Annotated in this window: 179 protein-coding genes and 1 tRNA gene (2 of these 180 running past the window's edge); 93 read left to right on the plus strand and 87 right to left on the minus strand. The window is 71.0% G+C overall.

The annotated features are described in order from the left end of the window. Together WMF34_RS06705 and WMF34_RS06710 are read left to right on the plus strand one after the other, a co-directional pair. Nucleotides 1-105: the end of a hybrid sensor histidine kinase/response regulator gene (locus tag WMF34_RS06705; RefSeq protein ID WP_012233894.1), read on the plus strand. Its footprint begins 2,037 nt before the window's first position; the window shows 105 of its 2,142 coding nt (coding positions 2,038-2,142); its start codon lies off the left edge, out of view; the stop codon is at nucleotides 103-105. A gap of 753 nt (nucleotides 106-858) precedes the next feature. Continuing rightward, complete coding sequence (locus WMF34_RS06710) at nucleotides 859-1,185, plus strand: hypothetical protein (RefSeq protein ID WP_012233895.1); 327 nt, start codon at nucleotides 859-861, stop codon at nucleotides 1,183-1,185. 719 nt (nucleotides 1,186-1,904) lie between these two features. On the opposite strand, the gene WMF34_RS06715 is transcribed toward WMF34_RS06710, so the two are convergent. Beyond that, nucleotides 1,905-4,508: a GAF domain-containing protein gene (locus WMF34_RS06715; protein WP_012233898.1), complete on the minus strand. Its 2,604-nt coding sequence runs from the start codon at nucleotides 4,506-4,508 to the stop codon at nucleotides 1,905-1,907. Nucleotides 4,509-5,368: 860 nt separating this feature from the next. Between WMF34_RS06715 and WMF34_RS06720 the strand changes: the two genes are divergently transcribed. Next, complete coding sequence (locus WMF34_RS06720; protein WP_437992780.1) at nucleotides 5,369-6,790, plus strand: hypothetical protein; 1,422 nt, start codon at nucleotides 5,369-5,371, stop codon at nucleotides 6,788-6,790. A gap of 82 nt (nucleotides 6,791-6,872) precedes the next feature. Here the strand turns inward: WMF34_RS06720 and WMF34_RS06725 are convergent, their stop codons facing one another. Further along, complete coding sequence (locus WMF34_RS06725; protein ID WP_012233900.1) at nucleotides 6,873-7,358, minus strand: gluconokinase; 486 nt, start codon at nucleotides 7,356-7,358, stop codon at nucleotides 6,873-6,875. A 99-nt stretch (nucleotides 7,359-7,457) separates the two neighbouring features. On the opposite strand from WMF34_RS06725, the gene WMF34_RS06730 reads away from it, so the two are divergent. After that, nucleotides 7,458-8,774: a serpin family protein gene (locus WMF34_RS06730; RefSeq protein ID WP_437992781.1), complete on the plus strand. Its 1,317-nt coding sequence runs from the start codon at nucleotides 7,458-7,460 to the stop codon at nucleotides 8,772-8,774. 87 nt (nucleotides 8,775-8,861) lie between these two features. Here the strand turns inward: WMF34_RS06730 and WMF34_RS06735 are convergent, their stop codons facing one another. Together WMF34_RS06735 and WMF34_RS06740 are read right to left on the minus strand one after the other, a co-directional pair. Beyond that, entirely contained in the window at nucleotides 8,862-9,524 is a 663-nt protein-coding gene (locus tag WMF34_RS06735; protein WP_437992782.1) for a methyltransferase family protein, read from the minus strand. Nucleotides 9,525-9,862: 338 nt separating this feature from the next. Then, nucleotides 9,863-11,320 (minus strand): PLP-dependent aminotransferase family protein, encoded by a 1,458-nt coding sequence (locus WMF34_RS06740; RefSeq protein ID WP_012233903.1) that lies wholly within the window; start codon nucleotides 11,318-11,320, stop codon nucleotides 9,863-9,865. 91 nt (nucleotides 11,321-11,411) lie between these two features. Here WMF34_RS06740 and WMF34_RS06745 point away from each other — a divergent pair, with 91 nt between their 5' ends. Then, nucleotides 11,412-12,446, plus strand: coding sequence for a GNAT family N-acetyltransferase (locus WMF34_RS06745; protein ID WP_157906491.1), 1,035 nt, complete (start codon nucleotides 11,412-11,414; stop codon nucleotides 12,444-12,446). Between the two features lie 54 nt (nucleotides 12,447-12,500). On the opposite strand, the gene WMF34_RS06750 is transcribed toward WMF34_RS06745, so the two are convergent. The 3 genes from WMF34_RS06750 to WMF34_RS06760 form a co-directional block, all read right to left on the minus strand. Then, nucleotides 12,501-13,289: an HIRAN domain-containing protein gene (locus WMF34_RS06750; protein ID WP_012233905.1), complete on the minus strand. Its 789-nt coding sequence runs from the start codon at nucleotides 13,287-13,289 to the stop codon at nucleotides 12,501-12,503. Continuing rightward, nucleotides 13,286-14,152, minus strand: a complete 867-nt coding sequence (locus WMF34_RS06755) for a HipA domain-containing protein (RefSeq protein ID WP_049876185.1) — start codon at nucleotides 14,150-14,152, stop codon at nucleotides 13,286-13,288. Before WMF34_RS06755 ends, WMF34_RS06750 begins: the two co-directional genes overlap by 4 nt. A gap of 216 nt (nucleotides 14,153-14,368) precedes the next feature. Beyond that, nucleotides 14,369-14,442, minus strand: a tRNA-Arg gene (locus WMF34_RS06760). Between the two features lie 202 nt (nucleotides 14,443-14,644). Here WMF34_RS06760 and WMF34_RS06765 point away from each other — a divergent pair. Beyond that, on the plus strand, nucleotides 14,645-16,267 hold the full coding sequence (locus tag WMF34_RS06765; protein ID WP_012233907.1) for a L,D-transpeptidase: 1,623 nt from the start codon (nucleotides 14,645-14,647) through the stop codon (nucleotides 16,265-16,267). A gap of 16 nt (nucleotides 16,268-16,283) precedes the next feature. On the opposite strand, the gene fusA is transcribed toward WMF34_RS06765, so the two are convergent. Further along, nucleotides 16,284-18,395: an elongation factor G gene (gene fusA / locus WMF34_RS06770; protein WP_437992783.1), complete on the minus strand. Its 2,112-nt coding sequence runs from the start codon at nucleotides 18,393-18,395 to the stop codon at nucleotides 16,284-16,286. Between the two features lie 204 nt (nucleotides 18,396-18,599). Between fusA and WMF34_RS06775 the strand changes: the two genes are divergently transcribed. From WMF34_RS06775 to WMF34_RS06800, 6 genes are all read left to right on the plus strand, one after another. Beyond that, a complete protein-coding gene (locus tag WMF34_RS06775) occupies nucleotides 18,600-18,947 on the plus strand; it encodes a transcriptional regulator (RefSeq protein WP_437992784.1) in 348 nt (115 codons plus the stop codon). 291 nt (nucleotides 18,948-19,238) lie between these two features. Further along, nucleotides 19,239-21,236 carry a protein kinase domain-containing protein gene (locus WMF34_RS06780; RefSeq protein WP_437992785.1) on the plus strand — a complete coding sequence of 666 codons (1,998 nt, stop codon included), beginning with the start codon at nucleotides 19,239-19,241 and terminating at the stop codon, nucleotides 21,234-21,236. A gap of 52 nt (nucleotides 21,237-21,288) precedes the next feature. Then, a complete protein-coding gene (locus WMF34_RS06785) occupies nucleotides 21,289-22,524 on the plus strand; it encodes a glycoside hydrolase family 113 (protein ID WP_437992786.1) in 1,236 nt (411 codons plus the stop codon). A gap of 84 nt (nucleotides 22,525-22,608) precedes the next feature. Further along, nucleotides 22,609-23,409, plus strand: coding sequence for a hypothetical protein (locus WMF34_RS06790; protein WP_437992787.1), 801 nt, complete (start codon nucleotides 22,609-22,611; stop codon nucleotides 23,407-23,409). 630 nt (nucleotides 23,410-24,039) lie between these two features. Further along, nucleotides 24,040-25,302, plus strand: coding sequence for an SIR2 family NAD-dependent protein deacylase (locus tag WMF34_RS06795; RefSeq protein WP_012233914.1), 1,263 nt, complete (start codon nucleotides 24,040-24,042; stop codon nucleotides 25,300-25,302). Nucleotides 25,303-25,308: 6 nt separating this feature from the next. Then, on the plus strand, nucleotides 25,309-27,771 hold the full coding sequence (locus WMF34_RS06800; protein WP_437992788.1) for a M48 family metalloprotease: 2,463 nt from the start codon (nucleotides 25,309-25,311) through the stop codon (nucleotides 27,769-27,771). Between the two features lie 47 nt (nucleotides 27,772-27,818). On the opposite strand, the gene WMF34_RS06805 is transcribed toward WMF34_RS06800, so the two are convergent. The 3 genes from WMF34_RS06805 to WMF34_RS06815 form a co-directional block, all read right to left on the minus strand. Next, nucleotides 27,819-28,268, minus strand: a complete 450-nt coding sequence (locus WMF34_RS06805) for a hypothetical protein (RefSeq protein WP_012233916.1) — start codon at nucleotides 28,266-28,268, stop codon at nucleotides 27,819-27,821. A gap of 325 nt (nucleotides 28,269-28,593) precedes the next feature. Then, the gene (locus WMF34_RS06810) at nucleotides 28,594-29,832 is read right to left on the minus strand and encodes an ImmA/IrrE family metallo-endopeptidase (protein WP_012233917.1); all 1,239 of its coding nucleotides are present in this window, start codon (nucleotides 29,830-29,832) and stop codon (nucleotides 28,594-28,596) included. Nucleotides 29,833-30,031: 199 nt separating this feature from the next. Then, on the minus strand, nucleotides 30,032-30,490 hold the full coding sequence (locus WMF34_RS06815) for an ATP-binding protein (protein ID WP_420877263.1): 459 nt from the start codon (nucleotides 30,488-30,490) through the stop codon (nucleotides 30,032-30,034). On the opposite strand from WMF34_RS06815, the gene WMF34_RS06820 reads away from it, so the two are divergent. The 6 genes from WMF34_RS06820 (at nucleotide 30,387) to WMF34_RS06845 (ending at nucleotide 35,344) form a co-directional block, all read left to right on the plus strand. Next, nucleotides 30,387-30,599, plus strand: coding sequence for a hypothetical protein (locus tag WMF34_RS06820; protein WP_044964174.1), 213 nt, complete (start codon nucleotides 30,387-30,389; stop codon nucleotides 30,597-30,599). The genes WMF34_RS06815 and WMF34_RS06820 overlap by 104 nt on opposite strands. 702 nt (nucleotides 30,600-31,301) lie before the next feature. Continuing rightward, nucleotides 31,302-32,201 (plus strand): integrase, encoded by a 900-nt coding sequence (locus WMF34_RS06825; RefSeq protein ID WP_012233918.1) that lies wholly within the window; start codon nucleotides 31,302-31,304, stop codon nucleotides 32,199-32,201. 229 nt (nucleotides 32,202-32,430) lie between these two features. Next, the gene (locus tag WMF34_RS06830; protein ID WP_012233919.1) at nucleotides 32,431-33,228 is read left to right on the plus strand and encodes a tyrosine-type recombinase/integrase; all 798 of its coding nucleotides are present in this window, start codon (nucleotides 32,431-32,433) and stop codon (nucleotides 33,226-33,228) included. Between the two features lie 151 nt (nucleotides 33,229-33,379). Further along, nucleotides 33,380-34,297: a helix-turn-helix transcriptional regulator gene (locus tag WMF34_RS06835; protein WP_437992789.1), complete on the plus strand. Its 918-nt coding sequence runs from the start codon at nucleotides 33,380-33,382 to the stop codon at nucleotides 34,295-34,297. Between the two features lie 14 nt (nucleotides 34,298-34,311). Then, entirely contained in the window at nucleotides 34,312-34,884 is a 573-nt protein-coding gene (locus WMF34_RS06840) for an RNA polymerase sigma factor (RefSeq protein ID WP_437992790.1), read from the plus strand. A 49-nt stretch (nucleotides 34,885-34,933) separates the two neighbouring features. Next, nucleotides 34,934-35,344, plus strand: a complete 411-nt coding sequence (locus WMF34_RS06845) for a hypothetical protein (protein ID WP_044964178.1) — start codon at nucleotides 34,934-34,936, stop codon at nucleotides 35,342-35,344. A 9-nt stretch (nucleotides 35,345-35,353) separates the two neighbouring features. Here WMF34_RS06845 and WMF34_RS06850 read toward each other — a convergent pair whose 3' ends face one another. The 6 genes from WMF34_RS06850 to WMF34_RS06875 form a co-directional block, all read right to left on the minus strand. Beyond that, entirely contained in the window at nucleotides 35,354-35,839 is a 486-nt protein-coding gene (locus WMF34_RS06850; RefSeq protein ID WP_157906493.1) for a hypothetical protein, read from the minus strand. Nucleotides 35,840-36,249: 410 nt separating this feature from the next. Then, complete coding sequence (locus WMF34_RS06855; RefSeq protein ID WP_012233923.1) at nucleotides 36,250-37,113, minus strand: hypothetical protein; 864 nt, start codon at nucleotides 37,111-37,113, stop codon at nucleotides 36,250-36,252. 128 nt (nucleotides 37,114-37,241) lie between these two features. Beyond that, nucleotides 37,242-37,814 carry a hypothetical protein gene (locus WMF34_RS06860; RefSeq protein ID WP_012233924.1) on the minus strand — a complete coding sequence of 191 codons (573 nt, stop codon included), beginning with the start codon at nucleotides 37,812-37,814 and terminating at the stop codon, nucleotides 37,242-37,244. A gap of 92 nt (nucleotides 37,815-37,906) precedes the next feature. Then, nucleotides 37,907-38,416, minus strand: a complete 510-nt coding sequence (locus WMF34_RS06865) for a hypothetical protein (RefSeq protein ID WP_437992791.1) — start codon at nucleotides 38,414-38,416, stop codon at nucleotides 37,907-37,909. Nucleotides 38,417-38,803: 387 nt separating this feature from the next. Then, nucleotides 38,804-40,282, minus strand: a complete 1,479-nt coding sequence (locus WMF34_RS06870; protein WP_437992792.1) for a protein kinase domain-containing protein — start codon at nucleotides 40,280-40,282, stop codon at nucleotides 38,804-38,806. Then, nucleotides 40,276-41,379, minus strand: coding sequence for a hypothetical protein (locus WMF34_RS06875; RefSeq protein ID WP_012233927.1), 1,104 nt, complete (start codon nucleotides 41,377-41,379; stop codon nucleotides 40,276-40,278). The genes WMF34_RS06870 and WMF34_RS06875 overlap by 7 nt, the downstream gene beginning before the upstream one ends. Nucleotides 41,380-41,738: 359 nt before the next feature. Here WMF34_RS06875 and WMF34_RS06880 point away from each other — a divergent pair, with 359 nt between their 5' ends. From WMF34_RS06880 to WMF34_RS06890, 3 genes are read left to right on the plus strand one after another with little or no spacing between them, the layout of a single operon-like run. After that, nucleotides 41,739-42,272 carry a hypothetical protein gene (locus WMF34_RS06880; RefSeq protein ID WP_012233928.1) on the plus strand — a complete coding sequence of 178 codons (534 nt, stop codon included), beginning with the start codon at nucleotides 41,739-41,741 and terminating at the stop codon, nucleotides 42,270-42,272. Next, nucleotides 42,269-42,823, plus strand: a complete 555-nt coding sequence (locus WMF34_RS06885; RefSeq protein ID WP_012233929.1) for a hypothetical protein — start codon at nucleotides 42,269-42,271, stop codon at nucleotides 42,821-42,823. The genes WMF34_RS06880 and WMF34_RS06885 overlap by 4 nt, the downstream gene beginning before the upstream one ends. Continuing rightward, complete coding sequence (locus WMF34_RS06890) at nucleotides 42,820-43,098, plus strand: hypothetical protein (protein WP_012233930.1); 279 nt, start codon at nucleotides 42,820-42,822, stop codon at nucleotides 43,096-43,098. The genes WMF34_RS06885 and WMF34_RS06890 overlap by 4 nt, the downstream gene beginning before the upstream one ends. A 320-nt stretch (nucleotides 43,099-43,418) precedes the next feature. Here WMF34_RS06890 and WMF34_RS06895 read toward each other — a convergent pair whose 3' ends face one another. From WMF34_RS06895 to WMF34_RS06910, 4 genes are all read right to left on the minus strand, one after another. Then, nucleotides 43,419-44,417, minus strand: a complete 999-nt coding sequence (locus WMF34_RS06895; RefSeq protein WP_012233931.1) for a sensor histidine kinase — start codon at nucleotides 44,415-44,417, stop codon at nucleotides 43,419-43,421. Nucleotides 44,418-44,583: 166 nt separating this feature from the next. Then, a complete protein-coding gene (locus WMF34_RS06900) occupies nucleotides 44,584-45,300 on the minus strand; it encodes a TIM barrel protein (protein WP_437992793.1) in 717 nt (238 codons plus the stop codon). A gap of 28 nt (nucleotides 45,301-45,328) precedes the next feature. After that, on the minus strand, nucleotides 45,329-46,411 hold the full coding sequence (locus WMF34_RS06905) for a nucleotidyltransferase domain-containing protein (RefSeq protein ID WP_012233933.1): 1,083 nt from the start codon (nucleotides 46,409-46,411) through the stop codon (nucleotides 45,329-45,331). A 79-nt stretch (nucleotides 46,412-46,490) separates the two neighbouring features. After that, nucleotides 46,491-47,387, minus strand: coding sequence for a hypothetical protein (locus WMF34_RS06910; RefSeq protein ID WP_437992794.1), 897 nt, complete (start codon nucleotides 47,385-47,387; stop codon nucleotides 46,491-46,493). 303 nt (nucleotides 47,388-47,690) lie between these two features. Here WMF34_RS06910 and WMF34_RS06915 point away from each other — a divergent pair, with 303 nt between their 5' ends. Both WMF34_RS06915 and WMF34_RS06920 read left to right on the plus strand, forming a co-directional pair. Beyond that, the gene (locus WMF34_RS06915) at nucleotides 47,691-48,770 is read left to right on the plus strand and encodes a glycosyltransferase family 4 protein (protein WP_012233935.1); all 1,080 of its coding nucleotides are present in this window, start codon (nucleotides 47,691-47,693) and stop codon (nucleotides 48,768-48,770) included. Nucleotides 48,771-48,784: 14 nt separating this feature from the next. After that, nucleotides 48,785-49,978, plus strand: a complete 1,194-nt coding sequence (locus tag WMF34_RS06920; protein ID WP_157906496.1) for a glycosyltransferase family 4 protein — start codon at nucleotides 48,785-48,787, stop codon at nucleotides 49,976-49,978. A gap of 127 nt (nucleotides 49,979-50,105) precedes the next feature. On the opposite strand, the gene WMF34_RS06925 is transcribed toward WMF34_RS06920, so the two are convergent. Then, nucleotides 50,106-51,239 carry a hypothetical protein gene (locus tag WMF34_RS06925; RefSeq protein ID WP_012233937.1) on the minus strand — a complete coding sequence of 378 codons (1,134 nt, stop codon included), beginning with the start codon at nucleotides 51,237-51,239 and terminating at the stop codon, nucleotides 50,106-50,108. Between the two features lie 620 nt (nucleotides 51,240-51,859). Here WMF34_RS06925 and WMF34_RS06930 point away from each other — a divergent pair. Together WMF34_RS06930 and glgX are read left to right on the plus strand one after the other, a co-directional pair. Beyond that, entirely contained in the window at nucleotides 51,860-52,111 is a 252-nt protein-coding gene (locus tag WMF34_RS06930) for a hypothetical protein (RefSeq protein ID WP_044964186.1), read from the plus strand. An 80-nt stretch (nucleotides 52,112-52,191) separates the two neighbouring features. Continuing rightward, on the plus strand, nucleotides 52,192-54,321 hold the full coding sequence (gene glgX, locus WMF34_RS06935; RefSeq protein WP_437992795.1) for a glycogen debranching protein GlgX: 2,130 nt from the start codon (nucleotides 52,192-52,194) through the stop codon (nucleotides 54,319-54,321). Between the two features lie 10 nt (nucleotides 54,322-54,331). On the opposite strand, the gene WMF34_RS06940 is transcribed toward glgX, so the two are convergent. The 4 genes from WMF34_RS06940 to WMF34_RS06955 form a co-directional block, all read right to left on the minus strand. Next, on the minus strand, nucleotides 54,332-55,651 hold the full coding sequence (locus WMF34_RS06940) for a GNAT family N-acetyltransferase (protein ID WP_012233939.1): 1,320 nt from the start codon (nucleotides 55,649-55,651) through the stop codon (nucleotides 54,332-54,334). 5 nt (nucleotides 55,652-55,656) lie between these two features. Next, on the minus strand, nucleotides 55,657-56,544 hold the full coding sequence (locus WMF34_RS06945) for a serine/threonine-protein kinase (protein WP_012233940.1): 888 nt from the start codon (nucleotides 56,542-56,544) through the stop codon (nucleotides 55,657-55,659). Nucleotides 56,545-56,640: 96 nt separating this feature from the next. Next, nucleotides 56,641-58,431, minus strand: a complete 1,791-nt coding sequence (locus tag WMF34_RS06950; protein ID WP_437992796.1) for a Rieske 2Fe-2S domain-containing protein — start codon at nucleotides 58,429-58,431, stop codon at nucleotides 56,641-56,643. A gap of 136 nt (nucleotides 58,432-58,567) precedes the next feature. Then, nucleotides 58,568-59,734: an RtcB family protein gene (locus WMF34_RS06955; protein ID WP_437992797.1), complete on the minus strand. Its 1,167-nt coding sequence runs from the start codon at nucleotides 59,732-59,734 to the stop codon at nucleotides 58,568-58,570. A 425-nt stretch (nucleotides 59,735-60,159) separates the two neighbouring features. On the opposite strand from WMF34_RS06955, the gene WMF34_RS06960 reads away from it, so the two are divergent. Both WMF34_RS06960 and WMF34_RS06965 read left to right on the plus strand, forming a co-directional pair. Further along, nucleotides 60,160-61,857 (plus strand): D-glucuronyl C5-epimerase family protein, encoded by a 1,698-nt coding sequence (locus WMF34_RS06960; protein ID WP_437992798.1) that lies wholly within the window; start codon nucleotides 60,160-60,162, stop codon nucleotides 61,855-61,857. Between the two features lie 32 nt (nucleotides 61,858-61,889). Continuing rightward, complete coding sequence (locus WMF34_RS06965; protein ID WP_012233944.1) at nucleotides 61,890-62,279, plus strand: tautomerase family protein; 390 nt, start codon at nucleotides 61,890-61,892, stop codon at nucleotides 62,277-62,279. Between the two features lie 65 nt (nucleotides 62,280-62,344). Here WMF34_RS06965 and WMF34_RS06970 read toward each other — a convergent pair whose 3' ends face one another. Continuing rightward, nucleotides 62,345-63,181, minus strand: a complete 837-nt coding sequence (locus tag WMF34_RS06970; RefSeq protein ID WP_437992799.1) for a cyclase family protein — start codon at nucleotides 63,179-63,181, stop codon at nucleotides 62,345-62,347. Nucleotides 63,182-63,229: 48 nt separating this feature from the next. Continuing rightward, nucleotides 63,230-63,622 carry a hypothetical protein gene (locus tag WMF34_RS06975; RefSeq protein WP_437992800.1) on the minus strand — a complete coding sequence of 131 codons (393 nt, stop codon included), beginning with the start codon at nucleotides 63,620-63,622 and terminating at the stop codon, nucleotides 63,230-63,232. Nucleotides 63,623-63,886: 264 nt separating this feature from the next. On the opposite strand from WMF34_RS06975, the gene WMF34_RS06980 reads away from it, so the two are divergent. From WMF34_RS06980 to WMF34_RS07025, 10 genes are all read left to right on the plus strand, one after another. Further along, nucleotides 63,887-64,915, plus strand: coding sequence for a hypothetical protein (locus WMF34_RS06980; RefSeq protein ID WP_437992801.1), 1,029 nt, complete (start codon nucleotides 63,887-63,889; stop codon nucleotides 64,913-64,915). 156 nt (nucleotides 64,916-65,071) lie between these two features. Beyond that, entirely contained in the window at nucleotides 65,072-65,947 is an 876-nt protein-coding gene (locus WMF34_RS06985) for an STAS domain-containing protein (protein ID WP_437992802.1), read from the plus strand. A gap of 419 nt (nucleotides 65,948-66,366) precedes the next feature. Further along, entirely contained in the window at nucleotides 66,367-66,615 is a 249-nt protein-coding gene (locus WMF34_RS06990) for a hypothetical protein (protein WP_437992803.1), read from the plus strand. 132 nt (nucleotides 66,616-66,747) lie between these two features. After that, a complete protein-coding gene (locus WMF34_RS06995) occupies nucleotides 66,748-68,277 on the plus strand; it encodes an amidohydrolase family protein (RefSeq protein ID WP_012233954.1) in 1,530 nt (509 codons plus the stop codon). A 79-nt stretch (nucleotides 68,278-68,356) separates the two neighbouring features. After that, nucleotides 68,357-69,934: a hypothetical protein gene (locus tag WMF34_RS07000; RefSeq protein WP_012233955.1), complete on the plus strand. Its 1,578-nt coding sequence runs from the start codon at nucleotides 68,357-68,359 to the stop codon at nucleotides 69,932-69,934. Between the two features lie 160 nt (nucleotides 69,935-70,094). Next, nucleotides 70,095-71,177 (plus strand): ABC transporter substrate-binding protein, encoded by a 1,083-nt coding sequence (locus tag WMF34_RS07005; protein WP_437992804.1) that lies wholly within the window; start codon nucleotides 70,095-70,097, stop codon nucleotides 71,175-71,177. 64 nt (nucleotides 71,178-71,241) lie between these two features. Continuing rightward, the gene (locus tag WMF34_RS07010; protein WP_012233957.1) at nucleotides 71,242-72,102 is read left to right on the plus strand and encodes an ABC transporter permease; all 861 of its coding nucleotides are present in this window, start codon (nucleotides 71,242-71,244) and stop codon (nucleotides 72,100-72,102) included. A gap of 47 nt (nucleotides 72,103-72,149) precedes the next feature. After that, entirely contained in the window at nucleotides 72,150-72,932 is a 783-nt protein-coding gene (locus WMF34_RS07015; RefSeq protein ID WP_437992805.1) for an ABC transporter permease, read from the plus strand. Between the two features lie 78 nt (nucleotides 72,933-73,010). After that, complete coding sequence (locus WMF34_RS07020; RefSeq protein WP_012233959.1) at nucleotides 73,011-73,766, plus strand: ABC transporter ATP-binding protein; 756 nt, start codon at nucleotides 73,011-73,013, stop codon at nucleotides 73,764-73,766. Between the two features lie 152 nt (nucleotides 73,767-73,918). Beyond that, entirely contained in the window at nucleotides 73,919-75,082 is a 1,164-nt protein-coding gene (locus tag WMF34_RS07025; protein WP_420877274.1) for a sigma-54 interaction domain-containing protein, read from the plus strand. Between the two features lie 87 nt (nucleotides 75,083-75,169). Here the strand turns inward: WMF34_RS07025 and WMF34_RS07030 are convergent, their stop codons facing one another. The 11 genes from WMF34_RS07030 to WMF34_RS07080 form a co-directional block, all read right to left on the minus strand. Next, nucleotides 75,170-75,466, minus strand: a complete 297-nt coding sequence (locus tag WMF34_RS07030; protein ID WP_437992806.1) for a hypothetical protein — start codon at nucleotides 75,464-75,466, stop codon at nucleotides 75,170-75,172. 108 nt (nucleotides 75,467-75,574) lie between these two features. Beyond that, nucleotides 75,575-76,033, minus strand: a complete 459-nt coding sequence (locus WMF34_RS07035) for a thioredoxin family protein (RefSeq protein ID WP_437992807.1) — start codon at nucleotides 76,031-76,033, stop codon at nucleotides 75,575-75,577. A gap of 119 nt (nucleotides 76,034-76,152) precedes the next feature. Beyond that, nucleotides 76,153-76,611 carry an SRPBCC family protein gene (locus tag WMF34_RS07040; RefSeq protein WP_012233963.1) on the minus strand — a complete coding sequence of 153 codons (459 nt, stop codon included), beginning with the start codon at nucleotides 76,609-76,611 and terminating at the stop codon, nucleotides 76,153-76,155. A gap of 83 nt (nucleotides 76,612-76,694) precedes the next feature. Beyond that, nucleotides 76,695-77,498, minus strand: coding sequence for a phosphatase PAP2 family protein (locus WMF34_RS07045; RefSeq protein ID WP_437992808.1), 804 nt, complete (start codon nucleotides 77,496-77,498; stop codon nucleotides 76,695-76,697). Then, nucleotides 77,495-79,132 (minus strand): M16 family metallopeptidase, encoded by a 1,638-nt coding sequence (locus WMF34_RS07050; RefSeq protein ID WP_157907515.1) that lies wholly within the window; start codon nucleotides 79,130-79,132, stop codon nucleotides 77,495-77,497. The genes WMF34_RS07045 and WMF34_RS07050 overlap by 4 nt, the downstream gene beginning before the upstream one ends. 10 nt (nucleotides 79,133-79,142) lie before the next feature. Beyond that, nucleotides 79,143-80,903: a M16 family metallopeptidase gene (locus tag WMF34_RS07055; protein WP_012233966.1), complete on the minus strand. Its 1,761-nt coding sequence runs from the start codon at nucleotides 80,901-80,903 to the stop codon at nucleotides 79,143-79,145. A gap of 101 nt (nucleotides 80,904-81,004) precedes the next feature. Then, entirely contained in the window at nucleotides 81,005-83,434 is a 2,430-nt protein-coding gene (locus WMF34_RS07060; RefSeq protein WP_437992809.1) for a lysyl oxidase family protein, read from the minus strand. Nucleotides 83,435-83,578: 144 nt separating this feature from the next. Beyond that, nucleotides 83,579-85,546 (minus strand): DUF4397 domain-containing protein, encoded by a 1,968-nt coding sequence (locus tag WMF34_RS07065; RefSeq protein WP_437992810.1) that lies wholly within the window; start codon nucleotides 85,544-85,546, stop codon nucleotides 83,579-83,581. 46 nt (nucleotides 85,547-85,592) lie between these two features. After that, entirely contained in the window at nucleotides 85,593-88,580 is a 2,988-nt protein-coding gene (locus WMF34_RS07070; RefSeq protein ID WP_437992811.1) for a hypothetical protein, read from the minus strand. A 494-nt stretch (nucleotides 88,581-89,074) separates the two neighbouring features. Then, nucleotides 89,075-90,184: a PstS family phosphate ABC transporter substrate-binding protein gene (locus tag WMF34_RS07075; protein WP_437992812.1), complete on the minus strand. Its 1,110-nt coding sequence runs from the start codon at nucleotides 90,182-90,184 to the stop codon at nucleotides 89,075-89,077. Nucleotides 90,185-90,337: 153 nt separating this feature from the next. After that, the gene (locus WMF34_RS07080; protein ID WP_437992813.1) at nucleotides 90,338-91,339 is read right to left on the minus strand and encodes a Vgb family protein; all 1,002 of its coding nucleotides are present in this window, start codon (nucleotides 91,337-91,339) and stop codon (nucleotides 90,338-90,340) included. 1,021 nt (nucleotides 91,340-92,360) lie between these two features. Between WMF34_RS07080 and WMF34_RS07085 the strand changes: the two genes are divergently transcribed. Then, a complete protein-coding gene (locus tag WMF34_RS07085) occupies nucleotides 92,361-93,146 on the plus strand; it encodes an SDR family NAD(P)-dependent oxidoreductase (protein WP_437992814.1) in 786 nt (261 codons plus the stop codon). A gap of 112 nt (nucleotides 93,147-93,258) precedes the next feature. On the opposite strand, the gene WMF34_RS07090 is transcribed toward WMF34_RS07085, so the two are convergent. The 3 genes from WMF34_RS07090 to WMF34_RS07100 all read right to left on the minus strand — a co-directional run bounded on the left by WMF34_RS07090 (nucleotide 93,259) and on the right by WMF34_RS07100 (nucleotide 98,753). Continuing rightward, the gene (locus tag WMF34_RS07090; RefSeq protein ID WP_437992815.1) at nucleotides 93,259-95,571 is read right to left on the minus strand and encodes a di-heme oxidoredictase family protein; all 2,313 of its coding nucleotides are present in this window, start codon (nucleotides 95,569-95,571) and stop codon (nucleotides 93,259-93,261) included. 79 nt (nucleotides 95,572-95,650) lie between these two features. Further along, a complete protein-coding gene (locus WMF34_RS07095) occupies nucleotides 95,651-97,228 on the minus strand; it encodes a DUF1552 domain-containing protein (protein ID WP_437992816.1) in 1,578 nt (525 codons plus the stop codon). A gap of 70 nt (nucleotides 97,229-97,298) precedes the next feature. Further along, complete coding sequence (locus WMF34_RS07100) at nucleotides 97,299-98,753, minus strand: DUF1592 domain-containing protein (RefSeq protein WP_437992817.1); 1,455 nt, start codon at nucleotides 98,751-98,753, stop codon at nucleotides 97,299-97,301. Between the two features lie 355 nt (nucleotides 98,754-99,108). Here WMF34_RS07100 and WMF34_RS07105 point away from each other — a divergent pair, with 355 nt between their 5' ends. Then, a complete protein-coding gene (locus tag WMF34_RS07105; RefSeq protein WP_437992818.1) occupies nucleotides 99,109-99,984 on the plus strand; it encodes a LamG domain-containing protein in 876 nt (291 codons plus the stop codon). A 3-nt stretch (nucleotides 99,985-99,987) separates the two neighbouring features. Here the strand turns inward: WMF34_RS07105 and WMF34_RS07110 are convergent, their stop codons facing one another. The 4 genes from WMF34_RS07110 to WMF34_RS07125 are packed head-to-tail and all read right to left on the minus strand — an operon-like array spanning nucleotide 99,988 to nucleotide 102,696. After that, on the minus strand, nucleotides 99,988-101,007 hold the full coding sequence (locus WMF34_RS07110; protein ID WP_437992819.1) for a hypothetical protein: 1,020 nt from the start codon (nucleotides 101,005-101,007) through the stop codon (nucleotides 99,988-99,990). A gap of 9 nt (nucleotides 101,008-101,016) precedes the next feature. After that, nucleotides 101,017-101,922 (minus strand): hypothetical protein, encoded by a 906-nt coding sequence (locus WMF34_RS07115; protein ID WP_437992820.1) that lies wholly within the window; start codon nucleotides 101,920-101,922, stop codon nucleotides 101,017-101,019. Beyond that, nucleotides 101,915-102,541, minus strand: coding sequence for an RNA polymerase sigma factor (locus tag WMF34_RS07120; protein WP_012233975.1), 627 nt, complete (start codon nucleotides 102,539-102,541; stop codon nucleotides 101,915-101,917). Before WMF34_RS07120 ends, WMF34_RS07115 begins: the two co-directional genes overlap by 8 nt. Then, a complete protein-coding gene (locus WMF34_RS07125; RefSeq protein ID WP_437992821.1) occupies nucleotides 102,538-102,696 on the minus strand; it encodes a hypothetical protein in 159 nt (52 codons plus the stop codon). Before WMF34_RS07125 ends, WMF34_RS07120 begins: the two co-directional genes overlap by 4 nt. A gap of 108 nt (nucleotides 102,697-102,804) precedes the next feature. Here WMF34_RS07125 and WMF34_RS07130 point away from each other — a divergent pair, with 108 nt between their 5' ends. The 6 genes from WMF34_RS07130 to WMF34_RS07155 all read left to right on the plus strand — a co-directional run bounded on the left by WMF34_RS07130 (nucleotide 102,805) and on the right by WMF34_RS07155 (nucleotide 112,757). Then, nucleotides 102,805-104,100, plus strand: coding sequence for a hypothetical protein (locus WMF34_RS07130; protein ID WP_437992822.1), 1,296 nt, complete (start codon nucleotides 102,805-102,807; stop codon nucleotides 104,098-104,100). A 1,292-nt stretch (nucleotides 104,101-105,392) separates the two neighbouring features. After that, nucleotides 105,393-105,995, plus strand: a complete 603-nt coding sequence (locus WMF34_RS07135; RefSeq protein WP_437992823.1) for a hypothetical protein — start codon at nucleotides 105,393-105,395, stop codon at nucleotides 105,993-105,995. Beyond that, nucleotides 105,986-107,023 carry a hypothetical protein gene (locus tag WMF34_RS07140; RefSeq protein ID WP_012233979.1) on the plus strand — a complete coding sequence of 346 codons (1,038 nt, stop codon included), beginning with the start codon at nucleotides 105,986-105,988 and terminating at the stop codon, nucleotides 107,021-107,023. Before WMF34_RS07135 ends, WMF34_RS07140 begins: the two co-directional genes overlap by 10 nt. 167 nt (nucleotides 107,024-107,190) lie before the next feature. Beyond that, nucleotides 107,191-107,652 (plus strand): response regulator, encoded by a 462-nt coding sequence (locus WMF34_RS07145; protein WP_012233980.1) that lies wholly within the window; start codon nucleotides 107,191-107,193, stop codon nucleotides 107,650-107,652. Nucleotides 107,653-107,657: 5 nt separating this feature from the next. Next, nucleotides 107,658-110,507, plus strand: a complete 2,850-nt coding sequence (locus tag WMF34_RS07150; protein WP_437992824.1) for a response regulator — start codon at nucleotides 107,658-107,660, stop codon at nucleotides 110,505-110,507. Between the two features lie 102 nt (nucleotides 110,508-110,609). Next, nucleotides 110,610-112,757, plus strand: coding sequence for a TonB-dependent receptor plug domain-containing protein (locus WMF34_RS07155; RefSeq protein ID WP_231864725.1), 2,148 nt, complete (start codon nucleotides 110,610-110,612; stop codon nucleotides 112,755-112,757). A gap of 261 nt (nucleotides 112,758-113,018) precedes the next feature. Here the strand turns inward: WMF34_RS07155 and WMF34_RS07160 are convergent, their stop codons facing one another. Continuing rightward, entirely contained in the window at nucleotides 113,019-114,371 is a 1,353-nt protein-coding gene (locus WMF34_RS07160) for an ABC transporter substrate-binding protein (protein WP_437992825.1), read from the minus strand. Between the two features lie 388 nt (nucleotides 114,372-114,759). Here WMF34_RS07160 and WMF34_RS07165 point away from each other — a divergent pair, with 388 nt between their 5' ends. Next, on the plus strand, nucleotides 114,760-116,460 hold the full coding sequence (locus WMF34_RS07165; protein ID WP_437992826.1) for a hypothetical protein: 1,701 nt from the start codon (nucleotides 114,760-114,762) through the stop codon (nucleotides 116,458-116,460). Between the two features lie 251 nt (nucleotides 116,461-116,711). Here the strand turns inward: WMF34_RS07165 and WMF34_RS07170 are convergent, their stop codons facing one another. Next, nucleotides 116,712-117,947 (minus strand): hypothetical protein, encoded by a 1,236-nt coding sequence (locus tag WMF34_RS07170; protein WP_437992827.1) that lies wholly within the window; start codon nucleotides 117,945-117,947, stop codon nucleotides 116,712-116,714. 754 nt (nucleotides 117,948-118,701) lie between these two features. On the opposite strand from WMF34_RS07170, the gene kdpF reads away from it, so the two are divergent. From kdpF to WMF34_RS07200, 6 genes are read left to right on the plus strand one after another with little or no spacing between them, the layout of a single operon-like run. Then, on the plus strand, nucleotides 118,702-118,794 hold the full coding sequence (kdpF, locus tag WMF34_RS07175; RefSeq protein ID WP_012233986.1) for a K(+)-transporting ATPase subunit F: 93 nt from the start codon (nucleotides 118,702-118,704) through the stop codon (nucleotides 118,792-118,794). Beyond that, entirely contained in the window at nucleotides 118,791-120,533 is a 1,743-nt protein-coding gene (gene kdpA, locus WMF34_RS07180) for a potassium-transporting ATPase subunit KdpA (RefSeq protein ID WP_437992828.1), read from the plus strand. Before kdpF ends, kdpA begins: the two co-directional genes overlap by 4 nt. Further along, nucleotides 120,530-122,722: a potassium-transporting ATPase subunit KdpB gene (gene kdpB, locus WMF34_RS07185; protein WP_437992829.1), complete on the plus strand. Its 2,193-nt coding sequence runs from the start codon at nucleotides 120,530-120,532 to the stop codon at nucleotides 122,720-122,722. Before kdpA ends, kdpB begins: the two co-directional genes overlap by 4 nt. Before the next feature lie 20 nt (nucleotides 122,723-122,742). Then, nucleotides 122,743-123,315: a potassium-transporting ATPase subunit KdpC gene (gene kdpC / locus WMF34_RS07190; RefSeq protein WP_437992830.1), complete on the plus strand. Its 573-nt coding sequence runs from the start codon at nucleotides 122,743-122,745 to the stop codon at nucleotides 123,313-123,315. A 12-nt stretch (nucleotides 123,316-123,327) separates the two neighbouring features. Next, nucleotides 123,328-126,060: a DUF4118 domain-containing protein gene (locus WMF34_RS07195; RefSeq protein WP_437992831.1), complete on the plus strand. Its 2,733-nt coding sequence runs from the start codon at nucleotides 123,328-123,330 to the stop codon at nucleotides 126,058-126,060. A 16-nt stretch (nucleotides 126,061-126,076) separates the two neighbouring features. Next, nucleotides 126,077-126,781: a response regulator gene (locus WMF34_RS07200; protein WP_012233991.1), complete on the plus strand. Its 705-nt coding sequence runs from the start codon at nucleotides 126,077-126,079 to the stop codon at nucleotides 126,779-126,781. Between the two features lie 500 nt (nucleotides 126,782-127,281). On the opposite strand, the gene WMF34_RS07205 is transcribed toward WMF34_RS07200, so the two are convergent. Beyond that, nucleotides 127,282-128,142, minus strand: a complete 861-nt coding sequence (locus WMF34_RS07205; protein ID WP_012233993.1) for a hypothetical protein — start codon at nucleotides 128,140-128,142, stop codon at nucleotides 127,282-127,284. Between the two features lie 838 nt (nucleotides 128,143-128,980). Between WMF34_RS07205 and WMF34_RS07210 the strand changes: the two genes are divergently transcribed. The 3 genes from WMF34_RS07210 (at nucleotide 128,981) to WMF34_RS07220 (ending at nucleotide 132,641) form a co-directional block, all read left to right on the plus strand. Next, nucleotides 128,981-130,150 (plus strand): RNA polymerase sigma factor, encoded by a 1,170-nt coding sequence (locus WMF34_RS07210; RefSeq protein ID WP_049876190.1) that lies wholly within the window; start codon nucleotides 128,981-128,983, stop codon nucleotides 130,148-130,150. Between the two features lie 131 nt (nucleotides 130,151-130,281). Beyond that, nucleotides 130,282-131,355: a hypothetical protein gene (locus tag WMF34_RS07215; protein ID WP_044964210.1), complete on the plus strand. Its 1,074-nt coding sequence runs from the start codon at nucleotides 130,282-130,284 to the stop codon at nucleotides 131,353-131,355. Between the two features lie 140 nt (nucleotides 131,356-131,495). Beyond that, on the plus strand, nucleotides 131,496-132,641 hold the full coding sequence (locus WMF34_RS07220; protein WP_044964213.1) for a hypothetical protein: 1,146 nt from the start codon (nucleotides 131,496-131,498) through the stop codon (nucleotides 132,639-132,641). 22 nt (nucleotides 132,642-132,663) lie between these two features. On the opposite strand, the gene WMF34_RS07225 is transcribed toward WMF34_RS07220, so the two are convergent. Next, nucleotides 132,664-132,852 (minus strand): hypothetical protein, encoded by a 189-nt coding sequence (locus tag WMF34_RS07225; protein WP_044964216.1) that lies wholly within the window; start codon nucleotides 132,850-132,852, stop codon nucleotides 132,664-132,666. Between the two features lie 778 nt (nucleotides 132,853-133,630). Here WMF34_RS07225 and WMF34_RS07230 point away from each other — a divergent pair. The 14 genes from WMF34_RS07230 to WMF34_RS07295 all read left to right on the plus strand — a co-directional run bounded on the left by WMF34_RS07230 (nucleotide 133,631) and on the right by WMF34_RS07295 (nucleotide 148,790). Then, nucleotides 133,631-134,266 (plus strand): hypothetical protein, encoded by a 636-nt coding sequence (locus WMF34_RS07230; protein ID WP_157906499.1) that lies wholly within the window; start codon nucleotides 133,631-133,633, stop codon nucleotides 134,264-134,266. Next, on the plus strand, nucleotides 134,263-135,018 hold the full coding sequence (locus tag WMF34_RS07235; protein WP_157906500.1) for a hypothetical protein: 756 nt from the start codon (nucleotides 134,263-134,265) through the stop codon (nucleotides 135,016-135,018). The genes WMF34_RS07230 and WMF34_RS07235 overlap by 4 nt, the downstream gene beginning before the upstream one ends. A 269-nt stretch (nucleotides 135,019-135,287) precedes the next feature. Continuing rightward, a complete protein-coding gene (locus tag WMF34_RS07240; RefSeq protein ID WP_437992832.1) occupies nucleotides 135,288-135,809 on the plus strand; it encodes a hypothetical protein in 522 nt (173 codons plus the stop codon). Between the two features lie 396 nt (nucleotides 135,810-136,205). Beyond that, on the plus strand, nucleotides 136,206-137,258 hold the full coding sequence (locus WMF34_RS07245; protein ID WP_231864727.1) for an FG-GAP repeat domain-containing protein: 1,053 nt from the start codon (nucleotides 136,206-136,208) through the stop codon (nucleotides 137,256-137,258). A gap of 120 nt (nucleotides 137,259-137,378) precedes the next feature. Continuing rightward, the gene (locus WMF34_RS07250; protein WP_437992833.1) at nucleotides 137,379-138,590 is read left to right on the plus strand and encodes a DNA polymerase IV; all 1,212 of its coding nucleotides are present in this window, start codon (nucleotides 137,379-137,381) and stop codon (nucleotides 138,588-138,590) included. A gap of 92 nt (nucleotides 138,591-138,682) precedes the next feature. Next, nucleotides 138,683-139,873 (plus strand): PQQ-binding-like beta-propeller repeat protein, encoded by a 1,191-nt coding sequence (locus WMF34_RS07255; RefSeq protein WP_437992834.1) that lies wholly within the window; start codon nucleotides 138,683-138,685, stop codon nucleotides 139,871-139,873. A 45-nt stretch (nucleotides 139,874-139,918) separates the two neighbouring features. Then, nucleotides 139,919-141,121, plus strand: coding sequence for an MFS transporter (locus WMF34_RS07260; RefSeq protein ID WP_437992835.1), 1,203 nt, complete (start codon nucleotides 139,919-139,921; stop codon nucleotides 141,119-141,121). 10 nt (nucleotides 141,122-141,131) lie between these two features. Next, a complete protein-coding gene (locus WMF34_RS07265; protein ID WP_012234002.1) occupies nucleotides 141,132-141,602 on the plus strand; it encodes a hypothetical protein in 471 nt (156 codons plus the stop codon). Between the two features lie 643 nt (nucleotides 141,603-142,245). Next, nucleotides 142,246-143,157 carry a hypothetical protein gene (locus WMF34_RS07270; protein WP_437992836.1) on the plus strand — a complete coding sequence of 304 codons (912 nt, stop codon included), beginning with the start codon at nucleotides 142,246-142,248 and terminating at the stop codon, nucleotides 143,155-143,157. A 558-nt stretch (nucleotides 143,158-143,715) separates the two neighbouring features. Then, complete coding sequence (locus WMF34_RS07275) at nucleotides 143,716-145,005, plus strand: hypothetical protein (RefSeq protein ID WP_012234004.1); 1,290 nt, start codon at nucleotides 143,716-143,718, stop codon at nucleotides 145,003-145,005. 244 nt (nucleotides 145,006-145,249) lie between these two features. Further along, the gene (locus tag WMF34_RS07280) at nucleotides 145,250-145,795 is read left to right on the plus strand and encodes a dihydrofolate reductase family protein (RefSeq protein WP_437992837.1); all 546 of its coding nucleotides are present in this window, start codon (nucleotides 145,250-145,252) and stop codon (nucleotides 145,793-145,795) included. 308 nt (nucleotides 145,796-146,103) lie between these two features. Further along, complete coding sequence (locus WMF34_RS07285) at nucleotides 146,104-147,213, plus strand: hypothetical protein (protein ID WP_437992838.1); 1,110 nt, start codon at nucleotides 146,104-146,106, stop codon at nucleotides 147,211-147,213. Between the two features lie 289 nt (nucleotides 147,214-147,502). Continuing rightward, the gene (locus WMF34_RS07290; RefSeq protein ID WP_012234007.1) at nucleotides 147,503-148,366 is read left to right on the plus strand and encodes a HipA family kinase; all 864 of its coding nucleotides are present in this window, start codon (nucleotides 147,503-147,505) and stop codon (nucleotides 148,364-148,366) included. Further along, nucleotides 148,344-148,790, plus strand: a complete 447-nt coding sequence (locus tag WMF34_RS07295; protein WP_012234008.1) for a DUF3037 domain-containing protein — start codon at nucleotides 148,344-148,346, stop codon at nucleotides 148,788-148,790. The genes WMF34_RS07290 and WMF34_RS07295 overlap by 23 nt, the downstream gene beginning before the upstream one ends. A 51-nt stretch (nucleotides 148,791-148,841) precedes the next feature. Here the strand turns inward: WMF34_RS07295 and WMF34_RS07300 are convergent, their stop codons facing one another. The 3 genes from WMF34_RS07300 to WMF34_RS07310 form a co-directional block, all read right to left on the minus strand. Then, nucleotides 148,842-149,765: a DUF808 domain-containing protein gene (locus WMF34_RS07300; RefSeq protein WP_012234009.1), complete on the minus strand. Its 924-nt coding sequence runs from the start codon at nucleotides 149,763-149,765 to the stop codon at nucleotides 148,842-148,844. 190 nt (nucleotides 149,766-149,955) lie between these two features. Beyond that, nucleotides 149,956-150,867 carry a ribosome biogenesis GTPase YlqF gene (gene ylqF / locus WMF34_RS07305; RefSeq protein ID WP_437992839.1) on the minus strand — a complete coding sequence of 304 codons (912 nt, stop codon included), beginning with the start codon at nucleotides 150,865-150,867 and terminating at the stop codon, nucleotides 149,956-149,958. A gap of 30 nt (nucleotides 150,868-150,897) precedes the next feature. Further along, nucleotides 150,898-151,608 carry a DsbA family oxidoreductase gene (locus WMF34_RS07310; RefSeq protein WP_012234011.1) on the minus strand — a complete coding sequence of 237 codons (711 nt, stop codon included), beginning with the start codon at nucleotides 151,606-151,608 and terminating at the stop codon, nucleotides 150,898-150,900. A 535-nt stretch (nucleotides 151,609-152,143) separates the two neighbouring features. Here WMF34_RS07310 and WMF34_RS07315 point away from each other — a divergent pair. Continuing rightward, entirely contained in the window at nucleotides 152,144-153,466 is a 1,323-nt protein-coding gene (locus tag WMF34_RS07315) for a DUF6896 domain-containing protein (RefSeq protein ID WP_437994622.1), read from the plus strand. A gap of 183 nt (nucleotides 153,467-153,649) precedes the next feature. Here WMF34_RS07315 and WMF34_RS07320 read toward each other — a convergent pair whose 3' ends face one another. The 4 genes from WMF34_RS07320 to WMF34_RS07335 all read right to left on the minus strand — a co-directional run bounded on the left by WMF34_RS07320 (nucleotide 153,650) and on the right by WMF34_RS07335 (nucleotide 159,040). Next, nucleotides 153,650-154,360: a GNAT family N-acetyltransferase gene (locus WMF34_RS07320; protein ID WP_437992840.1), complete on the minus strand. Its 711-nt coding sequence runs from the start codon at nucleotides 154,358-154,360 to the stop codon at nucleotides 153,650-153,652. 73 nt (nucleotides 154,361-154,433) lie between these two features. Beyond that, the gene (locus tag WMF34_RS07325; RefSeq protein WP_012234014.1) at nucleotides 154,434-156,131 is read right to left on the minus strand and encodes a rhomboid family intramembrane serine protease; all 1,698 of its coding nucleotides are present in this window, start codon (nucleotides 156,129-156,131) and stop codon (nucleotides 154,434-154,436) included. A 137-nt stretch (nucleotides 156,132-156,268) separates the two neighbouring features. Continuing rightward, nucleotides 156,269-157,993 carry a serine/threonine protein kinase gene (locus WMF34_RS07330; protein ID WP_437992841.1) on the minus strand — a complete coding sequence of 575 codons (1,725 nt, stop codon included), beginning with the start codon at nucleotides 157,991-157,993 and terminating at the stop codon, nucleotides 156,269-156,271. A gap of 273 nt (nucleotides 157,994-158,266) precedes the next feature. Beyond that, nucleotides 158,267-159,040, minus strand: a complete 774-nt coding sequence (locus WMF34_RS07335; protein ID WP_437994623.1) for an endonuclease/exonuclease/phosphatase family protein — start codon at nucleotides 159,038-159,040, stop codon at nucleotides 158,267-158,269. Nucleotides 159,041-159,155: 115 nt separating this feature from the next. Between WMF34_RS07335 and WMF34_RS07340 the strand changes: the two genes are divergently transcribed. From WMF34_RS07340 to WMF34_RS07350, 3 genes are all read left to right on the plus strand, one after another. Next, nucleotides 159,156-159,590 carry a GNAT family N-acetyltransferase gene (locus WMF34_RS07340; RefSeq protein WP_012234017.1) on the plus strand — a complete coding sequence of 145 codons (435 nt, stop codon included), beginning with the start codon at nucleotides 159,156-159,158 and terminating at the stop codon, nucleotides 159,588-159,590. Nucleotides 159,591-159,859: 269 nt separating this feature from the next. Then, entirely contained in the window at nucleotides 159,860-161,692 is a 1,833-nt protein-coding gene (locus WMF34_RS07345) for a sensor histidine kinase (RefSeq protein ID WP_437992842.1), read from the plus strand. A 183-nt stretch (nucleotides 161,693-161,875) separates the two neighbouring features. Further along, the gene (locus WMF34_RS07350) at nucleotides 161,876-162,994 is read left to right on the plus strand and encodes a DUF4185 domain-containing protein (protein WP_437992843.1); all 1,119 of its coding nucleotides are present in this window, start codon (nucleotides 161,876-161,878) and stop codon (nucleotides 162,992-162,994) included. Between the two features lie 42 nt (nucleotides 162,995-163,036). On the opposite strand, the gene WMF34_RS07355 is transcribed toward WMF34_RS07350, so the two are convergent. Both WMF34_RS07355 and WMF34_RS07360 read right to left on the minus strand, forming a co-directional pair. After that, nucleotides 163,037-163,612 (minus strand): TetR/AcrR family transcriptional regulator, encoded by a 576-nt coding sequence (locus WMF34_RS07355; RefSeq protein ID WP_012234020.1) that lies wholly within the window; start codon nucleotides 163,610-163,612, stop codon nucleotides 163,037-163,039. A 10-nt stretch (nucleotides 163,613-163,622) separates the two neighbouring features. Next, on the minus strand, nucleotides 163,623-164,210 hold the full coding sequence (locus WMF34_RS07360) for a sugar O-acetyltransferase (RefSeq protein WP_012234021.1): 588 nt from the start codon (nucleotides 164,208-164,210) through the stop codon (nucleotides 163,623-163,625). A gap of 799 nt (nucleotides 164,211-165,009) precedes the next feature. Between WMF34_RS07360 and WMF34_RS07365 the strand changes: the two genes are divergently transcribed. Next, on the plus strand, nucleotides 165,010-165,198 hold the full coding sequence (locus WMF34_RS07365; RefSeq protein WP_437992844.1) for a hypothetical protein: 189 nt from the start codon (nucleotides 165,010-165,012) through the stop codon (nucleotides 165,196-165,198). Nucleotides 165,199-165,333: 135 nt separating this feature from the next. Here WMF34_RS07365 and WMF34_RS07370 read toward each other — a convergent pair whose 3' ends face one another. The 9 genes from WMF34_RS07370 to WMF34_RS07410 form a co-directional block, all read right to left on the minus strand. Continuing rightward, nucleotides 165,334-166,902 carry an AbgT family transporter gene (locus WMF34_RS07370; protein ID WP_012234022.1) on the minus strand — a complete coding sequence of 523 codons (1,569 nt, stop codon included), beginning with the start codon at nucleotides 166,900-166,902 and terminating at the stop codon, nucleotides 165,334-165,336. Between the two features lie 149 nt (nucleotides 166,903-167,051). Further along, entirely contained in the window at nucleotides 167,052-168,347 is a 1,296-nt protein-coding gene (locus WMF34_RS07375) for a DUF58 domain-containing protein (protein ID WP_012234023.1), read from the minus strand. A gap of 5 nt (nucleotides 168,348-168,352) precedes the next feature. Then, complete coding sequence (locus WMF34_RS07380) at nucleotides 168,353-169,318, minus strand: AAA family ATPase (protein ID WP_012234024.1); 966 nt, start codon at nucleotides 169,316-169,318, stop codon at nucleotides 168,353-168,355. Then, nucleotides 169,315-171,414, minus strand: coding sequence for a DUF4350 domain-containing protein (locus tag WMF34_RS07385; RefSeq protein WP_437992845.1), 2,100 nt, complete (start codon nucleotides 171,412-171,414; stop codon nucleotides 169,315-169,317). Before WMF34_RS07385 ends, WMF34_RS07380 begins: the two co-directional genes overlap by 4 nt. Then, nucleotides 171,411-172,208, minus strand: coding sequence for a hypothetical protein (locus tag WMF34_RS07390; RefSeq protein WP_012234026.1), 798 nt, complete (start codon nucleotides 172,206-172,208; stop codon nucleotides 171,411-171,413). Before WMF34_RS07390 ends, WMF34_RS07385 begins: the two co-directional genes overlap by 4 nt. Beyond that, on the minus strand, nucleotides 172,205-173,185 hold the full coding sequence (locus WMF34_RS07395; protein ID WP_012234027.1) for a stage II sporulation protein M: 981 nt from the start codon (nucleotides 173,183-173,185) through the stop codon (nucleotides 172,205-172,207). Before WMF34_RS07395 ends, WMF34_RS07390 begins: the two co-directional genes overlap by 4 nt. After that, entirely contained in the window at nucleotides 173,182-174,042 is an 861-nt protein-coding gene (locus WMF34_RS07400) for an RDD family protein (protein WP_012234028.1), read from the minus strand. The genes WMF34_RS07395 and WMF34_RS07400 overlap by 4 nt, the downstream gene beginning before the upstream one ends. 16 nt (nucleotides 174,043-174,058) lie before the next feature. Continuing rightward, nucleotides 174,059-174,628, minus strand: a complete 570-nt coding sequence (locus WMF34_RS07405; protein WP_437992846.1) for an RDD family protein — start codon at nucleotides 174,626-174,628, stop codon at nucleotides 174,059-174,061. Nucleotides 174,629-175,005: 377 nt separating this feature from the next. Next, nucleotides 175,006-175,851, minus strand: a complete 846-nt coding sequence (locus WMF34_RS07410; protein ID WP_012234030.1) for a PPK2 family polyphosphate kinase — start codon at nucleotides 175,849-175,851, stop codon at nucleotides 175,006-175,008. A gap of 540 nt (nucleotides 175,852-176,391) precedes the next feature. Here WMF34_RS07410 and WMF34_RS07415 point away from each other — a divergent pair. The 8 genes from WMF34_RS07415 to WMF34_RS07450 all read left to right on the plus strand — a co-directional run bounded on the left by WMF34_RS07415 (nucleotide 176,392) and on the right by WMF34_RS07450 (nucleotide 186,825). Then, a complete protein-coding gene (locus tag WMF34_RS07415) occupies nucleotides 176,392-178,617 on the plus strand; it encodes a HAMP domain-containing protein (protein ID WP_437992847.1) in 2,226 nt (741 codons plus the stop codon). Between the two features lie 4 nt (nucleotides 178,618-178,621). After that, nucleotides 178,622-179,032 (plus strand): response regulator, encoded by a 411-nt coding sequence (locus tag WMF34_RS07420; RefSeq protein ID WP_012234032.1) that lies wholly within the window; start codon nucleotides 178,622-178,624, stop codon nucleotides 179,030-179,032. Then, entirely contained in the window at nucleotides 179,029-179,604 is a 576-nt protein-coding gene (locus WMF34_RS07425) for a YfiR family protein (protein WP_012234033.1), read from the plus strand. The genes WMF34_RS07420 and WMF34_RS07425 overlap by 4 nt, the downstream gene beginning before the upstream one ends. Beyond that, a complete protein-coding gene (locus WMF34_RS07430; protein WP_437992848.1) occupies nucleotides 179,605-182,034 on the plus strand; it encodes a TonB-dependent receptor plug domain-containing protein in 2,430 nt (809 codons plus the stop codon). It abuts the gene before it with no gap. Beyond that, the gene (locus WMF34_RS07435) at nucleotides 182,031-182,387 is read left to right on the plus strand and encodes a hypothetical protein (protein WP_437992849.1); all 357 of its coding nucleotides are present in this window, start codon (nucleotides 182,031-182,033) and stop codon (nucleotides 182,385-182,387) included. Before WMF34_RS07430 ends, WMF34_RS07435 begins: the two co-directional genes overlap by 4 nt. A 506-nt stretch (nucleotides 182,388-182,893) precedes the next feature. After that, complete coding sequence (locus WMF34_RS07440) at nucleotides 182,894-184,159, plus strand: PAS domain-containing protein (RefSeq protein ID WP_437992850.1); 1,266 nt, start codon at nucleotides 182,894-182,896, stop codon at nucleotides 184,157-184,159. A gap of 123 nt (nucleotides 184,160-184,282) precedes the next feature. Beyond that, nucleotides 184,283-185,389, plus strand: a complete 1,107-nt coding sequence (locus WMF34_RS07445) for a substrate-binding domain-containing protein (RefSeq protein WP_012234037.1) — start codon at nucleotides 184,283-184,285, stop codon at nucleotides 185,387-185,389. A 227-nt stretch (nucleotides 185,390-185,616) separates the two neighbouring features. Next, nucleotides 185,617-186,825, plus strand: a complete 1,209-nt coding sequence (locus tag WMF34_RS07450; RefSeq protein WP_437992851.1) for a PAS domain-containing protein — start codon at nucleotides 185,617-185,619, stop codon at nucleotides 186,823-186,825. A gap of 94 nt (nucleotides 186,826-186,919) precedes the next feature. Here WMF34_RS07450 and WMF34_RS07455 read toward each other — a convergent pair whose 3' ends face one another. From WMF34_RS07455 to WMF34_RS07470, 4 genes are all read right to left on the minus strand, one after another. Beyond that, the gene (locus WMF34_RS07455) at nucleotides 186,920-188,251 is read right to left on the minus strand and encodes a hypothetical protein (protein WP_437992852.1); all 1,332 of its coding nucleotides are present in this window, start codon (nucleotides 188,249-188,251) and stop codon (nucleotides 186,920-186,922) included. A gap of 10 nt (nucleotides 188,252-188,261) precedes the next feature. Continuing rightward, nucleotides 188,262-189,281, minus strand: a complete 1,020-nt coding sequence (locus WMF34_RS07460) for a hypothetical protein (protein ID WP_437992853.1) — start codon at nucleotides 189,279-189,281, stop codon at nucleotides 188,262-188,264. Nucleotides 189,282-189,339: 58 nt separating this feature from the next. After that, nucleotides 189,340-190,800 (minus strand): serine/threonine-protein kinase, encoded by a 1,461-nt coding sequence (locus tag WMF34_RS07465; RefSeq protein ID WP_437992854.1) that lies wholly within the window; start codon nucleotides 190,798-190,800, stop codon nucleotides 189,340-189,342. Between the two features lie 213 nt (nucleotides 190,801-191,013). After that, on the minus strand, nucleotides 191,014-191,913 hold the full coding sequence (locus WMF34_RS07470) for an AraC family transcriptional regulator (protein WP_012234045.1): 900 nt from the start codon (nucleotides 191,911-191,913) through the stop codon (nucleotides 191,014-191,016). Nucleotides 191,914-191,986: 73 nt separating this feature from the next. Between WMF34_RS07470 and WMF34_RS07475 the strand changes: the two genes are divergently transcribed. Next, nucleotides 191,987-192,730, plus strand: a complete 744-nt coding sequence (locus tag WMF34_RS07475; RefSeq protein WP_437992855.1) for an SDR family oxidoreductase — start codon at nucleotides 191,987-191,989, stop codon at nucleotides 192,728-192,730. Nucleotides 192,731-192,776: 46 nt separating this feature from the next. Here the strand turns inward: WMF34_RS07475 and WMF34_RS07480 are convergent, their stop codons facing one another. From WMF34_RS07480 to WMF34_RS07490, 3 genes are all read right to left on the minus strand, one after another. Continuing rightward, a complete protein-coding gene (locus tag WMF34_RS07480) occupies nucleotides 192,777-193,547 on the minus strand; it encodes a hypothetical protein (RefSeq protein ID WP_437992856.1) in 771 nt (256 codons plus the stop codon). A 326-nt stretch (nucleotides 193,548-193,873) separates the two neighbouring features. Beyond that, nucleotides 193,874-194,680 carry a trehalose-phosphatase gene (otsB, locus tag WMF34_RS07485; RefSeq protein WP_437992857.1) on the minus strand — a complete coding sequence of 269 codons (807 nt, stop codon included), beginning with the start codon at nucleotides 194,678-194,680 and terminating at the stop codon, nucleotides 193,874-193,876. 134 nt (nucleotides 194,681-194,814) lie between these two features. Then, on the minus strand, nucleotides 194,815-195,291 hold the full coding sequence (locus WMF34_RS07490; RefSeq protein WP_157906509.1) for a hypothetical protein: 477 nt from the start codon (nucleotides 195,289-195,291) through the stop codon (nucleotides 194,815-194,817). Between the two features lie 384 nt (nucleotides 195,292-195,675). Between WMF34_RS07490 and WMF34_RS07495 the strand changes: the two genes are divergently transcribed. Continuing rightward, complete coding sequence (locus WMF34_RS07495; RefSeq protein WP_012234050.1) at nucleotides 195,676-196,860, plus strand: MFS transporter; 1,185 nt, start codon at nucleotides 195,676-195,678, stop codon at nucleotides 196,858-196,860. A 22-nt stretch (nucleotides 196,861-196,882) separates the two neighbouring features. Continuing rightward, entirely contained in the window at nucleotides 196,883-197,941 is a 1,059-nt protein-coding gene (locus WMF34_RS07500; protein WP_012234051.1) for an ABC transporter substrate-binding protein, read from the plus strand. A 95-nt stretch (nucleotides 197,942-198,036) separates the two neighbouring features. Here the strand turns inward: WMF34_RS07500 and WMF34_RS07505 are convergent, their stop codons facing one another. Then, entirely contained in the window at nucleotides 198,037-198,582 is a 546-nt protein-coding gene (locus WMF34_RS07505; protein ID WP_044964237.1) for a response regulator, read from the minus strand. A gap of 24 nt (nucleotides 198,583-198,606) precedes the next feature. On the opposite strand from WMF34_RS07505, the gene WMF34_RS07510 reads away from it, so the two are divergent. Further along, on the plus strand, nucleotides 198,607-200,001 hold the full coding sequence (locus tag WMF34_RS07510) for an ATP-binding protein (RefSeq protein ID WP_437992858.1): 1,395 nt from the start codon (nucleotides 198,607-198,609) through the stop codon (nucleotides 199,999-200,001). Nucleotides 200,002-200,140: 139 nt separating this feature from the next. Beyond that, the gene (locus WMF34_RS07515; protein ID WP_437992859.1) at nucleotides 200,141-202,180 is read left to right on the plus strand and encodes a membrane dipeptidase; all 2,040 of its coding nucleotides are present in this window, start codon (nucleotides 200,141-200,143) and stop codon (nucleotides 202,178-202,180) included. A 105-nt stretch (nucleotides 202,181-202,285) separates the two neighbouring features. Here the strand turns inward: WMF34_RS07515 and WMF34_RS07520 are convergent, their stop codons facing one another. The 3 genes from WMF34_RS07520 to WMF34_RS07530 form a co-directional block, all read right to left on the minus strand. Continuing rightward, on the minus strand, nucleotides 202,286-202,687 hold the full coding sequence (locus WMF34_RS07520; RefSeq protein WP_437992860.1) for a hypothetical protein: 402 nt from the start codon (nucleotides 202,685-202,687) through the stop codon (nucleotides 202,286-202,288). A gap of 633 nt (nucleotides 202,688-203,320) precedes the next feature. Continuing rightward, complete coding sequence (locus tag WMF34_RS07525) at nucleotides 203,321-204,628, minus strand: efflux RND transporter periplasmic adaptor subunit (protein ID WP_012234056.1); 1,308 nt, start codon at nucleotides 204,626-204,628, stop codon at nucleotides 203,321-203,323. After that, complete coding sequence (locus tag WMF34_RS07530; protein ID WP_044964246.1) at nucleotides 204,625-207,792, minus strand: efflux RND transporter permease subunit; 3,168 nt, start codon at nucleotides 207,790-207,792, stop codon at nucleotides 204,625-204,627. Before WMF34_RS07530 ends, WMF34_RS07525 begins: the two co-directional genes overlap by 4 nt. Nucleotides 207,793-207,918: 126 nt before the next feature. Here WMF34_RS07530 and WMF34_RS07535 point away from each other — a divergent pair, with 126 nt between their 5' ends. Next, a complete protein-coding gene (locus WMF34_RS07535) occupies nucleotides 207,919-208,902 on the plus strand; it encodes a LysR substrate-binding domain-containing protein (protein ID WP_012234058.1) in 984 nt (327 codons plus the stop codon). A 25-nt stretch (nucleotides 208,903-208,927) separates the two neighbouring features. On the opposite strand, the gene WMF34_RS07540 is transcribed toward WMF34_RS07535, so the two are convergent. The 4 genes from WMF34_RS07540 to WMF34_RS07555 all read right to left on the minus strand — a co-directional run bounded on the left by WMF34_RS07540 (nucleotide 208,928) and on the right by WMF34_RS07555 (nucleotide 214,743). Beyond that, nucleotides 208,928-211,093, minus strand: a complete 2,166-nt coding sequence (locus tag WMF34_RS07540) for a substrate-binding domain-containing protein (RefSeq protein WP_012234059.1) — start codon at nucleotides 211,091-211,093, stop codon at nucleotides 208,928-208,930. A gap of 312 nt (nucleotides 211,094-211,405) precedes the next feature. Continuing rightward, entirely contained in the window at nucleotides 211,406-212,476 is a 1,071-nt protein-coding gene (locus WMF34_RS07545; RefSeq protein WP_044964248.1) for a hypothetical protein, read from the minus strand. 296 nt (nucleotides 212,477-212,772) lie between these two features. Further along, on the minus strand, nucleotides 212,773-213,840 hold the full coding sequence (locus WMF34_RS07550) for a hypothetical protein (RefSeq protein WP_437992861.1): 1,068 nt from the start codon (nucleotides 213,838-213,840) through the stop codon (nucleotides 212,773-212,775). 315 nt (nucleotides 213,841-214,155) lie between these two features. Further along, nucleotides 214,156-214,743, minus strand: coding sequence for a hypothetical protein (locus WMF34_RS07555; protein WP_437992862.1), 588 nt, complete (start codon nucleotides 214,741-214,743; stop codon nucleotides 214,156-214,158). Nucleotides 214,744-214,893: 150 nt separating this feature from the next. Here WMF34_RS07555 and WMF34_RS07560 point away from each other — a divergent pair, with 150 nt between their 5' ends. Both WMF34_RS07560 and WMF34_RS07565 read left to right on the plus strand, forming a co-directional pair. After that, entirely contained in the window at nucleotides 214,894-216,372 is a 1,479-nt protein-coding gene (locus WMF34_RS07560) for a hypothetical protein (RefSeq protein WP_437992863.1), read from the plus strand. 58 nt (nucleotides 216,373-216,430) lie between these two features. Further along, nucleotides 216,431-218,125, plus strand: coding sequence for a hypothetical protein (locus tag WMF34_RS07565; protein WP_437992864.1), 1,695 nt, complete (start codon nucleotides 216,431-216,433; stop codon nucleotides 218,123-218,125). 62 nt (nucleotides 218,126-218,187) lie between these two features. On the opposite strand, the gene WMF34_RS07570 is transcribed toward WMF34_RS07565, so the two are convergent. Then, the gene (locus tag WMF34_RS07570) at nucleotides 218,188-223,209 is read right to left on the minus strand and encodes a sigma 54-interacting transcriptional regulator (RefSeq protein ID WP_437992865.1); all 5,022 of its coding nucleotides are present in this window, start codon (nucleotides 223,207-223,209) and stop codon (nucleotides 218,188-218,190) included. A gap of 98 nt (nucleotides 223,210-223,307) precedes the next feature. On the opposite strand from WMF34_RS07570, the gene WMF34_RS07575 reads away from it, so the two are divergent. The 3 genes from WMF34_RS07575 to WMF34_RS07585 all read left to right on the plus strand — a co-directional run bounded on the left by WMF34_RS07575 (nucleotide 223,308) and on the right by WMF34_RS07585 (nucleotide 227,057). Beyond that, the gene (locus tag WMF34_RS07575; protein WP_437992866.1) at nucleotides 223,308-224,009 is read left to right on the plus strand and encodes a hypothetical protein; all 702 of its coding nucleotides are present in this window, start codon (nucleotides 223,308-223,310) and stop codon (nucleotides 224,007-224,009) included. 111 nt (nucleotides 224,010-224,120) lie between these two features. Next, on the plus strand, nucleotides 224,121-224,657 hold the full coding sequence (locus WMF34_RS07580; protein ID WP_437992867.1) for a hypothetical protein: 537 nt from the start codon (nucleotides 224,121-224,123) through the stop codon (nucleotides 224,655-224,657). Nucleotides 224,658-224,906: 249 nt separating this feature from the next. Continuing rightward, a complete protein-coding gene (locus tag WMF34_RS07585) occupies nucleotides 224,907-227,057 on the plus strand; it encodes a substrate-binding domain-containing protein (protein ID WP_437992868.1) in 2,151 nt (716 codons plus the stop codon). A gap of 29 nt (nucleotides 227,058-227,086) precedes the next feature. Here WMF34_RS07585 and WMF34_RS07590 read toward each other — a convergent pair whose 3' ends face one another. The 3 genes from WMF34_RS07590 to nrfH all read right to left on the minus strand — a co-directional run. Further along, nucleotides 227,087-228,412, minus strand: a complete 1,326-nt coding sequence (locus tag WMF34_RS07590; protein WP_437992869.1) for a M28 family metallopeptidase — start codon at nucleotides 228,410-228,412, stop codon at nucleotides 227,087-227,089. Between the two features lie 307 nt (nucleotides 228,413-228,719). Then, nucleotides 228,720-230,147: an ammonia-forming cytochrome c nitrite reductase subunit c552 gene (locus WMF34_RS07595; protein WP_012234072.1), complete on the minus strand. Its 1,428-nt coding sequence runs from the start codon at nucleotides 230,145-230,147 to the stop codon at nucleotides 228,720-228,722. 30 nt (nucleotides 230,148-230,177) lie between these two features. Then, nucleotides 230,178-230,686, minus strand: partial view of a cytochrome c nitrite reductase small subunit gene (gene nrfH, locus WMF34_RS07600; protein ID WP_437992870.1) — the 3' portion only. It continues 10 nt past the right edge of the window; only the last 509 of its 519 coding nucleotides appear in the window; the start codon falls outside the window, past its right edge — the gene reads right to left on this strand; its stop codon occupies nucleotides 230,178-230,180.

Here is a 230,686-nt window from a genome sequence, read left to right on the forward strand (position 1 = left end):
CCCGCCGCCCTCGTGGCCGCCGTGGCCAGCCTCGCGGCCCGGGCCCGCGCAGGCGACCTCCCCTGCGCCCGGGAGCGAGGGTCGAGCGACGAGATCAACCCGTGAAGAGCGCGCTGAGACGAGGGGCTGCGGGCGCTCCATAGCGCCGCGCCTCCGCGTTCTCTGTCGCTCGCACATCCAACTTGAGCTCGCCCGCTACCTTGCCCGACCCGCCAGCGATACCGGGTCTCTCCCCGGCGTGCCTGCGCTCATGAGCAGGGACGAGGACCCCGGCCGATGGGCATCGGGCCTGGGACTTGCACTTGCACTTGGACTTGAACTTGATGACGCGAACGTGTCCTCATGACCAGACCGGGAGCCGGCCCATCGGGGGCCAGACCAGGCGCGTCCGCGCTGCAGTCGGGCTCTGTGCGCGTCTCGCGCGGCGCCGGCGCCGCTCCTCCAGGTCGCTCACGCGAGGAGGCTTTGGCTCATGGGGCCCTCACCTCTGGAGGTCAATCCGTTATGGCGGATGAGCTGTCAGGCACAGTCGCTCTTCACGCGTCATGTTCGCCCGCGCCGGTGTGGGCGAATGTGCTTGACTGGTGGGCGTTCACGGGCGAGCACCCACATGCAACGATGATGCAGTGAGACAAAAAGCTTGCGTAATCCAGTATGGTGGCCTATCGTCCACCATAACGGAATCACCACGGAGTTGACACCGGCCCATCGCACGCAGCGTGCTCATAGCGCTTTTTAGGGCGCAGATATTGCGCGAATTTGCGTGGATTGAGTCGCTTGGCGGTGTGGAGCGGTGATCGGCGCGGGGTTCTGTCGAGTCATTCTTTGGGGGGGACAACCCAACGGAGAGAACGAATCATGAACGCTTCGAAGAGCATCTTTGCCAGCGCGCTTCTGCTAGGCGCGACCATGATGATGATCGGCGCCGGATGCGGCGATGACGGGGAGACCACCACGACCTCCTCCTCCACGACGACGAGCTCGGCGTCGGGCACGGGCGGCGAGGGCGGCGCCGGTGGCGCGGGTGGCGCGGGTGAGGGCGGCGGCACCGGCGGCGAGGGTGGCGCGGGCGAGGGCGGCGGCACCGGCGGCGCCGGTGGCGAGGGTGGCGCGGGCGAGGGCGGCGGCACCGGCGGCGCCGGTGGCGCGGGTGGCGCGGGCGAGGGCGGCGCGGGCGGCGCCTGAGACGAGCGTGTCGATAGCGGCCATCCCTCGCCGAGCCGCGGTACGGCGGGCGGGGGATAGGCTGTTGGAGCGCCACTCATCACCTCCCGTCCCCATGCGTCTTCGCGGCTGCATGGCTCGGTCTGGCTTTGTTCGGCGCTCTATCGCGATGTGCAGTTTCGTGGAATGCTAGCTCGACCGCCAGGCCAGCGCGTTAGGCGTGCGAACGTGCGCTGAAGCGAGCCGAACGACGCGGATGAGCCCGTAGCGCACGAAGTTGCGCCGCGCTGTAGGCTCGGGAATCACGGGTGGGCTGGGAGACGGCAGGTGCTTTGTGTCTTCCCTCCGTCCCGTGGTATCCCGAGCATTTTGATCTCGGAGCATGTGCCTGTCAGCGCCGGCCTCGAGGGGCTGTGTGCAGGACGGCGTCTGCGCTGCTGCCGCGCGCTCTACCGCGCTGCCACGTGTCTTTCACGCTGCGGGCGTGCCTTGTTCGCACGATTGCGTTCCCCTTCGCGCTTGCACGCATCTCGGACGGAGCCATGGCGCGCCGACGCGCCCACGCTATGCATGTTTTGCGGCCCCTCTGGTGCCGGCGTCATGGATTTCTTAGAGGAGATGTCCCCTCCGCGATGTGAGCTTTGCTCGCGGCGCCCCGCGAGCCTCGCTGAAGCTCTCCCCTTCCTGGCGAGGAATCCTGTCGGGCGGGACGGTCCCGGACGCACCCCGCTGTAGCGGGGCTAGCGCGCCTCGTTGCAGCGCCGCAGCTCGCTCGTGGGGCTAGCGTCGCGGTTGCACGCGCGGAGCTCCTCGGTGAGGCGGGCGACCTCATCGACGAGGGCCTCGTTGCAGCGACGGAGCTCGCGCGAGGTGCTCTGCGCGTCGCGGTAGCGCAACGCGTTGTGAACGGCCACCGCCGCCTGCGATGCGAGGAGGCCGCAGAGCTCGACCTGGCCGGCGCGGAACGCGCCAGCGGTCGCGCCGTTCTCCGCGTAGAGCACGCCGGTGAGGCGGCCTTGGTGCGTCATGGCGAGGCACAGGATCGATCGAAGGCCGCCCTCGAGCAGGTAAGGGTCGTCCGCGAACCGCTCGTCCATGGCCGCGCTGGTGAGGGCGATCGGCTGCTGTGTCTGGGCGACGTGCTGGACGACGCTCGCGGCCAGATCGGCGGTGGACTCGAGCGGCGTCGAAGGTCCGAGGCGGACCCCTCCGCGGTCGCCGTCGAGCTCGGCCTCGATGGTCAGCGCGCCGTCGCGCGCGAGGAGCAGCACAGCGCGCTGCGCCCCCGCGCTCTCGCTCAGGGCCCGGAGGAGCCGCTCGAAGAGGCGCTCCAGGACGAGCTCCCCGCAGATCGCGCGCGAGACGCGGAGGAGGGCGAACGCGTCGAGCGACGTGGGGCGCTCCGTGCTCGCCGGGAGCGCGGACTCCGGCGGACGGCTCTGCTGCCCGACGAGCGCGGCGCGCGCCACGAGGTGCGGGTACTTTCGCGACAGCTGTCGCGCTTTGGCCTGCGCGCCCCACCGCAGATAGCCCTCGTGGGCGTCGGCCATGTAGACGTGGGCGATCCTCTCCCTGCCGCTCGCCAGGTGGAACTTCGCGCAGAGCTCGCTGGCGAGCGCCTCGTCCCGGACGAAACCGTTCACCTTCGCCGACTCGATCGCCTGATCGTAGAGCTTCATCGCCGCGAGCTCCTCGCCCGCGGCGCGCGCGGACTCCGCGCGGAGGAGGAGGTGCTTGTGACGGTAGTTGTCCGGGCACCGCTCGGCCCACTCCGAGAACCGATCCCTGTAGCTCGCCACCGAGACGGTGGTCAGCTGCCGGCCGCGCGCCAGCGCGGGCGAGAGCAGCGTCAGGCAGGTGTAGAAGAACACCTCGGTCGCGAGGTGATCGTCGACGCCGCCCTGCATCCTCGCCTCGGCCAGCGAGCCCATCCGCAGCGCTCCCTCGTAGTCCTCGTTGAGGAAGCAGATCTGCTGCCGCAGCGCGTAGTGCACGCGCGCGGCGGCGCCGTGCGCCGGCGCCGAGAGCTTCGCTTCATCCCCTGCGTCGTCGAGATCGCCGTGGCTGGGCGGGCGTGACGCGCCGGCGCGCGTCGCGTCCATCAGGTCGTCGAGCGCGCGGCGCACCCCGGTCAGCGCGAGGGCGGCGAGCTCCTCCCGCGCGCGCCGCACCAGCGAGAGGAACCCATCGACCTCGGCCCGCACCGCCTCGCACTCGTCGCCGAGCCCGAATCGAACGAGCGCGGTGTGGACGCACGCCTGGGAGAGGTAGGTGAGATCGCCCGTCCTGTGCCCCGCCTCGAGCGCGGCCTGGAAGAGATCGAGGCTGGAAAGGAGGTGATCGGTGAAGACGCTGACGTGGGCTCCGAGCACGACGCGCAGCCGGCAGGAGAGCTCGGGCTGTCCGGAGCGCTCGTTCATCTCCAGCGCGAGCTGGCCGAGCTCGTAGGCCTCGTCGTAGCGGCGGAGCACCCGCGCGGCGACCCAGGCGTAGGCCATGAAGCCGTACGGGGAAGCTCCGCCGTGGCCGCGCTCCAGCGACAGGTTGACCTGCCTGGCCGCGATGAACGTGCAGAGCGGCGGGTTCACCGTCGCGGCGGGGAGCATGAGGGCCATGAGGAGCCGGAGCGCCGCGCGGGTCCGGGCGTCCGACGCCTCGGGCTCGTCGAGCAGATCCTTGAGCCGGCGCGTGCCGAGCGCGGCGCGCGCGGCCGCGAGCTCGGCGTCCGCCGCCGCCTTCCGCCCCGGCCCGTCCTCGGGGAGGGGGACGCCGAGCATCGCGAGGGCCGTCTTTCCGAGCGCCACCGCCTCGTCGAGCCGGCCCTGGGTCGTGTACACGGCGATGCGCAGCTCGTGCGCCCTGGCCCGCTCGAGATCCGAGCGCGCCTCGGCCGCGAGCACGTCGAGCAGCGCCTCCGCGCGATCGAGCCGGCCGCCGAGGTGCGCGCACTCGGCCGCCTCCGCGTGCAGCGAGAAGGCGATCTCGTGGTCTCGCTTGAAGCTCCCGTCCGGCAGCGCCGCGATCCCGGCCTCGAAGAGATCGGCGGCCGCCGGGGTCGCGCCCCGCTCCCGCGCCTTGCGGCCCGCGGCGAGGTTCATCGCGGCGAGCGCCGCCCGCTCGCGTGGCTCGACGATCAAGGGCGCGCCGAGGTTCAGGTGGTGCGCGGCCTCGAAGAGCGCCTCGTCCGAGCGCTCGCGCTGCGATCGCGCCTCGGCCATGCGCCCGAGGCGCAGGTGGACCGCGCGCCGCTCCGCGTCAGGGAGGGCGGCGTAGGCGTCGATGTCGACCTTCAGCACCTGCGCACGCGCGGTGCGCTCGTCAGCGGGCTTGCAGAGCAACTTCATCGCCATCTCCGAGGCGATCGCGGGGGGCGCCGGCGGCGAGGGCGGGGCTGGCGCGGGGGGGCCGCGCAGTCGCGCCTTCGCTCGCAGGGAGCTCCGTCGTGATCGTAGATGGATAGGGGGTCATGGAGCGGCCGGCGCCCGCGGTCGCGGGCTCCTCTAGCGGGAATACGTCCGCCGGAGTCGGGTGGCAGCATCCTACCTTAAGTGGGCGTGGGTGCGCTACGGTGGTAGACGCCCGTCTTTCCGGTCTGCGCGCGCCGCCCGCCACCCGGGGAGCCGGGGGAGGGCGGCCTCGGGGTCCGCGCGAGCGCCCCGCCCGCGGCTCGCGGCTCGTGGCTCCCGGCGCCCGCCCCGGCGTCAGGGCCTTGCGCGCGAGCAACCCGCCCCATCGCCTGCGCCTTTGCCGGGCCGGGCGGCGTTCAAGATGCCAGTCGCCCGCGCCTCGACGGCAGCGGCGGGCGACTCGGCCAGATCTCGACCCTCGGTGATCTGGATCCGGAACAGGCCATGTTTAGGGCGAGAGATGCCCTATCCATCTCTGTCGGCGCGCGCCTGCCAGTGCGTGAGTCGATCGAACGCGCGACCGGGGTCGAATGGCCGGTTCGCCCTGGAGCGACGGTGTGAAGAGGACATGAAGCGGCGCTGAACGAACGCGTCCTCCTGCCCCGGATGAGCCCGCATCCATCGAGAAAGTTTGGATTTTTCAGCTTCGCGAGAAGCTTGAAAGGAGCGGGCCATGGTCCGCATCCTGCAATGTTTCCAGTGTGCCCGCGTCGAGGCGGGAGAGGAGATGCAGTATGTGGTCTGTCTTGAGAGCACGGAGCGCCCTCTGCGGCGTCATCTGCTGTGGCGCCGGGTGTATGTCCTCGGAGGCTGCGGACATCGTGGCGGAGGGCGAACCGGGAGGCGACAGCGGCGGTGCGGCGCGGGCGAACGCGGAGCACGGCGCGCCTCCCGGGATGTGCGAGATGGGGGCAGTCGGTCCCGGAGGCGTGTGTCTGGGTGCCGCGGTCGCACCCGGCGGGCGGTTGGCCGGCGCGGCCGGGCTCGGCGACGGCGAGCGGGCCGAGCGGGCGTGCCGGCAGAGAGCGTTCAGCCGGCAGTATCCTGGCAAGGGCGCGACCCTGCGCGGCTTCACGATCGACGGCGCCGGCCGCGCGCTGCTCGCCGGCTCCTTCGACGGGGAGCTGACGTTCGGCAACACCCGGCTGCGGAGCGCGGGCGCGACGGACGCCTTCGTGGCCGAGCTCGACGCGTGCGGCGCTCCGCTCTGGAGCAAGCAGTTCGGCGACGGCACGGCGCAGAGCGCCATCGACGTGGCCGCGAGCGGCGGGGGGCAGTCGCTCGTGCTCGGCGATTTCTCCGGCACGGTCCGCTTCGGCGCCCACCGGCTCACGGCGGCGTCGCCCTCGGGGGCAGACCTGTTCCTCGCGAAGCTCGGCCCGCGCGGCGCGGCGAGCTGGGCGGCGCAGATCTCCGCGGAGGAGGACGCGATCCTGAGCGGTACGGCGCTCGCCGCCGATGGCCGCGGCGGCGCGCTCGTGCTCGGCAGGCTGGAGGGGGCCGCGAAGGTCGCCGGCGCGCGGATCGAGCGGCGGGCCATCGGCGCCTTCGTCGTCCGGCTCGACGCCTCGGGTCGCTTCGCGTGGGTCAGCCTGCCGCCGAGCGGCTCCGACAGCGAGGAGATCGGCATCGAGGTCGACCGCGACGGGAACGCGATCCTCGCGAGCCAGGACGGGCGGGGCACGGCGACGTTCGTGACCAAGCTGGATCGGAACGGAGAGCTCGTGTGGCACAAGCGGTTCCGTGGCTCGCCGGATCAGCTCGAGGAGGCGTACGACCTCGCCGTGGATCCAGAAGGCGCCGCGCTGCTCTCCGGCAGCGGCGTCTTCGGCGAGCCCGATCTGCCGGGCGGCCCGCGGCCGTTCGTCGCCAAGATCGGCCCGGATGGCCGTGTGATCTGGGTGAAGCGCTTCGACGCGCGGAGCCCCCGCCGCATCACGGCGAGCGGCGAGCGCGTGGTGCTTGCCGGCGATGCGCTGTGCGGGTCGGCGGATGAGCCGGCGTCGTGCAGCGCGTGGGCGGCCGGGCTCAGCCCCAGCGGAGAGGAGCAGTGGACCCGGCGCATCGGCGCGGACGTCCACGTCTCCGGGCTGGAGATGGACCCGTGGGAGAGCCCGATGCTGGCCGGATCCTTCCAGGGCACGATGGCGCTCGGGGGCGAACGCCTCTCCAGCGACCAGGGCGCGCTCTTCCTGACCCGCTTGCCGGACCCGGGCTGACCGCGCGCGGGCGCTCGGGTTCTCCCGGAGAGAGCGCCTGGAAAGCGCCCGGCGTCGGCAGGCGGCGCGGCGCGGGCCCGGCTCATACGCCGAGCGCGCGGCGGACGGCGGCGACGATCTCCTCGGGGGTGCCGCCGACGTCGGCGCGGATCGCGTCCTCGGGCGGCTCCAGCGCGGCGAGCTGCGTCGAGAGGAGGCCGGGGGGCATGAAGTGATCCTTGCGCGCCGAGAGGCGCGCGGCGATCAGCGCTGGATCGCCGGTCAGGTGCACGAGGCGCATCCGCGCGGGGTCGACGAGCAGCTGCGCGCGGTACGCCGCCTTGAGCGCCGAGCAGGCGATCACGGCGCCGCGCCCCTCGTCGAGGAGCTGGCGGATGCGCGCGGCGAGCGCCGCGATCCACGGCGCGCGATCCCGATCGTCGAGCGGCTTGCCGGCGCGCATCTTCTCGATGTTGGCGGCGGGGTGGAAATCGTCGGCGTCGACGAGCTCCCATCCGAGCTCGCGCGCAAGGCGCGCCCCGACCGTCGTCTTCCCGGCGCCGCTCACGCCCATCACGAGCACGATCACGGGCGCCGCGCCTCTCCGAGGGCTGTCTCTCGCGCTCTCCGCATGGTGGGAGCCATCCTATCATGGGCGGCTCGGCACGCCCCCTGCTGCGCCGGGCGCATGCGTAGGCCTCCGATCCCCGTGGTCCTGTTGCCATTTTCCCTCCTCTGCGCCGGTTGCTCCTCTGGCGGCGCCGAGCCGGAGGCGCGGCCCTCGCCGTCCGGGTGCGCCGATCCGGGCACCGCGGGCTGCGTCGTCACCTCGGACAGGCAGCGGGCCCGCGCCCCTCGGGTGCCGGAGGCCGACGCCAGGGAGCTCGCCCTCGGCAACACGGCGTTTGCGCTCGAGCTCTACCGCCGGATCGGCGCCGCGCCGGGCAACCTCTTCTGTTCGCCGTACAGCGTGTCGAGCGCGCTGGCGATGACAACCGCCGGCGCGCGCGGGGAAACGGCGGAGCAGATGGCGCGCGCGCTGCGCTTCACGCTGCCAGAAGCGCGGCTCCACCCGGCGTTCAACGCGCTCGATCTCGCGCTCGCGCGCCGCGGCGAGGGCGCCGAGGGGCAGGGCGGCAAGGGGTTCCGGCTCCACGTGGCCAACGCGATCTGGGGGCAGATCGGCTCCGCGTTCGAGCCGTCGTTCCTCGACGTGCTGGCGGAGAGCTACGGGGCCGGGCTGCACGTCGTCGACTTCGTCCAGGCGCCCGACGAGGCGCGGGAGATCATCAATGGCTGGGTGGCCGAGCGCACCGAGGGCCGCATCAAGGACATCCTGCCTGAAGGCGCCCTCGGGCCCTCGACCCGGCTCGTGCTGACGAACGCCATCTACTTCAACGCTGCCTGGCAGCTTCCGTTCAAGGAGGAGGAGACGACTCCGGAGAGCTTCACGCTGGCGGACGGCTCCACGGTGTCCGTTCCGATGATGACCAACCACGCGCAGGTCCGTTATGGCGAGGGCGACGGCTACGAGGCGCTGGAGCTGCCCTACGACGGCGGCGAGCTGTCGATGGTGCTCGTGCTCCCGTCGGAGCTCGGGGGCTTCGAGGCGGGGCTCGATCGGGAGCGGCTGGAGGGCGTCCTCGCCTCCCTCGGGTCACGGAGCGTCACGATGGCGCTGCCGCGCTTCAAGATCGCCTCGACCCTGGATCTCGCCCGGCCGCTCGCGGATCTGGGGATGCCCGCCGCCTTCTCCGAACGCGCAGATTTCTCGGGGATCGACGGCCAGGGCGGCCTGTTCATCACCGATGTGCTCCACGAAGCGTTCGTCTCCGTGAACGAGGCGGGCACCGAGGCGGCGGCGGCGACGGCGGTGGTGATCGGCGAGACGTCGGCGCCCGAGCCCGCCACCATCCGCTTCGACCGCCCGTTCCTCTTCGTCATCCGGGATCGCGCGACGAGCGCGATCCTGTTCGTCGGCCGCGTGGCCGACCCGTCCAGGTAAGAGCGTCGGGTCCAGACGAGCGAGGCATCCCGCGACAGGCGTTGCATCCTGTCCCATGGCGCCGCGTGCCCGCCGCGCGAGCCCTGCTCAGTAGAGGCGGGGGACGAGCCGCGCGGACGTCCGGCGCGCGTAGTCGTCGTATTCCGGAAAGGTGTCGCGCAGCACGCGCTCCTCGTATCCCATGCGGATGACCTGCAGGATCATCTCGACCGTGTAGATCAGGACCGCGGCGATGGACGGATAGATCAAGACGATCCCCGTCCCCTGGATCAAGGAGGCGAGATAGACCGGGTGGCGCACGAGCCGGTAGGGGCCATTGGTGATGAGGCGTCGCGCCTCCGGCATGACGCTGAACGACTTGCCCAGCCACCCGATGCTGACCACGGCGAGCCCCATTCCAGCGATGATGAACAGCGTGCCCACCACCTGACGGCCGGGCATCGGCGGGGCCTTGGGCAGCCATGCGATGCTCGCCGGCAGCAGGCCGGCGGCGAGCGCGGTGATGCGAGGTACGATGCCGCTCAGCTTGCGTACAGGGCGGAGGCGAACGAGCGTGAACGCCGCGACGAGCAGCAGGTAGACCTCGGTGGCCACGAGCGAGGCCACCGTCGTCCCGTACGTGAGCCCCCTGGGCCCGGTCCAGAGAAACAGGTGAGCATAGATATCGCGCCCGACGAACAGGGCGTTATAGAGCATGAGGACGGCGAGCGGCAGCCGCATCGCGAGGTCGTAGAGCACCGCGCCATTCATTGTATTCCCCCTTGCTTCGCATCGTGAGAGGAGGTGCGAGCGAGGTCAAGCCAGCGGGCCTTTCGCCGCGTCGGATCCATCCGCCATCCACCGCGGGCGCAGCGCGCTTCGACGACAGTGGGGCCGAGGGACGATCGTGGTCTGTCGGAGACAGCGCCTGCGGGGGAGAAGGAGAGTTCAGCCGTATCGGAGCTTGAGGAGGAACACGGTGGTGCACAGGGAAGGCGTATCCGGAGAGACAGGGAGATAGGGATGTTTCGTCGACGCTTCCACGCTTCCACGTGCGCCGTCGATCCTTGGAGAGCCGCTCCGCTCAACTGGCCCGCCCGCCTGGGCGCTCACACCGCCTCGACCATCCTCTCCACCGCATCGCTGATCTCCCGCTCGTCCAGCGCCGCGAACCCGAGCCGCAGGAAGGGGCGCTTCTTGCCGTCGAACGCGAACCGCCGCCCCGCGGAGAACGCCACCTTCCGCGCGAGCGCGCGCTCGGCCCAGGCGTCCGCGTCGATCGCGGCGTCCACCTTGGCCCACAGGGCCATCCCGCCGGCTGGCACGGCGAAGTCGAGCGCGCCGGGGAGCCGCGCGCGCAGCGACGCGACGAGCAGATCGCGCCGCGCCCGGTAGGCGCGGCGCGCGCGCTGCGCGTGGCGCTGCACCTCGCCGTCCTCGAGGAGCTCGGCGACGGCGCGCTCCACGGCGTGGTCGCCCTGCCGGTCGACGAAGGTGCGGTGGAGGGAGAGGCGCTCGATCAGCGGTCCGGGGGCGACCACGAAGCCGATCCGGAGCCCGGGGGCGAGGATCTTGGACAGGGTGCCGATGTAGACGACGACGCCGGCCGTGTCCGCGCTGGCGAGCGGCAGCACCGGGCGGCCGTCGTAGTGGAACTCGTGATCGTAGTCGTCCTCGAGGATCGCGATCCGGCGGGCCCGGCAGAGCTCGAGGAGCGCGATGCGCCTGCCGGGCGCGAGCACCGCGGTCGTGGGGTACTGGTGGTGCGGGGTGACGTAGACGGCGCGCAGGCGCTCTCGCTCGGCGAGCTCGGAGAGCGCGTCGACGGAGAGGCCCGCGGCGTCGACCGGCAGCGGGAGGAGCCGCGCGCCGGCGAGGCGGAGCGCCTCCCACGCGGGGCGGTAACCGTAGGACTCGACGGCGACCGCGTCGCCCGGCGCGATCAGGGCGCGCGAGACGAGGTCGAGCGCCATCTGGCTTCCGCGCGTGACGAGGACCGACTCCGGCCCGGCGGCGAGGCCGCGCACCGCCGAGAGCATCGCGGCGAGTGCGGCGCGGAGGCGCTCGTCGCCGCGCGGATCGGCGTAGTCGAGCAGCCGCGTCGACCCGGCGTGCAGCGCGCGGCGGTAGGCGCGCGCGAGCGCCGCGGTCGGGACGAGGCGCATGTCGGGGAGGCCGCCGCTCATGCGGAGCGTGCCGGGCGGGATGATGGGCACGTGCCGGAGCGAGGTCGCGCCGAGATCGAAGCCGAGCCGCGCCGGCACCTCCGCCCGCGCGGCCGCGCGCCGGGTGAAGCCGCGGGGCGCCGGCGCCGGCAGCTCCGCCGAGACGAAGGTGCCGCGCGCGGCGCTGGCCTCGATCCAGCCCTCGGCGGCGAGCTCGCGGTACGCGGCGAGCACGGTGTTGCGATGGACCGACAGGGACCGCGCGAGCGCGCGGCTGCCCGGCAGCTCGGCGCCGGCGCGGAGCCGGCCGCGGCGGATGTCATCGGCGAGGGCGCGCGCGATCTGGAGGAAGATCGGCTGCGGCGCGGCGGGATCGACCGCGAGGGCGAGCTCCCAGGGCATGCCATCTGGTCTAGCAGAAATCGGCGGACCGGATCTTTCGAGCGTACCAGGTGCGCGCCAACCTCGGTCGATGCGCAGGGAGATTTTTCGCATGGAGAGGGCGGAGGCCGAGGCGCTCCTCGGGCTCGCGGAGGTGATTCACCTGGCGTCGACGACGGCCGAGGGCGAGCCGGTGCTGAGGACGGTGCACGGCGTCGTGGTCCGGGGCGCGATCGCGTTCCACGGCGCGCCCGTGGGCGAGAAGACCGAGGCTGTCGGCCGGCCCGCGGTGGTGTCGTGCGAGCAGCTCGTCGCGTCGATCCCGAGCTACTTCACCGATCCGGAGCGGGCGTGTCCGGCGACGACGCTCTACCGGAGCGCGCAGGCCCACGGGGTGATCGAGCGCGTGGACGATCCGGATCACAAGGCCGAGGTGCTGGAGGCGCTGATGCAGAAGTACCAGCCCGAGGGCGGGTACACGCCGCTCGACGCCTCGAGCCCGCTCTACCGCAAGGCGATCGCGGGGATCCTCGTGCTCGCGGTCCCGCTGTCGCGGCTCGACGGCAAGGCGAAGCTCGCGCAGAACCGGACGCCCGAGGAGCGGGCGCGGATCCTCACGAAGCTCTGGGAGCGGGGTGCGCCGGGCGATGCCGCGGCGATCGAGCTGCTCCGCGGCGCTTGTCTGGACACGCCGGTGCCCGAGTTCCTGCAGGCGCCGGCGGGCTGCGTGCTCGCGTGCGCGCTGGGCCCGCGCGACGTGGCGGCGGCCGTCGATCTGCTGGAGGGCGGCTACTGGAACCAGGGCGTGTCGCGCGAGGCGATCGCGCGGGCGCTGCTCGGCTCGTCGGCGTGGGTGGGCGCGCGCGACGCGGCGGGCCGGCTCGTGGCGACGGCGCGGGCGATCAGCGACGGGAGCAGGCGCGCGTGGGTGTACGACGTGATGGTCGCGCCCTCGCTGCGGGGCCGCGGCGTGGGCGAGGCGGTGGTGCGCCTGCTGCTCGGGCACCCGGCGGTCCGCGGCGCGAGCCACGTCCACCTGGGCACCCAGGACGCGCACACGTTCTACGCGCGGTTCGGGTTCCGCGACCGCGCGGCGCTGCCACCGCGGCCGTTCACGTCGACGGAGATGGTCTTCTCCAGGCGGTGAGGGGAGCGTGGCTCGTTGCGCGTGGGGCGTACACCCCGCACGACGCTGGACGCATTACTGGATCGCGTGGTCTGCCTGGGTGGGCGACGCGGTGAGTGGGCTCAGCGGCTGGAACTGCTCGCCTTGGAACGGGACGAACCCGTCTGGCCAGCGCGCTTCGAGCCGGCCCAGCACACGATGGTGCAGCGGTGCGGGCGGCAGGTTCACCCTATCGACGAACACATCCATCGACACGCGGTAGTCGATGAGCTTCGCGATGTCCGGCACGAGGTAGTCTGGAATGTAACCCAGCAAGCACTTGTCTGCACTGCGGAGCGCGACGGCGTTGGGGTTCGATTCGTTCTGCGCATCGAGCATCCAGAACAGCCGTTCTCCGGACACGAGGCGTGCGATGCGTTCTTCCGCGCCCGGGATGTATCGGACGCCGCGGAGGAGGAAGCGGGTTGTGTAGCCGCCTGTCTCGTCCTGCTCCGGCGCAGGTACCACTTCGATGCGATCCGTCTCCCGCCTGCCCCCGCTCCGCGCCAGGATCTCGACCGAGTCCGCCTCCGCTGGGTTAAGACCCAGCACTTGCAGATACGCCAGGTAATCCGGGCGGGTCGTGGGCATCACCCGATTTGCGAAGAAGGGGAACAGCGACAGGCTGCGATAGACCTTGTAAAGCTCGGGGAACGCAATGAACGGCTGGAAACCCCGCTCCATCGCCTTCAGCGCGCCCTGAACGTACTGGAATTCGTAGAGATCACCGCCCGTTCCGCCATGGTGAACGAGCCGAGCGACCGGAATGATCGCGCGATGGTTCGAGTCGTACCATGTGACGAAGAGGGTTCGGCCGGCCGTCATGGATGCTTCTCCAGCAGCGAGAGCAAGGCGCGGCGGTTGGTCGCCATCACCGCAAGGGCGAACTGGCGAGCCGGCTCGCTGATGCGATGGGCAGGGATGCGGTCCACGATGGAGGATACCTTAGCATGATCGGCCGCGCCGAGTCGCTCGAGCCAGTGCCTGCCGGCCGGCTGCGCGTGCCGCATCGCCTCCGCGAAGGCATCGAGCGGGCTCATTGGGGCCGGATCCTGGGCGTTCCGGTAAAGGGCCGAGCGCGCTTTCTTGCAATACGCGTCGACGGAGCGCCGGCGGTCCCGGCCTTCGAGGCGTGCGCGCCGCTCTTCGTCCTTAAGCTCCCGGCCCAAGCATGACGCGTGGTCATAGCTGGGCGCGAGTGCCGCATAGCGCTCTGCCTGTCCGACGCGCACGAGCACGGCCCAGTTCTCGTGGTGCCGATCGGTGTTGCCGATCAACGCGTCGAGCATGAGGTAGCCGAGGAACCAATCCACTGCCGTCGCGAGATCGGCCGAAGCTGTACCTTCGGGCGCACCAATGAAGCTCTGGCTGAGCGCGTCGAGCACAAGGGTAACAGTGTGCTCGGACGCGCTGTAGGCAGCGTGCACGGGGTACTCTGGACGGCGCTCCTGCAACAGCTCGTTCCCATGGGCCAGGGCATGCTCGTCGTCGGTGATGGCAAGCGTAAGCGTCCCGGGTTGCTCTTCGTAGACGGCGAGATCCACCTCCGCATGCGGAACGCCCAAGGTGCCCGCGACCTCGGCGGCGATCTTTTCCGCCCAGTCCTCCCCGGTACCGGCGCGGGCATACTTGAAGAGGTATCGACGGCGGTCATCGGCGTGGCACCAGAACTTGCGCTTGGTGCCCATGGGCTCCTCTCCAGTCCGCCAGACAGGAGAGACCTCGCGGATGGAGTAGGCCTCTGCCACTGCATCACCTCGGAACGAAGTGCATGCTCACGAGCGCGTCTGCTGCCCTTCGGACCAGCCAGTGCAACGGTCGAGCCGGCTCAAGCGAGTGCCAGCGATGCCCACCCAACCGAGGCCGCGAACCGGGAAAGCGGCTACGATGTACGGAAAACCCTGCGCGCCACAGTGGATTCGAACCACTGGCCTTCGGCTCCGGAGGCCGACGCTCTATCCAGCTGAGCTAGTGGCGCACTCTCGCGGGGTTTCGCGAGGGCCCCGAACCTACCCAAGGCTGGGCTCAAGCGCAACCCCATTCCAGCATCTTTGCGCACCGCCGGCAGGCAACCCCCGGAGGGCTGACCTTCCGGCGGCGCCTGTGGGGGGGCTCATGGCGGGCCGCGCGCCATCCGCCAAAATTTGGCCACCGGCCCGTCTGTCCGGCATTCCCGGGGCATGGATGCCCGACAGCGAAGCTCCGCGCTCCCGGCCCCGGCGCGCGGACCCCTCCCGCTCGCCCTGGCCGTCGCCGCCCTTGCCCTGCCGGCCTGCACCGGCGGGGAGAACGCGACGCCCGAGGGCATCATCAGCCTCTCCGCGGGCGCGGCCCAGAACGCCGCCGAGAACGACCCCGCCACGCTGCCGCGCCCGGACGGGCCCCGCATCGGCGCCGTGCAGATGGTCGCGCCCATCTACGAGAAGGCGGACCGGCGCTCGACCAAGCTCGGCTACCTCCGCGCGGGCGGGACGGCGCCCCGCGGGGAGAAGCCCGCCGCGTTCGACGACTGCCAGGGCGGCTACTACCGCGTGCTGCCCGCCGGGTTCATGTGCGCGGACAGCGACGCCACGATCGACACGCAGCACCCGATCCTCCGGGCGCTCACGCGGCGGCCCGACCTGTCCAAGCCGATGCCGTACCCGTACGCCTTCGTCCGGGCCATCGCGCCGAACTACTACCGGATGCCGTCCACGAAGGAGCAGCTCCAGTACGAGATGAGCCTGGAGCGGCACCTCCGCAGCTACAAGAAGCTCAAGAAGAAGTGGGACGAGATCAAGGTCGGCGCCAACGACGTGCCGCTCGACGCGGCGGGCAACGCCGTCGCCGACCCGCCCGCGGAGCCGCCCGAGCTCGGCGACAGCGAGCTCTTCGGCGGCAACGGCAGCGACGAGATCCCCTGGTTCTTCAAGGGCGGCCGGCAGCTCCCGAACATCTCGTCGTTCAAGGTCCCGGGCTACGCGATCATCACCAACCGGATCGCGCGCAAGGCAGGGCTCGCCCTCGTCGACACCTTCATGGGCGACGGCGGGCGGCGCTTCGCCCTGACCACCGACGCGCGGCTCGTGCCCACCTCGAAGCTCAAGCCCGCGCGCGGCTCCACGTTCCACGGCGTCGACATGACCAAGGGGTGGGAGCTGCCGCTCGCGTTCGTGCACCGGCAGGACGCGAAGCGCTACGACATCTCCGGCGGCCAGATGGAGAAGGCGGGCGCGCTGCCCTGGCACACCGCCGTGCAGCTCACGGGGCGCTCGAAGAAGGTCGGCGGCGCCCGCCTCGTCGAGGCGAAGGACGGGACGTGGGTGCGCGACTCCGACGTCGCCATCGCGGTGAAGCCCTCGGAGCTGCCGTCGTTCGCGCAGGGGAACGTGAAGTGGATCGACATCTCGATCCTGAGCCAGACGCTCATCCTCTACGAGGGCAAAAAGCCCGTCTACGCCACCGCGGCGGCGACGGGCCGCGACGGGCTCGGCGACCCCAAGAAGACCTTCTCGACCGTGCGCGGGACGTTCCGGATCCGCGACAAACACGTCACGACGACCATGGACGCGCACGAGGTCGACAACAAGTTCGAGCTCCGCGACGTGCCGTGGGTGCAGTACTTCGAGGCTGGCTACGCGATCCACGCGGCGCCGTGGCACGACGACTACGGCAAGCCGCGCAGCCACGGGTGCATCAACCTGTCGCCGATCGACGCGCGCCGGGTGTTCCTCTGGACCGATCCCCCCGTGCCCGACGGATGGCACGGGGTCAGCGCGGGGAAGGCCACGGGGGAAGGGACCATCGTCCACATCCATCCCTAGAGCGGGGCGGCGGGGATCAGTCCTCGTCGGCCTCGGCCTTGAAGCCGCTCTCCTTGATCACCTTGTCCTGCACCATCGGCGGGCAGACCTCCAGGTGCTCGACGTTCATCGTGAACGTGCCTTTGCCCTGGGTCATGCTCTTCAGCTTCGACTCGTACTCGAGCACCTCGGCGAGCGGGACGAACGCGTTCACGATCGTCTGGCTCTCGACCGAGTCCGTGCCGATGATCCTCCCGCGGCGGCTGTTGATGTCGCCGATGATGTCGCCCATCGCGACGCTCGGCACCGTCACCGAGAGCCGCACGATGGGCTCGAGCAGCACCGGCGCGCACTGCGCGGCGGCGGCCTTGAAGGCCTTGCTGCCCGCCATCTGGAACGCCGCGTCCGAGGAGTCGACGTCGTGGTACTTGCCGTCGAAGAGCCGGACCTTGACGTCGATCATCGGGTAGCCCGCCAGGACGCCCTTCGACATCGACTTGACGATGCCCTTCTCGACCGAGGGGATGAACTGCCGCGGCACGGCGCCGCCCACGACCGCGTCCTCGAAGACGAAGCCGCCGCCGCGCGGCAAAGGCTCCATGTCGATGTAGCAGACGCCGAACTGGCCATGTCCGCCCGTCTGCTTCTTGTGCTTGCCCTCGATGTTCGTGGCCTTCTTCGAGATCGTCTCCTTGTAGGCGATGTGCGGCGGGCCGAGCCGACAGTCGACCCCGACGCGCCGGCGGATGCGCTCCACCGTGATCTCGAGGTGCAGGGCGCCGAGCCCCGAGACGACGAGCTCGCGGGTCGACGCGTCCTGGTGCACGCTGAGCCCCGGGTCCTCCTCGGTCAGCCGGTAGAGCGCGTTGCCGACCTTGTCCTCGCCGCCCTTGGCGTCGAACCGCACGCCGCGCGAGAAGAGGGCCGGCGGCAGCTCCGGCGCGGAGAGCAAGAACGCGTGCTTCTCGTCCGAGAGCGTGTGCCCGCTCAGCGTCGCCTTCAGCTTGTGCAGCGCCACGATGTCCCCGGCGCGCGCCTCGTCCACCTGCTTGTGGTCCTTGCCGACCACGCTGTGGATCTTGCCGAGCCGCTCCGAGCCGCCCGTGCTCGCGTTGAGCATCGTGGCGTCGGGCCGGAGCACGCCGGAGAGCACGCGCACGAACGAGGTGCGGCCGGCGTGCGGATCGATCGAGGTCTTGAAGACGAACGCCGCGGCCGGGGCCTCCGCCGACGACGGCCGCTCCGCGGCCTGCGGCGCGGCGCCGGGCTTGCCGCTCGGGACGACGCCGCTCCAGGCCGGGTGCTCGGTCGGCGGCGGCACGAGCTCGACGATGCCGTCGAGCAGCGCGGCGACGCCGCTCGGGCGGACCCCGGAGGCGAAGTAGACCGGGATCAGCGCCCCCTGGCGGACCGCGGCGCGGAGCCCCTGATCGAGCTCCTCCTGCGTGAGATCGCCCTCGGTCAGGTACCGCTCGGTGAGCTCGTCGTCGCTGCCGGCGACGTCGTCGACGAGCTTCCCCCGGGCCTTCTCGACGGCGCCCGCGGCGTCGGCCGGCACGGGAGAGCCCGCGGCCGTGGCGGGCGCCTCGGGTTTGTCGAGCCAGGCCTTCTTCGTCCGGATGGCGACGACGCCCCGGTGCTGGAGCCCCTCGCCGACGCGCTCCTCCATCACCGCGAGCGGCGCCTTGAGGCGCGCGCGAACCTCGGCGAGCACCTCGTCGGGGCGGGCGTTCTCGGCGTCGACCTTCGTGACGACGATCATGCACGGTAGCTTTGCGTCCCTCACCCAGCCGAAGACGCGCTCGGTGATCGGCTGCACGCCGTCCTTGCCGCTCACGACGAGGATGGCCGCGTCGACCGCCGCGAGGGCGAGCCGCGTCTCGGCGAGGAAGCTGCCCTCGCCCGGCGTGTCGACGAGGTTGACCTTCTTCCCCGCCCAGGAGAGGTGCGCGACGCTCGCCTCGAACGAGCAAACGTGCTCTTTTTCCTCGGCGGTCTCGTCGAGGACACTCGACTTGTCGTCCACCTTGCCGAGCTTGGCCGTCGCCTTGGCGACGTACAGCATGGCCTCGGCAAGCGATGTCTTCCCAGCCCCCTTGTGTCCGATGATTGCAACGTTCCTGATGTCCCCTGCCTCAGTCGTTGTCATCCCTCGTTCGTACCAATCCCCGTCGAGATCGAGAAGGCCGGCACGCGATTTTTGCGGCGCTTTCCTCGAGGCAGGAGGTCAGCGAAGCCGGGCAGCGAGTCGCTCACCCGAGCTCTGCCGCGACGCGCTGCGGCGTGCTCTGGCGATTCGCGCTTGTCCGGCGCTGCCTGAGTGGAGCGCTCGCCCGGGAGCTCGGCGCACGAAATGAGCACTCTCCGCCTCGCGCTCCAGATGGTCCTCGGGTTCGCGCTGCCGTTCGCGCTGCAGCGCTGGGACCGACGGCGGCTCACGCCCGAGCAGCGCGCCGCTTGCTGGAACGGAGCGACCTGGGGCGCGGCCCTCTATGCGTTCGGCCCGCTGTCCATGCTCGGGTGGTGCTGGGTCACGCGCGGCGTCCAGCACGGGCGGCCGGGTGCGCGTGGGACACGCGGAACAGCGCTCTTCCGCGCGCTGAAGGCGCTCGGGCTCGGCGCGGCGTCCGCCGCAGCGCTCGTCCTGATCCTGAGCGGCGTCGATTACCTGGTCGTGCTCGCATTGGGGCTCCCGCCGTGAGCCGCGTGGCTGGCACGTGGCACGCATGGAAGCGGTGCCGATGGCTCGATGGTCCATGACAGGTGCCGCGGATGCGGCGGATGCGGCGGATGGAGATGGCTGCCGGCCGGCCGGCCGGCCAGCTGGCCGGCCAGCCAGCTGCGCCAGAATGCGTGAAGAACGGACATTTTCGTGCCCGAGTGTCACTAGACGACACGTCATGGACGCGATAGCAGCACTCTGAATCTGTTATTCAGGGGACAGGCTTTGACTCTGTCCGCGGAGCTCGCGGACACACACCGAGGCAGTGCGTTGACGTCGCTGAAGCCCAGAGGAGAGGATCGCGCGGCCGCACGGGAGCGGACCGACGCGTGGACCGACGCTGAACGTGCGCCGAGGGCGGCCGAGGGCAGCCCGAGGTGGCAAGAGATCGTCGCCGGCAGGTACGCGGTGGAGACCCGGATCGGCGCCGGCGGCGTGGGCGTCGTCCAGCTCGCCACCGATCGCCTGTCGGGCCAGCGCGTCGCGCTCAAGCGCGTCGATCCGAGGCTCGTCGAGAACAGGCACGCCGTCGATCGGCTGCTCCGGGGCGCCCGCGCCGCGCGCGCGCTCAAGGGCAGGTACGTCGCGCGGATCCTCGACGTCGGGGTCGAAGGTGGCGCGCCGTTCGTGGTCAGCGAGTACCTGGAGGGCTCCGACGTCACGAGCTACCTGCGGCGCCGCGGGCCGATCCGGGTCAGGGAGGCGGTGAAGTACCTCCTGCAGATCTGCGAGGCGGTCGCCGAGGCGCACGGCATCGGGATTCTCCACCGGGACATCAAGCCCGAGAACCTCTTTCTCAGCTTCGGCGACGGCGCCCCGAGCGTGAAGGTCCTCGACTTCGGGGTGTCGGCCGTCGCCTGCGGCGTCGAGAGCGAGGGGCCGAACGCCGCCTCGGGCGCCATGCGGACGTCGCTGCTCTTCATGGCGCCGGAGCAGATGCGGTCGGCGGGCGGCATCGACGAGCGCGCGGACATCTGGTCGATCGGCGCGGTCGCCTACGCGCTGCTCTGCGGGGCGAGCCCGTTCGATGCGCCGACCGAGCTCGAGATCTGCACCAAGGTCCTGACCGAGCCGCCCGCGCCCTTTCCGGCGGGCGTCGAGCCCCCGGAGCTGCGGGCCCTCCTGCTGCGCTGCCTCGCCAAGGACCCGGAGGCGCGCCCCTCGGACGTCGCGAAGCTCGCGTTCGCGCTCGCGCGCTTCGGGGGCGAGGGCGCGGAGGACGCGGCCGAGCGCGTGTGGGAGGCGCTCCGGGCGGACGAGACCGTCCGCATGGCGACGCCTGCTCCGGTCGCCGCGGACGAGTGGGAGGCCGACACGCTGGCGGACCTGCCGAGGATGTCGCCCGACGATCTCATGAGCGACCTCGAGACGACGGCCAAGTGGGAATCTCCCGCAGGCCGTCTGTCGGACGCCACGCTGGTGTCGCACGCGGGGGCGGCGTGGGACGGCGGCGATCAGCTCCGGGCGAGCCGGACTCCGCCCCCGCCTGTCCTGACGGTGAGCCCGCCGGAGCGCCGCTCCGATCCCCAGGCGGGCAGGCCAGGGCAGCCGCCGACCGCCGAGGACACGCCCGTTCCGCTCGGCCGCAAGGTCGTGCACCGCGTCAGCGACGGCGCGGCGCCTCGCGTCACGCCGGTGCCCACGGCGCGTGCCCTGGCCGAGGCCGATGCGGAGCGCCTCACGGTGGTGCGCCGGGGGCCGTCGCCGTGGCCCCGGCGGTTCGCGATCGCGTTCGCGCTGTTCGGGATGCTCGCGGGGATCGGCGGCGTGTGGCTCGTGCAGATGCGCACGCTCGACGGACGCGGGAGCGCGCTGCCGGCGGCGAAGGGGCTGGCGAAGCGCGCGGTCCAGGAGGCGCGCTCGTCGGTGGTGGCGAGGCGATCGACCGCGGCCGTCCCTGCCGCGCCGGAGCCCTCGCCCGAGCCCCCTGCGGCCGAGCTGGTTCCCGCGAGCGCCGTGGGCCCGGACAGCGAGGCGCCGCGGGTGGCGCAAGCGCGAGGGGTCCGGCTCGACGCGCGGCGCCCCGAGGTCATCTACGACGAGGTCGAGCGCGAGCGGCGGCGGCGGCGCGAGAAGCTCGAGCGCGAGCGGGCGTGGCGCGAGGCGACCACCCGCGCGCGGCAAGAGCGCGACGCGTCCCGGCGTGAGCCGCCGCGGCCCGAGGAGGGCGCGGTCGCGCCGGCGCAGCCCGCCGAGGGCGCGCGTGCGCCGCAGCAGCCCGCGGAGAGCGACGGCGCGCAGCGACCTCAGGCGAGCGACGGCGGGTGACGTCCGCGGCCCGGCGGTCCGCCTGCCTGGTATAAGGCGGCCCGTGCCAGGGATGAGTCGAGGAGGTTACGCGCTCGCCCGCGCGGCGTGCGCCGCGCTCGCCGTGTCGGCGGCGGTCGGCGCTCCCGTGCGCCCTGCGAGCGCCGCGCAGCAGGCGCCGCGGGTCGCGCCGGAGCACCTGCCGTACGGCGCGGCGGGGTGGGCCGTGTCGGGCTGGGGCGGCGTGCGCGGCGTGACGATCGGGCCGATCGAGAACCTGCGGCACCCGGGCCGCGGTTACGGCACCGCGGCGAGCGGGCGGGCGATGGATGAGGCGGTCGCCATGGGTGCGACGTGGGTCAGCCTGACGCCGTTCGGCCGCGTGTGGGATGGCAAGGGCACGGGCGTCGATCTCGTCTTCGAGGCGCCGTTCGAGGAGAACCGGCGCAACGTGCTCGCGGCGATCGCGCAGGCGCACGCGCGCGGGCTCAAGGTGCTGCTCGTCCCGCACCTCTGGGTCGAGAGCGGCGAGTGGCGGGCCCTGATCGATCCCGGGGACGACGCGGGCTGGGCGCGCTGGGCCGAGTCGTACAGCCGGTTCCTGCTCACGTGGGCCGCGGTCGCGCGCGAGGGAGGCGCGGAGATGCTCAGCGTGGGCGTCGAGCTGCGGAGCTGGGTGACGACGCCGCGGGCGGCGAGCTTCCTGCCGATCATCGAGGCGGTGCGCCGCGTGTACCCGGGGCTGCTCACCTACTCGGCGAACTGGGACGACGTCGAGCACACGCTGATCTTCGACGCGCTCGACCTCATCGGCATCAACGCGTTCTACCCGCTGGCGGAGCGCGAGGGCGCGTCGTTCGAGGAGCTCCTGCGCGGCGGGCGCAAGGTGGCGGCCGGGGTGGACGCCGTGGCGCGCGCGTGGGGCAAGCCGATCCTGCTGACGGAGATCGGCTACACCACGCGGCGCGATCCCGCCGTGCGCCCGTGGGAGTGGCCCGACCGCATGAAGGGCGTGGTGGTCGACCAGCGCTCGCAGGCCGAGGCCTACGCCGCGGTGATCGCGCCGTTCCTCGACGCGCGCACGTGCGCCGGCTTCTTCGTCTGGCGGCTCTACGCCGATCCGGACGACGTCTCGCAGGAGGCCGAGTGGGGCTTCTCGCCGAGGGGCAAGCTCGCGGAGCTCGTGCTGCGCGACGCCTTCGCCGCCCGCTGGGCCGCCGACGGCCCCTCGCTCCTCGGCGAGGCGCTCGGCAGGCACCGCGCCCGCACCCCGGGGCTCTTCGGCTGGGAGCTCGATCCCGACGAGTAGCCGAGCTGCTTGCGCTTGCGCTCGCCGGCCGAGCTCAGCGTAGAATCGCGCTCGCGGGGGAGGGCGAAAGGAGAGCGCAGAGACATGGCAGCTTATGGGTACAGTCACGTCCCCGACCGGGGGTTCCACGCGTTCCTCGGTGATCTCGAGGAAGGGGCGTGGAAGGAGATCTCGATCGACAAGTACGACGCGCCGGATCAGGTGGCGCCGCTGCTCCTGGAGGCGCCGCGGCCGGTGGCGTGGAAGCTGCGCGCGCGGTGGAGCATCGCGCGGCTCGACGAGGTGCTGGCGGTCGCGTCGGACGACGTGCTCCGCTCGCTCGACGCGGCGTGGGATTCGGCGCAGCGGGCCTTCGACTACACGGTGGCCGCGGCCGAGGAGCACGAGGACGCGGCCGTGCGCACGGCCGCGACGCGGGTCCGGCGGGCCATGCTGAAGGGCGGCGGCACCGGGCAGACCACCCTGACCTATGGCGCCGAGGTCGACTTTGGGCGCTCGCAGCTGGAAGCGGCCAAGAACAAGCGCATGGAGGCCGATCTCAAGAAGATCGGCGCGCTCGCTCACCTCAAGCGGATCGAGGCGGCGACCGATGCGCTGGCGAAGGCGATGGGCCGCGGCGCGGTGGAGGGCCGTCCGGGCGCGCGGTCGACGCGCCTGCGCGAGGCCATAGGGGGCTGCGTGAACGCCTTCAACACCATCCACGACGAGATGGTCTGGCTGCTCGAGCACCTGCCCGCGGGGAAGAAGCGCGAGCAGGTCGAAGCGCTGCAGAGGCCGTTCCTCGAGCTGCTCAAGCGGTATCCCCCGCCGGCGGCCAGCGCTGCGACCGAGCCGGAAGAGGAGGGAGCCGAGGCCGAGGAGGCCTCGGGCGATGAGCCCGCGTGAGGCGCCGCGATTCCTTGCAGCAGCGGAGAGCAGATAGCCGGTAGGCTCGCAGGTCCTGCGAGCGGGTCGCGACCGGGCTTGCAGTACCTGAGAGCAGGTCGCGACCGGGCTTGCAGCACTTGCGAGCGGGTCGCGACCGGGCTTGCAGCATCTGAGAGCGGGTCCCGATCGGGCTTGCAGCACCTGAGAGCGGGTCGCGACCGGGCTTGCAGCACCTGAGAGCGGGTGGCGAGGGCGCGTGCGGCACCTGGCGCAGCTCGTGGCACCCGATGATCCACTGAACTTGTCAAATGCAAAGGGTGGGCACCGAGCACGACAAGGCTCGGCTCGGGGCCATCGCCAGGAAATCGACGGCGAGCGCCTCGCCCACGTACCGATGCGTCGTGATCCCGCCGCTCGGATGCTGCTCCGTCACGACCCCGCGTCGCGCGTCGAAGGCGCGGTCCATAGTGCGGCCGAGCGGGGCGGCGACCTTTACCGTGTCCCCGCGCGCGCCGCGAGCGATCCCGGGCGCCGCCCCGACCGGAGCCTCGATCCGCGCCGGGAGGCCGAGCCGTTGTATGAAGTATGGCGCGGCATATACTCGATGCCGGCCGGCGGTCGAGCCGCCTGCAATCTAAGGAGAACGACATGGCCCCCGAGCCGCCGCGGCGCCTCATCGACGCCTTCCAGAAGCACAAGCTCGCGCTCTTCATCGGCTCGGGACTCAGCCTCGGCGCGGATGTCGCGGGGAACTTCCCGACCTGGAGACAGCTGTCGGAACGCCTGCTCGACGTGTGCGAGACGCGAGGCCTGAAGGAGCCCGACTGGATCCAGTCCAAGCGCAACATCTTCCAGGGCCGCATGTCGCTCGAAGAGACGCTCCATGAGCTCGGCACGCTACGAACCGCGCTGGCTCGCTACTACCGTGCCGCGCTCCGCGACATCTTCAGGCCCCGCAACGCTTCGCCGGGAGCAGCGCACCGGGCCGTGAAGGCGCTCGCGGTACCGGCAGTGCTCACGACCAATTACGATCAGCTCCTGGAGATCGCCGATCCGCTCCCCGGGAGGCAGCCCTATACGTGGCAGCATGCCGACGAGGCGCTCGACGACCTGCGGAACGGGTACAAGGTGCTCCTGAAGGTCCACGGCTCGGCCGAGTACCATGAGAGCATCGTCATGTCCGCTGTCGAGTACATTGCCGCCCGCTCGCACCCGCCGTATCACGCCGTGCTGAGTTACCTGCTCCAGGACAACACGTTCCTGTTCGCCGGCTACGGGATGAACGATCCCCACGATCTCGACCTCGTCTTGAAGGCGAACGCGGACGCCTTCCGCGCGTCGGCGCAGGAGCACTTCGCGCTGCTGCTAAACCCATCGCCCGCGGACGTTGATCGGTACTTCAACAACTACCACGTGAAGGTCATCCCATACTCCCAGCACCAGGATGTAAAGGACTTCCTCGAAGCCCTCGCACGCCCTCCGGCGCATGGCGTAGCGACGACCCACATGCCACCCGCCCCGCGCACCGGGGCGGCGGCCCCGCAGCAGTCTCGATCCCGGCCGTCGGGGGGGCTCCGCATCTCGGTGATCGTGAAGGTCGCCGCGTGGCTGCCGTGGGCTCGTTTCGACGCGGGCGACGTGGAGCTGGCCCACGAGGTGAAGATCGGCGATCACGCGATCCTCTCGATCCGCGCGCCCGAGGAGGCGCAGATCGCCATTCGGCGGCGGGCCCCTGGCGCGGGCCAGGCTGTTCCGGTGCAGCTCGCCGCCGCACGGCGGACGGGTTCCAACCTGGCGCTGGAGTTCCAGATGCCTGGGCCCCCCGGCGAGCACGTCTTCGAGCTGTGGGAGATCATCGACGGCTCGGAGCAGCTCGCCGATCGGACGACGTGCACTGCCAGAATCAGGTGATGCTGCATGAGGACTTCGCCGCCGACCGCAGAACGTTCGGAGAGCCACAAGCCATGGCTGGACCCCCTCCGGTGGACCGGCCTGGTAAGCGCCTACGCGCTGCTCTTGTTGGTATTCACCCTCCGTATCTATACCGACCTCGTGACCGACGTGTTCGCGCCGTGGTTCCCCGAGGTTCGTCCAGGCGACCCGTCCTCGCGGAGCATCGCGATCGGCGCCTGGTTGCTGATCCCCTTCGTGGTGGGCCAGATCGTGACGCTCGTCTGGCTCCTCGCTTATGTTCGTTGGCGCGCCCCGAAGCGCCTGGAGAGCGATGAAGCCAGAGAGATCGTCGACGCGACGATGAAGCGGGACCTGAGCGCCGCCGGCGTCTGGCGACGACCGATTGTCCTCTGGGGTCGAGTCACGCACCCGCACCTGGTCAGCGTCTTCGGAAAGGCTGTTCTGCTACTCCCGGCCGGGGGGACATGGTTCTTTCACCAGTATGCCCCGACCCGGAACGATCGAGCCCGCCCGCGCGACGCCTTCCGCGCCGTGCTCCAGCATGAGCTCGGCCATCTCAAGATGTGGGACGATCTGCTGTTCGGCCAGTGGTACGTTTATTCCCTCGCCTCGGCGGCTGCATGGCTTGCCGGCGTCCTCTTGCTGGCACTCGGACGAGTGGAGCTGACCGTTCTCTTGCGCCACACCGTGCTTCTCGGCGGGCTCGCCGCCCTCGGTGCGTACGTCATGCGGCGCAGAGAAGCATACTGCGACTCCTTCGCGGTCGCGCTCTCGGGGTCGGAGGAGCCGATCCGCACGGCGTTGGACAGCCTCAACACGAGCCGCGACGTCCATGGGAGTCCGAGGCGGTGGCCGCTGCTCGACCGCCTGCGGGCGCACTCCAATCCAGCACGTCGGCTGAGCTTGCTGGAAGGCCGCGGGCGGCCGTTCGTCGCAGTGTCGACGTGGGATTTCGCGCTCATCGCTTTCTTCTACCTCTTCATTCGAGGCACCCCGTTCGCCTCTCTGAGCTTCCCCGAAGCAGGCCGTTTGGGAGAGGCCCTCGGACCCTCGCTCGATGTCGTCGTCCAGATGGCGGTTGACGTGCTCGTGGTCCTGGTGATCGCGGGCGCGACCTTGGCGCGTGAGGGCCGACCCCCTATCTTCCGCGAGCTCGCAGCGGCGACCCTCACCGCGGTTGCGATCTACTGGCTCGTGGATCTTTTCGGCAGCGTGGGCATTAGTATCGCACTCGTCGGGGACAGCCTGGTCCGCGCCCTCAGGAGTGGACTATTCGTGTCTGTGTTCATGGCGATGGTGTTCTTGGTGAGCCGGTTGTGCCGCCGGTTCCTCCTGGAGCACCGAGAGCCCGTCCACCAGAGACTGCGCTGGACAGCCGCGCTGATCGCTGCCTTCTTCCCGATCTTCGGCGCGGTGCAGGGGCTCCTAATGTCGATGGGGCTTGCCGAGAACTCGACGTCCGCGATTCAGATCGCCTGTCAACCGGACCCAGATAGTCCTGCAGGTATCTCGGGAAGTGTCTTTGGTCTCCTGGTCGTGTTCGTCAATGTCCTTGGTGTCGCTGGCTTCACCGTCGCGCTGCTCCGCGGGGCGCTCGGAGGCCCGAAGCCGGAACTCAGCAAGTGCCAGAGCTGCGGGCACAGCATTCCTGTGCCGGCCCCGTTTGCCTGCCCTGCGTGCCATTATCTCCTGCGAAGCGACGTCGGCTTCATGCCAGGGCACACACCGAAGCCGCGCGGGTCCGATCGCAGCCGCCGCGCCATGCTGGTCCTGGCGGCGGCTGCGCTGTTCGTTCTCGTGATGAAGATGCTGGAGGCTCCTTCCTCATCCTTCGAAAGCACACGGGCCTCGGTCCTGCGACGGCTTGGTCCAGCTCAGTTGAACGCGATGTGTTTCGACGTGAGAGATGCTGATCCACAACGTTCCGAACTGGATGATGGCGTGGTGGTGACGGAATCATGGCGCTGGCGGGAACCAAGCAAGCAGGCGTCGCTCGGAGACGCGCGTGTCTCCGTGCTCTCTCAACCCAGGGACCCGACGTGGCTCCGGCAGGCTTCCGCCTGTGATTTCGTCGATCGTGTCTTCAAGGACGATCATCTCGCTCGACCATTTCCGAATAACACCACGGTCTATATCGAACAAGCGGCGGAATGTGTGTTCGACGATATCGCCGGGAAACGCTGGGCCTACCATGCACGCATCCACCCGCTCCGTTGCGATCGGCAGGCGATGACGGTGGTCCGCATTCCCTATACCGGGAGCGACGACACCGGGAGCGACCCCCGAGCTCGGGCCGTGGTGCATGCCGTCGCTCGCTCTGCTCGCTTCGATGGCGACGCGCAATGCCCCGCCCTGATCTCGAGCGTCGCTTCCGGGAGCCTCTGGGCGCTCCTCGGCCTGACGGCGCTGGCCAGCACTCTCGCCCTCGCCTTTTGGCTCAGATTGCGGCGCCATCGGCTAACGTGAGGGGGCTGCGGCTCTTTCCGTGACGCCCGCCGGTGCCGCCGTGGCGTTCATCCGCTCGCGCCGTACCGCGCCGCCCGGCGCCACACGCGGATGCGTGTGCCCCGCCCGCGCACGTCCCGCGTCACGCCGATCCCGGTGCTGCGCTCGCGGAGGCGCGCGACCAGCTCGCCGCCATCCCTGGCGGCCATTTCAATCGCCTCCTCGATCGCGCGGTCGTACCCGTGCACCCCGATCTGCTCCATCGCGCCGCGCGGTCCCCTCCGCCGCGCGACGTGCCATGATCTGCCCGCCGCGTCGCGCTGGAAGACGTGCCGCTCCCCCGCGGCGTGCTCGAACCACAGAAGCCGCAGCCTCGCATCGTAGCCGTACGGGAGCCGCGATCCCTCCGGCAGGATCGTCGCCACGAGCGCCTCGCCCACGTAGCGGTGCGTCGTAATCCCGCCGCCCGGATGCTGCTCGGTCACGACCCTGCGGCGCGCGTCGAAGGCGCGGTCCATGCGGCGGCCTAGCGGGCCGGCCGGCCACCATCACCATGTCGCTGCGCGCGTCGTAGAGGATCTCGTGCACCGCCCCGCCCGGCGCCTCGGGCCGCACCGGCATGCCGAGCAGGTCCCATGTCCACCGCCACCGCGCGCCGCGCACTGAGAACCACCGCCTGAAGAGGAGCCTGGGCCGGAGGATGCCTCCTCAGCTTGACGTCCCGCACCGCGGTCCAGTAGAGCCAGGCTCGCACGGCTTCGCTCCGCCGAGGAACCACCCGCTCGTAGTGGCATGGCGGCATAGGATCGCGGTGCGGATTCAGAGCGGCCGCCCGAACGCACGCTATCTCGCATCGTTCAGCAGTCCGAACTGCTTCAGTCGAATTTCAACCACGCGTCTGGATACGTCGTACTTGAGTCTGAGCGCGTTTGTCACAAGGAAGAAGTTACGCTGGTTGCACGATTGCTCGTCCACGAACAGGATGCCATGTCCACGATCTTCCAAATTATACTTGTGTGCCAGATTGGCAAAATCGATGACGAAATCCCTCTTCGGAAGCAGCAGGCAGGAAGCGAATTGGTTTGCCTGCCATTCTAGCCTGCAAATGTCATCGATGCCTATGTCGGTGGGGCCGTCACGCTCGAAGTCATCCTCCTCGCAATATTCTCCGGCCATGTGCCTCCCGTGGTCGAGGAAATGGTGGCCTAATTCGTGCGCCAAGGTAAATCTCTGTCGGCCCCGGTAACCGCCGGTGTCTCGAAAGATCGTTATTTCAAGAGGCTCGAATCTTATTCGTCCTAGTAATCTATCTTCCGACCCGTTGTCAGCTGGGGCTACGCCGGTTCTCACATTTAGGCCAGCTTTCATGCTCTGCCATTGACAGATCGCATCAAGCTCCACGGCTCCGCCTGAATAGCCTGTTCGTTTTAAGATCGCATCGCTTGCTGCTTCGATTTCATCTACGGAGAGGTACTCGACTGATGGGGGCTGAAGTTTTGTCGGTGCAAATATGGATTCGTTGATCGTGTCGCGGACTAGATTTCGAAAGCATGTATATAGGGAGTGGGAGTAGGTATTGCCCGTGTAGCAGTAGAGATCGAAGTGGCGACTATTGTGGGGGTCGATTGTAAGGCCCGTGTGGATGTCGACCCAGTTGGGTGTTGAGGTGGAGATCGAAGATGGCGATCTGTCTAGCTCCCATTTGAGTGTTGATTTGTCGTAGTACCTTGCCAGTCCAATTCTCTTCGATCTGCAGAACTCAAATGTGCTTCGTGCGAATGCGTTTGTCGAGATGATCAGACCTTTGCTGCCCGACACCTGTTCGATCTTTGAGGAGAATTCCTCTGCGTCGTTGATGGGTACCGGCCTGCCATAGTCCTTGCATTCCACCAATATCAGCATGAGGGGGGAACTGTGGCCAGGGAGATAGTATTCTATTGCGATGTCGAAGATGATTTTGCTCCCACGATCCTTCGAGTGGTAGCCTTTCTTCTGAAAGAATTTGCAACGATCGGGTGGGCCTATGAACTGGCCGTCAGCGGAGGCGCGTTTGAGAAGCTTGAAGACCTTCGCTTCGAACATGTCTCCTTTGGAGGTGGAGCTCATGTTGTCGCGCGCTTTCGTTGATGTCGAAGCTCTTCGTATCGAGCATGCTTCTTAATGGCGCGGAGCCCTGCACGGCGAAGCTGGCCATCATGGAGTGTGCTCGCCCCACACGGGCAACGAGGGCGACGACGGCCGTAGAGTCGTGGCGGTTCGCTTTCCCGTCCGACTTCCCGCACTAGTACTTGTGCGCCGCGCACCCGTCGCGGCCACGCCCCGTAAGCTGCCCGCATGTGAACGATATTACAGGGATCTGCAGCTTCTGGAAGGCGGATCTTCGCGAGCGGAGTTCGAAGAGGCGGTTCGGGTTAAGGTCGAGCCCCTGCCGGGCGCGCTCGTCAGCTAGATGCACCCGCCATGCGCCTGGGCGATGCGGCGCGCGGCTCGCAGGCCGAGGCCGAGGCCGACCCCGGAGGCGATGCGGCTCGACGACGGCGCGCGCCCGTAGCGCGGAGAACCGCACCTGCCTCTCGGCGGCGATGCCTACGCGGCGGTCCGAAACCGAGAGGGCGATCTCCGAACCCTCGCGCGGGATGGCGACCTGCACGGTGCCGCCGCCCGGTGAGTATTTGATCGCGTTCGTGACCCGGTTGTTGAGCTCCTGCTCGATCCTCAGCAGACAGCACGGCAGTGGCATGGGCTCCCGGGTGGACCGGCGGCCTGAGCACATGGGCGTTCGCTGCGGGGCGGTAGAGCTTCACGACCTCGCGGGCGAGCTCGCGCGCGTCGCGCGCCTCGTCGCGTAGCTCGAGTTCGCCGCCCTCCATCCGCGCGGTGTCCATGCGAGCCCTGAGGATGCGCTCTCAGCGCGCAATCTCCTGCCCGATGCGGGGGAGCGTCGGCCTGAGCCGCTCTTTTGGCGGGAAGGGGCCGGGCCAGTTCCTCCGGTGTGGCCGGCGCTTCCTGCATCAGTGCCGCGTTCCCCGGCACATGGGCGGCGATATGCCAGCACCGCGCGCGCACGCCCGGCGTCTTGGTTTTGGGCTGGGAGCTCGACCCCGATGAGTAGAGCGGAGCGACTGCGCGGCGAGGCAGCACGGCTGCGCAGCGACGCAGGACGGCTGCGTTGCGGGGCGGAACGTTTGCCCTGTCCGGAAGACCGACTGGCAGACGAGGTCGAACGGGTGCCCGGTGATGCAGAACGTCTGCACCGAGAGAGCGAGCATCTCCCTTGCGTGCGGGATGAGGCGGGTTGACCCAGACGAAGCGCGAGGTCAGTTCCCGCCCGTCCTACCGCGAAGCGCGTCGCAAGGGAGCCAGGCCGACGCACGCGGAGGCGAGGCGCCGCGAGAATTGGGTGAAGTCGTGGCGCCGGACGATCCCGGTCCTTGTCAAGTCCAAATGTTGGACCCCAAGCACGATAACGCTCAGCTCGGTGCATGTGGCATGGCGTACCGGCCTGAAGCCGTAGCTTCCGTTATTGCTTGCATCACTTCCGATGTTGATGCATGGTCTGGGTACAGGCGCGGGCAATCTCCAAGCCACCCCGGTGGTTAAGGGAGCGGTGCCGCCGTGCGCCAGGGATTGTCTCCGTCTCACCGGTTGGCGATATGGACCGCGACGAAGCTGCGAAGAGAGGCGCCGAGTTTCACGACGTGTTCGACGGTGCCTCGCTGCCTGACAACACGCGTCGGGTCTATAGCGCGCAATGGCACCATTTCGTGGGCTGGTGCGTGACGCGCGCCTCGCTCGCGCTCCCGGCTCGGCCGCGCCTCGTGGTCGCCTATCTCGCCGCGCTCGCCGAGGGCGGCCGGTCGGCTTCAACGCTGAGAGGCGCCTGCACCGCCATCGGCAAGGCGCATGAGCTGCGCGGCTTCGCGCCGCCGACGAGCCGTCCGATCGTAGTGGCCTGGCGGCGCCGGCTCATCGAAGCAGGCGATCAAGAGCCCCAGAAGGCCGCCGAGCTGACGGCGGCCCAGGTCGCGCAGATGACAGCGGCCATGGGCGCCGACCTTGTCGACCTGCGCGATCGTGCCCTGGTGCTCGTCGGTTATGCGGCGAGGCTCCGACGCTCGGAGCTCGTCGGACTGGATGTCAGCGCCGTCGTCTTCTGCGATGAAGGGATCGAGCTCCTGGTGCCGGCGCGGAGGATCGTCATCCCTCCAGGGCGTCACCAGCACTCGTGTACCCCGGGGGCGGTGCGGTCGTGGATCGACGCCGCCGCGCTCGCGCCGAGCGGACCGCTGTTCGTCGGGATCAATCGATGGGGGCAGCTGGGCGGCCGGCTGTCCGATCGCGCCGTCGGCTTGATCGTCCAGACCAGGGCCAGCAAAGCCGGCCTGTCGATCGAGGGCATCAGCGCCGACTCGCTCCGCGCGGGCGCCCGGGACGAGCGCCGGCTCCTGTGAGGTCTCGGCGTTGGCGATGCGTCCGGTGCTCGCGCCGGACGCGTCTCCAGGTCAGCCCCTCTCGTAGTCACTTCCGTTATCGCTTGCGTTGGTTCCGATGTTGAAGCACAGTCTGGCAAGGCGACGGGCGCATTCCCGACCACCGCGATGCCTGAGCGCAGCGATAGGTCGGCGCGTCAGTGCCTCAGTGTGTCGAGGGGCGTGTTCAGCTCACGGGGGGCTGGCGACCATGGATCGCGACGAAGCCGCGAAGACAAGCACGGAGCTCCAAAGCCTGTTCGAGGGTGTCGCGCTGTCCGACAACACTCGCCGGCTCTACGTGGCACAGTGGCGGAAGTTCGTGGGCTGGTGCGCCGCGCGCCCTTCGCTCGCGCTCCCTGCTCGGCCCCGGCTTCTGATCCTCTATCTCGCCATGCTTGCCGAGGAGCGTTTGTCGGCTTCAACGCTGAAGGTCGCCTGCAACGCGATCGCCAAGGCTCACGAGCTGCGCGGCCACGTGCCGCCCATGAGCCACCCGCTCGTGATGACGTGGCTGCGTCGCCTCACGGACACATGCTCTCACGAACCGCAGAGAACGGCCGGCCTGACGGCGGCTCAGCTGCGGCAGATCGTGGCGGCCATGGGGGATGACTTGGCCGCCTTTCGCGACCGCGCGCTCCTGCTCGTGGGCTTCGCGGCGAGGCTTCGACCCGCGGAGCTCGTCGAGCTGAACGTCGCCGACGTCGTCCGCCGCGGCGAAGGGATCGAGCTCCTGGTTCCGGCGCGGCGGATCCTCATCGCGCCGGGGCGTGATCCGATCACGAGCACGCCGCTCGCGGTGTGCTCGTGGATCGACGCCGCCGCGCCGGTGCCCAGCGGGCCGCTCTTCGTCGGGATCAACCGATGGGGGCAGCGCGGTGGACGGCTGTCCGAGCGCGGGGTCACCCTCATCGTGCAGGCCAGGGCTCGCAAGGCGGGCCTGTCGATCGCGGGGATCAGCGCGGATTCGCTTCACCTTGGCTCGCGAGACGAGCGCCGACTTCTGTAGCGGGCGCGGCGTCGGTGCCGCACCCGGACCTGATAGCGAAGAGCACTACGCCGCGGCTGCCGGGTGGGGCTGCGCCGCGCGTTCTGGAGGTCAGAGCATGCACCGGGTACTCGATGCGATGGTGTCTTTGTCGCCGATAGCGCTGGGGATCATGGCGTGTTTCGCGTTCGGCCTGGCCCTCGCCGCGCGCGAGGCGCTGGGGAAGGAACGCGGGCTCCGGGCAGCCGCGGAACGAGCGCGCGACGCGGCCCTCAAGACGCTGGCCGCGAACAAGGACTGGGAGCTCGAGGAGATCGGCCGGTTCAGGCGCCTGCTCGACTGCCACATCGACGCGATCGTCGCCGAAGCGACGGAGTTTCGAGAGCGCGCCGTCCCGTCGCCGGGGGTGGTCCTGGAGGGCTTGTGCTCCTGGCACGCCGACTGGAAACGCGATCTGGCCCGGACCACCGGTCTCCAGCCGGGCGAGGTGGACAGGCTGTTGAAGAACGCGCTGCCGGTGAGGCCAGGCCTCGCGCGGAAGCTGGAGCTGTTCACCGGCGCGCCCGCTCGCTTCTGGGAGCACCTGTGGCGGCTGCACGACGACTACCGCGCGGAGGTGGATCAGACGGTCGTGATGCTGATCGACGGCGCGCAGCGCGGGCGCAAGGGGGCGCCTCCCGAGCCGCGTCCCGTGCTCCAGCTCGTCGATGACGGCCGCTCCGTCGCGGAGCCGGCGGCGCCACGCGTTCCGCCGGTCAGCCGCCCGGTCGCACCGCAGCCGCCCGCGGCTGCGCCCGTCCAGCGCGCCGCTGCGGAGGCCCGGCGCCCCACCGTCTCCGAGCCGGCGGGCGCGAGCACGGCACCGCGTGAGCTCGGCGGGCTGCCTCCACCGCCGAAGCCGCGCGGCAAGCATCCGGGCGCCGCGCCGGCGCCGGGCGGGACGCCGGCGCTCGGGCGGGCCTCCTCGCTCACGGACTTCCCGGTCCTGCGTGGAGACGCTCGCCCTGGCGACGGCGACGGATGGGCCGAGGTCGAGCGCTCGATCTTCGAGGCCACCCTGCCTGGAACGGGCAGCAAGCCTCGCGTGTAGGCCGGAGTTTCGCCATGGGCGACGATCCGATGGAGAGGACGAAGCTCGAAGCGGCGCGCGCCTCGGCGGCGGCGCGCCTGTTCGGTGGTGAGAGGGCCCGCCGCGACGTGCGGTGCTGGCTCGCGCGCCTCGGGGTCCCGCAGCGAGATCGCGGTGATGTCGCCGGCCAGGTCTGGCTGCAGGCCTGGAAGAGCTGGCGCACGTTCGACCCGAGCCGCGGCAGCGCGGAGCGCTGGTTGAACAGGATCGCGGTGCACGTCGTGGCGCACTACCACGAGCGCGCGCAGCACCGCTGGGAGGAGCTGATGGCGGAGCTGCCGGACCCCGTCGATCCCGCGCCGGACGCCGCGGACGCGATGGCGAGCCGACGCGTCAAGGTTCGTATCGTCGAGGCGCTGGGAGAGATCGACCCGAAGCTCGGCGCGGTCCTCGTCTCGCACGATCTCGAGGGGATCCCCATGGCGCGCATGGCGGAGGCGGCCAAGATGTCCCTGTCGACGCTGTACAAGCACCGCGCGAGGGCGCTCGCCGCGCTGCGCGCTGTGCTGGAGCGCGAAGGCGACCTGGAACCGAGGGAGGAGCCATGATTGGTCCGGCCCGCTGGCAGCCCCTAAGAACCGGAGTACAGTCTGCGCCATGACCAGCGATGAGCGGACCGACGCGGAAGACCTGGAAGAAGAGCTCGCATGGGCGGTCGACGCCCAGGTCGTCGCCATGGGCTATATCTATCTTCTGGCCCGCGCACTGAAGCGCGGTGACGCCGATCTGGGGGTTGATCCATCCGCGTGGGAGAACACCATGGGCGCCGTCGAGTGGGCGATGATGGAGCATGTGGGCGGGCGCATTCAGGGCCCAACGACCATCACCCTGGAGGACGTCGAGCGGATGCGCCGGCTTCATACGATGGGCTCCGCAGCGCTGGCCGGAGGGGAGCGGCCGGCCGAGCTGTACCAGCTCTCGCTCCAGTGCATGGAGGGTCTGTTCGGTTCGGATTGGGAGCGAGCCGCGCAAGAAGCTGCCCGCAGCTTGCGCGATCCCGATCAATAAAATTCGCCATCATTCGTTATCAATGCGACAGAACGACCTCCACAAGACAAAGACGCAAAGCTGGCCATTTGGGTAGTGATACCAACAACTGTTGACGACGCTTCTCCTTCTGCACTGCCCAAGCTCGCCGTCTCCGACGTTGCGATCTGTTGGATGAGGTCGCTTCGCTGCACTCGATATCCCCTCGTTTGCACACCTCATCATGCATGGAATGCCACGATCGGCTTTCTCGCAGCGAATGATTTTGATGCCGCCGATCGCGTCCGGCGATTCGTCCATGGATTCGTCCACAGCTTCGCCATCCATCATCTCGGTAGCGTTTGGAACCCTCGCAGCGCCTTCCTGTTCCGACAACACCATCTCTGCAGCACCTGGCTCGGTTTTTGTGCCTTCCGTCTCCGATGTCGCTTCCGATGGTGGCATCCAGCATGAGGCAACACAGAGAGCGAGCCATGAGAGAGAGACAACCGAGGAAATGACCAGACCGATCTGCATGATTTTGACCATGCGAGCCGCGGGCCAAACCGGTTGAGCAAGGATGGAGCGCTCCCGTGTGTCGACGCTTCTCGGAAACCGCGTGAGTTTGGACAGGCCGGCCTCTAGGGCCGCGGGCTGCCGGTGGCACGGGCCGGCGAGACCTCACGGGGCCGAGCGGCGCTCCGGCACCGAGAAGCGGGGCCGGTTTCTCGGCCCTCCAGCAGCTTGGTTGGAGGGCCTGAGCAGGACACCGCGCTACCTCTACTGCGGGAAGTTGCCCCGGATCAGCAGAAAAACCGCCAAGGCGCCGAGGCCGCCAAGAGAAGAGGGGGAGGGCCGTCCCGGCATTCCTCCTCTTATTCCCCTGGTTTCTTGGCGCCCTCGGCGCCTTGGCGGTTCGCTTCTCAGGGCGACCTCCCGCAGTCGCGCTACTGCTCGCAGCAAAGGAACTCCGGGGGGCTCCGCACGATCTCGTCGACGACGACGGAGCGGCGCTGCACGGGGGCGCAGGCGCCCGCGATGGGGGCCGCGGGCTCGGCCCGCAGCGCCGAGAATTTCGGTCGGGATGGCGACGGGAAGTCATGGCACACAGGATCGTCCGTGAACGAGAGCGTTGCGCTGTCGAACGCCTGTTCGCAGGCCCTGTCCGCGTAGGCCGTGATGTGTACGGTGCACTGCAGCTCGCTCGGCGGGGCGCACTCGCACGGCGAGCACGTGCGGTAGTCGATGCGGTGCTCGGTGAACACGCGTCGAAGGGGGAACTCGGCGGGGCACGCGGCACCCACCGTCGAGGTCATGCAGGACACGAAGCCCGAGGGCGGCGCCAGCGCCGCGTCCGCCCGGCAAGCCCTCGCGATCTCGGCGGTGAGCGCCGGCGGCTCGGGGGTGGGCGAGGGCTCGCACGGCGTCACGACCGGTGGACGGTAGAGGATCGACGCGTAAGAGAGCGTGGGGACGGGGAGCGGCGGGGCGAAACACGCACCGTCCCAGCCCTCGGGCAGGTCGACATGGTTCGTGGGCACCGTCTCCTCGCCGCACGCCGCGCCGAAGGTCTCGTACGCCGTCGAGGGCTTGCAGGTGGCCGGCGCGCAGGAGCACTCGCCGCAGTCCGGCGACGGATCCTCGACCTGCCATCCATCCCAGGCCGGCTCGGCGCCATCCGGGCACGCCGGCGCCGCCGTCTCGTCGCCGGTCCAGAGCCACATGGGCTTTGGCTGCTCGATGTACGGTGTATCGAGGGCGCACGCCGCGGCGGTAAAGCCAGCGAGCGCGAACGGCAGGACGCATCGCATCGTAGGGTGCTCCTGAGCTCTCGGTGGGCCGTTCCCCGGGCGGAGCGGCCGGTGTTCTACGCGGCGAGGAGAGGGTCCGGTGAGGGCGCGCGCGAGCCCGAGACCTCCCCGACGCCCATCGGCGCGCTTCATTTGTACGGCTCCGTGTTGCAGTCCCTGACATGAAACCTGGCGAACTCGAGACGGCCCTTGTCCCCGAACCGCGTCGCCACATCGCAGTTCTCGGCCGAGAACGTGCCGGCGGCGGGGTCACCGTCCGCCGCCGCGAAGGTGACCGGGCACGTGCCCACCACGTGGTAATAATCGTCGAGCATCGCGCCGACGCTCACCTCCGGGGACGACTCCGGCCATATCCTGAGAAACATGTTGGTGATGATGCCGGGTTCACGCTGGGCAACCTCCGCGTGATCCTTGCGGGTCAAGCGCATCCACGGGGAACCAGGAATGCTCACGTCGCAGCTCACGTCCCATGTACCGTCGCTCTGGATCGGCTGCGTACCATCTGCGCCGGTGTCCAGCGTGAACCGAGTATCCCCCGCCAACTCGTTGAAGAGGAGCAACTGGGAGATGCCCGTGACCTCGGGATCCGGCGCTTCACTGCACCCGAGCACGAGCGCCGCGGGGCCGAGGCACAGGAGCCGGCCAAGGCGCGCTCTCCAGTTTCCCGAGACCTTCGATGGGAAAGCGACTTTGCCGTTCATGGGCTCACCTTCCTGCTCACGCGCCTCTCGAACGAGGCGCGAGACGGCGCGCTGTCCTGGTTCGCTCCTGAGCGTTTCCCGCCAGGCAAGGGTCACTCGCGGCAGCACGCGACATGCTGTTCGCCCTCCTCGACGGTGCCGGAGGCCATCGACGTGGCGCGCTTCGGCGTACACGCGCCCTCTTCCCGCCGGATCACGTCGACACGAAAGGCAGCCAGCTCCGCCGTCGCCCTGATGTCCTGGCACAGCGGGACGTCGGTGTCGGACAGCTCCGCGCTGTCGAACGGGCGGGTGCAGCCCGTGTCGCCGTACAGCGTGATCCTCGTGCTGCAAGTACCCCCGCTCGGCGGCCCGCACTCGCACGGCGAACAGGTGCGATGATCTGGCCCCGGCGTGCGGAATTCCCGCCGGATCGGGAACTCGGGCCGGCAGGTCCCGTCGTCTTCGGGCGGGAGGCAGAAGGACCAGCCCGGTGGAGGCATGTCTTTCTCTTGCCCTGCCTGACACGCCCTCGCGAAGATCCCGTCGATGGGCGGCGGCTCGGGCGTGGGCGACGGCGTACACGGGGCGAAGGTCGGCGGCGGGTAGGTCACCGAGGCCAAAGAACTCTCCGGGAGGGGAGGCGCGGGAACGATACACGCTGCGTCGTGCACCTCGTCTGCCTCGAACGAGCTCGGCGGCCCCTCGTCCGGGCACGCCGCCGCGTGCGTCGTTATCCCCGCAGGCAGGACACAGCGGGCTGGGCTGCACGCGCACGGGCCGCACTCCGGTGGAAACTCCTCGTCCACCCATCCCTGCCATCGGATCGTGCGACCCTCTGGACAAGGGGCGGCGTCCCCGTGTCTGCCCGACCAGAGCCACATGGGCTGCGGTTCTGTTATCAGGGGATAGAGGAAGGAGTCGCCCAGGTCGAGGCAGGCTGTGAGCGTGAGCGCGACCAGCGCCAATGGTAGACGGAATCGCATCGTGGATCCTCTCCGCTCCGTCTGTCAGTAGGCCGTGTTCCCGGCAGACAGGTAGAACCGGGAGTGACCGTGCGGCGCCCGCCGCGACGTCGACGACCCGTGGGCCGGTCGTGGCGCAGAGATAGCGCGGCGGCGCTCGTCGGGCCGCTCCGGTGGCGCTTCCTTGGGCAGCTCGGGCGTCGAGAGCGCCTCGGCGGTGCCCGAGGGAACGGGCGCGGGTGGAGCGGCGGACGACGGCGCGGTCGCGACCGGGAGGACCCGTGGCCGCGGGTCCACGGGTCGAGGCGCGCGCTGCCACAGGACGAAGATCCAGGCGGCGACCAGCAGGGACAGCAGCGCGAGCGCGCGACCGAGCACGGGGCCGCGGAGGCGTCTCCGCTCGCCCGAGCGCGCACCGCGCGATACGACGGGCGGTGGCGGGGGCAAGAGATCGAGCTCCGGCACCTCAAGGGCAACGGGCAACCGCGGCGTGGTAGGAGGAACGTGGGGCGTGCCGACGTCGTTCTGCGGCGTCGTCCCGGTCCTGAGCGTGTCCGGCGGCACCGACGGGAGCGACGGTGGCAGCTCACCGGTCCCTCCCGCCCGTTCGCCGGAGGCGAGCGGCGTCTCGTCGTCGGGATCGAGGTCCATCGCGGTCTCGCGCGGCTGGCGCCGGGAGGCCGACGCATCCAGGAAAGGGTTGTCATGGGGGAGCTCGGGCGGTCCCCCAAGTTCTTCCCATTCGCGGGCGAAGCGCGTCAAGACCGCGAGGATGCTCGCGATGCTCGGGTGCCGCCGCTTGGGGTTCTCCGCGAGGGCCCGGCGTATCGTCCACTGGAGCAAGGCCGGGATCGCCGCGGCATCACGGGCGGCGGCCGCCGTCTCCGGCACGAGAGGGAGAATCCGCTCTTCGACGGAGAACTCGTGCTGGCACACGAGCTCGTAGAGGAGGGTGCCGAATCCATAGACGTCCGCGCGGGAGCCCAGGCGACCCCCGGAGAGGAGCTCCGGCGCCGCGTAGTTCGGCTCGAGGATCACGTCGTCGGCGCCGACCTCGAAGAGGCGGACGAAGCCGAAATGGGTGATGGCGGTTCGACCTTCGCCCACGACGAAGACACGATCCGGACTCAGCAAGCCATGGATCGCGGAGAGCACATGGGCGCGCGCGAGGCAGCCTCCGAGGTCGATGAGCGTCTTGAGCACCGCCGGCCCGAGGTCCGCGCCGCGCATCGCGTCGACGAGCCGGACCGCGCCTTCGTGCACGGGCGACACCGCCCACGCGACGGAGCCGGCGACGCCGCCGTAGAGGACAGGCACGATCTCGGGGATCTCGGCCGCCACGCGCTGCAGGCGCTCGATCTCCGCGGCGAACAGGTCGGCTTCGATCCGCGCGCCCTCCCGGACGTGCAAGCAGATGAGCTCGCGAGAGTCCCCGGGCCGCCGCGCGAGGAACGTGTCCACTGCGCCCCGCTCGAGCTCGCGCAGGACCTCGTGGCCCTCCCACAGGTCGCCAACGGCTACCATACGACGCGCACTGAGGCGCCTCCTGTGTGCGCCCGGATCTCGGCGTTGCGCGGAAGGGAGAGGTACACGACCGTCGCGGCGCCGACCGCCGCCCCGGCCATGAGCACATCGAAGCTCCACGTGTGGAGCCGGTTGGCGCGTTCATGGACGTCGATCGCCTGCTCGTAGGCGTCAGCGAGCCCGGTCTGGATCGCGTCCTGCTCGCTGTCCTTGATCTCGCCTCTCAGCCGGGTCGCCTCCTGGCTCGCGTCGCTCGCCGCCACGTGGAGCCCGATCCCGGTGCCGACCAGGCTCGCGGCCACGAAGGCGCCGGTCCCGACGATCCACGGGCTCGGGCCCGTCTGGCCCGCGCTCGGAGGCGGCGGTCTGGGCGCAGGGGGTGGTCTGGGCGCAGGGGGTGGTTTGCCGGGCACAGGACCGTTGACGGCTGGGGCATCGTGGGGTCTGGGCGCAGGGGGGGCTTTCGGCGCCGGTGCCGGTGCCGGTTCCGGCGCTGGCGCCGGGGGTGCTACCTCGTAGGTGAGGGGCAGGTTCAGCGTCTCTCCCGCCTCGATCTTCACGCGCGCCCGAGCGAATAACCCTTGGGGTCCCATCGCGGTGATCTCGTGCTCGCCCGGTGGCACATAGACCTTGTGTCTCACGTCCACGTCCTTCCCGGCGACGAGGACGCGCTCCGCGCCAGGCGGCGGGCTCAGCTCGAGCTCGCCGACGTGTTGCCGCGCGGCGGCGAAGTCCGCGTGGCGAGCCTCGTGGAGCCCGCGCTCCCTGGCATCTTGTGGCGCGGGCATCCGCTCGATGCACTTGGAGAGCTCCCCGGCGGCCGTCACCCAGCGCTCGAGGCGTCGATCGAGCTGCCCGAGCTGGCACAGGGCCGGGTTGGTGGGCTGGAGCAAGTGGATCCGGCCCCAGATGGCGCGAGCGCCGCCCACGTCGGCCTGAGCCATCGCCTCGTCGGCCGCGCGGAACAGCGCCAGGAGCTCCGGCGAGCGGGGCGGCGCCGGCTCTTCCGCGTGGACCTGGGACGAGAGGGAGGACAGAGCGAGCGAAATGAGGCCAGCCGCTCGCCGTGAGCGAGCCGCCCGTCTGGAAGCACCCATGGAACTCCTCGGCCCAAACGAGGGGACCCGACGCCCCGCCGATCCGGTCAGCGGGGCGTCCCCTTTATACCATCCTGGGGCGGCAGGATACCGACGGGATGGGCGGATTCACGGCCGAGAGCATTGCGGCGGTCCGTGCGGATTTGTCACGGAAAGTGGGGGGCGTCCGATGCGGCGCGGCGCCGGGACGCCCACGCGCTCCTGGCGCTGGCGAGAGGGGGCCGGTGGTGCCCTGCGGGGGTGAAGCCCAGCCGCTCTGGACGAACCCCCGCGGCAGAAGGTGCCGTCAACCGGCGGCGGGTCGCGAGGCTGAAACTTGACCCCTCCGAAGCATTTCGGTTCCCTTCGGCGCATCCACCATGTCGATGCGCTTCCAGGGCGCGGTCCGCCTCCTCTGCGCGTGTGCGCTCGTCGTCGCTCCCGCGCCGGTGCGGGCACTCGAGCTCAGCGGCGGCGTGAGCGTGGGCGGGATCCAGGTCGGGACCGAGCCCGAGCTTGCCGTAAGCCCCTTCGTCGGGTGGCTGTGGCGCAAGACGAGCGATTTCCGGTTTGAAGTCCACAATGTGCTCAGCATCGTTCCAGGGGCAGGCATTGGGGTCTACGATCGGACCGCGGTTACCTTGGGGTACACCACGAAGACAGGCAATGTGAGCTTCGGGCCGTCGCTGTCGATCTACCTAATGCGGGTGTGCGGCGCTGTGATCTGCGATCGGGTGATGGGGGTCGCTCCGGGCGGCCGAGCCCAGTCGGACTGGTACTTCGCCGGGCGTCTGGGGGTGTCCACGAGCGTCAACGTGGACTGGGCCGGCGGGAGCAGCCGTGTCCTTCCCGGCAGCATGGTCCTGATGGTCACTGCCGGGCCCATCTGGAGGCTCGGGGGAGAGTCGAAATGAAGAGGCTGATCGTCTTTCTGTTTCTCGGCATTACAGCGTGTAACTTCGACTTGGGAGAGTGCTACGTCCGGGGCCACGGAACGGAAGGCGCCGGCGGGAGCATCATCACCCCCACGGGCGGGGTCGGCGGGTTCGGGTATGTACCTCTCCAGCCGCAGAATCACACCGGCTACGACGAGGACCCGTGCGGCGGCTCACAGGTCGCCGAGTGCACGGTCACGTGGAAGGCCAATTCGGCGCAGTGCAAGAGACAGGGGGAGGCAGGTACCTGCACGACGCTCTACCAGGGCCAACATTCGAGCCTGGACGAAGCCAAGGAGCGATGCGAATATGCCAACGGGGTACACCTCGACTCGGGAGTGCAGTCGTGCGGCCCGTGTCGGTGGGTGAACGGCGCGCAGAATGACTGTTTGGAGCACTGCAAGGATCTCTGTTACCAGATATGGGTAAATTGTCGCAACAATTGTCCCAGGGGGAACAAGAACTGCCTGTCTGAATGCACAAACGATCTCGCCGTTTGCAACCGCGACTGTGACAGAAAGTGCCGATGAACATGATCGAGCTAAAGTACAAACTCGGCGGAGATGTCCATCAGAACATCGTCGTTCGATTGTTCGATGTCAAGCAGGTGCGCGGCGCTGACGATTCCGCACCTTGGGACATTAGCGTAACGATCGTGTGGGGAGACGAGGTCGCGTTCGATCGCCAGCTAGCCGGTGCGGATCCGCTCCACGCTGTGGAGCTGGCCGCTCAGTTTGCGTCCAAGTACATCCGCGGCCGAGCGGAAGATGAGGGCGGCACCCTTGAACCGCCGATCGTTCCCTGAGGACGGTACAGAATATACTGATTTCTTGAGAGATTGCGACAGGTGGTCATGATTGAACTAACGATGAAGGTTAACTTACGCTGACGCATGGCGAGCCTCGTGGAGCCCGCGCTCCCTGGCATCTTGTGGCGCGGGCACCCGCTCGATGCGCTTGGAGAGCTCCCCGGCGGCCGTCATCCAGCGCTCGAGGCGTCGATCGAGCTGCCCGAGCTGGCACAGGGCCGGGTTGGTGGGCTCGAGCAGGTGGCGGAGCGTTCCGGGCCAGTCTTAACGATGGCCTCGCCATTCGAGCGGAAGTCGGCGGACCGACCCTCCCGTCGTCACGGCGTTTTCGGCGTCATCTGTCCTCGCCGCACTCCCCGATTTGACCCGGATCCTGAGGTGGGTGCTCTCCCCCTTCGAGCCAGATGTCCTCGGTCTTGGGGCAGATACGCTGGGCCGTGAGGCAGTCCAGGCCTGGTCGGGGGTCTAGTACCTCGTCCACCAAGGTCCGTTTCTGGTTGCGCGCGTCCGGGTTGTGTGCTGGCGGAAGGCCCCCGAGGAGGGGGGCTCGTCGAGAGCTCGCACAGAACCAGGGCGCGGACCCTGGACGACGAGATCCTACGCGGCCGCCCCGCCCGACGCGGACGGCAGCCGCAGGGTGAAGTCGAGCCCCTGCCTTCGGCGCTCGTCACCTCGATGCGCCCGCCGTGCGCCTCGGCGATGCGGAGCGCGGCCCACAGCCCGAGGCCGACGCCCGGGGCCACGCCGCTCGACGATGGCGCGCGGAAGTAGCGCTCGAACAGCCGTCGCTGATCGTCGGCCGCGATCCCCACCCCGCGGTCCGATACCGCGATGGAGACCTCGGCGCCTGCCCGCGCGACGGTCACCTGCACGGCGCCGCCCGCGGGCGAGTACTTGATGGCGTTCGCGACCAGGTTGTTGAGCACCTGCTCGATCCGGATCGGGTCGCAGCACAGCGGGACGGGCTCCTCGGGGAGCGACAGCCCGAGCTCGTGCGCGGTCGCGGTCGGGCGGTAGAGCTCCACGACGTCGCGGGCGAGCTCGCGCGCGTCCCGGGTCTCCCGGCGCAGCTCGAGCTCGCCGCCCTCGAGCCGCGCGATGTCCATGAGGTCCGTGAGCATCCGATCGCAGCGCGCGGCCTCCTTCCCGATGCGGGCGAGCATCGACCGGAGCCGCTCCTCGTGGGGGAGGGGCCGATCCGGCCGGAGGCCGTCGACGGTGAGCTTCAGCGCGGCGAGCGGGTTGCGCAGGTCGTGCGCGACGCTCGCGAGGATCCCGAGCTGCCTCTTGCGCTGCTCGGCGAGCGCGGCGGCCATCTCGTTGAACGCGACGGCGATCTCGCGCAGCTCGTCGAGCCCGCCCTGCGGCGCGCGGGCGTCGTGCGAGCCGGCCCCATTGGGGTCGATCGCGGCGCGGATCGAGTCAGCGCGACGCGGGCGCTCTCGCGCTCGTGGGAGAGGAGGGGCTGCGCCGCGCGCAGCCTCAGGCGCGCGTGGTTTCCAGGCGGTTCGGGGTCGACAGCGCCGCCCGCGCGATGGCCATCTGCCGCTCGAGCTCCGCGGGCGACGCCGGGGTCTCCAGGATCAGCGCCGCGCCGTCAGGGATGTGGGCGGCGATCCGCTGGAACGCGTGCGCCGCGCTCTGGCTCAGGGCGCCGTGGCGGCTCCCCGCGTTCACCTCGCTCACGTGGAGCTGCTTCAGCCGCGTCCTGTGCTCCCGCACGAGGAAATGGGCCTCGGTCATCGTGCGATCGACCTGGTGCGCGTGGCCGATATCGAAGCAGAACGACGCGTCCGGCAGCGCGTCGAAGAAGGGCCCGAGCTCCTCCACGGTGCGGCCTGTCCGCTTTCGCTTATCCATGTTCTCGATGGCGAGGAGGCCGCCGAGCTGCCGGAAGGCGCCGAGATCATGCAGGGTGTCGGGGTGGAGGACGATGAGCCATCCGAGCGCGGCCACCTCCGCCATGGCGTCGGCGACGGCGCGCTCCTCCGCCGCGTCGAAGCGGCTCGGAGCGTGGAACGAGACGTAGCCGTACCGCGACAGGTCGAGCGAGCCGAGGAGCCGGAGCAGCGGCTTGAGCTCCGAGATCCGCAGCGCGGAGAGCTCCACGGCGGTCGCCGAGCTCCCTTCGAGCATCGAGAGCGCTCGCTCGACGTCGCTGAGGGCGAGCGCCCCTGTCGAGTAGCCCACGGGTCGCATCAGAACACCCCATAGGTCTGGAGGAGCATCAGAACACCCCGTAGGTCTGGAGGAGCTTGCGGAGCTCGTCGTCTTCCTTGAAGAAGAGCCGGTCGAGCCCGCCCTGGAACTCACGCGCGATGTCCCGCGCCCGCTTGAAGGTCGGGTCGCTGCCCAGCTGATCGTCCAGCGGCAGCTGCTTCAGCCGGCCGCGCTCCTCTTCGTTCGAGAGGAGCGCGAGGAACGCGTCGTAGCTGTCGAACAGCGTGCGCGCCGTCTCCGCCGAGATCGAGGGCCGGAGCAGCACCTCGGCCAGGCTCTCCAGGGGCGTCACCCGGATGCGCTCTCGCAGGAAGCGCACGAGCGCGGGCGTCGAGAGCCGCTCGCCGTCGCCGGTCAACGTCGCCCGATCCTTGCAGAACAGCTCGAAGCCGAAGCAGGTGAGGAGCCCGCTCACGAAGATGAGCTTGCGCGACATCCTGAGCTTCGCGTTGCGGAGCGCCCAGCCCGAGCTGCGCTCCCGCTGCTTGTAGACGAAATCGACGGCGACCGTGCGCCAGTACCGGACGATGTCGTTCAGGAGGAACATCGGGAGGATCTCGCGCTTGCTGCCGTAGCGCAGCCCGCGGTCGTCCTCGACGTACCGCGAGAGCACGAGCCTGAGCACCCGCTCGTGGGCGTCCGGCTGGCCGATCGCGAGCGACTCCAGGAGCAGCAGGATGCGCTGGGTCGTGTTCTTGTTCGTGTCCTCCTGTCCGCCGATCTGGTGGAGGATCGGGTGGCTGAAGGCCACGTTGCCGAACACGCCCGTCGGGCCCGGCTCATGGAACTTCGCTTCCTTCAGGATCCTCGTGATGGCCTGGACCTGGCTGAAATGCCCCTCGTCGGCCTGACCGTCGATGAGCAGCGTCCAGTCGAGATCGCTGCCGGTCGTGTACTCGCCCCGCGCCAGGGAGCCGAAGACCACGACGCTCGTGTCGCAGGGGATCTGCTCGCGGAGCAGCGCCGCGAGCCGCGCCCGGGTCTCCGTCGAGAGCCGCGCGGCCGCCTCGATGCTCGGCCACGATCGCCCCGCCTTCTCGCCGATCCGCTCGATGGCGCTCCGCGGCGCCGCGTCTTCATCTCTCGTCATCGATCGCACCCTCGATCGCGGGAGCCGTTCATCGAGCCCACCGCAGCGCATGGCGGCGCGCCGCGCCGCGCCGCGCGCCTCACGCCCCGCCGTCGCCGGAGAGCGCGAGCCCGAACCACCGGTTCACGAGGTCATGGTGCTCGTCGAGGCGATCGCGGTAGCGGGGGGTGCCCTCGAGCGCGGCTCGCTCGAAATCGATCCAGTACAGGGCGCCCGTCTTCTCGCCGATGAGCACGTTGCCGAGCTTGACGTCGAGCGGCGCGACGCCGCGCGCGTTCATCGCCCGGACGATCTCCTCGATCCGGCCGCGGTGGGCCGCGCCGCCGCCGCTCGCGAACGCCTCGATCTCCCGCCGGTCGCGGTCTGGATCGAACAGCTGCCCGAGCGGCGCGAGGTCGATGTCGAGCACCTTCTCCCCGCGCTCGGCGACCTGATGTTGCAGCGTCCGTCCGCGCACGTAGTCGAGGTAGAGGGTGCGCGTGGCGAGGCTGAGATCGCGAATCCTCGGGACGCTGGGGAGGTCGCGCAGGCGGAAGAGCGCGGCTGCTTCGTTGTAGAAGAAGAGACCGAGCAGGGCGAAGAGGTGCGCCTGGAGCGGCGCGTTCTGCGGCTGTCCGACGAAGCGCTTGCGGACGCAGACGTAGCCGCCGCGCAGCACGACGTGCAGCCGGTAGCGCAGGCGCGGCATCTTCTGGCTCCGCCGGTTGAAGAAGGCGACGTCGGCCGGGTGGACCGCGAAGGCGAAGCCGTCCTGATCGAGCTCCGCGAGCACCCTGTCCCCCGGGCCGAGCTCGGCGACCGATGGGATCTCGCTCGGGGTCACGGCGTCGGGCACGGGGAGCGGGTTCTCTGCGAGCCGGCGCGCAAGGAGCGCTCTGACCGTCTCGAGCCGCACGGCGAGCAGCCTCGTCGCGGCGTCCATGCCGGGCACGCGGCGCATGCCTTCGTCAAGGGCGCGCCGAAGCTCAGGGTTCATGCCCGTCTAGTACCCGCTTCCGTTCGGCAAATCAAAAGGTGAGGTGACGGGGAGGCGAGGTGGTACGCTGATCCATCGATCTTGGGCGCGCGCGTCGGCGAGCGTCGGGGAGCGGCGACGCGCGCCAACGAGCGTGGACGGACGTCGACGAACGCCGACGAACGCCGACGAACGCCGACGAACGCCGACGCGCGCCAGAGGCGACGACCGCCGGCGTGCCGGGTGGGCGTTTGGCAGCGCGTGTGGTGATGCTGGGTGCGGTTTGCGCTTCAACAGGGGACCCGATTCGGGTAGCAAGCCTTCATGGGGAATTCGACGCTGCGGATCGTCCATGTCGTGAGCAGCCTCAATGGTGGAGGTATGGAGCATTTCGTGCTGCGCCTCGCCGAGGCGCAGCGGCGCCATGGCCACGACGCCTCCATCCTCGCGCTGCGCGGCGGGCCGCTGGCGGAGCTGGCGCGGCAGCGGGCGCTGCCGACCACGGTGCTGGGCGGGCGCCTCCCCACCCGGCTCGCGCACGCGGCCCTCTCCTTCGCGCGCTCCCGCCCGCACGTCGTCCACGCGCACAACCCCACTGCGCTCCATTACGCCACGATCGGCAAGCTCCTCACGCGCGCGCGGCTCGTCTTCACCGATCACGCCCAGACGCGCGGGATCATCCGCGTTCCGTCGCGCTTCGAGTGGCGTGAAACCGACGCTGTCGTCGGCTGCTCGCAGGACACGGCCGACAAGAGCGGCGCGGTCGGCGTGGCCAGCAACATCTCTGTCATCCACAACGGGATCGACATCACCCCGGCGAAGCGGACGCGCGACGAGGTGCGCGCCGAGCTCGGGCTCGGCCCGGACGTGTTCCTTGGCATCATGCCCGCCGCGTTCCACCCGGTGAAGGCGCACGACGTGCTGCTGCGGGCGCTCGCGCGGCTCCGGGAGCGCGGCGTCGCGGTCGCGGTGCTCGTCGTCGGCGACGGCGACGAGCGCGATCGCATCCATGGGCTCGCGAGGGAGCTCGGGGTCCACGGCGCCGAGGCGCGCTTCCTCGGCTTCCGCAAGGACGTGCCCGATCTGCTCGTCGCCGCCGATTTCTTCACGCTGCCCTCACGCGACGAGGGGCTGCCGCTCGCCGTCCTCGAGGCCATGGCGCGCAGCCTGCCTGTCGTGGTGACGCCGGTCGGCGGGGTCCCGGAGGTGGTGCGGCACGAGGAGCACGGCCTGATCGTCCCCGTGGACGGGCACGACGCGCTCGCGGACGCGATCGAGCGGCTCGCGAGCGATCCGGCGCTGAGGCGGCGGCTCGGCGAGGCGGGGCACGCGCGGGTGCGCGACGACTTCTCGTTCGAGAAGATGACGCGCAAATACGAGCAACTCTATTTCCGTCTCACGTGACAGGCGAGCGCGCGATGAAGGTACTCGTCTTCACCCATCATTACCCTTCCACGCGGCTGCCGACGATGGCGCCGTACAGCTATCACACGTACAGGGCGCTCGCGCGCCGCTGCGAGCTCCGGCTCGTGGCCCCGATCCCCTGGTGGACGCGCGCGCGCGGGGCGTCCCGGGAGCTCTTCGGCGGCACGCGCGAGGCGCACACCGGCATCGACGCGCTGTTCCCCACGTACTGGTCGGTCCCGGGGCTGCCGAGCCTGCACGCGCGGGCGCTCCGCGCGTCGCTCGGGCGCACGATGGCGGGGCTGCGGCGCGAGTTTCCGTACGACGCGATCCTGGCCGCGTGGGCCTATCCCGATACCGTCGCCGCGGAGGCGTTCGCGCGGGAGGCGGGGGTGCCGGTCGTCACGACGGTGCTCGGCAGCGACATCAACGAGCAGCCGAGGAACCCCGCGCTGCGGGCGCAGATCGCGCCGGCGCTCCAGCGTTGCGCCCGGGTGGTCGCGGTGAGCGGGGCGCTCGGGGAGCGCCTGGTGGAGCTCGGGGTGCCGCGGGAGCGCGTCGTGGTGCAGCTCAACGCGGTCGACGGCGCGCGGTTCGCGATCCGGGATCGGGCCGAGCCGCGGCGGCGCTTCGGCGTCCCGGCGGACGCGAAGGTGGTGCTGTACGCCGGTTATCACGTTCCCGAGAAGGGCGTGGACGTCCTCGTGGAGGCGATGGCGCACCTCGACCGGGCGGGCCGCCGCGACATTCACCTGATGATGGTGGGCGGTGGCGAGCTGCTCGAGCCGCTGCGCGCGAAGGTGAGCGCGCTCGGCCTGGGCGATCGCGTGCGGCTGTTCGGCTGGGCGCTGCCCGTGGAGATCCCGGACTACATGGCCGCGTGCGACGTGTTCTGCCTGCCGAGCCGCCGCGAGGGCTGCCCGAACGTCGTCCTGGAGGCGCTCGCCTCGGGCCGCCCCGTCGTAGGAACCCGGGTCGGCGGCGTGCCGGAGCTCGTCCGCGAAGGGCAAGGGGGCAATGGCTTCCTCGTCCCCCCCGGCGATCCCGGGGCGCTCGGGGCCGCGCTGGCGCGAGCGCTGGATACGGCATGGGAGCCGGAGGCGCTGCGGGGGAGCGTGGGGGCGCTGTCATGGGATGTCGTGGGGGAGCGCTATCACGCGCTCCTGAAGGAGGTCCTCGGCGAGCAGCGCGGTCGCGGGCCATGCTGAGGCGAGCAGTCCGGCCCGCGCGACAGACAACCAACGTAAACGTTCGGAGGTAGGAGGACGCGGCGCGACGCTTGGTGAACGCCTATGCGCCGGGCCTGCGGTGTTGTCGGAGGGGGGCGTGGCTTCGTCAGCTCGCGCAGGGCGGCGGCTTCAGGCGGTGATCCCTGTAGTCACCGGGATTGCCCGTTTTCCCCTCGAGCGCGGCGATCGCGATATTGTACATCTCCCGCGCGGTCACGTAGTGGAGCACCCACTCCTTGCCATCGTTGTAACGGGTGGTGAGCTCCCGGTGCAGCTCGTGGCCCCCGGCGCCGAGCAGCGACGCCGCCTGGTCCTCGGGCGCGCCGTGCGTGTAGACCTTGACGAACACCCACTCGGGCCTCCCCTCGATATGGATGTTCTGATCGACCCACGTCTTCACCCGATCCGGCGTCGGCGGGTCGATCGCCTGGAGCGCGCCGTACTCCATCCGCATCCGCACCCGGCTTCCCCGGCGCGTCAGCGCGAGCGCGAGCGGGCCCTCGATCATCAGGATCCGGTCCTCCAGCACCTCGCCGACCTTGGCCCGCGCGCCCACGGCGTGGGCGCTCCGGCGCGCCAGGTTGCCCGTCGGCCAGTAGATCTGGTTCACGATGGAGTGCTGCGACTCGTCGGGGGCCGACGGGAACGTGTAGTCGGCGTAGCAGCCCGTCTCGAAGAGGAGCGGGAGCTCCGCGTCGACTCCGCAGTTCCGCGAGTCCCGCCCGGAGTTCGCCAGACACCAGTTGCCGTGGATGAACCCGTAACGCATGCGCCCGTCCGGGTCGCGCGAGAAATGCCCGTGCTTCCCCAGGATGTCCAGGTACCTGAGGATGTCCGCGCGCAGGTTCTCCTCTGTGTCGTTGTGGTGGTGCAGGTGCAGCTCCACCTCGCCGAAGCCGCGGCGCGTGAGGTCCGCCAGCGCGTCGAGCCACCCGGGCGCGTACTGCTCCCCCGGAAAGAAGAAGCTGTGACGCGGGTTCCGGCCGTCCGCGTCGCGGTACGCGCCGGCCATCTCGGGATACCCCTTCGACCACGCCGTCACCCGCGCGTCGGCGACCTCCGGTGTGGGGTTCTCCCACCCTGGCTCCCAATGATCGCAGACCGCGAAGAGCAGGTGCCGCGGGCCGAGCGGACGCGGAGCACGGGCGTTCTCGATCCTCTGCCGGGCGTAGCCGCCGAGCCAGTTGTGAAGGTTCTTGTTCTTGAGATACTGGATCTTCGCCTGGAGTGTTCCGATCATGAGCTCTCTCGACCGCGACGCGTTGGACCGGCGGCCGCCGCGGCGGAACGGATACTAACCTGGCCCCCCCGAGCGTAGCCATAGCCGCCTCGGGGCCGCGCAGCGATCAAGATCACCTCACGGTCTCGCGCGACGCCGCGCGGAGCGCGGCCCACCTGTCTCCCGGACGGCGCGCGACGGGGCGTGCGTCGTGATCGTGCTCGCCACGTTCGTCCCCCCGCGAGGCGCGCGCGACGCCGTCCTCGCCCCGCAAGCAGCGAGCGCACGCGGCCCAGTCCGCCCGCTCGCCCGCGCAAGGGTGCGCAGAGGCCATGGAAGCTCGAGCACACCCCGGCAGAGCCCGAACGGCCGTCCCGAACAGCCACCGTGCAGCGAACCCTTACGGCATGCATCGCGTCTTCAATTTTTGCGCCTGGCTGTTCCACGCGCCGCCTGCTTTGCCGAGCGGCGGTCGCTGTGAGGGGGGACAAATCGCCCCACCTGTGGCGGTTTGTGCCGCCCAGTCTGTCGGCTGAGCACCTACCGTTGTGTCTGCGGTGAGCATCCACACGGCAGGCGCGCTGGCACGACGCCTGCTCTCGGGGGTGCGGACCGCAGCCATCACCGACAAGGAGCCAGGCATGATGTCAACCACGATGACGCCGAGCGAAGAGATGGTCTCCCTCCCGCGGAGGGCCTCCGTCGAGGCACCAGCTTCGATGACCGAGGCGTGCGAGCTAGCCCGGCGGCTCGTGGACGTGATCGAGCGCCTCAGGATGTGCACTCCGGAGGGCGATCAGGCCCAGGCGCTCCGCATCGCGGAGGGGATGGCGCGGAGCGTCGCGGATGTCGTGACCGACGCCATGGGCAGCCGGCGCGCTCACGTCGCCTAGCCGCGCAAGCACGCCGGCCGGGGTGACGAGGCCCGAGGGGGCGCCGCGCCCCGGCCGTGGATCCCGAAATCGAGACCAGCATGAGCTACAAGCGCAAAGGGATGCGCCCCGGGGATCCGTACCCGCTCGGCGCGACATGGGACGGCGCTGGAACGCAGTTCGCCCTCTTCTCGGAGAACGCCGAGGCGGTGGACCTGTGCCTCGTCGACGACGAGGGGAACGAGCAACGCCTGCCGGTCCGTCACCGCACCTCCCTCGTCTGGCACGTCTACGTACCGGAGGTCGGACCGGGGCAGAAATACGCGTATCGCGTGCACGGCCCGTGGGCGCCGGAGCGGGGGCTGCGCTTCAACCCGCGGGTGCGCCTGCTCGATCCGTACGCGAAGGCGCTCGCCTCGCGGGTCCAGTGGGACGCCGGCGCGTTCGCCCACCGGAGCGGTGAGCCCGACGGCGACCTCGTCATGGCCGAGGGGGAGGCGCTCGGCGCCCCGCTCGGCGTCGTCATCGACCCGTCCTTCGACTGGGGCGGAGACCGGCGCCCGTACGTGCCGTTCCACCGCAGCGTCATCTACGAGGCGCACGTCCGCGGCATGACGATGCAGCACCCGGAGATCCCGGAGGAGCTCCGCGGGACCTACCTTGGCATCGCCCACCCGGCCATCATCGGATACCTAAGGGTTCTCGGCATCACGGCCATCGAGCTCCTGCCCGTGCACGCCTTCGTTCACGAGAAATTCCTGCTCGACAAGGGGCTCCGGAACTACTGGGGATACCACTCGATAGGCTTCTTCGCGCCGGACGTCGGGTACCGCGCCGGCGCCGAGGTGGCGTCGGAGGTGCGGCAGTTCAAGGAGATGGTGAAGGCGCTCCACTCCGCCGGCATCGAGGTCATCCTCGACGTCGTCTACAACCACACGGCGGAGGGCAACCACCTGGGCCCGACGCTGAGCCTGCGCGGCATCGACAACCCGACCTACTACCGCCTCGTCCCTGGCAACGAGCGCTATTATTTCGACTACACGGGCACGGGGAACACCCTCAACGTGCGTCACCCGCAGACGCTCCAGCTGATCATGGACTCCTTGCGGTACTGGGTCCTCGAGATGCACGTGGACGGATTCCGCTTCGACCTCGCGGCGGCGCTGGCGCGCGGCCTCCACGACGTCGACCAGCTCTCGAGCTTCTTCACGATCATCCACCAGGACCCGGTGCTCAGCCAGGTGAAGCTCATCGCCGAGCCCTGGGACGTGGGCCCCGGCGGCTACCAGGTGGGCAATTTCCCGGTGCGCTGGGCCGAGTGGAACGGTCGTTATCGGGACACGCTGCGCGACTTCTGGCGCGGCTCGGGCGGCATCGCCTCCGATCTCGGGTTCCGGCTCACGGGGAGCAGCGACCTCTACGAGAACAGCGGGCGAAAGCCGTACACGAGCATCAACTTCGTCACGGCCCACGACGGCTTCACCCTGGCGGATCTCGTCTCGTACAACGAGAAGCACAACGAGGCGAACGGGGAGGGGGGCTGCGACGGCGCCGACGACAACCGCTCGTGGAACTGCGGCGTCGAGGGGCCGACCGACGACCCCGAGATCCTGAAGCTGCGGGCGCGGCAGATGCGGAACATCATGGCGTCGCTCCTGTTCTCGCAGGGGACTCCGATGCTCCTCCACGGGGACGAGCGGGGGCGCACGCAGCAGGGAAACAACAACGGGTACTGCCAGGACAGCCCGCTCACGTGGCAGCCGTGGGGCTGGGACGAGCCGTCGCGGGCGCTCCTGGAGTTCACGCGCAAATGCCTCCGCATCCGGCACGAGCACCCGGCGCTCAGGCGCTCGATCTTCTTCAAGGGGCGCCCGATCCGCGGCGGCAAGACCTACGATATCCAGTGGTATCGCCCGGACGGAGAGCTCATGACCGACGAGGACTGGTCGAACCCGTGCACGCAGTGCCTCGGCGTGTTCCTGTCGGGGGAGGGGCTCGACGACGTGGACGAGGAGGGCGATCGGCTGATCGACGACGACTTCGTCCTGCTGCTCAACGCGTCGCCGTGCGATCTGGGCTTCCTCCTGCCCTTCGCCGATGATCCCAGGCCGTGGCAGCTCCTCGTGGACACCCAGGACGACGCCGCCGTCGAGACGCGGAGAGGCGGCGAAGAGACGGCGCTGACGTCGCGCTCGCTCAAGCTCTTCCTCCGCAGCCGGCGTAGCACCTAGAGCGGGGCGCTCAGAACGCGTTGAAGGCGCCCAGGAAGAGCGGGGGGCCGGCGAACGCGGCGTCGAGGAGGGCGGCCGCCTTGGCGCTGCCCACCACGAAGCCCTGGCTCAGGAGATCGCGCGCCGAGGAGGCGCCGAAATAGATCTGCGTGAGCCGCTCGATGGAGAGCGAGAGGCGATCGCCCGCGGTGCTGCCGGGCGCCGTCTGGACGCCGCGCGCCGCGAAGGTGACGTCGAAGGCGCGCGGCGCGTCCGTGAACACCGGGTCCTCGACGTCGACGCCGATGGCGCCGCGGACGCCGTGCTTCCGCGGCGACGGGTGAAGCGCGAGCGCGGCGGCGACGTCGACGATGCGCCCCATCGCGCCCGCCGCCGTCAGGCCGAGGACGCTGCGGCGCTGCGCCGTGTGCGCGGGCGGGCACAGGCCAGGGTGCCGGGCCGCCGTCTCGTACACGATCGGCTCGTCGCGGATGCCGGGCTCGTCGAGCAGCGGCGCGCCCTGGCCGCGCGGGAGCGTCAGCTCCACGACCTCGTACTGATCGCCGAGCGCGCCGAGGAAGCCGATGAGCCCGCGGTAAGCGCCCGGCGTCGGCGCGTGGAGCTCGCGGACGAGCAGCTGCTGGGCGCCGTAGGCGCCGCCCTCCGGGACGTCGAAGAACAGGTAGCCGGCGATCGCCTTGGAGCCCGGATCCACGTAGACGGCGCCGCTCGGAGAGCGCTTGAAGACGCGCACGTCCCACCAGTAGTCGCTCCGCTTCAGCTGCCCCGTCGTCTCGGCGCGCGCGACGTCGTAGGCCTGCTTGATGAGCGGCTCGTCCCGCGGGCGAGAGAAGGCTCGCACGTGGCGGCGCAGCACCGAGTCCGGGAGCCGATCGGGGGAGGTGCGCACGACGTCCCGGAGCTCGCAGACGCCGAAGCCGAACCGCCGGTAGAACGAGAGCCGGAAAGGGTGGAGCAGCGTGAGCGCCTCGCCCCGGCGGCGCATGCGGCGGAGGCTCTCGCGGACGAGCCGATCCGCGATGCCCCGGCGGCGGAACTCCGGCAGCACCGCCACGGACGAGAGGCCCTGGAACGGCACGTCCGCGCCCGCGAAGCTCATCGTCAGGTCGAGTGAGGCGACGTACCCGACGAGCTGGCCGTCGGTCTCCGCGACGATCACGTTGTCGAGCGCGAGGTGCGCGTGCTCGGTGAAATACCGCAGCCACGCCTCTGGATCACCCGCCTGGAACGCGCGGTAGGCGACCGTCGCGAGGGTGCCCTCCTCGCCCTTGCGGGCGCTGCGAAACACGAGCTCATGGTTGGAACGGCTCGGGGTGCGGGTGCGCGCCATGCCGGTCAATCTACCCTGGGAGGCGCGCTCCCTGGGCCCGGCGGCCCTGCGGCGGCCCGGCGAAGCGCTTCGGACATCTCCTCGGCCGATCCGAAGCGGCCGGACGGCTCACGGGCAAGCGCCTTGACGAACCACGCGTCGAGCGCGGGGGTGATCTCGGCGCAACGCTGGCTCGGAGGTGAGAAGGTGCCGAGCCGGATGGCGCCGAGGAGGGCCTCGATCCCCTTCTGCTCGAACGGCGGCGCGCCGGTGAGCGCGTGGTACGCCATGATGCCCACGGACCAGAGATCCGAGCGGCCGTCGACCAGCTTCGGGTTGAAGAACTGCTCCGGGCTCATATAAACGAGGCTGCCGACCACCGCGCCCGTGTTCGTCAGCGTGGTCCCGTCCGGGTCGACATCCCCCCTGGCCACCCCGAAATCGAGCAGCTTGACGCAGGTGCCTCCGCCGGTGTCGGCGAGGAAGACGTGCTCTGGCGTGATGTCCCGGTGAATGACGCCGAGGTTGTGCGCCGCGGTGAGCCCCGTGCAGAGCTGCGAGACGAGCGCGAGCGTCTCCTCCAGGGGGAGGCGCCCGGCGCGCGCGAGCCGGTCGGACAGCTCCTCGCCCCGCAGCAGCTCCATCACGATGTACGAGAGGCCGTTGGCGGCGACGCCGTGCTCGTACACCTCGGCCACGTGAGGGCTCTTGATCCTCGCCATGAGCGCGCCTTCGCGGTGGAACCGGGCGACCGCGGTCGCGTCGGTCGCGAGCGACGCAGAGATGAACTTGACGGCGACCTCCTTGTCGAGCCCGAGGTGATGCGCCGTCCAGATGCTGCCGACGCCTCCCATCCGGAGGAGGGTGTCGAGCGTCAGGTGCGGCGCTACGTGGGATCCAGGCTCAAGCCGCATAGCAGGCAGTATGAATGATGCTCGCACCAGTGCACGTCTCTCTGGTCTCTGTCCACCGGGAGGGCCAGCGGGCGGGCCACCGGGCGGGCGGCCGGCTCAATACAGCCCATCGGGTGGTCGCCCATCGGACATGAACTTCTTGGCCACAGCCGCGATCCGGCGCGCGGAGAGCTCCGGCCGGACGGGGACGACGTGGGTGAGCAGCGCCGCGAGGTACGCGCCGTCGGGCTGAGGATCGGACGACTCGAGCCGCTCCAGCGCCTCGAGCGTCTTCACGGCGTGCGCCGTGAAGATGGGCCTCACCGCGGCGTCGAACGCGGCGAAGGGGGCGAGCTCGGCGAACGCGCGCCGGCGACCCGCGGCGTCGAGCTCCCGCGCGATCGCGAGCGCCGCGCCGACGTCGCGCGCCTCCACCGCCTGGAGCAGCCCGCCGCCTCGCGCGCGGGTAGTCGTAGCCGTCGTCGCAGCGGACGCGCGCGGCGCGGCGGCGTCCGCCTTGCGGAGCTTGCCGACGAAGCCGGCCGCGAGCACCGCGAGCTGCGCCGCCTCGCGCGGGAGGGCCTCGCGCCCGAGCGCCGCCGCCGCCTCCGCGAAGGTGACGGCGTGGGTGACGTCGAGCACCCCGACCTCGGCGTCGAGGCGCGCTTCCCAGGCCGAGTCGAAGCGCGCGAGGCGGACGGCGGCGGCGTGGCCGATCGCGCCGAGCAGCGTGAGCGGCCCGGCGCCGCGCGCGAGCCAGCGCACGGTCGCCTCGACGGCCGGCTGCTCTCCCGCGAGCACCTCGGCCTCGAAGGCGGCGCGCTCCGCGCCCTCGAGCGGCGCGGCGTCCGGGCGCGTGGCCGCCGCGGCGCTGTCGGGCCCGGGCAGGGGCAGATCGGCGAGGCGCGCGAGCGTGGCGCGCGTGGCGGTGAAGGGGGGCAGGCTGGTGTCGGCGGTCGCCCAGGCGAGCTGCACCGTGGAGGCGGCGAGGACCTCGTCGGCGGCGGACGAGAACCGCTCGGCCAGCTCGAGCGCCTTCGAGAGGAAGATGGCGCCGTGCCCGTAGTCGTACAGGTGCTGCGCGACGAAGGGCATGAGCGCGCGGCGCGCGCCGGCCGTGCCGCGGATCTCGACGAGCTCGCGCATCCGCGCCTCGGCCTCGTCGCGGCGCTCCGCCGCGAGCGCCTCGCTCACCTTGGCCGGCTCGTCGAGCTCGAAGTCGGCGATGCGCGCGAGGGGCGAGCGCGCCCCCACCTTGCCGGAGCCCTTGCCGCGGGGGCCCAGCCGGGCCGACGCCTCGCCGATCGCGTGGGCGGCGACCACGAACGCCTCCTCGGCGGGGATCCTGCCGCGCTCGACCCAGGCGCAGAGGTCCGCGAGCAGGGCGAGGCCGTGGTCGAAACCGTACTCGGCGCGCTCCGCCCCGTCCTTGGCGAGCACCTCGAACGCGAGGTGCAGGCTGCCGAGGCCGGTCTCCCCCCGGTGGAGCCCGAGCGCGCCCAGCCGGAGGCCCTCGCGCAGCGCGCGCGCCGGCTCGTCGCGCAGGATCGCCTCGCGCAGGCCGGCGACGAGGCGCCGCACCTCGGCCGCTGTGTCGACGGCCCGGTTGAGGTGCACGCGCCCGCCGTCGATGCGGGTGGCGTAGCGCCGCACGGGCTCGCCGCCGAACGTGCAGGCGCCCGAGGCCAGCTCGAACTTCCAGTTGTGCCACGCGCAGGTCAGCACGCCGCCGCGCAGCGCGCCCTGCGAGAGCGGGTAACCCTGGTGCGGGCAGCGATCGTCGAGCGCGTGGACCTCGCCGCCGCGGAGGACGCAGGCGAAGCGCCGCCCCGTGTCGTCCTTGCGCAGCACGGGCACCTCCGCCGGAAATTCGGAGAGGGGGCCCAGATCGATCCAGTCCGACTTCATGGCTTCTCCGCGCGGAGGCGCGCGCCGCGCGGCGCGCATCGTGAGAGCGATGCGCATCGTAGCCGAGAGCGGGGCGGGGCGGGGCCACGAACGCGGCCGCCGCGAAAAGTTCCCTGTCCGGACCCGCGCCGGCCGCTCACCCCTTCACGCAGAGGACCTGCCGGAGCTCGGCGACGACCTCCACGAGATCGCGCTGATCTTCCATGACGCGCTCGATCGGCTTGTAGGCGGAGGGGATCTCGTCGAGGACGCCGCCATCCTTGCGGCACTCGACCCCGGCCGTCTGCGCGGCCAGGTCGTCGACCGTGAAGCGCCGCTTCGCCTCGCCGCGGCTCATCTTGCGCCCCGCGCCATGCGAGGCGCTCTCGAACGCCTCGGGGTTGCCGAGGCCGCGGACGATGTACGAGCGCGTGCCCATCGAGCCGGGGATGATGCCGAGCTCGCCCTTGCCCGCCCGGATCGCGCCCTTGCGCGTCACCAGCACGTCTTCACCGAAATGACACTCTTCTGCCACGTAGTTGTGATGGCAAGTGATGGCTTCCTGGATCGCGAGCTCGGGGAAGTGCCGGCGCAGCACGCCCTCGGCGAGGTGGAACATGGCCTCGCGGTTCGTCCGCGCGTACCGCTGCGCCCAGAAGAGGTCGTGCCGGTAGGCCTTCATCTCCGGGGTGCCGGCGAGGAACACCGCGAGATCGCGATCGGGCAGGTCGCGGTTGTGGGCGAGCTTCTTCGCCGTGGCGATGTGGATCTCGGCGAGCTCCTTGCCGATGTTGCGAGAGCCGGAGTGGAGCATCAGCCACACGCCGCCGTCCGTGTCGAGGCAGAGCTCGATGAAGTGGTTGCCGCCCCCCAGCGTGCCGAGCTGACAGCGCGCCCGCGTGAACAGCCCCTGGACCTTCGGGCTCAGGCTCGCGAACTCGTCCCAGAGCGGGAGGCGCTCGAACCCCTCCGGCGGGGCGTCGTGGGCCGCGAACCCGACGGGGATCGCCCGCTCGAGGTCGCCGCGGATCCGCCGGAGGTCGTCGGGCAGATCGGCCGCGGTGAGGTTCGTGCGGAGCGCGCCCATCCCGCAGCCGATGTCGACGCCGACGGCGGCCGGCGCGACCGCGTCCCGCATCGCGATGACCGAGCCGACGGTCGCGCCCTTGCCGAAGTGGACGTCGGGCATGGCGGCGACGTGGTGGAACACCCAGGGCAGGGCGCTGATGTTCCGCAGCTGCTCCAGCGCGATCTCCTCGACCTCGTCCGGCCGGGTCCACAGCTTGATGTCCACGTTCTTGCCCTTGATCTGCGCGGGTCCCATGCGGGCAGAGTAGCGCGGGGCGCACGCAGGCGAACAGCGACGGGCGCGTGCGGGCGATCGCGAGGGGCGCGTGCGGGCGAATCGCGAGGGGCGCGTGCGGGCGAATCGCGAGGGGCGCGGCTACCCCGTTCGGCCTTGCGGGACCTCTGGGTTCTTGATACGCGTCGAAATCGCTGCTTCCGGGGTCCTTGTTCATGCCGTCTGCTCGCGCGCTCTCCATCGCAACCCTGGCGGCCTTCGCCGCTCTGTCGTGTGGGGCCACGAGCGGTTGTGACGGCTGCAGGCCGAGCGAGGACCCTGCGGCCGGGAAGCCCGCCGCGACGGCCAGCGCGGCGGAAGGTGCGGAACGTGCGGAGCGTCGGACACGCGCCCTGCCCGCCGGCGACGACCGCTTCGCGGCCCAGATCGCGGCGAACCTACCCCGGGTGCCTGATCCGGCGATCCAGGCCCCGGAGGGCGGGGGCGCGGGCGCCGAGCTCGACAATGGCGCCTTCCGCGATCGCACCATCGCCTTCGTCCGCCAGGTGATAGCGGGCGGCGACAAGGTGACGTGCGATCTCGCCCTCTCGTCCAAACGCCCCTTCCGCGCTGTCGTGATGGGCTTTCAGGAGGGGAAGCAGATCGCCCGCGGGGAGGCGTCGGACGCGGGGCTCTGCGTCGCGCTGAAGGACGCCGCGCGCAGGGCCGTGGCCGCGGCGGGCGGCGCGGCGGCGATGACGAGCGCGCTCGCGGGCGCGCGGCTGGTCGTGGAGCTTCCGGATCATCACGAGTCGATGGTGGAGAGCGTCGAGCGCCCGGGGAAGGGCGTCGAGCTCGTCGAGGGGCTCGTGCCGGTGCGCGTCCTCGACAAGCCCCTCATCGCGCGGCGAATCGAGGAGGGCAAAGGCTATCTCCTGCGCGTCATCGATCCGCGGCACAAGGGGGTTCACAAGTACTACCACGCCCCCGCGGACCGGCTCGAGCGCGAGCTGCACACGATTTACACCGCGTCCACGGCGCTGACGCTGCTGAAGCTGCACGCCTACAAGCCCGACGAGCGCCTTCTGCGGCTGGCGACGGAGGCCGCGGGCTTCATGATGGGCATGCAGAGCCGCGAGGCGCGCGATCGCACGGCCGGCGGCTTCTTCTACGCGTTCGACCTGGAGCGCGAGCGGCCCGAGCGCCGGCTGGTCGTCGGCACGGCGTCGAAGTCGATCTTCACGCTCCTCGAGCTCCACGGCGTCACGAAGGACAAGAGGTACCTCGAGTCCGCCGTGCTCGCGGCCGAGTGGCTGATCTCGATGCAGCGGCCGGACGGCAGCGTGCGCTCGGCCCTGACCGGGCAGGAGGGCGGGGCGTGGAAGGTCCAGGGCAAGGACTCGACGCTCTACACGGGGCAGGTCCTCTCGGCCCTGTCGCGCACCTACCGGGCCACGAACAACAAGAAGTACCTCGACGCCGCGGCCCGGACCGCGGACTACCTGCTCGCCAGGATCGCGGAGAAGGGGTGTTTCCTCGGCGACGATTACAGGAAGCCCAACCCGATCTCGAGCTCGTGGGCGGTCCAGTCGCTGCTCGACTTCGCGAAGGCCGGCGGCGACCAGCGCGTCGAGCAGACCGTCTTCCGCTGCGCCGACGACCTCGTGAAGCGGCAGTGGCGCAGGCCCGAGGACGCCTACCGCTACGGCCGCTGGCAGCGGTCGCTGTCGAGCAGCGGGAGCGGCTGGCTCGCCGAGGTGATGTCGGAGGTGTACCACCACTGCCGGAAGAAGGGCACGGAGGGCTGCGATCGGTACAAGGACGCGGTGGTCGCCGCGATCCGGTTGCTCTTGCAGTACACTTACGGTCCGGAGAGCTCGTTCGTGGTGAAGAACCCGCAGGCGGCAGCCGGCGCGGTGTTCTGGAGCGTCAGGGATCGTTACGTGCGCACCGACTCGGTGTGCCACGCGATGAACGCGTACCTCAACATGATCGGCGAGCTCGGGGACGGCCCGCTGCTCACGCTGCCCGAGCGGCCCCTCGCCGAGCGGATGGCGCTCGCGGCGGAGGCGCCGGGCGCGGCGGACGCGGGGCTCCCCGAGGACGAGGGCGAGGAGGCCGCCGCGGGGCAGCCCGGGCCGAAGGGCGAGGACGCGGACGACTGAAACGCATTGACGTTGTTCCAGGAGAACTCCCCATGGCTCAGGTGAAGATCTACGGAATCAAGGAGAAGCTCAATCCGGTGAAGGAGGCCCTGTCGAGGGTGATCCACGCCTGCGTCATGGAGGCGCTGCAGATGCCGCAGGACAAGCGGGCGCATCGCTTCTTCCCGATGGAGCGCGAGGACATGCTGGCGCCGGGCGGGCGCACCGACGCCTATACGATCATCGAGATCTCGATGATCAGCGGGCGCAGCGTGGAGACGAAGAAGAAGCTCGTGCGGCTCCTGTTCGACAAGATCCGGGACGAGGTCGGGATCGACCACCAGGACATCGAGATCTGCATCTCGGAGTCGCCCGCCCACGACTGGGGGTTTCGCGGGATGCACGGCGACGAGGTCAAGCTGAACTACAGGATCAACGTCTAGCGTCCGGGCGCTCGCGGGCCTGCCCGCGCGGCAGCGCGGGCAGGGCGCCGGCGCGGCTCCGGCGGTCAGCGCGGCAGCACGGCCACGATGCGCAGCGGCCCGCCGGAGCCGGCGCGAATCTTCATCGGGAGCGCGATGACCAGCGCGCCTCGCGGGGGGAGCGACTCCATCGAGGCGACGTTCTCGAACGCCGGGATATCCGCCCCGAGCAGCGCCCGATGCGCCATGAAGGTCCTCGATGGGCCGTGATCGATGCTCGCCGTGTCGATGCCCACCGCCCCCACGTTCCGCTCGATGAGCGCCCGCGCGGCGTCCTCGCCGATACCCGGAAAATGCAGCGCCTCGGTATGGCCAGGTCGATCGTCGCCGAGGTAACGCTTCTTGTCAGGCCAGCGCTCGCCCCAGCCCGTCCGGATCATCACGATGGTGAGCGGCTCGATGGCGCCGTGCGCCCGCTCGAACGCCTCGATGTCCGCCGGGGTCACGAGGTAGTCGCTGTCCCTGGCCGCGGCGGCCGACACGTCCACCACCACCGCGGAGCCGACGAGGCGGGGTAGGGGCACGGCGTCCGCTGTCGATTTGCCCTCGGCGAAGTGGATGGGCGCGTCGAGGTGCGTGCCGCCATGCTCGGGCGCGCAGAGCGTGTACGCCGAGTAGAAATAGCCGCCCTCGGTCTTGCCGTGGTGCACCGTACCGTGGGTGAAGCCTGTCGTGGCCGTGGGCCAGTAGATGGTCTTGTCGTCGAAGGGATACGTCAGGTCGACGAGCCGCGCGCCCTCGGGCAGGCGGATGTCGCTCGCGCCAGCGCCTCCAGGGGTGTTGCCCCGCGCTCCCGCCTGCTCCGCCGCGCAGCCCGCCGAGAGCGCGGCGAGCACGAGGTTCGTCGTGATCAACGTTCGCATCGAGCCCCTCCTGGCCGGCCATGCGACCGGCCGCCGGAGATGATTCTGTCACCGGCCTCGCGCCCGGATCGCCTCTTCGAGTACCTCGGCTTCCTCTTCGCCGCGCTCCGCCTCGATGCCCACGGGGAGGCGGTGCCGCCGATCGAGAGCGTCGCCGTGGTCCTGCCGGGCCGCAGGCGGCGACTGCCGACGACGGGCAAACGCTGCATCGCGTGGCCGGGGCGGCCGTTCAGCGGCGCGCACTTCCGCATCGATGCCGTCTACCAGCGCACGGTCTCCGAGCTGCGGGCGCGCGGCAGCGTGCTCTGGCTGGTGTTCGCGCCGCTCGCCCGGAACGCGACCGTGGCGGTGCTGAGGACGATCGGCCCACATCCATACGGAGGCGGCCACCGCCGAGGAGCGGGCCGAGCTGTACACGGCGCTCCTGGTGATGGCCACCATCGATCCCTGGGGGCATATTCGGCGCCGCGCCGGAGGGAGACGCGCAGTCCCCTTGTGGGGACTCCTTGCCTTCTCCTCGGGGGAGGTGCGCTCGAACGGCCTGAGCTCGAGGTGCGCGCCACAGGAAGGCGCTCTGGCGTCGGAGGAACAATGACGCTCCTCCGTTCACGAAGACCAGGGGCGCAGCGAGGCGAGGTCCATTGGGCGGCGGCGCGTGGGATTACGATGATTGCGCCCGGTGCATCGCGCGGATAGCGTGCGTGCATGAGGAGCTGGGAGCAGCAAGTCCAGGCCGCGGCCGCGACGCTCGGCCTCGACGCGCGGGGCGGCGAAGCGAAGGGCCTCGTCGCGGGGCGCCGCGTCTCCGTGGAGCTCACCGACACACAAGATCGTCCGTACGTCCTCGTCCACGGTTGGCTCCGGCCACCCCTCGATCTGGGCCTCGAGATGGAGCGCAGGCAGACGACCCTGGGCTTCGTGAACGCGGTCGTGACCGGCAGCGATGACCTCGACATCGAGTTCTCGATCGCAGCGGATGACCCCTCCCGGACAGGGGATCTCTTCACCGTGGCGCTCCGCGAGCACCTCGTCGCGCTGCACCGCGCGTCCTACGAGCTCCGCATCCACGACGGCGGCTGCACGCTCTCCGAGCCGTACGGATCCACCGATGAGGCGTGGATCGTGCGCGCCGCCCACAGCGCCGCGCAGACCGTCGAGCTCCTCGACGATGCGCGCGCTGGCCTCCGCGCCGCCGCGTCGCTCGCCGCGCACGCCGAGGCGCTCCGCGCGCTCGCCTCGGCGCGCGGCCTCGCCTTCGCGAGCGTGCCGCTCTCGATCACGGGCCGGATCGAGGGGGGGCCCATCGAGGTCGGCTCGGCGCGCGCGGCGCGCGGCCGCCAATGGATCACCGCGCGCGCGAGCTTCGAGACCGAGCTCGGCCTTGGCCTCGCCGTCCGGCGCGAACGACTCCTCGACGGCCTCGTCACGATGCTGGGAGGGCAGGACATCATCGTTGATGACGAGGCGTTCGATCGCCGCTTCCACGTCCGTGTGGATCCGCGGCAGACCGACCGCACCGCCGCGCTGCTCGACCCTGGCGCCCGTGTGGCCCTCCTCGCCCTCGACGAGCGCGCTGGCCCGGTTACCATCGACGATCGCGGCGTGACCTTGGGACCGATCGCCCCCTCGATCGCGCCGGACACGATGGTGTGGGCCATCGACACGCTCGACGAGGTGCGCGCAAGGATCGAGCGCAACCTCCTGCGTGGCCCCGGGGGCGGGCCCTACCGCTAGCGACGGCCAGAGCGCGAGCCGCCGGTCTCGACGGCTACAGCCTTGTCCCGCTCCTCGGTAGCGCACGCGTGTGCCAGTCGAGCGCCATGCCCCGCGCTTCTTTGATATACAAGCCAGGACGGAGCCGAGGTGCGGATGAACGGTGACGCGGATTACATGGCTGTCGTTGCGGAGAACCAGCAGCTGAAGCAGCGCATCCGGGAACTGGAGGAGGCCGAGGAGGCGCGGGATCGCCTCCAGGCGGAGCTGCGCCAGAGCGAGGAGCATGCGCGCGTCTTTGTCACCTACAGCCCGGCTGCGGTGGCCATGTTCGACAAGGACATGCGCTACATCCTGGCCAGTCACCGCTGGCGGGAAGATTTCGGCATGAAGGAGCGGGACATCATCGGCCGATGTCATTACGATCTCTTCCCCGAGATCCCCGAGCACTGGAGGCAGATCCACCGGCGTTGCATCGCAGGGGCCTCGGAATCGAATGATGAAGAGCCCTTCCCGCGGGCCGACGGGAGCGTCGACTGGGTGCGCTGGAAGATCTTTCCCTGGTACAAGTCGACCGGCGAGATCGGCGGGATCATGCTGTTCACCGAGGTGATCACCGACCGGAAGCGGCTCGAGGATACGCTCCGGTTGCAGGCGAGGACGCTCCTGGAGCTGTCGACGCCCATCGTGCCCATCAGCCAGGGCGTCCTCGTACTGCCGCTCGTGGGTGTGCTGGATGCGGCGCGGGCGCAGCAGATGATGGAGAACCTGCTGGGCAAGGTGGTGGAGCGGCAGGCGCGGGTGGCGATCATCGACGTCACCGGCGTCCCGCACATCGACGCGGCCTCGGCGAGCGCCCTCCTGCAGGTGGCGAGGGCGGTCCGGCTGCTCGGGGCGCAGGTCGTCCTGACGGGCATCCGACCGGAGGTGTCCCAGGCCATCGTCAGCCTCGACATCGATCTCGCGGGCATCGTGACCCGCCGCGACCTGCAGAGCGCGATCTCGTTCGCGACCGGGATGAGCCTTTCGCCCGCGTCGCCGTCCCAACCTTGACGCAGCTTGCCCGGGGGCTGCTGCTGGAGCAGCACCCCCGCAGCACGCGCCTGCTGCTCCAGCAGCAAGGGCTTGTCCGGTATAACGGATTCGTGTCTTTTGAAGCGGACGTAAGCCTGGTACGCCGCATGCAGAATGCAGAACGCAACCCGCAGCGGCGCAACGAGCGTCGAGCTGCTTTCCTGACAGAGTGCGCGGCGTGCGCCGCGTGCGGCTGAGTTTCCTTCGTTGCCGGGAGGCGTCGGGGCGTTCGAGCCCTCTCTGAGCTCTCCCCCGGGACGGCGCGCTGGAGCGTGCGGGCGCGGTCACAAGGCCGAGCGCATCGATGGCGCTTCCGCCCGACCTGCCCTGCTGGCCACGGTGAAGGCTTGGTCCGCACAGTGCAATGCGTCAGGGCGATAGTCGACCTGAAGAAAGCCATGAAAGATCCAGTGATCGCGCTCCACGCGGTCTCATCCACCCTCGCGATCACGACCCTGACGAACGCCCTCCCGGGCGCGCCAGCCGTCGTGTGGCGTCGGGTCGCGACGCGCCCTGCGCTCTGCGCAGAGGCGCGCTCCGCGGCGCTCCCCCGGCGCTCGCGGCGGCTCGCGCCCCGCCGGATCGGCGCTGACGTCGAGCGATGGACCGCCACGCGCTGTAGGGGCGCCGCGCTCGCGGCGCTCTAGCTCGAAGGCCTCTCACATTCTCAGCACAGGAGCGGGCGCCTGGTCGGCGCGCGGCCTCGTGCGCCCTGGGCGCGGCTGCCCGGCGCCGATGGCCGCCGCGCGGCCGCGCGATCGCGCCATGGAGTCATCGTCATGAGCGTCTCATCCTCTCACCTCTCGCTGAAAGACGGCAAGAAGACCTCTCGCTCGCGGCTGGTGCGCGAAAAGCTCGATTACCCGGTGATCGACACCGATCTGCACACGATCGAGTTCGCGCCGATCCTCGAGGATTACATCGCGAAGTACGGCGGCGCGAAGTCCGTCGACGAGTTCCGCGACGCGATCAACCGGGGCTTCGGCTACCTGAGCAACGAGTGGTACGAGCTCACGCCCGAGCAGCGCGCGGCGCAGCGCTCGGTCCGCCCGCCGTGGTGGGCGCTGCCGACGAAGAACACCCTCGATCTCGCCACGGTGTCGCTGCCCAGGCTGCTGCACGAGCGGCTCGGCGAGTCGGGGACGGACTACGCGGTTCTCTTCCCGAACGTGTCCACGTTCGCCACCCACGTCGGCAAGGAGGATCTGCGCCGGGTGCTCATCCGCGCGGTCAACGCCTATCACGCCGACGTGTACCGGCCGTACGCCGACCGCCTCACGCCTGTCGCGGCCATCCCGCTGCACACGCCGGAGGAGGGCGTCGAAGAGCTCGAGTTCGCGGTGCGCGAGCTCGGCCTCAAGGTCGCCCTCATCCCGGGCAACCTCCGGCGGCCGATCCGGTCGGTGGCCGAGAAGTACCCGTCGCGGCACCACCCGGACGTCGCGCGGCACGCGAACTGGCTCGACACGTTCGGCGTGGACAGCGAATACAACTACGACCCGTTCTGGGCCAAGGCCGTCGAGCTCAGGACGGTGCTGACCACCCACTCCGCCGGGATGGGGTGGACCAGCCGCAGCTCGGTCTCGAGCTACATGTACAACCACATCGGCCACTTCGCCTCCGCCTCCGAGGCGCTCGCGAAGTCGCTCTTCTTCAGCGGCGTGACCCGCCGGTTCCCCGATCTCCGCGTCGGCTTCCTCGAGGGAGGGGCGGCGTGGGGCGCGACGCTGTTCGCGGATCTGGTGGGGCACTGGGAGAAGCGCAACGGCAGGGCGGTCCAGAACTACAACCCCGATCTGATCGACGCGAAGCTGCTGTACGCGCTGTACCAGCAGTACGGCGGCGAGGAGGTCGGGGCGCGGCTCGGCGACATCCACGCCGTCCTCGGCGGGGCGCTCGGCGTCTCGAACAACTCGCGGAGGCAGCCGCAGGACCCGGGCGCGCTCGACGACTTCGCAGTGGCGGGCATCGAGCGGATCGAGGACATCCGCGACCGGTACGTGCCGAATTTCTACTTCGGCTCGGAGGCGGACGACCCGACGATCGCGTACGCGTTCAACACGAAGGTCAACCCGCTCGGCGTCCAGCTCAACGCCTTCTGGGCGTCGGACAGCGGCCACTGGGACGTGCCGGATCTGACCGAGGTCCTCGCGGACACCTGGAGCCTCGTCGAGCGCGGGGCGCTCACGGAGGCGAACTTCCGTGATCTCGTGTTCACCCATCCATACAACTTCTTTGCCGGCAAGAACCCCGGCTTCTTCGCCGGGACCGCGGTCGAGCAGAAGCTGCGGAAGAGCAAGGCGGCCTGACGTGGAGCGTCGGGCGGGGCGACGGAAGCAGCCCCGCCCGACCGTAACTGTGAATCAACGAACCCCTCTGGATCCATTCATGCGTTTGCTCGACCGCTCAAGAACCGCCATCTCATCGATCCTCGCGACGAGCCTCGTCCTTTGCGTGACGCAGGCGAGCGCGCAGAACCCGCCCGGCAGAGCCCAGGGCGAGCGTCCCGCGCCTGCGCCTGCCGGCGCGGCCCCTGCGCCCGCCGGTGCGGCTCAGGCGCCCGCCGGCGCGGCCCCTGCGCCCGCCGGCGCGGCCCCTGCGGCTGCGGCGCCTGCTGGCGCAGCCCCCGCCGCGCCGGGCGCCGCGACCGCCGCCCCGGCTGCTCCCGGCGCCACCCCCGGCGCGCCGGACCCCGGCACCCCGCCCGCGGGCGACGCAGCCGCGGAGGCCTTCGTCGAGCCCGATCCCAACGTCGTCACGCGGGACGACCTGCAAGGGCTCGTCACCGACCTCGAGAACTTCAAGTTCCAGTGGCAGCGAGAGCGCGATCTCCACACCGCCCTCTCGACCCGCTCCCTCCTCGTCGGCGGCGTCATCCAGGCGCGCATCGGATGGACGGAGCAGCCGGTGAACACGGCGACCTCGAACGATCGCAAGGTGACGTTCGACACGGGCGCCGCGACCCTCACGTTCAATGGCATCCTCTACAAGGACTACGAGGAAGGCCGCAACCTGACCTACTCGGTGCGCTTCGGCGCCTCGCCCCAGCAGGCGAGCAACAACAGCTTCCTCAACCTGCTGGACGCCCAGCTGGCGTACTCCGTGCTCCCCACCCTCGCCCCCGAGGACTGGGTTCTGCAGGTCACCCTGGGCCAGCAGCTCCTGCCCTTCGGGCTGGAGGTCCCCGCGAGCGAGGAGCTGAAGCCGGTGATCACGAACGCGCAGTTCACGACGAAGCTCGGGCTGAACCGGCGCGACCTCGGGCTCATCGTCCGCGGCGACGTGCTGCCGCAGGTGGACTACGGCTACAACTACCGGGCACCCCTTTTCGCCTACGCGATCGGCATCATCAACGGGAGCGGGCCGAACACGCCCGACGACAACAGCGAGAAGGACATCATCGGCCGCCTCGCGTTCACCGTGCCGTCCGACTACAACTCCCTCCTCCGCCAGATCACGCTCGGCGGGAGCGCGTACATCGGCTGGCAGAACACGTTCCTCAAGGACGAGAAGAAGACGCTGTCCGGCAAGGGCGTCAAGCGCCGCTTCGGCGGCGACGTCTACTACAACCACTATCCGATCGGCGTCACCTACGAGTTCATCTACGGCCAGGACGACGTGACGCTCGGGACGACGGCGGAGGACCCCCGGAAGACGAGGCAAACCAGCCTGTCGCACGTGGCGACCTTCTTCTACAACTGGGGCGAGCAGTTCCTGAGGGGCTACCGCAACCAGGGCCGCTACGACGACTGGTGGCCGAAGACCTACCAGCCGTTCCTCCGCGTCGACCTCTTCGACCCCAGCACCGAGGTGCAAGAGAACCGGGTCGACGTCTACACGCTCGGCTTCAACGTCTTCTTCGCGGAGACGACGAAGTTCCAGCTCAACATCAACCGTCGAGACGACCGCACGAGCACCGAGGGGGCCAAGCACGAGGTACTAACCCAACTCCAAGGCGCCTTCTAGAGGGGGGCTCACCCGCTTCGGATACGGGCCCACCTCGACGTTTTCGGTGCTCGGCGTACGTGAGTACGCCTGCGCGCCGAAAACGCCGATCTGGGCCCGTCTCCTGTGCGGGTGAGCCCCCCTCTGGTGGCGGTATGAGATGAATTCAGAGAGGAAATTTATGAGACGAGCTTTGGTTTTGGTGCAGATATTGGTCGCGGCGATTTTGACGTTGACGGCGCATGGGGCGCGGGCGGAGGCGCCCAGCGTCATCCGGGTGGCATTTGCGGGGGTGGGGATCGGGAACCGGCCGTTCGTCGGCGGCAGCAGCTTGAGCGTGGTGCACGCGCGGGGGCTCCTGGAGGAGGAGTTCAAGAAGGACAACATCAAGATCGAGTGGTCCTTCTTCAAGGGGGCCGGGCCCGCGGTCAACGAGGCGTACGCGAACCGGCTGCTCGACTTCGCGCTCCAGGGAGACCTGCCGTCGAGCATCGGCAGGGCAGGGGGGCTCAAGACCAAGCTCCTCGCGGGGGTGTCGACGAGGCAGCATACGTACCTCGCCGTCCCGGCGGACTCGTCGATCGCGTCGCTCGCGGACCTCAAGGGGAAGAAGGTCGCCCTCTTCAAGGGCACGAATCTGCAGCTCGCCGTCAACAAGATCCTCGCGGGGAGCGGGCTGTCGGAGCGCGATCTCCGGATCCTCAACATGGACAGCGCGACCGCGAAGGCGGCGCTGGCGACGAGGGACATCGACGCCGCCTTCGGCGGGTACGACCTGCTCACGCTCCAGGATCAGGGGGTCGCCAAGATCGTCTACTCGACGAAGAACGACTCGCCGGCCTACCTGCGGCACGCCCACCTGATCGTCACCGAGGACTTCGCGAACAAATATCCCGACATCACGAGGCGCGTCGTCAAGGTCGTCGTGCAGGCCGCCCACTGGATCGCGCAGAACGAGGCCAACCCGGCGCCGATCTACCAGCTCTGGTCCAAGTCGGGGGTGCCGTACTCGAACTTCAAGGCGGACCAGACGGGCGACTCGCTCAAGGTGCGCGCGAGCCCGCTGTTCGATGAATACCTGATCTCCCGCTACAAGGCGGCCGTCGCCGACGCGAAGCGGTTCGGCCTGATCAGGAACACGTTCGACGTCGACTCCTGGATCGATCTGCGGTTCCTGAACGCGGCGCTGAAGGAGCTGAACCTCGAGGGCTACTGGCCCGAGTTCGACGCGAACGGGAAGGTCAAGCACCCCGGGAGGTCATGAGAGGAGAGCGCGCGGCGAAGGGGCCTAGCGCAGGGCGGAACGCCACGAGAGAAAGGCAACCAAGATGACGCAGCAGGGAATTCAAGAAAGCCAGACCCAGGCCGGCTACAAGCTCGCGGCGCCCGACGTGGCGCTGCCCGCGGGCGGCGCCTCCCGGCTCCTGTCGCGGAAGGTGGGCAACGTGGCCGTGGGGCTCGTCTTCCCGGCGGCGCTCCTCCTCGCGTGGAGCTACGCCTCGCAGCGCGAGCTGATCCCGGCGCAGATCCTGCCGGCGCCAGGGCTCGTCGTGCAGACGCTGACCGAGCTCGCGAGCTCGGGCGATCTGCACACGAACATCGCCATCAGCCTCGGCCGCGTCCTCGGCGGCTTCGCCGCGGGCGGCGCGGCGGGCCTCGCGCTCGGCATCGCGATGGGGCTCTCGCGGCGGATCGAGGAGCACGTCCACCCGCTCTTCAAGGCGCTCGCGCAGGTCCCCGCGCTCGCGTGGCTGCCGCTCGTCATGATGGTGGCGGGGATCGGCGAGTCGCTCAAGCTGATCCTCATCGCGCAGGCGAGCCTCATCCCCGTGGCGATCAACACGTTCGAGGGCATCAAGAACGTGCCGAGATCGTACATCGAGGTGGCCCGGGTCTTCCGCTTCAGCCATGCTCAGCTGCTCCGGAAGGTCGTGCTCCCCGCCGCGGTGCCGTCCATCGCCGTCGGCATCCGTTACGGCCTGACGCAAGCGTGGCTGTCGCTCGTCACGGTCGAGCTCCTGGCCTCGTCCGAGGGCGTCGGGTTCCTGATCGTCTGGGGCCGCCAGCTGTTCCAGCTCGACGTGGTGCTCGCGGCGATCCTCGTCGTGGGGATCGTCGGGCTCGCGCTCGACAAGGGGCTCGAGGCGATCGAGGCCCGCCTCCTGCGCTGGCGGCGCGCCGCCCTGTAACACCTCACCGAAGACGCCCTGGTACACCTCACCGAAGAACACACACGATGAGCGCCATCACCCATGCTCTGATCCAGCCGCGGCTGCGGCGCGGCCTGGTCCTGCCGGTCCTGCTGTTCGTCGCGTGGCTCGTGGTCTGCCGCTACGAGCTCGCCAACACCCGCATCCTGGTCCCGCCGCTCGCGGTCTGGAAGGCCGCGAGCGCGCTGCACGAGAGCGGCGAGCTCTGGGCACACCTGCGCGCCAGCCTTGTCCGGGATCTCCTTGGGCTCGCGCTCGGGATCGTCGCGGGCGGCGCCGTCGGCGGTCTGCTCGCCGTCTCGCGCACCGCCGACAAGCTGTTCTCACCGAGCTTCCACGCGGCGAAGCAGGTCGCGCTGTTCGCGTGGATCCCGCTCATGTCGGTGTGGCTCGGCGTGGGCGAGCAGGCGAAGATCGCCTTCATCGCGCTCTCCGCCTTCTACCCGGTCGTCGTGAACACCTATGAAGGCGTGCGCAGCGTCGGTGTCGAGCACATCGAGGTGGCGCGGGTGCTCCGCTTCTCGCGGTGGCAGACCCTCCGCAAGGTCATCCTGCCGTCCGCCGCTCCGTCGCTCTTCGCGGGCGTGCACCAGGGGCTCATCTACGCGTGGCTCGGCACGCTCGGGGCCGAGTACCTGCTCGAGCCCGCCCCCGGGATCGGCAGCCTGATGGTGGACGGGCGCGAGCGCTTCGCCATGGATGTCGTGCTGGTCGGGCTGATCGTGTCCGGCCTCGTGGGCTTCGGCCTGAACGCGCTGGCCAAGGCCGCGGAAGACCGCCTGTTGCGATGGCGCGTCCGCGGCGTGTGAGCGTCGTCAACGTTGTCAACGTCGTCAACGTCTGATTCCGTCTGCTTCGTCTGCTTCGTCTGCTTCGAGGAGGAACCCATGGGCTCGCCTGGAGTCATCAACATTCGCGATGTCAGCAAGAAGTACGTGGTCAAGGACAAGCCCCTGGAGGTCCTCCGGGGGATCGGCCTGACCATTCACCCCGGCGAGTTCATCAGCGTCGTGGGCACGAGCGGTTGCGGTAAATCGACGCTCCTCCGGCTCCTCGTCGGGCTGGACGCCGACTACGAGGGCGACATCCTCGTCGGCGGCGCGCGCGTCGAGGGGACGAGCCTCGATCGGGGCATCGTCTTCCAGGAGCACCGGCTCTTCCCCTGGCTCACCATCGAGCAGAACGTCGCGCTCGGGCTCGAGAGCTCGGCGTGGACGCACGCCGAGAAGACCCGCGCGGTCGACGAGCACCTCGAGCTCGTGGGCCTGTCCGGGTTCAAGCGGGCGTACCCGCACCAGCTCTCCGGCGGGATGGCCCAGCGGGCGGCGATCGCGCGAGGGCTGGTCAACCGGCCGGGCATCCTGCTGCTCGACGAGCCGTTCGGCGCGCTCGACGCGCTGACCCGCGCGAAGCTTCAGCAGGAGCTCCAGCGCATCTGGCAGGAGGAGCAGATCACCATGATCCTCGTCACGCACGACGTCGAGGAGGCGGTGTTCCTCGGCGATCGCGTCGTCGTGCTCGAGCCGCGGCCCGGGAGGATCAAGCGCGTCGTCCCCGTCAGCGCGCCGCGCCCGAGGTCCCGCACCGATCACGAGATCAAGGCCCTCGTCGACGAGGTGCGCGGCTACCTCCTCGAGGCCTAGCGCGACGGCTCGAGGCGCAGCGTGACGGAAGGCCCGAAGCCATCCGGGACAGCCGGTGGGGCCGCGCCAGAGAAAGATCTCTGGCGCATGGCAGGGCCATCCGTTATAATGGACGAACCATCCGCTATCATGGTGAGTAAAGCCCGATGACGATGCCCTTGCTCACGCTTCCCAACACGAGCTCGCCGGCCCTTTCTGTGCGCGCCAAGGCGCTTGTCTTCGAGGATCCACGCTCGCAGGCGATCCTCGAGCGGATCCGGCAGCTCTCGCCGAGCGACGCGACGTTGCTCGTGACGGGGGAGACCGGCACGGGCAAGGAGATCGTGGCCCGTCACATCCACGCGTTGAGCCACCGGCGGGGGCGGCCCTTCGTGGCGGTCAATTGCGGCGCCTGGTCGGAGTCGCTCGTCGAGAGCGAGCTGTTCGGCCACGAGAAGGGCGCCTTCACGGGGGCGACGACCTCGAAGGCCGGGTGGTTCGAGGCCGCGGACGGCGGGACGCTGTTCCTCGACGAGATCGGGGATCTGTCGCTGCCGCTCCAGGTCAAGCTGCTCCGCGTGCTGCAGGAGCGCGAGGTGGTGCGGCTCGGCTCGCGCCAGCCGATCCCGATCGACGTGCGGCTCATCGCGGCGACCAACGTGAACCTGGAGGAGGCGGTGATCGCGCGGAAGTTCCGCGAGGATCTCTTCTACCGGCTCAACGTGGCGACGCTGGCGCTCCCGCCGCTGCGCGAGCGGCCGGGCGACATCCTCCCGCTGGCGCGCTACTTCCTCGATCTCTACGCGCACCGGCTCGGCTCGGAGCCGGCCGTGCTCACGGCGGAGGCGACGGCGCGGCTCCTCGGGCACCCGTGGCCCGGGAACATCCGGGAGATCGAGAACGCGATGCACCACGCGCTCCTGGTCTGCAAAGGCCAGGAGGTCACCCCGGCGGATCTGCGCCTCACGGCGCTCCTGCCGAAGGCCGGCGCCAGCATTCCTCCGCCGGAGCAGGGCGCGACCGACGCCGTCTCCCAGGTCAGGCCGACGCCGCAGGCGACGGCGCTGGAGGGCGCGTTGCTCGCGCTGTTCGAGCAGAACCTGCCGAACCTGCACGAGCAGATCGAGGAGACGATCATCCGGACGGCGTACCGCTACTGCGACCGCAACCAGCTCCAGACGGCGAGGCTGCTCGGCATCAGCAGGAACATCGTGCGCGCGCGGCTCGCGCAGTTCGGGGAGCTGGCGCGCTACCGGGCGTCGCGCGGCGGGACGGCGGCCGCAGCGTTCGGGCGAGGGGAGGCGAGCCCCGCGCCGCGCGCCCCGGGGACGACCTGAGCGAACGCTGAGCGCGCGCCAGCTCGGCTGTGCGGGGCACGCTGGCCCGGCGGGCGCGGTGAGGTGAGCGAGACGGGCGGGGGTGCCTCAGGAGCGCGACGGGGAGGCCGGCCGGGAACGACCCGGCGTGCGGGGGCGAGCCCTCGCGCCCGGGGCCTTCATCCCGAGAGCCTCTCGCACCGTCGTGGCCGTGGCCGCCTGTCGCAACGCGCGCGGCAGCCGCTCGGTCAGCTCGAACGCGCGCTCGACGACGGCGCGCGCCGCAGGCCCATGGCGGTGCTGCATGGCCCAGGCCGCGAAGAGCGCGAGCTCCGGGTGGCGCTCGTCGAGCAGCGCCTTGCCCTCGGCGTGGCCGAGGTGGGGCACGACTCGCCGGTCGCGCAACACTTGATTGAAGACGCGCTGGTGACGTCGACCAGGCGCGTCCCGTCACCCGCTCTTCTCGACTCCCAGCTCCCCAGCTCCGCTCCCTCCAGGGCCCGCGGCGCGGGCTCAAGCGTGGCTCGCGCGCGTGGAGGGCTGTCCGGCCTTGGTCTCGATCCAGCGCTCCAGATCGGCGCGCGATGTCACGCCGCTGCGGCGATCGAGCTCTCGCCCTCCGCTAAAGAGCACGAAGGTGGGCACCCCCTGGATGCGCCGGCGCCCGGCTTCCGCGGGGTCGGCGTCGGTGTCGAGCTTGAGGACCAGCACCTTGCCCGCATTCCTGCGGCCGAGCTCGTCGAGGGCCGGCGCGACGACTCGGCACGGGCCGCACCAGGTGGCCCAGTAGTCGACAAGGACGGGGACAGGAGAGCTCGCAATCGCCTGTTCGAGCGCGGCCCCGTCCACCGGCTGCGGAGCGCCCGTCGTGTCGAGGTGGGCCTTGCAGCGGCCACAGACCGGTCGATCCTTGACCCTCTGGTCCGCAACCCGGTTGATCGAGCCGCAACGGCCGCAACGGTAGATAGCCATGCTCCTTCTCCTTGCCGTCGCCGCGTGCCGCGGCATTGGGAGCAACTTGGGTCCGGCGTACGCATTGGCAACCAGGGGGCGTGTCGGCCGCGCGGCGGACGCGGCGGTCGGCGAGCGGGCTACCGCGGCGGGGCTTCGCAGGCCCGTCGCGTCACCTCGTGGCGGTAGTCGAACATCCGCTCCAGCTTGCGCCGGACGAAGAGGCCGCCGCCGAGCCGGCCGATCGCGCCGAGCGGGAGCTCGTACTCCACGCGATCCGTGAGGTAGCAGCCGCCCGAGCCGTCGGGGTCCATGCGGTGCGTGTGCACCCAGCGCTTGAACGGCCCGCTGCGCTGCGTGTCCTGGAACATCCGGCCCCGCTCGTACTGCGTGTGCTCCGCGACCCAGCGCAGCGGGACAGGGCCGACGCGCGTCTCCACGATCACGCGCGCGCCGACGAGGATGCCGCCCGTCTTCTCCAGCACGCGCGCGTGCTCCCACGGGGGCGTGAGGCGCTCGAGGGCGTCAGGCTCCTCGTGGAAGGCAAAGACCCGCTCGGGGGGCGCGGCGATGCGCGTGCGCTTCTCGAAGGTGGGCATGCGCGAGCATGGATCGCGTCACGCCCCTCTTCGAGGAGCGCACGCGCATCACCGCCGCTCCTGGCGGCCTCTCCGGCGTGGCATCAGAACGCCCACGACCAGGTGACCGCGGCGGGCTCGGGGGGCGGGCCGGGCGTCACGCCGGCCGCGTACCTGGTCTCGCTCGGCCGGATCGGGTGGACGGCCGCGATCGCGAAGCCCGTCACGTGGCCCAGGATCATGCCGGCGCCGACGTCCTGCCACGAGTGCGCGCCGGCGCCGATCCGCAGCGCCATCGTCACCACCGTGGCCGCCTCGGCGAGGGCGAGCGCGCCGAGGCGCGGCGCGGCGTCGCCGGTCGTGCGCAGCGCGAGGTTCAGCCGCGCGCCCGCGATGGCGGCCACCGGGGTCGTGTGACCCGAGGGGAAGGCGTCGAAATCGAGGTCGGTCTCGCCGCACCGATCGGTCCGCCACGAGCGCGGCCGGCACCGGCCCGACAGGCGCTTGATCACGTTCGAGAGGCCGGTCGACAGCGCCACCGCCTCGACCTCGATGAGCGATGTCCTGAGCGCCCGCCCGTAGGGGCGCGGGACGCCGGCGCCCGCGAGGTAGCTGCCCTCGAGGGCGTACCCGCCGCCGAGGAGGAGCAGCGTGCCCGCCGCGGCGCCGGTGATGTCGCTGGCGAGGCCGATCGCGTCGTTGCGCTCCTCGCTCGATGCGGCGCCCCACCCGGAGCGCCGCTGGGGGAGCAGGTACGTCGCGAGCGACGCGGTGCAGGCCGCGGCGAGGACCGCCTCGCCGCCCGGCGTGCCGAACGCCCAGTCCGGGGCGGCCGGCCCCGCATGCGCGGCGGCGGGCGCGCTCCACGCCAGCGCGCACACGCAGGCGAGCGGCGCGCCGTACCTCACGGCTTCTTCGCTGCGGGGGGCGCGGCAGGCTGCGCGGGCGCGGCGGGCTTCGCAGCCTGGGGCGCGGCGGGCGCCGCCGGCTTGCCGGGCGCCGCCGGCTTGCCGGCAGCCGCCGCCGGTCCGGCCGCCACGCCTTTCGCCTTCTGCACGATGACCTCACCGAGCTGCAACGCCGAGAGCTGCTCTCCGACAGCGCCGGCGTCGCCCACCAGGACGACCCGGAGCTGCTCGGGCACGAGGTACTTCTGCGCGACCCGCTGCACGTCCGCGGGGGTGATCCGCTGGAGCCTCGCCGGTCGCGTCGCGTACTCGTCGAGCGGCAGCTCGTAGACCGCGAGGCCCGCGATCGTCGACGCGGTCGCGTCCGCCGTCTCGAAGCGCGCCGGCAGCTGGCGGATGAGGTTCGCCTTGGCGTCCGCGAGCTCCTCGTTCGTGACGGGCTCCCTCCGCATCCGGTCGATCTCCGCGAAGATCTCCCTCACGGCGGGGCCCGTGTTCTCCCGCACGATGGCGCCGCCCGCGGAGAACGGGCCCGCTCCGTGGCGCATGTCGAAGCCGGAGCGCGCGCCGTAGGTGTAGGCGTGCTTCTCGCGCAGGTTCAGGTTGAGCCGGCTCGAGAACTGCCCGCCGAGGAGGGTGTTCATCACGAGCAGCGCGTCGTAGTCCGCCGTCGCGCGCGGCACGCCCGGAAGCGCCACCGTCACGGTCGACTGCGTGAGCCCTGGCCTGTCGACGACGACGACGCGCGGCGCGCCCGCGGCGATCGCCGGCGGATCCGCGGGGATCGCCGCCTTCGCGGGGGCGGGCGGCGCGGAGGCCGGGCCCTTCCAGGCGCCGAAGACCCGCTCCACCTCCTTCACCGCGTCGGCCTTGGTGATGTCCCCGGCGATGGCGACGGTCGTCAGCTCCGGCCGGAACTGCGCGGCGTGGAACTTCGCCAGGGCGCCCGCCGTGATCTTCTTCAGCGCCGCCTCGGTGCCGATCAGCGGCGCGCTGTACGGGTGGCCCTCCGGGTAGAGGACCTGGGCCTGGGCGATGGAGAGGAGCGACGCGGGGCGGTCGTTCATCTCGGCGAGCTGGGTGATGCGGCGCGACCGCTCGCGCTCGATCTCCGCCGGCGCGAAGGCCGGGTTCATGTACGCGTCGCCGAGCAGCGTGAGCATCTCGCCGAACCGCGGCGTCACGCTCTGGCCCTGCACGCCGCCGCCGTCGAAGCCGACCGCGGACGAGAAGCTCGCGCCGAGCTTGCCGAGCGCGTCGCTGAGCGAAAGCGCGCTTCGGGTCCTGGTGCCCTGCATGAGCATCGCGCCCGCGAACGCGCCGACGCCCGGCTCGGCCTGGTCGGCGCCGCGGACGGTCGTCACGTCCACGGCCACGATCGGCAGCTCGTGCCGCTCCACGACGAGGACGCGGATCCCGTTCGCGAGCTTCGCCTCCTCGATCCGCGGCGGCTGGAAGACCACCTCCGGCCCGGGGGGAGGCGGCGATTTGCGGAAGTCGTCCGCCGGGGCGGCGGCGGGCGGCGCCGCGGCGGGGGGCCGCGCGGCGGGGGGCGCGGGGGGCGGCGTCGACGTGACCGGAGCGCAGGCGGCGAGCGCCACGGCTGCGAGCGAGGCGGAGACGGTTCGTTTCATGCGCATGGGCTCAACCCCCCTTCGGCGCGGCCGGGCCGGCCGCAGGCTTGTCGACCGCGGGCTTGTCGCCAGCGGGCTTCATGATGGCCGGCGCAGCCGCCGGCTTGTCGGTCGCCGGCGCGGCCGCGGGCTTCGCGCCTGCCGGCGTGGCCGCGGGCGCCGCGACCGCGGGCTCCACGCTCGCCGCTGCCGACGGCGCCGCGGTGGTGGGCTTCGCGCCCGCCGCCGCGGGCGTCGCCGCCCCGCTCTGCTTCACGAGGCGCCCGGCCTTCGGGGCGCCCGGCTTCGGCGTGACGAGGGCGATCACGCGCCTGCCCTGGGGCAGGAGATCCGCGGTCGCCTTCTGCAGGTCGGCGGCGGTGGCTTTCTCGTACCTGGCCACGTCCTTCGGGAAGTACCCCGGATCGCCGGTGAGCTGGTTGTAGTTGTTGATGGCGTTCGCGCGGGCCGTCACCTGCTCCATGCTGAAGACCAGGTCCGAGAGCACCTTGGCCTGGGCCCGGTCGTGCTCGTCCCGCGTCGGCGGCGCCTTGCGCAGCCGCTCGAGCTCGGCGTCGATGAGCTTCAGGGCCTGCTCGGGCGACTTGCCCTTCTTCAGCGTCGCCGTGATCTGGAAGGTGCTGGCGAGCTGGCTCGATTGCTGGAACGCGAAGACGTCCTGCGCGATCTGGAGATCGTACACGAGCTTCTTGTAGAGGCGGCTCGTCTTGCCCGAGGCGAGGACGTTGGCGACGAGGTCGAGCTCGGCGTCGCCGGGCGCGAAGCTCGGCGGCGTCACCCAGCTGATCGTCACGCGGGGCAGCTCGACGTCCGCCTCGATGTCGAGGCGCTTCTCGGTCGCGAGGTCGCCGGGATCGGGCTTCGTCGCCACGGGTGGCGGGGCGCCCTTCGCGATGGGGCCGAAGTACTTCTGGATGAGCTCCTTCGCCTTGTTTCGCTCGATGTCGCCCGCCACGACGAGGGTCGCGTTGTTGGGCACGTAGAACGTCCGGAAGAAGGCCTTCACGTCGTCCATCTGCGCCGCGTCGAGATCCTCGGGCGTGCCGATGGTCAGCAGGTGGTAGGGGTGGCTCTCCGGGAACAGGGCCGCGCGGAGGAACTGCGGCACGAGGCCGTAGGGCGCGTTCTCGTAGTTCTGGCGGCGCTCGTTCTTCACGACATTGCGCTGGCTCGCGAAGGTCGCGTCGTTCGCGTGATCGAGCAGCCACCCCATCCGGTCGCTCTCCAGCCAGAGCACCAGCGCGAGCTCGTTGGCGGGGACGGTCTCGAAGTAGTTGGTGCGGTCGGTGTTCGTCGTCCCGTTGCGATCGCTCGCGCCCGCCCGCTCCAGGTACTTGAAGAACATGTCCTCGCCCACGTGCTTCGAGCCCTGGAACATGACGTGCTCGAAGAGGTGCGCGAAGCCGTTCTTCCCCCGCGGCTCGTCCTTGGAGCCGACGTGGTACCAGACGTTGACGGCCACGACGGGCGTGCGGTGATCCTCGTGCAGGACCACCTCGAGCCCGTTCTCCAGCGTGTACTTCTCGACCGGGATGGCGACGCTCACGCTGGTCGCCGCCGCCGCAGGCTGCGCCTTCGTCGCGACCTGCGCCGCCGCCGCGGGCTGCGGCGCAGGCTTGGCCGCAGGTTGAGCCGCCGCAGGCTGCGCCGGCGCCGCGGCCGGGGGCGCGGCGTAGACGGGCAACGTCAGGCCGAGCGCGGCGACGAGCGCGCTGGACAGGGACGAGAGCGCCCGGAGGCGCGTCCGTTCGGACCGATGGTGGGCTCGCATGAGCGCGGTTTTAGCGCAGATCGCACGAGGTCGAGCGCAAACTTCGCTCGTGGAAAGGGAGGCGCGGCGCAGCGCGGTTCACGCTCGGCGCTGCGCTCCTGTCACTGGAATGGCGCGACGAAGAGCTGGTACGGCCCGAAATCCACCGGAGTACGCCCCTTCACGGTGATGGCGCCGAGGCTCCCTCCAGGTCGTGCCCCGTAAATCCGGGAGTTCACGCCCTCCCTCTCGCCCGCGCATGCGCTGAGCGGGCCGAAGCACTCGATGTTGATGGGATTGCATGCGTCGTCCGCGGTCTTGATCGTCATCGGGAAGTCGGTCAGGCCGCACGAGGACACCACGGTGGACATCCCCGGGCAGACCGGGACATAGAACGTCTGCTCAGGGCTGCTCGCGCCGCACAGGGAGCTGGGAGGGATCGGAGCCCCGGTGGTGTCGCCGCTGATGAGTCCGCTGCCGGAGATGACTCCGGCCCTCTCGCCGAGGCACGACGCGCGCTGGAACCTGAGGCGGACCGTGCCGAGCGCCTCGGGATGCGCGGCCTTGACCACGACCGTGTAGGTCCCGGCCCGGAGCCTGGCCGCGAAGTGCGCGCCCGGCGCGGCGTCGCCGCAGCTGCTGGCCGCGCAGCCGATGGGGGGACCGCCGCACCCGTCGCCCTCGAGCACCGCGAGCGCCGTGTCGACGTCCGACGCCAGGGTGCCGAGGTACACGACCTCGTCGGACGGGAGCGTGAACCGGAAGAACACCTCGCCGCCGCCGCCGCCGCCGCCGCACGGCAGCGCGACGCCGGAGGTGTTCCCGGCCGTGATCTCCGCCGCGTAATCCATCGAGCCCGCCAGCTCCCCCGGCGTCTCGCAGCTGTCGGCGCCCGGGATCGGCGCGCAGCCGTCGTCCGCGACGCCGTTGCAGTTCTCGTCGACCGCGTTGCCGCACACCTCGGGCACCGGGGAGGCGCACCCCTCGCCCTCGCAGCCGTCGTCGGGGAGCCCATCGCAGTCCTGGTCCACCGCGTCCCCGCAGATCTCCGGCTCGGGCTCGCAGGGCGCGAACGCCGGGACGTGGACGGGCACCTCGACCACGTTGTTCTCGATCGCTTGCTCGGCGATCGCGCCGACCGGGTTGACGGTGACGCGGAGGGTGTAGTCCCCCTCGGGCACGTCCGTCACGTCGACCCACTGGCACGGCGTCCCGACGTCGTAGGTGTCGGCCCACCCCGCGCTCAGGAAGTTGCACCCCATGCCTCCCGAGGTCGGGTAGCCGCGCGGCGCGGGGGACGAAGGGTCGAGGGGCTCCATGTCGACGAGGCAAAACGCCTGCTTGTGCCCCAGGGAGACGACCTCGCCCTCCGCGTCCACCAGCCGGTAATCGGTGAAGTCCAGGAAGTGGAAGTGCTGGTGGCACTGCGCATACTCGAAGAGCGGGCTGTTGAACTCGGGGCCGGGGTCGAGGTGGCCGGGCCCTGCGTTCTCGACGCGCCCCTCGAACTCGAGGAGATGCCGCCGGCCGGGGCCTCCGACGCACCTTTCCATGAGCTCGCAGGCGTCTCTGGGGAACGTCTGGTACGAGAACCGGATCGTGTCGACGATGCGCTGCCTGTCCGGGCGCAGGTCGGGCACGATGCAGACGCCGGCCTCGCACGCGTGGCCGCTGGGACAGCACGCGCCGCCGCAGATCGCGCCGTCGCAGGCGGGGTAATCGACCGGGAGGACGATCGTGTTGTTGTCGAAGCGCGCCTCGGCGAGGGTCCTGTTCGGGTTCACGGTGATCTCGATCTCGTAGAGCCCGGCCGGGACGCCGGTCACGTCGAGGGCGTTGCACGCCAAGGTGCCGGGCTGCTCCACGTGCTCTCCCGGGCCGAGGCCCTGCGCATCGCAGCCGTACTGGCCGCCTGGCATCGCGACGCAGCGCCCGTCGAGCTCGGCCTCGGCGACCACCGCGCCGCCCTGGCGGAGGCGCGCGCGGAAGAAGCGCGGGACGACGTAGCTGTCCTCGCAGAAGTTCGGCTCGAAGACGTCGCTCTCCGAGGGCACGCCGAGATCGAGCGGAACGTCGCCGGCGTTCTCGAGCGAGACGTGGAAGCGCATGAGCGCCCGCCGGCCGCTCGCGCCGAAGCACCCATGCAGCAGCTCGCACGCGTCCTCGTCCACGCGGACCGTGGCGAACGTGACGGGCTCTCCTCGCTCCGGGGGCCCGAGCACGAGGTCCGCCCCCTCGCAGCCGCCGCGCACGCACGCGGCGCCGGGGCTGCAGCACGCCGCGTCGCCGCAGGCGCGCGCCTCGTCGCACGCGGCGGCGCAGCCCGACGGCTTGCCCTCGGCGTCGATCTGACACCGCGCGCCCCCGGGACACACGATGTCCGAGCCGGGGCAACGGATGCCTCCGGACGGACCGCCGCCGCCGCTCCCGCCGTCTCCTGAGCTGCCGCCACCTGCCGCGCTCGAGGGCGGCTCGGTCGGCCCGTCATCGCCGCATGCGGCGGCCGCCAGGAGCCATGACCCCATCAACAGCGCTTCGACGACGTTCTTCATGTGCACCCTGGTCAGCAGTAGCAGACGAGCCGCGCGGGCCGGAAGGCGTGTGCCGCTCCGGCAGGCCGGCAGGCAAGCTGCGTATCGTAAGGGGGCGCGGGGAGAATCAGTACGGTCGAGCGGGGGGCGCAGGATTTCGACCGGTCAGGGGCTCGGTAACGTCACCGGAATGGACGCGGGGGCGATGCCGAAGCCTCTCACGAACATGAGCTGCGCGGCGCTCGCTGGGTCGGATGAGCTCCAGTCTCCCAGGAGGACAGCGGCATACCAGTTCGTTGGCAGGGTTCTCGCAACGCTCCGGATGGCGTCGGCGGATCCGGCCGGTCGAACTCCTAACCATTGCTGGTCGGCGGCGCGCGGCGGCACGAAATCGACGCCGGTAGTGGCGCTCGCTGACGCGTACGCGACGTCGGTGTGCACGGGTGTGAAGGTGTCGCCTCGGGTCCCGTCTGCGTTGACCGACCAGTAGCCGAGATCCACCGAGGGCGCTGTGGCCGAGGCGTTGATCAACAGGACGCGAGGGGTGGTGAACGTCCCGGTCAGGTCCGGCTGCACCCTCCACAGCTTGAGCTGCAGCGCCTTATCGCCCGTCTCTCCGGTGGTGCCGAGCAGGCCTCCCAGGTAGATCGTGCCGGGGTCCAGTGAGCCCGTCCGCTGACCGTCGACCACCACGGTGTCACCCGCGCCTCCCTCGCCGGTACCGGGCGCGACGAGCGAGAGCGTCGACTCCCCCGGCAGCAGATCGGTGTACGTCGGCACCTGCGCATACTTCAGGTTGATGGCGATCCTCTCCGTGCCCGAATACACCACGAGGGACGATGGCGTGGGCGGCGGCGACGCATGGAAGAGGTAGACGAGCGGATCCCGCCTGACGAAGACGGCAGGCGAGTCGTCCCCCGCCGGGACGACGAGCAGGCCGTGTGCGCGCGCGTCGTTGGCGACGCGGGTCGGCTCCCCGGTCTCGACGACGAAGTACGATCGCCCGCCGATGAGCGACGCCGCGGCGAGCGAGAACGGCGCCTGACCCGTCGGACCGAAGGACCTCGACGCGGTGACCGTGATCGACCGGGTCGACAGGGGCACGAGCAGGCCTTCTGGAGCGCTGGCGGTGAACCAGTCGAGGGCCGCGGCGGCCGTGGCGCTCCGGTCGATGTAGAACGATTTCGGATTCCACAAGTTGGAGTCGGCGTTCACGAAGCGCAAGGCGACCTCGCTGCATGAAGGCGTCGTGAACTTCTCTTCTTCGATGAGAAGCCGCGGCTTACTGGTGGTGGACGTCGTGCCCAGGATCCCGATGGCCACGATCGTGTAGCGCGCCCCAGGGGCGACCGTCAGCGGATCCGCCGAGATCGTGAGCGCATCGCCTGCGCCACCGGTTCCATCATCGCTCCGTGCCGAGAAGGTGATCGCGCCCGCCGTCACTTTGGCGTACTTCGTGACCGACGCGGCGACCCTGCTGGGCGACACTGCCTCGATGTCGGGTACCGACGCCCCGTTCACGTAGAGGCGGAGCGCAGGCGGATCGCCGGCCCCTACCGGGGTGTTCACGCGATTTGGCAAAAGGGCGTTGATGAACCGGACCTTGGGTTCAGGGTCGGTGTCCGGCGGCAGGCCACACTCCTCCGGATCGCCGCCGCCGGCGCCACCCGCGTCGCCGGCGCCACCCGCGTCGCCGCCGCCGCCCGCGTCGCCGCCGCCGCCCGTGGCGCCGGCGCTACCAGCGCCGCCGCTGCCGCCCGTGCCACCTGCCTCGCGGCCGCCCGTGCCGCTGGCGCCGCCCGCCTCGCCGCCGCCCGTGTCACCGCCGCCGCCCGTGCCGCTGGCGCCACCCGCGTCGCCGCCGCCCGTGCCGCCGCCGCCCGTGCCGCCGCCAGCACCGCCAGCGCCGCCAGCACCGCCCGTATCGCCGGCGCCGCCCGTGCTGCCAGCACCGCCCGTACCGCCGGCGCCGTCAGAGCTACCGCCCGACGACGTGCTGGCGCCGGCGCTCGTGGTTCCACCTCCGCCTTGCCCCGACTGTGATGAGGTATCGTCGTCCCCGCAAGCGCTCGTGAAGATCGAAAGCCCGGCCAGCGCACCCACCATGATCAGCCATCGTTGACGCATCTTCATCGTAACACATCTCCGTGTAGCGCGTCGCACGCGCCAGAACGATTCATTACCTCGGGAACTTCAGCTCGCAGGCGTCACGCGGAACCGCGATGACTCCCCTTGTCAGCTCGTCACGCATGTAGATGTAGGCCATCACGCCGGCGTTGAAGACAGCTCTCCGGAGCCATGCATCGACCTCCGGCGAGCTCGCGTCCGCGGCGCGGAGCCCATCCGTGAGAGGATTCCTGAGCGTGCACACGTCCCTCCACATGGGCACGCCGAACTCCGGCGCCACCGCATTGCTCAGGATGCTATTCCAATTTCCGCTCGCCGCCGCGGCGTCATAGCGGGCTCCGTATCGATGAGCATCGGTGCGGAGCTCATCGCAGGCGGCGCGCGCGACGCCGAGCATGTTCGCCCTCGATCGCTTGAAGGTGGCCTTCGCAGTCTCCAGATCGAGCGGGATCGGCACCGCGGTCACTATCCGATTGTTCACGAAGACATTGAAGAAGGTCCCTTCCTCCTCCGGGGTACGGCCGAACGAGATGGTGGTCCCCCCGGTCGCCATCCAGACGAGGTACTTCGCCGCCCCGTCGGGGCCGAGGTCGTCCTCCCCGGCGTCGGGGCCATGGAACGTGGCGAGGTTCTCGTTGGGCGCCCAGCGTGGGCCGAAGAGCCCGTCCACGAAGCTCGCCACCCTCGCCCCAGAGGTCGCGCGGAGCGCCCTGGCCGCGCCGGTCTGGGCGTCACCATGAATCCCATGGCAGTTCGCGCAGACACCGGCGTAGATATGCTCCCCCGGGTTGGCCCAGTAGATCGCGCTCCACGGCTGGCGCGGCCTCCCGGTCCCCGTATTGATCATCCACTGCTCCACTGTCTCGGGCTCTGGCGCATCCCCCGGGAACACGCAGCGTGGGACGAAGAACCCCTGAGCGTAGACCTTCTTCGCCAGCGCCTCGTGCTCGCTCGTCATCTCCTCCGCGCGGATCCAGTCGTCGAGCTTCGTCTTCCAGTCGATGTTGCGCGGGACATAGGGATAGCGCTCGGTCGTGTCCTCGAGCACCCACCCGATGGCGCGATGTTGCTCGCAGTCGTGAAGGGCGCGCGCCTCTGCGGCGTCCGCCGCGCGTACGGCGAGCTCGATCGCCTCCGGATCCTCCGGCGCCTCCTGTCCCCCGCGCTCGTAATCGCGCGGCACCGACGCCCACCAGCGCGCCACGAGGACCGGCAGGCGGCAGTCCACAGACGCCGTATGCATCGGCATGTGGAGATTGAAGAATGAGCCCAACTCCTCGTTGGGCACGGGCAGGCCGAATTCGCGGAGAGTCCACGCTCCCGTGGGCAGGACGATCCGACGGTAGATCCCCCCGCCGGGCACGGAGTTCTGGATGGCGAGCTCATCGAAGGGTGTGGGCATCGCAGGAAAGTAGGACAGCCCGTCGGAGCCCATGGTATCCATATGAAACCCGAAGACGCTTCCGCCAGGCGACATGTCCAGGCCTCGCAGCGTCGCCTTGCTCGCCACCGCATAGCCGCGCGGGTTATGGCAATGGGCGCAGTTGCCCGCCATGTAAGCCTGCATGTTCAGCTCGTCGGCGTTGCGCGGCCGGCGGGGCAGCGCAGACTCCTCCAGCTTGGGGAAGGCGTCGGGCGTGAGGGTCGCCGACGTGCCGCGCACGACGCCGTACGCGAGGAGACGCTCGAGCTGATTGAGCTCATCGGCGAGCACGTCCGGCGTGTAGACGCCGCCTTCCCCTTTGGGTCGCTTGTGGAGCTGGAAGGGCGTGATGCCGAGGACGAAGCTCTCGCTCTCCGAGCCCGAGTGGCACGCCACGCATCGCGTCGCGCCGGGCACGGCGTAGCTCTGCAGTGCGCCGGTGGTCTCGTCGGCCGTGTAAGGGCGGACGTAGTCGGGGAACGGCTCGCCGTTCAGGTAGAGCTCCCTGCTGTCCGGTGACGCCGGATCAAGCCCGGTCCCGAGGAGCTTCGCGCTCGTCTCCTCCGCGTTCCACACGTACGTGCCGAAGATCGCGTCCTCGGCCTGCTCGCGCGTCACGATGAGGCGCGTCTCCATCTTGCGGTATCGCGTGACGCCGTCGGGCTCGACCACGGCCCTGAAGAAGGTCTTGTAGAGGCGGGTGTTGGGGGGGACGCGGAGGCTCTTCGCCTCCGGGTCGTACGTGATGGCCTGTCCCGCCGGGAGGTGCACGAAGCGCAGCTTCGCCGCGTCGTCCGACCAGAGAGGGTAGGTCGGCGCGTAGGCGAGCGTCCCCCTGCGCGCGAGCACCTCGGCGTCCAGCGAGACGAAATCGGTCTCCGACAGCTTGACCGGGAGGTCCTCGAACGATCGCATCGCGGCGAAGCGCTCGTCCACCTCCTCGTCTCGGCCGACGATCTCGGCGTCGGGGATGCAGCTCCCTAGCTCTGTCAGCGCATCGCCGATCTCGCGCGGGGTCAGGAAATCTACGTCGGGATCGACGTGTATATCGCCCTTCGGGAGGACGTACGTGCCGGCGGGGCACCCCTGCTCGATCCACGCTTGCACCCGCCGGCCGAGCGCCTCTTGCCCGCCGATCTTGTAGGGCATCTCCCCGCTGAGCATGACGTCAACGGGCGTCTTGCCGCTCTTGCCGCGCGCATCGCACAGGTTCTCCGGGGTGCCCGTGTACGAGAAATCTCCTTGCTCTGCCGGGGCCTTGTGGCAGTTGCCACATTGAATCTCGATCTCCCCCGAGAGGTTGCTGAAGGTATCGAGGGCATCTTCGACCGTCGCCGAGTGGCGCTGAGGGATCGGTTCGTGCGATCGGACCGGGGTGCACAGGCGCGGTTGCGGGCCCCCCCCGTCACCGCCGCTGCCGCCGCCTCCGCTGTTATCGCCGCCCGCGACCCCGCCGCTACCGCCGGTGCCGCCGCCTCCGCCGCCCGCGACCCCGCCGCTGCCGCCGGTACCGCCGCTGGTAGCGCCGCCGCCGCTCGTGCCCTCCGGGGGATCACCGGTGTCGTCACCTCCGCAGCCGTACCCGGCCAGGGACACGACCCCGAGCAGCAGCACCACCGACCTCATCGTCATCCAACACCGACCTTGACCCATCGCTGCCAACTCCCCGGGCTCGCAGCGGCGAACCCCCTACAGTCGCGGCGGCCGAAATGCCACCGGTGAGCTCCTGGAACAACCGTGAATGCCGGTTGTCACGGACCCGTGACGCCATTGCGGTCCCATCGACGCAGATGATTGCGCTTTCATTGATTTACGCGCCGCCGAAAGAACCAACTGGCCCATCTCGTTCATGTCATCTCCATCGTTCAAAGTGACGGTGGGCCGAGAGCTTGCTATCGCCGGTCAGGCTGAGAGTGAGGTGATTGAGCGGCTGCACGACGTCAAAGACGAGCCGAGCAACGCTGCTCGCCGACCAGGGATGCTACTGGCACACGGCGATCCCCAACCGGCGGCAAGAGCGACGCGTTCAACTCATGAAATCCGGCGCACGGCGGGGTGCTCCGCGAGCACGCCGCGACCGGCGAGCTGTCAGGACAACAGGAGGAGATGAATCAGGGGCAGGAGCAGTCGAGCGGCTGGTGGCCCCCGAGGTCCGGATCCGTGCACGCGATGAAGTCGTTCTCCTCCAGAATCTCCTCGAACCTCAAGGCATCGGTATTGAAGGCCCAGTCCAGGAAGGCATCCTCGAGGCTGTCGCGGCTTCCGTTGCCCTCATTGACATACAGGAAGCGCGACAACGGGTACGACCCCGAGCGGATATTGCTCTCGGTCGGTGCCACGGTGTTGACATTGAGCGAATGGTTCTCGCCCGAAATGTGCGCCGCGAGGCCGGCGTACGCGACCACATTGGCCTTGAGCGCGGCGATCCAGCCCAGGCACTCGGTGGCCGTGTCGGCGATCAGGCAGGGCGTGGACGAGGACCGCGTGCCCCCGTACGCCACGAGCGACGACGAGTGCGGGGTCCCCACCGTTCCCGCCGGATCGGTCGTGAGCCGCGGCCCGGCGAGCGCGTCGTCGGTGACGGCCTTGACGCCGGAGCAGAAGGTGGTGCAGCCAACGAGGGCCTTGAACACTTCGGTCGTGCCCGAAGCGTCGTCGCGGCGATAAAAATTGATGGTGTTCCCGGAGTTCGACGCGCCCGTGGTGAACTCGCCCCACGTGTCGAAATTGCCGCAGGTGGTGGCGTCGCCGGTGCCGTTGCCGCAAAACCCGCCCTTCACGTTGGCGAGGGCCACGTTGGAAGCGGTCTCGGGGTAATCCACCCAGAGAGCGACGCCGTCCTTCGCGACGCAATGGTTTGCCTCGCCGGCCTGGGGACTGTTCAGGGCCCGGGACATCGGGGCGATCGTCTGATCCTTGCTCCCGTTGCAATACGTATTGCCGCCATAAACCACCGGTTGGCCGCGCATGCACTTCTCGCCATTGCCCGACCCGGTACCGAGGTAGGTGAGGGGCACCCCCGACTCGGTGATCGCCTGCGTCATCACGTTGTGCAGCGTGTCCGATCCGAAGATTCCATTGGAGAAGGTCGGACCGTTGTTCAGCGCCTGCTCCGACTCGCCAAGGACCACGGCCTCGTCCGTGCTGCTCACGGCGCACGCCGCGAGGCCGAGTACCGAGACCGCCGAAAGAACCAACTTACCCATCTTGTTCATGTTCATCTCCATCGTTCAGAGTGACGGTGCTCCCGTGCACCTCGATCATCTCGGTGCACGGCGCCCAGCTATCAAGCCAACAACGCAGCGAAGGCCGCCTGGCCGTCGAGGGGCTCGCCGGCAGGCGGTCAAGTCTCTATCTCTCGCGACGCGTGCCGCTCAGTGAGTGGTCACCGTGCGGATCTTGCCGAGGCGACTCCCCTGCCGCTCCGTGAACCAGATGTCGAGGAGGCCGCACCCCTGGAGCGCCGGGAGCAGCGTGATTCCGAACGGGCGAGAGTTGGCGAGCGGGAGATCGAACTCGGTGACGACGCCGCTCGTGGTGACGCGTCCGACCTTGTTCGCGAACTGATCCGTGTACCAGAGATTGCCGTCCAGCCCGAGGGTGATGTTCGAGGGGGAGCGGTTCGGCGCAGGAAGCGCGAACTCCGTCACGGTCCCGCTGGTATCGATCTTCGCGATCTTGCCCGTCATGGTGAACCAGATTTGGAGGTCGGGCCCGAGCGTCATCGCATTGGGGGTCACGGACGAGGGCGGCAGCGGGTACTCGGTTACGGTCCCGGACGTGCTGATCCGCGCGATCTTGTTCGCGAACGACTCCGCGACCCAGAGGTTGCCATCGACTCCAGCCGCGATCCCGCGCGGTTGGCTGTTGACGGTCGGGAGCGCGAACTCGGTGATCTGCCCGGCCGGCGTGATGCGTCCGACCTTGTTGCGGAGGGTCTCGGTGAACCACACATTCCCGTCGAACCCCAGCGTTATCGCGGACGGGAGCGAGTTGCTCGTCGGGATAGCGTACTCGGTCACGACGCCGCGCTTCGTGATCGCCCCGATCTGGTTTCTCGCTGAATCGGTGAACCAGATCCGGCCATCCGGACCGAGGGTGATGGCGAGCGGGTTCGCGTTGGCCGCGAGCGGGTACTCGGTCACGTTGCCGCTGTAATCCGCGGCCGCAATCTTCTTGGCGGTGGGCTCGGTGAACCAGACGCGTCCGTCAGGGCCGAAGGTCATGGCCCCCGGCGTGGCGCCCGAAGGAATGGCGTACTCTGTGATGTCTCCCGCGGACGCCGCCGGGCAATGCCCGGCGCTCGCGTGCTCCGCCTGCGCCATGAGGGCGGCGCCGACCATCAGCGACAAGGCAACAATCGACTTCTTCTTCATTTTATTATCTATCAGGGTTTGAGGTTGAGAGCGTCTCTCGAGATCTCCTGTTACGAATCTGTGGATGCCGCGGCTGCGCCGCGCGCTGGCGTTGCTCGTCGAGAGCGGCGCTACGCGCGCTCTCGACCGCTGCCTCTTCGCGCTCACGCTCGTCAGCGGTGCGTCATGATCCCGCTCGGCGCCCCGTTCTGAACTGCGTCGGCAAACTGCGTGCACACACGGTGCTTCCCCCCATCCCCTCCCCGGAACCGGATTCCGTCCTATGTCGATTCGCACCTGTTTGCTCGTAGAACGAGCCACATGGCCACGGAGGAAATTACGTTCCGCACGTATATGGAGTGTCGGCGCCAGGCGCGCGATGAGAACGCAACGCCGAGACCGCGCGCCGGCCGGACACGCCAAACAGGTTGGTTGAACGGCCACGGCTGCATGGAGCCGATGACCGGACCCATTCGGGTCACCCCACGATCGCGAGCTGCCGCCGCGGCGCTGCCTGTCGACGGAAGCGAGGACGAGCCGCGCTCCTGCCTCCGCTGATCACCCCGCGTCAGAATGCACTGGTGACGCGCTCGAACGCTCAAGCATCTGCGCGGTTCGGGCGCGTCGATGCAATCGAGACCCACACGTCATAGCTCGCGATGCGGGGGAGATGGCAGCCGTGCCCCCCGGCGGCTTCGTGTGGGGCGGACTATACTCGGCGCGAAGACGAAATGCGCGAAGTTTGTGTTACGTATTACCGACGTGTGTCCTGTGATGGCGTGATCCTGTTGTCCTCGAGCGGCGAGCTGATGCGAGTTCGATTCGGCTGTCGGCTCTGCGACGGTCCTGTGCCGGAACGGTAGAACGCCAGCACACGATACCGCTCCTCTCGCGAGAGCAGGCGTCGCGCGTTCAGGCAGCGGCGCCCGAGATCGGGGAGTCAGGGAGCGCGGCCGCCGGCTGGCCGCCCCTGGCCGCGCGGCATGCGGTCGGCGGCATCAAGTTTCTCGTTACCCTCCGAATGTCGTGTACTCTCGCCGACATGGCTCCCGTCGTCGTCATCACCGGTGCATCCAGCGGAATCGGTCGATCGCTCGCGTTCTCCTGGGCGAAGCGCGGCGCGCGCGTGGTGCTGAGCGCGCGCGGGCGAGACGCGCTCGAGGGGGTCGCCTCGGAGGTGCGCGCGGCGGGCGGCGACGCCCTCGCGGTGGCCGGCGACGTGACCGTCGAGGAGGACCGCAAGGCGCTCTGCGAGCGGGCGCTCGGCGCGTATGGCCGGCTCGATGTGCTGGTGAACAACGCCGGGCGCGGCTATTACACGCCGTCGATCGAGATCGATCCCGCCGAGCTCGAGGCGCTCTACCGGCTGAACGTCGTCGCCCCCGTGCGCCTCGCGCAGCTCGCGATCGAGCCCCTCGCGGCCACGAAGGGCACCCTCGTCATGGTCTCCTCGATCGCGGGGCTCGTCGCCGCGCCGCGGATGGGCCCGTACGCCTCGTCGAAGTTCGCGCTGGAGGCGCTCGCGATGTCGCTCCGCGCGGAGCTCTCGTCGCGCGGCGTGCGCGTCCTCGTGGTGCGGCCGGGGCCGGTCGAGACCCCGTTCCACGCGAACGCCGTCGTGACCGACGACAACGTCGGCTACCGCCCGCCCGGCCACAAGAAGCAGAGCCCGGACGAGGTCGCCGAGATGATCGTGCGCGCCGTCGATGCGGGCCGCGACGTCCTGGAGACGAGCCTGTTCGTGAAGACCGCGAGCCTCGCCGCCCGCGTGGCGCCTGGCCCCATGCGCTGGCTCTCGAGGCGGATGGCGCGCCGGTCGGGGTTCTGATCCGAGCGCGCCCCTCCTGCGCCGGGGACGCCGAGCGGGTCGAGCGCCCGAGCCAGCCGAAGGAAGGCGGGGCGGGGAGGGGCGCCCGGACCGAGCTCCGCAAGGCGGGGGCTCAGAGCGAGCGCAGGAAGGCGACCACCGCGTCGCGATCTCCCGCGGGGAGCGCCATGAAGCGCTGCTTCGCGGCGTCCGCCTCGCCGCCGTGCCACAAGATCGCCTCGACGACGTTTCGCGCGCGGCCGTCGTGCAGCAGCTGGGTGTGGCCGTTCACGGCCTCGAGCAGCCCGATGCCCCACAGCGGCGGCGTCCGCCACTCGCGCGGCCCCGCGAGGTGGTCGCTCGTCGACGTGTCCGCGAGCGCTTCGCCCATGTCGTGCAGGAGCAGATCGCTGAAGGGCTGGATGAGCTGATCCCGCAGCTCGACGAGCGGGTGGCGGCTCCCCGTCTTCATCGAGGGGACATGGCAGCTCGCGCACCCTGCCTGGCTGAACAGCGCCTCTCCGCGCTGGACGGCCGGGTCCGCCGTGTCGCGGCGCGGCGGCACGCCCAGCATGCGCATGTAGACGGCGAGCCTGTCGAGATCCTCGTCGGAGAGCTCGGGATCTCCGCGCGTGCCGGCCTGACAACCCGCCTGCGCCTCGCCGCACTCCTCGACAGGGAACAGGCTCGTCGTCACGCCCATGTCCGCCACCAGCGCGTCGGCGACCTGGTGGGGCACGCTCACCTTGCCCGCCTTCCAGCCGAAGCGCCCTATCCGCGTCACCCCCGAGACCGGGTCGGGGATCAGGTTCGGACGGCCCGAGATACCGTCCTGATTGCAGTCCATCCCGTCTGCGCGCTCGAGCACCGTGTCCTCCGCGATCGCCTCGAGGAGGCCCATGCCCACGAGCGGGCGTGCGACGCGGACCGAGTAGCTCGCGATCGGCCCTGCGGAGAGCCCGTCGAAGCGGAACGTGGGCTTTCGCAGGACGTACGGCGTGCCATCGGGGAACTGCCCGGGCTCCTCGGTATAGGCCACGGTGGCCGTACCCTCGCTTTCGCCCCCGCCCTGCGCCTTGTCCTGCAGCTGCCGGCCGTAGCTCGGGTCGGCGGTGGGCCCGCCGTCCGCGTTCGCGCCTGCGCCGAACAGCTTCACGACGGCGGTCTCCATCGCCTCGCCGGGCTCGGGCGGGGCGCCGCGGCCGTTGTTGATATGGCAGCTCACGCACGCCGCCTGGTTCGAGAGCGGCCCTGCCTTGCCGGCGTGCTCGTCGAAGACGGGGTTACCGCCCTCGCTGTGCTCGCCGGTGGCAAAATCCGTATGGAACAGGCGGCGCCCCTCGAGGAAGGGCTGGATAGAGCTCTCCTGGATGTTGAGCGCCATCTGCTCGTAATAGAGATGAGGCTCCTCGTAGATGTACGGTATCGTCCCGTCGCCGCCCGACAGGGCCGCGTCGTTCGGCTCGTTGAACGGCGTCAGCTCGCCGCTGCCGACGCGGTAGCGGAACGTGTCGCTGTAATAGCTCGTCCTCCCCTCGACGGTGCCCGCGTCAAGGAAGACCCCGAACTCGAACTCCAGCAGATCTCCCGCGCGGATCTCCCTGCTGTCCCTGGCGTTGCGATCGACGACGAACTCCCAGTGGGTGCTCGTGATGCGCTCCATGCCGTTGTTCGAGTCGAACACGTTGCCCTCGCCCGAGTACCAACAGCGGAAATTGATGGTCTGGTTGTTCGATGCGTTGGCGTTGGGGAGCCAGGTGAACTTGACGGTGCTTCCGCCCGCCGGGATCGTGTCCTCGACGATGAACTTGTAGCTCCGGTTCTCGAAATAGCGCGGCTGGTACGGGCTGAACTCTTCCTCTTTCTCGTGGCGCCCGCGCACGCGCCCTGCGGCCTCGAGCGTGATCGTCCCATCGGCGGCCGTCGTGGTGATCGGCTTGCCCGCCGTCGCCGAGGGGAACAGCGGGGAGATCTCGCCGTCCACGCCGGAGCACTCGCCGGGATCGACCTCACCGCCGTCGCAGGCCTGCGCGGGCGGCGCTCCCGCAGAGAAATAAGCGAAGATCGCCTCGATGTCGGCCGTCGCGATCTGCTGCTCGCCGAAGGCCGGCATGCGCGCGTTCTCCGTGCGCCCCGTGCGCACCTGCGCCGTGAACTCCTCCAGGGTGCCCTCGAAGGCGAACAGATCGGGGAACCCGCCGGCCGGCTTGCCGTGGGCGCTATGGCACCCGCCGCAGTTCAGCGCGAACGCCTGCGGCAGCGCTGGCCCGTCGCTCGTCTCCTCGCAGGACGGCGCGCCATCCGGACCGCCCCCGTCGCCCGGCGAGGGCGACTCCGGCGAGGGCGACCCCTGCGAGGGAGACGCGGGCGACGGGTCGCTCGAGCACCCGAGCTCTGCGGTGCAGGTCACGAGCAGCCCGAGCGCGACATGGAGACCCCCGGACACCAACCGACGTGAGCGGCTTTCGAACATCGCGCTTCGACCTCCGGTGTGAGCCCATCCATCGAGACCGTGAACCGCAGAGCTACCGCAGGATCTCCTCGAGGAGCGCGTTCGGCACGCCGCGGCGATCTTCGCCGAACGACGCGACGCCGAGGTCGTAGTACTGGTTCATGATGGTGAACCACAGATCGCGGAGCTGGCGATCCTGGCCGAGGGGGCCATACGCGACGTGCGCGTCGTTCAGGAAGACGCCGTCGCCGCCCAGGAGGACGATGGGCAGATCGTACGCGTCGTGGTCGTGCGTACGCATCTCGCTCATGTAGACCATCACCGAGTGATCGAGCACCGTCCCATCCCCCTCGGGGATCGCGTCGAGCCGCTGCGCGAGCTGCGCTGTCTTCTGGCCGAGCCAGCAGTTGATGGCCGCGAAATCGAGGTTGCTCTCCTCGACCACCGCGTAGCGGCCGCCCTCGTCCGTGGCGCCCAGGTTGCCGGGGCCGTGCTGGCAGGAGTGATAATGGAGGCTGCTGCCCGCCCTGTACTCGAGGCCCACCTTCGCGCGGACGTCGGCCGGGATGCACCGGTACTCGAACTCGGAGCGCGCGTCGTCGAGCATGTGGGTGATCACGCGCGTCACGTCGCATTGAATGGCCATGACGATGAGATCGATCATGACGTTCGCGTGATCGTCGTGTTTGTACTCGCCGGCTTCCGTGCTGTCGTTCTCGTTGAGCCCCTCCTGCTGCCCCGGCGGCTCGGGGACCACGCCGGGCTCGCCGATCGGGCTGCAGCCCAGGCTCGACGGGGTCATCGTCGACTGGACGCGGGTCACGTTCTTCTCGGTCTCTCGCAGGGCGTCCAGGTACTGCTGGACGATCTTGCGATCGTCCGAGCCTACCTTGCGCATGAGCGAGTTCGCGTCCGCGAGCACGGCGTCGATGACGCTCTTCTCGGTCGCCGCGCGGCGCTCCGCCTCGATCCTGGCCTGCTCGTCGGTCTGCCCCGGCACGGGGGGCGCGCTCGCGGCGCCCGCGTTGATGAGGGCGTCGAACACCGCCTTCGGGTTGACCGAGCGCTTCAGCGGCTCGCGCGGGCTCTTCCAGGAGACGGCCTGATTGTAGGCGTAGCTGCGCCCGTCGAAGAAGCCGGGCTTCACCCCGAGCCCCGTCTGCAGCGACGGGATGCGGGTCGCCTGCTCCGGGCCTGCCTTCTGGACGATGAGCTGGTCGACCGAGACGCCGTTGCCCACCCACTCGCCGAGGTCCTGCCCCGCGGCCCTCCCCAGCTCGTCGGCGTCCACGCAGGTCGACAGCGCGGCCATGCAGCGCGAGTGGGACGGCTCGATGAACGCGTTCTGCTCCTTGCTCCACGTGTGGTTGCCGAGGCGGCTTATCATGAGCATCTTCGACTTCACCGGCGCGAAGTGCTCGAGCACCCTCGGCAGCTTGAAATCGGCGCCCTTCAGCGTCTTGCCGAACGCGGGCGCCGTCTCCCACCAGTGGTGGGGCGCCCCGTTCGGGAAGGTGCAGAGCAAGAAGCGCTTCGGCGTGCCGGGCTCCCCCGCCCGCGCCCTGCGCGGCGCGAGGCTCTCGAGAAACGGCAGCGCCAGGCAGACGCCCGCGCCGCGCAACAGGTTCCTGCGTGTCATTCCGCGTTTCATGTGCGCATCGCTCCTTCGTGCCTGGTTCCGTGCGGAAACAGCGCCTGCGGCCTCACTTCGCCCTGCGGCCTCACTTCGCCCCGACCTTCGCTGGACGGAGGCGGAACGCCTCGCTGGTCACCACCTGCTTCACCAGATCCGCGATCGTCCCCTTCTCCCAGCGCGCGGCGATCGCCTCGAGCGCGTCCCTGTCGCCGCCGAACGGGCGCCGGCGCAGCGCGTACGTGAAGAGCTGCTCGGAGGGGCAGATCCCCAGCTGGGGGTCCTTCTGGAGCTCCGGGATGAGGCCCGAGATGTCCTGGAACGCCGCGCCCCCGTACTCGCCTGTCGCGTCGACCGCGTCGCCGTTCGGGTACGCGGTCCGGTAGGCGCCTATCGCATCGAAGTTCTCGAGGCTCAGCCCGATGGGATCGAGGACGTTGTGACAGCCCGCGCAGTCGGGCGACTCGCGGTGCTTCTCGAGCTTCTCGCGGACGTTGTCGACGGTGCCCGTGTCGCCTCCCGCGGCCTCGAGCTCCGGGATATCCACGCCGGCGGGAGGGGCCAGCTCGGCGCAGTAGAGCTGCGCCAGGATCGTCTTCGCGCGGGACGTGGGAGAGGTCCGATCGGCGCGCGAGGACAGCGTGAGGAACGCGGGGAGCGTGAGGAACCCGGCGCGCCCGGCCTCGGGGTCGTTCGCGTAGAGCGGCGCGAGCAGCGGGCTCTCCGGGTGGGGAGCCGTGAGGAACTCGGACCACGGCCGCTCGCCGGTCGTGAAGCCGGTGAAATAGGCGTTGGCCTGGTCGATCATCGCGCCCTTCATCTCGTCGTTCCAGCCCGGGAACAGCGCTGTGTCGACGCTGTGGCTGGGGAGCGTGCGGGTCCCGAGCCACTGCCCGAAGAAGTTCTGGAAGAACGCGGCGCTCTTCGGGTCGGACAGCATGCGGTCCACCTGCTCCCGGAGCTCGTCCTCGGTGGCCAGCGCATCGCTCTCTGCCGCGTCGAAGAGCTCCTCGTCCGGGAGCGAGCTCCAGAGGAGGTACGAGAGGCGCGACGCGATTTCATGGCCGCCGAGGGCGCCCGGCGATCGCTTCGAGTCGGGGCCGACCTCGATCCGCAGGAAGAAATTCGGCGACGTCAGCAGGGTCCGGACGACGTGCTGCACCGCCTCGACGGGGGACATCTCGAGGGTGGTGCGCGCGTCGTCGTACTGCGCCGCGTACCGGTCGACCTCCGCCGCCTCGAGCGGGCGCCGGAAGGCGCGCAGCCCGAAGCGCTCGATGATCTCGCGCGCGCACCCGTCGCCCGTGCCCTCCGCCGGGTCGCACACGAGGATCTGGGCGCGCTGCGCCTCGTTCGAGAACGCGTCGGCCGCCAAGTTCTTGGCGGCGTCGTAATACCCCTGGACGAGCACCTGCGAGAGGCTCGAGAGCGCGCTGGCGTTCGCGTCGAAGCCCTTCGCGCCGGAGGCCGGGAACCCGTCCGCCGGCCTCAGGCGCGTGCCCAGGAGGTGGGCGACCGTGTTATTGTACTCCGATGCTGTCATGTGGTGCAAAGGCATCCCGCCTGGCGCGACGACGGCGTCGTCTCCGGGGTCCTGTCCCGGTCCCGGAGCGTCATCGGCTCCGAGGATGCCAGTGCACGAGATGCTCAAGAGACATCCCCCGGCGGCGAGCCAGGGACTTGCGAACACTCGGTCAAGTCGGCACATCATGGTCGGCTCCCGCGTGTGGAATCAGCACTCTCCCCCCTCGTCGCCGGGGCGCGCGCCTTTCGTGATCGAATCGACCGCACACCCGCGCTAGGATCAGCCTGTGTCGTGCGCGCGGAAGACTACGATGATGGTGCTGCTCCTCGGCCTGTCCGGATGTGGGGCAGATATGGATATTGCGGTGGGGCGTATGACTCCGACGTCGGTTGTGGGCGGCGGCGGGGAAGGTGGTCGTGGCAGCGGGGAAGGGGGGCGTGGTGGTGGGGCGCTGAGCGGTGGTGAGGCGGGAAGCGGCGGTGGGGCGGGAGGCGGCGGTGGGGCGGGAAGCGGCGGTGAAGCGGGAGGCGGCGGTGAGGCGGGAGGCGGCGGCGCGGACCCTTGCGATGCGCTGCCGTCGCTGGCTCATCGGTACTCGTTCGATGGGGTGGGGGCGGTCGTCGTCGATACGGTCGGCGGCGCCGACGGCGAGATCTTCGGCGGCGCGAGCCTCGACGGCGGAGGGGTGCTCACCCTCGACGGAGAGGACGACTACGTCGATCTGCCCGCGGGTCTCCTCACGGGATCGAGCGACGTCACCGTGATGGTGTGGGTTGCCCGCAACGGCGGAGGGGCGTACCTGCGCGTCGTCGATTTCGGCATCGGCAGCACAGGTGAGAATCCCGTCGAAGGCGACTCGAGCGTGGGGCGGTCCTACCTCGTCATCACCCCCTCGACGGGCTTCGACCCGCCGGGTATCGCCGCGTTCGCGAGCGACAGCGGCGCCGCGGGTCAGGTGCAGGTCACCACCGCGCCCACGCTCGATGACGCCGAGATCCATCAGCTCGCCGCGGTCTTCGACGGCGGGGCGGGGACCCTTTCGCTTTACCTCGACGGCGCGCTCCTCGGCAGCACGCCTGTCGGCTTTCCGCTCTCGGCGATCCAGGACGCGAACAACTGGCTCGGGCGGTCCCAGTTCGATCAGGATCCGTATTTCGGAGGGCGTTACGACGAGCTGCGCCTCTACCGCGGGGCGCTGGCCGGCTGCGCGATCGAGGCCGCGTGGCGCGCCGGCCCGGAGTTGCCCTGAGGCTCAGAAGGCCAGCGCGAGGCCGAGGCGCGCGCTGAGGCCCGCGGCCGGCGGGCGGTAGACGATGCCGTCGAGGTTCTCGACGACGAAGCGGGGCCGCCTCAGCGGGACGACGGCGTGCAGCGCGCCCTCGACGCTCACGGGAGCGGCGATGCGCCATTCGAGCAGCGTCCCGAGCCCGGCTGCGAAGATCGGCGTCGTGAGGGTGAAGGGCTCATCGACGTCCCGCCCCCTGGAGCGGAGCCAGTGCTGGCGGCCGAGCGCGCAGACGTAGACGCGGATGGGGCGCTCGAACGGGAGTGCGCACGCGTCGACCTCGAGGAACCAGAGCCGGAACTCGGCGCCTGCAGCCAGCCCCGCGATGTGGCTCGAGCTCGACGGCACCACGCCGGCCGCGCCGTCCGCGCGGAACCAGCCGCTGCGGATCCCGCCGCCCGCGGCGAGCCCGACGCCGATCGTGGGGACGAGCGCCTGCTCGATCTGCGCGCTCACCCAGAGCGCTCCCTCCACGTCGCGCTCGGCCGTAGCGGGCGGCCGCGCTGCCGCGGCAGGTCGGCGGCGCGGCGCGAGAGGCGGCGGGCGCGGCGCGCTGGCGGCGGGGGCGGCGACCGCCTGGGGCGGCGCGGGCTGCGCGGCGGCGCTCCGCGCGACCGCGTCGGGATCGATCGACATCGCGACGATCAGCGCCGCTGCCCGCGACATGGACGCGCAGTCGTCGCCACGGATCACCCGCTCGCCCGGCGCCGGCGCGCGGATGCGCAGGTCGAGCCGGTAGCGCTTGTCGCGCTCGCGAGCGATCGCGATCTCGACCTCGATAGGCTGGCGCTGCTCCGACGCTCCCAGCAGCCGGGCGATCTCGCTCCGGACCTCGTCGACCGGCGGGCACCCCGCCGGCGCTTCCCAGCGGAGATCGATGGTGCGCGGCTCGGCCGGCGCCGCGAGCGCGCGCGCGGGCAGGAGCCCTGCCGCGACGAACAGCGCGGGAAAGATCGACGGCGCATGCGCCCACCTCGAGACGTGCACCCGCGCACTCTACTCCTCCTGTCCGCACGCGGCGCGCACGCGCGTCGCGAGCGGCGAGCCCGGGCTCTTCGCGAGCAGCCTCGCCGCGATCGCCCTGCCGGACGGCGCGCGGCCGGAGCGGCAGAGCGCGATCGCGCGCGACGCCTCGCGCTCGGTCGAGAGCACGCCCCTCGGGTACCGGCTGGCGTGCTCGTCGAGCTTCGAGAGCGCCTGCGCGAACTGGCCCGCCTGCAGCGCCTGCTGCGCGTCGCGGAGCAGCGCGATCTCCGCGTCGAGCCCCTCGGAGCCCTGCTTCGCGGCGGCCGCCGCCCGGGGCGTGCGCGACGCCGTCGCGCGCGCCGCGGCGGCCGCGCCCCCGGCGGCCGCCGCGGCGCTCGGCTCGGCGGGCGCGCCGGACGCCTCGGGAGCGTCGGCCTTGCTGGAGGCGCTCGCCTCGGCGGGCGCAGGCGTCCCGTCGCTCGGAGCGCTGGAGGGCGCGGCGCGCGCCGCTCGGGGCGCCTCGGCCGCGCCCGCCGCTTCCTCCCGCGCGCGTCGCGCATCGGGCGCCTCGCCCGGTGTCGGCAAGTAGAGCGCGGCCCCCGTCGCGAGGCCCACGACCAGCGCCGCCAGCCCGATCTTCATCGGGGCGCCGAGCAGCGTGATGGCCGCGCCTTTTGCGACCGCGGTGCTCGCGCTCGCGGCCATGCTCGCGGCGGCGGGGCCGACCGCGTGCGCGGCCGCGCCGGCGCTCGCGGAGCCGGCGGCTCCGGCGCTCTCGGCGCTCACGGCCACGGCCGTGGCCGTGGCCGCCGTCCCTGCGAGGCCGAGCCTCGCCCACACGGCCGCGCGCGTCCGACGTCTGTCGTCGTCGGTCGGCTCGTCCTCGTCACGAAGGGCGTTCAGGAGCGCTCGCTCCCCGGCCCCCAGCTCATCCATTGCGGCCTCCTCGGATCCTGGCGTGGTAGCGGTGCACCGCGTCGGAAAATGCCTGTCGAGCGGCCCTCAGCCGCGCATACACGGTGTTGACGTTCACCCCGATGCCCCGCGCGATCTCCGCCACCGGCATCTCTTCCAGCTCGGCGAGGAGGAGCACCACGCGCTTCTCCTCGTCGAGCGACGAGAGCAGCTCATGCGCGACGCGCGCGGCCTCCGCCCTCGTCATGGCCTCGTAGGGGCTGAGGTTGCTGGGCCCCGCGAGCAGCTCGGGATCCACGGTCTCTCCTGTCCCGCGGTGGGCGGGGCTCTTGCGGCGCAGCGATCGCCGGTGCGTCTGCACGACGTTCACGACGATCCCGAAGACCCAGGTCTTCAGCGACGAGCGGCCCAGGAACTCCGGGAGCCGCCGGTGCACGACGACGAACACCTCCTGGCAAACGTCCTCGTGCGCCGAGGCGTCCACGCCGAGCCGGCGCACGGTCCGCCAGACGAAGGGGAACATCTCCTCGTACACCTCGGCGAAGTCGAGCGGCGCGGCCTGCACGCCGGCCGCGGGGATGGCGGCCACCGCGCCGGCGGGCGGAGGTGTCGACGGAGCGACCGCCGCGCGGGCCGTCACGGGCTGCGCTCCTCCTCGCAGGGCCGCGAGACGTGGAGCTCGCCGAGCGCTGTGAGCTCGGCGCTCGCGGCGCCGCCCTCACCCGCGCCGCTCGTCTCGTGGAGATTTCCAGTGCTGCCGCCCGCGGTCGCCTCTGGGGGGAGCGTTTCCTCCACGCAAGCCGCGGAGAAGAGGATCCCGGGCAGGGGGCTGATACCGCAGCGGAGGGCTTGGCGAGCTCGGCGCATGGATCGAGGGGCTGGTGACCGGAGCCGCCGCGTTTCGTGAAGGAAAGTGGAGGGACGGGGGGCGACGTTCATCGGGCGGTCGTCGATGGGCTGGCGCTCCACGGCTCGCGGGCGGATCATCCGCTGCGGCGCACCGCGACCGACAGCGCGCACCTCCGCGCGCTTGACGGCCGCGAGGAGCGCATCGAGGAAGACCGGATGACACCCCCTCGCTGGCTTGCCGCGCTCGCGGCGCTCACCGTTCCATTGGCGGTCTCGGCGACGGCCTTGACCCAGGGCGACGCTCCCGTCCCGCCGCCGCCTCCTCCAGAGCCGCTCCCGTCTGCCTCCGCGCAGCCAGCACCGCCGCCGTCTCCTGCGCCGACACCGGTGCCGCCCGCGCCTGCGCCCGCACCAGCGCCAGCGCCCGCGCCGGCACCGGTGCAGCCGGCGCCCGCGCCGGCACCGGTGCAGCCGGCGCCCGCGCCGGCACCGGTGCAGCCGGCGCCCGCGCCTGCGCCGATTCCGGTGCAGCCGGCGCCCGCGCCTGCTCCCGCGCCTGCGCCGATTCCGGTGCAGCCTGCGCCTGCGCCTGCGCCCGCTCCCATGCCGTTCCCGCCGCCATCTCCCACGCCGGTGCCGCCTGCGCCGCGGCCTGCGCCCGCGCCGCGGTCGACTCCTGCGCCTGCACCGCCGCCCGCGCCAGCGCCTGCACCGCCGCCCGCGCCGCGGGCCGCGCCGGCCGCGCGCACGCCCGCTCCGGAGCCGCCGGCGCCGGTTCCGCCCGCTCCCGAGGAGAAACCGAAGGAGCCCGAGGACGACGAGAAGGACGGGATGCGCTTTCGTTTCGGTACGACGCTCGGCGGCGGGATCATCGAGTCACCCACGGGCGCGGGGGCCGTCTTCGCGCTCTCGGGCCGGCTCGGTGTCCAGGTCAACCATTATTTCGGGATATACTACCAGAACACGCCGATGGTGACGCTCACCCCCGAGAGCACCGAGAACAGCGCTGGATTCGACGCGGGGTTCATCGACTACAACTCGGTGCTCGCGGGCTTCACGCTGTTCCACTTCCTCGATCTCGGCGCGGGACCCTCCATGGATTACGTGGCCGTCGCGACCTGCGGCGCGGAGGTCCCGGAGGGCGGCATCCCGCTCCCGAGCGCCGGCTGTGAGAGCACGTCGGCCTGGTACTTCGGCGCTCACGCGCGGGGCGCCCTGATCCTCGGCGGCCTGGCCGGGAGCGGCGCGCGGCGGAGCGGCTTCGCCATCAGCGCGGATCTCCACCCGGTGTTCCTGCCAGAGGGGCCGACATTCACCTTCACGCTGGGCCTCGGCAGCGAGTGGTACTGAGACGAGCGGCGCGCCGGAGCGCGGCGCGCCGCCTCGCCGGTCGAGCCGCTCCGCTCGCCCGGCGCTCCGGGCAGCGGCGGGCAGCGGTTTGCGCGTCCGCTGGCCGAGTGCCCCTCGAGTGGAACCTTCGTTCCCCAGGTCACGAGAGGTCCTTGCAAATACGCCGAGTCGCAGGGGCCCTGCCTCACGTCTGCGCGGCGCTCGGCGCCAGCGCCTCTGCTGCGCGCCATCCGCTGTGATCCGCGACACCTCGGCCGTGCGACCGCGGCTCGCGAGGGTTGCTGTGTAGCGACCCGATGGACTACAATCCCGTTGTCGGGGCGATTGTTGGCGGGACACCGCACCGGAGAGATGGACGCCACGATCGTCCTGCGCCAGCAGGAGAGCGCCAGCGGCAGAGCGCCACGCGCCATCAGTAGAGCGCCAGCGGTACGCAAGCGGTAAGTAGATCGAGCGCGACGCGCGAGCTTTCGAGCTCGGTGGCAGGGAGCGAAGGCGCGCCCATGGATTCCGTAGTTTGTGCATGACAAGGTAAAATTACCGAACATCACGATGCACCATCGCTCACCATGTAGGTTGACGAGGCATGATGTGTCGCGCGAATCCAGGGCGCCATCTGCTGGTTTCTCGGAGGCGCCATCTCTTGCTTACGCGCTGCGGGAGGCATGCCGCTCCTGGGACGCGAGATCGAGCCCTGAGACCGAGGTGCGTGAGGAGCGTGTCAAGCGCTCGCCACGGTATTTGGCGTGCTCGGCAGCGCCGGCGTGGTCCTGCTGGCCGGCTTCTGGCGGGGGAGCGGCCGTCGGGTGTCGCCACCCTCTCCGGCGTCCCCCTTTCGCCAAGCTCGGTGGGACCGCGGGGGCGCCTCCCAGGGGGCGCTTGACAAAGAGGGTTGGCCATCGGCTACGCTCCCTACCCATGATGACCGGGAGGACATGAGCCTGGTGGAAACGAGCTGCAGGCGCTCCACGGGGGCACGGCGATCGGCGGTCGAGCGGGCCGTGGGGCACCTCGTGTGTCGGGCGCGAATCGCAACCCGGTGGGCATCATCGTGGGTGCCACGAAATAACCGCGCGGCTCCTCCGGTTCGGCACGGGGGATCTCGCTCACTCCTCAGGACTCTCGCCGAGCGCGCTTGGCCCGACAGGACCGGAGTTCCGCTTCACCGGGGGCTCCGCTCGACGCGCGCGCCGGCGGCCCTGGTCGCGGCGGCTCTGCTCATCGGGTGCTGTCTTCTGCTGCTCAGCCCGCCTATCACGGCTGGGCCCGTTGCCACGCTCTATGTGTATGCGGTGACACCGCTCCGCGCTCGCGCCCTCGAGCAGAAGATCGAGGAGTCGATGCCCGGCGTCGATGTCACCGTGTTCGGAAAGTTGAGCGATTTCAAAGCCGCGCTCGAGTCGAGCCCGCCCGACGCGGCCCTCTCGCCAAAGCCGGTCCTGGCTTCGCTCAATCGGACCGCCGACATCCAGGGCATGAAGGCGGGGAGCGACGCGGAGCAGTACCTCCTGGTCTCGACGAGGGCGCTGACCAAGGAGATGCTCTCCGGTCTCAGATACGGGATCGTCGATCTGGTCGAACGGAAATCGCTCCCTAAGTTCGTCGCCGGGCTGCTGGGTGTGAGCACCGCGCCCGAGGTCCAGCGCGTCACGAAGATCGAAGATCTTCTGCAGCTGCTCCAGTTCCAGACGGCTGATGCGGTCCTCCTCCCCGAGCGATTTCGTTCTGACTTCGAGTCGAGAAGCAAGATGACGTTCACGATCCTCAGCCTCTCGACGGCGAAGGTCGGGCTGGTGGCGGTCACGTTCCTGAGCGAGCGCCAGCCGGTGGAGGGCGCGATCCGGAGGCTTCCGAAACACGTGCTGGCCGATCTGGGGGTTGACGAATGGAAGTAAGGTCGACGCGTCCCCTCTCTCGGCGCTCGCTGCTGCGGGCCTCCGCCCTCGCGGGGCTCGTGCTGTCCCTGAGCTGTTCGTCGGGCCCGGCGACACCCGTCGCCAGCGACCCGGCGCCGACGCTCAAGCCGCCGCCTCCGGACGCGAGGCCCGTCATCTCCGTCATCGCCCCCTCGGATCCGCAGCTCGACGACATGCTGAGATCGCTCCGCGTCGAGCTGTCCGGGGAACACCGTGTCATCATCTCGCTGCTGCGCAGCGAGGAGTCGAGCCCCGACCTCGTGGCGCGGATCGTCGCCCGCGATCGCCCGCAGGCTGTGGTGCTGGTCAACAACTCGACCGTGCTCCTGTATCGCGAGTGGGCGCGCACCGTCCCGACCCCGCCGGTCGCGCTGATCCTGATGGCGTCCTTCGCCGAGGAGCTCCAGCGCACCGTCCCCAACTCGGTCGCCATCTCCTACGAGGTGCCGGCGGTCACGGCCATGGTGGGCCTGCGGACGCTGGGCCTCGACGCTCATCGGGTCGGCGTCGTCTACCGCCGGGGCTTCGCGGACCACATCGCGCGACAGGAAGCGCTCATGCACGTCGAGAAGCTGACCTTCGTCAAGGAGGAGCTCTCGAACAAGCCACGGGCGCAGGACCTCCGCGCCGCGCTCGTGAACCTCCAGCGGGCGAAGGTCGACGCGATCTGGCTGCCGAACGACAATGGCCTCCTGAGCCCGAGGTTCTTGACCAACGTCTGGCTGCCCTACGTGGACCGGCTCGGCGCGCCGGTGGTCGTGGCCGTGCGTTCGCTCGTGAACGAGCACGCGGAGTTCGGGACGTTCGCTGCCATCCCCGACACCCAGGCGCTCGCGGTGCAAGCGGCGGATCTCCTCTACGAGCTCGCGGACGCCGACTGGAAGCTCCGGTCGTCGGGCGTCCGCCTGCCCATCTCGGTGAAACGCCTGGTCGACGTGAGGCTCGCGCGGCGCTTCGGCCTGAATTCCAGTCAGTTCGGCCAGGTTGACTTTCTCATCGGTAGGTGAGCGTGTATCGGGGGAAATGGAGGCGCCGTGCGATTACCTTTCCAACCGGGCACATGGTCACGATGCGACGGGCGAGCTCGAACCATCGAGCTCCCGGGCTCGCCTGCCATCTGCTCGTCGCATGGAGAGCGTCGCACGCGTAGCTGCCGTCCCTGGAGCGCGCCGTCATGATCCGGGTGCTCGTGATCGATGACGACGAGATCGCTCGCGAGGCGATGCGCGCCGTCCTGGTCAGGGCCGGCTTCGATGTGGTCGAGCTCGCCACGCCCATCGGCGCGACGGCCGTCATCAAGCGAGACAAGATCTCCGTGGTCGCGCTCGACATCAACATGCCGACCATCAACGGCGACAAGCTGGCGAAGCTGCTCCGCGACAACGCGCAGCTCTCGAACCTGGGTATCGTCCTCGTCTCCAGCTGTGATATCGACAAGCTGAGCGCGATCGGCGAGAAGGTCGGCGCCGACGGCATCGTCTCGAAGGCGAAGCTGCACGTCGCGCTGGCGCCGGCGGTCGAGCGCGCGGTGGCCGCGCGCGCCGGGAAGACCAGCCCGCCGCCGCCTTCGTCTGCGGGGTCTTCCGCGGCGTCGTCCTCCTCTAACCCGCCGCCCTCGATGAGGCGTCCAAAGTAGAGTGCATGGCAACCCCGAACACCCACGGCTCGCTCCGCATCAAGCTGCTGCGCCTGATCCTGGGCGCGCTGCTGCTGCTCGGGGGCACCACGCTGCTCGCGAGCGGCGCGCTCATCTATTCGACGGATCGCGCGGTCCAGGCCAAGCGTGAGCAGGAGCTCCTGAGCGGTCTGGAAGAGAAGGCGCGCCTGCTCGGCTTCAATCAGGCGCTGGCCTTGCGCAGCCTGGTGGCGGACAACCTCTTCGGGGATGTCAAGGCGCTCATTCACCAGACCGTCTCGGAGAACAACGACATCGCCTACGGGGTGTTCTTCGACGCGGAGAACCGGGTCTGGGCGGCGAGCGGCCTGGCCAGGGTGCCCGCCTCGAAGGACGCGCTCGGCCCGGCGGCGCCGAACTTCACCGCGGCGGACCTGGAGTCCCTCGGGATCAGCACAGCGCACCAGTCCCGGCTCGCGCTGCGGCGGCGGCAGAACCCCCTGGGCGGGGAGGACGTCCTCGAGGTCGCGGCCCCGGTCCTCTCGGAGGGGGCCCACGCCGGGACCGTGATCTACGGCATCAGCACGAGGAGCGTCGTCGAGCGCATGGTCCAGGCCCGGGACCTCGCCGCGAACCGGCTCGTGACCACGCTCGGCCTGATCGTGGCGCTGATCCTCGGCAGCGGGGCGGCCAGCTATTTCCTCGTCAAGCGGGTCGCAGTCCACATCACCGAGCCGCTGCTCGCGCTGCGCACGGCGGCGGGGGCCATCGCCACCGGGCTCCGATCGAGCGCGCCGCCGACCGAATCGCCGATCGCGGATCGGAAGAAGTGGGAGCGCGTGCAGATCACGAGCGGCGACGAGCTCGAGCTGCTCGGATCGGCCTTCAACAGCATGGTCGAGGCGAACGAGCAGGCGTTCGAGGAGCTGCGCGTGAAGACCGAGCAGGCGCTCGAGGCGTCCCGGATGAAGAGCGAGTTCCTCGCCAACATGAGCCACGAGATCCGGACGCCGATGAACGGGATCCTCGGGGTCATCCGGCTCATGCAGAACCAGTCGCTCGACGGCAAGATGCGGCGTTACGTGGAGACCGTCGACGCCTCCGCCAACACGTTGATGTCGATCATCAACGACGTGCTCGACTTCTCGAAGCTCGAGGCCGGCAAGTACGTGGCGCAGCACGTCTCCTTCGATCTGCGCCTCGTCATCCAGGAGGTCGCGGAGCTGATGGCGAGCCAGGCGCACGAGAAGGGCCTCGAGCTCGTGTACCGCGTCGAGCGCCGCGTCCCCACGGGCGTCGTGGGCGATCCCGACCGGTTCCGCCAGGTGCTCACCAACCTGGTCGGCAACGCGATCAAGTTCACCGATCGCGGAGAGGTGCTGATCGACGCCTCGACCTCTCAGCAGGACAAGGCCACGGCGCTCATCAAGCTCGCCGTGGTGGACACCGGCCCCGGCATCGCGCCCGACGACCAGAAGAAGCTCTTCGCCGCCTTCTCGCAGGTGGACGGCTCGCTGGTCCGCAAGCACGGCGGCACGGGCCTCGGGCTCGCGATCAGCAAGCGCCTCGTCGAGGTCATGGGCGGCGAGGTCGGCCTCGACAGCACGCCGGGGCAGGGCAGCCGGTTCTGGTTCACGATCAGGGTCGGCGTCACGGCCGGAGGCGAGCAGATCCGCTCCGCCGAGTGGGCGAGCGGGCGCCGCGCGCTCGTGGTGGAGAACAGCAGGAGCTGGCGCGACGTCGTGGTGGAGCACCTGGTGGCCTGGGGCTTCGACGCCGAGTCCGCGGCCTCCGGGAGGGACGCGATCAACCGGCTCGAGCTCGCGGTGCTGGAGAAGCGGCCGTTCAGCGCCGCCGTCGTCGGTGTCCAGATGGACGACCTCGGCCTCGAGGAGTTCCTCAGGACCATCCAGTCGGTCCCGGCGCTGCAGACGTTGCCCGTGGTGGCGCTCTATCACATGGGATCGAGCGTGACGTTGAGCGGGATGGACTCCAGCATGGTCACGCAGCTCCCCAAGCCGCTCCGCGTCTCCGAGCTGTACAACACGCTGCAGAGCGCGCTCACGGGCGCCTCGACCCCGCCGCCCAGCAAGCCCGGCGCGGAGCCGGGTAAGATCGCGAGCAAGCTCCCCGTGCTGGTCGTCGATGACAACGAGATCAACCGCTACGTGGCGATGGAGCAGGTCGAGCAGCTGGGGCTGCGCGTGGAGACCGCGTGCAACGGCCAGGAGGCGCTCGAGTGCGTCAAGCGAAAGCGGTACGTCGCCGTGCTCATGGATTGCCAGATGCCCGTGATGGACGGGTACACCGCCACCCAGGAGATCCGCGCCTGGGAGCGCTCGAGGAATCGCCACACGGTGATCATCGCGCTGACGGCGCACGCGCTCGTCGGCGAGCGGGATCGGGTGCTCGCGGCGGGGATGGACGACTATCTTGCCAAGCCGGTGCGCCCTCAATCTCTGCAGAAGACGTTGTGGCGGCACGTGGTCCTGAGCCGGGACGAGCCTGGGTCGTCGCCGTCTCCCTCCGTCCCCGAGCTGGAGGCGGCGCGCGTGCCGGTGCTCGACCCGGAGGTCCCGCGCTCGCGGAAGCTGATCGAGCTCGTCCTCAAGAACGTGCCGGCGCAGCTCGACGGCCTGGAGGCGGTCATCCGGAGCGCGGTGGCTGCAGAGATCAAGGCGAACGCTCACAAGCTGAAGGGCAGCATGCTCTCGATCGGCGCGTCGCGCGTCGCGGAGCTGGCGGAGAAGATGCAGCTCGCCGCGGGCCAAGGTGATCTGCCGCAGGCGGGCGATCTCGCGCGGCTACGTGACGAGTTCGACTCCGTGAGCGCTGCGCTGAAGGAGGAGCTCGCCGCGACCGCCAAGGCGACGTGACGATCGCGCCGAATGCGCCGAATCGACGATGGACGAATGTCTGGAGCCCACTGAACCCGCATGATGCTTGCCTCACTCGAAACCCGGTGGATGGTTGCGCTGGTGATCGCCTCGATCCCCGGTCTCGCATGGGCCCAGCCGACGACCGCGACGGCGCCGGGAGCGCCGAAGGTGGTGGGGGGTGAGCGCCGGAACGACGCGCTCGAGGATGTCGACCTCCTGAGGCTGCTCGACGTCGAGGTGTCCACTGCCACCAAGACGCTGGAGACCCTCGACGACGCGCCCGCCATCATGACGGCGATCACCGCGGAAGAGATCCAGCGCTGGGGATACACGAGCGTCGGCGAGGTGCTGGAGCACGTCGTCGGGTTCTATCTCATCGACGACCACATCCTGCCGAACGCCGGCGTGCAGGGGATGACGGGCGGGCTGGGGGCCGAGAGCGGCGGGATCAAGGTGATGATCAACGGGCGATCGGCGGCGTTCCGGACCACCAGCGGCAACTGGCTGGGCACGGAGCTGATCCCGCTGTCGGCCATCAAGCAGATCGAGATCGTCCGTGGTCCGGCATCGGCGCTCTATGGCGCCGATGCGTTCCTCGGGGTCGTCAACATCATCACCCTCGATCCGGAGGACATCCCCTTCGTCGACGGCACGGTGCAGGTCGGCGTGACGAAGGACCACCCGCGCGGCCGTTTCGACATCGTGGGCGGCATGTTCACCGACCGCTTCGAGATGATGCTGACGGCCGCGGGGGAGCTCGATGATCGGAGTGGCCTGGAGATGCCTAACCAGTCCCCGGCGCCCCTCATCCCGCCCTACAACGCGGGGCGCCTGGACGCCCAGAACCTCGAGCGCATGTCGGGGGTCGTCGGGGCGCGGCTCGGGTATCGCCATCCCGAGCGCGGGCACCACCTCGTGCTCAGCGCGTACTGGTCAGGTCTCCGGCGCGGCGGGGATTTTGCGCAATGGGCACAGCTCACCGGCGGGACGGACGACGAGGGGAACCGCGCCGGCACGGTGATCAGCCTCCAGCAGCGTCGCGTGGCGGTCGACGGGCTTTACCAGCTGAACCGGGAGCTCGCGTTCGCGGTGCAGGGGATGTACTTCCAGGGTGGCGTCCTGCCGGACGACCGCATCGACGTCGCCGGCGGCTGGTACTACATCGAGCGGCGCATGGCGTATCGCGGCGTGGACGCGAGCGTCGAGGCCCGGTGGATGCCGTGGGACCGATTCAACCTGATATTGAATCTGGAGTCCGTCTACGACAAGGAGGACATGCCGTCCTTCCGCCGGGTCACCAAGGAAACGAAGCAGTCCTTCGGCTCGCCGGAGCGGGAGCAGCAATCGGCCGAGCTGGTCGACGTCGGGGCGCTCCTTAGCGCCAACCTCAAGGTGCTCGATCCGTGGCTGAAGGTCACGGGCGGGCTCCGCTACGATCACCACAGCAAGTATGGCAATCAGCTGACCGGTCGGTTCGGGGCGACCTCGCACCTGGGAAAGACGGTCGTGGCCAAGCTGCTGTACGGCAGCGCCTTCAAGGCGCCGTCCCCGTATTTGCTCTTCGCCGAGCCCCTCGTGCCGGGCGACGTGATCGGGAACGCGCGCCTGTCGCCTCAGCTCATCCACACCGTGGACGCGGAGCTGACGTGGAGGCCTGCTGTCTGGGCCTCGGCGAGCACGGGGGTGTCGTACAGCCTCTTGAACGACAAGGCGGAGTTCGTTCCGCGGGGCATCAACCAGACGGCCCTGAACATCGCCAGCCAGAAGTCCTTGATCTGGGCGACCCGCGCCGAGCTGCGGCACGGCGACGCCTTCGGGGGCTACGGGTCGTTCGAGACCGTGCACTCCACCCGGGACTCCGGCCAGGTGGGGTACCAGGCGGATCTGGTCGGCTCGTCGATGGTCGCCTACCCGAGCTGGATCGCCCGCGCCGGCGCCTATGTGAAGCTGCCGTCGCCGAGCTCCGTGCCGCTGGAGCTCTCGACGCAAGGGATCCTCGTCGGGCCCCGGCAGTCCGCGGAGGCGAGCACCCTGGAGGCCGGCGGCGCGTTCGAGCTGCCCACGTACCTCAAGTGGAACGCCAGCCTGGTCGCGCGCAACCTGTGGATCATCCCGGGGCACGAGACGACCCTGGCCGTGCGCGCCAAGAACATCCTCGGCACCTTCGGCCCGGATCCCGGGTTCTCGGGCTTCGAGTACCCGCTGGCGCCGCGCGAGATCTTCTTCGAGCTGCGGCACCGTTACTAAGCTGCACCGCTCTATAGCGGGGAGCGGATTCGTGGGATACGGGCTCAGCCGCCAGGTAGCTCTACTGCGGGAAGTCGCCCCGGATCAGCAGAAAAACCGCCAAGGACGCCAAGGGGAGCGGGGAGAGGGGGCCGTCCGGGCATCCCCCTATCCCCCGGTTTTCTTGGCGCCCTTGGCGGCTTGGCGGTTCGCTTCCCTGGCCGACTTCCCGCAGTAGAGGTAGGCGAGCCCGTAGCGCACGAACGGGCCCCCCGCTCTAGCTCACTGCTGGACCATACACTTGGCGTCAAAGGGGTCGCCATCGACGAACTGGTCGCCCTGGATGGTCCACTTTTGCATGATGTGATTCTGGCTCGCCCCGTAAGTGTCGAACTCGTATTCGGCGGCCGCCCCGATGTAGCGGAGCGGGGTCCCCGCGCGGAGCTTGGCCATCGCGGCGCTCAGATCCCACCACAAGGCCACGTCGTTCTTGGGGTCGTTGAGCTCGAGGATCTTCTGCCGCAGCTCAAGTCCGGACGTGATGATCTGCCCGGTGGTCGCGTAGCCGTACACGAGGCCCATCGCGATGAGGACGACGCCGTCGTAATAGAAGTGCGCCGCGGGGAACGGCACCTCGTGGTTCCACCGGCGGGAGAAGTGATAGGCGAAGGCGTCGGCGTTCCAGTGCGTGCAGCTGAGCGCCTCCCCGGTTGGGTCGTTGGGGTTGGGGCTGCACTCGCTCCGCAGGCTGAGCGAGGGCGAAATCCCATAGGAGTTGTCATCGAGGGTGCCTTGAGGGATGTTGGCGAGGAACACCTCGGTGTGCAATGCAGGGCCGAGGAGCCACCTGCCCGGACGCCCGTGGACGGTCCATTCGGTCACGATGGTCGAGGCGGCGGCGGGATAGGCGGCCAGCAGCGTGCGGCCGGCCGGCGCCCGCTCCGGGTCGTCCAGGTTGAAGGCGGCTTCGATCTTGCGCTCGTACGTAGGCTGCCCCGACGTGAACGTCACCGAGGGGAGGATCCTGCCCTGAAGCGCCGCGAAATGGGTCGTGAACTCGGTGCTGACGCCGGCGTTGTAGTCGTCCCGCGCGGAGAGGCTATTGGCGGTGCGGACGCCATCGCGAACGATGGTCTTCGCGAGCGCGCAGCCGACGGCGAACGGGGAAGGGGCGAGCCTCATCTTGCCGCCCACCTCCTCACGGCGCGCGATGGAGGGCGCGGCATAACCCGGCAGCATGTGGAGGAGGTCGTCCTTCTTCACCCAGAACGCGATCTCGCGGGCGAGCTCGTTCTCTTCGGGCCCTACCAGGTAGTCGACACCATCCGTGTAGATCAGCGAGAGCAGCTGGTCGAGCCCGCGCTCCTGGTTCGGGTGGCTGTCGTGGTTCGAGTGGCTGTCCTGGTTCGAGTGGCTGTCCCGGCTCACGATGTCGAACGGCCTCCCTTCGAGCCCGCCCGCCGCGGTCAGGTCTTCGACCGCGAGCAACATGGCTTGCTCGAGGTTGCGGCCGATGGCCGACTCGCTCCCGGAGAAGGGGAGGAGGGCCCCGATCTTGATGGCGTTCTCGGGCTCATCGGGCTCATCGGGCGCCATCAACGAGCAGGACGCCGAGAGCAGGGACGCGAGTCCCACAATCAGCCCGGTCTCCATACAGCGCATGCGTCGCCTGCGAGCACCCAGCCACGCGCCGGCTCGATGGAGGCAGTCCCGAACGGTAGGCATCCCAGTGTACATGGTTGTCCTTCGAGACGATGACATCGCATTAAGGACGGAGCTGTCAAGGGCCGTGGGTGCGATGCGCACCACAAGGTTCGCTGTTTGCGCTCTGCGATCGATGACCGCCGAGCGCGGCTGTCGGGCCGTGGTGAGCGCGTGACCGAGAGAGAGGGACCCAGGTGGGGCGCCGGCCGCGGCGTCGTGCCGTGGGCGGCGCCCGGGTTGCGCCCCCGGTCGGATTGTGATGGACGCCCGCCGCTCCTCCGCGAAACCTTTGCGGACCGCCCGTGTCCAAGGAGACGTGATGCCCTCCCACCTTCGCTCGCACTTCGCCTTCAACGCCCTCGCCGCCGCGCTCGGGCTCTCCCTCGCGGCCTGCGCCGGGGCGCCTCCGCCCGCGCCGAACGCGCCGGTTTCGCCGGGGGACGGCCGCCCGGCGACCCCGCCGCCGGCGCCGCTCCCGGAGGAAGAGGCCTTCGCCGTCCACGGCACGCTCAAGGACGAGTGGCTCCCGATCCTGAAGCCGGCGCCCTTCGATCCGAAGGCCGCGCTGGTCCCCCCGGCGCCGGCCGGCGTGCCCGCCGCGCCGCGCGCCTGCGAGGCGTTCGTGCGGCGCGCCGCCGTCGCGCCGGCGCAGCCCTGCGGCGACGCGCAGGGCGCGATCGAGGCGCTCGACGCCGCGCTCGCCGAGGACGACGCGGCGAAGCGCGACGCGCGGCTCGCGGGCGCCGAGGCGTGCGCGGGCCTCGAGGCGGGCCTCGCGCGCGCGCTCCGGGCCGAGCTCGCGCCCATCACCTGCGGCGACGCCATCGCCGCGCCGCTCCTCGAAGCGCCGCCCGCCGCGCTCCGGGGCGACCTCTACCAGGTGCTGCTCGGCCTGACGCTCTCCGCCCGGCTCGCGCGCACCGCGACCGAGCCGCCCACGCTGCGGCCGCCCTACGATGTCCAGCGCGTCCTCGCGTTCACCAAGGGGCCGCTCTTCGCGTGGGTGACGGAGCAGGCCCGGGCGATCGAGGATCTCGGGCGGCGCGGCGTCGAGCTTCCGTTCTACGCGAAGGGCATCGTCGCCGTGGAGTCCGGGCGGGCGGACATGCGGCTCGTCGAGGCGGTCCGGTCCGCGCCGCTGCCGGACGCCATGCGGAAGGACGCGGAGCTCGCCAACGTCTATTACGGCGAGCTCGATCAGCTGCTCGATCCCTGGAAGGCCCGCGGCCGTGACGCCGCGCTCGTCGGCCTGCGCGAGCTCTCGTCGGTCGGCGTCCTCCGCGACGCCCGCGTCGACGGCGCGCGCGAGATGCTCTCCCGTCTCTACGGCGGCCGGCGCGTCGACGCGCTGGACGCGCTGGAGCTGCCGCCGCTTCCGGCGGGTGCTCCCCCGTCGTCGGCCGTCGAGCGGCTCGCGGCCCGGCTGCCGACGTACTACGCGGGCCGCCTGATCGCGCCCGAGGCGGCGGCGCGGCCCGAGCTGCTGCGCGTCCTGCTCGACCGGGGCGTCCCGCTCCAGCACCGCGCGGCGCTGCGCGCCGCGCAGCTCTCGCCCGAGTCGAGGCTGCTCTATGCGAGGGCGCGGCTCGAGCTCGGCCGGCTGTACTGGCGGGCCGTGGACTTCGATCAGGCGACCGCGCTGCTCGCGGCGTGGCCCAAGGACACCCCGCGCCCCGCCGAGGCGACGGCGCTGCTCGCGGTCGCGCTCGGCCTGCGCAACGGCCCCGAGGACGCGGCGCTCATGATGCGGCGCGCGCCGCTCGCGGGCCTCGGCCTGGGCGACCTCGCGGCGCTCGACTGGGTGGCCCGCGCGAAGCCCGCCTCGGCGTACGCGGGCATCGCGGCGTATGACGCGGCGCTCATCAAGCAGATCGCCGCCCCGCAGGGCGCGGAAGCGAGCTACTGGTCCGACGTGGCGGCGCGCTTCCGCGAGGCGCAGGCGCTCCTGACGGGGCCGCTGTCGAAGTCGGCGGAGGAGAGGGCGCGGGCGGCCGACGAGATCGCGCGGGCGGCGCGGTAGCGGCGGCGCGCTGCTAGAGCGACGGTCACCCGCTTCGGATACGGGCCCACCTCGGCGTTTTCGGTGCTCAGCGCACTGGAGTGCGCTTGCGCGCCGAAAACGCCGATCTGGACCCGTCTCCTGTGCGGGAGACCGCCGCTCTGCTCTGCGTGTAGCAGAGGTGGGCGGAAACCGCTGTAGATCGGCCGCTTCGCGAGCCCGCCGGTGCCGGTGCCGGCCGCCCTACCCGAAGCGCCGGCGCTGCCAGCGGTCTACGGATCGATGAGCCAAGGACCACCCGCGCCGCCCGCGCCGCCGTTGGCGCCGCCGTCGCCGCCGCCGTCGCCGCCGCCGTCGCCGCCGTTGCCGCCGTCGCCGCCCGCGCCGCCCGCGCCGCCCGCGCCGCCCGCGCCGCCCGCGCCGCCGGTGCCGCCCGCGCCGCCGGTGCCGCCCGCGCCGCCCGCGCCGCCGGTGCCGCCCGCGCCGCCCGCGCCGCCGGTGCCGCCCGCGCCGCCCGCGCCGCCGGTGCCGCCCGAGCCGCCCGCGCCGCCGGGGTCCACGTACGGGCCCGGGTCGATCAGACCGCCGCCGATCGCAGCCAGATCATAGATGAGGTCGGTATCGAAATAGACCCCGATCGGCCTGTAAGCGATGCCAGAGCCCACGATGGCGGTCTCCGCTGCATGGGTCTCCCAGTTCCAGCCGACGGTGCTGACGATATCCCAGGTGTATTGCTGGTAGACCGGATAGGCCGAGACCCGCGCGAGCGCGGCCGTGGGCACGAACAGGACCGAGGTCGCGTCGAGCGCGACGGTCGCGCTCACGTCGAAGCCGACCGCCCTGGTGATCTGCTCGTCCGACGGCACGCAATCCTCCAGCGGGTCCGGTGTGGGCTGGGCGCCCGAGGACGTGTCGCCGCCCGACGTGGCCGAGGAAGGCTGAGGACCCCAGGTGCCGCCGCCCGGCATGCCCGGCGCGGGCTGATAGCTCCAGCCGCCGCCGCTGCCCGGCATTCCCGTCGATGGCAGAGGGCCCCAGGTGTCGTCGCCGCCCGGTTGGCCGCCCGGCAACCCCGGGATGGGCTGGAAGAACCCGAACGGCGCGTCCTCCGAGAGCGCCGGAAAGGGCCAGAGGTCGTTGGGTGCGCGACTGTCCCGCGCGCCCGCCACGGGCCGGGGCGGGGGCAGCCTGGGCGCGGTGGTGCTCAGCACGCGCACCGCCGGCGTGACGCTCGCCGACACGGAGACGCTGAGGGTCCGCGGGCCGAACCCCTCCGCCACGCGGAGCAAATGGGCGGCGTCCTCCCAGTGGAACGTCTCCGGTAGAACGAGGACGTTCGTGATCGTCTGACCAAAACACAGGCGCTGCCGGGCCTCGCCGACCCCGGCTCGCACCCCGCTGTCCGCGCGCTCGGGCACCTCGGACGCCTCGCGCGGGCTCACGCAAGTGATGGATGGAACGAGCAGAATCGCCGTGCCGAGCACGCGCTTCACGTCAGGAACGAACATGTTCACTCCCCTGGGTTGCAGTCGAAGCAGCGACGGACGGAGCCGATCAGGCGTGGAGAGCGCATAGGAACCGATCGTCGCTCTCGGCGTCCTGGTGTCCCGGGAGGCCTCTTCTTCCGAGAGAGCGTCGATCGGAGTCCGGTAGCCAGCCCGTGAACGCTGTGAGCGCAGGAGTCCGGTGCGACCAGCTCGATGAGCATAGAAGGCCTATGCGGTGCCGATGCATGCAAGAAGCGGGGAGCGGCCGGGAGAGGACGGGGGTGGGCGCCGCGCGGAGGGGCGGCGCGCGGGGCGGGCTCCGCATGTCGTTGTCCTCGATGTGCGTGTGGGCGGCGTCGGCGTGGGCGGCGGCCACGCCCTGCTGCTGGATCCACGGTACGCGGGGATGACGAAGAGTGGAGGCCTGTTCTGCATGAGGCGCGCGAAGCCAGGCCCGCCGGCGTCGAGGAGCCGTCAAGAGGCGGTCGGGCACCGTCAAGAGATCGTCAACCCGCTCGCAGGTGCGGGGGGAAGGCCGAGCGGCGGGCTCCCGCCGTCTTGATACTTTCTTGACGAGGGGCCCCCTCGGTTTGACGGTCCCTTGACCCGCGCGGAACTACGTTCTGTCCCGCTCGGCCGGCGCGGGCGCCGCGGCGTCTGCGGCGTCCGATGGCCCCGATGAGGTCGCCATGGACATGGTCTACCTGGGACTGACGGTCACCTGTTTTTTGCTGTTTGCAGGGCTCATCCAGCTCTGTGAAAGGGTCTGAGCGCCATGATCGCGTTCACCTGGATCTCGGGCGCACTCGCCCTGGGGCTCCTGTTTTACCTGATCTTCGCCCTCCTCAAGCCGGAGCGCCTGTCATGACCGCCAGCGGCGCGCTTCAACCAGCGCTCTACCTCGCCGTCCTCATCGGCCTCTCCGTCCCGCTCGGCACGTACATGGCGCGGGTCTACCAGGGCGAGCGCGGCCTCATGGCCAGCGTCCTCGGGCCGCTCGAGCGGCTCGCCTACCGCGCCGCGGGCGTGCGTCCCGATCAGGAGATGCGCTGGAAGGACTACGCCTTCGCGGTGCTCGCGTTCAACCTGGCCGGGCTCCTCGTCCTCTATGCCCTCCAGCGACTCCAGGGCGTCCTCCCGCTGAACCCCGAAGGCATGGCCGCCGTTCCGCCCGATCTCGCGTTCAACACGGCAGCGAGCTTCGCCTCCAACACGAACTGGCAGGCGTACGGCGGCGAGTCGACGCTGAGCTATCTCACGCAGATGGCCGGGCTCGGGGTGCAGAACTTCGTGTCCGCCGCGACCGGAATGGCCGTGCTCGTCGCGCTGATCCGCGGGATCACGCGGAAGACGGCGGATACCGTCGGGAGCTTCTGGGTCGATCTCGTCCGGAGCACCCTTTACATCCTCCTGCCGCTCTCGCTCCTGCTCGCAGTCCTCCTCGTGTCCCAGGGGGTCGTGCAGGGCTTCGGCGGGCACCAGAGCGCGTCGCTGCTCCAGGCCGTCAAGGACCAGGGCGGCAGCGCGGTCGTCGAGCAGGTGATCCCGATGGGGCCAGCGGCCTCGCAGATCGCGATCAAGCAGCTCGGGACGAACGGCGGCGGGTTCTTCAACGTGAACTCGGCGCACCCGCTCGAGAACCCGACGGCCCTCTCGAACTTCCTCGAGATGCTCGCGATCCTGCTCATCCCCGCCGCGCTGTGCCACACGTTCGGCAGGATGGTGGGCGACAGGCGCCAGGGCTGGGCCGTCCTCGCCGCGATGACGGCCATCTTCGCCGTCCTCCTCGTCGCGTGCGTCGCCTCGGAGCAGGCGGGCAACCCTGCGCTCTCCGCCCTGGGCGTCGATCAGGCGGCGAGCGCGCTCCAGGCAGGCGGCAACATGGAAGGGAAGGAGGCGCGCTTCGGCATCACCAGCTCCGCCCTCTGGGCGACCGCCACCACGGCGGCCTCGAACGGCTCCGTCAACGCGATGCACGACTCCTTCACGCCCCTCGGCGGGCTCGTGCCCCTCTGGCTCATGCAGCTCGGCGAGGTGGTCTTCGGCGGCGTCGGCTCCGGCCTCTACGGCATGCTGATGTTCGTCGTCATCGCCGTCTTCGTGGCCGGCCTGATGGTGGGGCGCACGCCGGAGTACCTGGGCAAGAAGATCGAGGCGTTCGAGATGAAGATGGCGTCCCTGGTCGTGCTCTTTCCGGCGATCACGGTCCTCGTCGGCACCGCGATCGCCGTGATGACCGAGGGAGGGCAGAAGGGCGTCTTCAACCCGGGGCCGCATGGGTTCAGCGAGGTGCTCTATGCGTTCTCGTCCGGCGCGAACAACAACGGCAGCGCCTTCGGCGGCCTCGGCGCGAACAGCCCCTTCTACAACACCGCCATCGGCGTCGCGATGCTCGTCGGCCGCTACGCGGTGATCGTCCCCGTGCTCGCGCTGGCGGGCTCGCTCGCGCGGAAGAAGCTCGTGCCGGCCGGCCCGGGCACGCTGCCCACGCACACGCCGCTGTTCGTCGGGCTCCTGACGGGCACCGTGCTGCTCGTCGGAGCGCTCACGTTCGTCCCCGCGCTCGCGCTCGGTCCGGTCGTCGAGCACCTGGAGATGACGCGATGACCATGAACCTTCACACGACCGGGATCGCCAGGGCCAAGCCCGGGGCCCCCGCGCCCCCGCCCCCCGAGCTGTCGCCGCCGCCGAGGCCGCGCCACCCGTCCCGCGACGTGGAGGGGAAGAAGACCGCGGCGAGGCCGCTCTTCGACCCGGCGATCGTCAAGCCGGCGATCGTCGCGGCGTTCCGCAAGCTCGACCCGCGCCACCAGGCGCGCAACCCGGTGATGTTCGTTGTCCTCGCCGGGAGCGCGCTCACCACGGCCCTGTTCGTGCACGCGCTCTTGAGCGAGCGCGAGGGCGAGGAGCCCGCCGGGTTCATCCTCGCCGTCTCCCTCTGGCTCTGGTTCACCGTGCTCTTCGCGAACTTCGCGGAGGCCGTGGCCGAGGGGCGCGGCAAGGCGCAGGCCGACACGCTCCGCAAGGCGCGGCGCGACGTCGAGGCCGTGAAGCTCGCCCGCCCGGAGCGCGACGCGGAGCGGGTCGCCGTGCCCGCGTCGAGCCTCCGGAGGGGAGACCTCGTGCTCGTCGAGGCGGGCGCGATCATCCCCGGTGACGGCGATGTCGTCGTCGGCGTCGCGTCCGTCGACGAGAGCGCCGTCACGGGCGAGAGCGCCCCGGTGGTGCGGGAGAGCGGCGGCGACCGGAGCGCCGTCACGGGCGGGACGCGCGTCCTCTCCGACTGGCTCATCCTCCGCATCTCCGCGAACCCCGGCGAGGCGTTCCTCGACCGGATGATCTCGATGGTCGAAGGGGCGAAGCGCAAGAAGACGCCGAACGAGATCGCGCTCGACATCCTGCTCGCCGCGCTCACGATCGTGTTCCTCCTCGCGACCGTGACGCTGCTGCCGTACTCGGTCTTCAGCGTGCGGGCGGCAGGGCAGGGGACCCCGATCAGCATCACCGTGCTCACGGCGCTGCTCGTGTGCCTGATCCCGACGACGATCGGCGGGCTCCTCTCGGCGATCGGCATCGCCGGGATGGACCGCATGATCCAGGCGAACGTCATCGCCATGTCGGGCCGCGCGGTCGAGGCCGCCGGCGACGTGGACGTGCTGCTGCTCGACAAGACCGGCACGATCACGCTCGGCAGCCGGCAGGCGACGGCGCTCCTCCCGACGGACGGGGTCGAGGCCAGGGCGCTCGCCGACGCCGCGCAGCTCGCGTCGCTCGCCGACGAGACCCCCGAGGGGCGCAGCGTCGTCGTGCTCGCCAAGGAGAAGTACGGCCTGCGCGAGCGCGATCTCTCGGCCCTCGGCGCCCGCTTCGTCCCCTTCTCCGCGCAGACCCGGATGAGCGGCGTCGACAGCGGCGCGCGCGAGATCCGGAAGGGCGCCTTCGATGCGATCGAGGCCTACGTCAAGGAGAAGGGCGGAGCGGTCCCGTCTGCGGTGCGGGCGGCGACGGAGGCCATCGCCCGGAAGGGCGGCACGCCGCTCGTGGTCGCCGAGGGCGGCGAGGTGCTGGGCGTCATCCACCTCAAGGACATCGTGAAGGGCGGCATCAAGGAGCGCTTCGGCGACCTCCGGCGCATGGGGATCAAGACGGTGATGATCACGGGCGACAACCCGCTCACCGCCGCGGCCATCGCCGCCGAGGCCGGCGTCGACGATTTCCTGGCGCAGGCCACGCCCGAGGCGAAGCTGAAGATGATCCGCGATTACCAGGCGGGCGGCCGGCTCGTCGCCATGACCGGCGACGGGACGAACGACGCCCCCGCGCTGGCGCAGGCGGACGTCGCGGTCGCCATGAACACGGGCACCCAGGCCGCGAAGGAGGCCGGGAACATGGTCGACCTCGACTCCAACCCGACCAAGCTCATCGAGATCGTCGAGATCGGCAAGCAGCTCCTGATGACGCGGGGCGCGCTCACGACCTTCAGCCTGGCGAACGACGTCGCGAAGTACTTCGCCATCATCCCGGCGGCCTTCGTCTCGACGTACCCTGCGCTCGGGCGGCTCAACGTGATGGGGCTCGCCACGCCGCGGAGCGCCGTGCTCTCCGCGGTGATCTTCAACGCGCTGATCATCGTCGCGCTCATCCCGCTCGCGCTCCGGGGCATCCGCTACCGGTCCGTCGGCGCGGAGCGGATGCTCCGCAGGAACCTGCTCGTCTACGGCGCCGGCGGGCTCATCGTGCCGTTCGTGGGGATCAAAGGGATCGATCTCCTCCTCTCCGCCCTCGGCCTCGCCTGAGGTCCCAAGGAAAGAACACCATGCTCGCGCACCTGCGACCCGCCCTCGTCCTGCTCCTCGTCCTCACCGGCCTCACGGGGTTCGCCTACCCGCTGCTCTCGACCGCCATCGCGCAGGCCGCGTTCCCCCATCAGGCGAACGGCAGCCTCGTGCGGAAGGACGGCCGCGTGGTCGGATCGACCCTGCTCGGCCAACCGTTCGAGGACCCGCGCTACTTCTGGGGGCGGCCCTCGGCGACGAGCCCTGTGCCCTACGCGGGGCAGGCCTCCGCCGGGAGCAACCTCGGGCCCACGAACCCCGCCTTGGCCGAGGCGGTCAAGGCCCGGGTCGACGCGCTCCGCGCCGCGGATCCCGAGGGCGCCGCGCCGGTGCCGGTCGACCTGGTGACGGCCTCCGGCAGCGGCCTCGATCCCCACATCAGCCCCGCGGGGGCGGAGCACCAGGTGCGGCGCGTGGCGCGGGCGCGCGGCCTCTCCGAAGCCGAGGTGCGCCGGTTCGTCGCGCGGCACACCGAGGGGCGCCTGCTCGGGCTCCTCGGCGAGCCCCACGTGAACGTGCTCCTCCTGAACCTCGCCCTCGACGGCGCCCGCTGAGGAGAGCGCGAGGTGGCGGACGCAAGCGACGAACGGCCGGATCCCGAGGCGCTGCTCGCCGCGGCCCGCGAGGAGGAGGAGCGCGGGAAGATAGGCAAGCTCAAGATCTTCTTCGGCGCCGCGCCCGGCGTCGGCAAGACGTACGCGATGCTGGAGGCGGCGCGGTCGCTCCGCGGGGAGGCGGTCGACGTCGTCGTCGGCTGGGTCGAGACGCACGGCCGCGCCGAGACGGAGGCGCTCCTCGACGAGCCCCCGCCGCTGCCGCGCCTGCCGGCTGTCGAGGTCGAGCACCGCGGCAGGACGCTGCGCGAGTTCGACCTCGAGGCCGCGCTGAAGCGCCGGCCGAAGCTCCTCGTCGTCGACGAGCTCGCGCACACGAACGCGCCGGGGCTCAGGCACCCGAAGCGCTGGCAGGACGTCATGGACCTGCTCGACGCCGGGATCGACGTCCACACCACCGTCAACGTCCAGCACATCGAGAGCCTGAACGACGTGGTGGCCCAGGTGACCGGCGTCGTGGTCCGGGAGACGGTGCCCGACTCGATGATCGAGCGCGCCGACGAGATCGAGCTCATCGACCTTCCCCCGGACGACCTCCTCGAGCGGCTGCGCGAAGGCAAGGTCTACCTCTCGGAGCAGATCGAACGCGCGGCGAGCAACTTTTTCCGCAAGGGCAACCTCATCGCCCTGCGCGAGCTCGCCCTGCGGCGCACCGCCGAGCGCGTCGACGATCAGATGCGCGGCTACATGCGCGCCCACGGGATCCAGAAGACGTGGGCCGTCGCCGAGCGGATCGTCGTCTGCGTCGGCCCGAGCCCCATGTCGGCGCGGCTCATCCGGGCGACGCGGCGGATGGCCGGCGGCCTGAAGGCGGAGTGGCACGCGGTCTACGTGCAGACGCCGGCCCAGGCGCGGCTGTCCGAGGCCGATCGCGAGCGGGTCGACCGGAACCTCGCGCTCGCCGAGCGCCTCGGCGCCACCACGGTCCAGCTCCACGGCGCGGAGGTCGCCGGGGAGGTGCTGCGGTACGCCAGGCAGCACAACGTCAACAAGATCGTCGTCGGCAAGCCGACCCACCCCCGCTGGAAGGATCTCATCTACGGCTCGCTGCTCGACGATCTCGTGCGGCAGAGCGGCGACATCGACGTCCACGTCATCCAGGGGGCGGCGGAGGCGGCGAAGCCGGAGCCCGGGGCGCCGGAGCGGCGCGGGCTCCGGCCGCTGGCCTACGCCTGGGGCGCGTGCGCGGCCGTGATCTGCACGCTGGTCTCGTGGCTCATGCACCCGTTCTCCGACCTGGCGAACCTGATCATGGTGTACCTGCTCGGGGTCGTCTTCGTCGCGAGCCGCTTCGGCGCCGGGCCCTCGGTGCTCGCGTCGGTGCTCGGCGTCGCGGCCTTCGATTTCTTCTTCGTAAGGCCGTACCTGACCTTCGCGGTCGGGGACCTCCGTTACCTCGTCACGTTCGCCATCATGCTGGGCGTGGGCCTCGTCATTGCCAGCCTCACCGCGCGCATCCGCGGCCAGGCCGAGAGCGCCAGCGAGCGCGAGCAGCGCACCGCGGCGCTCTACGCGATGAGCCGGGAGCTGGCCGCCCTGCGCGGGATCGACGAGCTCAGCCTGTCCGCCGCGCGCCATGTCCGCGAGGTCTTCGGGGCCGACGCCGTCGTCCTCCTGCCCGGCGCCGACGGCCGCCTCGCCGCCCGGGCGGGCACGGCCGAGGATCTGGTCGCGGGGGAGCGGGAGCGGGCGGTCGCGGAGTGGGCGTATGCGCGCGGCAAGGCCGCGGGCGCCGGCACCGACACCCTCCCGAGCGCGAGCGCGATGCACCTGCCGCTCCAGGGCTCCGCCGGGCCGATCGGCGTCCTCAGCGTCCGCCCGAGCCGACCGTGGCCGTTCCTCGACCTGAGCCGGCGCGAGCTGCTCGGCGCCTTCGCCACGCAGACGGCGCTCGCGCTGGAGCGCGCCCTGCTCGCGAGGCAGGCCCAGCGCGCCCGGCTGGAGGCGCAGGCGGAGGAGCTCCGCAACGCGCTTCTGAGCTCCGTCTCGCACGATCTGCGCACGCCGCTCGCCACCATCACGGGCGCGGCGGGGGCGCTGCTCGATGACGGCAACGACGGGGCGGCGCTCGACCTGGCCGCTCGCCGCGATCTGACGCAGACGGTGCTGGAGGAGGCGCAGCGGCTCGAGCGCCTCGTGCGCAACCTGCTGGACATGACGCGGCTCGAGTCCGGGGCGCTCGCGGTCAGGAAGGAGTGGCTGCCGCTGGAGGAGGTCGTCGGGGCTGCGCTGAACCGGGTCGAGGAGCACCTTCGAGGCCGGGAGGTCTCGATCGAGCTCGACCGGGCGACGGAGCTCGTCCCGATGGATGGTGTGCTGATCGAGCAGGTGCTCATCAACCTGCTCGAGAATGCGCTCAAGTACTCGCCCGCCGGCAGCCCGATCGGGATCCGGGGGTTCACCGAGGGGAACGTGGCCACGCTCGAGATCAACGATCGTGGTCCGGGCATACCGCCCGGCGAGGAGGAGGCCATCTTCGAGAAGTTCTACCGGGGGCGCGGCCACACGCAGCGGGGCATCGGCCTCGGCCTCACGATCTGCCGTGGCATCGTGACCGCGCACGGCGGGCGGATCGCGGCGGAGAACCGGCCTCACGGGGGCGCGGCCTTCCGCGTGACGCTGCCCATCGAGGGCCGCCCGCCGAACCTCGCGCGCCCGGAGCTGCCGGCGGCGGCGGGCGCTTGATAACGTGGCTGGGCGAATGTCGGACGCGTCCCCCCTCGTGCTGCTGATCGAGGACGAGCCGCAGATGCGCCGGTTCCTGCGCGCGATGCTGGCGGCCCGCGGCTACCGGCTCGTGGAGGCGGAGACGGGCAGCGACGGGATCGCCCAGGCGACGACGCGCAATCCGGATCTCGTGCTCCTCGATCTGGGGCTGCCGGACATGGACGGCCTGGAGGTGACCCGGCGGCTCCGGGAGTGGAGCGCCGTCCCCATCATCGTGCTGTCGGCCCGCGGTCAGGAGCAGGACAAGATCGACGCGCTGGACGGCGGCGCCGACGATTACCTGACCAAGCCCTTCAGCGCCGGCGAGCTTTTGGCGCGGCTGCGCGTGGCCTTACGCCACGCCGCCAGCGCGGCGCGCGGGGCGACGGCGGAGGGCCACCGCTTCGCGGTCCAGGACATCGAGGTCGATCTCGCGCGCCGGGTCGTGCTGCGGGCGGGCGAGGAGGTCCACCTGACCCCCATCGAGTACAAGCTGCTCACGACGCTGATACGGCACGCGGGCAAGGTCCTCACCCATCGCCAGCTCCTCGGCGAGGTGTGGGGGCCTGCCTACGCGGGGCAGGCGCACTACCTGCGCGTCTACATGGCGCAGCTCCGGCACAAGCTGGAGCGCGATCCGGCGCGCCCGCTGATCCTGATCACGGAGCCGGGCGTGGGCTACCGGCTCAAGGGCCCTTGAGTCGACCCCAGCGTTGCATAAGTACCCCTCCCACAAAAGAAAGGGCAGGCGATCACCCCCCACAAACGCGTGGTCATGCGCGTGATCGTGATCGTGATCGTGCGCGTGGTCGTGCGCGTGCGCGTGCACGTGCGCGAGACCCGTGGCTATCGGCACATCCTTGTCAGCATGTGCGGCGAGGCGTGACAGAAGGCGCTTGCCTTGCTCGACGTCCTTGCTCTGGACGACGCCTATGATGCGGCTGACGTCGAGCAGGGCCGCGCACGCGCACGCGCACGCGCACGACCACGCGCACGACCACGACCACGACCACGACCACGCGGGACCGGGAGTCTGTGCGGCGCACACCCCAGGTCGTTTATGCAGCCACTTGTTGCGCGGGAGCGCGTGGCGCGTGTCGACCGGTCACCAGCGGGCACCCTGCGGGTGATTGCCATCGGACGTCGCGTGGTGCTCGTCCTGGCCGTGTGGAGGCGCTCACAGGGTAGCCAGTCCGCCGGCTAGTTGAGCGGCGGTGCGCCGCCCGGCGCTGCGCTGGGCGCCGCCTGGGCCGGCGCGCCCGCCGGTGCAGCCGCGGTGTCGCTGGACGACGCCGCGCCGCCACGGCCCTTGTAGAGCGACGGCGCGATCGTGTCGGCATCCCTCTCGTCCCATCGCAGGTAGGCGACGGCGCGCCGGGTCTGGTCATAGGCGTGCACGAGCAGCGCGAACGCGCGCGCTCGCCTGTCTGCGGCCGCGGTCGGCCCGGGCCCTGCGCCGTGTTCTCTCACGCCGAGGGAGGCGAGCAGCTGCGGCCCGATCTCCCCGGCTCGCTTCACCTCTTCCTCGGTCGCCGCCGTCCTGCCCGCGATCTCGGGCCAGCTGCCGCTGAACAGCGCCGACAGCGCGACGAGGTCGTTGGCTGTATCGATGTGCCCTTGTCCCGCGCGGATCTCCGCGACCGCCTCCGCGTCGAGCAGGCCGCGGCGGGCGAGCGCCTCCGCATCGCTCAGCAGGTTCTCGCGGAGCGGGACCGCCTCCGCGAGGAGCGGCTTCACCGCGCTCTCGGGGGCTCTGCTGGACAGCCACATGAGGTGCGCGTGCCACGCGGCGAGCGCGTAGGTCTCGAGCCGGTCGAGCAGCGCGAGATCGTGCTTCTGGAGCTGCTCCGCGATGGCGGGGCGCAGCGCGAGCAGGCCAGGCAGCACGCCCAGCACCTGGGAGACCGCGCGGGGAATATCGAGGTTGATGGCGACGAGCCGATCCGGGCTCAGCGCCGTTATCTCAGGGAGAGCCCTGTCGAACGCCGCCGCCGCCTGGGGCGGGGCTGCGGGCTTCCTGGGAGCGGGCTTTTTCTTGATCGGAGTCGAAGGCTTGGTCATGAGGGGAGCACCTCTCGTCGAGGTCCTTCGCCGGGCGCCAAGAGAACATGGACTGCCATGCTCCCCGACCCCCCGCGCCGGACGTGATGTGAGCGTCCGGCGCGCGCCGGACGTTCCGGCCAGGGGTAACGACGCATCGTGGGGTGTCAACGGTGCCGGCTGAATTCATGAACGAGGTGCCGCCAGAGTCGTAATCTTACGCCATGGCCTTCGCGCCTGCGTTTGCCTGGGGCGAAGGCCGTGCCATCTGCGACGAAGGGCGTCGACGGCGACCGCGGCCGGTGCGCCGAGGGCAGCGGAGCTAGCCAGGGATGACCGCGGCCGGTGCGCCGAGGGCAGCGGGGCTGCCCCAGGAAGACCGTGTCCGGTGCGCCGAGGGCAGCGGGGCTGCCCCAGGAAGACCGTGTCCGGTGCGCCGAGGGCAGCGGGGCTGCCCCAGGAAGACCGTGCCCGGTGCGCCGGAGGCAGCGGAGCTGCCCCGGGAGGACCGTGTCCGGTGGGCCGGAGGCAGCGGAGCTGCCCCGGGACGACCGTGTCCGGTGGGCCGAAGGCAGCGGGGCTGCCCCGGGACGACCGTGTCCGGTGGGCCGGAGGCAGCGGAGCTGCCCAGGGAGGACCGCGGCCGGTGCGCCGGGGGCAGCGGAGCTAGCCAGGGACGACCGCGGCGGCCGGGGCGCCTCCCACCGCGGGCGGCGTGCCTCCAACCCCGCGCACCGGGAGGCGCATTTTACAAACAACCCCGGAAAGCTCCGCGCAATTTCAGAATATGAGCGCACTTCTTTTCCCCGCCGAAGGCTCCTCCCGCGACCACACATGGAATTCCGTTCACGCTGCCGCGGTGGAAATTCTCCCCCGCTCGCTTCGGCTGCTGGGGGTCGCCGAGCCCGACATCGACGACGTCTTGCAAGAGGTCCTGCTCGCCGCGTACGAGAGCCTGGATCGGTTCGACCCCGCCTGGTCCCCGCCCGAGCGCGAGGCCGGGGCCGCCGGCGATCCGCCGCGCCGGGACGGCCGGCGCCAGCACGGCAGCCCCGAGGCCCGCTGGGTGTTCGGGATCGCGTGGCGAAAGGTCAGCCACCACCTGGACCGCGCCTACCGCCGCCGCGAGGTGCCGGACGGCCTGCGTCCGGTGTCGCGCTACCAGGCCATCGATCCCGCGCCGCTCAGCGAGGAGCGCATCGCTGAGCAAGAGCGGCTGGAGGTCGCGAGGGAGGTGCTCTTGACGATCGCGCCCGAGCGGCGGGTCCTCCTGGTCCTTCACGAGGCCTACGAGGTGCCGCTCGTCGACATCGCGCGCGAGCTCGGCCTCAACTACAACACCGCCAGCAACCGGCTGCGCCTCGCCCGCGAGGACTACCGTGCCGCCGTCAAGCGGCTGCGCCCGGAGCGGCGACAGGCGCTGCGCGCCTGCTGGCTCGTGTTTCCCCTGGCGTCCGACTTCCTTGTGCACGACGGCGGCGCGAGCGCCGCCTTACCGCCGGCCGGCGTGCCGCGCGCGCCTGCCGGATCGAGTCAGCGATCGCGGCTCGCCCGCCTCGGCCGCGCCGTCGGCTCCGCCGCGGCGGGCGGCGCCGCGACCGCGGCCGTGCTGCTTGCCCTCGCCCCGTCGCGGCCCGCCTGGGCGCGCCGCTTCGAGGCGGCGCTGGTCTACGAGCTCCCCGCGGCCAGCGCCGGCCGTGCAGCTCCCCCGTCACAGCCGTCGCAGCAAACCCCGGAATCGCGGCCGGCGGTCGACGCGCCCGCGCGCCCGTGCCCAGCCGCGCCGCGGGCGGCGCCGCCGGCCGGCGCGCGGGAGGACGCCTTCGCGGAGGAGCGCCGGCTGCTCGCGGCGGCGCAAGAGCGCCTCTCCACGGGCGATCCCGCCGGGGCGCTCCGGCAGCTCGCCGCGCACGAGGCGCGGTTCCCCGCAGGCCGGCTGAAGTCCGTGCGAGAGCAGCTTCGCACGGCGGCCCAGGCGCGCCTCGCCCATCCGGCGCCGGGCGCGTCAGGGAGGGGGCCGGCGCGATGAGCCGGTCCAGGGCGAGACCGAGACCGGGGCTCGGCGCGCCACCGGCCCGCGGCCTCTGCGCCACCGGACCGCTCCGGGGCGCGGGGCGCACGGGGCGCGCGGGGCGCTCGGCGCGCTCGGCGCGCTCCGCCGTGGCGGCGGCCGCCGTCCTGCTCGGCGCCAGGGAAGCCCGCGCCGCGCCGGACGCGCCGCGCGCGGCGATGCGGATCGAGGTCGTGCGGGGCCCGGGCGCCGAACGCTGCCCTGGCGACGCGTTCTTGCGCGCGGAGGTGGCGCGCCGGCTCGGCGCCGACCCGTTCCAGGACGACGCGCCGCTGGTGCTCGCGGTCCGCATCGCGCAGGAGGGGCCGGAGCTCACCGCCTTGCTGGCGCTGCGCGACCGCGAGGGCGATACCCGGTGGGCTGACGGGTTCGGCACCCGGAGCGGCTGCGAGGAGCTGCTCTCCGGCGTGGCCCTGGCGATCGTGGCGCGCGTCCTGAGCGCGCCGGAGACGGCATCCTCGCAGCCCGAGCCCTCGTCGCCACCGTCTGCGCCCTCGCCGCCGGAGCCCTCCTCGCCGCTCAAGCCCTCCTCGCCGTTCTCCTCGCTGCCCTCGCCGCCGCCCCCGCAAGCGCAGCGTGCCCCGCCGGAGCCACCTCGGCCGGCCGGGCTGCCCCAGGGGTCCTCCCGGCCGGAGGCGGCGCCGGCTCCGCCGGAGCGGTTGCGGCTCGAAGCGGGGCTCGGGGCGACCCTGGGCCTGGGGATCACGCCGGGGGCGGCGGCCGGGATGACGCTGGCCGTGGGCATCCGCCGGTCCGAGTGGTCGGTCGCAGTGGAGGGGAGGGGGCTCGTGTCGCTGGAGCAGGCGGTGAAAGGCATGTTCGTGGATCCGACGGCGTTCACCGCGGCGACCGTGGGCTGCTATCGCGGCCGCCTCCTGTTCGGATGCGGCCTCGCTACCCTCGGTGCTGTCCGATTCACTCCTCGGACGCCGTGGACCATGGGCTCACGCAGCGATACTATCTTGAGCTTCGGGGGGCGGCTCGGCGCCGAATGGCCCCTCTCCAGCGGGTGGTCCGTGCTCGGGTACGCCGAGGCGACCTGGATTGTGAACGATGCGGTGCTCAGGCGTGGGGCGTACGACACCGCGACGCCGGCGCCGCTCGAGTGGACGTCTCCGCCGATAGGCACAGCCTTCGGGCTGGGCATTACGGCCGCGTACTGAACGACCTTTGGAAAAATCGCACTATCCCACGACCATCGGGCGAGAATTTCGGAAAGGACATGGGAATGGCGAACGCAGTCGGCCGCAAGAAACAAGAGGCTTGTTGTGCGCGCGGGGCGGTTTCGGATAGCCTGCGCGGCATGCGCGCCTGCTTCTGTCTGATCGCGAGCTTTCTTTTGCTTCCGGGCTGCGGCGAAGATCCGACGGTCTACGGCCCGTGCCAGCCGAGCGAGTGGGGCAAGACAACAGTGTGCCCCTATCCCGAGGCGGGCACGGGGGATGCGGGCGATGGCGGGGATGCGGGCGGAGGCGGGGCCGGCGGTGGTGGGGCCGGCGGTGGCGACGAGACTGCCTGTGCCGGCGATTGCGTCCCACCGGCGCCGCTCGGCTGGTTCGGCCCGGCGCTCCTCTGGTTCGGCCCGCGGGACCAGGTACCCGCATGCCCCGCCGCCGCGCCGAACGTCGGCTACGAGGGCTTCGCCGACCTGGCGCCCGCGCCGCTCACCTGCGCGGCCTGTCTGTGCGATCCGCCTGGCGCGGCCACCGCCTCGTGCCAGCTCCCGCTGGGCTGGTCGGCGCACTCTTCGATGACTTGCCCCGGCGACCCCGGCAGCGTCGAGACCCCCTTCGCGGCGCCCGGCGGCTGGGACGGCGCCTGCACCGCCGAGAACGCGGTCCCCGCGGGCCAGGACTGCGGCGGGCAGCCGTGCGTGCAGTCGATCTCGATCGATGCGCCCGCCGTGCTGGTCACCGCCGCCGCCTGCACGCCGAGGGTCGACGAGCCGCCACCGCCGGCGCTCCTCGATCCGTGGCAGACCCGGGCGCTCGCCTGCGTGCCCGGCGCCTACACGGAGTGCCTGGGCGACCGGAGCACCTGCATGCCCTCTCCGGACCAGCCCGGGGTCCCGCCGCCCGGCGGCTTCCTGACGTGCATCTTTCACGAGGGTGACGTGACATGCGCAGAGCCCTACCTGGACAGGCACGTCTTCTACGGCGGCGCCGAGGACACGCGCGGCTGCTCCGAGTGCGGCTGCGGGGAGCCGGAGGGCGCGTCGTGCACCATCATGGCCTCGGTCTACAGCGACGGGGCGTGCACGCAGACGCTCGTGTCGGCCGTCGTGAGCTCGACGACGCCGTTCTGCGGGGTCACGCCGCCCGGCGTCGCCCTCGGCAGCAAGTCGGCGGAGGTCGTGGCCGTGGATCCCGGCGGATGCGCCCCGAGCGGCGGCGAGCCCACCGGCGAGCTGCTGCCGGCCGAGCCGTCGACGTTCTGCTGCCGGGCATAGGGCCCGCGAGAAGAACAGGCGCTCATCGCCTCCCGCTCGGCAACAGCTCCACCCGATCCGCGAGCTCTCCGCGCTCCTCGTCGCGGAGGGCCGCGACCAGGGCGCCTGCGAGCGGCAACGACCCGACCGTCGGCTCGACCGGTTCACCCACCCAGAACGCCACGATCGACCCCGCGGGCGTGCCGCGTCCCTCGGCGCGAAGCCGCTTCATGGCCGCGCTGGCCCTGACGTCCGAGGGGCGGCTGCGCGCCAGGGAATGGGTGCTCGGCCAACGAGCGTTCGCGGCGTGGGCCGCGCGAACCGATTGGCGCCCCGTCGATCCCCTGAAAGCGAAGCGAGATGGTCCGCGACCGGGCGCGCGAGTGATTGCCTGCTCCTGTGCTCCAGACGTCTTGGACATCCCGCGCAGGGCTTGCGAGCTCGACGCGCTCGCTCACGACGCCCGGGGGCGACCATGCGAACGAATTCATCAAGAACGACAGCCTTTCCTGTATCCTCCTGCCCGCTTCTCGAGGCAAACGCGAGCCACCACCAGGTACCCCTGAGAGCAAGAGCCTATGACCGCAGCAACTCGTCCTCCAAGAACGACACGCCCCGGCCTCGCCCAGCTCATCTCCGCGACGGTACTATGTCAAGCCGGATGCACGGTCCTCGATAGAACACCAGCGCCGACGTGCACGGATCCATCCCCCGAGTGCCTAGCGCTGTGTGCACAAGAGACCGTCCGGCCTCAGCCAATCTACTGCGAGAACGTGCTGCCGCTACAAGACCGATTTCTCCTCATACTAGCTACGAAGACATGCGATGAATGGCGCGAGTCATTGCAGCCCGTCAGCGGCCCCTCGCTAATCATTCGCCCGCAGGATGTCGGGATAACGACGACCAAGATTGACCCGTGCTACCACTAGCTCACAGCGCTCGGAGGCTTATCCTCACCTCACCAGCTGCGGCTCCGACGACAATCGCCATCAATCCGCAAGGCTCGTCAGATGAAAATGTCACCGAAACCGACAACATGGATTGGATTGGGGTTCATCGCCGTCGCCGCCTTGGTAGCGTACAACCTGGGAAGAATATCGGTGGCGAGCGATAATCGGCTTCAAACGCGCCAGAACGTCAGAAAGAACAAGCCCGATCCTCGGTCAATTCTGAGCGCCACCCAACAAAGGTTGGCCATCTGCGAAGAGGCCCACCAGCGTCGCGACCACGATCCTCACGAGGGAGCGAGGCAGCCCTACAGCAACGAAGGCAACCCCACACCTCCACCTGAGCGAGGGCTCTCGAAGCAATGCATCACCGCGATGCAAGCGCAGGATCTCAATATAGCGGGCGGACAGTGCAGGAACTTCAGAAGACACTTCGATGCATACAAGGCAATCCTGGGGAACAGCACCGTCGGCTGCGAAACCGTCTTGAGCATTCGAGGCCTTGCCCAGAGACAGCGCCAGATTTGCGATCTCCTTACAAGAGTCAACGAGGAACCCGGATCCCAGGACGCGATGAGCGACCCTCTCGCCGTCGGCGCAGTAGAAGACGCATACACAATCAGCGGCAAATACGGCGACGTCGACATAAACAAGCTGGTAGGTAACCCAGCGTGCATAGCCCGCATGCAGACCGAATGATTCGACTTCGCTCCTCCGTTCAGGTTGCGGGAGCCATCGCCCCGCCGGCCGAACAGGCCAAGGCCATCATTGCGAGTGCCATCAAAATTGCAATCCGCGACGGTCGACACATGGAAGCATCATCAAGGCCGACAAGATGGCTTGGGTTTGGGGTCGTCGCGATCGCCGCGTCGGCGGCAGCATACAATCTGGGACGAAACTCGGCGGGGAGCGACGACCAACATCGATCGCACCAGGACACCGCCAGGAATGACGACTCCGATGTTCGGTCAGCTCTGAGCGTCACCCGGAGGAGGTTGGTCAGCTGCGAAGAGACCCTCCAGCGCCGCGACCACCAACACCAGAAGAGAGAGGGAAAGCCCCACGCCCGCGAAGGCAGCCCCACGCCTCCACCTGAGCCAGCGCTTTCAATGCAATGCGACATCGCATCGCGAGCGTCGGAGCTCAGCAGGATGGCCGAGAGCTGCAGGGATTTCAGGCGGCAATTCAACGCATACGAGGAAATACTGGGCAACGCCACGATCGACTGCGAATCCGTGTTGAGCATTCGGGAATTGGCGAGAGAGCAATTTTCGATCTGCTCCGACGTTATAAGGTACTTTGAGAGTGCGTTGCAGCCAGACGTCACGAGCGACGTTCGCGGGATCGGCGCAATGGAAAGCGCCTACATGACCAAGGACGAGTACGGCGACGTCGACATCGACGAACTCGTAAAGAACCCCGAGTGCATCGCCCGCATGCAGGCCGAATGACTCGAACCCATCTCGATCCGCCGTGTATCTCGTGGGAGCCATCGATCCGCTGGCCGAACGGGCGAGGGCCGCCATTCTTGCGCGCGCTGTCAGGTCTTGCAGTATTCACCCTCGCCGCTCCGGCATCAGCGCAAGAGCCACGGCCCCTAGAGAAATTCCATTGGGACGGCCTCCGTCTCAACGGTATCATTCAGACAAAGCTCCCCCATCTCGCAAGGCTCGGAGTCACGTATGGCGGCGGAACTGCTCCAGGGGCTGTCCATACGGTCATGGTGAGCTTCGGGCAGACCGCGAGTCCCACCCAGGTGCTCAATATCGGGTACTTCATCGGCGTCGGCGTGGGCAAGGAGAACATGTCGACGATCGAGAACAAGAGATTGGGGATCCACGGCACGTTCGAGGCCGGACGGTTCCGCGCGAGCGCGGCCACGAGCCTTCAGTTCTACCAATTGATCGGCGCCGTTCTTCCCGTGTTCACCACGACCTTGAGGCCCCAGGGGACCCTCATCCGGACCACGCACGTCGATTTGTTCCTCGGCGCAGACGTCAACTCCTTCAATCTCAACACCCAGGTCGGACTCACGCTCGGGCTACGATTCAGGGACATAAGAATCTTCGATCGAAGCATCGACGGGCTCTTGTCGATCACGGAGATGAATGCCTGGATCAGCGTCCCCGGACATGGAACCCTCTGGGCGGCCTACGTCGAACCGCGCCTCGGGATTGTCGTCGATCTGGAGTCCGACAAGGGAGCGCCGCGCGACCGGATCCTTGAGTACGGGCAGCTCTGATCGGTCGCGGCAGGGACGCCGCTCGCCTCGTCGCTCTCGCTCAGGCTGGTTGCGATGCAGGTGAGCACCCGCCTCACCAGCGCGTCCCGTCGGCGCCGCTGGGCTGGTTCGGCCCGGCGCTCCTCTGGTTCGGCCCGCGGGACCAGGCGCGGGAGCCTGTACCGTTCTTCCCACTTGCTCGAGAACCCGAAGAAGCCTGCGATACCGAGCCCAGCGAGGGCCGCGACCACCGCGCTCGCCTTGATGTCCGAGGGCCGGTCCCGGATGGACCGCCGCTTGCCGTCCCCCCAGGCCCGTGAGCGGCGTGCCCACGGGCGAGGTCGCGCATCCCCCCAGGATCGGCGGCCTTGCCGCGCGCGCGGCGCAAGAGAGGCGAGCGTGACGAGTCCTGTGGTCGTGACCAAGTATCTGTGTGCCGCCGCCGCGATTCACGCCGTGCTCGGCTGCGCGGCCGGCGTCGACCTGCTCGACGAGGGCGGATCCGCGGCGGCTGCAGCTCCCACCCTCGGGGTCGCAGAACAGCGGGCCAGCACCTACGGGTGGCGGGTCATCCAGGCGATCGACTACAATTTCGACGGAAAGCAGGATGTGCTCTGGATCGACCCCGAGCGCAGCCTCATGGCCATCTGGTTCATGGACGGAGTCCAGCTGCTCGCGCCGGGCCCGATCGTCCGTGGGCCGGCCGGTAAAGGCTGGGTCGCCATAGGGAACGACTTCAACCTCGACGGCCTGGCGGACGTGATCTGGCGTCACGATGAGCGGAATCTGGTAACCATCTGGCTGACGGACGGAGGCCGGCCGTTCGCGCAGGGCCCGATGCTCCCCGGGCCCCGAGGCGGAGGCTGGGTGATCCGGCCGAACGACTTCAACCGCAACGCCGCCTCGGATGTGCTCTTTTACAGCGAGGAGCAGAACCTGATGACGGTGTGGCTGCTGAATGGCCTTCAGCTGCTCGCGCCGGGCCCGTTCATCCCGGGGCCGGGCGGCGATTGGGATATCGCCTCCGTGCCCGACGTCAACTTCGATCGCATCGCGGATGTGATCTGGAACGACGAGGTGCACAACCTGATGACGGTATGGCTGATGAGCAACACGGAGGTCATCGGGCGGGGGCCGGTGATCCCCGGGCCGAGCGGCGAGGGATGGGACGTCCTCTGGGCGGCCGACTTCAACGCTGACGGCATGGCGGACGTGCTCTGGACCAACGAGGAGAGGGGCCTCGTCGCGATCTGGCTGATGAATGGCGTCGAGCTCCTCGAAGCGGGGCCGGTGATCCCCGGGCCGATCGGCGACGGCTGGAGAGCGATCACCGCCGGCGACGTCAACGCCGATCTGATGGCGGATGTCGTGTGGCAACGCCTGGGGACGAGCCAGATCGCGGTGTGGTTGATGAACGGCACCCACGTCCTCTCGCCAGGGCCGGTGATCCTGGGCCCCCCCGGCGGTTGACCCGACCCGGGCGGCTCGCGGCGCGCGCTGGCGCGCGCCGGTGATCGATCCCGGGTTGATCCCGCCCCGCGGGCGCCGGTTGATCCCGCCGCGGTTCTCGGGTGCGATCGGCGCCCCGCGATGCGACAGATCCTCCACATCGACATGGACGCGTTCTTCGCGTCGGTCGAGCAGCTCGACGACCCGTCGCTGCGAGGCCGCCCCGTCCTCGTGGGCGGCGCCTCCCGGCGGGGCGTCGTCGCGGCCGCGTCGTACGAGGCGCGCGCCTCGGGCGCCCGCTCGGCGATGCCGATGGTCGAGGCGCTCCGCCGCTGCCCGCAGGCGATCGTGGTGCCGGTGCGGCACGCCCGCTACGCCGAGGTGAGCGCGCAGGTCTTCGCGATCTTCCGCCGCTTCACGCCGCTCGTGGAGGGGCTGTCGCTCGACGAGGCGTTCCTCGACGTGACCGCGAGCCGCGCGCTCTTCGGCGACGGCGAGGCGATCGCGGCGCAGATCAAGCGCGCGATCCGCGACGAGACCGCGCTCACGGCCTCCGCCGGCGTCGCGCCCTGCAAGTTCGCCGCGAAGATTGCGAGCGATCTGCGAAAGCCCGACGGCCTCGTCGTCGTCCCCGGCGACGTCGCCGCCTTCCTCGCGCCGCTGCCGCTCGAGCGCATGTGGGGCGTGGGCCCGCGCGCGGCCGAGCGGCTGCGCGCGGCGGGGCTCGCCACCATCGGCGATCTCGCGCGCTGCCCCGCGCCGCGCCTCCACGAGCTGCTCGGCCCCGCGTGGGGCGAGCACGTGCGGCTGCTCGCCGTGGGCGTCGACGAGCGCGCGGTCGTCCCGGGCCGCGCGGCGGAGTCGATCGGGGCGGAGGAGACGGTGGAGGAGGACCTCCGGGGCAGGGAGCCGATCGAGCGCTGGCTGCTCGATCTGTCGGGCCGCGTGGCGCGGCGCCTGCTCAAGGCGGGCCTGTCCTGCCGCGCGGTGGTGGTGAAGCTCAAGTACTCGGACTTCACGCTGCGGACGCGCCAGACGACGCTGTCCGAGCCGGTCAGCGACACGGACTCGATCTACACCTGCGCGAAGGGGCTGCTCTCGCGCTTCGATCTCTCGCGGCCGGTGCGGCTCGTCGGCGTCGCCGCGAGCGACCTGACGAGCGAGACCGGCGGCCCGACGCTGAGCCTGTTCCCTGTCGCCTCCGAGCGCCGCCGGCGCCTCGAGGGCGTCGTGGCGGAGGTGGCCGAGCGCTTCGGCGGGAAGGGGCTCACCCGCGCGGCGCTGCTGGAGCCCCCGCCCTCGGGCCGCGCGACGCCGCGCGCGGCCCCGGGCGAGCGCGAGAAGAAGAAATAGTCGGTCTCGAGCTCGTGTAGAGTGGGACGATGGCACGAATCGTCGATTCCAGGTGTCCGCGCTGCGGCGCCCCGCTGCCGATTCAGCCGGCGATGGACGCAGTCACCTGCCAGTACTGCGGCGCGCGGTCGCTCATCGATCGCGGCAGGAAGCCCACCACCGCGCCGATCCCGCAGGGCATGCACGTCGTCCGGGTCGCCCCGCCGTCCAGCAACGCGGCGGGGGTCATCGTGATGTCGGTCGTCATGGGCATGGTCGTGGCCGGCGCGGTCGCCGGCGCCGTCATGTTCAGCGCGTCGGGGCCGTCCAAGGGCCGGTCGGCGCCGCTCGCCGGCCTGGGACCGAAGGCGTACTTCAGCGATCGGCCGATGCTCGCCGACGTGAACGGCGACGGCGCGCCGGACGTGATCGGCAAGAGCAACGTCCCCGGCGGCGAGGAGTGGATCGCGGCCTACGACGGGCGCGACGGCAAGCCGATCTGGAAGACGGCGGCGCTCACCAAGGACGCGGCCAACCACGAGGCGCGGCGCGCGATCGCCGCCGGCCGTCTGATCTCGATCGACGCGCTCGGCAAGGCGCAGGCCTATGACCTGCGCACCGGGACGCCGTCGTGGTCGGCGTTGCTCGGCGAGAAGGCGAGGCGGCTGTGCGAGGGCGACGGCGTGATCGTCGTCGAGACGGTCGACGACGCGAAGCACGGGCTCGATCCGGCGACGGGGAAGCGGCGCGAGCTCGCGAAGGGCGCGGCCTGCAAGACGGTCCCGAGCTCGATCCAGGAAGAGGCGCCCGGCTATCGGTTCGCCCGCTGGCACGAGTTCGACGAGCTCGGGCTGCCCGGCTCGCATGAAGTCGAGGGCATGTCGGTGCGCGGCGCGATCATCCCGAGCGGGCCCGGGCCGCGGTTCTTGCTCGGCGGCCGGAGCAAGGGCAGCCAGGTCGGCATGGTGGCCGCGGTGGACAAGAAGAAGGTCCTCTGGAAGACGGTGGTGCCCGGCGTCGACCCGCTGGCCACGAAGGCCACGGGGGTGGACGCGGGGGCCTATGAAGGCGGGCTCCTGGTCGTCCCCTATGACATGAAGGATCACAAGGAAGGCACGCGCCTCGCCTGCTTCGAGGCCGGCACCGGCAAGCGGCTGTGGGACGTGCAGGTCCACAAGAAGTCGCAGGTCTCGTCCGGGATCTCGATCTCGGCGAACGACGTCTTCTTCGCCAGCTGGACGGCGCTCTACGTGTTCTCGCTGAAGACCGGGCAGCTCAGGTACATGATCGGGACCGAGTTCTAGGCGTCCGGCGCGCCCGCGGCAGCGCGGGCCCCAGGGCTCCCCGCCATGTCGTCCGTCCAGCAGAACCCCTGGCGCATCTGCGTCTACCACGGCGTTCAGTCGCTGATGTTCCCGGCGGCCATCTTTCCGCTGTTCTGGACGCAGGACATCGGCATGAGCGTGGCCACCATGATGGCCGTGCAGGGCGCGTTCAGCCTGAGCATCGCGCTCTTCGAGTTCCCGTCGGGCTACATCGCCGATCGCCTGGGCCACCGCCGCGCGCTCGTGATCGCCTCCTTTTGCATCCTGATCGGCTGGGTCCTCTACGCGCTCGCGCGCGGGCTCTGGACGGTGCTGCTCGCCGAGCTCGTGCTCGGCGTCGGGTTCTCCCTTGTCTCGGGGGCGGACTCCGCGCTCCTCTTCGACTCGCTGCGAGAGCAGGGCAAAGAGCACGAGTTCGCCCGCTGGTACGGCCGCATGCGCTCGATCGCGCAGATCGCCTCGGGGAGCGCCGCGCTCGCCGCGGGCTTCCTTTACGCGCGCTGGTCCCGCCTGCCGTTCGCGATGGAGGCCGCGGCCTGGGCGCTCGCGGCGGGGATCGCCCTCCGGTTCGGCGAGACCGGGCGCGCCGAGCCGAAGGTCGAGGACCACCTGGGCCGCATGCGCGCGATCGTGCGCGACGCGCTGTTCGAGCGCGCCGACTTCCGCGCGGTGCTGCTGCTCGGCGTCGCGCTCGCGCTCGCGTCGTACCTGCCGACGTGGCTCATGGCGCTGTACGCGACCGAGGCCGGCGCCCCGGTCGCGTGGATAGGCCCCATGTGGGCCGTCGCGAGCTTCACCACCGCGCTCGGCTCGATGCTGAGCGAGCGCGCCGGCCGCCGCCTCGGCATGACGGGGACGCTGCTCGCGTGCGTCGTCCTGGTGGCGGCCGGGTACCTCGGCCTCGCGCTCTCGCGCCACGTGCTCGGGGTCGCGTTCTATTTCCTGCTCACGCTCGTGCGCGGGCTGCACATGCCGCTGCTCCACCACGAGGAGCAGCGCCTCGCGCCCGACGGCGATCGCGCGAGCTGCGTCTCGCTCCGCAGCTTCCTCTTCCGCCTCGCCTTCGTGCTGCTCGGGCCCGTCGTGGGGATGGGCGTCGATCGCTACGGGCACCGCCCCGTGCTGTGGGCCTCGGGCGCGCTCCTCGTCGCGCTGACGAGCGCGGCGCTCGGCCTGTTCGTCGCGCGCGCGGCGCGGCGTGATGAGGCGCGGGCGCCGCGGTGCTAGGGCGCCCGTCATGAAGAAGATCGAGAGAGAGGAAGAGGTGGACCGGCTCATCGAGCTGGTCGGCGCCGGGTCCTGGGACGTCATCCACGGGGTCCTGGAGCGGCAGTTCGCCGTCCTCCACAACCGCGCCCAGGTGCTCATCGGTCTGTGCGGCATCGTCATCACCACGACCGGCTTCTCCGGCCGCCTCATCGCCGGCACCAGCCCCCACGCGCAGGGGCTGATCATCGCCGGCGTGGCGATCGTCCTGCTCTCCGCGACCCTGATCGTCTGGGGTGTGCAGCACATCCGCTGGCTCACCCAGCAACCGGGCGACGACCTGCGCGGCTGGCTCTTCGCCTCGCTCGCCTACCGCGATCGCAAGACAGCGATCTACCGTGTCGCCATCGCGTTCCTGCTGGCCGGCCTCTCGTTTTATGTGATCGCCATTGCCATGATGCTACTCCACCCCACCGCGGCCCCGTCGCCGGGTGGGCGCTGAGCCCTGCGCCCCGATGACCGATGGAGCCTCGCCACGGGCGCCGCGCGCCGCCGTCGCCTCGATATCGCACCACGGCCGAGCAGCCAGGGGCGCTCAGCCGCTGGCGCCGGCGGGCGCCCGCGCTCCGGACGCGACTTCGCTGGTGGCATGATGTGGCCTCTTCACGCGCATCGGCGCCAGCGTCGGTGATCGCGAAATGCGCTGAACTGTAACGACGGATCCACACGTCCGTGTTGTTGAGAAGTTGCTCTGTCCAGGATAGTCTCGTCCCGTGCTGTTTGGCTCGGAGGAGCTCGGGCGCGGTCGGAGCCGCTGAAGGCGAACGGCGGCATCAGCCGCGGGGCCTCGCGGGATGGATCTAGGAGGGGCTAGGATGAGAGCAGTTCGTTCTGCAGCGGGGTGTGGGTTGCTGGTTTTCGCGTTCGCCGTCATGGGTTGCACGGACAACCCCGCGAGCGATGACGGTACGGGCGGGGGCTTCCCCTTTCCCCCGAGCACATCGTCGGGCCTCACGGGCGCGAGCAGCAGCTCGAGCGGCGCAGGAACTACCGGTAATGGCGGCGCAGGTGGTGGTGCCGGCGGCGGTGTGGGTGGAGGCGTCGTCGAACCGGGCGATGGCTGCCCTGGCTGCGCGCGGCTCTCCGTGCCGCTCACGAGGTTGGGGCAGGCCACGCAGTTCATGATCTTCTTCCACGAGAAGGTCGACCTGACCGGCGCGACCGTCACGTTCCGCGTGAGGACCCGTGCCGGCACGAGCGGCGGTCTGCAGCCGTTCGTGCAGAACGGGGCCGATCTCAACTATGCGAACATCGGCTACTCGTGGAACGCGCTTGTCGACCTGACAGAGTGGACGGAGCTCAAGGTCGATGTCGATGCGATGGCTCCGGCGAATACCACCTTCAACCGCACCGTGGTGGAGATGATCGGGATTCAGGTCACGGCGGGCAACACGGGGCCCTGGGCCAATCCGACCGTCGTCGACGTCGACTACGTCACGGTCACGAGACCCGGCACGGGCGAAGGGGCTCCGAGCAGCCAGCGCTTCTTCTTTGGCCGTAGCGGGGAGCGCGGCGAAGGCGGCGCCGGGGGCGAAGGTGGCGCCGGGGGGATGAGCGGCGCCGGAGGCGCGGGCGGCACCGGCGGCGATGGCGGCGCGGGCGGCACCAGCGGCGATGGCGGCGCGGGGGGGATGAGCGGCGCGGGCGGCACCAGCGGCGATGGCGGCGCGGGGGGGATGAGCGGCGCCGGAGGCGCGGGCGGGGTGGCCGGGGCCGGAGGCGCGGGCGGCGAAGGCGGCGGCAGCGCGAGCAGCAGCAGCGCAAGCAGCAGCAGCAGCGCGAGCAGCAGCAGCTCGAGCGGCGGAGGCGGCGGAGGCGGCGGAGGCGGCGAAGGCGGCGGAGGCGGCGAAGGCGGCGAAGGCGGCGAAGGCGGCGGCTCCAGCGTCGATGTGATTCATGTGATGGGTCCGTACGAGTTCACGACGAGCGAGGAGCCGATGGAGGTCAACAATTACCAGCCCGTGGAAGGCTCGACGGTGACCCACGTCGCTCAGTGACCCCTGGCTATCCCGTGGCGCCCGCTCGTCAGGGAGGTCCACGAGACGTGTTGAAGCATCGATCTGCACCGATCTGACGACGATTCCGGATGCGACGGCGAGGGGCTCGGCAACCTCGACGAGCCGAGCGCGCTGCCGCGTCCGGAGGTGCCTTGAATGAACGAGGTGCGCTGTCGGTGGCGTCGTCGCGGCGACGACGGTCGCTGAGGAAGCGATTGGCACGAGAGAGCGCTTATCTGCGCTCTCGGGATGCCGCGCTGTGCTCGGGCTCGACTCCGCAGGTGGTCTCATGTGGCTGCCGCGCCCCGCTTCGCTCGACTCCGCAGGTGGTCTCATGTGGCTGCCGCGCTCGCAGCGGCGCCAGCGCCGAGCGAGCCCAAGCGCGTTATGTTTTGGTGACGGATTCGCACGTCCGGGTTGTTGAGAAAGTCGTCTGTCCAGGATAATGTCGCTGCTTGCGGGGCTGGCTCGGCAGAGATCGAGTGCGATGAGAGCCGCTCCGGCGAACGGCGGCCTCGGCCGCGCAGCCTCGCGGGGGCCTATCCAGGAGGGGTCACGATGAGATCAGTTCTTTCTTTGGCGGCGTACGGGGTGCTGGTCGGCGCGTTCGCCATGACGGGTTGTGGTGATGACGAGTCGACCGGCAGCGGCGGTGCGGGCGGGACGGGCGGCGGGAGCTCATCCACCTCCAGCACGTCGTCGAACTCGACCAGCTCGGGCTCTGACGGCGGCGGCGGCGCGGGTGATGGCGGTTCAAACGCGGATGGCGGCGGGGGCGCCGGCGACGGCGGCAACGGTTCGAGCGACGGCGGCGGTGGTTCGAGCGACGGCGGCGGTGGTTCGAGCGACGGCGGCAGCAGCCCGGGTGTCGGTGGCGGCGGCAGCTCGGGCGAAGGCGGCGGCAGCTCGGGCGAAGGCGGCGGCGGTTCGGCCCCGGAGGAGCGTTGCTCCGGTTGCGCGCGGCTGTCCGTGCCGTTCACGACCGCGAATACCGCGACGCAATTCTTCATCGAGTTCGCCGCGCCGGTCGATCTGACGGGGAGCACGGTCACGTACCGCGTGAGGACCCACGCCGGCACCAGCGGCGGCGTGCAGCCGTTCGTGCAAAACGGGGCGGATCTGAACTATCAGAACATCGGTTATTCGTGGAATCCGATCTCCGGCCTGGCAGACTGGCATGAGATCACGATCGATGTCGACGCCTTGGCCGGGTCGAAGCCCTCCTTCCAACGCACGAAGGTGAAGTTGATCGGACTCCAGCTCACGGCGGGCGGCACCGGGCCCTGGACCAACCCGACCGTCGTCTACGTCGACTCCATCACCGTCACGAAGCCCGGCACTCCGAGCGCCGCGCGAGGCGCCGCACCGAGCGGCGAGCGCGGCGAGGGCGGCGCCGGCGGCGAGGGCGGCGCCGGCGGGTGGAGCGGCGAAGGTGGCGCCGGCGGCGAGAGCGGCGTGGGCGGCGCCGGTGGAACGAGCGGTGACGTCGGCGCCGGCGGGTGGAGCGGTGAAGGTGGCGCCGGCGGCGAGAGCGGCGCAGGCGGCGCCGGTGGCGAAGGCGGCTCGGCCGGCGTCGGCGGCGCTGGTGGCGAAGGCGCCACGACCGGTGTCGGCGGCGCGGGCGGCGAAGGCGGTTCGGCCGGCGTCGGCGGCGCGGGCGGCGAAGGCGGCTCGGCCGGTGTCGGCGGCGCGGGCGGTGAAGGCGGCGCGGGCGGTGAAGGCGGCGGCTCCAGTGGAGAGGTGATCCACGTGGTGGGTCCGTTCGAGTTCACGACCGGCGCGGAGCCGATGGTGATCGGCAACTACATGCCGGTGGCCGGCTCGTTGCTGACCCACATCGCCGAGTGATCCCGGGGCAGCCGGGGAGCACGCTGCACCGGACGCAGCGAAGCGCGCGAGGCGCGCCAGAGCATCCAACAGCATGAGCTCGTGACACCGCCAGCCGGAGGGGGCTCGACAGCCCCCCGGCGAGCTTTCTCTGGTTGCGCTGGCGCGAGCTGCGCGATGAGAATGGCCTCGACGCGCCAGGACCCGGCGCGCTCGATGGACCGACCCACGGCGAGCTCAGGACAGCGTTTCAAGGAGGATTCGAATGAGAAAGGTCGTCTATGACATCGCGGTGACGGTCGACGGCTTCATCTCGCACGAGGACGGCTCGGTGGACGGCTTCGCGATGGAAGGAGAGCACGTCGCCGATTACGTCGAGCGCCTGAAGGGCTACGACACCGTCGTGATGGGGCGAAGGACGTACGAGTGGGGCTATCCCTTCGGGCTCGTCCCCGGGAAGCGAGCCTACCCGCACATGGCACATTACATCTTCTCGAAGACCCTCCGTTTCGGCGAGGGCGCCGAGGTGGAGGTCGTGGACCGTGACGAGATCGCGGCCCTGAAGCGGCTGAAGGAGGGCGACGGGGCCGATATCTATCTCTGCGGGGGCGGCGCCTTCGCCGGCTTCCTCCTCGATCACGACCTCATCGATCAGCTCGTCCTCAAGGTGAATCCCATCGTCTTCGGGCACGGGGTCCGGCTCTTCGGCGGCAGCTCCAGGAAGGTCGAGCTGGCGCTCCTCGGCGCGACGTCGTACGCGAACGGCGTCTCGCTCCTCCGGTACGACGTGAAGCGCGGGGACGCGGCGTAAGGGGTCGCCCCGTCGAGGGCGTGCCGCACGATTCCGTCGCGACGCCGTCGCCGGGCCCGCCGCGGCGCTTTTGTCGGGCGGGCGCTGAGCGCCGCGCCTCGACAGGGCTCATCTGGTTGCCGGGCTCACACGTTCGGGCTGTTGAGAAAAATTTCTGCCCAGGGTAGCTTGCGCCACGCGGCTGGCTCGGAGGAGCCAGCGGGCGGTGGCAACCGCCATGGCGAACGGCGGCCCGGGCTGCGTGGCCTCGTGGTGCACATCAGGAGAGGGTCAGGATGAGATCAGTTCTTTCTTTGGCAATGTGCGGGATGCTGGTCGGCGCATTCGCCATGACGGGTTGCGGTGACGACGACACGACCGGCAGCGGCGGTGCGGGCGGTGGGGGCGGTGCGGGCGGTGGATCCAGCTCCAGCACGACGACGCCGAGCACCAGCAGCAGCTCGGGCGGCGGCGAAGGCGGCGCGGGCGGCGCGGGCGGCGCGGGCGGCAGCGATGGTGGCGCCGGCGGTGAAGGCGGCGCGGGCGGCAGCGACGGTGGCGCCGGCGGCGAAGGCGGCGCGGGCGGCAGCGCCCCCGACATCGGGCCCGGTCCGGAGGAGAGCTGCTCGGGTTGCGCCCGGCTGGCTGTGCCGCTCACCACGGAGAACACGGGGACGCTGTTCCAGTTCGACTTCGCTCCGCTGGTCGACCTGACCGGCGCCACCGTCACGTTCCGTGTGAAGGCACATGCCGCCACCGGCGGTGGTCTGCAGGTCTTCGTGCAGAACGGACAGGACGAGAACTGGGCGGGCGTCCCCTGGGCGTGGACGGGCTTCAACGACCTGAAGGAGTGGACCGAGCTCACGATCGACGTCGATGCCGCTGATGCGGCCGATGCCGCTGCTAACGGGAAATTCGAGGCGACCAAGGTGAGGCGCCTCGGCGTCAAGATCGACGCAGGTGCCGAGGGGCCCTGGGCCAACCCGACCATCGTCTATATCGACTCCATCACCGTCACGAGGCCGGCCAGCACGAGCGGTTCGGGCGGCGCGGGTGGTGCCGGCGGCGCGGGCGGCGAGGGTGGCGCCGGCGGTGCTGGTGGCTCGAGCGGTGAGGGCGGCGCTGGCGGCGTGAGCGGCGAGGGCGGCTCGGCGGGCGCCACCGGTGAGGGCGGCGCTGGCGGCGTGAGCGGCGAGGGCGGCTCGGCGGGCGCCACCGGTGAGGGCGGCGCTGGCGGCACGAGCGGCGAGGGCGGCTCGGCGGGCGCCACCGGTGAGGGCGGCGCTGGCGGCACGAGCGGCGAGGGTGGCGCCGGCGGCGCGAGCGGCGAGGTGATCCATGTGATCGGTCCGTTCGAGTTCACGGACGGGCTGCAGAACTTCCAGGTCGGCGACTACCTGCCCGTGCAAGGCTCGAGGCTGGATCCCCTCGGCGAGTGATCCACGAGCGCCTGCGGCGCTCGCTCTCGCGCTGCTGCGCGGAGCGAGCGCCGGGGCCGCCTCATCGATCATCGAGGGCGCGCTCCCCGGCGCGCTCCAGCTCGACCCAGCGTCCCCGTCTCACGTGACTGCGGGGGGCTCTGGTCGGCGGCGGGGTCTTTTGAACCGCCAAGGACGCCAAAAACGCCAAGAAAGACACAAAAATCCGGGTGTCTCATGGCGTCCTGGCGGCCCCATCCTTACCGGCGGGGCGGGGGAATTCCCCCGCCACCCGCCACGCTGCTGAAGCATGATCCGAACCGTCCACACGACCCGCTACGTCACCCCGCTCCGCGAGGGCGGGTCGCTGCCGGCCCTCGTCGAGGCCGACGACGACGGGCTCTATGTCCTGAAGCTCCGCGGCGCCGGTCAGGGGCCGAAGGCGCTCATCGCGGAGCTCGTCGCCGGGGAGATCGGGCGCGCGCTCGGGCTCCCGGTGCCGGAGATCGTCTTCATGCATCTCGACCCCGCCTTCGGGCGGGCCGAGCCGGATCCGGAGCTGTCCGACCTGCTCTCGGCGAGCGCCGGCTTGAACCTCGCCCTCAATTACCTGCCCGGATCGCTCGCCTTCCAGCCGCTCGCCGGCCCGGCGATCGACCCGGGGCTTGCGGCCGCCGTCGTCTGGTTCGACGCCTTCACGAGCAACGTGGACCGGACGCCCAAGAACCCCAACCTGCTCCTGTGGCACCGCCGCCTCTGGTTGATCGACCACGGCGCGGCGCTCTATGTCCACCACGCCTGGACCGACGCGACCGACCCGCGCGCCGACGCGGGCGACCGCTTCCCGCTCGTCAAAAGCCATGTCCTGCTCCCGTTCGCGGGTGATCTCGCCGCGGCCGACGCCGCGCTGAGCGCCCGGCTCACGCCGGAGCGCATCGCGGAGATCGTCTCCGCGATCCCGGACGCGTGGCTGGCCGACGACCAGGACCCCCGCGCCCGGCCCTCGGGCGAGCGGCGGTCCGCGTTCGCGCCCGACGCGGTCGATGCGCCGCAGCCCGACGCGGCGCCGGTCGCGGCGCGGCGCGCGGCGTACGCCGCCTACCTGACCCACCGCCTCGCGTCGCCGCGGGGCTTCGTCGAGGAGGCGCTCGATGCAGCCCGTGCCCGGCGGTAGCCCTCCGGGCGCGCGCGACGTCGACGCCGCCGACCCGTTCGATTACGCCGTGCTGCGCGTGGTCCCGCGCGTGGAGCGCGGCGAGCGCGTCAACGTCGGGGTGGTCCTCTTCTGCCGCGCCCGGGGCTTCCTCGACGCGCGCTTCGAGCCCGACGAGCGGCGCCTGCTCGCCCTCTGGCCCGACCTCGACCTGGAGGCGGTCCGCGGCCACCTCGACTTCATCCGCCGCGTCTGCGCCGGCGATCGGGCGTGCGGGTACGTCGCCGAGCTCCCCCAGGACGAGCGCTTCGGCTGGGTGGTCTCCCCGGCGAGCACCGTCGTCCAGCCCTCGCGTGTGCACGCGGGCCTCGGCGCCGACCCGGCCGCGGCGCTCGAGCGGCTGGTCGCGACGCTGGTGCGGCCGGGGCGGTCCGGACAGGGCTGATCGGCGCGGCGCGAGCCCGCGCTCCAGGCGGCGCGAGCCCGCGCCCGAGGGTCAGTGGCCGTCCTTTTCGCGCTTCATCGCCTGCTTCACCGCGGTCACGACGCCCAGCACGACCGCGCCGGCCGCGACGCCGACGATCATGTTGGCGAGCGACGGCACCACCGCGCCGAGCACGGCGCCGGCGCCCTGGGTCATGTCCTCGATGTGGTGGTGCAGCCACGGCACGCCGTGCGTCAGGATGCCGCCGCCGACCAGGAACATCGCCGCCGTGCCGGCGACCGACAGGCCCTTCATCAGCCACGGCGCCGCCTTCAGGATGCCGCTGCCGAGCGACTGCTGGAGACCGCCGCTCTGGCGGCTCAGGTAGAGGCCGGCGTCGTCGAGCTTCACGATGCCGGCGACCAGGCCGTAGACGCCCACGGTCATCAGCACGGCGATGCCGCTCAGCACGGCGACCTGCGTGCCGAACGGCGACGCCGCCACGGTGCCCAGCGTGATCGCGATGATCTCGGCCGACAGGATGAAGTCGGTGCGCACCGCGCCCTTGATCTTGTCCCTCTCGAACTCGACGAGGTCGATCTTCGGATCGGAGAGCGCCTGCACGAGCTCGGCGTGGCGGGCCTCGTCCTCGTGCTTGCTGTGCAGCACCTTGTGGGCGACCTTCTCGAAGCCCTCGTAACAGAGGAAGGCGCCGCCGACCATCAGCAGGGGCGTGACGGCCCAGGGCGCGAAGGCGCTGATCGCCAGCGCCGCCGGCACCAGGATGGCCTTGTTGAGCATCGAGCCCTTCGCCACGGCCAGCACGACCGGCAGCTCGCGGTCGGCGCTGACGCCCGTCACCTGCTGCGCGTTCAGCGCCAGATCGTCGCCCAGCACGCCGGCGGTCTTCTTGGCGGCCACCTTCGTCAGCACGGCAACGTCGTCCAGCACGGTGGCGATGTCGTCGATCAGGGCGAGCAGGCTGCTTCCGGCCATGGAGTGAGGTCCTCGTCGGGTGAATGGAGTGGGGAGCGTACGGAGCGTGTGGAGCGTGGCGAACGTCGCGGGCGGCGCCGCAGGGCAGCCGTCGCGGTGGGCATGGTAGCGGGCGCCGGCGGCCTTCGGGTCGAAGATCCTGGGCGCCCGCGTCGATCGGCCGGCCTGGCCGCCGGCGCCGTGCTTCGGCTCACGCGCTCTCTTCGATCCCCGACGGCGACTCCAGCCCCGGCGGCTCTTCCAGGCTGATGCGCCCGAGCCGGCCGGCGCGGAAGTCGTGGACCAGGATGTCCGACGCCTTGTGCAGGTCCACCGACCCGCCGCTGCGCAGGCAGCCGCGGCGGCGGCCGATCTCCTCGATCAGCGCGGCGGCCGTCTCCGGCAGCTCCTTCAGCTTGTAGCGGGCGACGAGGAGCTCGGGGTAGCGCCGCAGGAAGTACCCCGCCGCGAACAGGGCGACGCTCTGGTAATCGATGGCCGTGTCGGGGATCGCCCCGCCCACGGCCAGGCGGAACGAGGCCGCCTCGTCGTCGATCTTGGGCCAGAGGATCCCCGGGTTGTCGGAGATGGCCATGCCGGTCTTCAAGGTGACGAGCTGCTGGCTCTTCGTGACCGCGGGCTCGTCGCCGACCTTGGCCACCTTGCGCTCCATGAGCAGGTTGATGAGCGTCGATTTGCCGACGTTGGGGATCCCCACGATCATGGCCCGCACCACCTTGCCGGGGCCGTTCTTGGGGGGCGCGAGGCGCTTGCAGAGCTCCGGGATCCGGCGCCGCGCCTCGGACGACTGGCTCGCGGAGATCGCGATCGCGAGCACCTGGCCCCCCGGCGAGGCGCCGCGCTCGGCCTCGTCAGGCGGCGCGGCGCGCTCCGCCTCGAAGTGGCGGAGCCACGCCGTTGTGACGGCCGGGTCCGCCAGATCGCTCTTGTTCAGGACCTTGATGCACGGCTTCTGGCCGCGCAGCTCGGCCAGGACGGGGTTCTCGCTGGCCAGCGGCATGCGGGCGTCGAGCACCTCGATGACGACGTCCTGCGACGGCATCGACTCGGCGATCGAGCGCCGAGCCTTGGTCATGTGGCCTGGATACCATTGGATCGACATCCGCCGCGCAGCTCTATCACGCCCGGCGGGTCACGCGCACCCGTCCGGGCCGCAGGCCGCCCCCTCGGCGAGCGCCTGCTCGGGGGCGTCCGCCGCCTCGTCCCACGCCTTCTGGAGCACGCCGAGGAGGGCCTCGGCCGGCTGCGCGCCGGAGACGCCGTACCGCCCGCCGAACGCGAAGAAGGGGACGCCCGTGATGCCGATCGCGCGCGCCTCGTCCTCGTCGGCCCGCACCTCGCGCGCGTGGGCGTCGCTCGCGAGCGCCGCGCGGACCTCGTCCGGATCGAGCCCCGCCTCGCCGGCGAGGCGCGCGAGCACCTCCGGCTCGCCGATGGCCTCGCCCTCGGTCATGTAGCCGCGGAGCAGCCGCTCCTTCACCGCGTCCTGCACGCCGCGCTCGGCCGCGAGGTGGAGCACGCGGTGCGCGTCGAAGGTGTTGCCGGGCCGGACCTTGTCGAAGCGGAGATCGAGGCCGTCCGCCGCGCCCACCTCGGTCATCTGCCGGATCATCGCCTCGGCCTTGGCGACGGGCACGCCGTACTTCCTCGCGAGGCGCCCGGCGTAGGACACGTCGGTGTCGAGGACGCGCTTCGCCGAGGGGTCGAGCTCGAAGGCGCGCCAGACGACCTCGACGGCATCCCGGCGCGGGAACCTGGCGAGCGCGGCCTCGAGCCGGCGCTTGCCGACGTAGCACCACGGGCACGCGATGTCGGACCAGACATCGACACGGAGCTTCTTCATGGCGATCAAGGTAGGGCGCCGTGGCGCCTCCGGCCAGGCGGCGTGCGTTGCGGGCGGGAGGGGCGCCGGGGCGGCGGTCGGGGAGGGGTCGAGCTCGCCGGGGAGAACGGAGCCCTCCCGTGTACGCCTGCGTGTGGGTGGCGCTCGGCCCGGCGGCCGCGTTCTGTGGTCTGGTCGATGTCGCGCAATCCAGCGCTGCCGAGATTCATTAGATCACACGCGGGTCAGATCACACGCGGGTCACACCTATAGAAAGAAGGCGCTGCGAGAGCGGTGCCTTCCCCCGGGGCTTGCTCGAAGATGGATGGCTCGCTCGGTGATGAGAGCGAACATGAACCCTATGGCGGGATCATCGTGCCTATCCTGATACCCGCCCATCGGCCCGGCGGGCGCTCACGCCCCCGTCTTGCCGCGCACGCTCAGCCGCGTCACGACGACGCCTGTGCATCCCGTCCTTATTGCCGTTGGCACCGCCCTCGCAGCCGGCCCGGTCGCCGCCGGTCCGCCTCCTGACCCGTGGCACGCCTGGCTCCTCGTGGCGCTCGCGCGGCAGGTCGATCGGCAGCGCTGGCTGGTACGGGTCCAGCGTGAGCGCCTCTTTCGTGCCTCCCGCCGTGGCGACGTACCGGGCATGCCGGGCTGGAAGTTTTACTTTCACGGCATCGGCCTCTGCCTGACCGCACCCGACGGCGAGACGATCGACGTCGACGATCACGGCGATGACGGCCTCACGATCGATCCTTGGTTCTTCACGCAGCGCATCCTGAGCCTCCCTCACCCCGCGCTGCCCGAGCGGCGCCTGCTCGCATTCCTTCCGACCGGTGACGCCATGGCCGCCGCGATCCGCGAGCTCACCCGGGAGGGACTGCTCGTCCGCAACGAGCATCGGCACGTATTCCGCGCCGCCCCTGAGATTGAGGAGAACGCCGGGGCGTTCGCCGCGATCGACTTCTCCGACGCGTCCCTCCGCGCTCGCTGGGCGGAGCACCTCGGCGATCACGAGCTGCTCGCCGTCGAGCGGCCCTCGGCGGCCGCCCAGGCGCGAGCCGCCGCGCAGCGCGACGCCTACAAACGGTACTTGCTCGCGGGGATCGCGAACGAGGCGACGGCAAGCGCGTTCATCGAGCCCCTCGAGACAGTGCTCGATCCGCCGGAGTTCGTCGATGTGTGCGCGGGGCTGATCGACGCGTCGGTGAACGCGACCTCTGCGCGCGCGATCGAGCGGCTCGACGCACACCCGGACTACCCCGTCTGCCCGGCGGTAGCCAGGCTGCTCGCCCGCGTGGATCCGGCGCTGCATCATCCCTACGCCGTGCACGCCGCGGCCCGGTACCTGCTGCGCCGCGGGATCGAGCGCGATCGCGCGGTCGACGTGGTGCTGGCGTTCGCGCGCGTCGAGGTCGTCGAGGGCTATCTGGGCAACCCGTTCCTCGGCGAGCTTGCCCTGCTGCTGCTCGAGCATGCGCCTCCGCACGCGCTCGCCGCGCTCCGCCGGGGGCTGCGATCGAGCACGCCCGCGGTCCGGACGGACGTCGCCGCGGCGCTCGCGGCGCTCGGTCAGGCGTGGTGCCTCCGCGAGCTCCTGCTCGCGCTGGACGACGCGGCCACGTTCGAGGAATCGGCCTCCGTGCGGGCCGCGCTCTCGTGGATTGGATCGGACGAGGCGCGCGCGGCGGTCGCGCGCTGGACGCAGACCCACGTCCTGCGGACGACGGAGGGCCCGGGCTATGGATGGGAGGAGATCCAGGAGGCCTGCGCCGATGAGTCGCTCGAGTACGAGATCGAGGAACGTCGCGCCTGGGCCGACGCGATCCGACCGGGGATCGATCCGGACTTCGACCGCGTGGTGTGGGGATGAAAGGCAGGTGGTGGGGGATTCCCCCATCCTGCCGAAATGATGGAACCGCCAAGACGCCATAAGGCGCCAAGATTATTACTTCATTTCTTGGCGTCTTATGGCGTCTTGGCGGTTCAAAAGACTCCAAAGTACCCCACCACCGGGCGATGCGGCGCCGCCTCGCCGTCGCCCGGTCACCCCCGCTTATCGCCGCTCCTCCGCGCCCATCAGCGCGGAGAGGCTCTGCCGCTGGCGGCCCGCCCCGTCGAAGTTCGATGGATCGAGCCAGCGCTCGAACGCCGCCTTCGCCGCCGGCCACTCCTTGTCGATGATCGCGTGCCACGCGGTGTCGCGGGTGCGCCCCTTGACCACCGCGGCCTGCCGGAACACGCCCTCGAAGCGGAACCCGAGCCTCACCGCCGCCGCCCGCGAGCCCGCATTGAGCGCGTGGCATTTCCACTCGTAGCGCCGGTAGCCGAGCTCGTCGAACGCCCGCCGCATCATCAGGTACATCGCCTCCGTCGCCGCAGGCGTCCTCTGAAGGAGCGGTGAGTACCTGATGTGCCCGACCTCGATGACGCCGTTGCTGGGGTCGATCCGCAGGTAGGCCGCGACGCCGACCGCCCGTCCGGTCGTCGCGTCGATGATCGCATGGAACAGCGGATCATCGCCCAGGCACGTGGCGTCCATCCAGGCGTGGTAGTCCGAGAGGGTCGCGAAGGGCCCATAGGGCAGGTAGGTCCAGCCTCGCCCCTCCGCGTCCGCGAGGTTGGCGGCATGGAGGTCCGCCGCGTGCTTCTCGGGGTCGATCGGCTCGACCCGGCAGGTGCGCCCGAGCAGGATCTCGCGCGGCGGCAGCGGCCGCGGCGTCCAGCCGGGGAGGGGGTGGCCGATCGGCTGCATCAGAGAATTCATGTGCTCCACGGGATCGCTACCTCCGCAAGGTCGTTCGCTGGCGGCACCCGCCGCGGGCGCCGCCAGCCGCGTGTTACTGCGCCCCGATCGTCGCCGCCACCTTCTCCTCGATCCCTTCCCACGTCGCCGGTCGATCCGCCGTCGAGTAGGCCTGGAGCATCACCTCGCGGTCCCCGAGCACGACGACGTAGCTCACCATCTGCACCCCGTTCTTGAGCCCGTTCTTCACGCTCACCGCCGGCCGCCCGCCCAGCATGATGCGCGTCGCCGGGCCCTTCGTGACGGTGTTCGCCGGCCGTTGCTCGTCGAGCACCTTGCGCTCCTGCTCGAGGAGGGCGTCCAGCTGATCGGGCGGCACCGCGCCCTCGAGTGGGAAGACGGCGACCTGGAACACGACGGGCGTCCGGGGCAGCTGCCCGTACGTGTGGAAGCGGATGCCGGCCAGCTCCTCCACGGACGAGGCGCTCGCGAGCGCCTCCGGCAGGTCCAGGGCGACGCCCGTGTCCGCGACCGCGGTGCGCGTCAGCGCCGGCGGCGCGCGGAGCTCCCACGGGCGGCCGGCGGCGAACGCCATCGCCACGGACAGCGCCATCGCCGCGGCCGTCAGGGCGGCCGCCGCCGTGAGGAGGGGGCGCGGCCTCGGCTCGGCGTCCGCCGCGCGCTCGCGCCGGTCCACGGGCGTGAGGCCCCGGGGGAGGACCGTGACGACGAGCGCGAAGCCGACCACGCCGCCGCCCAGGTGCGCGAGCAGGTCGACGCCGGGCTGAAAGCTGTAGACGAGGTTGAGGCCGAGCGGCAGCCACGCGCGGCTGCGCATCTGCGCGATCATCGCGGGGGGCAGGAGCCCGTGCGGGCGGAGCGCGACGCCGATGCCGGCCGTCATGAGGCCCCAGATCGCGCCCGACGCGCCGACGCTCCACCGGTCCTCCAGCATCGCGCTCGCGAGCGACCCGCCGAGCGCCGAGGCCCCGTAGAGCAGGAGGAAGCGCCGCGGGCCGAGGAGCGCCTCGAGCATCGGGCCGAAGGACCACAGCGCCAGCATGTTGACGAAGAGGTGCATCGGGTCGGCGTGCAGGAACGCCGAGGCGAGGAGCCGGTAAAGCTCCCCATGGCGCACCGCCTCGCCGCTGTTGGCGCCCATGCGCCACAGCGCCGCCTCGTGGGTGCCCGAGCCGAAGGCGTAGCTCACGGCGAGCAGCGCGGCGCACGCGATCATGAGCGTCGCGGTGACGCGGCGGCTGCCCCTCAGCCTGTCGACGATCGCGCGCTCCTGCTGCGCCAGGGCCTGCCCCTCGGCGAGCGCCTCCGCGAGCGCCTGGGGCTCGAGCGGGCCCACCTCGGCGAGGCGCTCGTGGGCCCGCTCGAGGGCCGGCAGGGCCTGCCCCTTCACGCGCGCGAGCTCGCCCGCGGCGTCGAGGTGGTGGAAGCCCATCGGCACGGGCTGCACGAACGGCGCGACCTTGGTGAGCGCGGCCTGGCCTGGGGCAGCGCTCCCGCCCACCAGCACGACGTGCGTCGGCGGCCCGCCGGGCCGCACCGCCTTCACGAGCGGCTCGAGCAGGGCGTGGAGCTCGTCGGCCGACGGGTCCCCGGGCGCCGTGACGAGCGCGATCTGGAGGGGCGCCGACCTGCCCGCGAGGAAAGCCAGGCCCGGGTCGCAGCGGAGCAGCACGAGGGCGTCCGGCCCGCGGAGCAGCGCGGCGAGCAGGCGGTCGCGTCGAGCCGCCGCGTCGTCCCCGGGCGCACGGTCCATGATCGGCAGGTCCACCACGCTCGCTTCTCCTCCTGCTTCCCCTTCCCGCAAGAGGTCGCGCGGCGAGCGTAGCCGAAAGGCGGCGCGCGCAGGATCGCGGAGCGCGCCCGGCGAGCTGCCGCGCTCGTCCCGGGTCGGCGCGCCCGGCCTCCTCGCTAGGGCATCTGCGACGCCCGCGCCGCGTGCGCCGCCACCTCGCGGCGGAGGGCCTCCGTGACCCCCGGCAGCTCCTGGAGCCAGTCCCGCGTCGGGCGATTGCGCATCAGCCAGGCGACAGCGTCGTCCATGGCGCTGAACACCTCGTAACGAAGCCGCGAGCGGCTCAGCAGGATGAACTCGATGGCCACGTTGCGCACGAGCGACGCCTTGAAGCCGTGGCCCTCGAACACCAGCGCGGCGCACATCCCGTGGGCCGCGAGCTCCCTGGAGAGCTCCGCGAGCGAGCCGCGGACCTCCCGCCCCGCCGGGACGGTGTTCTCCTCAAGGATGACCAGCGTCGCCTGCAGCTCGCTGCCGCGCTCGCGCAGGATGCTCCGGATCTCGCTCACCGCGGCTGCCGTGGTGTGCCGGCGCCAGATCTGGAAGAGGAGGCCCTTCCAGGTGGCGACGCAGTGATCTTCATCCAGCGCGTGGAGGAAAGGCCACGTCGCCCTGCGTCCGCCCTCGCTGCGCGGCGGCGGCGAGCTCGCGGGCGGCGCGGGATCGTCGTGGTCCCTGAGCGGCGGAGCCGCGAGCGTGCTGCTGAAGCAGGCGGCGACCGCGGCGGGCGGCCTCGCCGTGACCATGCCGGCCGGGGAGGCCTCGGGCGGAGGGAGCGAGCTGCGGCGACGCGCCGCCGCGGCGCCGAGCGACGCTTCCGGCAGCGGGAGCGAGGTGCGGCGACGCGACGCCGGCGCGGTCGACGCCGGCGCGGTCGACGCCGGCGCGGTCGACGCCGGCGCGGTCGACGCCGGCGCGGTCGACGCCGGCGCGGTCGACGCCGGCGCGCTCGGCGCCACGCGCGCGGCGCCGTCGAGGAGGCGCTCGAGGACAGGGCACATCGCGGACGCGCTGGTGAACCGGGCGAGGGGGTCGCGCTCGACGCAGCGAGAGAACCAGGCGTCGAATCCGGCGAAGAAGGGCGGCAGTCCGAGCTCGCCCGCGCGCCGGCTCGCGGTAGGGATGGGCGCGAACAGGATTTCCCGGAGGAGCGCCGGGAGATCTCGGCCCTGCCAGAAGGGCTTGCCCGTGAGGACGAAGAACGCGAGGAGCCCGTAGGCCCAGACGTCGCTCTGGGGGAGCGCCCCCTGGCTCTCGCGCGATTGCTCGGGGGCCATCCAGAGGGGCGTGCCGACGGCGGCCGTCAGCGAGGAGCGCGCGTCGGCGATGATCTTGGCGATGCCGAAATCGAGGAGCTTGACCCGCGGCGCGGCGCCGTCGCCGGCTTCCTCCAGAAAGACGTTCTCGGGCTTGAGATCGCGGTGAACGATGCCCGCGCCGTGCGCGTCCTCGAGCGCGCGCCCGAGCTGCCCGAGGACGCGGCGCGCCTCCGCGAGCGGGAGCGGGCCTGCCCGCTCGACGCAGGCCGCGAGGGTCTCGCCCCGGAGGAGCTCCATCGCGAGGTACGGCAGGCCCGTCACGCCGTCGACGCCGGCGATCAGCACCTCGACGATGTGCGGCGACCCGATGAGCCCGGGAGCTCGCGCCTCTCGCTCGAAGCGGCGGCGCTCCTCCGGGTCGACGGCGCGCACCGGGTGCATGACCTTCACGGCGCGCTGGCGCGCGGTGCTGTGCTGGCGGCAGAGATAGACGCTGCCCGTGCCGCCCGCGCCGAGCGGGCGCACGACCTCGAAGTCGCCGCCGATGATGCTGCCAGCTTGCAGGCCGTAGGGTGAATCCATGGCGCGGACCGAAGCGTTTGCGTGACGGAGCCCCCCGCGCGTGTCGGGCGCGATACCGCCGATTCAATCATGTTGTCGGCCGCTGGCGAGCCGAAGACATCGCGTGGTGTGCTGTTCCAGTGGCGTCGTCCCGGTCCGACCCGGTCACACCCGCGCTCCGTCCACCGCTCGATCGCTGCCGCCGCCGCGCTCGCCCCGAGGATTGCTGAGCGAACGGTGCTTCGCTGTTGCAGTTGCAGAGGCGTGGACGGATCCTCCGCGCGGCGTGTGGTGTCAGGAGAGCTCGGCGATGACCGCGTGGTGGTCGGACGCGGCGCCGACGTCGATGACGTCGGCCAGCGCGAGCCGGCCGGCGAGCCGCGGCGACAGCAGCACGTAGTCGGTCCGCGTCTCCACCTGCGCGCCGTCGCGCCCGCGCAGCGCGGTGAACCAGCGCGAGGTGCGCGGCCTCAGGAGCAGGGCGTCGGCCCAGCCGAACGCCTCGATCGAATCCATCGTGTCGAACCGCGGCGGGCTGCCGTATTTCTCGATGCCGGCCGCCGCGAGGCGCGCGCCGAGGTCCGCGGGGTAGGGGTCGCGGCGCGACAGCGCGTTGAGATCGCCGGCGAGCGCCCAGAGGCCCGCGGCGAACCGGGCGGGCGGCACGAGCGAGAGCAGCCAGCGGGCCTCGGTGAGCCGGCGATCCTCGCTGCCGGCGTTGAGGTGGGTGCCGAGCACCACGAGCGGCTCGCCGCCGAGCGAGAGCTCGACCTCGACGAGGCAGTGGGCCAGCGCCTCGGGCGCGTGCACGCGCGCGCCGGCGAGCGGCGCCCGGCTGACGACGGCGACATGGTTGCGCCTCCCGTTCGGGCGCGGGTTGGCGTTGCCCAGGACGGCGTGCCGCTCGCCGGCGGGCGCGCCGATCGCCTCGGCGACGGCCCGGAGCCGGGCGCCGTCCTCCCAGCCCACGCACTCCTGGAGGACGAGCAGATCGGGGCGCGCGGCGGCGACGATCGCGAGGATCGCCTCGAACCGATCCTCGCCGCCGAAGAGGATGTTGAAGGTCATGATCTTCACGGTCCGATCAGGCTAGCTCCTCCGAGGCCTGGGCGTCTGCGCGGAGCGGTCGAAAGGCGCGCTGAATCGGGTGGACGCGGCGCCCGAGACGGCACACGAAGCGGGCATGGCCGGCGACGTCCTCCCGATCCGCAGCGATTCGCCGCTCTACGCCGCCGCGCTCCGCCTCCGGCGCGAGGTCTTCGTCGTCGAGCAGTCCGTGCCCGAGGACATCGAGATCGACGAGCTCGACCCCGTCGCGCGGCATTTCGTCGTCCTCGAAGGCGGCGAGGTCGTCGCGACGATGCGGCTCCTGCCGTACGAGGGCGCGCTCAAGGTGGGCCGCGTCGCCGTCAGGAAAGACCTTCGCGGCGCGGGCCTCGGGCGGCGGCTGATGGAGGAGGCGATCCGCGTCGCCGGGGCCGAGGGCGCGCGCGCGCTGGTCCTGAACGCCCAGGTCGCTGCAGCGGCGTTCTATCGCAAGCTCGGCTTCGTCGAGGAGGGGCCGATCTTCGACGAGGCGGGGATCCCGCACACGAGGATGGTCCGGCGGATGGCCTGAGCCGGCGGGCGCTGGGGATAGAAGTCCGGCCGGGGATGGCGACGGCCATTGGCGTGCTCGGCGCGCCACAACAGGTCGCGACCTCTGCCATTCCACCCGCGGCCGGGCGGACCCCGCCGCTTCGCCTGCGCTGCCCCTGTACCGATCGCAGACCCGAAGATGCCAAAAAAACTCGTAGAGCGCGGCGCTGGGAGGCGCGACGAGAAAGCAGCGTGTTCCTTCTAGCGCACGTTGCGCATCGCGGTGTTCGAAGACAATCTACCTGATCAATGATGTCGAAAGCGGGCGGGCGAAGCAGCGGATTGGACGGGCCTGGCTGCCCGCGCGAACGCCCTGGTTCACCTCTGCTCGGCTGGATTGGGATCATCCCACGAGCCGCGAGCGCCGTCACCGTCGTGACCGCCGGGGCCGTCCTGGTGGGCTGGTGGCTCGATGTTCAGACTCTCAAGAGTGTTCATCCGACCTTCGTGACCATGAAGGCGAACACGGCGCTGGCCTTCCTTGCCGCCGCCGCGTCGCTGTGGCTCCACTGCCGCGCGGGATCGAGCTTATGGACGCGCCGGCTTTCGCGGGCGTGCGCCGGCGGAGTCGCTGTCGTCGGGCTGCTCACGTTCCTGGAATATGCGCTGAACCTGCCGTTCCATATCGATCAAATTCTCTTTCGGGAAGGGCCGGGCGCCGTCGGCACCCCTCACCTCGGAAGGATGGCTATCACGGCGGCCATCTGCTTTCTCCTCCTCGGCACGGCGCTGTGCCTCCTCGACGCGAAGGCGCGGCGCGTGCGCCGGCTCTTCTTCGCGATGGTCGTGCTGATCGCGCTGTTCGGGCAGCTGGCGGTGCTCGGATATGTGCTCGGGGAGGGGTATCTTTATGGCGTCGGAGCGACGACAGCGATGGCGCTGCATACGGCGCTGCTCTTTCTGGTGCTGTCTGCCGGCGTCCTGTGCGCGCGGCCCGAGCTGAGCGGCGTCGAGCTGCTGATGAGCGCGGGGGCAGGCGGCGTGATGGCACGCCGCCTGATTCTCGCCGCGTTCGGCGCGCCGTTCGTCCTCGGCTGGGTGATCGTGAAGGGGCGGAAGCTCGGCCTCTACGATTCGGCGTTCGAGTCGTCGCTCCTCGTCGTCGGCTGCGTCGTCCTCATCGTGCGCCACATCTGGAAGAGCGCTGCCGCGCTGGAATGCATCGATCGGGATCGGGGGAGGGCCGTGGAAGATCGCGGCCGACTCGCTCTCCGCGAGGAGGCCGCCCAGGCTGCCGTCCGAGAGAGAGACGAGTTCCTCTCCATCGCGTCCCACGAGCTCAGAACGCCCATCGCCGCGCTCCAGCTCACGCTGCAGGCGCTGGAGCGCAGGCTCGGCGGCGGCGAGCCGGCGACCGTCCGGCACGACCCCACCGCCCGCGCGGTGGAGGGGAGCCTTCGACAGGTCGCGCGGCTGACGCGGCTCGTCGATCAGCTGCTCGATCTGTCGCGCATCAAGGCGGGTCGCCTCGAGCTCGAGCTGGAGAGAGTCAATCTCGCCGAGGTGGTGCGTCAGGCCGTCGAGCCGCTCCGGGGGGTGCTGGCGCAGGCGGGCTGCGCGCTGCGTCTGCACGTCGAGCGCGAGATCCTCGGTTGCTGGGACGCGCTGCGGATCGAGCAGGTGGTGACGAACCTCGTGTCCAATGCGCTGAAGTATGGCGCGAACGCCCCCGTCGAGGTCAGCGCACTGCGGCGCGGGGACACGGCCGTGATCGCGGTGCGCGATCATGGAATCGGCATCGCCCCCGAGAACACGGCGCGGATCTTCGAGCGGTTCGAGCGCGCTGTCTCGTCGCGCGACTACGCCGGGGTGGGCATCGGCCTCTTCGTCGCCAGGCAGATCGTCGAGGCTCACGGCGGCTCGATCCGGGTCGAGAGCGCGCTCGGCATGGGTTCGACCTTCGTCGTCGAGCTGCCCATCGAGCACGTCGTGGAGCCGCTGGAGGCAACGCGAACCAGGCCGGAGCGGAAGCGCCCGCAGGCAAAACGCCGCGCGCCTGAAAGGACGAAGTCCGCCGTCGAAGACGATGGCGAGCTGAGTGCCACGCTGGTCGACCTGCTCGACAAGCCGTCGATTCCTTGAATAAGCCTATCCAGATCGACAGGTCGCTCCGCATCGTCGACCGGTCCCGCTCGGAGCCCGCCCCTCCCTCTTCGCCGCTCGGCCTCACGAGAGGCTCTCCGGTGCACGAGAGAAGTCGAGCCCTCGAAGGCAGAAATCTGCTCCGACGAGCTGCGACGCCGACGGCCGTAGGATGATGGCATCATGAGCTCTGTACGCCGCTCCGTCGCGCTCGCCCGTTCTGTCCCCATCGTCATCATTCACCTGGTCTTCGCGGCGTGTGGCGGGGAGCCGGGGCCAGGCGTCGCGTCTGCCGAGGAGATCGGCGTCGTCGAGAAGGGGGCGTGGATCGAAGGGCGCGACGGCGGGGACAGCGCTGTCGCGTGGGGCAAGTCGGTCTGGGTCTATGGCGATACCGTTCTCACGCAGGCGGACGAGGCCGGGACGAACTGGCACCATAACTCGTTCGACATCTCGGACGATCTCGACGCGTCCGACGGCATCGGTGGCTTCTCCTCGCCGGCCGATGGCGTGGGGGCGCCGGGGTACTTCATCGCGCCCACCGCGGACGAGCAGGCGTTCAACGACGCTCACGCCGGCGATGACTGCGCCGAGGCGCCGTGCGGCGCCCGCTGGGCGGTGTGGCCCGGGGCGCCGGTGTTCGATGCGGCGCGCGACCGGGCCTTGATCCCTTATGGCCTCATCTACGCGGAGCCGGGCGACTTCAACTTCCGCGGCGTGGGCCAGTCGTTCGCGATCTGGGAGGGCCTCGACGAGGCGCCGGAGCGGCCGATCGTGGACGCGAGCGCCGAGCACCCCGACCTGCTCTTCGGGGAAGGTGAGCCAGGCTGGGGTGCCGCGCTGGTCGCCCACGGCGACGACCTGTACACCTTCGCGTGCGACGGCAGTCACTCCAAGCCGTGCAGCCTCGCGCGCGTGCCGCTCGAGACGCCCGTCGACCGGGGCGCCTTCCGCTACTTCGACGGCGAGGGCTGGAGCGACGACGCCGGGGATGCCGCAGCGCTGTTCGACGGCGCGCCCATCATGTCCGTCTCGTACTGTGAGCACCTCGGGGCGTGGCTCGCGGTCTACTCGCCCCCGTTCGACCACCGGATCGTGGCGCGCACCGCCCCGGACCTCACCGGCCCCTGGTCGGACGAGGCCACCCTGTACACGGCCCCCGAGGAGCGCGCGCCGTACGACGCGGTTCACCACGCGGAGTACGAGGAGGACGGCGGCCGGGTGCAGTACATCACGTACTCGCGGCCGACGAGCGGCTGGTTCGGGTCGGAGTTCGCGCTCGTCCGCGTCGTGCTGAAGTGACCGGCGGGCGCTCGCCCCTGACGGGCAATCTCCCGCGGGGGCTCAGCGGGTGAAGCGGCGGATGGCGTGCCGGATCTGCTCGGGCGCCATGGGATCCGTCGACAGGGCGCTGTGCAGCACGAGGCCCTCGATCAGCGCGTCGAGCCCCCGCGCGGTCACCGGGTCGAAGTGGAGCTCCAGCGCGCGCCGGCTCCGCAGCATCCAGGCCTGGGTGACGGCGCGCAGCGCGGGCCTCCGGGCGGCGGCGACGTAGAGCTCGACGCTGAGCACCAGGTCGCGCTCCGAGCCGAGCAGGGCCGTGGTGAGGTGCTCGACGAGAAGCTCGACCGCGGCCCCGCGGTCGCACGCGGCGCGCATCTGCTCCTCGAAGCGGGCGGCCATGTCGTCCGCGTGCCGGGTGAACGCCGCGGCGAGCAGCTCGTCGATCGAGGCGAAGTGGTACGTGGTCGAGCCGAGCGGCACGTCGGCGGCCCGGGCGATCGAGCGGTGGGACGCGCCGGCGACGCCCTGCTCGGCGATCACGTCGAGCGCGGTCGAAAGGAGCCGCTCCCGGCGCCCGGGGTCGTGGCGGCGGGCCCGCCGCGCGGGGGCGGCGCGCCTCGCCCTGGCGGCGCTCATCGCGCCTCCGTCATCCTCGCGCCTCGCCCGGCGCCTGCGCGGCCCCCGCGGCGTCGAGGGCGCGGATCACGCGGGCGGGGTTCCCGACCGCGACCACGTTGGCCGGCAGGTCGCGCGTCACGACGGAGCCCGCGCCGACCACGGTGTTGTCGCCGATCGTCACCCCCGGAAGCACGATGGCGCCGCCGCCGAGCCACACGTTGTTCCCGATCGTGATGGGCTTCGCCGCCTCCCATTTCTGCCGCCGGGGCTCGGGCTCCACCGGGTGGGTCGGCGTCAGCAGCTGCACGTTCGGGCCGAACTGCACGTCGTCGCCGATCGTGATCGGCGCGACGTCGAGCGCGACGAGCCCGAAGTTCGCGAAGCAGCGCGCCCCGAAGGTGATGCGCGAGCCGTAGTCCACGTAGAACGGCGGGCGGATCTCGGTGCCCTCGCCGATCGCGCCGAGCAGCTGCTCCAGCAAGCGGCGGCGCAGCGGGCGCTGCCGCGGCGACGTCGCGTTGTACGCCGCCACGAGATCGAGCGCAGCCGCGCTCTGCTCGGCGATCTCGGGATCGTCGGCGATGTAGAGGTCGCCAGCGAGCATCCGCTCGCGCATGGACCGGGAATCCTGAGGGGTCGGCATATGGACGAGTGTACACTTCATAGGAACGGGTGTCCACATCGGCGGCCGGGACGAACGCGTCGGCGTTCGGGCGAGGAGCGCGAGCGCAGCCAGCCGGCCTGCGCCTGCCTGGCGAACGATGCTGCTGCGATGTTCCATCAAACCATGTGCGCAGGACACGCCGGTGGGCGCGGCGCTCGCTCGCACGAGCAGCGCACGGGTGTGCCACGACGTCGGCGTCCTCTGGCGTCTGGATCGGGTCGGCCGGCAGAGGAGCGCCACGAGCTGCTCGGATTCCCGTGCAATTGGCCGCTTGGTACACGGCTTGTTAACCGCTCTGCCCATGTCAGGAACCACCTTTATTCACGTTCGTGGGAGTTTTGTGCTGGTGCTCGCCGCGCTCCATGGCTGTGGCGGAGAGAGCACCAACGCCGAAAGCGGATCGGGGGGCAGCGGAGGCGCGGGCGCTGGAGCGACGTCTGGATCCGGCGGTGGTTTGGATGGCGGCGGCGGCGGTGCGAGCACGGGTGGCTCGACGACGGGCGGCGCGACCACGGGAGGCTCGGAGACCGGCGGCGCGACCACCAGCGGCGCAGGCGGACCGCCTCCGACCGCGCTTTGCCCGGAGGCCATTCCGGTGCCCGAGGCGGAGTGCCGGCAGCAAAACGGCCCCTCGTGTTTCTATGGCGATTGCGAAGACGGCCAGCGCACGGTCGCGACCTGCCTCGCATCGGGGTGGACGCTCGAGACGCGACCCTGCGCCGCGTTTCCCTGTACCGGCAGCCAGGAGTGCATGCCCGGCGAGATCTGCTCGGTGATCCAGGGCGGCGCCTTCTTCGGGACGTGCATCGCCAATCCCTGCGGAACTGGCCCTGTCACCTGCGAATGTGCTGATCCGGGCTGTCCCGCGTGCCGCGTCGACGATTCATCGGGCGGCATCACCGTCACGTGCAACACCTGTCCGGGCGGTGGCTGCCCGTGAGCGCGCTCCCTCGCCGCCTGAACGGGCCGGCTTCAGGAGCTGTGCCCAGGCCAGCACCTCATCGCGCCGGGCGCCGTACGGTAGGACGTGGCTCCAGGGCGGGCTCGTGCGCGGCCGCCCCGGAGAGGTCCATGATCAGGGGTAGACATAGGGCGCGTCGAGCCCGAGCGGGAGCCCGAGCTGCCAGTACGCGAGAAGGAACAGCGTCCAGGCGACGAGGAAGGTCACCGAGTAAGGGACCATCAGCGCGACGAGCGTGCCGATCCCCGTACCCTTCACGTACTTCTGGCAGAAGACGACGACGAGCGGGAAATACACCATCAGCGGTGAGATGATGTTCGTCGTCGAGTCCCCTATCCGGTACGCCGCCTGCGTGAGCTCCGGCGAGATGCCGATCGACATGAGCATGGGCACGAGGATCGGGGCGAGCAGCGCCCATTTCGCCGATGCGGACCCGATGAGGACGTCGGTGATCGCCGTGAGCAGGATGACGCCCACGATGGTCACCGCGCTCGGGAGCGCCAGCGCCTGCAGCCCCGCGGCGCCCTTCAGCGCGAGGAGCGCGCCGAGGTTCGAGCGGTTGAAGAGGGAGATGAACTGCGCGGCGAAGAAGGCCATGACGAGGTAATAGGCCATCGTGCTCATCGTCTTGCTCATGCCGTCGATGACGTCGCGGTGGCTCGTGAACGTGCCGGCCGCGTAGCCATAGACGAGCCCGGGGACGAGGAAGAAGAGGAAGATGAGCGGGACGATCGCGCCCATGAGCGGCGCGCCGCTGACCGTGAGCTGCCCGCTCGGCGCGCGCAGCGGCGACGAGGCCGGCGCGCTCGCCGCGACCAGCAGCGCGACGCTGGCCGCCATCGACGCGAGGGCCAGCCAGAGCGCGCGCGCCTCGCGCGGGGTGAGCGCCGCCGTCATGCGCTGCTCCCCCTCGGGCGCGGCGTCCACGGGGGTCCGGGCGACGCGCGGCTCGATCACGCGGTCGGTGATGTACCAGCCGGCCGCGACGATCACGAGGCAGGAGGCGCTGCAGAAGAACCAGTTGCAGAGCGGGTTCACGGTGCGCTTCGGGTCGAGGATGCTCGCGCCGGCCTGCGTGAGGCCCTGCAGCAGCGGGTCGAGGCTCGACGGGATGAAGTTCGCGCTGAAGCCGCCCGACACGCCCGCGAACGCCGCGGCGATGCCCGCGAGCGGGTGCCGGCCGGCGGCCTGGAAGATGACGCCGCCGAGCGGGATGACGAGCACGTACCCCGCGTCCGCCGCGGTGTGGCTCGCGATGGCCACGAGGATCAGCATCGGCGTGAGCAGCACCCTCGGCGTGACCGCGAGGACCTTCTTCAGGCCGGCGTTGATGAACCCCGAGCGCTCGGCGATGCCGACCCCGAGCAGGGCCACGAGCACCACGCCGAGGGGCGGGAAGCTCGTGAAGGTCTGCACCATGGTCGAGAGGAACTCCGTGATCGCCTTGCCCGAGAGCTGGCTGTGGATCACGAGCGGCTGCTTCGTGCGCGGGTCGATCTCGCCGAACGTGAGCGTCGCGAGCGCCGCGGAGAGGACCACGACCACCGCGGCCAGCAGGACGAAGAGGACCGCCGGATCAGGCAGCCTGTTGCCGGCGCGCTCCAGCGCGTCGAGGACGCGGCTCGCCCCGCGGAGCTCGGCGCGGGGCAGGGGAAGGGACTGCTCGGGTTGCTCGCTGGACATGCGCTCATCTTAAAGCGATCTCCCCGCGGAGCGTGGCGCGCTGAGCCGTGATCGGCCGCTCGGGCCGGCGCCGGTGTGCTTCTGCAGGAGCAATGGATCAGCAGCGATTGCTGCCGGAGCAGCAATGGGCGCCAGGGCCGCCGCGCAGATCAGAGCAAATGGCGCGCTTTGATCTCGAGATACCGGTTGATGAGCTGCCCGGTGAGCTGCCCGGGCGCGACGTCGAGCACCAGCGCGCCGTGGTTCTTGAGGTCGCGCACGAGCCGGTCGCGGAAGCTCGAGAGCTCGGCTGCGGCGCCGCGCGTGTACGGGTCGGCGTCGCCGCCCTCGACCAGCGCGTCGATCTCCACGTCCCGCAGCAGCACCATGAGCGGCAGGTGGCGCGGCATCACCCCGCGCATCAGTCGGAGCAGCTCGCTCGCGGCGACGTCGTCGACGACCTGCGTGAAGAGCACGATCAGGCTCCGCTTGCGCACGCGCAGGCCCACGTGCTGGAACGCCGAGCCGTAGTTGGTCTCGACGAGCTCGGGGTAGAGGTCATACCCCGCGGAGAGCACGTGCTTGGCCGCGCCCGCGCCGCTCACCGGGGGCGCGTAGCTCTTGATGCCGTCGGCGAAGGCGAGCAGGCCCACGCGGTCGCCGCCGCGCGCGGCGACGTGCGAGAGCATCAAGCTCGCGTTGAGCGCGTGATCGAAGAGCGAGAGCCCCTGCGTCTGCGCGGTCATCAGGCGGCCCGCGTCGAGGAGGAAGAGGAGGTTCTGGTTGCTCTCGAGCTGGTACTCGCGGCTGATGATCTTCTTCTGCCGCGCGGTCGCCTTCCAGTCGATGGAGCGGAACTCGTCGCCGCGGCGGTACTCGCGCAGGCGCTCGAACTCGCTCTCGCCGCCGCGCTTGCGCGAGGCGCGCAGCGCCGACGGATCGCGATCCTGGCGCGCCATGAGCTCGAAGGTGCGCACGGCCTGCACGTCGGGGTACACCTTGACCGGCGTCTCCGCCGGCACCGTGACCTGCCGGATCCAGAGGCCGAACGGGGAGAGGTAGCGCACGTGGTGATCGCCGATCACGTGCGCGCCACGGCGGGTGGGGCGCACGTGGTAGCGGGCCGTCGCGCGCTCCCTGGGCGGGAGCTCGAGCTTCACGGGCAGGTCGTCGCTCTCGGCGTGATCGAAGAGATCGTCGGCGACCTCGATCGAGAGCTTGCGGCGCGAGAGCGAGCGGATCTCGAGCGTGATCAGGTTCGGGCGCCCGATGGAGAGCACCGCGGGGGCGTGGCGCTTCACCGTCACCAGCGGCTTCCGCGCGAGCAGCGCGTCGATCGCGGCCCAGAGCGCGATGCCCGCGTCCGCGGCGAGCATGGGCAGGAGCAGCGTGCGATCGACGAGCGTCGCCACCGCGAGCCCGAGGGGCACGATCGCCAGCAGGACGAGGGCGCGCGAGGGGATCATCGCGCTCAGGCCGCCGTCTTCGGCACCTTGGCCTCGCGGAGGATGTCATCGACGCAGTCGTCGGCGCTCACGCCCTCGATCTCGGCGTCGGGGTGCAGGATGAGCCGGTGGCGCAGGATGGCGGGCGCGAGCGCCTTCACGTCGTCGGGGATGACGTACTCGCGGCCCTCGCTCGCGGCCATGGCGCGCGCGACCGCGAGCAGGCCGATCGACGCGCGCGGCGAGGCGCCGAGGTAGACCGAGCGGTGCACGCGGCTCCGGCCGACGATGTCGGCGATGTACTCGATGATGCCGTCGTCCACGCGGATCCGCGCGAGCCCCTCGCGCATCTGCACGAGCTCGGCGGCGGTGGCGACGCGCTGGATCTCGAAGCGATCGAGGCGCGCCGCGTGGAAGCCGTTGACGTGGTTCTTGAGGATCAGCCTCTCGACCGCCTGCGAGGGGTGCTTGACGTTGACCTGGATCAAGAAGCGATCGAGCTGCGCCTCGGGCAGCGGGTAGGTGCCCTGCGACTCGATGGGGTTCTGCGTGGCGATGACGAAGAACGGATCCGGCAGCGCGCGCGTGATGCCGTCGGAGGTGACCGCGAGATCCTGCATCGCCTCGAGCAGCGCGCTCTGCGTCTTGGCGGGCGCGCGGTTGATCTCGTCAGCGAGGAGGAGCTGCGTGAAGATCGGCCCCTCGTGGAAGACGAAGCGGTCTTCCTTCTGGTTGAAGACGTTGCCGCCGGTGACGTCGCTCGGCATCAGATCGGGCGTGAACTGGATGCGCTTGAAGGTGGCGCCGAGCACGTGCGCGAGGGTGCGCACGAGCAGCGTCTTGCCGAGGCCGGGCACGCCCTCGATGAGCACGTGGCCCCCGGCGAGGACGGCGACGAGCGTGTGCAGGATGAGATCGTCCTGGCCGAGGAGCACCTTGCCGGCCTCGCGGCGGAGGAGATCGAAGCGATCGCGGAATTCAATCGGGTTCATGTCGTCTTTCGATCGGAGGTTCGCTGACCGGTCGCGTCGAGGAAGCCCTGGAGCTCGCGCACGAGCTCGAGATCGGCGGCGGCGCCGTCGCGCGAGCGAGGCGAGGGCCGCGCGCCGCGCGCGCTCTCTGGCGCGCGGAGCGACGAGGCGGGCGCGGCGTCCTCGCGGGCGCCGGAGGCCTCGACCAGCACGCGCATCACCTCGGCCTCGGGGCGGCCGGTGCGCGCGGCGATCGCCTCGGCGAGCGGGATGAGGCCCCGCCGGCCGGACCGGTGCACGCGCTCGCGCAGGCGATCGAGCGCCCAGCTCGCGTAGAGGCCCGCGGCGTGGCGCGAGGCGCGCGCGCGCCGGTAGGCGAGGCCGAGCGCGCGGGCGTGATCGGCGAAGGCGCGCCGGCCCGCGGCGGGCGGATCGCGGAGGCGCGCGAAGGCGCTGCCCTTCCAGAGATAGAGCAGCGCGAGGAGCAGGAAGAGCTGCGCGATCACGGGCCAGAGGTTCGCCTCGCGCACCGCCTCGAAGGGCGTCTCGGCGCCGACGCCCGTCCACTCGTCGACGATCTCGACCTCGGTCGCGTACGGCGCGAACCGGAGCAGATCGAGGAAGAGCTGCGCGTTGTCGGGGGCCGCGAGCGAGACGTTCGACACGAGGCGATCGTCCGCGACGACGACGACCTTTCCCTGGCCGAGGCGGCGGACGACGCCCGCGGTCGAGGACGATTCGCCCCGGAGGATCATGTAGAGGTCTTCGGGCTCGTCGCCGTTCGCCTCGACGAGGCGCTTGCCGGGCGGGAGCGAGGCGCGGAGCCCGCGCGACCAGTCCGCGGCGAGCGCCGTCGACGTCTCGGCGTCCTGGGCCACGCGCAGGCCGAGCTCGACCTCGTCGGGCAGGCGCGGGAGCCCGGCGAGGAAGAGCGTGCCGCCCTTGTCGCGCACCCACGCGAAGAGGTCCTTCCACGTCGCGTCGTCGATCGCCGCGCCCGGCAGCACCACCAGCGCGAGCCCGCGATCGGGCGCCGCGAGCGCCTCGCCGCGGCGCCGCGCCTTGAAGCCCTGCTCCTTGAGCACCTCGAGCACCGCCTGGGTGCCCGAGGGCGACCGATCGCCGCCGCCCTCGTCGCCGCCGCCGGCGTGCGGGGTGCAAGAGACGCAAGAGAGCGCGGCGGAGAGGCCGAAGGCGACGAGCGCGAGCGCGAGCCCGCGGCTCACGAGCGGGACGACGCGGTCCATCACCGCGCGGAAGATCGGCTCGGAGGGCGGCGTGACGCCGAACTGCACGCCCTCCACGTCGCGCACGATCGATCGCATCGCGCCCTTGAGATCGGGCCGCTCGCGCAGGCTGCGCACGTAGTCGCCGTTGGTGCGAGAGGGGTGGATCTCGATGAGACCATCCCCGTCGAGGCGGCGCAGGAGCGCGGCGTACGCGTCGTCGATCGCGCGCGCGTAGTCGCCGCGGGCCGCGTGGCTGCGCGCGCGCGCGAGCAGGCGCTGCACGTCGGTCTCGACCTCGCGCCTCGCCGTCTCCTCGGGCGTGGGGCCGCGCGCGGGCGCCCTCTCCTCCTTGGCCTCCTCGGCGGGCGCGCGATCGCGGAGCAGGTTCTTCAGCAGCGCGTGGATCACCCCCCCGAAGAAGACCACGAGCAGGCCGATGAAGAGCGCCGACGCGAGGAAGCTCATCCCCGAGAGATCGACGCGCATCTCGGGCCCGGGGCGGCGGCGCTCGTCCTCGCTCGGGCCGCGATCGGTCGGCGCGCCGCCCGCGCGATGTTTGCCGGACGCGTCGCGGCCGCCGCGGCCGCCGCGGCCGGACGCGGCCGAGCTCGAGAGCTCGACCGGGGGCAGCTTGCACGCGGCGGGGAGCTCCGGGCACACGTCGCTCGATCCGGCGATGATCGGGCACCACGCGTGCTCCTCGGGGGTGAGCGGGTAGTCGTCCTCGTGGCAGAAGCGGTAGCGATCGTCCTCGAGGACGTCGCGCACGCTCCAGTGAACGTTCTCTTGGACGTTCTCTTCCACGTCCTCCGCCCGGGCGTCCCGCGCGAGCGGCGCGCCAGCGGAGAGCGCGACGAGGGCGGCGAAGAGGCGCGCGCGGCGGCTCACGCGGCGGCCCTCTTCTCGCCTTCGCGCGCGGCGATCGCGAGGAAGCGGAGCTGGATGTCCCAGCCGTCGGCGCGCGTGCGCGCGTCGATGTAGTGGAGGAAGCGCGCGGTCGCGACGTACGGGATGCCGGCGAAGAAGCCCGCGAGCGCGAAGGGCGAGCCGCCGTCGTCGAGGAGCGCGCCGAACGGCTTGCCGAGCTGGAGGATCGCGTCGACGAGCGACTGGCCGAGCAGCTCCGCCGTGAGCGCGATGCCGGCCTGCGCGAGGAGCAGCGCGATCAGCGCGCCCAGGACCGCGGCGACGCGGCCGGTGACGAAGCGGCTGCTGCGCTGGATGGCGTCGCCGGCGCGCGCGGCCTCGAGCAAGCTGGCCTCGTGCACGAAGACGAGGCGCGGCCAGGCGAGGGGGAGGCCGAGGAACATCGGGAGCGCCGCCGCGGCGAGCAGGAGGCGGCTCAGGAAGAGCATCCACAGGTACGACGAGAGGCGCGCCTTGAACAGGCGGAGCACCTGGCCCGCGCTGAGCTCCTCCGAGAAGAGCAGGCGCCCCACCGCGACGGTGAACACGCCCTGCGCGACGCCGCCGAGCGCTATGGCGACGCCCCACACCTCGAGCCACGACCAGCCCGCCGCGTGCCGCAGCGCGAGGCAGCCGGCGAGCATCGGGAGGAAGAGGATCGCCGAGAGCCGCGCGTAGAGGCCGAGCGCGAGCGACATGGAGAGGCGGCAGGCGAGATCGAGGATCTCGGAGAGCGGGCGCGGGCGCAGCACGATCGCGGAGGCGCCGAGGTTCATCGCGAGGCCTCCTGCGCGGGGCGACCCGCGAGCGCGAGGTAGAGGACGATGAGCAGCGAGAAGACGCCCGAGGCCGCCCACTTCACTGGCGGGGGGAGCCCCGAGGGGGACCAGAAGCCCTCGATCCCCGCGGCGATCAGCAGCATCGCCGCCGCGCCGAGGATCTGGCGCACGATCGACGGCGCCGCGCGGCGCAGCGAGCCGACGCGCGTGCGGCCGCGCGTCTCGACGAGCGCGTAGCCCATCTCGAGCCCCGCGCCGCCGGCGATCACGATCGCGGTGAGCTCGAAGGGCGCGTGGCTGCACATGAACGTCCAGATGTTGCCGCCGTGGCCCACGCTCATCACGTGGCCGACGACGGTGCCCGTGAAGAGGCCGTTGTAGATGAGGAAGAAGATGCTGCCCGCGCCGAAGAGCACGCCGGTGGCGAAGCAGCGGAAGGCGATGCCGACGTTGTTGAAGACGTAGAACCCCGCCATGCCCGTGTCGGTGCCCGCGTCGCGCCCGTTGAGCCCCTCGCTGTACATCTGGGCCATGCCCTGGAGCACCGGGCTCGGGAGCACGTGGGTGGCGAACTCGTCGGAGGCGAGCGCGCCCGCGATGCCGACGAGCGAGGGGAGGAAGAAGAGCGCGCAGGCGATCGCGAAGAAGCGGCCGTTCGCGCGCAATGCGCGCGGGAAATCGCGGGTGAAGAAGGAGACGATGTCGGGGAGGCGGAAGGGCTCCGCGCCGTAGAGCGCCGCGTGCGCGCGCGCGGCGAGCGCGTCGAGGTACGCGGTGAGATCGGGCGTGTAGCGCGCCGCGCGCGCGCGCATCAGATCGGTGCAGAGCGAGCGGTAGAGCGCGGCGAGGCGCGAGATGGCGGCGCCGTCCTTCTTCGCGAGCGAGCCGCTGTCGTGGAGGAGGAGGCGATCGAGCTCCTGCCAGTCCGGCCTGCGGGCCGCGACGAACTCGTCCTGGGAGCGGGCGCCGATCACGCGCTCACCTCCTTCTTGCGCTTGCGGCGGGGCTTCGGGCCGGTCGCGGCCCCCTCCTGGCCCCCGCGGTGCGCGTGCGCGCGGTGGTGGAGGACGCCGAGGAAGCGCGTCGCGTCCTTGTAGCGGACGCCCATGCGCCGCGCGAACACGGGCGCGGTCATCTCCGCGAGCTCGCTCGCGCGCGCGGGCGAGAGGCGATCGAGGCGGCGGAGGAAGAGCTCGATGGCGTCGAGCTCCTCGCCGGAGAGCGGGAGGCGCGCGGGCAGGCTCGAGAGCTCCGCGGGGCTCGGCGCAGGTCGGAGGACGAGCGGGCCGGCGACGGTGTGGCGCGCCTCGACGATCACGAGGGTGCCGCCCACGAGATCGCCGAGGCGGCGGAAGCGCGGATCACGACCCATGACGGCGAGGCCGACCGCGTACGTGCCGAGGAACGAGAGCGGATCGATGAACGGGGGGAGGAGATCCGCGGCGCGCAGCAGGTTGCGCAGCAGGCTGTCCCCGAAGCGGAGCGGCTGGCCGCCGTCGGTGACGACGCGCAGCGAGAGGGCGCGCTTGCCGGGCGTGCAGCCGCTCCAGAGGGTCTCGAAGAAGACATAATACCCCCACTCGATCGCGAAGAGGACCAGCAGCACGAAGCCCGTCGACGCGCCGCGCAGCGCTGGCCCCACCGCGATGCCGCCGATCGCGGCGAGCATCCCGACCGCGAAGACGATGACGCCGCGCACCACCAGATCGATGAGGTACGCGAGCGCGCGCCGCGCCGGGCCCGCGATCTGGTGGCGGAACCGCACGTGCTCCGGCGTCTCGATCTCGGCGCTCGTGTCGAGCGGCTCACGGAGCGTCTCGCGGTGGATCATGCGGCGAGGAGGGCGATCAGGATCCCGCCTTGGGCGGGGCGACGACGACCTTGGTGCCGGCGATGCGATCGTGCAGGCAGCGGCGATCATCGCTGAAGATCATGAGGCCGTCGACCAGGTTGACGATCCCGTTGAGCAGCTGGCCGACGGCGGGGATGAGGCCGGGGAGCGCGATGAGCCAGTTGCGGACGACGACGCCGGACATGAAGTCGACGCGCGAGCCGTCCGCCTTGATGATCTTGATCTTCGTCCACTTCTTCCCGAGCGTCTGCCCGCGCGTGGCGATGAGGTACCACTGGTAGATGACGAGCTGGACCGGGCCGAGGAGCGCGCCGATGCCGAGCCTCAGGTAGAGCGCTTCCTCGTCACGCGCGAGCTTACCGAGCTCGTCGGTGACGCCGAAGAAGAACAGGACGGGGAGCACGGAGCCGACGAGCAGCAGGTTGTCGAGGATCCGCGCGCCCAGCCGCGTGCCGCGCTCGGCGAGGACGTGCTCGCCCGGCTCGTCCTCGCCATAGGAACGCGCGTCGTCGGTCGTCGGTGCGGCGTACGGGTTGTACTCGTGCCTGGGATCGTCGAGCTGCATGCCCCCTCCTCCTCGTCGGAATTGCATCACCCGAGCGGCAGCGCGTCAATTGGCCGAGCCGCTCGGCCCCACACGGCGCACGCGCGGCGGCGCCCGGCCGCGGCCTCCCTGAAAGACGCGCACGTCGGCGAGCCAAGGGCCGTCCCCCGGCGGCCACCGCGGACGACCTCCTGACTGCACCGCGTGAAATCACGTGTCGAGATCGTCGACGAGCACAAAGGTCGTCGCTCGGCCCCGCCGGCTGGGGGGAAATCGATGGTTCATGCAACCACGGAATCCTTCGCGTGGACTCCATGCCATGGCATCAGGGCCCCACGCAGGTCGCAGCGTGCGACTTGCGTTCTGCACCCGCTAGAGCGGATATCGGTCGGGCGCGCTCACCCCTTGTTCCGCCCACCCCGCGACCTCCGGTACTCGTCGAGCTCCTCGCGGCCCGCCTTCCCGTTCCGCTCGAGCGTCTTCAGCCAGCCGTCGCGGTATTCCCGCATCGTCTCGGCCACGGTCTCGGCGACGACGAGGTTGCGGTACCACTTCGCGTCGGCCGGCACGATGTACCAGGGCGCGTGCTTGGCCGAGCAGCGCCGGAAGACCTCGTCGTAAGCCTCGGTGTACTCGTCCCAGTGCTCCCGCTCTTTCCAGTCGTTCACGTTGAGCTTCCACGCGGTCGACGGGTTCTCCTCGCGCTCCAGCAGCCGTTTCTCCTGCTCCTTCTTGCTGATGTGCAGGAAGAACTTGATCACGATGGTCCCGTGCTCGGCGAGCAGCTCCTCGAAGTCGTTGATGTGACCGTAGCGCTCCCCCCACAGCGCCTTGGGCGCGAGGTCGTGCACGCGCACGACGAGCACATCCTCGTAATGAGAGCGGTTGAAGATGGCGAACTCCCCCGCGCGCGGCGCCTGCCGGTGGATACGCCACAAGAAGTCGTGCTCCCGCTCCTCCTTCGTGGGCACGCCGAACGAGCTCACCGTGACGCCGCGCGGGTTCAGCGCGCCGACGACGTTCTTGATCGCCCCGTCCTTGCCGGCCGCGTCGCGGCCCTGGAGGACGATGAGGATGCTGTGCGTCCTCGCCCCCCACATCAGCTCCTGCAGCTCGAGCAGCTCTTCGCCGAGCTCCTTGAGCCGCTCCGCTGCCTCCTGCTTCGTCGCGTCCCGAGGCGGATCGGTCGAGACGTCATCGAGGCGAAACTTCGAATCAGGCTTCGTGAGTCGCGTGATGGGCATGCCCGCGAGCCTACACGATCCCGCAGCGTCGCCGCCGCGGGAGTGACGCGCGACGTCACGGCGCCGCGGCGGCGACGAGCCGCTCGATACGGACGAGCGGAGCCCCCGAGGGGAGGCGAACGCGACAATCCCCTTCATGCTTGGCGAGCGAGCCCTCGCGCTCCTTGCCATCCGCGCGGAGCGGTGAAGACCGGAGCAGGCCGCCGGGCCGATGACGGGGTAGCTGGTGACCGGTAACCCGGTCGACCCGAACGCGTGACCCGTTGACGCGTGGACCCGTTGACGCGTGGACCCGTTGCCGATGACGCGACGTGCGGACAGCCACATCGGCGGTGCGCGAGGAAAATCCTGTTGCAGAAATGAAATGAACTACGTACCGTCGAGGTCGGAAGGGCATCGCCATGCGCCTGTCCTCGTCCCTCGGGTGCTTCCGATGGTGCGCCTGGCGACGCTTCTGCCGTGGAGGGGGGCGCGGATGACGCACGCTCTTGGATTCGACCATTCCTTGGCTCGGATACGGCCTGCCGCCCCGATCGCGTGATGCTGGTCTCTGCCCCTGTCTCCCGGCTCCCAGCGGCTCACCGGCGGCGCTCCGGCGTTCACCTCGGCATCGGCGTCAAGCTCGCCGCGGCGACTGTGGTGGTCCTCACCAGCGTCACCGTGCTGGTCGCCAATCAGGTGATCCAGAAGACAAGAGATGATCTCGTGTCGGCGAAGGCGAACGCCGCATCGATGATGGCGGATCTGCTCTCGGGCTCCCTGACCGCGCCGCTCGATTTCGGCGATCGAGACACGGCGCAGGGCGACCTCGACCAGCTCCGGTCGAACCGCGCGCTCATCGCCGCGGTCGCGTGGGGCAGCGACGCCGAGCCCGTCGCCAAGATCGGTCAGCCGGAAGGCGGCCTGTCGGCGTTCACCGCGCGCGGCGCCGAGAACCAGGTGCTGGAGCGCGAGATACGCGTCGCCCGCCCGATCGTGCGCGACGACGGGCGGCGCCTCGGGACGCTCGTCCTCGTCTTCTCCCTCGAGCCCGAGAACGCCGCGTTCGCCGCGGCCCGCCGCAACATCCTCGAGTTCGCGGGCATCGTCGGCGCGATGACGGCCTTCCTGCTCCTCGCGTTCGCAAGGTGGCAGATCGTGCGCCCGCTCTCGCGGCTCGTCGACGCCGCGCGGCGGGTCGGGGAAGGGGACCGCGCCGTCCGCGTGAACGTCCGCACGAACGACGAGCTCGGCCGGCTCGCCGACGTCTTCAACGCGATGAGCTCCGCCATCCTCGAGCGCGAGGGCAGGCTCGAGATGGCCACGGAGAGCCTCCGCGAGCTCTTCGACAACATGCGCGAGGCCATCGTGGCCTTCGGGCCCGACGGCCGGCTGGGCAGCGAGGCCTCGAAAGAAGCCAGGCAGATCTTCGGCGACCGCGCCGCGGAGGGCAACCACGTCGCGGAGCTCCTCTACCGCGGCGGGCCGCTCTGCGTCGAGAGCCAGGCGCTCCGGCAGTGGGTCGACGCGGCGTTCGACGCCGAGGTCGACGCCTTCCCGGAGGTCGCCGAGCTCGCCCCGCGCGAGGTGTGGTTCGAGCGCGCGCCGGGCGACCGGAGGTTCCTGCGGCTGGAGTTCTGCCCCATCGTCTCCGGCCGGAAGATCGCGCGCATCATGCTGCTCGCGACCGACCAGACCGAGCTCAGGCGCCTCACGGAGAGCGTCAAGACGAAGGACGAGGAGCACGCGCGCCAGATCGCCGCCATGCGCCGCCTCATCGCCGGCGGCGGCCAGGTCTTCGTCCGCTTCATCGAGATCTCGCGCGAGCGCGTGGCCCGGTGCAGCGAGATCCTGAGGCCCGGCGGGGAGCTCTGCCCCGCGGACATCGACGAGCTCTTGCAGCAGCTGCACACCATGAAGGGCGAGGCCCGGTCGTTCGACCTGGAGCGCCTCGCGGACGAGATCATGACGCTCGAGGACGAGCTCTCCAGGGTCCAGGCGCGCTCGCGCTCGGAGGACAGGCCCTCGGTCGAGGGGCACTCGGCGTCGTGGCGCTCGCGGCTCACCCGCGTCGCGGACGAGCTCACGCGCGCGCAGGAGACGTTCGTCGACGCCTCGCCCGTGGGCAGCGCGATCCTCGACCAGATCACGGTCCGCCGCACGGACGTCACCCGGCTGGGCGAGCTCGTCGGCCCGCAGGGCGGCGAGGCCGCCGAGATCGTCCGCCGTCTCGCGGCCCGGCCGTTCGGCGAGGTGCTCGCGCCGCTCCTCGAGCGCGTCCCCCGCTGGGCCGAGCGGGAGGGCAAGCGCGCCCGCCTCGAGATCGACGGCCGCGAGGCTTCCATTCCTCCGGATCTCGCCCGCTTGCTGCCGGGCGTGTTCCTCCACCTCGTGCGGAACGCGATCGCCCATGGAATCGAGCCCCCCGACGCGCGCACCCGGATGGGCAAGCCCGAGGTCGGCGTGATCCGCGTGAGCTGCATCGAGGACCGGCCGCTGCCCACCCTCCTCGTCGAGGACGACGGTCAGGGCATCGACTTCGACGCCCTCGCGACGAGCGCCGGCGTCGATCCGAAGGATCTGCGCCGGACGCGCGAGCTCCTGTTCACCCCCGGCGTGAGCACGAAGGGCGACGTGAGCGACCTCGCGGGCCGCGGCATCGGCCTCTCCGCGGTCCGCGCCGATCTCCTCTCGGTCGGCTGGCTCATCGAGGTGGACGCGTCGCGCCGGACCGGCGCGGCGTTCGTGATCCGCCCCCAGGCTGTCCCTCTCAGCAACGGAGAATGACTCGATGTCACACGGCGGACGCATCCTGGTGATCGATGACAGCGAGATCGTGCTGATGCGGATCCGCGTCGAGCTGTCGAGCGCCGGCTACGAGGTGGTCACGACGACGCAGCTCGTGGGCACGGCCCGTCACCTGCGCGGCTGCGATCTCGTCATCGTCGACTTCTTCATGCCGGGCCTCGACGGCGCCGCCGTCCTCCGCTCGCTCAAGGCCGCGGTGCCCGAGGGCGAGAGGCCGCCGCTCTTCTACCTCTACACCACGGACGCCGAGGCCGGATCGCGGTACGCGGAGCTCGGCTTCGACGGCGTCTTCAGCAGGAAAGGCGATCTTCTCGCCCTCACGCCGCAGGTGCAAGCGGCGCTCCGCATCCGCAAGCTCGCCGGGCTGTCGCGCGGCAAGGAACGCAAGACATGACACCTCGCCGGCGCGCCCTCGTGCTCGGCCTCTTCGTCGCGGCCGCCCTCGCCCCATTCCATGTCATGGCGGAGCCGGCGACGGCGCCCTTCGCCGTGCAAGCGGAGATCGTCACGCGCATCCTGCCGTACGACAGGGGCTTTCCAGAGCGGGTGAAGGGACAGGTCTCCTTCCTTTTGCTCTCTCGGGCCGGCGACGCGGACTCGGCGAGCGCCGCGCTCCAGATGAGGAGGGCGCTGAACGACATCGGCAAGGTGCGTGACAAGCCGATCCGCGTGGAGAGCGCCGAGTACTCGAGCGCGTCCGAGCTCGCCGCGACGTGCCGCGCGCGCGACATCAACGTCGTGTACATCTCCTCGGGGCTCGGCAGGGAGGTCGCCTCGATACGCGGCGCGCTCACGGACACGGGCATCCTGAGCTTCGCGGCCGTGGAGCCCTATGTCTCGCAGGGGGCCGTGCTCGGCGTCGACGTCGCGGACGGCAAGCCGCGCATGAGCATCAACCTCGCGCAGGCCCGGGCCCAGCACATCGACTTCCCCGCTCCCATCCTCAAACTGGCAAGGATTTACTGAGTGAGCTCGACCCGTCTCGCACTGATCTGCGCCGCGTCGCTCGCGTGGTCGACCGCCTCCCCGCGCGAGGCGCGGGCCGAGGACGTTGGCTCGCTCCTCGAGATCCTCGAAGAGAGCGTCGTGTCCGGCGCCTCGCGCTCCGCGGAGCGCGAGAGCGACGCGCCCGCCATGTCGTCGGTGATCACGGGCGCGCAGCTCAAGCTCTTCGGCATACGGCGCCTCGCCGACGCGCTCACCTTCCTCGCGAGCGGCGTCTTCGCGCACGACCGCATGTCGGTCCCGGAGGTCGGCGCGCGCGGGGTCGCCCTGACCCGGGACTCGAACAGCCACGTGCTGATCGTGCTCGACGGCATGGTCGTGAACGAGCAGGGCGGCGGCGCCGTCTTCCTGCACGATATCCCGATCGAGATCGTCGACCATATCGAGGTGGTCCTGGGCCCTGGCTCCGTGCTCTACGGCGCGCAGGCCATGCTCGGGGTCATCAACGTCGTCACGAAGAAGGCCGCCGATCACCAGGGCATCCGCGCCTCCCTGACGCTCGGGGCGTCGCCGCCGCTCGACGAATCGGGCGGCATCAGGGCGCCTTCCGTCGAGGGCGTCGGGGGTGAGGGCACGGCGACGCTCGGCTTCGGGCGCCGCTTCACGCTGCTCGGGCAGCCCGCGGGCGTTGTGGCGGCTGTCGACGTGCACCGCTTCGAGGGGCCCGAGGTGAGCTTCCCGAAGCAGCGGCTCCCGGTCCTGGCGGACGGCGTGTCCGTCATGGATCTCGGCTCGCACGCCGAGCCCGGCTTCTGGGGCGGCACGGTGGAAGAGCAGTGGTTTCGCCGCAAGGCAGGCGCCTTCGTGCGCCTCGACGTCGGCGACCTGAGCGCCGTCGCGCAGGCGACGCGCTCGTCGTGGGCCGCGCCCTTCATGGATCTCCACGAGAACCGCGTCGGGGCCTTTGACGACGCCCGCAACGACAACACGCAGTCGCTCGTCCTGGCCAGCGTGCGTTATCGCGCCCGCCTGAGCGAGCGGATCGAGGGCGTGGCGCGCGGGTACTTCGGGTACAGCCGGATCGAGCGCTCGCGCTACGTCGTGGGCCACGATCCGCTCGTGCCGCACGTCCCGCTCGACGTGCTCGATCCGGAGCAGTGCCCGCGCGGCCCGTCCGGTCCCTGCCGGAAGGAAGCGCTGTTCCTCTCCCGCTGGGTCGGGCTGGAGCTCCAGGCGCGGTACGACTGGGCAGGCGACGGCGCCTTCACGACCATGGCGGGCCTCGATGGGCGCCTCCGCACGTCGGCTTACGAGTTCGTCGCGTTCGACGAGCTCACGGGGAAGAGCTATGGCTCCGACCCGGCGCGCACGCGCTGGCACGGCGGCGGACACCGTCTCGAGGACGAGGCCGCGCTCGGGGCCTATGTGCAGCAGACGCTCCGCCTGTTCCGGCCCCTCTCGCTCAACGCCGGGATCCGGGTCGACCTCGACTCGCGTATCCCGCTCGAGTACGTGGCGAACGCGATCTCGCCGCGCGCCGCGCTGATCCTCACGCCGGACGAGCGCGTGTCGCTCAAGCTCATCTATTCGAGCGCGTTCCGCGCCCCCAGCTTCGTCGAGCTCTACACCGTGAGCGGCAGGCTCCTGCCGAACCCGGACGGCCTCAAGCCGGAGAAGGTCTCCTCGCTGGAGGCGGTCTCGTCGTTCCGGAGCGGCGCGTACTCCTTCACGGCCGGCGGCTTCTACTCGGACTGGCGGGACGTCATCGAGCTCCAGCTCCTGAGGGCGAAGGCGCCCAGCGTCTCGAGGTACAACAACGTGCCAGGCATCGAGAACTACGGCGCGAACCTCGGCTTCGAGACGAGCTTCCTCGAGCGGAAGCTGCGCGTCGGCGTGAACTCCACGTTCGCCGCGACGCGACGCCGCATGTCCGCCGAGCAGATCACCCGGAACGCGCGGTTCGGCACCGGCGACGACGTCCCCATCACGGTCGCGCCGCAGGTGTACGGCAACGCCCGCGTATCGTACGAGGTCGGCGCTGGCGCCGTGTCCCTGGCGGCCGCCTACATGGGCCGGCGGATCGCCGACCAGGCGTACTATGGCGGTGATCCGTCGAACATCGCCCCTCGCCCCGAGGTGCCGCCGCAGGTCGAGCTCCGCGCGGCGGTGACGGGCGCGATACCCGGGGTGAAGGGCGCCGGGTACACGCTCGGCGGGCAGTACGCGTTCTCCGCCCATGAGCCCTACGTCGTCGGGCCCAACCAGGGGCAGCCGCGCTACCTCGTCGAGAGCGGCCCCACCGCGGATTTTGCCTTGAAGAACCGCCTCACGCTCTTCGCCGGGATCGAGCTTCACCTCGACGACGACGCCGCCGCGGGCAGCCCGGCCGCGGCGGCCAGGCCCTCCTCCATCGCGACCGTCGGGCGCGCGAGCCACGGAGCTTCACCGTGAAGAGCACACGTTTTCCCGCGCTCCTCCTCCGTTTGTCGGCCGCGACAGGCCTCCTTTCGGGGGGCTGCGTCGAGGTCGGCCACCCCATCGAGGTCGGCTGCTTCGTCGAGGACGACAACCCGAACTGCTTCGACACGGGCGTCTCCGCCAGCTCTTCTCGGGCGAGCGGGACCACCGGGGCTGGCGGAGGCGGCGCGAGCGCCGATGCCGGAGGCGGCGCGGGAGCGAGCGCCGATGGCGGAGGCGGCGCGGGAGCGAGCGCCGATGGCGGGGGCGGCGCGGGCGGTGACGGCGGCTCCGCGGGCTCGGGCGGCTCGGGCGGCGCGGGCGGCGCGGGCGGCGTAGCGCTGTGATTGCGGTCGCTCTCTCGCTCCATGACGCTCGATTGCGTCAGCCTGTCCGCCAGATGAGGGGCCGAATGGTCCACCGTGGAGTCATCTCCGACGGCACCCTACTTGTGACTGGCATGCTCTCCTGCTGGAACTGCCACGGTCGGCATCGTCATGAACGAGGACGGAAAAGGCATTGACAGTCGATTTCGTTTCACTTAGTCGTAATAATGAAGCCGAGCTGGAGCGCCGATCAGGCTGGAACCAGAGAAGTGGACCGCCAAGGCGCCAGAAGACGCCAAGATTCTATGTTTTTCTTGGCGTCTCCTGGCGCCTTGGCGGTTCAATTTCTCGCCGTTCTGCATGCGGCTTCAACCCGTTGGTCGCTCAAGACCGTTGTAGCGCCATCATGGAGGGGGATCGTGCGCTATCGAGATCTGTCTGAAGGCATTCAGGACGACCGGACGCCTCTGACGAAGTGCGACCTCTTGCCCTGACCGGGCAGAAAGCGCTCGATGGAAGTTCCTGTGATGCCCGCGATGAATGAGACCGAGGCCAGCCGGACGCAGGGCGCGACGACCTCGCGAGCCCAGCGGATACTCGATGCTTTGCCGGCGATCGTGTGTGTCCTGGACCTCGCGGGACCGCGGCTCACCGGGCACAACGCCGCGCTCGTCCGGGCGCTCGGCTGCACGGGAGAAGAGCTCCTCTCGCGGGGCGTCGAGGCGCTCTCGGCGCGCATTCACCCCGACGATCTCGCCGGCCTCGCCGCGCGCGCGGCCGAGCTCGCCGCGGCGCGCGACGGCGGGGTCGTCGAAGGCGAGCTGCGGGCGCGGACCATCGAGGGAGGGCAAGAGGAGCGACTCTTCGCCGTGCGCGCGGAGGTCTTCACGCGAGGGGACGACGGCGCCGCGCGCGAGGTCGTCGTCTTCGCCGAGGACGTGACAGCGCGGAAGCGCCGCGAGCAGGGCGGTCCCAGGAGAGACGCGCTGTTCGCGGCGCTCTGCGACCGCGCCCCTGTCTTCATGTACGCGAAGGACCGTGACGGCGCCTTCCTCCTGGCGAGCCGCTCGATGGAGGATCTCGTCGGGGCGACCCCGGGCAGCATGCTCGGAAAGACCGATGGCGACTTCTGTCCGCCGGAGGTTGCTTCTATTTACAAAGATGTCGATGACCTGGTGCGCAGGAATGGCGCTCCGTTCGAGGCCGAGGAGATCGTCCCGCAGGCCCAGGGCGATCGGACCCTGTACACGATCAAGTTCCCCCTCCGCGGCGAGGGCGTCCCGGAGGGCGCGGTCGCCGGGTTCTCTGTCGACATCACGCGGGTCAAGGCGGCGGAGCGCGAGCGGGAGGCGGCGCGGGACGAGCTGCTCGCGGCGCAGCAGGACACGATACGGGAGCTGGTGACGCCGCTGTTGCCGATCGCCGAAGGGGTGCTCGTGATGCCGCTCATCGGGTTCTTCGACGGCGCGCGGGCGAGCCGGATCATCGAGACGCTGCTGGAGGGGGTGGAGAGGCACTCGGCCCGCATCGCGATCATCGATATCACCGGGGTCAAGGCGGTGGACGTCCAGGTGGCGGAGATGCTCGTGCATGCCGCGCGCGCGGTGGGGCTGCTCGGCGCGCAGGTGGTGCTCACCGGCATCCAGCCGGCGATCGCGCAGACGCTCATCGAGCTCGACGTCGACCTGCGGGGCCTGGTCACGGCGGGGACGTTGCGGAGCGGCATCGCGTATGCGGTTCCGGTCGGGCAAGCTCGCGGGGGGCAGGAGGCGCGCCACGCGCGCCGCGAATGAGGGCGGGGCGCGCTGAGCGCGCGCCATCGCAGGGGGTCCCGGATGTCGGCGCGCGCACAGCCGTGCTGAGCCGTCAGGGGACGGTGAAACGGGTCGAGCAATATCGAGAAGAGGAGGGGATTCATGGACCATCGCGCCGTTTTGGGGGGCATCCTTCTGGCGACCAGCGTGCTTGCCTGCAGCTCGAGCGAGAGCGCGGCGGAAGCGCCGCTGACCATCGCTTACATCACCCACAGCAAGTGCAATCGGTTCCACGATCTGGGTCGCGCGGGCGCCGCACAGGCGCAGAGCGAGCTGTCGACGACGAGCGCGCGGCCGGTCAACGTGATGATCCTGGACCCTGAATGTCCGGAGCTCACGGACGACGGCAAGCCGCTGGACCCCGACGACGCCTGTTACCTCGCCCGGCCGCAGATGGACGTGCTGCAAGAGGTCATCGACATGAAGGTGGATGCGATCTCCGTCGATGTCTTCAGCGGGGAATGCGAGAACGGCCTCATCAACAAGGCGGTGGACGCCGGCATCAAGGTCGTCACGTACGGCGGCGACGCTCCGGACAGCAAGCGCCACACCTACTACGGCATGGACAACAAGGCCGCCGCCGCGTTCCTCATGGATGCGCTCGCGACCATCAACGGGAAGACCGGCAAGATCGCCTATCAGACGATGATGGATGAGGACGGTGACGGAGGTTACACCCCCACCCCCGCGGGGACCTTCATCGACCGGCTCGCCGGCTTCTCCGAGGCGCTGAAGAAGTACCCGGACATGAAGAACGTCGTGAACCTCCCTTGCGTGTGCTGCGACTACGCGGACCCTTTCTGCGCGAGTACCGCGAATGCCGCCCTGGATGGAGACCCGGAGATCACGGGCTTCTTCTTCTCCTACAGCAAGCTCCTCGGCGAGCCCGACCTCGAGGCGAACGCGCCGCTGCTCACCGCGAGAGCGAAGGAGAAGACCATTCACTCGGTGGCGTTCGACACGCTGCCGGAGTACATGGATCGCATGCGCGCGGGGTACGTGGACGTGCTCCTCGGCCAGAAGCTGTTCGGCTGGGGCTACGATACCGTCATGCTCGCGTACGATCTGGCCACCACCGACCGGCAAGTGAGCGCCTTCACCGACGCTGGCTGGTACGTCGTCTGTCCGAACAACCTGGAGGAGTTCGAGCGCAACACCCAGGCGATGGACTACCGGACGCCCCTGTCGAAGTGCAGCTTGCTCCCCTGAGCCCGGTGTTGTTCAGCACGGCAGGCTGCAATGCGTGACGCGCGCCACGATCGTCGCTTGCGCGGGGTAAGCTAGCCCGCTGCGCCGCGCCGGCCGGCCGCGACAGGCAGGCGGCGCCGCGTCTTCGGTTTCGCCGCGCGCGCGCCGTGGCTATCATGGGTCGAGCTCTGGTCCGCGCGTCCGCCGTCGGGCCTGGAAGGAGCCACCATGAGGAGAGGCCTGCCGCGATGAACGAGACCAGGGCCAAGGAGCAGCAGGACGCGCTCAGCGCGCGAACCCAGAGGATGCTCGACGCGGCGCCGGCGATCCTGTGTGTCGTGGGCCTCGACGAGCGGCGGCTCATCGCGCACAACGCTGCCCTTGCCCGCTCGCTCGGCTGTACGGACGAAGAGCTCTCGACACGCGGCGTCGAGGCGCTCCTGGATCGGATCCACCCGGACGACATGGCCGGCCTCGCCGCGAGCGCGGAGCGGCTGAAGAGGGCGCGGGACGGCGAGGTGATCGAGGGCGAGCTCCGGGCGCGAGGCCGCGAGGGAGACGAGCGCATCTTCGCGGTGCGCGCGGAGGTCTTCGCGCGCAGCGAGGATGGCGGTGCGCGCGAGATCTTCCTGTCGGCCGAGGACGTGACAGAGCGAAAGCGCCGCGAGCAGCGCCTCCACAGGAGCGAGGCGCTGCTCGCGACGTTCTGTGATCACGCGCCGATCCTCATGTATGCAAAGGACGGGGAAGGCGCCTTTCTCCTGGTGAGCCGCTCGGTGGAGACGCTCGTCGGGGCGACCCCGGGCAGCATGCTTGGAAAGACCGACAGCGACTTCTTTCCAGCGGAAGTTGCGTCTATTTACAAAGACGTCGACGACCTGGTGCGCAGGAACGGCGCCCCGCTCGAGGCCGAGGATCCCGTCCCTGACGCCCGAGGCGAGAAGACGTTCTATTCGATCAAGTTCCCTGTCTGGGGTGAGGGCATCCCGGAGGGCGCGGTCGCCGGTATCTCTGTCGACATCACGCGGGTCAAGGCGGCGGAGCGCGAGCGGGAGGCGGCGCGGGACGAGCTGATCGCGGCGCAGCAGGACACGATACGTGAGCTGGTGACGCCGCTGTTGCCGATCGCCGAGGGGGTGCTCGTGATGCCGCTCATCGGCTTCTTCGACGGCGCGCGGGCGAGCCGGATCATCGAGACGCTGCTGGAGGGGGTGGAGAGGCACTCGGCCCGCATCGCGATCATCGATATCACCGGGGTCAAGGCGGTGGACGTCCAGGTGGCCGAGATGCTCGTGCACGCCGCGCGCGCGGTCGGGCTGCTCGGCGCGCAGGTGGTGCTCACCGGCATCCAGCCGGCGATCGCGCAGACGCTCATCGAACTCGACGTCGACCTGCGGGGCCTGGTCACGGCGGGGACGCTGCGGAGCGGCATCGCGTACGCGCTGAAGCGAACGTGACAGCTCGGCGCCCCGCGCCACCAGGCGCTTCGCCCCGCAGCGCGGGCGCCTGCCGACCAGCGGGTCGCTCGAGCGGGCCGCGCCGGTCGGCGCGTCATTGCAGCGTGCAGATGAGCCGCTGGCCGCGCACGGCGTAGGCACCGTCGCGCTGCTCGATCCAGGCGACGAGCAGCTTCACGCCGAGCTGCGCGACGGTCGAGCCGAGGATCTGCGCGCTGCTGCCGTCCGGAAGGGCGAAGACAGGCTGGTTGGGGAGAACGTTCTCCCCTGTTCGCGTGAACCAGCCCAGGCTCACGCTCTTTCCAGGGGGCGGCACCAGCGTCAGATACACGTTTTCGCCGTCGCTCGCGACGGGGCCCGGGGGGTTGTACTGGTTCACGTTCTGGAGCTTGAAGACAGGGACAAAGCCGGGCGGGGGAACCTGTCCGAGCGACAGGAAGTCCCTTACGACGCCTACCTCCGCCGAGAGGGCGAGCCTCGGCGGAGGGACGAGGTGCACGATCAACAGCGTGACGCCATCGCCCTCGGGCAGCGGGAACGCCCCGAAGAATGACTCCACCTCGTCGGGAGACGGGCTGAACTGGATCTGGTGCGCCACGCCGAGATCGGCGCGAGAGGCGCCCGTTCTGAAGAACGCTTCGCCGGTCGCCTTGTCATCCAACAGGAGGAGGTGCTGGCCGTTCGTGACGGTGTAGTAGTGAACGTTGAGCGAGGCATCGGTACGTGGGCCCTGGGCCACCAGGGTCGGCGCAGGCTCGGCCGAGCCACCCACGACGAGCGCTCGCGTCGAGCCGCCCGGCGCCGCGCAGGTCGCCGCGTAAAGGGTGTTATCGCCCGCCTGGACGAACGCCATGGACGCTGCCACATTGGGGCTCGAACACTCCGGTGCGAGCGCGGGAAACCGCTGGAACGTCCCCTCGGACGAGACGCCGTCGGCGGTCGTGGGGAAGACGAGCTGCCCGATCTCGTACCCCACCCTGCCCTGGAGGATGACTTGCCCTCCCGATTCGCGGCCGGTGACGAACGCCGCGCCGTCGGTGAAGGGGAACTCCGCCTTCGACCCGGCTGGCTCCCCGAGCTCGTGCACCGTCCCGATCACGAGGCGGCTGGCCGTCTTGTCGATGATCGAGACAAATACGCGATCGGGTCCGCTTGCCAGCACGAGCGAGGAGGTGTCGATCTCATGGCCGCGGAGGTCGTCGTACGTGAGGATGTCGAACGGCTCGAGGTCGAGCGCGCACTTCGCCTCGGCCGGCCTGCAGACGCCGTCCTGGCAGACGCCGCTCGGGCACTCGAAAGAAGCGCCGCACGCCTGGCCGCCGTCGCCTCCTTGGTTCAGCTCCGCGTCGGCGCGCACGCCCGCGATGATCTGGCAGCCGGCGGCGAGCAATGCTCCGCCGACGATGACGAGCCTCCATGGTCGCATCTCTCGCATCTCAAAAGCTACCTCGCAACGACAGCCCCGCTGCTCCCGCCCGGGCCGGAGGCACAAGGCGCACCTCCAGCGCCGTCGCCGGCGCGGCGTCGCTCGATGGCGCGGTCAGGAACACGACCAGGCCTGTGATGAGGGCCGCGCCTCCCGCCGCGAACGCCACATTGGAGATGTTGGCCGTCGTGTTGGCGTCCTGATGGAGCTTGACCCCCTCGGCGTCACAACGGGGAGGGTCGTCGTCGGTACACCCGTGCTGGTTGCGCGCCTCGCCCATCTTCGAGAGCGTCTCGACACCGAACACAGCGCCTACCGCGATCCCCGCCAAGCTCACCCCGCCCAGCACGAGCCCAACGGTCCGCTGCGCGCTCCACGAGCTCGCCGCGGGCGCGGCGCTCGTGACCGCAGGCGCGGGCGCTCCCGGCCCTTCCGCGGGCGCGTCCTCGAGCAGAGGGACGCGCACCGTCCTCTGCCCTGGCTTCGGCTCGACGACCACCTTCGTGCTCCATGCCTTTTTGCCAGGCGCCGCCGCCGCGATGGCATGCTCGCCCGGATTGACCGGGATCGCCGAGCCGAACATCGCCGCATCGAGCGGCTTCGCGTTGCGCCGCACCTCGAGCCCCTCGACCCGGGCCTCCGGCGCCACCTCGATGACGAGCCTCGAGAGCTGCGGCTCGAGGAGGCCCGCCCGCCGCCCCGCTTCCTTCGAGCGCCGCCCATCGCCCGCTTTGCGCGCCATCGCTTCGGCGTCGTTGAAGGTCACCCAGGCGCTCGCCGTCTCGCCATTGAGCTCATAGCAATCCGCCAGGGCGAGCAGCGTCCCGGCCATTGGGTCGAGCTTCTGGCTGGCGACGAGCTTCGAGCATCCCAGAGCGTAGCTGCCCTGCTTGACGAGCTCGCGCCCCTCGCGGAAGAGCACATCGGCGGCCGCCCGGTCCTCGGCGGTCGGGTCCGCGAGCGCGCGCGGCGCGAGCGATAACGATAGAATCAGCGCGCTTGCCGCGATGATGCTGCGCTTCACACGCATCGGTCCTGGGCCACGCACCGATCCCATTATATCGGCACGCCTCGCCGTTGTCCCAGGGTTAGCGACGCTCGTCGTACGAGAACGCCGGCTCAGGCTTCGGGGCAAGAAGGTCCTTGGCCGGGGGCTTCGCCCGCGGGGAGGGCTTCGTCGCCTTCCGCGTGGCCGTCGCCGCCGGCGAAGACGAGGTGGGCTCCGCCTGCGCTGTCGCGCTCGCGGCGGGAGAGGCGGGCGCGGAGGGGGGAGCCTGGGGGTCAACGGGCGCGGAGGGGGCGGCGCTCGGCGCGCCGGAAGAGGCAGCGGGCCGGTCTGTTGGCGCCGGGGATCGCGCCCGCTCCTGCCCCCCCCCATCCTGCCCCCCCCAGGCGATCACCGCCACCGCAGCGCCCGCGAAGAACGCCCCGCCGAGGAGCAGGGGAGCCCGATAGCGCGGCTTCGACATCAGCACAACGAAGGGCGATAAGGCTCTGTGGGGCCAGGACGCGGCGGGCGCTGCTTCCGCCATGGCATCCGGCGGGCGCGGCGCGATCGACCTTGCTGCGCCGTCGCTGGCCGGCGGCGAGGAGGCTTCCACGCGGCGCGGCTCCGGCGTGTCTTTGCCTCCCGGCGAAGACGACCGCGACATGGAGAGCACCCGCGAGACCCGCTCCGGATAGCTCGGCGCTCGCGCGGGCGCGTGAGGCGCGAGGGCGCCGGCGAACGCTGCGACGTCGCTCCAGCGCTGCTCGCGATCGTGCATCAAACAACGCTGGATCACCGCGTCGATCTCCGGCGGCACGTCGCTCCGGCGCTCGTGGAGCGGCGTGGGCTTGGCCGCGAGCATGCGCCAATAGAACTCCGCCATGGTCTCCGCGTGAAATGGCGTCTGCCCGGCGATGAGCTCGTACAAGAGGACGCCGAGCGCCCAGACGTCGCTGCGCGCGTCGACATCCTTCGGCGAGCTCATCTGCTCGGGCGACATGTAGTAGGGGGTGCCGAGCTGCTGGTCGTCGTCTGTGAGGGCGAGATCCGCGCCGCTGATCTTCGAGATCCCGAAGTCGAGGACCTTGATGCACGGCGCGCCGCTGACGTCCTGCGTGACGAAGAGGTTCGCCGGTTTGAGGTCGCGGTGCACGATCCCGGCGGCGTGCGCCTCGCCGACGGCTTCACACGTCTGAAGAACGTACTCCACGGCGTCGTCGAGCGAGAGACACCCACTCTCCTTGAGCAGCGCGGCGAGATCACGCCCTTCGAGGAATTCCATGACGATGTACGGCGCGCCGCTCTCGAGGGTGCCGACGTCGAACACGCGGGCGACGTGCTGGCTGCGCAGCCGCACCGCCGCGCGCGCCTCGCGCAAGAAGCGCGCGCGCGCGTCGGCCGTGACATGCTGGGCCGAGCGCATGAACTTGATGGCGACGCGCTGGCCGAGCTCGACGTGGACCGCCGCGACGACGACCCCCACCGCCCCCGCGCCGAGCAGACGCTCCACGCGGTACTTGCCCGCCACGACGTCGCCGGGCCGGACCGGGGCTTCGATCATGGCTTGCCATGAGGTCTCAGCCGCTTCGGGAGGTCAAGCGTCGCTTGATGGGCTCGCGCGGGCCGGCGAGATCACGAGAGCGTCGTAGTGAACCCACCCGCTCAGGCCGAACACGATGAGGGCAAGCGCGCTCATCGTGCCGCGTCCTGAAACGCCCACGTCGCGCGCGGGAGGCCCGTCATGGCCGCCTGGGCAGCCGTTGATTGGACATCTTCATGCTACCCCGCGCGCGTAGCGACCCGGAGGCTGGCCCACGTGCCGGCTGAACGCGGTGCTGAAGGTGCTCGCCGAGCCGTAGCCGACGCGCTCCGCGACCTCGGCGATCCCGAGATCGTGGCGGCGGAGCAGATCCCTCGCGACGGCCATGCGCCAGGCGAGCAGGTATTCCATGGGCGGCAGGCCCACGGTGCGGGTGAAGCGCTCGAAGAACGCCGAGCGTGAGAGGGCCGCGGTCCTGGCGAGCTGGGCGACCGTCCACGAGCGCGCGAGCTGGGCGTGCATGTGCCGTATCGCCGGCGCGAGCCGCGGATCGGCCAGCCCGCGCAGGAGCCCCGGAGGCGCGTCTTCCGCCGAGCTCGACCGCAGCGCCTCGATGAGCAGCACCTCCACGAGCCGCGTGAGCACGAGGTCGCGCCCCGATCGCTGCTCGTTGGATTCGTCGCCCACGAGCCGCACAAGCACCGAGAGGCGCTCGACGCCGCGCACGTGCAACACCGCTGGCAGCAGCGACACGAACAGCGCCGCGTCAGGCGAGTCGAAGAGGAAGTAGCCGCCGAGCAGCCGCACGTCCGGGCGCCCACCGCGCGTGCCGTGGCGGACCTCGCCCGTCGGCGCGGGCGTCACCTTCGGGTCGATGCGCTCTGGCCTCACCGGCTCGAAGCCCGACAGGGTGAACCCCGGCGTCGCCGGCAGGAGCACGAAGTCGCCCGCCTCGAGCGTCAGGGCGCGCTCGCCGTCGACGGCGAGACGACAGCTGCCCTCCAGCACCGCGCAGAAGCTCGGCTGGCCGAAGTCCGCGTAGCGGACCCCCCAGCGACCGGCGCCGCTGATGCGCTTCGAGAACACGGCGCGCGGCTGGAGCAGCGCGATGACCTCCGAGAGCGGGTCGTTCATGTCCGGACTCTAGCAAATGAAACGTGGACTACCAATGATAGATAGTCCAGCGCGCCGTCGCTATCTTCCCCTCATGAACACTGTGCTCATCACGGGTTGCTCCTCTGGATATGGACTCGAGACCGCGCGCCACTTCCACGCGCAGGGCTGGAACGTCGTCGCCACCATGCGGACGCCGCGCGAGGACGTGCTGCCTCGGTCGGACCGGATGCGGGTGATCGCGCTCGACGTGACGAAGCCCGAGAGCATCGCGGCCGCGCTCGAGGCGAGCGGGCCCATCGACGTTCTCGTGAACAACGCCGGCATCGGGCTCATGGGCGCCTTCGAGCCCACGCCGATGACCACGGTGCGCGAGGTGTTCGAGACCAACACGTTTGGCGTGATGGCGATGACGCAGGCCGTGCTGCCCCAGCTCCGCGCGCGGCGATCGGGCGTGGTGGTGAACGTGACGTCGAGCGCGACGCTCGCGCCGATGCCGCTGGTCGCGGTGTACACCGCGAGCAAGATGGCCATCGAAGGGTTCACCGCGTCGCTCGCGTTCGAGCTCGAGGCCTTCGGCGTGCGCGTGAAGCTCGTCGAGCCGGGCTACGGCCCGACGACGCGCTTCACGAGCAACGGAGGACCCCGCATGGAAGGCCTGATCCCCGACGCCTACGCGCCTCTCGCGCAGCGCATCTTCGCCTCCTTCGGGCAGCCGGCGCTGGTGACGAGCGAGTCCGACGTGGCCGAAGGGGTGTGGCGCGCGGCGAACGACGCGTCAGGGCAGCTCCGCTTCCCGGCCGGTCCCGACGCGGTGGCGCTGGCTGGGGCCAGATGAGCGACAACGCGGTGTCGGGGTCGCGATCGACGGGAACGATGGAGATTCATTCCTCCGGGAACTCGCCGCAGCGGCCGCTCCCGCGGCAGACGCCGCTCGCGCAGCTCTCGTGTCGATGACACCGCCGGCCGGGCGCCAGCTTGCAAGCGCCCGCGCCATCGCAGACCTTGTCGTCCAGCGCGCAGCCCGGCTCGTCCTCGACTCCGGGGCCGAGGGGCGAGCACGTGCCGACCGACCGCTCGACGTTGCAGGCCATGCAGGTCTCGTGGCAAGCGGTGTCGCAGCAGACGCCGTCGACGCATTTCCCGCTCGCGCAATCCCTCGGCCCGCCGCACGCCCGGCCGTTCGCGCCCCTGCACGCGCCCGCTGCGTCGCAGACGCGGCCCTGGCCGCACGGCGAGCCTGCGGCCACGACGTGCGTGGCGACCCCTCGCCGACACCCGTCGCTCGTGCATGGGTCGCCGTCGTCTTCGGCGTCAGCGTCGTCCGGCGCAGGATACGGCTGCCCCGCAGCGCAGGTGAGGATCTGGCAGTCGCCCGCGATCTGCCCGGACGGCAGGGCCGGCACGCCGTCGAGCGGGACGTTGACGCACGCGCCTGCGGTGCACGCGTCCGCGGTGCATGGATTGTCATCGTCGCAGTCGGTCGCCTGCGTCTCGGCCGCGCACGCAGGGGCCTCTCCGTCCCAGCCACCGCCGGGGTCACCGGCCCCGACCCCTTGATCCCCGTCGCCGTCGGCGCCGGCGCCGCCGGAGCCCTGGAAGCTGCGGGCCTTGGGCGAACAGCCCGCCAGCGCGACGACGAGGCACAGCGGCACCGATGTCGCCTGCACGCGGCTCGCGCGGCGGAGCGGACGTGCTGAGATGTGAAATGTCCACATGCGCCGAACTCTACTGTCGGTCCAGCTCACCCGCTAATCAGACTTCTTCTTTGGAGCGGCCATGGACGAACGGCGCGCTCGGTTTGCTGGCGGCGGAGCTCGCAGGTGGGCCCGCGCTCCGTTCGAGGCGCGTCGCCGCCGTCCGGCTCACCACCCCACCGCATCTGCCCGCCGTACATCCGTGCTCCGCGCGCGGCGCACGCAACACCGCTTCTCCTGATCTTCTCTCTGACGTGCAAGAACGGAGAACTTGAGTCCGTCCCTCAGGCGAGGCGCGGCGCCTCGCCGATCTGGCCGCCGCGCCGCGCCGCGAGCGCCGCGAGGAACGCGATCCACGCCCCGGGGCCATCGAGCGTCAGGTCGGGCTCGACCGCGGTGTCCGGCCGCTCGGACGAGGCGATGTAGACGCCCACGCCGCCGATCGCCCGGGCATGGGCGATCGCCGGCTCGTCGGTCGTGTCGTCGCCCGCATAGACCACCAGCGTCCCCGGCGGCAGCCGCGCCAGCAGGAACGCGAGGGCGCGGCCCTTGTCGTGCGCGGCGTCCCGGGCCTCGTGGATGCTGCGCCCCCGCATGACCACGAACCCGCGCCGCGCCGCCGCGTCCGCCCACGCCCCGAGCGCGTCGAGCGCCGCCGGCCGGGCCTCCGCCGGGACGAGCCGCCAGTGGAGCGCGAGCGAGCAGCGCTTGCGCTCGATCCAGAGCGCAGGGACCCGCCGCACCGCCTTTTCCGCCTCGCGTTCCAGGGCGTCGAGCGCCTCGGTCGGCGCCTCCGCCCGGTACACGAGCTCCCCGCCCGGCGCCGCGATCTCCGCCCCGTGCTCGCCGACGCGCCACACCGCGCCGAGCGCCGCGGTGCGCGCCGCGACGTCCTGGATCGTCCTCCCCGTGACGATCGCCACGGTCGTGCCCGGCGCCCGCGAGAGCGCCTCCAGCGCCCCGAGGGCGCGCGGCGCCGCCACCGCCCCGCCCGCGACCGAGGTGATCTCGGCGATTGTCCCATCGAAGTCCGTCGCGAGCAGCAATGACGGTGCGGCTGCCGCGCGCTCGACCAATTCAAGAACGTCCATGCTGCACCAGATGTACCACTGGGCAGGCCAGGAGCACGATGGCAAAGCCGGCGCGACCGGGAGCGACCCTGTGACCGGCTTTGCTGCTCGACGACGGACAGGTCGCCGCCGCGCGCCACGCGCGGAGATGCGCGTCAGAACCGGATGATCACCTCGTGCACGCGGCGCCCCTCGGTCTTGCCCTCGGTGGCCTCCGCGGGCGCGGCGTCACCCGCGGGCGACCCCTCCGCGGCGGCCGCCGGCTCGTCCGGCTTGCACTCGTACTTCACGCGCCACTCGGTCTTCTGGACCGTGTGTGTGCTCTCCTGCTTCCGCTTCTTCGGCCCGAAGAAATCCTTCTCGCGGCGCTCGCTGGATTCCGACACGGACTCTTCCCCGACCACGGTCTCGCCCTCTTCGACGATCTCGTAGCTCTCGGGTCCGCCGCAGGTCGTGGCCATCGTCTGGCTCGCCTTCTGCATGGCCACCTCGCGATCGCCCAGGATCGCGAGCTCGCCGCCGACCTTCGTCCGCTTCACGACGCGGACCTCGCCATACGGCTGCCACGAGCAAGCGGCCGTGGAACAGAGCGCACACGCGGCGATCAATGCATGAATCGCAGAGAATTTCATGCCTTGCACCAGTACCACCCTCGAAATGACGAGGGCAACAACAAAGCGCGGGCGGTCCCGCGCAAAACCTGCTACCGGCGGCGCGCGCGCGCGCCTGGTTTGTTTATTGGCCGCTGGATCGCCGTCGCGCCGTCGCGCCGTCGTAGCGGTCCAACGTCGCGGGGTCGCTCGAGCGCGCGCCTGCTCGCGCCGGGGCACCGGATCACCACCCGCTGCTGCCACGGCAGCAGCGCGGGAGCCCCCGGCCCCGCGTTCCGGCCCGCTCCGGCGCGGCATGGGGGTTGCTGACCGCGGGTGTTCGCCGGCGCGGATCAACAGGCTTGATCCGCGCCGTGCGCCGAGGTCCAACTGCGCTCCTTCATCGACAAGAACCGCTTCCTGCTGGTGTTCGCGGCGCTGTCCTCGGTCATGGGCCTCAGCGTCGGCGTGGCCAAGGTGAGCACGACGCTGTATGCGCTGGAGCTCGGGGCGAACGAGGCGCTGCTCGGGCTGATCTCCGGATCGCAGAGCGTCGGGGTGCTCCTGATGAGCATCCCCATCGGGCTCCTCGTGGATCACCTCGGGCCCTCGCGGCTGTTCGTGCTGGGGAGCCTCGTGGCCGGGTCGCTCTACATGGCCTTGCCGGCGGTCCCGTCTCCGGTGTTCCTGCTGGCCTTCACGACGGCGATCAGCTTCTTCATGCCGATGCGCTTCGTCTCGCTGAGCACCGTGTTCATGCAGCAGCTCGAGACGGTGGGCGAGGGCAAGGCCGGCTGGTACCGCGGCACGCATATGGTCGGCATGTTCCTGCTCGGCCCCATGCTCGCGGCCAGCCTCACGAAGGCGCTCGGCTTCTCGGGCACGTACCGGCTCATCGGGCTCTCGTTCCTGATCACCGTGCTCATGTCGCCGATCGTCTTCGGCCCTTACACGGCGCGGCCCGCGCACCCTCGCTCGCTCCGCCTCTCCGGCGTCCGCTCCGACCTCGCCCTGCTCGCGCAGGACGTCGAGCTGCGCAGCGTGTGCCTGATCGAGTTTGCGGCCCAGTCGATCAACTCGTTCTTCATGTTCTTCATCATCCCCATCGGCGTCACCGTCGCCCACCTGACGGCGGCCGAGGCGTCGGGGCTCCTGGCCTGGCAGGGCGTGACCTTCATCTTCGCGCTGTTCGCGCTGGGGGGCCTCGTGGGCCGGGTGGGGCACGAGCGCGTCTACCTCGCGAGTCTGGTCCTCGTCCCGAGCGCGCTCCTCTTGCTCGGCCTCTCGCGCGATCTCACGCCGCTGCGGGCCGGCGGCCTGCTGCTCGGCCTCGGGCTCGGCATCCTCCAGATCGCGAACCTCACCCGCATCGCCCGCATCGGCGCGCGGGCGGGGCGGGGCAAGGTGGCCGGCTTGCAGGCGCTCGTGGGGCCGTCCGGTGGCCTGTTCGGCAGCGCCGTGGGCGGCCTCCTGGGCCGGAGCCTGGGGCTCCAGACGATGTTCCTGCTCCTGTCCGTGTTCTTCGGCCTGCTCCTCGCCGCGGCGCGCAGGACGTCCAGCGCGGCGGCGGCGGCGAGCCCCGCGCCCGCCGAGCCCGCCGCCGCCGAGTAACGGCCGAAAAGAGACGACCACCATGCGAGAGCTCGACAAGCCATCTTCGATCGCCACGACGCGCCGCAGGCTCGCGGCGGCCCTCTGCGCCGCGCTCGCGCTCGCGGCCTGCTCGAAGGGAGGCCCCGGCAGCGGCGACGGCGCCGCCGGCGACTACGAGGTGCAGGAGCTGCGCTATCAGGGGTTCTCGGGCATGGTCTCGGTGCCCGAGCTGGCGGAGGACCTGGGGTACCTCGCCCCGATCAAGCTGAGCTACGTCGGCAACACGATCAGCGGGCCGCAGGACATCCAGACCGTGGTCACCGGAGACACCGATCTCGGGCAGGCGTTCAACGGCGCGGTGATCAAGCTGATCGCCGCCGGGGCGCCGCTCCGGGCGGTGGTGGGCGGCTACGGGATCGACGCGAAGCGGTGGAGCGGCTTCTACGTGACCGAGGACAGCCCCATCCAGGCGGCGCGGGACCTGATCGGCAAGAAGGTCGCGATGAACACGCTGGGCGCGCACCACGAGCTGATGCTGAAAGAGTACCTGTCGCGGCAGGGGCTCACGAGCAACGAGATCGCGCAGGTCACGCTGGTGGTGCTGCCGCCGGTGAGCGCGGAGCAGGCGCTTCGACAGGGGCAGGTGGAGGTCGCCGTCCTCGGCGACATCCTGCGCGACAAGGCGCTGGAGCGCGGCGGCGTCCGGGCCCTGTTCTCGGATCACGAGCTGTTCGGCGAGCTCACCGCCGGCAGCTACGTGATGAGCAAGCGATTCCTGAAGGAGAGCCCGAACAGCGCCCGCAAGTTCGTGGAGGCCGCGGCGCGCGCCATCGAGTGGGCCCGGAGCACGCCGCGCGAGGAGGTGGTGGCCCGATTGCAACGCATCATCGAGCGGCGGGGGCGCAACGAGGACGCGTCGCTCGTGAAGTACTGGACCAGCCTGGGCGTCGCCGGCAAAGGCGGGCTCCTGTCGGCCGGGGAATACCAGATCTGGATCGACTGGCTGGTGAAGGACGGCGACCTCGAGGCGGGGCAGATCAAGGCCGAGGACCTGTTCACGAACGAGCTCAACCCGTTCGCGGCGACACAGGGGCAGTGACGGCGCCGGCCGCGGCGCCTCCCGCTCGCCACCGCCTGCGGTAGAGGAGGAATTTGCCGTGGTTCACGGCCCGCGCGCGGCGGCGCTGGCCTCTCCTACGATCGCCGCCGGAGGATGTGCTGGAGCAGCTGGCGCGAGATGTTCAGGAGCTTTGCCGCCTTCCGGCGGTTTCCCCCGGCGCGCGCGAGCGCCTCGTCGACCATGACGGTGCGCACCTGCTCCTCGACGTCCTGGATCGACGCCCGCCCCACCGCCGCGCGCACCTGAGGCCGGAGATCGGGCGGCCGGGCCAGCGCGTCGTCGATCGTGCGCTCCAGCTCCTCGAGGCGCAGCGGCTTCGCCAGGAACGAGCGCACCCCCATCTGGGCGAGCCGGAACGAGACGGCCGGGCTCGCCGAGCCGCTGATGGCCACGATCGTCGGCGCGACAGCGCAGGTCATGGCCCGCTCAACGACGTCGACGGCGTTCCCGTCCGGGAGCATCACGTCGGCGATGATGCCTTGAAACGCCCCGTCCGCGAGCGCGCGGTGCGCCTCGGCCACCGACGCGCACGCGACGACCTCGGCGCCGCGCGCCTCGAGCGCCTCGTGCAGCGCGCGCCTGAGCCTCGCGTCGTCCTCCACGACCAGCCAGCGTAACATCGTATGGTAGAATGCCCCCGGTTCATGGGGGCGCATAGTCTCAAGAGGGCGGAGCTGGCCAGCCTCCCGGCGGCGTCGGCAGCGTCAGCCGTGTCGGCGCTGTCGGCCGTGTCGGCGCTGTCGGCCGTGTCGGCGCTGTCAAATGGCGCGCAGCTCGACGCCCTCATCACGCGCGAGGCGCTGCGGGGTGAGCGCACCGCCTCGATCGCGCGGAGCGTCTTCTGCGCGGCCCTCCTCGCGCGGTTCCTCGCCGTCGGGGGTTTGGCGCCGTCAGGCTCTCACGCGCGCTCGCTCATCGAGGTTCCGCTGCTCCTCGGCGCGGTTGTCGCCTCGCTGTACGTGTGGTGGCGGAGCCGGAGGGCCGATGCCCCTCCTCACCTGATCCTCGTCTCGGTCGGCCTCGACGCGCTCCTGTGCTTTCTGGCGCTGCTGCCGAACGTGCTCTGGCCCTGGGACGGCTACCCGGGAATCTTGCACCTGCCCGATATGGCCGCGCTCCTCATCACGGTGTCCGTGAGCGCATTCCGGCTCGTCCGCCGGGCGGTGCTCCTCGCGACGGCGGCGAACGCGCTCTCCGCGCTCGTGCTCATCGTGCTCGACCGCGCGCTGAACGGCGGCCACCACGGCCACTTCTGGGCGCCGGCGTCGCTGTTCTTCCTCCTGCTCCTGACGGCCGCCAGCGCGGCGCTCCTCGTCACGAAGCGCACGGTCCGCGTCGTCGAGCTCGGGGCGCAATCCACGCTGCGCGCCGAGCGCGCGCAGCGGAACCTGAGCGTCATGCTGCACGAGCACCACGACGTGAAGACCTCGCTCTCGGCCGCCCTCATCGACACCGATCTCCTCCGGCGCGAGCTCCTTCGGGTCGAGTCCGCGAGCGCCGAGCGCATGTTGCGGAAGCTGGAGCAGCTCCGCGAGAGCATCGAGGATGTCGCCTCGACCATGGGGCACATCCGCGATCGGACGATGCGCGAGCTCGACGCGCTGCGCGCGACGGCCCCCGCCGAGATCGGCGAGGCGACCCGCGGCGCGCTCCGGGTCGTCCGGCGGCGCTACCAGGCGGTGAAGGTCGACGTCACGGAGCGCGCGGAGCGCACCGCGGTCCTCTTCGCGGGGGGGCACGACGTGCTGGAGCGAGTGCTCCTCAACCTCCTCGTCAACGCGTGCGAGGGGACGGGCGAGCGCGGGGCGTCCAGCGTGACGCTGGACGCGCGCCCGCTGGGCGGCGGACGGGTGGCCATCGAGGTGAAGGACGACGGCCCCGGGTTCCACGACACGCCGAGCCCGAAGCCGGGCGGGTCCGGACAGGGGCTCGGCTTCGTGGCCGGCATGGTGGAATCGAGCGGTGGGCTCGTCCTGCGCGCCAACCTCCCGGAAGGCGGCGCGAAGGTCACCATCGAGCTGCTCGAAGCGCCTGTGTGACGGCGGAGCCCGCGGCGCGCCGACGGGGTGGCAAGAAAATTTGCCCTCATCGCGCCGCTGGCCGCGCGGTACGCCTCGGCGGCGAAGTGGGGACTCGCATGGGCTCCGTCGCTCGCAAACCTCGGGAGGATGATTCGGCATGAAGAAAACCAGCCCAATGACAGGTCCTGCATTGGCTCCGACCTGGATTGCGATCGCCGCGGCCGCGGCGACGTTCGCGGCCTCCGGCCCCGTGAGCGCGCAGGCGCGGCGTTCGCCGATCTTCGATCCCGCGCTGAACGCTCCCGGCCGGCCGCTGCGCGGGTTCGCCGATCTCCACACCCACCCGATGGCGCACCTCGGCTTCGGGGGGCACGTGCTCCACGGCGCTCCCGACGTCGACGTGCTCATGGCGCCGGGGACCATCTACGACCCCAGCGGTCAAGGCGTGTCAGGCGCCACGTGCAATGCGTCGGCGCGGCGCGCCGCCAGCATCGCGGAGGCGCTGGGGACCAGCTACAGCACCCACCGGGGTCACGATTTTCTCACGAACAAGTGCGGGAATCACGTCCGCCAGCTCGTGCTCGGGGAAATGGCGAAATCCCACGGCATCCGCTCGTTCGAGGTCGAGCGCCCCGTGGGTTATCCGACGTTCGCGCACTTCCCGGCGCATAACGATATCTTGCACCAGCAGATGTGGGTCGACTGGATCCGCCGCGCGAAGGAGGGTGGTCTCCGGGTGATGGTCGCGCTGGCCGTCAACAGCCGCACGCTCGCCCATGGCATCGAGGCAAACCCGCCCGTCGACGACAGGGCGTCGGGCAATCTCCAGATCGAAGAGCTCGTCCGCTTCGTCGGCAAGCACGACGCGTGGATGGAGATCGCGCGTTCATCCGCCGATCTCCGGCGCATCGTGGAGAAGGACAAGCTCGCGGTGATCGTCGGTGTCGAGCTGGACGACATCGGCAACTTCGTGTGGAACAGAGCGTCTCCCACGGAGGCCCAGATCCGCGCGGAGATCAAGCGCCTCCACGTCCTCGGCGTGCGCTACGTGTTCCCGGTCCACCTCACCGACAACCTCTTCGGCGGCACCGCCGCCTACGAGGACGAGGTAGCGCGCGCCAACCGCTTCCAGACGGGGAAATGGTGGGACCTCGAGTGCTCCCGCGGAGAGGGCATCACGAAGCAGATCCAGTCGGGGAACGACCTCTTCAAGCTGATGAAGCTCGGCGACGCCGGCGGTCACATCCCGCTCCCGAGCTGCCAGGCGGGGGAAGGCCACAAGAACCGGCTGGGGCTCCTGCCCATGGGCCGCGTCGCCCTCAACGAGATGATGCGGCTCGGGATGGTCATCGACATCGATCACATGTCGCAGCGGATGGTGAGCGACGTGCTCGCGTTCACCCGGACGACGCCCGGAGGCGCGTATCCGCTCGTCTCGGGGCACAACGGGCTCCGCGGATCGAGCGGCAACGAGAACGGCCGGACCAGCGCCCAGTACACCGAGCTCGCCGCGCGCGGCGGGCTCGCGGGCGTCGGCTTCGGCGACTCCGATGCGCGGACCTTCCTGCGGAGCGCGACCGCCGTGGCGGCGATCACGTCAGGCGGCAAGGCGCTTCAGATCACCCTCGGGTCGGACATCAACGGGATGGTCGTCATGCCGCGCTCTCCCGAGTGCCAGGCGCCCCGGGATCGGGTGGTGACGGTGCCAGGCGACGCCTGGGGCCACCCGCCCGCGCAGCTCCGGTGCACGGGGGCCGAGATCGACGTGCGCTCCGCGCGCATCGGTTGCCTCGACATCCAGACCAGCGGAAACCTGACGGGCCTCGTCGGCCGCGCCTGCGACGCCAAGAGCTCCTGCTCTTACAAGGCGCCGACCCCCGACGAATACCGCCGCGCCGGTGTCCAGGCCGCGACGCGCGCGTTCTGCACGCAGGCCATGGAGATCGTGTATCGCTGCGTCGATCCGGCGGCCGAGGCGTGCGTCGATTACTCCAGCTTCCCCAGGGCCCGGATGGGGAGCCGCTCGTGGGATTACAACGAGGAGGGGGTCGTTCACATCGGGCTCTTCCCGGATTTCCTCAAGCACGTCGAGGCGCTTCCGGGCGGAGAGCAGCTCATCGACCGGCTCTACACCGGAGCCGAAGGCTTCGCGCAGATGTGGGCGAAGGCCGAGACGGTCGGCCGCTCCGTCCCCTGATCCGCGCACGTCCGTCCCGGGGTCGGGGAACGCGACCCGGGTTGGCCCTGCGCGGTAACGCTGTGCCGCGCCGCCGCCGGCCCGGGTCGGGTCCTCGTCCCGCTGTTACTGGCGCATCCACGCCACGAGAAACTTGGTCGTGTTCGCCCCCGGGTTGAACGCGTCACCCTCGCGGATGCTGGCCGAGAACTCGATGGTTTTGGGCCCGGTCTGGGACGCGCTGAACCCGACAGCGCCGTTGTGGCCATCGATCTGCACGGTGATCGTGCCGGCGACGATGTTGGTCGCGCTCGTGATCTTCTTGAAGCAGCCCCGCGTGCCAGGCCAACCGCTGTTGCAGGTCACCGTCGTGAGGCCGATCTGGAGCGCCTGCTCCGCCTCTTCCACGGTCTCCTCGCTCAGGTACTCGTCGCTCAGGGCCTCATCGCCCTCCTGCGCGATGCAGCCCGCGAGCGCCATGGAGGCGAGGACGGCGATCATCCCGCTGAGCTTCGCGAGAAACCTCATGCCTCGGCCCTTCCCGCCCGACCGAGCTCGCCGGTCATCTTCGGGTCGGGCCATGGCGCAGCCGTCCTGGCCTTCGAGGAGTGTGCCTTGTGCGCTCTTGATGTCGTGTGTCATGCTCCGCCTCCATTCATGCTTTCGGTTTCTGTCGCTCCAGCGGTGTGGCCGTCGCGTTGCGGTGCTCGTACGAGGACCGTGACCTGGTACGGAGGTGGTACCTCACGGTCGGAGATGCGATAAGGGCAAACGTTCTTGCCCCACCTGGCAAACTTCCTTGCCCTCGAAGGTAAATACATGGCCTGTCCGCCACGCGCGGCGCGCGCCGTCGAATGGGCCCGGAGCACGCCGCGCGAGGAGGTGGTGGCCCGGCTGCAGCGGTTCGGTCCGGGCTCGGCGCGCTGCGCCGCACGAAGGCACGCTCGCGGAGCGTGACATCGTCACGGCGTGACATCGTGACATCGTCACATCGTGACATCGTCACGGCGTGACATCCGAATCTTGGCGTCTTATGGAGTCTTGACGACCCCCATCATTGCCGCAGGATGGGGTAAGTACCCACCACCCGGCGTTCTTCAGGGCGCTGCTTGCCCAGGAGCTCGACGCGAGCCCAGGAGCTCGACGCGAGCGAGGCTTACTTCAACGGTTAGGTCCGCCCGGAGGCGGGGGCGGCGGCCCTTCAGGGAGGATCTCGACCGCCATCCCCTCGGTCAGCTCCGCGCTCGCGAGCTTCACGACCCGCTCGCTCCCGTCGAGCCCGGTCGACACCTGGATCGTCGCGCCCGTGTCGCGCTCGACGACGATCGGCGCGAAGCGGATCCTGCTCCCGGGGTCGATGACGGCCACGCGGAGCCCCTTGGCGTCGTTGTAGAGCGCCGTCGCCGGGATCTCGAGCACGCGGTGCGGCGTGGGCAAGGTCAGCGCGACCTCCGCGTACATGCCGGCGAGGAGGCGGCCGTCGGGGTTCGGCACCCGCACCTCCGTGTTCATCGTCCGGGTCGCCGGGTCGAGCGCGCCGGCCGTGCGCGCGATCGTGCCCTGGAACGGCTGCCCCGCGAACTCGCGCACCGTGACCTTCGCCGGCGCGTCGACCCGCACGCTGGGCGCCACGTCCTGCGGGACGCCCACGAAGACGCGCACGGGGTCGGTCGCCGCGATGGTGAAGAGCGGCGTCCCATTGCCCGCCGTGACAAGCGCCCCGCGCTCGGTCGTGCGCGAGGTGACCGTCCCCGCGAACGGCGCGGCGACCTTCGCGAACTTCTTCTGATCCAGGATGCGCTGGACGTTCGCCTGCTGCGCGGTGATCGCCGCGCGCGCCACGGTGACGCTCGCTTCGGCGACGTGCGCCTGCCCCTGCCGCTGCTCGAGCTCCTCCTGCGGCGCCACGCCCGCGGGGACGAGCTGCTCGTAGCGCTTCACGCTCGACCTCGACAGGTCGCGGTTGGCCTCGGCCTGCACGAGGCCGGCGCTCGCCTGCACGAGCTGCGCGCGGGCCTGCGCGAGCTCCTGATCGAGCTCGGGCGTGTCGATCTCGGCGAGGATCTGCCCCTCCTCGACCTTGTCGCCGATGTCCGCGGTCCACCGCCGCACGTAGCCGCTCACGCGCGGGTAGACGACCGTCTCGGCGAGGGGCTGGATGCTCCCGGGCAGGACGAGCGCCCGGTCGCTCGACACGGGCTGCGGCGCGACGACCCCCACGCGCGGGGCCGCGCCCTCGGCGGCCCGCGCGCCCTGCTCCAGCGCGGCGCGGGCGCTGCGGCGGGGCAGGTAGGCCGCGGCGAACGCCGCCCCGAGCACGACGACGAGGCCCACGCCGAGGGCGAGGCCGCGGGTCCTCGTCAGCACGGCGGGCGGCGGCAGATCGAACCCGAGGTCGTCGGCAGGGCTGCCCGGAGACGGGGGAGCGGAGGTCGGGGGGGCAGCGGAGCGGCGGGCGGGGGAGCTCATAGGTCCTCTGCGAGCGGGTCTCTGGCCGGGGCCTTGTTCCGGAGGAGGCTGTACATCACGGGCACGAAGAAGAGCGTGCTCAGCGTCGCGACGAGGAGGCCGCCGATGACCGCGCGCCCCAGCGGGGCGTTCTGCTCGCCGCCCTCGCCCAGGCCGAGCGACATGGGCAGCATGCCGAAGATCATCGCGAGCGCCGTCATGAGCACCGGCCGGAGGCGCGTCATGCCCGCGGCGAGGGCCGCGGTGCCCGCGTCGCGGCCCAGCTTGCGCTGGTCGTTCGCGAACGTCACGACGAGGATGCTGTTCGCCGTGGCGACGCCGACGCACATGATCGAGCCCATGAGCGCGGGCACGCTCAGCGTCGTGTGCGTCACGAACAGCACCCACGCGATGCCCGCTACCGCGCCCGGCAGCGCCATCAGGATGATGAGCGGGTCGAGCCACGACTGGAAGTTCACGACCATCAGCAGGTAGACGAGCACGACCGCGAAGAGGAGCCCGTAGCCGAGCCCCGTGAACGAGGTGTCCATGCTCTCCGCCTGCCCCTTGATGGTCACCTTCGTCCCGCGCGGCAGCTCGGGCCTGAGCTCGTCGACGACGCGCGAGACGGCGCCCGCGACCGAGCCGAGGTCGGTGCCGTCGACGTTCGCCTGGACGTCGAACGTCCTCGCGACGTTGTAATGGGTGATGTTCGCCGGCCCGGTCGCCCGCGACATCGACGCGACGTTGGACAGGAGCTGGGGGCGGCCGTCGCCCGTCGACAGCGGCGTGGCGTTCACGTCGTCGATGGATCCCATCGCGTACTGGGGCGTCTGCACCGCGACGAGGTACTGCACGCCGCGCTTGTCCAGCCAGTAGGTCGGCGACGTCTGCCCGCTCGACGAGAGCGAGACGAGCACGTCGCTCGCCACGTCGCGCTGGCTGAGCCCCAGCTGGTCGGCCATCGTTCGATCGACGTCGATGCGGAGCTGCGGCCTCGCCGGCACCTGCGCGAGGTGGACGTCGACGGCGCCGGGGATCTTCTCCATGCGCTCGGCGATCTTCAGCGCGACGGCGTAGGTCTCGTCCTCCTTGCCGATCGGGCCGACCACCTGGACGTTGATGGGCGCCGCGAGGCCGAAGTTCAGCACCTGCGTCGAGATGTCGGGGGCGAGGAAGAAGAACGTCGTGTCGGGGTACGCCGCGTTGAGCTTCGCGCGGAGCGTCCGGACGTGGTCCGCGGTGGGCCGGTGGTGCTCCGCGAGCGCGATGAAGATCTGCCCGTCGGCCGACGAGATCTGCGCGCCCTCGCTGAGCGACAGGTTGATGCCGCTCGCCGGGATGCCGATGCTGTCGAGCATCGTGCGGATCTCGCCCGGCGGGAGCGCCCCGCGGATGGTCTCCTGGATACGGGCGAAGCGCCGCTCGCTCTCCTCGAGGCGGGTGCCCGGCGGGCCGCGCACGTGGAGCTTGATGAGCCCCGCGTCGACGGTCGGGAAGAAGTCGCGGCCGAGGAGCGGGATCAGCGCGACCGAGGCGGCGACGAGCGCAAGGAACGCCCCGACGGACAGGGCGCGGTGCGCGAGCGCCCAGGCGAGCCACCCGCCGTACGCCCCCCGCAGCCGGTCGAAGGCGCGGTTGAACGCGGCGAAGACGCGCCCGAAGAGGCCCTTTGGAGCGGCGTGGCCGTGCGCGTGCTCCGCCGCCTCGCGCTCGAGCAGGAGGCGCACGAGCGTCGGGACGAGCGTCCGCGACAGGAAGTACGACGTGAGCATGGCGAAGACGACCGCCAGGGCCATCGGCACGAAGAGCGACCGCGCGGCGCCGGTGATGAAGGCGACCGGCACGAAGACGATGCAGATGCAGAGCGTGGAGACGAGCGCCGGGACGGCGATCTCCTGCGCCCCGTCGACGATGGCGCGCAGGAACGGCTTCCGCTGCCCGAGGTTCCTGTGGATGTTCTCGATGGCCACGGTCGCGTCGTCGACGAGGATGCCGACGGCGAGCGCCATCCCGCCGAGCGTCATCACGTTGAGCGTGTGGCCGAGGGCGTTCAGCGCGATGATCGAGACGAGGATCGAGAGCGGGATGCTGGTGACGACGATGAGCGTGCTGCGCCAGCTCCCGAGGAACAGCACGATCATGAGCGCCGTGAGCCCCGCGGCGATCAGCGCCTCGTGCACGACCCCGGAGACCGCGGCGCGGACGAACACCGACTGATCGAAGAGCAGCGAGACCTTGAGCTCCTTCGGGAGCTTCTCCAGCGTGGCCGGCAGCATCGCGTGGATGCGCGAGGCGACGTCGAGCGTGCTCGCGCTCCCGTTCTTGAGGATGCTCAGGAGCACGCTGCGCTTGCCCTCCACGTGCACCATGTTCGTCTGCGGCGCGTTCCCGTCGCGCACGCTCGCGACGTCGCGGAGGGTGATCGTCCTGCCGTTCACCGTCTTGAGCGGCAGCTTCCCGAGCTCCTCGAAGGCCGCGGGGCTGCTGTTCATGATGACGGGGTACTCGTTCTCCCCCATCTTCGCCGTGCCGGAGGGCAGGGTGACGTTCTGCAGCCCGAGCGCCGCGTTCACGTCGCGCGGCGACAGCCCCCAGGCGAAGAGGCGCTGCGGGTCGATGTCGACCATGATCTGGCGCTGCTTCCCGCCGTACGGGTACGGGATCTGCGTGCCCCGGATCGTGGCGATGTCGGCGCGGATGAAGTTGACCGCGTAGTCGAAGAGCTGCTGCTCGCTCAGCGACTCGCTCTCCAGCGCGGCCTGGAGGATCGGCACGTTCGAGGCGCTGTAACGGATGATGAGCGGCGGGCTGATCCCGGGCGGCATCTGGCGGATCGCGGTCTGCGAGATCGCCGTGACCTGCGCCGTCGCGGCCTCGATGCTGGCGCCGGGCTGGAGGAAGATCTTGATGATCGAGATGCCGGTGAGCGACTGGCTCTCGATATGATCGATGTCGTTGACGGTGGTCGTGAGGAAGCGCTCGTAATTGTTGACGATGCGCTTCTCCATCTCCTCGGGGGGGAGGCCGCCGTAGTTGAAAATTACAGACAGGACCGGGATGTCGATGTCCGGGAAGATGTCCGTCGGCATCCGGGCGACGGTGAACACGCCCAGGATGACGATCAGCATCGACATCACGATGAACGTGTACGTGCGTTGAAGCGCGATCCGGACGAGCCACATGGGCCAATTCCCGTCCCCCTCCGGAGCGCCCCGGCCGGGGGTGGCGCCTGAGGGCAGGCTCCGCATTTAGGGTGCCCTTGACGTTCGTCCAATCTATTCTTTCGTATCACACGATACCTTCAAGGTATGGATCTACGCCACCTCCGGTACTTCACGGCCGTCGCCGAGGAGCGGCACTTCGGCCGCGCGGCGCAGCGGCTCGGCATCGCCCAGCCGCCGCTGAGCCGGCAGATCCAGGATCTCGAGTCCGAGCTCGGGTTCTCGCTCTTCGATCGCTCGCGGCGGCGCGTCGAGCTGACGCCCGCGGGCGCGGTGCTCCTCGCCCATGTCCGGCGGGTCTTCGACGCGCTCGAGCTCGCGGTGCACGAGGCCCGGCGCGCGAGCGTGGGCGAGACCGGGCGCCTCGTGGTCGGGTACCTGTCGTCGCTCGCCTACAGCGGCATCACCGAGCTGGTCCGCACCTTTCGCGGGGAGCTCCCCGCGGTGGAGCTCGCGCTCCGCGAGATGCCGCCGCAGGAGCAGATCGAGGCGCTGAAGGACGGGCGCATCGACGTCGGCTTCGTGAGGGCGCCGCTCCACGACGCCCGGCTCGCGTCCGAGTGCGTCCGGCGCGAGCCGCTCCTGGTCGCCCTGCCGGCCGATCACCCGCTCGCCGCGCGGAAGCGCATCCCGCTCGAGCTCCTGTCGCGCGAGCCGTTCGTCGTGTTCCCGCGCCAGCGCGGGTCGGCCTTCTTCGACCTGGTGATGGGGCTCTGCCGCGCCGCGGGCTTCTCCCCGCGCATCGCGCAGGAGGCGCTGCACCTCGACATCCTGAGCCTGGTGGCGGCGGGCTTCGGCGTCTCTATCTTGCCGGAATCCATCAAGAATGTCGGTCGCAAGGGGCTCGCGCTGCGGCCGATCGTGGGGGCGCCGTCGACCGATCTGCTCGTCGCGTGGCGCGCCGACGACGCGTCTCCCACGCTCCGGCAGTTCCTGTCGTTCGTGCGGCGGGTCGGCGTGAGCAAGGGCAAGGCGCGCGCGGCGCGCCGCAGGCCGGGGGAACCTGGGGAAGGCGAGCGCGGCCGCCGTGCCCGCGGGGCCGCCGCGGCGAGGCCGGACGCGGCGGAATAGCGGAGGCGCGGCGCGCGCCGGGGGCTCAGGCCCGGGGGCCCGGCGGCGCGTCGAGCGGCTGCCGCCTGCGGCGCAGCGCCGAGAGCGCGCTGCCGAGGGTCTGGTGGAGCGTCATCCCCCGGAGGTCGATGCCGAGGCGGATGAACCCCTGCGCGACCTGCGGCCGCATCCCCACGACGATGACCTCGGCGCCGAGCAGGAGGGCGGCGCGGGTCGTCTTCATCAGCGATCCCGCGACCTGCATGTCGGCGAAGGGCACGCCGGTGATATCCATCAGCAGCACCTCGGCTTCCTTCTGGCTGAGCTCCGCGAGCACCACCTCGAGCACGTGGCGCGCGCGCTCCGGATCGATGGTGCCGACGAGCGGCACGAGCAGCACGCCCTGGTCGAGCGGGATGACCGGGCACCCGAGCCGGCGCACGTCGTCCGCGAGGGCGCGCTCGCGCTCGTAGGCGGCGCGCGCCTGCTGCTCCTGTTCGATCAGCGACTCGATCAGCGACGCGCGCTCGAGCGCCGCGGTCAGCATCGCCACCCACATCTCCATGTCCCGGTGATCCAGCCCGAGCGGGCTGCTCACCGGGGCGCAGACGGCGAGGACGCCGCGATCCTCACCCTCGCTGCGGAGCGGGATGAGCCGGAGGACGTGGTCGCTCCGCCGGGCGGCGGCAGGCAGCCAGTCGCCGCGCGGGAACGCCTCGGCCGCGACGCGCGCGCCCGCCTCCGGCGTGGCGGCCGCTCCGGGGGAGCAGCTCTCGACGACCCGCAGCAGGGGAGCCGTGTCCCCGGGCGCTTCCCACACGGCGAGGCAGCCCCAGCTCATCTGCACCGCGGAGAGCCAGCTCAGCTTGCTCCCGCCGCCGCCCGCGTCCGCCAGGAGCGTCTCCCGGATGACGAGGTTGATGTCGAGCAGGCCGTTCAGGTAGTCGGCGCGGGCCGCCTCGATCGCGACCCGGCCCTCCATCACGGCGCGCCGGGCCCCCCGGATGTACGTCGCCACGCGCCGCTCGGCGGCGGCGTCCGCCGCGCCGCGGAGCATCGCCTGGCCCGCCCGCTCCAGCCGGTCGACCATCTCGAGGAGCTGGTCGATGTCGGGCATCTGCTCCGCGGCCTCTCGCCAGGCCCTCTCCAGCGCCGCGGCAGCGGGGCCGGGCCTGCCCCAGACGGCCGCCTCGAGCCCGAGGACCACCTCCGTCGCCCCGGGCCAGGCCTCTTCCGGCGGCGAGCTCGGATCGAGGGCCGTCGAGGCGCTCGCGAGCGCGGCGAGCTCCCGCGCGAGCGCGCCGGCCCGGGCGGCGGCGCTGCGGGCCGACGCGGGCGCGCTGGCCGGCGCCGCGGCGCTGCGGGACGACGGGGGCGCGTCGCGCAGCGCCGGGGCGGGCGAGCAGCCGCAGGAGCGGCGCAGGACCAGGGTCGTCGGCGCGATGTGCCCCGCGCGGGGGAGCTCCCGCCCGGCGAGGAGGTCGATGAGCAGCTCGGCGGCCGTCCCGCCGAGCCGGTCGAACCGCTGGCGGACCGTCGTCAGCGGCGGCGAGGCGTACCGGGCTGCCTCGATGTCGTCGAACCCGACGAGCGCGATGTCCTCGGGGACGCGGATGCCCGCCTCGGCGAACGCGTCGAGGACCCCGAGCGCCTCCTTGTCGGCCGACATGAACATCGCGGTGCAGGTGACGCCCTCTTCCAGCAGGCGCCGCACGGCGAGCCGGCCGCTCGCCCGCTCGTTGTTCGGAAGATCGAAGACGAGGTCGGGGTCGAACGAGATGCCGCGCTCCTCGAGCGCGTCCCGGTAGGCCTGGAAGCGCTGCCGGATGTCCTCGTGCGCCATGTGGCCCGCGAAGACGATCCGCTCGTGGCCGTGGTCGAGCAGGTGGCGTACGGCCGAGAGGGCGCCACCGTGGTTGTCGGGCAGGACGTAGGGACAGCGCGCGTCGTCGTTCGCGCGCGCGCTGAGGGTCACGACGGGCCGGCCGTCGTCGAGGAAGGGCTCGAGTTCCGCCGCGTCGATGAGCGCGATCCACCCGTCGACCTGGTCTCGCGCGAGCCGCAGCCTGTGGACGTCTCGCGGGGACGCCCTGATGGCGAGCACCCGATACCCGGCGCGCGCGGCGGCCGACTGGATACCGCCGAGAAGCTCGCAAACATAGCTGCCCCAGATGTCGGGGCACATGATGCCGATGGCTCTATCGAGCGACATGGTGGCAGCATCCTCGGTGGTCCTCAGCGCCCGCGTTCCGTCGTGACGCGATCACAAACGCAACCTGGTAGCACGCGACACCCGTGTGGCCATGCCGCTCTGCGGTGCGCTCGCGGCGGCAGCGGGCGCTCGTCGTCGCGAGCTCCAGCGTTCCCGCGCCCCCGCGTCCGGCTCCCGGTCGCCTGCTGATGGCCGTGCTGAGCGGCAAGCGGCGCGAGTATCGGATGGACGGCGATGCTTGTCAGCCCCGATTGTCGCGCGCCGGAGGGGCGCCGCGGCGGGCGGCCTCATGGGGCGCCCCGCCGGCCCATGTCATGGTCTCCCCTGCCCGGACGCCGCACCGCACGTGTCGTCCTCGGAAGAGCACACCTTGCCTGTGCGCAGGTCCACGAAGTACCACGCGAGCGTCATCAGTATCGGGGAGGTGTTGCACGGCGGGGCGAGGTGCATCCGGACGTGCGCGCTCGCCCTGTCGACGCCCTCGGGCCGGAAGGCGAGGCAGGAGGCGCCGGCGGGCCCTCGTTGCTTCAGCGCCCAGGCCCTGGCCAAAACGACGGCCCTTTGCCCCCTCTGCTCCAGGTCCTGAAGAAATCGCTCGATGGGCACGTAGGCCTTGCCGTCGTGCCACATCGCCGCGCCGCGCCGCATATCGACGCGGAATCGCTCCGTGGCGCAGATGCGGCTCGCCGGGGAGCACGTCTCGCCGGCCCGGGCGACGAGATCGAAGGCATGGCCGTGGGATGCCTCCAGCGTGAGCGAATCGACCCCGGACCATTTCCATTCGAGCAGCTGGCCGAGCGCGGTGACCGCCGGGTGATGGTCCCGGTACCAGCTCGCCTTGAACGCCGCGTAGCCGCGGAGCTCGCCGTTGTCGTCCCACGAGAGCTCGCGCGTGCGCCTGTCGACGCGGAAGCGCGCGAGCCGCTTGCGGTCGTCGGGCGAGAGCACGGACACGTGGAGGTGCATGGCCGTCTCGTCCTCGACGTGCAGCGCGGTCGTGCCTTCCCAGGCGATGGCGTCGTCGATGAAGCGCTTCTCCAGCGCCGAGACGGCTGCTCTCAGGGACTCCTCGCGCGCGGCGAAGAACTCGCGCATCGGCCGGGGCGCCGCCTCGTCCCACCAGCGCACGGTGCCAGCGCGCCTGTCGACGGCGAACGTGGCGAACGGCGCGAGGCGCGCGCTGAACGGAGCGCACTGGACGGGGCCGCGGTCGCGCCGGTGCAGCGCGACGATCGCCAGCCCGGCTGCGTCCTGCTCCGGCGAAAGCTCCCAGCACTCCGCCGGCAGCTTCTCCACGCTCACCCGCGGCGTCAGCCACGTGTCTTGAACGTCGGCGGCGCCCGATCTCGGGGCGGCGAAGAACGGGGCGAGCGCCTCTCTCACGAGGTCCGTGGCGTCGTCCGCCGGGGGGGCTGTGCCGGGGGCCGTTGAGAGGGCTGTGCCGGGGGCCGTTGAGAGGGCTGTGCCGGGGGCAGTGGGCGCGCCGTGCGTCGCGGGCCGCGCTGCCGGCCGAGGTGCCAGAGGTCCTCTCGCCTCGGGCGCGGGTGCCGCGCACGCCGCGAGCGCGAGCGACAGGCAGGCCGCGCAAGAGAGGGCCAGTCCGCGCAGGCGCCGCCGCGCCGGCCGCGCGATCGCCGCCGCGGGCATCCTGCTCTCGACCGAGCCGCTGCCCGGACCTCTCATGGCTTCCCCCTCGAGAACACGCGCTCGACGCAGCGATCCGCGCCCTGCTTCGCCAGGAGGACGTGGGTGGTCGCGGTGGACCGGGCGGGGCCCGGGCGCGTCAGCCGCTGCTCCACGTCCTCGCACTTCGTGGGATCCTCCCCGCCGGGGCCCCCGCACGCGCCGAGCTGCGGTGTCGACGCGAGCCCTGGCAGCGCTGCGCGCAGCTCCCGGTGCCAGCGCTCGCCCGCGGACGGCGACGCCGCTGGGCAGAGCCAGCGTTCGGCCTCTGCCCACTCGAGCCCGAGCCAGGCGTACACGAACGACTCCGCGTCAGGCGCGAGGGGCGGCGCTCGACGGACGCTGTCGCCTTCCACCGTGTAGCGCGCGGCGAGGGCGTCCCAGCGCGGGTACCATGGGAGGAAGGTCGGGTCGCCTGTCCAGCGCAGCGTGAAGCCCCCGGCGGACACCGCGAGGGTGTAGCCGGCCGGCATGTGGAATCGGAGGCTGTTCGCGAAGATCGCGCGCGGGTGCAGCGGGTCTGTTCCCTCCAGCAGCACCCTCGTGGTCAGCGTCCTCCAGAGCGAGACACAGGACGACTCCGCGCTCGACACGGCCAGCGCCCAGCGCCCCTTCGGTTGGCCCCCAAGGAAGCCATAAGACAGCCGGTTTCCCTCCGACGTCCACCCCGACGGATCGCTCTCGTGAGCGAGCGCGAGGCGAAAGCCGGCCCGGCCCCGCTCGAAGACGTAGAGAGACGCGTCCTCGCCGCACGGGACCGCGAGCGTGAGGAGCGCGACCCGGAGCTCGGGGTGCGCCGCGGGCTGCTCGATGCGGAGGTCGAGGAGGCTGCCCCACCGCCGTTCCTCGCCGGCGGGGCGGACGCCGAGCCGCTCGAGCTCTGCCATCGCGCGCGCGCGTGCATCCTCGGGCGCGCCCTTGGCCGCGTCGAGCGCGCGCCCGACGACGCCTCGAAACTCGGCCTTCAAGGCGCGGAGCAGCGCGGGAGCTCCCGCGGGGGGCGCGCTCAGCCCGATGCCGTCCGCGCTGGTGTCGAGCGCGGCGAGCGCCTGCATCGTGGCCACGACATCGGGTGGAAGCGGCGCTTCGCCCGGGGTTGGCCCTGGTGGCGGCGCAGGCGTGCTCTGGCGTTCCGCGGGCAGCGGGCGCGGTGGTGTCGAGTCTTCCTGCCGCGGCGGCGGGAGCGACCGGCGCGCTCCGGTCACGGGCAGAGTTCCCGGTGGAGCTCCTCCCGTGCAGGCGAGTTGCCAGAGCAGCGCGGCGGCCAGAGCGCCGCCTCCGGCGCGCAAGCAAGGAGCTCGAGACGGGCTCGGAGACATCGGCGCAGCGTAACGCCGATCCCGGGTCTCCGATTCCTTCGGCAGCGCCCTGGTCGCGGCTCAGGTCCCGTGCGGCGGGTGTTGCTCGGAATCGTTCGAAAAGAGAAACGCCTGCTGCTCGAGGGCCACCCGCCCCTTGCGCTTTGGCCGGCGCGGCGGCGCCCCGGACTCCGTCGGCTCGCCCTCGGTCTGCTCGGCGCAGCGCGGGCAGACAGCGGGCGGCTCCGGCGCTGCGAGCTCGATCCGGGGCGGCGAGGGGGGTTCCGGCTCCGCCTCGGGCTGCTGGAGTTCGACCGGATCCGCCCGCTCGATCTCGGCGCGACCGCGCGCGTGCTCGGCGGTGACCAGGGCGCGGAGGGCGCGGGCGGCGGCGCGGTGCTCGGCGGCTGCCCGGCGCAGGCGCGCGACGAGCTCCAGCGCTGCCCGCGGCGGCGCGTGGAAGCGGGCGCGCTCGCGGTGCGCGCAGCCGTCATGACCGCGGCCGCTGCTGCCGCAGTCGATGCAGATGAGATCGAGCGCGAGCGGCTCCCGGACGGCGGAGCTCGGCTCGTCCGCCGCGGTGTCGTCGGGCGGGATCGCGTCGATGGGTTCCTCGGCGGGCGGCAGCTCTTCGACGACGACGGCGGCGGCGGCCTTGCGGGGGCGCATGCCGATCGGCTAGCAGATCATTGAACGGATGTACAGTTGTGCCTGGCGCTCGTGGCGCGGTGGACCCTCCGGGGTTGGCGGACGCCCGGGCATGGCGGACCCAGGAAACGCCTGTGTCTGCCGTGTCCCTCGTGATTGAATCCCTGGTTCATGGCTCAGGATGAGGTCACGCGGCTCGGCAGGGAGGCGCTCTCGCAGTACACCCGCGATGAGCTGATCGACCTGGCTGACCGCGAGCTGGCCCGCACGGCGGAGCCGCTCCTGTTCCTCGCGGAGGCGTCGCGCCGTGAAGCCGCGCTCGACGACCGGATCGCGTCGCTCTACGAGCGCGCGCTGCGGTCTCCGTCTCCGCTGGTCAGGTTCCATGCGGCCTGGTGCGTCTACGACACCAGGGCTTGCTGGGCCCGGTTCATCCCCGTCCTGCAGGCCGCCCGCGAGGCCGAGGACGACGAGCCGAACCGGGAGAACCTCGATACCGTGATCGACCTTCTGCAGACCGAGCTCCGGGAGGAGGAAGAGGAGCAGATCCGGTGGGCGCACCCGGGGCTCGCTCGCGTCGAGTACGACGTGACCAGGCGGCGGGTGCTGTCCGGCGAGGAGCTCGCGTCGCTCAAGCAGGCCGTCGGCTTCCTGCGCATGCCGTACGATATCTATCGCTGGTACTCCGAGCGGAGCCTGAACATGCCGCTGGAGCGCGCGCTCGCGGCGCTTCGCCAGCTCGAGCGCTGGTGGGACGAGATCGCGCCTTCGTTCCAGTCCGAGTCCCCCTACAAACACTCGGATCCGTTCATGGATGAGGACAGCATCCACCCGCTGGGGGCCTACATCATCAGCAGCCAGTTCCTGTGGCACTATTACGAGTCGGACCAGGCTGAGCGCCATCTCCTCCGCTCCTTCCACCTGGCGGAGACGCTCATGACGAGGGGGCGGGGCGGAGCGGCTCTGGTCATGCCTCGCGCGTCGCTGAAGGAGCGGTATCTGGACGGCGTGTCGCAGGCTTACCACGATCCGCGCCTCTACGCGGTCAATCATTTCTACCTGGGAGAGCTCCACGAGCGCCGGGGCGCTCATGAGCAGGCCGCAGAGCATTACGCGCGCTTCGCCGAGATCGAGCCCGATTTCTCCCCGAGGAACTCGTACGTATCGCACCCGGCTTACTACGACATCAAGCGGTTCTATCCGGGGACGGTCGAGGCGTATGGCAGGCTCGGGGACCTGTACCGAGATCGGCGGGGCAATCCGGATCGGGCGCGGTTCTACTACGAGAAGGCCCTTCGGCTGAGCCCGTCGCACCACACGCCGTACCGAGAGTACGCGCGCCTCCTGGAGCAGGCCGATCCTCGCGGGGCGCTCGATCTCCTGCGGCAGGAGATCGAGGTGCTGACGTCCTATCCGGATCCCGAGCCGAGCCCGAGCTCGCGGTGTCTTCCCTTCGAGCCTCGGGAGGTGGTCGAGCGGTTCCATGCATGGCGCTCTCACCCGATGGCGGCGCGCCACGAGGTGGACGTCATCGCGCGGTCGGTTCTCCGGTTTCTGAAGGGCCTTTCTGTCGAGCCGTACCGGTCTGGGTACCCCGAGTGGAATGAGCTCGCGCAGCAGGTGGAGAGCGCCTCGTCTCCGAGCGCGTGACCCCAGGCGCCGTCGTGGCGCTGCGTCCGGCGGGGGGCCGACGTGGTAGCCTGCCGGCATGATCCTCCCGCTCGCGCCGCTCGCGCAGAGGAGCGCGCTGCCCCGGCCAGCCCGCGGCGTCCGGCTCGCGCGCGCGGCCTTCCTCGCCGGGGCGGCCGCGGCCTCCCTCGCGCTCGGCTGCCAGGGTATCCTCGGCATTCACGACGTCTCGCGCGACGGGGCCGGCGGTGACGGCGGCGCCGGCGCCGGCGGGGCCGCCGCGTCGGGCGGAGGCGGCAGCGGCGGCGACCTGTCCGCGCACGGCAGCGGCGGCGGGGCGCCGCAGGCGGGCTTCTCGATCGCGCTCGACCCGGCGGCGGCGCGCGTGGTGCGCGGCGGCTCGACGTCGCTCACCGTCGCCGTCACCCGCTCGGACGACTTCGCGGGCGACGTCGCTCTCTCGCTGTCGGGCCTGCCGAGCGGCGTCACGGCGAGCCCGGTCGTGGTCTCGGATGGCGAGGCCACCGGCGTGCTCACGCTGACCGCGGAGCCGCTCGCGATGCTCGGCGGCGCCGCGCCCTCGCTCGTGGCCAGCGCGCCCGGGCTGGAGGATCGGGAGCTGCCGGTCTCGCTCCTCGTCGCCGATCCGCCGGGGACGCTCGATGCATCGTTCGACGGCGAGGGCATCGCCACCAGCGGCACGCCCCACGAGGCGCGCGCCATCGTCGTCCAGGAGGACGGCAAGATCCTCGTCGCCGGCGTCGACGGAGCGACCTGGGGGCTCGCGCGCTTCCTGCCGAGCGGCGTGCTCGATCCGGAGTTCGGCACAGCGGGCCTCGTCGTCGGCCAGGAGGGAACGGTCAAGTCGCTGGCCCTGCAGCCGGACGGGCGCATTCTGGCCGTGGGGACGCGGAACGAGCAGCTCGCAGTGGTCCGGTTCAACGCGAGCGGCGGGATCGATCAGGCCTTTGGCGCGAGCGGGGTCGCGAGGCTCGATCCTGCCTTGATCAGCGGCTCGGAGGGCTTCGACGCCGCCGTCCAGAGCGACGGCTGGATCATCGCCGCCGGCGTCGGGAAGCCGGGCAACCGCGGCATCGTCGTGCGGTTCTCTTCCATGGGTGATGTCGATCACGACTTCGGCGGCTCGGGCGTCGTCTCGTTCGAGAATCGCCCGCTGCACTCGGTCGCGCTCGGAGAGGGCGGGCAGATCGTCGCCGGAGGAACCGAGCGGGACGCGGGCCCGACCTTCCTTGCGGTGCGGCTCGATCGCGACGGGGCGCTCGATCCCGGCTTCGGAACGGGCGGCATCGCCTATCTCTCGCAGACGCCCTACAACGATAACGACCTCGTCCTCGGGAGCGACGGCAAGCCGATCCTTGTCGGATACGCGCTCGACGGCGTGAATCACTATGCGTTCGCGCGCTTCAACGCGGACGGCTCGGCGGACACGACGTTCGGCGGGACCGGCATGGTGAACGCGAGCGGCGAAGAGAAGCCCTATGTGCGGGGCTACGGTGTCGCCCTCCAGGCCGACGGCAAGATCCTCGGCGCGGTCGCAGGCGGCACCGTGGCCTCGGGCATCACGGCCTCGATCCTGCGGCTCCTGCCGGACGGCTCCAGGGACGCCGGGTTCGGCGCCTCGGGCGCCGTCGTGCTCGACGACCATCCGGAGCAGAACTACCTCTACGCCGTCACCGTCCAGCGCGACGGCCGCATCGTGGCCGCGGGGAAGCGGTCGAACCTGGGGCTCATGGTCGTGCGCATCTGGGATTAGCCCCCTCGCTCGGCGTGGGGCGGCTGGTCGCGGACGCCCTGCTCACGCCGGCCTGCCCCCTCTCACTCCTTCCGCAAGAGCCCGTAGCGGGCGAGCTTCCGGTACAGCGTCATCCTCGGGATCCCGAGGCTCCTCGACACCTCGCTCACGTTCCAGCGGGAGAGCTCGAGCGCGGCGCGGATCCGCTCCTCCTCGGCGCCCTGGTACTCCGCGCGCGAGCGGCCCCGCGGCGCGGGCGCCGCCGCCGGCAGCTGGATGTCGGCGGCGCCGATCTCCGGGCCCGGCGAGAGCACGCACGCGCGCGAGAGCACGTTCTCTAGCTGCCTCACGTTGCCGGGCCAGCCGTACGACGAGAGCCGCCGGAGCGCGCCCCGGGACAGCCGGAACGCCGGGCGGCCCTGGCGCGCCGCGAGCTTCTCGACGATCGCCTGCGCGATCGCCGGGATGTCTTCCGGCCGGTCGCGCAGCGGCGGCAAGCGGATCTCGATGACGCTGACCCGGTAGTAGAGGTCCTCGCGAAAGCGCCCCCGGGCGACCTCGTCCCGCAGATCCCGGTTCGTCGCGCAGACGACCCGCACGTCGGCCACCGAGACGCTCCGGTCCGACCCCACCGGGCGGATCGAGCGCTCCTGGAGCGCGCGGAGCAGCTTCGCCTGCACGCCGAGCGGCACCTCCCCGAGCTCGTCGAGGAACAGCGTCCCGCCCCGCGCCGAGAGGAACAGGCCGCCGTGATCGCGGACCGCGCCGGTGAACGCGCCCTTCACGTGGCCGAAGAGCTCCGACTCGAGCAGCGCCTCGGGCAGCGCGGCGCAGTTGACCGCGACGAACGGCCCATCCCGGCGGGGCCCGCCCGCGTGGATCGCGCGCGCGACGAGCTCCTTGCCCGTGCCGCTCTCGCCGGTCACCGTCACGGTCACGTCGCTCTCCGCGACGCGCTCGCAGAGCGCGAGCACCGCGCGCATCGGCGCGCTCCTCCCGGCGATCTCCGGGAAGTCGCGGCGCGCGTCCGCCCGGGTCCGCTCGAGCTCGTGCGAGAGCCGCTCGATCTCGTCGGCCTGCGAGCGCATGAGCTCCGCGACCCGCCGCTGCTCCTCCTCCAGGGCCCGCGTGCGGTCCCGGAGCTCGGCCATCAGCCTGCCGTTGTGCAGCGCGACCGCGATCTGGTCCGCGAACGCGCCGAGCAGATCCGCGTCGCCCTCCGCGAACTTGCCGCGCTGGAACCGGTTGTCGAGGTAGACGGCGCCGAGCACCGCGCCGTGCGCGCGGATCGGCACGCACACGATCGACCGGAGCCGCAGGCCGTGCACGGACGCGTTCCCGTGGAACCGCTCGTCGGCCAGCGCGTCGACCGTGAGCACCGCCTCCCCGCGCTCGACCACCCGCTTCGCGATTCCGTGGCTGAACTTGAGCTGGCTCTTGCCGACGCGCTCGCGATCGAGGTTCCGCGCGACAGCGACCTCGAGCCTGCCCTTCGCGTGGCCTCCCGGTTCCGGCGACGGCGACGCGAGGATCACGAACCCCCGCTCGGCGCCGGTCAGCTCGATGGCCGCGTCCATGGCGAGGCGGAGCACCTCCTCCGCGTCGAGCGTCGAGCTCAGGCGCCGGTTCACCTCGAGCAGCTTGAGCACGAGCTCCATGCGGGCCCCCGGCGGCGCGGGCCCGGCGCGGAGCGCGGCCCGCCGCGGGTGCCGCCAGAAGACCTCGGCGAGGTCGGCCGGGAGCGTGCTCCCGATGCGCTCCCAGCACTCGAGCGCGGCCGTGCGGTGCCGCTCCGCCAGCGCCGTCGCCGACCGGAGGCGGAGCACCTCGGCGGACACCTCCTCGTGCTTCGCGTGGAGCTCGAGCTGCGAGACCCTCACCACGAGGCCCGCGCCCCGCTGCACCTCCGCGAGGGCCGCGCCCGTGTCGCCGCGGGCCAGCGCGAGCTCCGCGCCCGCCGTCGCGTGGCGCAGCGCGAGGTCTGCCGCGTCGGCCTCCCGGAGCAGCGCCGCGGCCTCGGCCAGCCGCGCGCCCGCCGCGGCCCTGTCCCGCGCCGCGAGCGCGACCTCCGCGGCGTGGATCACCGCCTCGCACGCCTCGCGCTTCGACCCGCGCGCCGCGTGGCCGGCGCGGGCCTCCTCGAGCAGCCGCGCCGCCTCGCCGAGCGCGCCGCGCGCGGCGGCGATCTCCGCCGCGAGCCCGAGCGCCGCCACGGCGATCTCCTCGGGGGCCCTCGGGCCCTCGGGCGCTCGCATCCGCGCGACGGCGAGCTCGGCGCGCTCGAGCAGGCCGACGTCCGCGTGGATCTTGGCGAGGTTGAAGCGCAGCGTCGCCTCGGTCCGCTCCTTGGCGAAGGCGATCGCCGCCCGGAGCCCGCGCTCGTAGCAGCGCAGCGCCGCGCCCCAGTCGCCGAGCTGGTGCCTCGCCGTCCCCAGGTTGAGCGCGGCCGTCGCGAGCAGATCGCCGAGGCCCTCGGCCTCGGCCAGGTCGAGCGCCTCCTGGAACCCGCGCGCCGCCAGGGCCGCGTCGCCGGCGCGGTAGGCATGGAGCGCGTGGTAGCTGAGCGTGCGGGCGCGGGCGCGGGGCGAGCCCGACGCCGGCCGCAGCGCGACGGCGCGCGCCAGGCTCTGGAGCGCCCCGGCCTGGTCGCTCAGGTACCCGAGCGCGAGGCCCAGCGTCTCGGCGAGCTCCGCGGCGGCCTCGCGCGCCTCGCCGCTCGCGAGGGCGCCGTCGGCCTCGAGCGCCTCGCCGCTCGCGAGGGCGCCGTCGGCCTCGCGCGCCTCGCCGCTCGCGGGCGCGCCCTCGACCTCGCGTGATCCGAGCGCCGCGAGCGCCACCTCCGCCTCGCGCCGGGCCTCGTCGTAGCGGCCGAGGCGCAGCAGGCAGCGCGCGGAGAGGCTCGCGAGCCGCCCGCCCCAGGGCCCGGGCGAGAGGGCCCGCGCGCGCCCGAGCTGCCAGAGCGCCCGCTCGACCTTGCCGAGCTTCTCGTAGCAGCGCGCCGCCCGGTACGAGAGCTCCGCGCCGACGCCGGCGGGCGGCCCTGCGCGCCTCGCCCGCGCGAGCAGCGAGAGCGCGCGCCGCGGGTCGCCAGCCGCCTCGATCGCGGACGCCGCGGCCACGAGCGTCCGCGGCGCCGGCAGGACCTCGCAGGCGGCGTCCGCCGCGCGCACCCAGGCGCGCGGCGCCCACTCGAGCATCGGCCCGGACGCGGCGAGCGCCTGCCGCGCCGCCTCGTGGTCGCCCGCGAGCACGAGCGCCCTCGCCCGGTCCGCCGCGCGCTGGCTGCGGAGCGCCGGGCCGAGGGCCGCCTCGTCGGCGCCGGCGAGCTGGGCCGCCATCGCGGCCGCGACCTCGCGCACGACGCCGGCGTCGAGCCAGGGCAGGATCGCCCTGGCTTGCCCGGGCTGGCCGAGGCGGAACCCCTCGCCGTCGAGCCGCGCGAGCCCCGCGGCCTCGAGCGCGTCGAGCGCCGCGCGCCCCACGCCGAGCGCGGCGGCGGCCTCGGGCCCGAGCGGATCCGCGACCGCGAGCGCCGCGAGGGCGCGCGCCTCGCCGCGGTCGAGCGCCGCAACGCGCCGTCGCCAGAGCTCCGGGGTGCCCGTCGTGTGGACGAACCTGTCGAGCTCCGCCTCGCTCAGGCTGCGCTGCGCCAGCGCGGCGCAGAGCTCCTTGAGCGCGCGCGGCCGGCCGCCGCTCGCGCGCAGGAGGTCCGACGTGCGCGCCGCCGTGGCGAGGGGCGCGGTCCAGACCCGGACCGCGTCCTCGCCGAGCGGGCCCAGCGGGAGCTCGACGACCGCGCCGCCGCCGACGTCGAGCCGCTCCGCGGAGGCGATCAGCCAGAGGACGGCGTCGGTCGGCTCGGTCGATCGCACGAGCGCCTCGAGCAGCGCCCGGTCGTGCGCGCCCAGCCTGTGGGCGTCGTCGATCGCGAGCACGCGCGGCCGGCGCGGCGCGGGCGATCCGTACGGATCCCGCGGATCCCGCAGATCGCGCGGATCCCGCGGGGCGCGCCCCGCCTCGCCCTCGCGCCCGCGCGCCCCCGCGAGCTCGCCGCGGGCCCCGAGCAGCGCGTCGACGCCGGCCGGGAGCGGCGCGCCGCCGAGCGCCCGGACCAGCAGCGCGCGCAGCGGATCGTCGCCGCGGGGCGCGCCCTCGACGACCTGCGCGCGGAGCTGCGCGCGCCACTTGAGCTCGCGGAACAGCCGCGATTTGCCCGTGCCTTCCTCGCCCGTGACGATCGCCGCGCGCGGCCCGCGCTCGCCGCGGAGCAGCGCCTCGAGCGCCGCGCCGAACGCCTCGACCTCGCGCTCCCGGCCGACGATCTCGCCCGGCTCGCTCACGACGGCGGGCGCGCGCCGCGGCAGGCCGCCCGCGGAGAGGGCCTCGAGGACCTCCTCGACCCCGGAGGGGCGGCTCGCCGGATCCTCGGCGGTGAGCCGCTCGGCAAGGCGGCGAACGGCGGCGGGCGGCGCCCCGGAGAGGAGCGGGAACAGGGCCTCGAGCGTCCGCCCCACCGCGAAGAGATCGGTGCGCGCGCTCGGCGGGGCCCCCCGGAGGAGCTCCGGCGCGAAGAACCGCGCCGTCCCCGAGAGGTCCCCCGCGCCCGCGCGCATCCTCCGCGCCGCGCTGAGGTCGATGAGCACGCCCGCGCCGTCGTCCCGCACGAGGACGTTCTCGGGCTTGAAGTCGCCGTGGACGATGCCGGCGCCGTGGAGCCACCCGAGCGCGTCGAGCGCGTCGAGCAGGACGGGCAGGGCCGCGCGGAAGGCGCGCCCCCGCGCGTGCTCGGCCAGCGTCCGGCCGCGGATGAGCTCCGTCGTGGCGTACGTGAGCGGCCGGCCCGGCGCGCCGCCGGACGTCGTCCGGGCGAAGTCGTACGCGCGCGGGAGGCGCGGGTGAGCGCAGGCCGAGAGCAGCGAGAACTCCCGCCGGAACGCCTCGAGCGCGCCCGCGGAGCCGAAGCTCAGCGATTTCATCGCGACGTCGCGATCGAAGAGCCGGTCGCGCGCCTCGTAGACCGAGGCGAGCCCGCCGCGCCCGAGCGCGCGCACGACCTCGTAACGACCGTCGACCACGGCCCCTGGCGCAATGCCGTGGTGTACCATCGGTACAATATGGTACAGAATGGTACAAATTGGGGCCACGATCTCCGCGGAACACCGCGGATCGCATTGGCGCGACTCTTGAACAGAGGGGCGGCGTGATGCGCTGGCTTGCGGTCCTTCTCGTCGCTTGCGCCGCCGGGTGCGGGGTGAACCCCATCCCGGAGCCGCCCTTCGAGCGGCCGCCGGCGCTCGCCGGCGACGTCGTCGGCGCGGTGTGCGACGTGTGCGACGGCGCCCCGCTGGAGCTCACCGGCGCGCCCGGGAGCGTGACCGACGCCGACGTGGTCTGGGCGATGAACCTCGATGGGACCGCGCCCCCCGTCGTCGCGCCGGTCGCGGGCGACGGCAGCTTCGCGCTCGACATCGACGGCCTCCGGGGGAACGAGCTGCGCCTCCAGGCGCGGCGCGGCGCGCTGCGCTCCGAGCCGGTGGACCTCATCGCCGCCTCCGGGGCCCTCGAGCCGTCGCCTCGCCCGCTCGCAGGCTGCTTCGAGGTCGAGCGGGAGCTCGCCCTGCCCGAGGCGGCCGCCGGCGCGACGTCCAGCAGCGCTGTCGCGCTCGCGCACTCCTGCGGCGCGCCGCTCGCGATCGACAGGATCGCGCTGCGCGCCCCGGCGCCCGAGTACAGCCTCGAGGGAACGGCGGCCCCCGTGGTCCTCGAGGCGGGGAGCGCCGGAGAGCTCCGCGTGGTGTACCGGCCGACCGGCGCCGCCGCGCGCGAGGAAGTGGCGCTGATCGAGGTGTCTTCACCGGAGGTCTTCCGGCGGGCGGTGACGCTCTTCGTGCCCGGCGCTCCCTGAGTCGATTCCAGCTCTCCGCTCCTCCGGGAGGCTCGAGACGGGCCTCGAGGGGGAGCTGCATCTCCCAACCCCCACGAGAAAGATACGGAGACCAACATGCGAGCCTGTGCCTTGTTGCTTCTTGCGGCCTCTTCGATCGTCGGACTGCTCGGCTGTGACCCTCCCACGGGCGGCGGCGGCGGGGCGTGCCCGGATCCGAGCGATCCGGGCGTCCACTACGTCTCTCAAGATCCGGACGAGTGCGCGCTCATCGACTTCGTCTGCGCGGAGGGACAGCGGCTGATGACCGAGCCCGGGTGCGGCTGCGGCTGCATCGACGAGGAGCCGCCTCCCCCCGTGTGCCCGGACCCGGGTGATCCAGGCGTCCGTTACGTCTCTCACGATCCGAACGAGTGCGCCCTCATCGACTTCGATTGCTCACCGCCCGAAAAGCTCTTCTCCGGCGAGTGCGGCTGTGGCTGCGTCGGCCCCGCGCCGGAGGCCTGCCCTGACGCCGCGGATCCGGACGTCCGCTACGTCTCTCACGATCCGGAGTACTGCCACCTCGTCGACTTCATCTGCGCGCCGGGAGAGGAGCTCTTCTCCGACGCGTGCGGCTGCGGCTGCGTCGGCCCGGCGCTCCCCGTCGGGCGCACTCAAGGCAACTGACCGCGCCCGCGGTCTGCCACCCTGAGAAAGGTGCTCGCACGGCCGTCCCGCGGAGCCGGCGCCGCGCGTGAACCTCGGCGAAAGCGGCCGCTCAGGATTGTTTACATGCGCGCACCCATCGCATCACGCAGGAATCACGCAAGAATCACGCAGCATGGAGCGGCGGCCGGGCGACGCGGAAGTTCTTGAGTCGTTTCATCGAGGACGGTGGTAGGCTCGCCTGGGGATCAGGGGGCGAGCGCGACCGGGATGAAGACGGGGCCTGTCGATCAGGGCACATCGAAGGTGATCGGCGTCGCGTCGGTCTTCCTCGACAACTCCTTCAACGCCACGGCCTTTCGAGGCATGCACCGCGCCGCGCGCGCCCGGGGCTACGAGCTCCTCGTCATCTACGCGACGCCCCTGCGCGTCTTCGAGCGCGGCGTGGCGCTCCGCCAGGTGGCCGGCTGGATCGCGATGTACAACATCGACGGCCTGGAAGAGCTGCTCTCCGATGGGAAGCCGGGCGTCATCTTCTGCGCGCCCCCGCTCGGAGCGCGCTTCCCGGTCGTCCGCGCGGAGAACCACGATTCGATTCACGTGCTCGTCGATCACCTCATCCGTCTCGGACATCGTCGGATCGCTTACATCGGCATGACGGGATCGGACGATTTCCACGAGCGGAGCAGGTCATTCGATCAGGCGATGCGCGCCCGCGGGCTCGAGGCCGACCTCAACCTGCTCTCCGAGTTTCACGAGTGTACGATCTTGTATACCGAGCAGCGCTTCCACGAGCTGCTCGCGCGCAATGGCAAGTTCTGTACCGCGCTCGTGGCGGGCAACGACGAGATGGCGATTGGCGCCATCAACGCGATCCGGGCGCACGGCTACCGCGTGCCCGAGGACATCGCCGTGGTGGGGTTCGACGATATCCACACCGCCCAGCACTGCGATCCGCCGCTCACCACGGTACGGCAGGACCCGGCGCTCCTCGGGAGCATGGCGGTCGAGCGGCTCGTCGACTTGCTCGACGGCCTCCCCCCTCGTGAGCTCGTGACCCGCGGTCCGGCCGAGCTGGTGGTGCGTCGCTCGTGCGGAAGCGGCCGCGCCGCGTGGAACGCCGCGCCGGTCGCGCCAGCGATCGAGGCGTCGGAGGGCGACTGGCAGCAGGCGCTGTCCCGCCAGATGAGCCTCCTCCTGGATGGGTGGGAGCGCCCGCTGTCCGACAGCGCGCCCATCGGCTGGCCCGAGGCGGAGGTGATCGCGCAGGGCCTCGGCGCGGCGCTCGCCGGGGAGGAGCCGCTGGACGTGGGGACGCTCCAGCGCGCTTTCTCCGCCGGGGTCGCGCAGAACGACAAGATCGAGGTCCTGCTCGCGGCGGTGAAGCTCGTCGAGCAGACCGCCGCGCGGCGGCTCGCCGGCGCGCCGGAGCCGGAGGCCGCGCGCCGGCTGGAGACGTTCCTCGACCGCGTGCGCCTCGCGCAGCAGCGGGCCCTCGCCGCGTGGGAGCGGCGGAACGTGAAGAGCCTCGAGCGGCTGGTCCGCGCCAAGGTGCACATGAGCAGGCTCCTCGCCTCGAAGCACGCTTGGACCGAGGAGCGCTTGGAGTGGCTGGCGCAGACCTCGATTGGCGTCGGGGGCATCGCGCTCTGGGCGGACGCGTCGGACAAGGCCGAGCCGGAGCTCCTCGTCCACTCCGTGTATCCGTACGATACCGACCTGACCGCGCTCGTGGGGCAGCGATACCCGGCCCGCCACTTTCCGCCGCCCGCCCTGCGCGCGGCTGCCTTGCCGGACCAGCCGGGCGGCTATCTCCTGCTGATCCCGCTCGTGAGCGCGAAGCGCGACTGGGGGACTCTGGTGCTGGGAGGGCTGCACCTGGAGAGCTTCGTGGAGAACCTCCATCCGCTGGCCATGTGGGTGTCGCTCCTGATCGCCGCGTTCGAGCACCACGACATGGAGGCCTCGCTGCAGGCGGAGCGCGACATGCTGGCCGCCGCCTACGAGCGCGAGCGCGCGCTGGCGAGCACGGTGCGGGAGCTCGGCTGTCCCGTCATCCCGCTGTTGCCCGGGGTGCTGCTCATCTCGCTGATAGGCGCGATCGACGCCGCGAGGGCGCAGCAGATCATGGAGGCCGCGCTCTCTGGCGTCGCGCGAGAGGGAGCCCGGTGGGTGCTGCTCGACGTGACCGGCGTGCCGTTCGTCGACGAGGCGATCGCGGCGGCGCTGGCGCAGACGGCGCAGGCGACCCGGCTGCTCGGCGCGCGCGTGAGCCTCGTCGGCGTCGGGCCCAGGATGGCGCAGGGCATGGTCGGCCTCGGGATCGATCTGCACGACATATCCATCTTCCAGTCGCTGGCCGCCGCCATCAGCGAGCTGACCAGGCCAGAGAAGAAGACGAAGGCGAGGCGGGCAAAGTAGCGCCCGAGGGCGCGCCGAGATCGCTCGAATCACTCCATCAGGAGCCTGGCCGCCGCGCGCCCGGCGGCCTCGGTCAGCCGCCGCATGTAATCCCAGTTGAGCCGATCGACCCGGTCGCAGCGCTGGTGGTAACAGGGGTTGCCGTCATCGCCGAAGAAGTCCTGCGATATGGCCACGGCCGGCGCCCCGTAGCGCCAGAACGCCGCGTGATCGCTGCGGTTCGTGCAGGCGTCCACCCGGGTCAGGCCGAGCTCGCCGCGCGACGCGGCCTCCTCGACCAGCGCGGCCAGATCGGACGACGTGTTCTCGTTGCAGTGGATGACGTGATAGTGCCCGTCGTCGTTGGAGTCGTAGCCTGTCATCTCCAGATCCAGGACGCCGACCACCTGATCCATCTGCCCGCTCCGGTAGAGCTTGCTCGCGTAGGCCCGTGAGCCGAGGAGGCCGTCCTCCTCTTGATCGAAGGCGACGACGCGGAGCCCGATGCTCAGCTTCGCGTCCTTCAGCGCGTGGGCGATGGCGAGCGACGACACGATGCCTGAGCCGTCGTCGTCGGCGCCGGCGTTGCTCATGGAGTCGTAGTGCGCCGAGAGGATGAGGACGCGCGACGGATCGGCGCCGGGCCTGTCCGCCGTCAGGTTGACGCCCTGGCTCCAGCCGCTTTGATAAGCGTGCTCCTCGACGGTGAACCCGATCGCCTCGTATTGCTGGCGCATCCAGGCGCGGGCGAGCGCGCGTCCGTCCTTGGAGCCGCGCTCGCGGATGACCGCCGAGCGGCCGCCGACGGTCACGGGCGCGGCGCCGGAGAGCTCCTTGAGCCGCGCCTCGAGGAACGCGGCGTCGATGTGGATCTCGGGGAGCTCGGCGGCGCCGCCGCCGAGCCGCGCGCGCGTCCCGGCCGGAGCGCGGGTCCCCTGTCCGGCCGGAGCGCGCGATACGGCCACCTCGTGCGCCCCGATCGGCTCCGCGTGAAGGCGGTGCGAGCCGAGCCAGTCATGGGGGTCGCGGCCCGCCGGGACGGCGACGGCGGCGATCCCGCCGACGCGCGCGCGCTCGCCCGGGAGCGCGGCGCTTGGCAGCGGCCCCTCCACCAGGTAGAGCGAGGCCCCGCGCTCTTCTTTCAGCGTGACGCTCTGCCAGGCGTCATCGACGCTGGCGCGGGTCACGACGACCTGGCCAGTCTCCGTCGCGAGCCGGTTCAGGAACGTGCTGACCGTATCCTTGCCCACGTGCGAAACGTGGATCTCTCCGGCCGCCGGCGCGCCCGGATCTCCGGACGCGCACGACGTCGAGACGAGCGCAAGGGCGGCCCACAGCGCGGCGACGGCGCACGAACGATTGCGGCAGGTTGTCATGGCGTCTTCCCCTTTCGGCGACACCGTACGGATCTCAAACGAATTATCCAAGCACTATCTCGCGATGAGTCGAGCTTTGGATCGAGCCGCGTCAAATGCAATGAGGGACACATGAGCGCTCCACCGGAGCGCTGGAGTCATGGTCCAGCTCGTCAGTCCGTGAGCGATGACGAGGCCGCTCGGCCCGTTCGCGCAGCCGCGCGGCCCGCCGTCCGGCGCTCCAGTCTTCGCGCCGCGTTCCCCCATATCCCAACGTTTACGTGGACGTTTACGTTTACGCTTATGTTCACGTTTACGTTGGTTCGGGTCACTCCTCGGGCGGGGTTCCGTCTCGCAGCGAGAGCTGCCCTCGCCGGCAGATATCGATGGCGGACGCGAGGATGCGCATCGCCTCCTGCGGCGCGTGGAAGCCGGACGAGTTCTCCGCCTCGGCGAAGTCGACGAAGAACTGACATTTCCGCTGCGCCGCGCGCGGCCCCGCGAGCGCCTCTTCGGCCATCCCCGCCTCCTTCGCCCGGCGGATGTCGCTGATGAGCGCGGTCACGGCGTCCATCGCCCTGCTCCGCGCCTCGAAATGACGCGACTGGATCGTCTCCACGCGCTGCCGGAGCTCGTCCTCGGGCCACTTGTGGCACGTCTGGCACGCGCGGTTCACGTTGAGGAGCGGGCTCTGCACGTGGTGATCGCTGATCTTCGTCGCGCCGACCCGCTGGTAGGGCATGTGGCAGTCGGCGCAGGCCACGCCGGAGCGCGCGTGGACGCCCTGATTCCACATCTCGAACTCCGGGTGCTGCGCCTTCAGCACCTTTGCGCCCGACTCCGCGTGCGTCCAGTCCGAGTGGCCGCTCTCCTCGTAATAGGCGTAGATCTCGTCGACCTTGAGGCCCTTCGCCCACGGGTACACGAGGCGCTTCTCCGGGCCCTTGAAGTAATACTCCACGTGGCACTGGCCGCAGACGTACGAGCGCATCTCCTGGCGCGTGGCCATCGTGTTGACGTCGTAATCGGCCTCGCCCATCGACGCCTTGAGCGCGCGGATCCCCTCGATGAACCCCGGCCGCGTCACCCGGAGCTGCATCGACTCCGGGTCATGGCAATCGATGCACGAGACCGGGTGCGTCACCAGCTTGCGCGCCTCGGGGAAGGGCATCTGGTTCATCGCCTCCCACCCGCGCATCAGGTCGCCGCCGCCGAGCTTCTTGTACGGCACGTACACGGACGCATGGCAGTGAATGCAGGTGCCCGGCTGCTTCGCCGCGATCTGCCGCTCGGTGTACACCTGATCCTCGAGCATGTGGGCGTGCCCGCGCTCCTCCCGGAAGTCGCGCGCGAAGGCGTAGCCGGCCCACATCGTCTTCAGCCGCCCGTCCTCCTCGAGCTTCGATTGCGCGACCACGCTGCGCGGATCGGCCTCCGTCGGCGTGCGCGGCACCGCCTCGCTCCCGCCGAAGCGCGTGCGCTTCTGGTCGACCGTTCGCCGGTAGCCGTCGTACTGGAGGGGGAAGTTCTTCCCCCAGACGGCCGGGTCGTCTATCGTGTCGTCAAGCTCGACGACGCGATAGAACGGGCTCTTCGCCTCCTGCTTGTGCTCGAAGATGTTCACCAGCAGCGCGGCGATCCCGGCGGTCGCCGCCGCCGCGGCGAGCGCCGCGAGCGGCAGGTAGCGCCAGCGCGCCGGCGGCCTGCCGGTGGGCGCGCTCTTCTGCGTGGATCCTTCGTCCTTCGGCTCCGTCATCGATTCCATCCCTCGTGCGGCGGGCGCCCCTCAGTGCAGGTGGCCCACCGATTCATGGCAGCGCACGCACGAGAGCCCCGCGGCGCCGTGGTGCTCGCTGTCGATCGCATCCACGACGTCGCCGTGGCACCCGCGACAGGCCTCCTCCGTGATGCGTAGATTGCTGGGCTTGATCCGGATCGGATCCGGGAAGCGGCCCGAGGTGAAGGCGAACGAGTGCCAGAACCCGTTCGACGCCTTCGTGGCATATTTCCCCAGGAACGTGTGCGGCGCGTGACAGTCGTTGCACCCTGCCACGGCCCGGTGGCTGGAGCGCTGCCACCCGGCGAACTGCTCGTTCATGATGTGGCAGTTGGCGCACGCCGACGGATCGCTCCCCAGGTACGAGGCCCCCTTCGCATAAACGAAGGTGTACCCGCCGAGCCCGGCGGCCACGCCGAGCGCGACGCAGAGCGCGAGGAGCAAGGCCCCCGTGGAGCCGCGCCCGCCGCGCGCTCGCTCGCGCGCCGGCGGCTCCGGCGGTTCACCTCGCCGTTGCC

Source organism: Sorangium sp. So ce145 (assembly GCF_051525985.1).
GTDB classification, from domain to species: domain Bacteria; phylum Myxococcota_A; class Polyangia; order Polyangiales; family Polyangiaceae; genus Sorangium; species Sorangium cellulosum_B.

Coding starts and splice junctions, on each gene's coding strand:
- WMF34_RS06710 (WP_012233895.1), top strand. CDS start 859: ATGAACGCTTCGAAGAGCATCTTTGCCAGCGCGCTTCTGCTAGGCGCG.
- WMF34_RS06715 (WP_012233898.1), bottom strand. CDS start 4,508: ATGAAGTTGCTCTGCAAGCCCGCTGACGAGCGCACCGCGCGTGCGCAG.
- WMF34_RS06720 (WP_437992780.1), top strand. CDS start 5,369: ATGTCCTCGGAGGCTGCGGACATCGTGGCGGAGGGCGAACCGGGAGGC.
- WMF34_RS06730 (WP_437992781.1), top strand. CDS start 7,458: ATGCGTAGGCCTCCGATCCCCGTGGTCCTGTTGCCATTTTCCCTCCTC.
- WMF34_RS06735 (WP_437992782.1), bottom strand. CDS start 9,524: ATGAATGGCGCGGTGCTCTACGACCTCGCGATGCGGCTGCCGCTCGCC.
- WMF34_RS06740 (WP_012233903.1), bottom strand. CDS start 11,320: ATGCCCTGGGAGCTCGCCCTCGCGGTCGATCCCGCCGCGCCGCAGCCG.
- WMF34_RS06745 (WP_157906491.1), top strand. CDS start 11,412: ATGGAGAGGGCGGAGGCCGAGGCGCTCCTCGGGCTCGCGGAGGTGATT.
- WMF34_RS06750 (WP_012233905.1), bottom strand. CDS start 13,289: ATGACGGCCGGCCGAACCCTCTTCGTCACATGGTACGACTCGAACCAT.
- WMF34_RS06755 (WP_049876185.1), bottom strand. CDS start 14,152: ATGGGCACCAAGCGCAAGTTCTGGTGCCACGCCGATGACCGCCGTCGA.
- WMF34_RS06765 (WP_012233907.1), top strand. CDS start 14,645: ATGGATGCCCGACAGCGAAGCTCCGCGCTCCCGGCCCCGGCGCGCGGA.
- fusA (WP_437992783.1), bottom strand. CDS start 18,395: ATGACAACGACTGAGGCAGGGGACATCAGGAACGTTGCAATCATCGGA.
- WMF34_RS06775 (WP_437992784.1), top strand. CDS start 18,600: ATGAGCACTCTCCGCCTCGCGCTCCAGATGGTCCTCGGGTTCGCGCTG.
- WMF34_RS06785 (WP_437992786.1), top strand. CDS start 21,289: ATGAGTCGAGGAGGTTACGCGCTCGCCCGCGCGGCGTGCGCCGCGCTC.
- WMF34_RS06790 (WP_437992787.1), top strand. CDS start 22,609: ATGGCAGCTTATGGGTACAGTCACGTCCCCGACCGGGGGTTCCACGCG.
- WMF34_RS06795 (WP_012233914.1), top strand. CDS start 24,040: ATGGCCCCCGAGCCGCCGCGGCGCCTCATCGACGCCTTCCAGAAGCAC.
- WMF34_RS06800 (WP_437992788.1), top strand. CDS start 25,309: ATGAGGACTTCGCCGCCGACCGCAGAACGTTCGGAGAGCCACAAGCCA.
- WMF34_RS06805 (WP_012233916.1), bottom strand. CDS start 28,268: ATGGACCGCGCCTTCGACGCGCGCCGCAGGGTCGTGACCGAGCAGCAT.
- WMF34_RS06810 (WP_012233917.1), bottom strand. CDS start 29,832: ATGTTCGAAGCGAAGGTCTTCAAGCTTCTCAAACGCGCCTCCGCTGAC.
- WMF34_RS06820 (WP_044964174.1), top strand. CDS start 30,387: ATGGCGACCTGCACGGTGCCGCCGCCCGGTGAGTATTTGATCGCGTTC.
- WMF34_RS06815 (WP_420877263.1), bottom strand. CDS start 30,490: ATGCCACTGCCGTGCTGTCTGCTGAGGATCGAGCAGGAGCTCAACAAC.
- WMF34_RS06825 (WP_012233918.1), top strand. CDS start 31,302: ATGGTCTGGGTACAGGCGCGGGCAATCTCCAAGCCACCCCGGTGGTTA.
- WMF34_RS06830 (WP_012233919.1), top strand. CDS start 32,431: ATGGATCGCGACGAAGCCGCGAAGACAAGCACGGAGCTCCAAAGCCTG.
- WMF34_RS06835 (WP_437992789.1), top strand. CDS start 33,380: ATGGCGTGTTTCGCGTTCGGCCTGGCCCTCGCCGCGCGCGAGGCGCTG.
- WMF34_RS06840 (WP_437992790.1), top strand. CDS start 34,312: ATGGGCGACGATCCGATGGAGAGGACGAAGCTCGAAGCGGCGCGCGCC.
- WMF34_RS06845 (WP_044964178.1), top strand. CDS start 34,934: ATGACCAGCGATGAGCGGACCGACGCGGAAGACCTGGAAGAAGAGCTC.
- WMF34_RS06850 (WP_157906493.1), bottom strand. CDS start 35,839: ATGCAGATCGGTCTGGTCATTTCCTCGGTTGTCTCTCTCTCATGGCTC.
- WMF34_RS06855 (WP_012233923.1), bottom strand. CDS start 37,113: ATGCGATGCGTCCTGCCGTTCGCGCTCGCTGGCTTTACCGCCGCGGCG.
- WMF34_RS06860 (WP_012233924.1), bottom strand. CDS start 37,814: ATGAACGGCAAAGTCGCTTTCCCATCGAAGGTCTCGGGAAACTGGAGA.
- WMF34_RS06870 (WP_437992792.1), bottom strand. CDS start 40,282: ATGGTAGCCGTTGGCGACCTGTGGGAGGGCCACGAGGTCCTGCGCGAG.
- WMF34_RS06875 (WP_012233927.1), bottom strand. CDS start 41,379: ATGGGTGCTTCCAGACGGGCGGCTCGCTCACGGCGAGCGGCTGGCCTC.
- WMF34_RS06880 (WP_012233928.1), top strand. CDS start 41,739: ATGTCGATGCGCTTCCAGGGCGCGGTCCGCCTCCTCTGCGCGTGTGCG.
- WMF34_RS06885 (WP_012233929.1), top strand. CDS start 42,269: ATGAAGAGGCTGATCGTCTTTCTGTTTCTCGGCATTACAGCGTGTAAC.
- WMF34_RS06890 (WP_012233930.1), top strand. CDS start 42,820: ATGAACATGATCGAGCTAAAGTACAAACTCGGCGGAGATGTCCATCAG.
- WMF34_RS06895 (WP_012233931.1), bottom strand. CDS start 44,417: ATGGCCGCCGCGCTCGCCGAGCAGCGCAAGAGGCAGCTCGGGATCCTC.
- WMF34_RS06900 (WP_437992793.1), bottom strand. CDS start 45,300: ATGCGACCCGTGGGCTACTCGACAGGGGCGCTCGCCCTCAGCGACGTC.
- WMF34_RS06905 (WP_012233933.1), bottom strand. CDS start 46,411: ATGACGAGAGATGAAGACGCGGCGCCGCGGAGCGCCATCGAGCGGATC.
- WMF34_RS06910 (WP_437992794.1), bottom strand. CDS start 47,387: ATGAACCCTGAGCTTCGGCGCGCCCTTGACGAAGGCATGCGCCGCGTG.
- WMF34_RS06915 (WP_012233935.1), top strand. CDS start 47,691: ATGGGGAATTCGACGCTGCGGATCGTCCATGTCGTGAGCAGCCTCAAT.
- WMF34_RS06920 (WP_157906496.1), top strand. CDS start 48,785: ATGAAGGTACTCGTCTTCACCCATCATTACCCTTCCACGCGGCTGCCG.
- WMF34_RS06925 (WP_012233937.1), bottom strand. CDS start 51,239: ATGATCGGAACACTCCAGGCGAAGATCCAGTATCTCAAGAACAAGAAC.
- WMF34_RS06930 (WP_044964186.1), top strand. CDS start 51,860: ATGATGTCAACCACGATGACGCCGAGCGAAGAGATGGTCTCCCTCCCG.
- glgX (WP_437992795.1), top strand. CDS start 52,192: ATGAGCTACAAGCGCAAAGGGATGCGCCCCGGGGATCCGTACCCGCTC.
- WMF34_RS06940 (WP_012233939.1), bottom strand. CDS start 55,651: ATGGCGCGCACCCGCACCCCGAGCCGTTCCAACCATGAGCTCGTGTTT.
- WMF34_RS06945 (WP_012233940.1), bottom strand. CDS start 56,544: ATGCGGCTTGAGCCTGGATCCCACGTAGCGCCGCACCTGACGCTCGAC.
- WMF34_RS06950 (WP_437992796.1), bottom strand. CDS start 58,431: ATGAAGTCGGACTGGATCGATCTGGGCCCCCTCTCCGAATTTCCGGCG.
- WMF34_RS06955 (WP_437992797.1), bottom strand. CDS start 59,734: ATGGGACCCGCGCAGATCAAGGGCAAGAACGTGGACATCAAGCTGTGG.
- WMF34_RS06965 (WP_012233944.1), top strand. CDS start 61,890: ATGGCTCAGGTGAAGATCTACGGAATCAAGGAGAAGCTCAATCCGGTG.
- WMF34_RS06970 (WP_437992799.1), bottom strand. CDS start 63,181: ATGCGAACGTTGATCACGACGAACCTCGTGCTCGCCGCGCTCTCGGCG.
- WMF34_RS06975 (WP_437992800.1), bottom strand. CDS start 63,622: ATGGTGGCCATCACCAGGAGCGCCGTGTACAGCTCGGCCCGCTCCTCG.
- WMF34_RS06980 (WP_437992801.1), top strand. CDS start 63,887: ATGAGGAGCTGGGAGCAGCAAGTCCAGGCCGCGGCCGCGACGCTCGGC.
- WMF34_RS06985 (WP_437992802.1), top strand. CDS start 65,072: ATGGCTGTCGTTGCGGAGAACCAGCAGCTGAAGCAGCGCATCCGGGAA.
- WMF34_RS06990 (WP_437992803.1), top strand. CDS start 66,367: ATGAAAGATCCAGTGATCGCGCTCCACGCGGTCTCATCCACCCTCGCG.
- WMF34_RS06995 (WP_012233954.1), top strand. CDS start 66,748: ATGAGCGTCTCATCCTCTCACCTCTCGCTGAAAGACGGCAAGAAGACC.
- WMF34_RS07000 (WP_012233955.1), top strand. CDS start 68,357: ATGCGTTTGCTCGACCGCTCAAGAACCGCCATCTCATCGATCCTCGCG.
- WMF34_RS07005 (WP_437992804.1), top strand. CDS start 70,095: ATGAGACGAGCTTTGGTTTTGGTGCAGATATTGGTCGCGGCGATTTTG.
- WMF34_RS07010 (WP_012233957.1), top strand. CDS start 71,242: ATGACGCAGCAGGGAATTCAAGAAAGCCAGACCCAGGCCGGCTACAAG.
- WMF34_RS07015 (WP_437992805.1), top strand. CDS start 72,150: ATGAGCGCCATCACCCATGCTCTGATCCAGCCGCGGCTGCGGCGCGGC.
- WMF34_RS07020 (WP_012233959.1), top strand. CDS start 73,011: ATGGGCTCGCCTGGAGTCATCAACATTCGCGATGTCAGCAAGAAGTAC.
- WMF34_RS07025 (WP_420877274.1), top strand. CDS start 73,919: ATGCCCTTGCTCACGCTTCCCAACACGAGCTCGCCGGCCCTTTCTGTG.
- WMF34_RS07035 (WP_437992807.1), bottom strand. CDS start 76,033: ATGGCTATCTACCGTTGCGGCCGTTGCGGCTCGATCAACCGGGTTGCG.
- WMF34_RS07040 (WP_012233963.1), bottom strand. CDS start 76,611: ATGCCCACCTTCGAGAAGCGCACGCGCATCGCCGCGCCCCCCGAGCGG.
- WMF34_RS07050 (WP_157907515.1), bottom strand. CDS start 79,132: ATGAAACGAACCGTCTCCGCCTCGCTCGCAGCCGTGGCGCTCGCCGCC.
- WMF34_RS07055 (WP_012233966.1), bottom strand. CDS start 80,903: ATGCGAGCCCACCATCGGTCCGAACGGACGCGCCTCCGGGCGCTCTCG.
- WMF34_RS07060 (WP_437992809.1), bottom strand. CDS start 83,434: ATGAAGAACGTCGTCGAAGCGCTGTTGATGGGGTCATGGCTCCTGGCG.
- WMF34_RS07065 (WP_437992810.1), bottom strand. CDS start 85,546: ATGAAGATGCGTCAACGATGGCTGATCATGGTGGGTGCGCTGGCCGGG.
- WMF34_RS07075 (WP_437992812.1), bottom strand. CDS start 90,184: ATGAACATGAACAAGATGGGTAAGTTGGTTCTTTCGGCGGTCTCGGTA.
- WMF34_RS07080 (WP_437992813.1), bottom strand. CDS start 91,339: ATGAAGAAGAAGTCGATTGTTGCCTTGTCGCTGATGGTCGGCGCCGCC.
- WMF34_RS07085 (WP_437992814.1), top strand. CDS start 92,361: ATGGCTCCCGTCGTCGTCATCACCGGTGCATCCAGCGGAATCGGTCGA.
- WMF34_RS07095 (WP_437992816.1), bottom strand. CDS start 97,228: ATGAAACGCGGAATGACACGCAGGAACCTGTTGCGCGGCGCGGGCGTC.
- WMF34_RS07100 (WP_437992817.1), bottom strand. CDS start 98,753: ATGACAGCATCGGAGTACAATAACACGGTCGCCCACCTCCTGGGCACG.
- WMF34_RS07105 (WP_437992818.1), top strand. CDS start 99,109: ATGACTCCGACGTCGGTTGTGGGCGGCGGCGGGGAAGGTGGTCGTGGC.
- WMF34_RS07115 (WP_437992820.1), bottom strand. CDS start 101,922: ATGGATGAGCTGGGGGCCGGGGAGCGAGCGCTCCTGAACGCCCTTCGT.
- WMF34_RS07140 (WP_012233979.1), top strand. CDS start 105,986: ATGGAAGTAAGGTCGACGCGTCCCCTCTCTCGGCGCTCGCTGCTGCGG.
- WMF34_RS07145 (WP_012233980.1), top strand. CDS start 107,191: ATGATCCGGGTGCTCGTGATCGATGACGACGAGATCGCTCGCGAGGCG.
- WMF34_RS07150 (WP_437992824.1), top strand. CDS start 107,658: ATGGCAACCCCGAACACCCACGGCTCGCTCCGCATCAAGCTGCTGCGC.
- WMF34_RS07165 (WP_437992826.1), top strand. CDS start 114,760: ATGCCCTCCCACCTTCGCTCGCACTTCGCCTTCAACGCCCTCGCCGCC.
- WMF34_RS07170 (WP_437992827.1), bottom strand. CDS start 117,947: ATGTTCGTTCCTGACGTGAAGCGCGTGCTCGGCACGGCGATTCTGCTC.
- kdpF (WP_012233986.1), top strand. CDS start 118,702: ATGATCGCGTTCACCTGGATCTCGGGCGCACTCGCCCTGGGGCTCCTG.
- kdpA (WP_437992828.1), top strand. CDS start 118,791: ATGACCGCCAGCGGCGCGCTTCAACCAGCGCTCTACCTCGCCGTCCTC.
- kdpB (WP_437992829.1), top strand. CDS start 120,530: ATGACCATGAACCTTCACACGACCGGGATCGCCAGGGCCAAGCCCGGG.
- kdpC (WP_437992830.1), top strand. CDS start 122,743: ATGCTCGCGCACCTGCGACCCGCCCTCGTCCTGCTCCTCGTCCTCACC.
- WMF34_RS07200 (WP_012233991.1), top strand. CDS start 126,077: ATGTCGGACGCGTCCCCCCTCGTGCTGCTGATCGAGGACGAGCCGCAG.
- WMF34_RS07205 (WP_012233993.1), bottom strand. CDS start 128,142: ATGACCAAGCCTTCGACTCCGATCAAGAAAAAGCCCGCTCCCAGGAAG.
- WMF34_RS07220 (WP_044964213.1), top strand. CDS start 131,496: ATGCGCGCCTGCTTCTGTCTGATCGCGAGCTTTCTTTTGCTTCCGGGC.
- WMF34_RS07225 (WP_044964216.1), bottom strand. CDS start 132,852: ATGAAGCGGCTTCGCGCCGAGGGACGCGGCACGCCCGCGGGGTCGATC.
- WMF34_RS07230 (WP_157906499.1), top strand. CDS start 133,631: ATGAAAATGTCACCGAAACCGACAACATGGATTGGATTGGGGTTCATC.
- WMF34_RS07235 (WP_157906500.1), top strand. CDS start 134,263: ATGATTCGACTTCGCTCCTCCGTTCAGGTTGCGGGAGCCATCGCCCCG.
- WMF34_RS07240 (WP_437992832.1), top strand. CDS start 135,288: ATGGTGAGCTTCGGGCAGACCGCGAGTCCCACCCAGGTGCTCAATATC.
- WMF34_RS07250 (WP_437992833.1), top strand. CDS start 137,379: ATGCGACAGATCCTCCACATCGACATGGACGCGTTCTTCGCGTCGGTC.
- WMF34_RS07255 (WP_437992834.1), top strand. CDS start 138,683: ATGGACGCAGTCACCTGCCAGTACTGCGGCGCGCGGTCGCTCATCGAT.
- WMF34_RS07260 (WP_437992835.1), top strand. CDS start 139,919: ATGTCGTCCGTCCAGCAGAACCCCTGGCGCATCTGCGTCTACCACGGC.
- WMF34_RS07265 (WP_012234002.1), top strand. CDS start 141,132: ATGAAGAAGATCGAGAGAGAGGAAGAGGTGGACCGGCTCATCGAGCTG.
- WMF34_RS07275 (WP_012234004.1), top strand. CDS start 143,716: ATGAGATCAGTTCTTTCTTTGGCGGCGTACGGGGTGCTGGTCGGCGCG.
- WMF34_RS07280 (WP_437992837.1), top strand. CDS start 145,250: ATGAGAAAGGTCGTCTATGACATCGCGGTGACGGTCGACGGCTTCATC.
- WMF34_RS07285 (WP_437992838.1), top strand. CDS start 146,104: ATGCTGGTCGGCGCATTCGCCATGACGGGTTGCGGTGACGACGACACG.
- WMF34_RS07290 (WP_012234007.1), top strand. CDS start 147,503: ATGATCCGAACCGTCCACACGACCCGCTACGTCACCCCGCTCCGCGAG.
- WMF34_RS07295 (WP_012234008.1), top strand. CDS start 148,344: ATGCAGCCCGTGCCCGGCGGTAGCCCTCCGGGCGCGCGCGACGTCGAC.
- WMF34_RS07300 (WP_012234009.1), bottom strand. CDS start 149,765: ATGGCCGGAAGCAGCCTGCTCGCCCTGATCGACGACATCGCCACCGTG.
- ylqF (WP_437992839.1), bottom strand. CDS start 150,867: ATGTCGATCCAATGGTATCCAGGCCACATGACCAAGGCTCGGCGCTCG.
- WMF34_RS07310 (WP_012234011.1), bottom strand. CDS start 151,608: ATGAAGAAGCTCCGTGTCGATGTCTGGTCCGACATCGCGTGCCCGTGG.
- WMF34_RS07320 (WP_437992840.1), bottom strand. CDS start 154,360: ATGAATTCTCTGATGCAGCCGATCGGCCACCCCCTCCCCGGCTGGACG.
- WMF34_RS07330 (WP_437992841.1), bottom strand. CDS start 157,993: ATGGATTCACCCTACGGCCTGCAAGCTGGCAGCATCATCGGCGGCGAC.
- WMF34_RS07335 (WP_437994623.1), bottom strand. CDS start 159,040: ATGACCTTCAACATCCTCTTCGGCGGCGAGGATCGGTTCGAGGCGATC.
- WMF34_RS07340 (WP_012234017.1), top strand. CDS start 159,156: ATGGCCGGCGACGTCCTCCCGATCCGCAGCGATTCGCCGCTCTACGCC.
- WMF34_RS07345 (WP_437992842.1), top strand. CDS start 159,860: ATGATGTCGAAAGCGGGCGGGCGAAGCAGCGGATTGGACGGGCCTGGC.
- WMF34_RS07350 (WP_437992843.1), top strand. CDS start 161,876: ATGAGCTCTGTACGCCGCTCCGTCGCGCTCGCCCGTTCTGTCCCCATC.
- WMF34_RS07355 (WP_012234020.1), bottom strand. CDS start 163,612: ATGAGCGCCGCCAGGGCGAGGCGCGCCGCCCCCGCGCGGCGGGCCCGC.
- WMF34_RS07360 (WP_012234021.1), bottom strand. CDS start 164,210: ATGCGCGAGCGGATGCTCGCTGGCGACCTCTACATCGCCGACGATCCC.
- WMF34_RS07365 (WP_437992844.1), top strand. CDS start 165,010: ATGCCCGGCGAGATCTGCTCGGTGATCCAGGGCGGCGCCTTCTTCGGG.
- WMF34_RS07370 (WP_012234022.1), bottom strand. CDS start 166,902: ATGTCCAGCGAGCAACCCGAGCAGTCCCTTCCCCTGCCCCGCGCCGAG.
- WMF34_RS07375 (WP_012234023.1), bottom strand. CDS start 168,347: ATGATCCCCTCGCGCGCCCTCGTCCTGCTGGCGATCGTGCCCCTCGGG.
- WMF34_RS07380 (WP_012234024.1), bottom strand. CDS start 169,318: ATGAACCCGATTGAATTCCGCGATCGCTTCGATCTCCTCCGCCGCGAG.
- WMF34_RS07390 (WP_012234026.1), bottom strand. CDS start 172,208: ATGAACCTCGGCGCCTCCGCGATCGTGCTGCGCCCGCGCCCGCTCTCC.
- WMF34_RS07400 (WP_012234028.1), bottom strand. CDS start 174,042: ATGATCCACCGCGAGACGCTCCGTGAGCCGCTCGACACGAGCGCCGAG.
- WMF34_RS07405 (WP_437992846.1), bottom strand. CDS start 174,628: ATGCAGCTCGACGATCCCAGGCACGAGTACAACCCGTACGCCGCACCG.
- WMF34_RS07410 (WP_012234030.1), bottom strand. CDS start 175,851: ATGCCCATCACGCGACTCACGAAGCCTGATTCGAAGTTTCGCCTCGAT.
- WMF34_RS07415 (WP_437992847.1), top strand. CDS start 176,392: ATGCTGGTCTCTGCCCCTGTCTCCCGGCTCCCAGCGGCTCACCGGCGG.
- WMF34_RS07420 (WP_012234032.1), top strand. CDS start 178,622: ATGTCACACGGCGGACGCATCCTGGTGATCGATGACAGCGAGATCGTG.
- WMF34_RS07425 (WP_012234033.1), top strand. CDS start 179,029: ATGACACCTCGCCGGCGCGCCCTCGTGCTCGGCCTCTTCGTCGCGGCC.
- WMF34_RS07440 (WP_437992850.1), top strand. CDS start 182,894: ATGCCCGCGATGAATGAGACCGAGGCCAGCCGGACGCAGGGCGCGACG.
- WMF34_RS07445 (WP_012234037.1), top strand. CDS start 184,283: ATGGACCATCGCGCCGTTTTGGGGGGCATCCTTCTGGCGACCAGCGTG.
- WMF34_RS07450 (WP_437992851.1), top strand. CDS start 185,617: ATGAACGAGACCAGGGCCAAGGAGCAGCAGGACGCGCTCAGCGCGCGA.
- WMF34_RS07455 (WP_437992852.1), bottom strand. CDS start 188,251: ATGCGACCATGGAGGCTCGTCATCGTCGGCGGAGCATTGCTCGCCGCC.
- WMF34_RS07460 (WP_437992853.1), bottom strand. CDS start 189,281: ATGCGTGTGAAGCGCAGCATCATCGCGGCAAGCGCGCTGATTCTATCG.
- WMF34_RS07465 (WP_437992854.1), bottom strand. CDS start 190,800: ATGATCGAAGCCCCGGTCCGGCCCGGCGACGTCGTGGCGGGCAAGTAC.
- WMF34_RS07470 (WP_012234045.1), bottom strand. CDS start 191,913: ATGAACGACCCGCTCTCGGAGGTCATCGCGCTGCTCCAGCCGCGCGCC.
- WMF34_RS07475 (WP_437992855.1), top strand. CDS start 191,987: ATGAACACTGTGCTCATCACGGGTTGCTCCTCTGGATATGGACTCGAG.
- otsB (WP_437992857.1), bottom strand. CDS start 194,680: ATGGACGTTCTTGAATTGGTCGAGCGCGCGGCAGCCGCACCGTCATTG.
- WMF34_RS07490 (WP_157906509.1), bottom strand. CDS start 195,291: ATGAAATTCTCTGCGATTCATGCATTGATCGCCGCGTGTGCGCTCTGT.
- WMF34_RS07500 (WP_012234051.1), top strand. CDS start 196,883: ATGCGAGAGCTCGACAAGCCATCTTCGATCGCCACGACGCGCCGCAGG.
- WMF34_RS07505 (WP_044964237.1), bottom strand. CDS start 198,582: ATGTTACGCTGGCTGGTCGTGGAGGACGACGCGAGGCTCAGGCGCGCG.
- WMF34_RS07510 (WP_437992858.1), top strand. CDS start 198,607: ATGGGGGCGCATAGTCTCAAGAGGGCGGAGCTGGCCAGCCTCCCGGCG.
- WMF34_RS07515 (WP_437992859.1), top strand. CDS start 200,141: ATGAAGAAAACCAGCCCAATGACAGGTCCTGCATTGGCTCCGACCTGG.
- WMF34_RS07520 (WP_437992860.1), bottom strand. CDS start 202,687: ATGAGGTTTCTCGCGAAGCTCAGCGGGATGATCGCCGTCCTCGCCTCC.
- WMF34_RS07525 (WP_012234056.1), bottom strand. CDS start 204,628: ATGAGCTCCCCCGCCCGCCGCTCCGCTGCCCCCCCGACCTCCGCTCCC.
- WMF34_RS07530 (WP_044964246.1), bottom strand. CDS start 207,792: ATGTGGCTCGTCCGGATCGCGCTTCAACGCACGTACACGTTCATCGTG.
- WMF34_RS07535 (WP_012234058.1), top strand. CDS start 207,919: ATGGATCTACGCCACCTCCGGTACTTCACGGCCGTCGCCGAGGAGCGG.
- WMF34_RS07540 (WP_012234059.1), bottom strand. CDS start 211,093: ATGTCGCTCGATAGAGCCATCGGCATCATGTGCCCCGACATCTGGGGC.
- WMF34_RS07555 (WP_437992862.1), bottom strand. CDS start 214,743: ATGCGCCCCCGCAAGGCCGCCGCCGCCGTCGTCGTCGAAGAGCTGCCG.
- WMF34_RS07560 (WP_437992863.1), top strand. CDS start 214,894: ATGGCTCAGGATGAGGTCACGCGGCTCGGCAGGGAGGCGCTCTCGCAG.
- WMF34_RS07565 (WP_437992864.1), top strand. CDS start 216,431: ATGATCCTCCCGCTCGCGCCGCTCGCGCAGAGGAGCGCGCTGCCCCGG.
- WMF34_RS07570 (WP_437992865.1), bottom strand. CDS start 223,209: ATGGTACACCACGGCATTGCGCCAGGGGCCGTGGTCGACGGTCGTTAC.
- WMF34_RS07575 (WP_437992866.1), top strand. CDS start 223,308: ATGCGCTGGCTTGCGGTCCTTCTCGTCGCTTGCGCCGCCGGGTGCGGG.
- WMF34_RS07585 (WP_437992868.1), top strand. CDS start 224,907: ATGAAGACGGGGCCTGTCGATCAGGGCACATCGAAGGTGATCGGCGTC.
- WMF34_RS07590 (WP_437992869.1), bottom strand. CDS start 228,412: ATGACAACCTGCCGCAATCGTTCGTGCGCCGTCGCCGCGCTGTGGGCC.
- WMF34_RS07595 (WP_012234072.1), bottom strand. CDS start 230,147: ATGACGGAGCCGAAGGACGAAGGATCCACGCAGAAGAGCGCGCCCACC.